Below are 225,330 nucleotides of genomic sequence, written 5' to 3'. Positions count from 1 at the left end.
TTTTGCAGTCAGCGCGTCACCTGCAAGCATGGCCGGCGGCAGCAGGATATCGGCGCCCGGCGTCCAGCCCTCGGGGGTCATTGCCGACCCGTCGTTCGTGCGTTGAAGTGCAGCAAGTGTGCGCAGCAACTCTTCGACCGAGCGGCCCACCGAGGGCGGGTAGACCGTCAGCGCGCGGACGATCCCCTCGGGATCGATGAAAAAGGTGGCGCGCACCGATGTAGCATTTTGCGACGCGGCATCGACCATGCCAAAGGCATGCGCGATCTCGAGCGAACTATCCTCGACGATCGGGAAGGCTATGGTGACGCCCAGGTCGTCATGGATCGCGCGGATCCACGCAAGATGCGAAAAGAGGCTATCGACCGAATGTCCGAGCAAAGCGCAGTCGAGCGCGGCGAACCGATCGGATGCGCGAGCGATCGCCACAAACTCGCTGGTGCAAACCGGGGTGAAATCGCCGGGGTGTGAAAAGAAGAGCAGCCATTCGCCGCGATAATCGCTGAGCCGCACCGGCCCTGCGGTGCTGCGCGCGATGAAATCAGGCGCGACATCGCCGATGCGGAGCGGGCGGGAAGGGCGAGGCGCGTCGGTATCGGGCATGCGGAATCCTTTGTCTGCATGCTGCATATATAATTCGCGATATCGTGTAAATGAGGCGCTGCGCTAGACGAGCATCGGCCCCGCGCTGCGATAGAGCATGAAAGCGGCGACGGCCAGAACGAGCAGCGCAAACAGCGTGTTGAGCCGACCGGAGCGCGCCGAAAGCCGCTGTGCCCCCTTCATCCCGACCCAGCTACCCAGCGCACCGCCGACGATGAACACGCCCGCAAGCTGCCAGTCGACAAGGCCCGACCAAGCATAGTTGGCCGCGGTAGTGAGACCGAACGCGGTGACCGCGACGAGCGAAGTGCCGACGGCGTTGATCATCGGCATGCCCGTCGCGGCGACGATGCCAGGGACGATCAGGAAGCCGCCGCCGATCCCGAAGAAACCACTGAAGGCGCCGCTACCCAGGCCGTAACCGAGCAGGCGCGGCGCATTTTCACGGCTGATCCGTACCCCAGGGTCGCCCGCTTGCCCGCGCCGACGCAGCATGACGACTGCGATCGCGATCATCAGCAGCGCGAAGAGGAAGAGCAGCTTGTCGCCGTCGAAACTCTTGCCGAGCGTCGACCCGGCCAAGGCGCCGACGACCCCGGCGGCGGCGAAAGTGGCGCCGCAAGGCCAGCGGACATTGCCCGCGCGGGCATGATTGGCGAGTCCCACCGACGCATTGGCTGCGACGGCGAGCGCCGCGGTGCCGATGGCGACATGGGGCTGTGGCACGCCGACGAGATAGACCATCAGCGGTACGGCAAGGATCGACCCGCCGCCGCCGACGAGCCCGAGCGTGAAGCCGACGAGCACGCCCGACAGCGCGCCGAGAATCATCTGTGCAAGATCAAGTGTGGCGGGATCGGGCATCGCGCCGGCGTTCAGAGAATGTCGAGCGGAAGCTTGAGGTACCGCGTGCCGTTGCTCTCGGGTTCGGGCAGGCGGCCGCCGCGCATGTTGACCTGCACCGACGGCAGGATCAGCTTTGGCATCGCCAGCGTCTTGTCGCGTGCCTCACGCATCGCGACGAATGCGTCTTCGCTCACGCCATGGTGGACATGCACGTTCGAGGTGCGTTCGGACGCAATCGTTGTTTCCCATGCGTAGGTGTCGCGCCCGGGCGCCTTATAGTCATGGCAGAGGAAGACGCGTGTTTCGCCCGGAAGCGCGAGCAGCCGGTGGATCGACCGATAGAGCGTGCGCGCGTCGCCGCCGGGAAAATCGGCGCGCGCAGTGCCATAATCGGGCATGAACAAGGTGTCGCCGGTGAACAGCGCGTCGCCGATGATCCACACCATGCACGCGGGCGTATGTCCCGGCGTGTGGAGCACGATCCCCTCGATTGCGCCGAGCCGGAAGGTTTCGCCATCGTCCATCAGCCGGTCGAACTGCGATCCGTCGCGGGCGAAGCGATCATCCTCGTTGAAAATCTCGCCGAACACCGTTTGCACCGTCTTGATATGCTCCCCGATGACGATCCGGCCGCCGAGCTTTTCCTGCAGATAGGGCGCCGCCGAGAGATGGTCGGCATGCGCGTGCGTTTCGATCTGCCATTCGACGCTCAGGCCTTCGGCACGGACATAGTCGATGATCGCATCGGCAGACTGGTGGCTCGTGCGGCCCGACGGCTGGTCGAAATCGAGCACGCTGTCGATGATCGCGGCCGCGCGCGTCGCGGGGTCGTGGACGACGTGCGTGGCCGTGAAGGTCGCTTCGTCAAAAAAGGTGCGGACGACGGGAATTTTTCCCGAGCGGCGCGCGGCTTCGATCTTGGCGGCGGCCTTGTGGCGGTGGAGATCGATCATCGGACAATCCTATAATATTATAAATATCTAATATAATGATGAAGCGACGGAAGTCGAGCCGCGGCCTATTCGATCCCGCACAGCAGCCGCAGCCGCCACGCGGCGACCTGCACCGCAGCCTGCGCTTCGGCCAGGCGCGCCGTGGCTGCGATCGCCTCGCGCTCGGCATCGAGTTCGGCGAGCGGCGGCCTAGCACCCGAGCGCACCTCGAGCCGCGAACCGCGTAGCGCCTCGCGCGCGGCCGTGTCGCCCTCGCGCGCGGCATCGAGCCCGCGTTCCGCGCTTTCGAGCCCGCTCCAGGCTTCGACTACTGCCTGTGTCACCTCGTCACGCGCCTGACGAAGCCGGGCTTCGCTCGCCGTCATATTGGCGCGTGCTTCGCGAACCCGTGCGCTCCCCGCGCCGCTGTCGAAAAAAGTCCAGTGGCCGCGCAGTCCCACGGTGATGCTATCGGCGCGATAGTCGGGGAAAAATTGGTCGCGGACGCGCGCTCCCTCGGCAAACACACCAATGGCCGGGCGATTGCTCGCCTTGGCGGCGCGTACACCGGCCCCGGCGCCATCGACGCCAGCATCGGCCCGCGCCAGCATGACGTTGGCTCCGATTGCCGCTTCGACAGCCTCGCCGAGCGATGCCGGCACCTCGGGGCGAGGCGGCAACGGTGCCAGCGTGCCCACCGGTTTGCCGGTCAGCCGTTCAAGCCTCGCTTCGGCCGCTGTGAGCCGCCCCTGCGCCTGGACGAGGCCCGCCTGCCCTTCGGCGCGGCGCGCTCTGGCTTGAGCGACCTCGCTGCTCGTCGCATCGCCGACGTCATAGCGCAGTCCCGCGTGGCGCACGATCTCGTCGAGCGCGGTGACAAGCCCGGAGTAGCTGGCGACCATCTCGCGCGCGGTCAGCGCCTCGGCGTAGCTCGACACGGTAGCGAGTGTCAGATTCTGCCGCGCCATATCGATGCCCAACTTTGCCGCGCGATGGCCTGCCGCCGCCTGATCGATCGCCGATGCAATTCGTCCGCCCGCATAGAGCGGATATTCGCCGACGAGTTGGATCGCGCTCGGCGTCACGTCATCAGCGGTCAGGCCGAAATAGCCCCCCGGATCCAGCCGCCCATAGCCGACGCTTCCCTCGAGACGCGCTGTCGGACCCGCCGCCGCGCGCGCTTGCGCGAGCCGCGCGTTGGCAGCGTCCGCTTCGGCGTCGGCGACGACCAGCGCGGGCGAATGCGCGCGCGCGTCGACAATCGCGCTCGTCAGGTCCTGCGCCGACGCGGCGCCCGGCAAACATAAGGCTGCCAGGCTGACGGCCATCCGGAAGGGGGCGGGTGTCACCGAAAGACGGTGCCCGAGCGCACGCCGAGGCGCTTGAACAGCATGGCCGCAGGGCAGAAGCCGGTGAAGCTTGCCTGGATCAGATTAAGCCCTGCAAAGGCGGCGAGGGCGATCCACCAGGGATGCACGAACCACGCGAGCGCAACGCTCAAGAGGACAATGAAGCCGGCGAAGCGCAGCACGGCACGATCGAGATTCATGGGACTTATCCTTTCGTCAGAAGCGGAGTTTCTTGATGCCAAGCGCATGCATCGCGAGCTTTTCGTAGAAGGGCTCGCTCTCGCCCTTGCGGACCTTGCGCAGGAAATATTTCTCGAAGCCGATCTTGGCGAAATGCACCCATTTGCCCGACGACGACCAGTTGACGTTGCGCGGCGGGATCTGCGGCTGCGCAACAAAGGCGACGCCGCCGTCGCCGAAATCGGCAAGGCAAACGGCGTTCCACGTCGCCTCGTGGATCGGCGGCTTGCCGTCGATCTCGAGTTTCAGATTCTGGGCGATGGCGGTGACCATCGATTCGATCATGAATCCCGTCTTGGGCACGCCCACGGGGACCGGCGTTGGGCCGACCGGCGGGATGGCGACACAGACGCCGAGCGAATAGACATTGGCGAAGGTCGGATTGCGCTGATGCTTGTCGGCGAGGATGAAGCCGCGCGGGTTGGTCAGGCCCTCGATCCCGAACACGGCATCGACGCCGCGAAAGGCGGGCAGCAGCATCGAATAGGCGAAGGGCAGGTCGTGCTTCGCCTTGAGGCTGCCGTCCTCGGCAATCTCCTCGACATGCGCCATGGCTGGCTCGAAGCTGGTGACCCGCGCATTCGTGATCCATTTGATGTGGCGGTTTCGGAATTCGCTTTCGAGCAGTCCCTTGGTATCGCCGACACCGTCGAGGCCGAGGTGGCCGATATAGGGTTCGGCGGTGATGAAGGTCATCGGCACCTTGTCGCGGAGCTTGCGCCGCTTGAGCTCGGTGTCGAGGATCATCGCGAATTCATAGGCAGGGCCATAACAGGAGGCGCCCTGCGCCGCGCCGACGACGATCGGGCCGGGGTTTTCGCAGAAGCGGTCGAAGGCATCCGCCGCAGCAGACGCATGATGCGTCGAGCAGATCGATACGGTGTTTGCATCGGGACCGAAGCCCTCGATCTCGTCGAAGGCGAGTTCGGGGCCGGTTGCGATGACGAGATAGTCGTAATCGACATAGGACCCATCGTTCAGCTCGAGCCGATTGTCCTTCGGATGAACCCGCTTTGCACCGAGCGCGGTGAAGCCGATGCCCTTGCGCTGCATCACCGGGGGCAGGTGAACGCGGATCGCTTCGGGTTCGCGCCAGCGCACCGCGACCCAGGGGTTGGAGGGGACGAACCAGTAATCTTCCTGGTCGCAGACCACCGTCACCTCAGCCTTGCCGTTGACGGCCTCGCGAATTTCATAGGCGGCGATCGTGCCGCCGAGCCCGGCACCCAGAACGACGATCCGCGGCAATGGCATGTCTCTCTCCTTGTACCGGGGCGCGTCGCCTCCGGCTTGTTCGAATGGTCGGATTTGCGGCCGGTCCGGCGAGTCGGGCGCAATGTCGAGAGCATAATATTAGATATTGCGCATATTACAACTAAGTAATATTAGCAGTATCGCAATTTAGCGGCGCCGGATAATGTGCCGGCCAACCGAGGAGTTCCATGATGCTGAGCCTGTTCCGCCGCCCGCGCTATAAGGAGATTCCCGCACAGGGACTCGCCGCCTTGCTCGACCAGAAGCGGGCAATTCTGGTCGATGTGCGCGAAGCGGATGAATTTTCAGCGGGCCATGTCGCGGGCGCGCTCTCGATGCCGTTATCGCGATTTCGCGCCAGCGCCTTGCCGGTGGACGGCGACAAACCGGTCATATTGATGTGCGCTGCGGGGCGACGCTCGGCGATGGCGCTCGAAAAGGCGGCGGCGGCGCGGCCCGATATCGACACGCACCTTGCGGGCGGACTGACGGCCTGGCGCGCCGCCGGCCTGCCGGTCGTTGCAGGGTGACCGCAGTGGTGCGCCCTTCCTTCGTCGCCGTCGCGCTGTTCGCGGTCGGGGTGTCGCTTTCCGCATGCAGCGGCAATGAATCGACGAACGCACCCGCTGAAAAGAGCGCGGCGATCTCGGGCGAGCAGTTGCGTCTGGCGCCCTCGACCGTCACCGATTGGAAGGATGTCGGTGCGCTTGTCACCAGCGTCGACATGGCAGACGCGCGCGCGCGCATTTCCGGCATCCTCGACAGCCTGAGCGTGCGCGAGGGCGATATGGTGCGAAAGGGCCAGGTCATCGGCCGCATCGTCGATAGCCGGCTCAGCTATGAAGGCGCCGCCTTTGGCGCGCAGGCGGCGGCGGCGCAGGCGCAGGCCGCGCAAGCCGAGGCCGAACTGGCGCGCGTCAGATATCTGCACGCCAATGGGGTCTATGCGCAGGCGCGGCTCGATCAGGCCGAAGCCGGCGCACGCGCTGCGCGCGCGCAGGTCAACGCCGCGAGGGCGCAGCAATCGGCGGTGGGTGCGGTTGCCGGACAGGGCGCGGTTGTCGCCCCTTCGGCGGGTCGCGTCCTCGTCGCGCCGGTTCCCGCCGGCTCGGCGGTCGCCCCGGGTACATCGATCGCAACGATTACCTCGGGGCCGATGGTGCTGCGCCTCGAACTCCCCGAAACCCTCGGCGACAAGATACGCGTCGGGAGCGCCGTGATCGCGACGGGGCTGGCGAACGACGCCGCACCCATCGCGCCGCGTGCGACAGTCAGCCGCGTTTATCCGTCGGTCACCGGCGGCCAGATGTCAGCGGATGTCCAGATTCCGGGCTTGCCCAGCCAAATGGTTGGCCGCCGCGTCACCGCGCGCGTCGCGGTCGGCGAACGGCAGGCGCTCATCGTGCCGCGCCGCTTCGTCGAAACCACCTATGGTACCGATTATGTGACGCTCCGGGTCGGCAAGGATGCGACGTCGCGGGTTCCGGTGCAGATCGCCCCCACCGACGACCCCGCGCGCGTCGAAATCCTCTCGGGCGCCGCCAAAGGCGATACGCTGATCGCGGTGCAGGCCGGAATGCGCAAATGAATCTCGGTATCTCCGGGCGGCTGACCCGCGCTACGATCCAGAGCCCGCTGACTCCCCTGATGCTGCTCGCGGCGATCCTCGTCGGGCTGCTTGCCATCATGACGATCCCGCGCGAGGAGGAGCCGCAGATCAGCGTCCCGATGGTCGATCTGATGGTTGCCGCCCCCGGCCTGTCGGCGAGCGATGCGATCGAAATCGTCGGCAAGCCGCTCGAGACGATCGTCAAAAGCGTCGACGGCGTCGAGCATGTCTATACGCAGGCCGAAGATGACGGGGTGATGGTCACCGCGCGTTTCCTCGTCGGATCGAACGCCGACGATGCCGCGACCCGAGTCAACGAGCGGCTGTCGGCTAACATGGACAAATTGCCGGCCGGGGTGCAGCCGCCGCAAGTGACGGTGCGCGGGATTAGCGACGTCCCGATTGTCGTGCTCACCGTCGCGCCGAAACCGGGCGCCAAAGGAGAATGGACCGAAGCCGCGCTGCACGCTCTTGCCGTGCGGCTGCGCACCGAAGTCGCGAAGGTAGATGACGTCGGGCTCACCTTCATCGCGGGCGGGCAGGAGGAGCAGCTTCGGATTGTTCCCGATCCGGCAAAGCTCACCGCGCATGGCGTCTCGCTCGCCGCACTGATGGACGCGGTGGCGCAGGCCAACCGCAGCTTTCCGCTCGGCTCGGTGCGCGAGCGCGGCGCGGCAACCGCGGTCGTGGCGGGCCAGACGGTGCGCAGCGCCGGGGAATTGGCCATGATCACGGTCCGCGCGGCAAACGGCAGCCCGGTCTATCTTCGCGACATTGCCGCCGTGACGCAGGGGCCGAGCGAAGAGCAGGCGCGCGCGTGGCGCTGGGCGAAGGGCGAAGGGGGACACTGGTCGATGGCGCCTGCTGTCAGCCTTGCGGTCGCCAAGCGTCCGGGCGCCAATGCCGTCAACGTCTCGCAAGCCGTCGTTGAACGCGTCGAGGCGTTGCGCGGCACGCTGATCCCCGCTGGGGTCGATGTTGCCATCACCCGCAACTATGGCGAAACGGCAAACGAAAAGGCGAACGAGCTGATCTTTCACCTCGGCCTCGCCACCGTGTCGATCGTCATCCTGATCGGCTTTGCGATCGGCTGGCGCGAAGCGGCGGTGACCGCGGTCGTCATCCCGACGACGATCCTGCTCACCATGTTCGCCTCGAACCTGATGGGGTTCACGATCAACCGTGTCAGCCTGTTCGCGCTGATCTTCTCGATCGGCATCCTCGTCGACGATGCGATCGTGATGATCGAGAATATCGCGCGCCACTGGGCAATGGCTGATGGACGCAGCCGGATCGACGCCACGGTCGATGCGGTTGCCGAGGTCGGCAACCCGACGATCATCGCGACGCTGACTGTGGTCGCGGCGTTGCTGCCCATGCTCTTCGTCTCGGGGCTGATGGGCCCCTATATGGCACCGATCCCGATCAATGCGTCGGCGGCGATGCTCTTTTCCTTCTTTGTCGCGGTGATCATCGCCCCGTGGTTGATGGTGCGCTTTGCCCGAGATGCGTTGGTGCATGGTCATGACGACCATGCGACGGGCGGCAAGCTGGGTGCGCTCTATGGCCGCGTTGCGGCCCGCGTGATCCGCGACCGCAAGAGTGCGCGCACCTTCCTGATCGCGGTCGGCGCCGCGACGCTCGTCGCCTGCTCGATGTTCTATTTCAAGGCGGTGACGGTGAAACTGCTGCCCTTCGACAACAAGTCGGAGGTGCAGCTGGTCCTCGACATGCCCGAAGGCACCTCGCTCGAAACCACCGGCCGGACGCTCGACGCGGCGGCGGCGGTCGTGCGGCAATTGCCCGAAGCGCGATCGATGGAGGCCTATGCTGGCACCTCGGCACCCTTCAACTTCAACGGCCTCGTTCGACATTATTTCCTGCGCAGCCGCCCCGAGATGGGCGACCTGATGGTCACGCTTGCGCCGAAGGACGAGCGCGACCGTTCGAGCCACGCGATCGCGCTCGACCTGCGCGAACGGCTCCATGCAGCCCTGCCGCTCCCCGCGGGCGGATCGATCAAGGTTGTCGAGACACCGCCGGGACCGCCGGTATTGGCGACGATGCTCGCCGAAATCTATGGCCCCGACGAAGCGACGCGGCGCAGGACCGCCGAGCAGGTCGAGAAATTGTTCCGCACGATCCCCTATGTCGTCGATGTCGACAACAGCTTCGGCACGCCGCGGCCGCGCCTGCGCCTCATCCCCGACCGCGCGCGAATGGATGCCTATGGCATTTCGGAACGCCAACTGTTCGACAGCATCGGCGCGCTGCTCGGCGGGCAGACGGTCGGGTACGCGCCGCGCGGAGACGGGCGCGAACCGCTGCCGATCCGGGTCGCGCTTGCCCAGTCGCAACGGACCTGGAGCGCCGACTTGGCCGCGACGCCGGTCGCGAGCATGGGCCCCGGCGGCCGACTGGTGCAGCTGGGCGAGGTCGTGAGCGCGCATGAAGAATCGGGATCGCCGACGCTGTTCCGCCGCAACGGCCGTGCCGCCGACATGGTCACCGCCGAACTCGCGGGCGATTATGAAGCGCCGATCTATGGCATTTTCGCGGTCGACGATGCGATCGAGGCGTTTGACTGGCGGGCGCACGGGATGACGAAACCCGTCATTCGCTTCAACGGCCAGCCCGACGACGAACAGGTGCCAACGCTGCTTTGGGACGGCGAGTGGGAAATCACCTGGGTGACGTTTCGCGACATGGGCGCCGCTTTCATGGTCGCGTTGCTCGCCATCTATGTGCTCGTCGTCGGACAGTTCCGTAGCTTCACTATTCCCCTCGTCATCCTCACCCCGATCCCGCTGACACTCGTCGGCATCGTGCTTGGCCATATGCTGTTCGGTGCGCCGTTCACCGCCACCTCGATGATCGGCTTCATTGCCCTTGCAGGGATCATCGTGCGCAACTCGATCCTGCTCGTCGACTTCATCAATCATGCGAAAAAGCCTGACAAGCCGCTGCGCGATACGCTTCTCGAGGCGGGTATGATCCGCTTCAAACCGATCGTGCTCACCGCGGCAGCGGCGATGATCGGCGCCGCGACGATCCTGAGCGACCCGATCTTCCAGGGGCTCGCCATCTCGCTGCTCTTCGGTCTTGCCTCCTCGACACTTCTCACGGTGCTGGTTATTCCCGCGATCTACATCGTCCTGCGCGACGATGGCCGCGAAGGAAGTCTCTCTCCATGACCAAGCCGACCGACCTCTCGATCCTCAAGCGCGACGCGCATGGAATGGCGGATTACCTCAAGCTACTCGCGAACCCCGAGCGTCTTTTGATGCTGTGTCAGATGAACGAGCGTGAAGTATCGGTGGGGGAGCTGACCGAGATCAGCGGATTGTCGCAGTCGGCGGTATCGCAGCACCTCGCTCGCTTGCGCGAACGGGGGATCGTTTCGCTACGCGCCGAAGCGCAGACGCGATACTATAGCCTCTCGGACCCCAAGATGCAGCGGATCATCGCCGCGCTTTGCGAGGCGTGCCACGGCGCCTAGCCACCCCTCTTTTCGACCAGCACGGCCAAGCTGGCGCGCAAGATGGCCGCGCGTCGTCCGCAAGGCCCCCCGCGCGGTTTGGGATCCGGCGTGACGATGATATGCTGATCCGCGCATCTGCGCTACATCAACGCCCTGTAATTCGCGATCCTCTAGGCGATCGTCCGGTTATTCGAACCGAACCCTTGCGGAAGGTGCTCATGACGGACGAAATCGAATTGAAGCTGGAGCTGAGCGAGAAAGCCGCCGCTGCCATTGAAGCTTCGGGACTGTTGACGGGTGAGTCCGGTCGAGCCCGGCAATCCTCGATCTATTACGATACGCCCGACCATAGGCTGGCAAGCGCGGGGATTTCGCTTCGCATCCGCAAATCGGGAAGCAAGCGGGTGCAGACGATCAAGGCGGCTGGCACGAGCACCGCCGGCCTGTTCACCCGATCGGAACGCGAGCGCCCGGTCCGGAACGATATCCCGGTTCTGGATGCGGTTTCGCCGCTGCCGGATGCTCTCGGCAGCTGTGTCGACTCCATCGCACCTATTTTCGAAGTCCGGATCGATCGGCGCAGCTGGATGATCGCGGAGGGCGATGCCACGATCGAAGCGGTCCTCGATCGGGGCGCAGTCGTTGTCGGCGATCGCCAGTCCCCGGTCTGCGAAATCGAGCTGGAACTGAAATCGGGACGGGCTGACGCACTGTTCGCATTGGCGCGCAAGCTCGGCGCCGCAGCTCCGGTTCGCCTTGGCGTCCTGACCAAGGCGGAACGCGGCTATCGGCTGACCGGCCCGGCGCCCACGATGTTCAAGGCAGAGCCCGTCCTGCTCGCGGACGGCGTGACATCGGCGCGGGCATTCGGGATCGTGGCGCAGAGCTGCATCCGGCAGTTCCGTCTCAACGAGGCGCTGCTTTTGGCCGACGGGGGCGCCGAAGCTCTTCATCAGGCGCGTGTAGCGCTCCGCCGGCTGCGATCGGCATTTTCGATCTTCCGACCGATCATCGGAGAACCGCGTGCGGCCCTTGTCGCGGACCTCCGCTGGTTGACCTCCGAACTGGGGGAGACGCGCAATCTTGACGTTCTGCTGGCACGAACCCGCCCCGGTCCGCTGCACGACCGCGTCGCTTTGGCACGCGACGCCGCGTATCGCCGCGTTGGCGAAGTGTTGGCGATGCCCCGAACCCGCGCATTGATGTTTGACCTGACCGAGGCGATCGCGCGCCATGGCTGTTCGGATTCGCCTGACGCGGCGGATGGCGATCTGCCGGCGCGTGCGTTCGCAGTGGCGGCGCTTGACCGTTTCCATCGCCGCGCAAAGAAGCGCGGAAGCCATCTCGCCGACATCGACGACGCCAGCCGGCATACGGCGCGCAAGGCGGCGAAAAAGCTGCGATATGCGGCCGAGTTCTTGGCAAATCTGTTCGTCCGAAAGCGGGACCGGCGGCGCTATGAAGCGTTCATTGCGTCGCTGGAAACATTGCAGGATCAACTTGGCGCTCTCAACGATCTCGTGACGGCAGCGCTTGTCTTCGAAAAACTCGGTGTCGAAGGCGATCCCGAGGCGTCGCGGTTGACGGCGGAACATCGGAAAAAGAAGCTCCGCAAGGCGGCAGAGGTGGCGCACGGACAATTCTTCGATCTGAAGCGCTTCTGGCATTAGGGCGGCGGGGATGCGTCCGCCGCCGGCCGCTTCAGAGCCGGCGCAAGAGGCCGACAATGCGGATCAAAAAGGCTGTCGACCAGCCGATCATGATGATACCGTTGATCCCCTCGATCGCCGATACGAGCCGCCATGGCTTCGCCATCACATCGTCGTTGTAGCCGATGGCGCCATAGGTGATCGTCGAGAAATATACCGCCTCGCGCAGGCCGTCGATCGCGCCGATGGCGAGGAACGTCAGCGCATAGACCCAGATTTCCACCCCGTGCAGGCCGATGAGCGCAAGGATTGCGAACAGCGTTGCGACGAGACCGCGCCAGGACGCAGGGTGCATATGACCGCCGGCTTCCTGATGCGCCTCGAGACGAAGGAGTCGCGCCAGCAGAATCAGGCCCGCGCCGTGAATGAGCACGGTTATGGTCACCATCATCGTCGCGAGCAGCAACTCCCGGATCATCGCCGCAGAACCTGCGGGATGAGGACGTCCGCCGGCTTCGCAGGAGCCCCGCTCATCGACAGATTTCCGGATCGGTCACGCCGCCGCAGATGCAAATATGCAAGGGCAGGCTCATGCGAACAGGGCGGGCGCAGCCTCCATGTCGAGCGGCTCGGGTATTGGGAGCTGGTCATGGTCCCCGTGGCCATAGGAGACATGCGTCGGCAGCCAGAGCATTTCGGCTGTATTCCACCAGAGCGTCGTGAGCACAGCGGGTAACCGCCAAGCCTGAAGCCATGCGGTCCACAAGAGACCTGCGGAGGACATCTTCGAATCGTCGGGAACCTCATAAGCCATAGCCGTTCCTTCCAGTTGACCCGACCAAATTGCAGCAGGCTCCTCCTTGGCGAAATACGTAGAAGCCCTTGAATCGGCAGTCGGATTACGAAGTAGGAAATAACGATGGGCGAACCACCAGCCACGAGCCCCGGAAGGCATGGGTGCAGCTAAAAGAGCTGAGTGCCGAAACCAACAAAGAATTGCTAAAAATCTGCGAGAATATCACGGCACCGACGCTGTCGGTCCGGGGGTTGCTGAGCGATATTGCCTATGACGGGGGGCGGGCGATCAAATGAAGCAACTGATCCCCGCCGAGTGGTGCATTAGCGCCGCCATCGCAGTGCTGGCCGCAGGTGGGCGAAGCGGAACTGGAGAGGCCCGCGAGCGGATCGGTTACGCTATCACCTGTCGTTGCACTCTATCCTGCGACCAGCGAAAATTGTTGTTGAAATCTGCAGCCGGTGCGCTCCTTCCTAGGGCGAGACGGACTCATGGTCCGAGACTTGGAAGGAGCCAGAATGGGCACAGAGTCGATCCAACCGTACGTACGTCATCCAAATTGCCACGTCGGGCGGCGCTGGCGATGATGCAAGATGAGAGGATCATAAGGCTGAAGACCGTTCTAGCGCGGACGGGTCTTTCCAGGTCTACCGTCTACCGCATGGTTGCGAACGGATCATTCCCACGCCAGCGACGTATCGGGATACAGGCGACGGGTTGGTATCAGTCCGAAGTAGAAAAATGGATTTCGGACCCTCTTGGCTACCATGCAAGCGACGCCGCCTAGGCGGCTTGCGCGATGAGATCCTCCGGAAGGATCGCACTCCACTGCCCGCCGGTCAGATAGGCACCCCATTGAGCCAAAAGTTTCCGCCGCATCTCGAGAAAGGTCGCCCGGTTGTAGGCTTTGATCACGGCGTCGGGGATGACATGGGACAGAGCAGATTCCGCCACTGGTTCTGGAATGAAGGGCTGCTTCTCGGCCGCCCAAGTCCGCAGACTCGTGCGAAAGCCGTGCGGCACATACGGTAGTTCTTCATCGCGCATGACCTTGGAGATTGTCATGTCGCTGATCATCCCCCCCTTGCGGTTAGCAAAGATGAGGTCATCGGGTCCTCTTCCGGGCCGCAGCAGCGTGATCTTCCCGAGAATGGCAAGCGCGGGCTCATTGAGCGTGACGACATGCGCCTGCTCGGATTTTCGCATCAGTTCCGCGGGCCGCCCCCATTCGGCGCGCTCAACGTCGACGTGTCGCCATCTGGCTTCGCGCACTTCTACGGAACGAGCACCCGTCGCTATAAGAAACAGGAGCGCGAGCCGGCCAATGGTTTCGCGCGCGCTAACAACTTGCATCCAATAGGCTGGCACGTCCTCATAGGGCATTGCGGGGAAGTTGCCGCCCTTTTTGGCTTTGCCGGTCAGGGCGCGGACCTGCTCGCGAGGCGCCGCATTCGCGCGCCAGCCCTTCGCCGAGGCGTAATCCAGCACCACACAGACGCGGCGGCGGACCTTCTTCGCCATCGCCGGCTTAGCCTGCCAAATGGGCTCAAGGGCCGTGGCGACGTCGTCGGCCGTGATCGCATCCACGCGTTTGTTCCCGAGCGATGCATAGGCATGGTTCTTGAGAGAGGAGAGGAACGCTTTCGCTTCCTTGTCACCCCACCCGTGCGATTGTGCTGAATGGACGGCCGTAACCGCCTCCTTAAATGTTGGGGCGAGCTTAGGATCGCGCTTGAGCTCCGCGGCCGGATCTTTGCCGGCCTTGGCCGCATTTCTCAGCCTGATGGAAAGCTCGCGCGCTTCGGCGAGCGTCAAGTGCGTTCGACCCTCGAGCGGTACATCGTCACCGACCTTCGATGGCATTGCAAAGGTGGTGGAGAGGACGCCGCCAAGGCCGATATCACGGCGCTTGCCTCGCACCTGCACGCGCAGGATCCAGGACCGACAGCCGGTCCTACCGACAAGCAAATAGAGACCCTTGCCGTCACAATGACGACCCTGTTTTGCGCTCTGAACAAACTTGGCGGTTAGGCCGGCCATACATTCTCTACCAATGACCCCGAATCTCCTCCCTCATTTCCTCCCTCATTTTGGGTCGGCTAGAAGGGGTTTCGATGGAATTGCATGGTATCAGAAAGCCTCTAAAATTCCACGGTTTTTCTAGGCATTTGGCACCAGTTTGGATGAGTTTGGACGGAAAGTTATATCCCTCGCGGGGCATCCAGAGCATTCCACTCCATCTTCAGTCGTCGAAACGTCCGCGTCACGCCGGGCGGCCCGATTGCGCGCCCGGCATCGGCTTTTCCTAACCCGCGGTGAGCGGGTCGCTGATTCCGTGTGCGCCGCGTTCGATGCGCCCGGCCAGACGGACTTCCATGCCCGGCAGCGCGACGGTGACGTCGTACCAGTCGTGATTGTCCGGGGTCGGCCAAGCTTCGACCGCCTTGCCGCGGCTCGCGATCGTCACGGTCTGGCCGGCCGACGGAGCATAGGCGTCGCGGAGGATTTTTGCCTGCTGCGCCTCGCCGCCGTCGTTGACGAAAGCGAACGCGAGGGCGCGTCGTCTGACATTATAGCGCGCGGTCATCGTCGGCGCGCGCGCAGCGTCGGCGAGCGTGCCGCGGAAGGCGCGGTGAAAGCCATTGGGGCCGAGAACCCAAAGGTCGAAGGTGCCGTCGGTGCCGACAACCCAATGATCATCGATTCGCTTTCCCGCTTCGACCGTATAGCGGCGCGGGATGCGGTCGAGGTCGTTTTTGTCATAGACGTGGAACACCGCGCCCGCCGCGCCTTCGTTGATGAAATCGAGCATGAGCGCTTTGCCGTCCGCGTCGATGCGGGCGTCGACATGGAGCACATAGGGCAGCGCGCGCGAGCGGCGGATGCCTTTCTCCTGGAACAATTCCTGCGGTGCGCGCGGCGGCAGCGCTTTCGGCCGCTGCAGATGCGTATCGAGGATTGCGGTCGAACCGCTGACATCGGGCAGGTCGGGAAAGGCTGCGTCGGCGCCCTTCGAGAAGTCGAAGCAGGAGGTCATGTTGCCGCACACCGAACGGTGCCAGGGGCTGATCGCGGGGATGGTTACGCCGAAGCGCTGTTCGAGGAACTGGCCGACCGAGCTGTGGTCGAAGACTTCGCTGCTGACCCAGCCGCCCTTGCTCCACGGCGAGACGACATACATCGGCACGCGCGGGCCGAGGCCAAAGGGGCGCGTCGTTCCCGAGATATTGTCGTCGCGCGACAGATATTTATCCTCATGATCGTCGAAATAATGGCCGGGCAGCGCGAGCGTCGCCTTCCCTGCTAGCGTGCCGTCGGCGTTGTAGGAGGGCGGGGCGGCGGGCGGGGAATGGTCGAACAGCCCATCATTCTCGTCGAAGGTCTGGAAGAAAACGGTGCCCGCCCAGGTGTCGGGATTGGCGGTCAGCGCGTCGAGCACGCGTGCGGTGAATTCGGCGCCCTCGATCGGGGTCGAGGCCGAGGGATGCTCGGACCATTGTTTGGGCGGCAACACCCACGACACGGCGGGCAGCGTCCCGTTTTTCGCATCCTCGGCCAGCTTTTCGAGCGAATGATGCGCCATCCCGCGCTCATAGATCGGCGAACCCGGCTTCGCGTCGCGAAAGCCCTTGAAGGCGAGGCCGCCGTGCATCGCGCCGGTCCAATTATCGTTGGGGTCCTGATAGATGCGCCAGTCGACCCCTGCGGCCTCGAGCACTTCGGGAATCGTCGCCCATTCGAGCGCGTTGCCGGCATAGGTATAGCCGGGTTCGGGCAGCGCGCCTTTGATCCAGCAGCGCAAATTATTGGGTTCGGACTTGTCGTCGCGGCAATTGGTCCCGGTGGCGGCGACTTGCGGGTCGAAATTGGACCCCGACCAGAAGACGATACGATTCGGATCGGTGCCGGTGGTGATCGAGCAATGATAGGCGTCGCAGATGGTGAACGCCTCGGCGAGCGCGAACTGGAAGGGGATATCCTCGCGCTTGTAATAGCCCATCGAATAGTCGGTTTTGAACTTGGGCCACAGGCCGAACTTGCCCTGATTCCACGCCGCCTGCGCGTCGGAGAAGCTGTGCGGCGTGCCGGGCACCTTCAGCCCGTTGGTGCGCGCTGTGTCGAGGTGAAAGGGCGGCAGGTCGCGTGCGCCGTTGCTCTGAAACCAGACAGTCTTGTCACCCGCGAGCGGGATCGGGTGGCGATCGCCGAAGCCGCGCACGCCCTTCATCGTCCCGAAATAATGGTCGAACGAGCGATTCTCCTGCATCAGGATGACGATGTGGCGGACGTCCTTGATCGTCCCCGTCGTACGCTTTGCGGGGATGGCGAGCGCGCGGCCGATGCTGGCGTGAAAGGCGGCCGCGGAGCCGGCGACACCGGCCACCTTGAGGAAATCACGTCTCGAATTGCTCATCCAAATTACTCCGGTTCAAGGAAAATGGGGACATTATCGCCACGCCTGCCGCGCGCGCGAAGCGACGAGGTCGAGCGTCAGGATGACGAGGAAGATGGCGATCAGAATCGTGCCGACATGGCCATATTCATAGAGATCGAAGCGGCCCTTGAGTTCCTGTCCGATGCCGCCCGCGCCGACGAGGCCGATCACCGACCCCATGCGGACGTTGCGGTCGAAGGTATAGAGCGTGCAGGCAATATGCTGTGGCAGTACCTGCGGCACGATCGCGCTGCCCCAGATGGTCAGGCGCCCGGCGCCCATCGCCGCGAGCGCCTGCTGCGGGCGCGGGTCGGCGTCCTCGATTTCGTCGGCGTAGAATTTGCCGAGAAAGCCGGCCGAATGCAGGCCGAGCGCGAGCACCCCGGCAATCGGCCCGAAGCCGAAGGCGATGACGAGGAACAGCGCGGCGATGAGTTCGGGGATGGCGCGAAGGAAGGCCGATGCGGCGCGCGAGCCTGTTCGCAACGCGCGATGCGGGGTGACGTTGCGCGCGCCGAGCAGCGCAAGCGGCAGCCCGATCAGCACCGCGATCACGCTGCCCCAAAGCGCGATCTCGAGCGTCTCGAGCATCTTGGCCGCGACGTGGAAGAGATAGCCGAACGGTTCCACGAGCCAGACGGTGCGCACGATCCGGTCTTCGCGGCGCAGCGTTTCGGGGTCGAGTTCGGAAATGCGCGTCCGGGCGGTTTCGATATGCGCAAAGGGTGGCAAGCGATCGGGGTCGAAACCCTCGATGCGGCTGACCTCGCGCCGCGACGCCAGCTGGATCGGAACGAGCTCTGCCAGCGTCGAGCCGAGCCCGTCGGCGACCTGCGACCGGTCGGCCAGCCCCGCCTGCGCCAGCACCGCCTCGCCGCTGAGCGTTAGCATCCGGCCGATCTCGACGCGTTGTCCGGTGTACCAGAGCAACAGCAGCGCGGCGGCGAGCAGCGCGACGGCGCGCGCGTCGAGCAAGACGGGGAAGCGCCAAGGGAGATCGGCGTTCATTGCGCCACCGCCCGGATGCGTGGCGCGATGCCGTTGCCGCAGAGCATCGCCGGCGTGCCGTCGAAGACGATGCGCCCGGCATCGAGGATGACGATACGATCGGCGAAGCGGCGCGCGAGTTCGGGCTGATGCAGGCTGCAGACGACGGTGGCGCCGAGGCTCTGCGCCTCGTCGCGGATCAGTCCCAGCGCCGCCGCGCCGGTTGCCGGGTCGAGGCTGGCGACGGGTTCGTCGGCGAGGATGACCGCGGGACGATGGAGCAGCGCGCGCGCGATCGCGACGCGCTGTTGCTGGCCGCCCGAGAGGCTGTCGACGCGGCGCGCGAGATGGCTTTCATCGAGCCCGAGGCCGGCGAGCAAATGCGCGCAGCGCGCGCGGTCGGCCGGTGGATACAGGCCGGCGAAAGATCGGGCGATGCCGATATCGGCGACCGCCATGACATTGCGTGCGACGCTGGCCCGTCCGCTGAGGGCGAAGTCCTGCGGGACCAGGCCGATGCGGCGCCGCAGCGCATGGTTCGCCGGTGCGCCGTCGAAGAGGGTGCGGCCGTCGCCGGGCGCGATAAGCCCGCCGATCGCGCGCAGCAGGGTCGATTTTCCCGCGCCCGATGCCCCCAGCACCGCGCAGAACTGTCCCGCGGGAATGTAGAGCGTCACATCGGCGAGCGCGTGGGCGCCGCCGACATGGCGGACCCACAGATCTGCGATGCCGATGTCGATCATCGCGGCTGCCTTTCGGCCGACTTGCGCAGAATCTCGTCCTTCATCGCCGGGGTGACTTGCGCCATCTTGCGCGCGGCGGGGTCGAAATGCCCGGCGGGAACATGGCCGACATAGCCATCGACCCGCGCCCCGCCATAGCCGCGGATCATCTCGGGAGTGACGCCGGGGGTGCGGTCGATCTTCTCGAAAGCGCGCCGCAGCCGGTCGCGCAGCGCGGGCGTGAGACGCCTATTCGCGATCAGCGGCGGATAGGGGATCGGCTCGCTGCGCGCGATCACGCGAAGCGTGCGCGCGCCGGGCACATTGGCGCGCACCGCCTTGTCATAGCTGTCGAAGGATAGCGCAGCGGCATCGACCTCGCCATTGACCAGCGCGGCGAGGCTGTTGGCATGGGTGCCCGTCATGCGCACCGCCGACAGGTCGCGCGCGGGATCGATCCCGGCGTCGAGGAACATCGCGACCGGGAAGACGAAGGCCGAGGTCGAATTGATATCGCCGAAAGCGACGCGCCGGCCGCGAAGATCGCCGATCGACCGGACGGGCGATTCGGCGCGGACGAACAATCCCGAATAATAGACCGAGCGGCCCCCTTTGACCGCGACGGCGAGCAGTTCGGCGCAGCCGCGTTTTTGCGCCTGAAGATAGGTGACCGATCCGACAAAGGCGATATCGGCGGCATTGTTGCACATCGCCTCAACGACCCCGCCGTAGGATTGCGCGACCTTCAGGTCGAAGCGCAGCCCGGTGTTGCGCGCGACGGCGTCGAAGATCGGCCGATAGTCGGCGAGGGTTCCGGTCTCGGTGCCGCCGTCGGCGGGGATCAGCAACACGCGTAGCGGTGGCGGCTGGGCCGGCCGCGGGGGCACAGCCAGCCAGGCCGCGCTGGCGACGCATAGCGCCGCCAGTACGCCCGCAATGATCCACCGCTGCATACACAATCTCCGTCGACCCGAGAAACGGTGGGCAATTACGACGGGGCTGTGACAGCGCCATGAACCGGCTTCCTCGGACCCGCGCCGGTCAGAATTTGGTCGCGAAGGAGATATAGACGGCGCGCGGCTTGCCCTCGAACTCATAGCCATAGAAATATTCGGGGCTGTTGAGCGCGATCTCGCCGCGGATGAAGGCCGAGCTGTAGCGCATGTTGCCATAGCCATAGCGTTCGGCATATTTCTGGTCGAAGATGTTGACGACGCGCAGCTGGATGTGGTGCTGGCGCTCGTCGCCGAGGCGGTAGCCGATCGACCCGTTCATCAGGAAATAATTGCCGAAATTGTGGCGCAGCGAACTGTTCACGCCGCCGGTCGCATATTCGGGTCCCTGATAGCGCGGAAAGAGCGTGACCGAGAAGCGGTCGTCGGGGCTGGTCCAGCGAAGATTGCCGCCGATCATATATTCGGGGGTCTCGTTGATCTGGAGCTTGCTGCCGTCGAGGCGCGCTTTCTGTTTGGTATAGTTGATATTGAACGAGAAGCCCTTGCCGACGCGCACGTCGAGTTCGGCGGTCAGCCCGCGAATCTCGGTGATCCGGTCGTTGTTGAAATAGGTGTTGGGGGTGAGGCCCGAGGTGGTCTGGATGCGGTTGGTGACGTCTGTTCGGAACGCCCCGACTTCGGCATTCACCTGGATGTTGCCGAAATCCTTCGAGAAACCGACGCCGCCATTATAGGTCTCGGTCTCCTCGGTCTTGAGGTCGGGATTGCCGATCAAGGTCGGGCTCTCGGCGAACAGTTCGTTGGTGCGCGGCAGGCTGTACGAGGTGCCGCCGTTGCCGCGAATATAGAAGGCGCCGATCGGCTGGCGGAAGCCGAATTTCCAGATCGTGCGCGACCCGAAGCTGTCGGCGAAGTCGGTGCGCAGCGCGAGCGAGAGCTTGGTATCGGGGCTGAACGGGATCACCGGGCGGAAATCGGCATAGACGCCGGTGATCGTGTTCGCCTTGTTCGAGATCGGGAAGACGGGGTCGGAGTCATTCTTGTACGACACGACCTGCACGCCTGCGACGACTTCGAGGATATTGGGGAGCGACAGCGTGTTGCGCACGTTGAGCCCCATTTCGCGGAAACCGCCGACCTTCGAATCCTTGCCGAAACCTTTGTTGGGGAAGGGGATCGACTTGCCTGTCGCATCGCCGAAGCGGATGATCTTGCCCGTCGTCGGATCGGGACAGCCCGCAGCCGTCTTGCAGATTTCGGCGAAAGTCTCGGTGTTGTTCAGCCGCGGATTGCTCCAATAGCCAGCAATCTCGGTGTAGAGATTGTCCGACCAGCGGCGGTCGAGCGAGAAGTCGACGATCGGATAGCGGACGCGGTTCGGCGAATAGGTTTCGGCGTCGGGGAAAGGGTCGTGGAATTCGATCTGGGTATATTGGCCGTTCACCCGGAACTCGCTCTTGTCGTCGACCTTCCACAGATATTTCACGCCGATATTGCTGCGGTTGAGCGGATAATCCTGGATGCCGCCGGCTTTCGCGACATTGTCGACATAGGATTCGGGGGCAAAGATGCGCGGGCCGTCGGTCTGGATCGTGCCGCCATAGACCATCAGGCTGTGGCGTCCTTCGGAATCGATCGGGAAGCTGGCGTTGCCCCAGATTTCGCGCGTGTTGAACGCGCCATATTGTGCGCCGAGTTCGAACTTGCTCGTGCCGTCGGGGCGCTTGGTGACGAGGCTGATCACGCCGATGCCGCCGTTGCTGCCGAAGAACAGGCTATTGCCGCCGCGGAACACTTCGGCGCGCTCGATCATGTGCGGGTCGATCGTCGTCGTACCCCAGATATCCTCGAGCGCCGGTCCGCGGTCGTAGAGCGGGACGCCATCGAGCACGACGAGCGTGTCGCGGTCGCTGCCGCCGTCGAGGCGGATCGTATATTCGCCTTCGTCGGGCGAATAGCCGATGTTGGCACCCTTGATCAGGAATTGCGCGATTTCGGCGAAGTTTGTCGCCCCCGTCGCGGCGATCTCCTCGGAGCTGATGATCTGGACGGCGTTGCCATATTCGACCGCCGCTGCGGCGAGCGGCGTCGCCTCGACCGTCGCGGTGCCGTTGACGATGATTTCGTCGCCGGCACCCGAGCCCGCGTCGGCGCTATCGGCGGCCGCCTCTTCGACGGCCGCATAGGCGACCGACGGAAGCGCGCTGGCGGACAGCAACAGGCCAAGACAAATGGCCGTACGAAAATTGGAAGCGTTCTGCACGATAATGCCCCTTTTGAAGGATCCCGGTCACATTGGCGGGGCAGGGATCGGCCGGTTGACGACTCGATGTTGCACCGCGGCAATTTGCGAGGCCTCCGCTACGGCGGGCGTGTGACAGTTGAGTGAAATATGCTCATTTATAAATTTATAATTAAATGAGGAAATCGCACTTTCGGATGAGCGCATTCTCGGCTACTGTGCCTATCCCGCCGGCACGGGCAGCGGAAACAGTCGGAGAATTGCGCGAAATGGACGATGTAAACGGCGGCGAGCAAGCCGCGGCCGATCGGGGACCGGTCGAAAATGCGCTCGAACGAATGAGAATTGCTCATGGCAATATGGCCAAGGGCGCTCAGCGCATCGCCGATCATATCCTTGCACAGCCCGAAGAGATCGTCCGGATGTCGATCACCGAACTCGCCGAGGCGGTCGGGGTCAGCGAAGGCAGCGTCGTCAATTTTTGCCGCGGTATCGGCCTGTCGGGATTCCAGCATCTGAAGCTGAGCCTCGCACGCGAGACGGTGCAGTCGGTGCAGTTCATCCACGAGGATGTCGCGCGCGACGACGATATGGACACGATCTGCCGCAAGGTCTTTCATTCGGGAATCCAGGCGCTGCGCGACTCGCTCTCGGTGCTCGACCCGCAGGCGCTGACGCGCGCAGTGGGTGCGATCCACACCGCGAAGCGCGTCGAAATCTATGGCATCGGTTCGTCGGCGCCGATCGCAGAGGACACGCATTACCGGATGCTGCGCATCGGGCTCGACGCGCGCGTCGTGACCGACAGCCATATCCAGGCGATCAGCGCGTCGCGCTGCGACCCCGACGTCGCGGTGCTGACGATTTCGCACAGCGGCGCAACGCACGAGACGGTTGCGGCGACGCGGCTGGCGAGGGAGGCGGGCGCGCGCACGATCGTCATCACCAATTTCGCGCGCTCGCCGATCCAGGCTTTTGCCGACGTCGTTCTGTTCACCATGGCGCGCGAGACGCGCTTTCGCACCGAAGCTATGACGAGCCGGATCGCTCAGCTTTGCGTCGTCGACGCGTTGATCGCGGCGCTTGCACTCGGCGATTACGACCGGTCGACCGAGACGCTGCGCCAGACCTTCGAGGTGCTTTCGATCAAGCGGTTCTGACCGGCAGGGTCGATACGAACCGGCATTTGCGCCAAACTAAAACGCCATTTCCCATGGCTTTATCATCGGCGAATAAGCCTCGGCTCGTCCGCCGAAAGATTTTCTTCGTCGCAGAAAGCGGCCGCGATCGTTGACGAAACAAAAATCAATCGATTAAGTAGACATTGTCATTCGGGACTGGTCGAGACGAATGACGGGCTCTCCTCCTTCGACCCGCGGCTTTTGACCGGGAAGCAGCTTGCTCCGCGTTACCAACAGCTAAAGCGCGTGATGCTCGGGCGACATCGCCAGGCATTGCGTTCCCCCAGAAGGGGTATTGCGATGCGTATGTGTAACACCATCAACTAGATCGTCGCCGCGTGTATTCGCGCGGGGTAGCGGACCGACCGCGCCCCGCTCCGTATTGCGGCCTTCCAGCATCTCCAGCCGCGCCTCCTCACGCGAGACGTTTGCGGTCTGACGTCCGGCACCCGAGCGCCGGCGCGGGGGGTATCCATGCCTTTGCTGACCCAATCCGACCTGTCGGATCTGGCTCGCTATCCTGCGTCCCTGCGCAGCGCCGCCCGGGCGCTGTGGGGGGCGGAGCTCGCGACTGCCCGATCCGGCGCGGCGCACCGCGCCACCATTCATCACATCAAAAAGGGGGCGGGAGCACCGCCCGGGGACCCGATATAATGAAGCGTTTCTGTCCCGATCATCGCCTGAAGCTTTTGCTCGGCGCGGCACTGTTACTGCCCGCCGTTCCTGCGACCGCTGCTGAAACCGAAACCGCCGCGGCTGACGGCGCCGGGGTCGAAGAAGAAGCGGCTGGTGCTGCCGTGGCGGCAGCCTCCGCGGCATCCTATGACGGCACCGAAATCATTGTGTCGGCGCGCCGCCGCGACGAAAGCGCGCAGGATGTGCCGATCGCACTGTCGGTCGTTGGTGCGTCGCAACTCGAGGCGACGGGCAACTACTCGCTGACCCAGATTCAGCAGATTGTGCCCAGCCTGCAGGTGTTCAGCTTCAACCCGCGCAACACCAATATCAACATCCGCGGCCTCGGCAGCAATGTCGCGCTCACGAACGACGGGCTGGAAAACGGCGTCGGATTCTATGTCGACAATGTCTATTACGGGCGCCCCGGCCAGTCGCAGTTCGACCTGGTCGACCTGCAGCAGATCGAAGTGCTGCGCGGGCCGCAGGGGACTTTGTTCGGCAAGAACACCACATCAGGGGCGATCAACATCACCTCGCGCAAGCCGAGCTTCGACCCTGAATTTTCGGGCGAGGCAAGCGTCGGTGACTATGGATATTACCAGCTGCGCGGATCGGCATCGGGCGCGCTGATCGACGACCTGCTCGCGGTGCGCGTCAGCGGTTCGGTGACCGAACGCCGCGGCTTCCTCTACAATGACACGCAGAACGAACGCGCGCAGGATTATTCGAACTGGAGCGTGCGCGGGCAGCTGCTGTTCACCCCGAGCGTCGATCTCGAAGTACGGATTATCGGCGATTTTTCGCGCCAGAAGCAGAACCATGTTCTCAATGTCTTTGCCGACTATTTCGGCACCTATGACAATGGCGCGGCGATCCCGAACAGCTTTGCCGAGCGTGCGGCGCGTTTCCCGGGGTACAGCTTCCCGACGATTGATCCCTTCGCCCGGCGCGGCGAGGCCGACAGCCATTATCAGTCGAACATGGATGGTTATGGCGTGTCGAGCCAAGTCGACTGGGACGTCGGCGCGGCCAAGCTGACTTCGATCACCGCCTATCGCTGGTGGGACTGGAATCCCGCCAACGACGGCGTCGACCTCGCTGCCGATTGTGACCAAGGCCCAGCAGGCGAACCGCCAGCGTCAGTTCAGCCAGGAACTCCGACTCGCATCGGATAGCGACGGGCCGATCGACTATGTCGTCGGCGCCTATTATTTCTGGCAAGTCATTCGCGGCAAGGGCGCCAGCGCTTATGGCCCGGCGGCCGGGCTGTGGAACCGCCCCGCGACGTCGCCGATCCCGCTCGCCGCGTGGGATGCCGCGCTCACCGGTTTCGAGGCAAATTCGACGTCGGACCCGCGCACCAAAAGCTATGCCTTATTCGGCCAGCTCGACTGGAAATTCACCGACCGGCTGACGCTGACCGGAGGGCTGCGCTACACGCACGAAAAGAAGAGCGGTTCGTTCACCCAGATCCATGTTTCGGGGATCGACCTGTCGACGCTGCCCGCCGGACTGGCGGCGCAGGCGGCAGGGATTCGCACGCAGTTCAATCCGGTCACCAACTACTCGACGGGCTTCAGCGACAACAGCCTGTCGGGACTCGCAACGCTGTCGTGGCAGTTCAGCGAAGATGCGCTCGCCTATGCGACCTATTCGCGTGGCAACAAGTCGGGCGGGCTCAACCTGACCAACCTGCCGGCCGGATTGCGACCGGAGGATGTCGCCGCGGTCGCGCCGGAAAAGGTCGACAGCTATGAACTCGGCATCAAGTCGCAGTGGCTCGATGACAAGGTGACTCTGAACGTTGCGGGCTATTGGACCGAAATCCGCGACTATCAGACCGCGATCACCGAGCAGGTGCAGAATTCGGTCAACGTTCGCCAATATATCGCCAATATTCCGGGCGTTCGCTCGCGCGGCGTCGAGGGTGATCTGGCCTTCGCGCCTTCACAGCGTGCGAGCTTTTATGCCTCGGTTGCCTATGCCGATACGACCTACAGCGACTATCCCAACGCGCCGCAGGCGCCCGAACGGCTCAATATCAGCGCGATTCAGGACCTGACCGGCGAGCAATTGCCCGGCGTTCCCAAGCTCACCTACACGCTCGGCGGCGATGTGTCGGCGCCGCTCGGCAATCTCGGCGGGCGCGACCTGTCGCTTTACGGCCATGCCGACTATTCGCATCGCTCGTCCTTCAATACCTCGTCCAGCGACAGCCGTTATGCCGATGTCCCGGCGTACGGCATCGCCAATGCGCGCGTCGGCATCCGCACCGACGACGGTCTGTTCGACCTGTCGATCTGGGCGCGCAACCTGTTCGACAAGGATTATTTCCAGACGCTGTCGGCGCAGAACACCGGCATCGTCACCGCGCTGATCGGCGAACCGCGCACGATCGGCGCGACCTTGCGGACGAAGCTGTGATGGCGGCGTCCACTCCCTCCGCGCGTGACCCACGCGCCCACCCCATTCGACGACCGCCCGCAGAGGCCCTTGCCGGATACCCCCGCCGTCCAACCCCCAAAGGAGACTGACATGACGGACCTTCACAACAGCTATGCCAATGCGCGCGACAAGACTATCGACCTCGACGTCACGCCGGTGACCGGCACGATCGGCGCCATCGTTCATGGCGTCGAGCTGTCGGGTGACCTGCCCGCGCCGGTGGTGCAGGCGATCGAGGCCGCGCTCGTACGGCACAAGGTGCTTTTCTTTCGCGATCAGCAGCATCTGACCGACCAAGAGCATGAGGATTTCGCCGCGCTGCTCGGCGATCCGGTCGCGCACCCGACGGTGCCGGTCGCGGAAGGCTCGCGCACCCTGCTCGAACTCGACAGCAAGGAAGGCTATGCGGCGTCGAGCTGGCACACCGATGTGACCTTTGTCGACGCCTATCCGAAGGCATCGATCCTGCGCGCGCTGACGATCCCCGAGGCGGGCGGCGACACGCAGTGGGCCAATGGCGAAACCGCTTATGAAGGCTTGCCCGAAGTGCTGCGCCAGCTCGTGAACAATCTGTGGGCGACGCACACCAATCTCTATGATTATGCGTCGATCCTGCAATCGGCGCCCGATGGCGAAAGCGCCGCGAAGCGGATCAAGGAGCATCGCAACGTCTTCGCCTCGACGGTGTACGAGACCGAGCATCCGGTGGTCCGCGTCCATCCGGTCAGCGGCCAGCGCAGCCTGCTGCTCGGTCATTTCGTCAAGCAGTTCGTCGGACTGAACGCAGCCGATTCGGCACGGCTGTTCCAGACGCTGCAGGATCATATCACCAAGCCCGAGAACGTCGTTCGCTGGCGCTGGCGCGAAGGCGACGTGGCGATCTGGGACAATCAGTCGACCCAGCACCGCGCGACTGCCGACTTCGGATTGCAGCGCCGGACGCTCCGCCGCGCGACGATTTCGGGCGAGGTGCCGGTCGCGATCGACGGACGCCGCAGCCGCACTGTCCGCAAGGAAAAGGCGGTTCAATACGAACCCGCCTGACGAAATCGGCCGGCGCTTGTGGTTCTCCCCTTCCTTCCTGTGACTGCGCCGGCCCTGTCTGCGGCGCGTCCCGGTTCCATTGGCCCGGGCGCGCCGACCTTTTGTTTTCGAAAGACCGTCCGATGACCCGTGGTTCGCGTTTCGCCCATCTGCTCTTTGCCGCGCTGATCGGTGCGGCGGCGACGATCGGGCCCGCGCAGGCGAAGGAACGGCGGCCGAACCTGCTCGTCATCGTCGCCGACGATCTCGGCTATTCGGACCTTGGCGCGTTCGGGGGTGAAATCCGCACGCCTAACCTCGACAAACTCGCGCTGAACGGCATCCGGCTCGCGGGTTTCCATACGGCCCCGACCTGTTCGCCGACGCGCTCGATGCTGCTCTCGGGCACCGACAATCATCGCGCCGGGCTCGGCACGATGGCCGAGCTGATCCGGCCGAACCAGCAAGGCAAGCCGGGCTATGAGGGCTATTTGCGCAGCGACGTCGCGACGCTCGCCGAACGGCTGGGGGCCAGTGGCTATCGCACGTTGCTGTCGGGCAAATGGCACCTTGGCCTGACCCCCGAGCAGGACCCGCATGCGCGCGGGTTCGAGCGCAGCTTTGCGTTGCTGCAGGGTGGGCACAATCATTATGGCACCGACGTCAAACCCGAAGCGATCCCTGGCACGCGCGGGATTGCGACTTATCGCGAGAATGGCAAAGCGGTCGGGCGGCTGCCCTCCGACTTTTATTCGAGCGACTATTTTGCAACCCGGCTGATCGACTTTCTCGGAGAGCGGCCGGCGAAGGGGAAAGAACGGCCCTTCTTCGCCTATCTGGCCTTTACCGCGCCGCACTGGCCGCTGCAGGCGCCGGCCGAGGACATTGCGCGCTATAAGGGGCGTTATGACGCGGGCTTCGACATATTGCGTGAGCGGCGGCTGGCGCGGCAGCGCGAGCTGGGCATCCTCGGCGCCGACGTGGCCGCACACACCCCGCGCAACCGCGACGGCAGCTGGGATTCGCTGACCGCCGATCAGCAAGCGCTCGCCGTGCGCAACATGGAAATCTATGCGGCGATGGTAGACCGGCTCGATCATAATGTCGGCCGCGTGATCGATTCGCTCCGCGCCTCGGGCCAACTCGACAACACCGTCGTCGTCTTTCTCGCCGACAATGGCGCCGAGGCGCTCGACGTTGAAACCACCGGCGCGCAGATGCTGGCCAGTTCGCTGAAGGATGCCGACAATAGTTTCGCCAACCGCGGCACGGCGTCGTCGTACCTGACCTATGGCGCGGGCTGGGCACAGGCGGCGACCGCGCCGTCGTGGCTGACCAAGGGCTATCAGAGCGAGGGCGGCACACGGGCGGTCGCATTTATCAGCGGCGCGGGCATAGCGGCGCGGCGGGGTGCCGAGACGCAATATCTGTCGGTCATCGATATCGCGCCGACCTTGCTCGACCTCGCAGGCGCCGATGCCAGCGCGACGCGTATCGGCACACGCCAGGTGCGGCCGATTACGGGGCGGTCGTGGGCGGCGTGGCTGAGGAATGCCAAAGCGCGCGTCTATGGCCCAGATGATGGCGTCGGCGCCGAACTGTTCGGCTCGCGCGCCTATCGCCGCGGCGACTGGAAGCTCACCGATATCGGCGACGGCATCTGGCGGCTGTTCGATATCGTGCGCGACCCCGGTGAAACGCGAGACTTGTCGCTTGCCCACCCCGATCGCAAAGCCGACCTTGCGGCAGCGTGGGATGCTTATGCGCAGGAAGTCGGCGTTCCTTCCCGATGCAGTGCCCTATCGGCCATAAGCAACCGTCTGGCGCGTTCCGTCTTGTCAATCGGATCAGTTGAGTTATTTCCATGTCCGGGACGTAATCCGAGTCGACCGATCAGAACGACCGAAAGGACTGCTCATTGGCCACGCAACTTCACACCCCCGACCTGTTCGAAACCGCGCGAACGCTGGGCGTGTCGATTTCGCCCTCGACCCCGACCATCGGTGCGGAAATCAGCGGGCTCGATCTCGATCGCCCGCTCTCTTCCGGGGAAGCGGACCTGCTGCGCGCCGCGTGGCTGCGCTTCAAGGTCATCTTCTTTCGCGATCAGGAATCAGCCACGAAAGCCATGTCCGGCTGGGCGCCCTGTTCGGCGATCTCGAAGGCCATCCGGTCATCCCGTCGGTCGAGGGCTATCCCAAAATTCTCAGGATCGAAGGTGTCGAGGGGGTGCAGCTCACAGCCGAGACCCTCGCGCCTTTCCAAGCGTATAATAAATGGCACACCGACGTGACCTTCCGCGAACGGCCGTCGATCGCATCGATCCTCCGCGCACGGCATTCGCCGCCGCTCGGCGGCGATACGATGTGGGCCGACACCGTCGCCGCCTATGCGGGCTTGCCGCAGCCGGTGAAGGACCGGATCGAAGGGCTTGAGGCCGAGCATGACATAGTGCGCAGCTTCGGCGGCCGGGTGACCGAAGAAAAAAGGGCGCAGCTCGGGCGGGATTTCCCGCCGGTGCGTCATCCCGTCGTGCGCTCGCATCCCGAAACGGGCGAGAAGATCCTCTACGTCAACTATACCTTCACAAGCCGCATTGTCGGGGTGAGCGAAGAGGAGAGCGACAGCCTGCTCCGCCTGCTGTTCGACCGGATCAAGGTACCCGAATATCAAGTTCGCTTTCGCTGGACCCCGAATGCGATTGGCATCTGGGACAATCGGTCGACCCAGCATTATGCCGTCGGCGATTACTGGCCCGAATATCGCGCGGTCGAACGTGTGACTGTTTCCGGGGACGTGGTAACCCCGTGAGGATGATCGAAGCGCAGCTGCGCTCGCCGCGTCCGCGTTTTCGGACCGCGACGCGCGTCGCGATCGTCGGCGCTGGCTTTTCGGGGACCTTGCTGGCGATCAACCTGCTCGAACAACCCGATGTCGAGGTGCTGCTGATCGAACGCGACCGGCACCGCATGGGCGCCGGAGTCGCGTACAGCAGCACCGAAACCTCGCATCTGCTCAACGTCCGCGCGGGCAATATGAGCGCCTTTGCCGACCGGCCCGATCATTTCTGCGAATGGTTGTCGGCGCGCGGGCTTGGCTGCGAGGCGGCGTTTGTCACGCGCGCGACCTATGGCCGATATCTGCGCGAAACGCTGCGGCAGGCGATGGAAAAATATGGCCGGCGGCTGAAGCTCGTCGACGACGAAGTGCTCGATATCGAGGAAAAGGGCGGGCGGGTCACACTCGGGTTCGTCAACGGCGGGTTGATCGAGGCCGACCGCGCGGTGCTCGCGATCGGCAACCTGCCGCCGCACGATCCCCCCGCGATCGAAGGCGCGCACCTGCCGTCGCATCGCTATGTCGGCGATCCCTGGGCGAGCGCGTTCGAGGACGGGCTCGACAAGCAGGCGCCACTGCTCGTCGTCGGCACCGGGCTGACCGCGGTCGACGTGATCCTGCGGCTCATTTCGCACGGGCATGAAGGACCGATTACCGCGCTGTCGCGCCGTGGCCTGCGTCCGCACAGCCATCTCGACGGCCTGCCGCGGCCGAAACCGGTACTCGCCAAACCCGCACCCGACCTGTCCGAACTCGTGTGCTGGGCGCGCGACGAGGCAAAGGACCGCGACTGGCGCCTCGTCGTCGATTCGATCCGCCCGATCACCCAGATGATGTGGGCGGCGGCCGACGCCGACAAGCGCAGCCGGTTCCTGCGGCATCTCCGCCCCTTCTGGGAAGTGCATCGCCACCGGCTCGCGCCCGAAGTGGCCGACCGCATCGAAGCGCTTGTTGCGTCGGGGCAGCTCCATTTTTGCGCGGGCAAGATCGCCAATGTCGTGGTCGAAGCTGACGCGCTCGCCGTTTCGTGGCTGCCGCGCGGAGAAGCGGAGCTGGTGACGACGCGGGCGGCGCGGATGATCAATTGCACCGGGCCGCAGGGCGATCTGCTGCGCTCGTCGGACCCGCTGGTGAAGCGCCTGCTCGGTGCGCGGCGTATCCGTCCCGACGCGCTGCGCCTTGGGCTCGACATCGATCGCGACGGCCATATCGTCGATGCGTCGGGCCGCTCGTCGGAGCATATCCTCGCGATCGGGCCGATGACGCGCGGCGACCTGTGGGAAGTCGTCGCTGTGCCCGATATCCGCAATCAGGTCAGCGCGCTGGCACGACGCCTCGTCAACGCACACTGGACGGGCGGCGAAGGGCTTTAGGCCTCGCCGCTCAAAAAATTCTCCCCTCCTTGCATCCACTGGCCACCCTGGCGGCGTCTAGTCCATGATCGGCCGCTGCGCCGGTCCGGGCGGCGGCGTCGCGCGGCGGTTGATATGTGCTCCCCGGTGCAGATCATCCCCGTCTTGCCGGAGGCCGCCGCCTGTGGTTTCACCATGCCCAGCGGCATGAAGGAGAAGAGAGTCGATGGACCAGATGATATTCGCCGCCGCCGCAACGGCTGCACCCGCTGCGGTTCCGCCCGCGACGGTGACGGTGCCGGTGACCGCGGGCCAGTCGATCAGCCCGGCCGACGTCGCTGCCTATATCGATCCGCGCGACATTGCGGCGTTTCTGCCCGCGCCGCCGCCGACCACCGAACTGGTCGCGGTCAGCGACAGCTTTTTCGGTTTGCTCGAACAGATCACGATGGTCGCGTTGCTCGTCGTCGGCTTTTTCCTGCTCGCGCGGCTGCTCCACGCGTGGATGCTGCATCGCTCGATACGCCGCGCGCTCGACGCCAAATCAGAGGCGGTCAGTCCGCTGATCGACAAGCTCAACAAGCCCTATGAGCATATCGGCTGGCAGGGCGACAAGGAAACGGCCAGCGGGGGCGACGACCGCAATGCGCTGGTGTTGCTGGCGATCGGGCTGGCGATGGCGGGGTTCGGCTTGATCCAGGGCCATGAGGAATTGATCCGCATTTCGGCGGGTGCGGCGCTCTTTCCCGCCTTCGTCGGTGTAGCGCTTCTCGTCCGCCGCCGCCTCGCGCGCGCCGCTGCTGCCGAGGAGCGCGCAGCTGCGTGATGAGGCATGCGCCGATGAAGATTGGGCCCTCAACCAGCGTGTCGCGGGAGGAGATCGTGCCGCTTTCCAGCTCCTCGTGCTGCGGCACGAGGCGCGGCTGCGCGCTTTTCTTGCCCGCGCCGCCGGATGCGACGCCGACGATCTGGCGCAGGAAGCCTTTGTCCGCGCGTGGCAGCGTGCGGGCGATTATCGGGGTCAGGGGAGCTATGCGGCGTGGATCATGGGGATCGGCTGGCGCCTGTTCCTCGACCAGCGACGGACCGCGCGGCGGCGCGAAGGACTTGCAGCAGGAGACGATGCCATATCGTCGTCCGACCCGCGCCCGGCCAGCGATGCCGCGATCGACGCCGATCGGTTGCTCGCCGCGCTGTCGCCGCAGGAGCGGGCGGCGCTTACCCTCTGCTTCGGCCATGGCTGGTCGCACGGCGAGGCGGCCGAGATCATGGGCGTACCGCTCGGGACGCTCAAATCTCTGGTCTTGCGCGGTCGCGCCAAGGCGCAGAAAATGATTGGCGAAGGAGCGGACGCATGACGGCTTCGAGCGAAAATGACGTCGATGGGATGCTCGCCGCGATGCTGGCACCGCCCGAACGGTCCGGTGATCGCGGCTTCGTGCTGCAGGTCGGAAGTGCGATCGATGCACAGGCCGCCTACGCCCGCGCGCGCCAACGCTTCTGGCGCAGCTTCGCGTTCGAAGTGCTGGCGGTCGGTGCATTGCTCGCGGCGCTGTGGCTCATGTCGTCGGCACCCTTGCTGGCGCCGCTGGCGGGAGCGGGTCATTGGGGCCTTGCGCCGCCCCTGCTGCTCGTCCTGCTGCTCTGGTTCGGGACACAGCGCTGGCGGCAGGCTTAGGCGGGAGGAACGTCCTCGCCGTCGATGCCCTGATATTTGAGCTGGAGATAGCGTTCGCGCGTGGCGAGCTTGTCGAGTTCGCCCGCAGCAAGGCTGCGCGCGGCGTTGCCGATCTCGCTTTCGAGCATTTTCAGGCCACCGACGAGGGTCTCGTCGGGGGTGCGGCCGGCATGCGCTTCGGTGCGCAGGCCCGCGGGGATACGCTGATAGCCTGCGACGAGTTCGGGCAAATCTTCGCCGACGAGCTTGCGGATGTTCGCCGCGGCGGGGCTCAGCGCGTCGAGTGTTTGAAGCTGCGGCGCGAGCAGGTCGAGCTGGACGCCGATGCCGTCGACCAGCTGGCGCGCCGGCGCGGGGAGCGCGGGGCGCTGCGCCTCAAGCCAGATTTCGGTTCGACCCGCGAGCTGCTTCAAATCCGCCTTGGGCAGGTCTGCCTGGCGGGGCTCGGGAAAGGGCGAGCGACCGAACAGCACCGCGACGCCGATCAGCAGGATGAACAATGCGAGCAAACCCGTAAAACCGAGCGGCTGGATCAGCGCGCCGAACACAGCGGCGCCGATCAGCACGACACCCGCCGCGATCAGAACGCGGCCGAGCTTTTTATAAAGGTGCTGGCGGCGCAGCGCGACGCTCTTGGTGCCGATCGGACGGCGGCGCTCGCGCGACCGCTCGATCGCCGATGCCGCCGAAATCCGGATCTTGTCGACTTCGCTCATGGTCATGATGTGCCTTAGCCTTCGAGCGATGCGAGCGGGCTGTCGGCGCCGCCGACGCTTGCCTGCGCCTGGCTCGCGCCCTCGGCGCGCGCGATATAGCCTTTCGACTTGGCGACCTCGCCCTCCAGCGTCGTGACCGTCGTCTTCATGCTGTCTAGCGCCTTCAGCTTGAAGGTGTCGATCGCATCCATCGTGTCATAGATATTCTGGAACGCGCGCTGGAGCGTCTCCATCGGGATTGTGCTCGATGCCGCCTGTTCGTGGATGCGCGCGGTGTTGTCCTTCAGCATTTTCGACGTGCCGTCGATGATGTTCGCGGTCGTCGTGTTGAGCGCGGTGATCTGTTCGAGCACCAGCTTCTGGTTCGTCATCGCCTGCGCAACGGTGATCGCGGTCTTGAGAGCGCCGACGGTGGTGGTGCTCGCGCGGTCGACGCCCTTCACCAGTTCGACGTTGTTTTTCTTCACCAGGTCGAGCGCAAGATAACCCTGCACCGTCACCGCCATTTGCGTCAGCAGGTCCTGCGTGCGCTGGCGCGCATAGAAAAGCGCATTCTCACGCAGCACCTTGGCTTTCGCAGGATCGACGCCGTCGAGTTCGGTCGCCTTCGCTTCCAGCTTGGCGTCGAGGGTGCCCGCGATGTGAACCATCTGCTCGAGCTTGCCCATCGCTTCCCACAGCTTGCGGCGCTCGACGTCGATGGCGGCATTGTCCATCAACAGCTCGTCCTTGCCGTTCGACAAGGCGGTCAGAATGCCGCCGATATGCGTCTGCGCGCTGCGATATTGCGCGAAATAATTGCCGACCTTGTTGCCGAGAATCTTGTCGAAAAAGCCGCGCTTGGTCAGCAGCTTTCCGTTCGCCGACGGGTCGAGCCGCTCGACGGTGTTGCGCAGCTCGATCAGGTTCATTCCGATATCGGTGTCGCGGTCCATAGCCTTGATCGGGCGATCGAGGAAGCGGTTCGACTGGTTCGCCGCCTCCAGCATTTCCTTGCGGCCCATGTTCGTGATCTGGTCAACCTTTTGCCCGAACGCGGGCGAATTGACGTCTTGGGCAACGAGGTCGTCGATGAACCCGTCGACGCGTTCCTCGAGCTTCGATTTCTGCTCGGTCGACAGTGGAACCAGACCGGCGGCCTTTTCGGGTGACACTGCGGGCACCGGATCGGGCGGGGTCAGCTTCAGCTCGTCGGTTGCAGTCGCCGTTGCGGTCAATTCGCTCATTCGTCTTCCTTCCAGCCCCAAGTTACGGTCCCGGGCCATTGCCTATATGGCATGCAGGCCTGTGTTATTCAAGCACTACACCCTGTTTCGCCCGAAGCGCCGGCGCGATCCAGGCGGACAGGATCAGTTGCGCCATGTGATAGACGAGGATCGGAACGAGCACCATGCCGGCGATGGCCGGAGGGAAAAGCGTCGCGGCGAGCGGCGCGCCGACCGCGATGCTCTTTTGCGCGCCCGAAAACAGCAAGGTGATGCGGTCGGGGCGGGCGAGCTTCAGCAGCCCGCCGAGCGCCCAGGCGCCGCCGAAGGACAGCGCGAGAAGCGCGGCTACCGCTGCGAAAACGAGCCCGATCTCGCGTCCGTCGAGCAGACCCCAGATTCCTGCGACCACGGCGGCCGAGAAGGCGACATAGACCGCGATAGCGATCGCGGTGCGGTCCATGAAGGTCGCGAGGCCGCGGTGCGCGAGCACCCACGGACGCAGCCAGCGCTGGACGAGCTGTCCGGCGACGAACGGCACGAGCAGGATCGACACGATACGCAGCACCGCCTCGCCGTGGATTTCGCCTTCGCTGCCTGCGAGCAGCGCAAAAAGTAGAGGCGAGAGGGCGACGCCGCTCAGGTTGAGCAGCGCGGCCGCGACGACGCTGGCGGCGACATTGCCGCCCGCGAGACTGCTCGCAGCGGTCGCCGACTGGACGGTCGAGGGCAGGATGCCGAGAAAAAGGAAGCCGAGCGATAGGGTGGCGGGGAGCAGCGGCGCGGTAGCGGCCTGCGCGGCAAGACCGAAGAGCGCCATGCCGCCAAAGCAGAAAGCGAGCGCGCTTCCCTGCAGTTTCCAGTGGCGGATGCCGTGAAGCACCTCTTCGCGGGGCAGGCGCACGCCGTTGAGGAAGAAGAGGAATATGATCGCCGCGGTCGAAATGCCCTGCGCGATCGGTACAGCCGCGCCGCGCACCGGAAGCAGGCTCGCGAGCAGGATTGTTGCGAACAGCACAGGGACGAAGCGGTCGGGAAAGATGCGGGACAGCATTGGCACGAGCGATGGCGGGACAGCGGCGGCTTGGCAAGTCGGCAAGACACGATAGAGACGCGCGATGGCCAATATCCTGATCCTCGCCGCGCTGCCCGAAGAGGCCGATGCCCTGTTCTCCGGTGTTGGCGAACGCGGTGGCGGGCTGTTTGCCGAACGGCGCCTCGATGCGCACGGCCACAGCCTCACGATAGCAAGGTGCGGCCTTGGCAAGGTCAATGCCGCGTTGTGCGCAGGGACATTGGGCCATGATGCCGGATTGCTGTGGATGACCGGCACATGCGGCTCGCTCGGTGCGGCCCCCGGCGCTTACTGGATCGCAGAAGCGTTGCAGCATGATTATGGCGCGGCGCAGCCCGGCCTTTTCCGGCGCTACCGTGCCGGCGAATGGCCTATCGGCGAAGCGGGTGAGGCGCATTTTTCGGCGATGTCCGATCCGGGGGTTGGCTTGCCGCATGCGCGGATCGCGAGCGGCGACAGTTTCGTCGCGTGCCCCGACGCCGCCGCCGATCTGGTAACGCTCGGCGCGACATTGGTCGACATGGAGGTCGGCGCGGTGGCACAGGTCGCGGCGCGACTCGGCAAGCCCTGGGCGGCGATCAAGGCGGTCACCGACGAGGCAAATGGCGCCAGCGCGGAGGATTTTCATGCCAATCTCGTCCGCGCCGCGCGCGTTGCCGCGCAGGAAGTCGAGCGGCTGATCGCGATGATCTGAACCGTTCCGTGTGCGCTGCGCCTGTGATAGGCTGACGGCCGTATCGGCCGAGGGAGAGACTCGTCATGCGACACCGTTTTTCACTATCCATCCTTGCGGCCTGCGCGGTCCTTGCCACGCCGCCTGCCTTTGCGGCGGGCAGCGGCGGTAGCAGCGCACCGCCGAGCCAGAGCGCCTACGATCCGACGGTCGACTACAAGAAGGGCGCCGACGCCTTTACCTCCGGCCAATATGGCGAAGCGGTCAAAGCGTTCAAAAAGGTCGTCGCAGCGGTCCCAAAGAACCCGCAGGCCAATTATCTGCTCGGCGCGAGCTATATGGCGCAGGGCGATTTTTCGCGCGCGGTGAAGCCGCTCGAAGCCGCGGTGCGCTATGACGAGAAGCTGATCGATGCGCGCCGCGACCTTGGCATCACGCAGGCAAAGCTGGGCAAAGCCGAGAAGGCGACCGAGCAGATGGCCGCGCTGAAGGCAATGCAGGAAGGGTGCGGTGGCACCTGCCCCGATTCGGCCAAACTCACCGATGCGATTGCCAAGCTGGAGGCCGCGACGACCGCCGGACCGCAGGCGCAAAGCGCGGTCGAACCGGACGTCCGGCTCGCTTCGGCCAAAACGCTCGACGCGACCTATGTTGAGGCCGTAGGCCTGATCAACGAGCATCGTTACGAGGCGGCGATCGCCATGCTCGATCAGGCCTTGTGGGCGGCGGGGCCGCACCCCGATGTGCTGACCTACCTCGGTTTCGCAAACCGCAAGCTGAAACGCTATGACGCGGCGGAGGCCTATTATCGCGACGCACTCGCCATTGCGCCGACGCATCGCGGCGCGCTCGAATATTATGGCGAGCTTAAACTCGAACGCGGCGACGTCGCGGGCGCAAAGGCGCATCTTGCGAAGCTCGAGGCGATCTGCGATTTCGGCTGCCATGAAGTCGATGAGCTCAAGCGCTGGATCGTTGAGGGGCGCTTATCCGCAAGCTGATCGCGCTTGCGGCGCTGTTTTTCGGCGTCGCGGCCACGCCGCCGCCGGTGTTCGAGCAATTGCGGTGGACCGCGCCGGGGTCCGAACTCGCGCTGCTGTCGGCGCAGCCCGCCACCTGTCTTGCCGATCCCGACGCGGCGCTGGTGCGGAGCGGCCAAGCCGTGTTCGGCGCCCCGGCGCTGCTCGGCGGGCAGGCGGCCAAGGCCGGGCTGAGCTGTTCGAGCTGCCATATCAACGGGCGCGACAACCCGCATTTTCTGTTGTCGGGCGTCTCGGCTGCGCCGGGCACGGCCGACGTCACCAACAGCTTCTTTAGCGCGGCGCGCGGCAATGGCCGCTTCGACCCGGTTGCAATCCCCGATCTCGCCGCGCCGGGAAAGGTCGCGCGCGGTCCCGAGGCGCGCGCGCTCGAACCCTTCATCCGCAATCTGATCGTCGAAGAGTTTGGCGGCGATGAACCGGGCGCGGCGACGCTCGCCGCGCTCGCCGCCTATGTGCGGGCGGTGCGGCCGTGTCCGGCCGTGCGCTTCGCTTCGCGGCGGCTGGAAGATCAGCTGCGCGCCATCGAGGATGGAATAGTTGGCGCGGCTTTCATGCGTAATCGGGGCGATCGGCGCGGCGTGAGACTGTCGATTGCATCAATGCGCCATCAACTCGGTCTGATTGCCGAACGCTATTCGGGGCCGGGATTTGGCCGCGAGCGCAACCAGCTGCTCGTCGCCTCGCGCGAATTACAGGTGATTGGCGACGGCGACCCGGCCCGGATCGACCCCGCGCTCGGGTCATGGAAAGGCGATTTCGACAAAGATCTGGCAAAGCGATTGCAGCGCGCCGAAGGTCGGTCGCTATATGATGCGGGGCGTATGGAAAAATTGCTGCGCTGATTCGCCCGATCGGCAATCATGTTGCGCCGCAGCACCCATTCTGTTAGGGGCGCGGCGTTTCGCGGCGCTTCGGGCGCTGCCCCCTTCCATTAAGGCTCTTCCGCATGTCTTTGCGCAATATTGCGATCATCGCCCACGTCGATCATGGCAAGACCACCCTTGTCGACCAGCTGTTCCGCCAGTCGGGTACCTTCCGCGAAAACCAGCGCGTTGAGGAACGCTCGATGGATTCGGGCGATCTGGAAAAGGAACGCGGGATCACCATCCTTGCGAAGTGCACCAGCGTCGAATGGGGCGAAGGCGCCGACCTGACGCGCATCAACATCGTCGATACCCCGGGCCACGCCGATTTCGGCGGTGAGGTCGAGCGTATTCTTTCGATGGTCGACGGCGTCATCCTGCTCGTCGATGCCGCCGAAGGCCCGATGCCGCAGACCAAGTTCGTCACCGGCAAGGCGCTCGCGCTGGGCCTGAAGCCGATCGTCGTCGTCAACAAGATCGACCGCAGCGACGCGCGCGCCGCCGAAGTGCTCGACGAAGTGTTCGAGCTGTTCCTGACGCTCGAAGCCAATGACGAACAGCTTGATTTCCCGATCCTTTATGCCTCGGGCCGCGGCGGCTATGCCTCGGAAGATCCCGAAGCGCGCGAAGGCACGCTTGAGCCTTTGTTCAAGACGATCGTCAGCCATGTCCCGACCCCCGGCCTGCCCGAAGAAGGTCCCTTCACCTTCCTCGCGACCCTGCTCGACCGCGATAATTTCATCGGTCGCATCCTGACCGGCCGCGTCCAGTCGGGGACGATCAAGGTCAACCAGCCGATCCACGCGATCGACATGGACGGCAAGGTCATCGAGACCGGCCGCGCGTCGAAGCTGCTCGCGTTCCGCGGGCTCGAGCGCGTTCCCGTCGAGGAAGCCAAGGCGGGCGACATCGTCGCCATCGCGGGCCTCGCGCTCGCGACCGTCGCGAACACCATCGCCGACACCAGCGTCAGCGAGCCGATCGCCGCGCAGCCGATCGATCCGCCGACGCTGTCGATGCGTTTTGCCGTGAATGATTCGCCGATGGCGGGCCGCGAAGGCAGCAAGGTCACGAGCCGCATGATCCGCGATCGCCTGACCCGCGAAGCCGAAACCAATGTTGCGATCCGCATCACCGAAAGCGCCGACAAGGACAGCTTCGAAGTTGCGGGCCGCGGCGAGCTTCAGCTGGGCGTGCTGATCGAAACGATGCGCCGCGAAGGCTTCGAGCTCGGGATCAGCCGCCCGCGCGTGCTGTTCGGCGAGGACGAAAATGGCAAGCGCACCGAGCCTTATGAAACCGTCGTCATCGACGTCGACGACGAACATAGCGGCACGGTTGTCGAAAAGATGCAGATCCGCAAGGCCGACCTCACCGACATGCGTCCGTCGGGTGGCGGCAAGACGCGCATCACCTTCAGCGGCCCGTCGCGCGGCCTGATCGGCTATCATGGCGAATTCCTGTCCGACACGCGCGGCACCGGGATCATGAACCGCCTGTTCGAGAAATATGGCCCGCACAAGGGCCAGATCGCGGGACGCCAGAACGGCGTGCTGATCTCGAACGGCAATGGCGAAGCCGTCGCTTATGCCCTGGGCCCGCTCGAAGAGCGCGGCATCCTCTTCGTCTCGCCCGGCGAGGCGCTGTATGAGGGCATGATCATCGGCGAAAATGCCAAGCCCGACGACCTCGAAGTCAACCCGATGAAGTCGAAGCAGCTGACGAACTTCCGTTCGACCGGCAAGGACGACGCGATCCGCCTGACCCCGCCGAAGCGTATGACGCTGGAGCAGGCGATCGCGTACATCGACGACGACGAAATGGTCGAAGTCACGCCGAAGAATATCCGCATCCGCAAGGCGATCCTCGACCCGAACGAGCGCAAGAAAGCCTCGCGCAAGAAAGAAGCGGCATAAGGATCAAGGCGGCGGCCAGCACTGGCCGCCGCCACCCTTTGCAAGCTAAAGGCGTGCGATGCTTCGCCTGACCGAACTCACGCTGCCGCTGCACCACGCAGACGAAGAACTGCCCGCCGCGATCTGCAAGCGGCTGCGCATCACGCCGCGCGAGCTGGTGCGCCACGTCGTCGCGCGCCGCGCGCACGATGCGCGCGACAAGAGCAACATCAAGCTGATCTATTCGGTCGACGTCAATGTGAAGGACGAGGGCGCGGTGCTCGCGCGCTTCCGCAAGGACCGCAACGTCCAGCAGACGCCAAACACCGCGTATAAATTCATCACGCAGGCGCCGAAGGGCGTCAAGCGGCCGGTCGTCGTCGGCGCGGGGCCGTGCGGGCTGTTCGTCGGGCTGATCCTCGCGCAGATGGGGTTCCGCCCGATCATCCTCGACCGCGGCAAGGTCGTGCGCGAGCGCACCAAGGACACATGGGACCTGTGGCGGCGCGGCGTGCTCCACCCCGAATCGAACGTCCAGTTCGGCGAGGGCGGCGCGGGCACCTTTTCCGACGGCAAGCTCTACAGCCGGATCAAGGACCCGCGGCACCTCGACCGTAAGGTGCTGACCGAGTTCGTGAAGGCCGGCGCGCCGCCCGAAATCCTGACCGAAGCGCATCCGCATATCGGCACCTTCCGGCTGGTGACGATGGTCGAAAGCCTGCGCGAGACGATCGAGGGGCTGGGCGGCGAATATCGCTGGCAGCACAAGGTCGACGGGCTCGACATCGCCACCGACGGCGCGGGCGAGCGCCGCGTCCAGGGCGTGCACCTGGCGGGTGGCGAGTATATCGAGGCCGACCGCGTCATCCTCGCCGTCGGCCACAGCGCGCGCGACACCTTCGCGATGCTGCACGCGGCGGGGGTGCATGTCGAGGCGAAGCCCTTTTCGATCGGTGTCCGCATCGAACATCCGCAATCATGGATCGACACCTCGCGTTTCGGCGCCGATGCGGGCAACCCGATCCTCGGCGCCGCGGAATATCATATCTCGCACCACTGCAGGAACGGGCGCACCGTCTACAGCTTTTGCATGTGCCCCGGCGGCACCGTCGTCGCCGCGACCTCCGAGGAAGGCCGCGTCGCGACCAACGGCATGAGCCAATATTCGCGCAACGAGCGCAACGCCAATTCGGGCTTCGTCGTCGCGATCGACCCCGCGCGCGACTATCCCGGCGATCCGCTCGCGGGCCTCGCCTTTCAGCGGCACTGGGAATCGCTCGCCTTTGTCGCGGGCGGCTCGAACTACAAAGCGCCCGCGCAGCGCGTCGGCGATTTCCTCGCGGGGCGCCCGTCGACCGCGCTGGGCAGCGTCGTCCCCTCCTATCGCCCCGGCGTGACCCCGACCGACCTTGCGGCGTGCCTGCCCGATTTCGCGGTCGAGGCGATGCGCGAGGCGATCCCGGTGTTCGGGCGGCAAATCGCGGGATATGACCATCCCGACGTGGTGATGACGGGGGTGGAGACGCGCACCTCCTCGCCCGTGCGCTTCACGCGCGGCGAGGATTTTCAGAGCCTGAACACCGCCGGGCTGTTCCCTGCGGGCGAGGGTGCGGGCTATGCCGGGGGCATCTTGTCGGCGGCGGTCGACGGCATCAAGGTCGCCGAGGCGGTCGCGCGGAGCCTGATGCCATGACGCTGATCCTGTTCAACAAGCCGTGGGGCGTGCTCAGCCAGTTCACCGATAAGGGTATGCCGGAGGCGCGCGCGACCTTGTCCGACTATATCGACGTCCCCGGCGTTTATCCGGCGGGGCGTCTCGATCGCGATAGCGAGGGCCTGCTGATCCTGACCGACGACGGCCCGCTGCAGGCACGCATTTCGTCGCCGAAGCACAAGACGCCCAAAACCTATCTGGCGCAGGTCGAGGGCGAGCCTGACGACGCGAGCCTCGACCGCCTGCGCGCCGGGGTCATGCTGAACGACGGCATGACGCGCCCCGCGACCGTGTGCCGCATCGACCCGCCCCAGCTTTGGGACCGCGACCCGCCGGTGCGATACCGCAAGAGCGTGCCCGACTCATGGATCGAACTGACGATCACCGAAGGCCGCAACCGCCAGGTCCGCCGCATGACCGCCGCGGTCGGCTATCCGACGCTGCGGCTGGTCAGGTGGCGGATCGGGGCGTGGGAGATTGGGGAGTTGGCAGTGGGGGCGTGGCGGGCGGTAGAATGAAATTTCAGCCTCGCTGTAATTGGACGTCACCGGTGTATCGACTTAGAGCGTGAAACGTGGAAAGCATGAGCACTTCTGCGAGCATCAGTTAATTGAACGTCGATCCGCGATCGGACATAACTAATAATGCCCTCGATCTCGATCCGCGGGCGCACGCTGTTAGCTCCAAGGTGCTAGTTGCGAATCCATATGGACGGATAGAATTGAATGTCTGATAGCGATCTTCCGAAGGGTAAATTGTTTAGCCGCGTGTACCTTGAGCGCGGTAAAGCCCAAACAGATAGTGCAAGATTCCGATCGCGCTTCGGTGCGAAAGTGGCCGAAATCACTTTCAATAGGTCGGCGGCAGCTAAAGAAATCAAGTTAGAGCTAGGAGCCACTGTTGAAAAATCTGGATCTACTCACATACATTACTGGTACGATAGCTTTATAAATAAGGCATCTATTAGAGATTTGCTAGATACGATCACTATAATTTATAATAAAATTTATGGATCTAATATTGAAACAGCGAAGGCGAGTTATTGTGCTTTTGTAGAGCGCGCGATGCGAGAGGAGAATTTAAGTTATCGCCTCGACGAACAGGCGGGCGTCCACTTTTACGTGGATGAGGAGTTCGAGCGGTCGCGGGCTGCTACATTAATTGGGCTATCGGGAAGTAGCTTGGAGGCCGCACGCAATGCGTTTGAGGACGCCCATCGCGCGATGCTTAGTCAGGATACGCTAGCTGCGGTTAGGAGATCGTTTGACGCTGTCGAAAATGTTTTCAAACAGCGGTTTGGCGTATCTCGGTTGGGCTCAAGCGAAGTCAAAAGTAAGCTGTCGCCGATTATTTCTGCTGCATATTCTGACCGTGGAGTTGACGCCGGCAATAGGCTGATCGCGGCGTTCGCAGAGTGGACGAACGCGGCACACCAGTTCCGTCATGCTCCGGGTAATGCCGACCCATCGCCGCCGCCTCTCGATATAGCTATTTTAATGATGTCCGAAGCGGCTGCATACCTACGGTGGCTCCTTGGCCTGCCTACCTAGATACAGTGCAAATATGTATGTCAGGGATAGGAGCACCGTTTTTGGGCTGCGGCGTCACGGGCTGAACGGCGCAGATGAAGCGCAAAGCTGCCGGTGATTTAAGAGAACAAACCATAAACAAACCCCTTTCCTACATTCCTCCGCCACGTCATACCCTGTCCGGTTTGGCTAACAGGAGGGTTTATCATGCAGAACCGGACACCGATCGCGGCGGAGGCTCGGCCGCCGCTTCCCGACTTTACGCCGGTGCCGCGCAAATATCGGCACGACGGGTGGACGCCCGAGCGGCAGAAGGCGTTTATCGGGGCGCTCGCCGATACCGGGTCGGTCACGCGCGCGGCGGCGATGGTCAATATGGCGCAGGCGAATTGCTATACGCTGCGGCGCGCGGAGGGGGCGGAGAGCTTTCGGCGGGCGTGGGCGGCGGCGCTCGATTTCGGGGTCGCGCGGCTGAAGGATATCGCGTTCGAACGCGCGATCGACGGCTATCTGGTGCCCGTCTTTGTCGCGGGCAAGCTGATGGGCTTTCGGCGCAAGCATAATGACGCGCTGCTGATGTTCTGCCTGCGCCATTATGGGCAGGATGCGGGCGGCAAGCGCACGACGATCAACTATTTCTCGACGCGCGCGGGCGCGGTTGCCGGGAGCGAGGGTGCGGGAACGCGGGGTGTCTCGACTTCGCTCGACACGAACGGAATTGAGAGTGGGGCGAGCGCGAGCGGAGCCGTGGCCGAAGCCTCAACGACGACCGTGCGGACGGTGATCCACGGGGCTGCGGCCGGGCGCGACCCGGCGGGGACGCAGGATGCGGCCGCCGGGCTGCTCGAAGGGTTCGAGGGGGCGGCGCTCGACGCGCAGGCCGAGGCCGAGATCGGCGCGGCGCTGCTCGCGCTCGCCGAGCGGCAGCGCGCGCTTGACGCCGCGGTCGCGGAGGGCGGGGTCGAGGCGATCGCACGGCAACTCGACGATCCGGGCGTCGGGCTGGTGCGGCTGGGCGAGCAGGGGATTCCCTATCACGGGCCGCTGCAGCTGCACGAGGGGCTGGCCGATGCCGAGCCGGTGCAACGGATCGCGGGCGAGGCCCACTGGGTCGAGGCGGGCGGCGATATTCCCGAGGGCTATCGCGAATGGATCGAGGCGGCCGAGGCGCGCGGCGAGGCGGTGCCGGCGGTGCCGCTGGAGGCGGCGGCTGCGGACGGGGTGGCCGCGGTGCGGAAGCGGCCTTCGCGGCGGAAGGCGGGCAAGGCGAAGGCGGCGGAGTGATCCTCCCTGCCGTGCAAGGAGGATCATGGGGCGGCGGGTGGCGCAAAATTCGCCACCCGCCGGGAGGGGTCACTTGGTCGTGTAGCCGCCGTTGACGAGGATCGTCTGGCCGGTCATCCACCAGCCTTCGGACACCAGCATGCGGATCCACGGCACGATATCCTCGATATCGGTGAGCCCGGTCCTGGTGAAGGCGGAGAGCGCGGCGGCCGATTTGTGATAGGCCTGCGCATCCTCGCCCTCGGCCGGATAGAAGAAGGGCGTGTCCATCGGGCCGGGGCCGATCGCGGTGACCGAAATGCCGCGTTCCCCGAACTCCTTCGACGCGGCGCGGGTATAATGTTCGACCGGTGCCTTCGTCCCCGCATAGGCGGCGTAAAAGGGCGTGAAGGCGCCGAGCAGCGACGTGACGAGCGTGCAGATCTTGCCATTGTCGTTGAGATGCTTGCCCGCCTCTTTCAGGAAGAAGAAGGCGGTCTTGGAATTGACCGCGGTCATCTCGTCATATTCGGCTTCGCTGATGTCGGTGAAGGGCTTTTTGAGCACCTTGCCCACCGTGTTGATCGCGATGTCGGGCCGGCCGACCGCCGCGATCGTGTCGGCGAACAGCTTCTCGACGGCGCCCGCCGAGGTGAGATCGGCCTGAAAGGCGACCGCTTCCGCGCCGGCGGCGCGGATCGCGGCGAGCGTCGCTTCAGTCTCGGCCGCCGAGGCGGCGCTGTTGTAGTGGACCGCGACCGCTTTGGCGCCCTGTGCGGCGAGGTCGCGCGCGATCAGGCCGCCGAGATTCTTGCCGCCGCCGGCGATGAGGACGGTTTTTCCCTTGATGCTGTGGTCGGTCATTCCAGTCTCCTTTGGGTGTGTTTCCCGGCAGATAGGAAGCTTTGACCTTGCCCGCTTTCCAATTCCGGCGCAGTTTTCGAATATTGTCATGGCGAGTCGTGGGGACTCGCAGGATGGGTGATTGACCGAAGCCGCTTACGTCTGGGACGGCATAAGACCGCGATCGCGGCGCGATGTCGTCGCGCGCCATCATGCCCATATCGGGACATTGGGCGTGCTCGCCGCCACCGAAAATCTTGAATCGCCCACCGACTGGGCGTTCGAGGAAGATCATCATGTCATCGTCATCCATCTTGGCGGCCGGCTCGACCGGATGGAATGCGAATTTTCCGTCGGGCCATCGGGGCTGGCGCTGCCGTCGCGCGGCGATGTGTGGGTGATTCCGGCGGCGTGCCGCTATGCCGCGCTGGCGCAGGGCGAACGTGCGGAGTTTGTCGAACTCAGCGTGCCGACAACGCTGCTCGCCGATGCGCCGTTGACGGCGTGCGTGCAGCATCGCGACGATTTTCTCTTCGGCGCTGCGGCGCGCTTGTCGGATCTGGTGCAGGGCGCGGCGAATGATCTGGCGCAGATGGAATCGCAGGCGGTCGGCGATGCGATCGAGCGGCATCTGTTCCTGCGATACGGCCAGCAGGACAGGGCGCGCGCTGTCGGCGTCGGATCGCATCCGGCTGGTCGATGCGATTCGCGGCCAGCTCGATGCGCAGCACAGCCTCGACGCGCTGGCCCTTCTCGTCGGGATGGACGTCCGCCGCTTTACCGGGGCTTTCCATAACGCGTTCGGTCTGTCGCCCTAGCAATATGTGATGCGCGCGCGGCTCGACGAGGCGGCGCGGCTGCTTCGGCACGGCGATCAACCCGTGACCGACGTCGCGCTCGCGACGGGCTTTGCCACGCCGAGCCATTTTGCGACGGCCTTTGCGCGCCGTTTCGGCGCCCCGCCGTCGCGCTATCGTGCCGCCGCGCGATAGCGCTCCCGACCCGCGTCGGGTGCCGAGACACCCGACGCGGGTCGGCAAGGATCAGAACTTCAGCCGCGCGCCGACATAGAATTGGCGGCCATTGTCATAGATCGCGCGCGGGCGGTCACGACTCGTGCCTGAGGGATCAGAAGTCGGGAAGCGATTGGCTCGCGAATCCCCAGCCTTTGAGGTCGGGGCCGGCAGCGCGATCGAGCAACTCGCCGGCGTCCTTGATCGTCCACGCGCCGGCCTTCTCGACGTCGGCAAGCGCGTCCCAGCCGATCGGGACCGCGACCGGCGCGTTTTCGCGCGCGCGCGCCGACCAGGGCATGACCGCGGTGCTCCCGCGCTGGTTGCGGAGATAGTCGATGAAGATCTTTCCCTTGCGCTTCGCCTTGCTCATCGTCGCGATGAAGCGGTCGGGCTCGGCGAGGCTCAGCGCCTCGGCAAAGCGTTTCGAGAAATCCTTGTGCGTTTCCCAGCTGTGCCCCGGATCGAGCGGGACGACGACATGCACGCCCTTGCCGCCCGACAGCATTGCGAAGCTGACGAGCCCGATGTCGGCGAGCTGTCGGCGGATATCGAGCGCGGCTTTCTTCACAGCGTCAAAGCCCAGCCCTTCGTCGGGGTCGAGGTCGAATATCATGCGGTCGGGCTGTTCGAGGCTATCCACATGGCTGCCCCAGCCGTGGAATTCGATCGTCCCCATCTGGACGCAGGCGAGCAGGCCGTCGGCATCCTCGACATAGAGATAATCCTCGTGCCCGCCGTCCTTCTCCTTGATCGGGACATGCAGCACATGGTCGCCGAACGATCCCGAATCATGTTTCTGGAAAAAGCATTTCTTGCCGCGCCCCTGCGGGCAGCGGACGAGGCTGATCGGGCGGCGTGCTGCGTGCGGCAGCATGACGGGGGCGATCGCGGCATAATAGTCGGCGAGGTCGCCCTTGGTCGCCTTGGCTTCGGGGAAGATCACGCGGTCGCGGCTGCTGATCGTCACGTCGCTTTCGGGCGCGGGGGCGGGTTGTTTCTTTTCGGGGGTCACATCCTTTGCCTCCTTGTCTGCGCGCAGCCCGAGAAAGCTCGCGTGGCGCACCGATCCGCTCGCGGTGAATTCGGCGAACGCGATTTCGGCGACGAGGTCGGGCTTGAGCCAGTGGACCTTGCGGGCGAACGCGGCGTCGACGTCGAGCGGCGCGGTCTTGCGTTCGAGTTTCGCAAATTTCTTCGCGAGATCGGCCATCGTGTCGGCATCGAAGCCAGTGCCGACATTGCCCTTGTAGACGAGCGTATCGCCCTCGCGCTGCGCGAGAAGGAGCGAGGCGAAGGGGCGTGCCCTAGTCGATGACGGATTCCAGCCGACGATCACGAACTCCTGCCGCCGCGTGCATTTGACCTTCACCCAGCTTTTCGAGCGGCGGCCCGAATAAGCGGCGTCCGCGCGTTTCGAGATGATGCCTTCCTGCCCCGCGCGGCACATCGCGGCGTAGAGTTTTTCGCCCGCGCCGATGACATGATCGGCGACCGCGATGGGGGTTTTTGCGTCGCGGAGCAGGGCTTCGAGGCGTTCCTTGCGTTCGAGATTGCCGAGACTTGCGAGCGATTTGCCGTCCTGTTCGAGCAGGTCGAACGCGAAGAAGAACAGCTCGGTCTTTTCGTCCTGCGCGCCGTGGCCGCGTTTGAGCACGGCTTGCAGCGAGGAGAAGTCGGGGTTGCCGTCCTTGCCATAGGCAACGATCTCGCCGTCGATCAGGCAGGGCGGCAGGCCCAGCGCGGCAATGTGGCGAACGAGGGGGGCGAATTTGTCGGTCCAGTCGAGGCCATTGCGCGTGTAGACGCGGACGTCCGATCCTGACGCAGCGACTTCGGCGCGGTAGCCGTCATATTTGATCTCGTGGAACCAGCCGTTGCCGACGGGCACCGCGTCGACGAGCGTCGCGAGCTGGAGCGGCCGGAATTGGGGCGGTTTGCCCTTGGTCGCGGGTTTGCCGACCTTTTTGTTGTGCGCTGCTGCGGCAAGCATCTTTTTTGTAAAAGCCGCGCCCTTCGCGCCCTTGAGCGATTGCTCGCCGCCTTCGTCGCCGGCGATTTCGGCCATCGTGCGGCCGGTGAGGATGCTGGTGAGCTGGCGGCCGACGAGGTCGTCGGTGCCGCCCGCGAAAGCATCGTCCACTTTCCGCAGCAGCCAGTTCTCGCGCTTTTCTCCGGGACGCGGCTTCATGCGGACGAGCAGCCATTCGCCCTTCATCCGCTCGCCGTCGAGGGTGAAGTGGAGATGGCCCTTGTCGATATCCTTGGCGCTCTTGCCCGCGATCGGCGCCCATGTGCCGCGGTCCCACAGCATCACCGTGCCGCCGCCATATTCGCCCTTGGGGATGCCGCCCTCGAAATCGGCGTAGCTCATCGGATGGTCTTCGGTGCGGACCGCGAGGCGTTTGTCGGCGGGGTCGGCGCTCGGGCCTTTGGTCACCGCCCAGCTCTTGAGGACGCCGTCGACTTCGAGCCGGAAATCATAGTGGAGGCGCGTCGCGTCGTGCTTCTGGACGATGAAGCGGTTTCCGGCTTGACGTTTCTGGCCCTTCTCGACCTTGCCCGCGGGCTCGGGGGTCAGCGCGAAATCGCGCTTGGCGTTATATTGCGCGAGCGGGTCGGCGCGGCGGGTCATGTCAGGCGCGCTTGCGGGCCGCGGGCTTTTTGGCGGGCGCTTTTTTCGCCGGTGTCGCCTTGGTGGCCGCCTTTTTGCCGTCAACCGAGGCCTTGAGCGCCGCCATCAGGTCGATGACGTTCGAACCGCGGCCGGTGCTGGCGGGCTCCTCGACATCCTCGAGGACGCGCTTGCCCTTGGCCTTCGCCTTCTTGGCGATCACGCGCTTCAGCGCGTCGATATAATGGTTGTGATAGTCGGAGGCATCGAAGTCGCCGCTCTTCTTGGCAATCAATGTTTCGGCGAGGTCGAGCAGGTCGCTGTCGGGCTTGTCATTGCCGACGTCGCGGAAATAATTCGCCGCCTTGTTCACCTCGTCGGCGTAGCGCAGCACTTCGAGCACGAGGCCGCGGCCGCACGGGCGCAGCGCGACGAGCTGTTCCTGCCCGCGCAAGGAGAGCTGGCCGAGTCCGACTTTCTTCGTGCGTTTGAGCGCTTCGCGAAGGACGATATAGGCCTCTTCGGCCAGCTCGTCGGCGGGGACGACATAATAGGGCTTGGTGTAATAGAGGACGTCGATCGCGTCGGTGTCGACGAACTGGACGAGTTCGAGCGTGCGCTTGCTCTCGAGCTTGACCGCCTCGATCTCTTCCTCGTCGAGCAGGACATAATTGCCCTTCGACAGCTCGAAGCCCTTGACGATCTCGTCATGATCGACCGCGCCGATGCCGGGGACGATTTTTTCATATTTGATCGGCTTGCCGCTCGGTTCGTGAATCTGGCGAAAGGTGACCGCGGCGCCCGATTTGGTCGCCGAATAGATTTCGACCGGAATCGAAACGAGCGCGAGCCGGATCTGCCCCTTCCAATATGCACGTGCGGCCATCGGTTTTCCCTTCGCTGTTCCGACTCCAAATGATCGGGGGCGCGAGCGGTTCCGTCCATCATCCCTGGTAGGAGGTGGTCCTATAATCCCTGTCGAGTCCGCGCTGCATCGACGAGCGCGGGGTGAGCACCCGTTCGGTCAGCGGCGTATCGCCCTGAAAGAAGATCGCGGCCGCGCAGCAAAAATGCAGTTATAAGCCGATTCACTTTCTTTTCATGACGCGCCACCTATGATGGCGATCGAGGGACCGCTCGCATCGCTGGAGCTCCTATGCCCATGAACCGAGAGATGCAGCGACTGCGCGCCGAACATGCGGCGCTGGTCACGCTGTCGCGGATCATATTGGACATGACCGCCGCCCCGCACCCGCCGCGCTCGACCGAACTGGCGGCCGCGCGCGGCCTGCTTCGCGATACGCTGGTGCGGCATCTGAAATGCGAAGATTGGGTGCTATATCCCCGGTTGAAGGCGAGCGGCGACCCCGACCTGATCCGGATCACGCGCGAATTCGAACTCGAAATGGGCGATCTCGCGGCGGATTTCGTCGCCTATGACGACAAATGGACGAGCGAGCGCGTTGCGGCCGACTGGCCGGGTTTTTGCCGCGAGACGGCGATCATCTTCGATGTGCTGGCGATGCGGGTCGAGCGCGAGGAAACCGAGCTTTATCCGCTGGCCGATAGTTTGCGCGGCGGCCGGCTGGTCATTGGCGCCACGGTCATGGCCGGATCGACACTTTCCAGCTGAGCGCGACGCGCAGGTCCTGGCCGAAGCCCGGAACCGGTTGTTTCCACGGCTCGGCGAGTTCGAGCCCGATGGTGGCGTTTTCGGCGTAGGACAGACGAACGCCGCCGCCCCAGCTGCCGAGCTGGAAATCGGTGCGCGCGATCGCGGTGCGGCCGAGCAGCGTCACATCGGCATAGTCGATGAAGCTGTATATCTCGCTCTTTGACAGCTTGCCGGCGCGCAGCGGACGCCACGCGATCTCGCCAAACGTGGCGAAGCCGCGATCGCCATTGACCAGCGCGTCGTCGAACGCCCGGCCAAAGGTCGCGCCGCCGACGCTGAAGCGCTGCGCGGCGGGCAGGCGGTCGCGCGTCCAGCGCCCTGTCGCGGCGGCGCGGACCACGGCCACTTTGCCGATCGCCTGGTTCGCCTCGACGCTGGCATCGGCGTAGGTGAAACCCACTTCGCCGACGCCGGGGTCGACGCGGGCACCGGCAAAATCGAGGCCCTTGGCGCCGCCGATCCGCGCGCCGACGACGGTGCGATCCTCGCTCAGCCGGAACGCGAGGCTGCCGCTTGCCGCCCATGTTTTTTCGGCGGCGATCGTCGAGCCGAACAGCGCGTTTTTCGAATCGAGATAGTCGATCCGCGCCGAGGCGATCAGATTACGCCGCGTGGCGCGGATCAGCGGATGGGTGACGCCGAAACCCGCACTCCACGCCTCGCCATCGATGGCAAGTCCTGCCGGGCGGGTGCGCAGCGCCGCGCCCGACAGCTCGGCGCGGGTGCCGCCGACGCCGAGCGGGGTCGAATGGCTCGCCGCCAGATACAGCAGCGATTTGAGATTGACCGCCGCCGCCCCGGTCAGCCGCGTTTCGTCGCCGCTGCGCAACAGGCTGCTGCCGCGGGCGTTCGCCTCGACGATGCCGTCGTTGACGAACTGGCTGGTGCGCGTGGTGAAGCCGAGGCCGATCGTAGGTTTCTTCGCATCGACCGCGAGGTCGAGCGCGACCGCGCCTTGTTCGCCGCCGAGCGCGAGCGACGGCGTGACGGTGACGCCCGGGATATCGCCGATATTGCCGAGCGCGCGTTCGAAGCGCGCGCGTGGTAGCGGGCGCTGCCCCGTGAGGCGCGACGCCATTTTGGCGATCAGCGGCGCGGGGCCGCTGTCGCGCTCGCCGCTCAACGTCACCGATCCGATATAGCCTTCGGCCGAGGCGACGGTGACGATGCCGCCCGACAGGTCCTGTTCGGGAATGACGAGCGTGAACAGCGCGACGCTCGAGCGGTTATAGGCGCGCGTCATCGCGGCGGCGAGTTTGGCAAGATTGTCGGCCGACGCCGGCCTGCCGACGAAACGCTGCGCGGCGCGGCCAACGTTTGCGGGTACCCCTGCGCCGACGAAGCGGATTTCGCGGATGGTGACGTCGGGCCGCGCACCGAGTTCGACCTTGCCGAGCGAAAGGTCGCGAACTTTCGGGTCCGGCAGCGGGTCGCGGTCGCTGCGATCGGGTGAAAGGGGAGGCCGGCCATCGAGCGGGGTCGCGGCGGGCTGGGCGGCATATGCCGCGGCGGGGAGGAGCAAGGCTCCGACCACCGCCGCGGCACAGGCGTAGCGCAGATACTGCATCTGCGGCGGTCTCAGTTGCTGCCGCTTTTTGGCTTGAGGCCACCGAGGACGCCTCCCACGGTGCCGGTCACTCCGGTTACGAGGCCGGTGACAGGATCGGCGGTTGTGCCACCTGTCGCGCCGCCACCAACTTGTCCAAGCGCGCCGGTTGCCGTGTTGACGATGTTGCCGACCAGCGCGACGGGCGTGCCGGTCGGGTTGCCGGGCGCGCCGCCGGTCAGTCCGCCGGTGACGCCGCCGAGCAGATTGCCGCCAGTACCGGGCTGGAGCGTGACGAGCTGGCCGCTCGATCCGACCCCGACGGTCAGCAGGCTGCCGTTCTGCTGGCCGGGCGAGAGGATGCTCGCGCCGATCAGCGGCGAGGCACCCGGACTGCCGAGGGCCGTCGCCTTACCGATCGTCGCGGTGATCAGCTGGCCGGGGGCGGCGGTGAGGCCGTCGACCAGATATTGCTGGCCGTTGCCGGTCTGGACCAGCGCAACGCCGGTACTTTTCACAACGCCGACGACGGTGCCGACGAGGTTGGCGTTGCCGGGCACCTTGCCGTCGACCGCGCTGGCGAGCAGCAATCCCTTGTCGGCGATGACGTTGACGAGTCCGCCCGTTTTCACGAGCACGCCGCCGATCACCGGATTGATGCTGGCGGGATCGCCGGTGTTGGCGAGGAGTCCGGTGCCCGCGACGCCGCCGGGCCCCACAAGGCCCCCGACCGCAAGCGCACCGGCGCTGCCCAGGCCAAGGCCATTGCCGCCTGCGGCGCCAGCCGGGCCGGCCGGACCGGTGGCACCGGTCGGGCCGGCAGGGCCTGTGGCGCCGGTTGGACCGACGGTACCGGTTGCGCCGCCACTGCCGACGCTGCCGACGCGGTAACTGCCGGAGGATTCACAACCGGCGAGCGCAAAGCACGCCGCCGGGATGAGAATGAGATGGGCTGGGCGGAATTCAAGGTAGGAAAAAGGCATGAGACATCCCCTTCGCACATGATCTGGTCCCTAGTTCTGAGATTCATGAGAAAGCCGCTGGTTCCCAAAGATGTTCAAATTAATTGTGATTAACTAAATAAATGAACTAGTGACTTATGAGAAAGCTTATGGTTTCCATTAAATATAGGCTGAAACGTTAACTAAAATTTTTCTGTTGCGGTTTCTTCCGGGTGGCCTGACCAGTGCGAGATATGTTTCGTTGTGAGACAATGTGCCGATAAACTGATTTATGTTGAAAGGTTCCATCCGCTGACGGCGGCCTTTGCCTCATATCTTTCTTCTTTCCGTCATCGCTGCGTCACGCCTTCGCCGCCGCGCCGCAATATCGCCCGCCTAATGCCCCGGCGACCCCGCGCCATTTCGTCGCCGGGAAAAGGGGACATCCAGATGATCTATCCGTTCAGGAACCGCCTGCGGGCGGGGGGCGCGCTCGCCGCGATCGCCGCGCTGACCGCGACGCCGGCCTTTGCCGACGACGCCGCCGCCGATGCCGCCGACGGCGGCGACGTCGCAGAGATCGTCGTGCTCGGGCAAGGACAGGCACGGCAGGTGCAGGAATTGGGCGCCGCCGACATCGCGCTCGAAGTCTCGGGGATCAGCCCGCTTAAAGCCATCGACAAGCTGCCCGGGGTCAATTTTCAGGCGGCCGATCCGTTCGGCGCCTATGAATGGTCGGCGCGCATCTCGATCCGCGGCTTTTCGCAGAACCAGCTCGGCTTCACGCTCGACGGCGTGCCGCTCGGCGACATGAATTATGGCAACCACAATGGCCTGCACATCAGCCGTGCGATCATCAGCGAAAATGTCGGCCGGGTCGAAGTCGCACAGGGCGCCGGCTCGCTGTCGGCGGCGTCGACGAGCAATCTGGGCGGCACGATCGAATTCTTCTCGCGCGAGCCGGCCGAAAAGCTCGGTATCGAGGCGTCGGCGACGTATGGCAGCGATGAGACCAAGCGTCTCTTCGCGCGCATCGACAGTGGCGAAATCACTCCCGGCGGCCCGCGCCTGTCGCTGAGCTATGCCTGGCAGGACGCCGACAAGTGGAAGGGCAATGGCGTCCAGCGCCAGGACCAGGTCAATGCGCGGATCGTGCAGCCCGTCGGCGACGGCCAGTTCTTTGGCTTCGTCAATTATTCGAACCGCCGCGAGAACGACTATCAGGACCTGAGCGCCGACATGATCGGCCGCCTCGGCTATCAGTGGGACAATTTTGCGAAGGACTGGGACACTGCGGTCCGGGTCGCAAAAGTCTATCAGAACCAGGTTGCGCGTGCGGCCTATAATGCCGGCGTCGCCAATGGCAGCCTGCCGCTCGGCACGCCCTATGTCGCGCCTTACGCTGGGATCGGCGAGGCTTTCCCGGCGCCGGTCGGGACCGTCGACGACGCTTATTATGACGCCGCCGGCCTTCGCAAGGACTGGCTTGCCGGCTTGGGCGTCGAGGCGCCGCTGACCGACTATTGGACGCTGAAGGCGATGGGCTATTACCATGGCAACAAGGGCCGCGGCCTGTGGTACACCCCCTATGTCACCACGCCGGGCGGCGCGCCGATGACGATCCGCACCACCGAATATGACATCGAACGTTATGGCATCGTCGCCTCCAGCCTGTTCGAGGTCGGCGACAACAAGTTCGAAATCGGCATGTGGTACGAAGATAACGACTTCAACCAGGCGCGGCGCTTCTATGGCCTTGGCGACACGACCGGCGCGCCGAGCCGCAGCAGCCTGACTTTCCCGAAAGATCCGCTGGCGACCCAGTGGGAGTTCGATTTCAACACCCAGACGCTGCAATATCATGTGCAGGACACGCTCGACCTCGGCCAGTTCCAGATCAACGCGGGGTGGAAGGGGCTGCGCGTCACCAATCTGGCAACGCCGATCGTCCGCGGCGGGCTGGCATCGGGCAAGACCGAGGCGAAGGACTGGTTCCTGCCGCAGGCCGGGGTGCTGTTCCGCCTCAGCGACGATCATGAGCTGTTCGCAAGCTATACCCAGAATATGCGCGCCTTCGAAAGCTCGGCGACGGGTGGGCCGTTCGCGACAACGCAGGCGGGCTTCGATGCGCTCGACCTGAAGCCCGAAACTTCGACGACCTATGAACTGGGCTTCCGCACCAAATCGTCGCGGTTTCAGGGCGTGATCGCGGGCTATTATGTCGACTTCAAGGACCGCATCATCGCCTTTGCCAACGGGTCAGGTATTCAGGGCAATCCGGCGATCCTGCAGAATGTCGGCGACGTCCGCTCGTGGGGCGTCGAGGCGGCGGGGACGTTCCGCGTCACCCCCGAACTCGCGCTCTTTGCCTCTTATGCGTACAATGATTCCGAATATCAGGACGATGTCGTGAACGCGGCGGGTGCGATCGTCGCGGCGACTGCGGGCAAGACGGTGGTCAATTCGCCCCGTCACCTCGGCAAGGGCGAAATCACCTGGGACAATGGCAGCTTCTTCGCGCGCGTCGGCGCAAACTACACGTCGAAACGCTATTATTCCTACGAGAATGATGCCGAAGTTGGCGGCTTCGTGATCGTCGATGCCAGCATCGGCTACCGGCTGAACGACCGCATCTCGATCCAGGCGAATGCGACGAACCTGTTCGACAAGGAATATGTGTCGACCATCGGGACCAATGGCTTCGCCAACCGCGGCGACAGCCAGACCTTGCTGACGGGCGCGCCGCAGCAGTTCTTCGTGACGTTGAAGGCCGGTTTCTAAAAGCCGCCTTCCCATTGACGATGATGGCGCGGTCCAGCTAGGGCCGCGCCATCATTTTTTGGGAAATATAGTCATGACCGATACGCCCCCCGACCATATGTCGACCAATCCGCGCTCACCGCATTTCGATATGGAAGTGCTGCAGCGCGGCATCGGAATCCGCTTCAAGGGCAAGGAGCGCACCGACGTCGAGGAATATTCGATCTCCGAAGGCTGGATCCGCGTCGCCGCGGGCAAGTCGAAGGACCGCTTTGGTCAGGCGATGACGATCAAGCTGACGGGCGAAGTCGAAGCCTGGTTCGAGGACACCGCCGCCAGCGAAGGCGACGACGCCTAACCAACCTTTGTCACAGCACATAAAAGAAGCCCCGGAGGCGACTCCGGGGCTTTCTTTGCGCGCGCGAGGGCGCCGAATGTCGTTGCGACTTACTGACCGAGCGAGGCGGCGACGAATTCGAGGCCGTTGCCGGGTTTCCAGTCGTTCTGGGCCCAGACGGGGGCCTTGAAGCTCGGCGCCTTGTTCGGCGCGCCCGGCTCGCCGTCGGCGTAGATGAAGCCCTGCACCGGGTTGGCGCGCAGGCCAAGGTCGCCGATCGGGGCGTACCAGACGCGAACCATGCTCCAGTCGCCGGCACCGCTGACATCGACGACGCGGACGTTGCGCTCGATCTGCCCGCGGCGGCCGTTGATCGGCGACCAATTGGCATGGTCGATGAGGATTTCGCGGTCGCTGACGATCTTCTTGACGACCGCAACATGGCCGAGCGGCATGCCGCCGGTACCGGCAAAGGCCATCACGGCGCCCTGACGGGGTTCGTCGCCGCGCTGATAGGTGCCGGCGGCCTGCGACCACCAGGTCTTCGCATTGCCGCGAATTTCGACGCCCGATTCGGCGCGGGCAAAGGGGACGCACTGCAGATAGTCGCGCGCTGCGGCGGGGGCGCTGGCGAGCAGGCCGGTGATCATCATCACAGACGCGATGGCGGCTGCCAGATAACGACGATAGTGCATGGAAAGCGACCCCCGATGGCTTGTCTTCAAGCGTTGGATCGTCTGTGCAATGGCTTGGGCGGCCCACCAACCGCATAGCGACGAGTTGCGCCGTCGGTGCGGTGGATGGGGGAACCTTTTGTTAAGGCGTTCAATTCGTCGTGCGAGGGTTTCGGCTTGTCGCCGTCAGGCGGCGCGCCTTTTGGTTTGTCGCCGTCAGGCAGCGACGGTCGTCACATCGTCGGGCGTACGGAACAATGTCAGCACGTCGGGTGCGGGCATCGGGCGGCCATAATAATAGCCCTGGATGTTGCTGCATCCCATCGCGCGGATCGTATCGACTTCGAGTTCGGTTTCGGCGCCCTCGGCGGTCGTCGACATGCCGAGGCTGTCGGCGAGCGCGACGACAGCGCGGATGATCGCGATCGATTCGATGCTGCCCTTTGCAGCGCCGACAACGAAGCTGCGGTCGACCTTGATCGTCGAGAATTGCGTCTTGCGCAGATAGCCGAGCGACGAATAGCCGGTGCCGAAATCGTCGAGCGACAGGCGGATGCCGAGCCCGATCAACTGATCGAGCAACTGCGCCGCGCCGCCGCCGTCGCGCAGGAAGACGCTTTCGGTGACTTCGATCTCGAGGCGCTGCGGCGAGAGCCCGCTCTGCGCAAGCGCCGAGACGACGACCGAGGCGAAGCTGGGGTCGGTGAGCTGATCGGCCGAGACGTTGATGGCGACCTTCAGGTTCGACGGCCATTTCATCGCCTCGTGGCACGCGGTGCGCAGCACCCATTCGCCGATTGGGGAGATCAGGCGGGCGTCTTCGGCCAGCGGAATGAAGCGGCCGGGGGAGACATTGCCGAGCTTCTGGTTCTTCCAGCGGATCAGCGCTTCGAATCCGTTCAATGTCCCGTCGGCCGCGGTCACCACCGGCTGGTAATAAAGTTCGAACTCGCCGCGTTCGAGCGCGCCGCGCAATTCCTGCTCCATCACGCGCCGTTCCTCGGCCTGCGCGTGCAGCGAGGCGACATAGCCCGCGACCACATTGCCGCCCTTGTCCTTGGACTTGTAAAGCGCAAGGTCGGCGTTGCGGGTCAATGTTTCGACCGTCGCGCCGTCCTGCGGCCCGATCGCGAAACCGATGCTGGCGCCAACGAACAATTGGTGATTGTCGACCACATAGGGGCGGCTGATCGTCGTGATGAGGCGCTGCGCGAGATCTTCGGCGAGGTCGGCCGAGGACACATTGTGCAGCACCACCGCAAATTCGTCGCCGCCGAGCCGGCCGCAGGTCATGCCGCGCTCCATCAGGCCTTTCAGCCGCGCGGCGACCTGCGCGAGCAATTTATCGCCGACGGGGTGGCCCAGTGTATCGTTGACCGCCTTGAACCGGTCGAGGTCGATCATCAGCAGCGCGCAGCGCGACTTAGCCTCGAGCGCGTTGTTGAGCGCGCGTGCGAGGTCTTCGTTGAGGCTGAGCCGATTGGGCAGGCCGGTCAGATTGTCGAAGCGCGCCATCTTGGCGATCTGTTCGGCGGTCGCGCGCTGCTCGGTGACGTCCGAACCGACGCCGCGAAAACCGAGGAATTTGCCCGTTTCGTCGAGGCGCGGCGAAGCCGAAAGCTCCCACCAGCGCGGCGCCCCGCCGATCGTCACCGGCACGATCAGGTTCGAAAAACTCTCGCGACGCTTCATCCGTTCGGCCATGTCGTGCAGGCTCTTGGGGAACAGGCCGGTCTCCCAGGCATCGCCCGACAAGGCTTGCAGCAGCGGGATACCCTCAAGCCGCTCGGCGCTGCCGCCCAAGGCATAGGCGAGGCGCGGCGAGACATGGACGAGGCGGCGGCTGTTGTCGGTCTGCCACAGCCAGTCGGCCGAGGTTTCCTCGAATTCGCGCAGTAGCAGGCTGACGGTCTCGGTCTTTTCGTGCAATATCTCTTCGGCGCGGCGGAAGCGGATATGGCTTTGCGCGAAGCGGACGCAAAAGGCGCAGAGCAGCAGCCCTGCGACGAGCGCAACGGCGGCCAATTGCGGCGCGCCGGCGCGCACAAGCGCGACCGACGCCGACAAGGTGACCGGCCCGATGAACAGCACGCAGGCCAGCGGGACGCTGTGCGCGACGATCGACAGCGTCACCATCATCAGCACCGCGATCGTCCACATCGACAGGACATGGTCGAGCGACGGCGTCAGCCCCTGCAACCAGAATGGCGACCCCCAGAGGACCGCGGAATAGAGCGCGTGGCGCGTGCACAGCCGATATTCGGCGACTCCCGAAAGTTTCGGGTCGCCAAGCGGGAGGTTGCGGAATTTGCTGTACGACCACAGGCCGAAGATCAGCGCGCCGCCGAGCCAGCCGGCCGCGACCGGCAAGGACACGCTGAGGACCATGGTAAAAGCCGCGACGAGCGCCATGCCCATGCCCATCAACAGGCGCAGCGACCCGCGACCGCGAAGCGGCGCGAGCTGGAGCTGGCGGAGGTTGCCGATGTCTTCGTTCCGCGGTCCCAGCCCCAACAGGGTCCGCGCAGCAATCTCTTCGGCAGCAATTGGGTCGGTCAGCAGGCTTTTCACCCGCCCTGTTTAACGCGGGGGGGTTACCCGAAGGTAACTATCCGCCCGCCGGAAAATGCTTTTTGTCCCTCGGCGGGACGGGAAATTAACGCAAGTTCAGGATCTTGGGTGCCGCGGGGTTTAGGCCGCCATCGCAAAAGGCTGGATTTCGCCGGCCAGATATTGCGCGCGCGCTTTCGACCGGCTGAGCTTGCCCGAACTCGTGCGCGGCAAGGTCCGCGGCGGAATGAGCTCGATGAGGCAATTCATGCCCGTAATCGCGCGGACGCGGTCGCGAATCGTCTCGCGCAGCGCAAGGCGCTCGGCCTCGTCGCTGGTGCGGCACTGGACGAGCACCGCAGGGGTCTCTTCCCCGCCGGGCGCGGTGATCGCGAACGCCGCGATGTCGCCCGATTTGAAGCCGGGGAGCTGCTCGACCGCCCACTCGATATCCTGCGGCCAGTGGTTCTTGCCGTTGATGATGATCATGTCCTTGGCGCGGCCGACGATATAAATGTAACCATCTGACAAATAGCCCATATCGCCGGTATCGAGCCAGCCGTCCTTCATGCAGGCGGCGGTCGATTCGGGGTCGCGATAATAGCCGGTCATCAGCGACGGGCCGGTGCACCACACTTTGCCGACGGTCTGGTCGGGCAGGGCGTTGCCGGCTTCGTCGCGGACTTCGATCACCATGTCGCGCGCGGCGCGGCCGCAGTTCACGATGGCACGGTAACGCGTCGGGCGGCCCGAATCATTCGCGGCTCCCGACAATTCGGTTTCCTCGACCAGTTCGACGACGATGCCTTCGCCCGGCGGCATGATGCTGACCGCCAGCGTCGCTTCGGCAAGGCCATAGCTCGGCAGGAAGGCGCTCGCCTTGAATCCCGCATCGGCAAAGGCATCGACGAAGCTTTGCATCACGTCGGGGCGGATCATGTCGGCGCCATTGCCCGCAACGCGCCAGCGCGACAGGTCGAAGCGGTCGGCGACATGCGTCTGGCTCGACACGCGGCGCGCGCAGATGTCGTAGCCGAAGGTCGGCGAGTAGCTGAGCGTCGTGCCCTGGTTGCGGCTGATGAGGTCGAGCCACGCGAGCGGACGGCGCGCGAAATCTTCGGTCTTGAGATAATCGACCGATACCTGGTTGGCGACCGGCGAGAGCAGGCAGCCGACGAGGCCCATGTCGTGATACCAGGGCAGCCATGAGATGCAGCGGTCGCTGTCCCGCACTTCCATGCCGTGGCTATGCGCGGCGAGATTGTTGAGCAGCGCGGCGTGGGTGACTGCAACGCCATGCGGAAAGCGCGTCGAACCGCTGCTGTATTGCAGATAGCAGGTTTCATCGCTTTTCTGTTCGGGAAGCGCGGTGACGGGCGCGGGATTTTTTTCGAACGCGCTCCAGTCGACCGGTTTTACGCCTTCCTTCTCGGCCGCTTCGACCGCCATCGCGGCGATCTCGGGCGGGAAGAAGAGCATCGTCGGGTCGCAACTGCTGAGCTGGACGACGAGCTGGCCGACATAGGAATCGCGCCCGCCGAAGCTTGTCGGCAGCGGGAGCGGCACCGGCCATGCGCCGGCGTAGATGGTGCCGAAGAACAGCGCAGCAAACTCGGGACCGGTTTCAGCGATCAATGCGATCCGGTCGCCGGGCTTTACCCCCGCGGCGATCAGCCGGCAGGCCGTCGTGAGCGCGTCGGTCTTGAGCTCGCTATACGGATAGGGCCGCACCAGCTTGCCGCGCGGATCGTGGAAATTGAGCCCGCGCGTGCCGTTCGCAGCATAGTCGAGCGCTTCGCCGACGGTGGCGAAGTCCGAAAAGCGGCGCGGCTGGGCGCAAAGGGTCGGCGTCGGCGTCAGCGCGTCGGCCTCGATGGCATTGGTATCGGTCATAGGGGGTGCGACATCCCGCGATCGGGGCCGCGCGGCAACAAGCATGTCATCTTTTTGAGCCATGGTTCCGGTACGCGCGCCCTGTGTTGTTAGAACAATCGCCCATTTCCGGGCTTGATAGCCCGATATGGCGGTGTTGATCGTTCTCAATCAGGCCCGACTGTGGCACAAACATGGCACATGCCCAAGCATCGCGCTCCTCCCGACCGATCGAAAAGGCCCCTTGGCGCAGCGCGGCTCGACGAGCTGGCGCTCGCCTATGTCGCGCGATTCGCGACGAGCCGCGCCAAGCTGACGCGCTACCTGTCGCGAAAAGTGCGCGAATCCGAATGGAGTGACGAGGTCGACGCCATGACGGCGTGCGAGGCGGTGGCCGACCGGATGGAGGCGTTGCGCTATCTCGACGACCGCCAATATGCCGTCATGCGCGCGGGCGCGATGACGCGGCGCGGGCTGGGCGTGCGGCGGGTCAAGGCGCAGCTTTATGTCGACGGCATCGCCTCCGCGGACAGCGGCGAGGCGATCGAGACCGCGGAGGGTGCCGCGGTCGCGGCGGCGGTCGGTTTTGCGCGACGGCGGCGGTTCGGACCTTTTGCGCCGCAGACGAGCGACGATCCGAAGCAGCGCGAGCGGCAAATTGCGGCCTTTTTGCGTGCAGGGCACAGCATGACGATCGCGCGCCGTATCCTTGCCGTCGCGCCGGGGGACGAAGCGGGGCTGGCGACGCTGGACGATGACGCGGCGCTCGATTAGGCCGTCCGAAATCACCTTGGGATAAGGATTTGCCGATGCGCGCCATATTTACCGCCCTTGCATTGTCGCTCGCCCTGCCGATGGCGGCGTGCAGCAGCGATGCAAGCGAGGAAGCGAGCGCTGCGACCATCCCCGTGACGATCACCGCGGCAGGCAAGGCACATGTCTTTAATGTCGAAGTCGCGCGCACCAAAGCCGAGCAGGATCGTGGGCTGATGTTCCGCACCAGCCTGCCCGAAAGCGGCGGAATGATCTTCCCCTTCGAGAAGCCGCGAATCGGCAGTTTCTGGATGAAGAATACGCTGATCCCGCTCGATATGGTCTTCATCCGCGCCGATGGCAGCATCGACCGCATCGCTGAGAACACCATCCCCGAATCGCTCGAGCCGGTGGTGAGCGGCGGCGAGGTGTCAGCGGTGCTCGAACTCGCGGGCGGCACCGCGGCGCGGCTTGGTATCGAAGAGACGGCGAAGGTGACGTGGAAAGATAGGAAATAGCGGTGTGCCGCGCGGTTTGCGGCTTGCAGACCGCGCACCCTTGGCTGTAAACGCCACGCCATGAGCATCTTGGGCAAGATTTTCACCTGGTGGGACGGCGCGACCGTCGGCACGCTGCTGAACAGCTGGAGCACCGGCACGAAGGTGGGCGAGGACAGCCTTGGCAATCGCTATTTCCGTGCGAAAAAGGGCAGCCGCCGCTGGGTTCTCTATAATGGATCGAACGACGCAAGCCGCGTGCCGCCCGAATGGCACGGCTGGCTGCATGGCACCTTCGACGAACTGCCGACCGATATGCTTCCCGCGCCGCGCGCGTGGGAGAAGGAGCCGACCGCGAACCTGACCGGCAGCACCGGCGCCTATCGCCCTGCCGGTGCGCTGGAGCGTGGCGGCCAGCGCGCCGCGGCGACCGGCGACTATGAGGCCTGGCGGCCCGAGTGACGCCCGGCATGTCGCGCCAGATTTCGACCGCGCTGATCGCGCTTCTGGCCGCGACCGCGCTGACCGCATGCGACCGGTCGCCGTCGAAGGGCAATGGCAGCGCGACGGTGCCGACGATCGCAAAATCCGAACGTGTGCCGCAGGAAGTCGGCGGCATCGAGGGCGCGACCCCGATGGCCGAGCGCGTCGCGGTCGTCGGCCTGCTCAACAAGCGCAACGGGCTGGTCCGCGATCTCGAGATGAAACCCGGCGAATCGGCTCGCGTCGGCCGCGCGATCGTACGGTTGCGCGCGTGCGAACAGACCGCGCCGTGGGAAGACCCGCCCGAAACCGGCGCGTTCGTTCAGCTGACCGTCCAGGATCAGCGCGACGACAAATGGCGCCGCGTCTTTTCGGGCTGGATTTTTCGCGAGCGGCCCGACCGCAACGTGATCGAACATCCGATTTATGACGTCTTCGTCAAAAGCTGTGCGATGACATATCCGGGCGGCGAACCCGTCGCGCGTTCGGCGCCGAAATCAGGGGGCGCCGCTGCCCCCAAGGCGTCGAGTGCGCCCCAGTCGCCGGCGACGAACGGCGGCGACGGTACGGCAACGCCGCCCATCGTGCCGGCTCCGGCGGCGGCCCCCAAAGTCGCGCCGCCTTCACCGCCCGCCAACACCGAATAAAGCCGCGTCAGATAGTCCGCCTGGCGGATTTCGATCGCGCCGAGGCTGGCGAGGTGCGGCGTGATGAACTGGCAGTCGAGCAATTTCCATCCGCCTGTGCGTAGCCGCGCGACAAGGTGCGCGAGCGCGACCTTCGATGCGTCGCGCGCGCGGCTGACCATCGATTCGCCGAAGAAGGCGCGGCCGAGCGTCACGCCATAGAGCCCACCCGCCAGTTCGCCATCCTGCCAGCATTCGATGCTGTGTGCATGGCCGATCTGGAACAGGCGGTCATAGCTCGCCTTGATCACCGGGTTGATCCATGTCGTCGGCCGGTCGTCGGCGGGCTGCGCGCAGAGCGCAACCATCTCGGCAAAGGCGGTGTCGGTGGTGACGCGGAAGCGGTCCGATACGATCGCCTTTTTCAGGCTGTGCGACAGGTGAAAACCGTCCAGCGGCAAAATTGCGCGCAGCCGCGGTTCGACCCAATGGACCGACGGGTCATCCGCCCCGTCGGCCATCGGGAAAATACCCTGCGCATAGGCGCTGAGCAGCAGCGCCGGGTCTATGGATTCAAAATGCTTCAGCTCGCGGGCTTTACGAATTTCAGCGTCATGCGATCCGATTCGCCGATCGCGACATATTTCGCGCGATCGGTCTCGCCTTCGGTCAGCACCGGCGGCAACGTCCAGACGCCCTTTGCATAATCCTTCGTGTCCTTGGGATTGGCGTTGATCTCGCTGCGCCCGGCGAGCTTGAAGCCCGCGGCTTCGGCAAAGGCGATGATCGAGCTTTCCTTCATATAGCCCGACTTCTCTTCCTTCGCCGCGTCGTCCTTTTCGTTCAAACGGTGTTCGACGACGCCGAGCGTGCCGCCGGGTTTCAGCATCGCGAAAATCTGCTTGAACGCGGCGGCGGTGTTGTCGGTGCCGTCGAAGCGCCAGTTGTGGACGTTGCGAAAGGTCAGCACGACATCGGCGCTGCCGTCGGGGACCTTGGGGTTGGTGCCCGCATTGGGGAATTCGGCGAGCTTCACCGCGCCATAGACGTCCGCATTTTCGGCCTGTTTCGCCTTGATCCGGTTGAGCCCGCGTTCCCACGGCGCCGCAGCATAGAGCGTGCCGCCGCCGGCCTTGGCGAGCGGGGCGAGGATTTCGCTGTACCAGCCGCCGCCGGGCCACAGCTCGACCACCGTATCGCCGGGTTTCACGCCGAAAAAGGCGAGCGTTTCGGCAGGGTGGCGATAGGTATCGCGCGCGAGGTTGGCGGGCGTGCGCGTGGGCGCCGCGACGGCCGCGGCGATCGGGTCACCCGCCTTCGGGGCGGCATGGCCGGCGTGGTTGTCATGCTGCATCGCTGCGGCGGGGGTCGCGATTGCGATGGCGGCACTTGCAACTATCAATAGGGGACGCATATGGGGCACCTCTCTCCAAGGGGAAAGCCCTGTTTGCGAAGGGATGCGCGGTAATGCAAGTGTCCATGCTGTCGGTCAGTATCGGAGCGGCCGTTCTGTTCGGTATCGCCGAAGCGGCCGACTGGCGCCGCCGCAACCGACGCGACGTCGATAATGTCGGTTTCATGCCATGGCGCGGGATCGCGCTGGGCTCGGCCGCCGTCGCGCTCTTTGCGACGGCGTTCTGGCTCAGCGGCAGGTAGGCTTAGAGGCAGGCTTCCAGATACGGCTGATCGAAGCCGTATTGGCGGGCCTTTTCGAGCGTATAGGGACGCAGGCCCATCGCGCGATATTCGCCGACGATCTTGCCGTCCTTGTCTTCGTCGAGATATTCGAACTTGAAGAGTTCCTGGGTGACGATGACGTCGCCTTCCATGCCGATCACCTCGGTGACGTTGGTGACGCGGCGCGAGCCGTCGCGCAGACGCTTGATCTGGATGACCATGTCGACCGAATCGGCGATCTGCTTGGAAATCGCTTCCTTCGGGATCTTCACGTCGCCCATCAGCACCATATTTTCCATACGGCCGAGGCACTCGCGCGGGCTGTTGCTGTGGAGCGTACACATCGACCCGTCGTGACCCGTGTTCATCGCGGCGAGAAGGTCGAAACATTCCGCGCCGCGAACTTCGCCCATGATGATACGGTCGGGACGCATACGCAGCGCGTTCTTGACGAGGTCGCCCATGTGGATCGCGCCATTGCCCTCGAGGTTCGCGGGGCGCGTTTCGAGTGGCAGCCAGTGCGGCTGCTGCAAACGCAGTTCGGCGGCATCCTCGATGGTCAGCACGCGTTCGCCGGGGTCGATCATCTTTGACAGCGCGTTGAGCATGGTGGTTTTACCCGAGCCCGTGCCGCCCGAGATGACGATGTTGAAGCGGCTGGCGCCCGCGATTTTCAGTGCGGTGCACATCTTCTGGCTCATCGCGCCCCATTGGCAGAGCATGTCGAGCGTGATCGGCTTGGCCGAGAATTTACGAATCGAGATCGCGGTGCCGCGCAGGCTCAGCGGCGGGACAATCACGTTCACACGCGAGCCGTCCTTGAGACGGGCGTCGGCGAGCGGGGTGGTCTGGTCGACGCGGCGGCCGACCATGTTGCAGATGCGCTGCGCGATCTGGAACAGATGCTGTTCGTCGCGGAACTGGATCGGGGCGATCATCAACTGCCCCTTTTTTTCGATATAGGTCTGGTACGGTCCGTTGACCATGATGTCGCTGATGTCGGGGTCCTGAAGCAATTCCTCGAGCGGGCCGAAGCCGAGCAGTTCGTCGACGAGCACCTTTTCGAGCGCGAACTGCTCGCGGCGATTTAGTGTGATGCGGAGTTCGGCGAGCACTTCGAGGATGATCGGGCGAAATTCCTCGGTCAGCTCGTCCTTGCTGAGCGTTGCCGCAGCTTCGGGGTCGACGCGTTCGAGCAGGCGCGGGAGCACCTGTTCCTTGATTTTGTGGACGCTCGCCTCGAACCCTTGCGCCTTTTCGGGCTCCATCGCCTCGGCCGACGAACGCAGGTTCAGCCGCTCCATCGCCTCTTCTTCGGGCGAAAGGTTCGACGGCATCTGCGGGATGTCGACAGGCGTCTCGATCGCGGGAAACTGCGTTCCGCCGGGCGCGCCCGATCCACCCTGCATCGGCTTCGCCACGCCAAAGGCGGGGCGGCCAGCGGTTCCGGGTCGGCGTCCGAATGCACTCATCGGTTTATCCTGCTTCCATATCTTCGGGAGCTTCGCTGCGCGTGCAGACGAACCCCCATCCGACACGGTGAATAAACCGGAAACTTTGACATTGTCCTAATGCGCCCGGCGATTGCGTGCGGGCATAAAAAAAGCCCGCATCCATCAGGGATGCGGGCTTTTGATCGCCGTGGACGGCGGAAGGAATCAGCTGGCGATATGTTCGGCCAGGACGGTCAGGCCCGCTTCGTTAACCTCGGCAAAGCCGCCTTCGACCTCGATCACCTCGGGCGCGGCGCCCGCGGTCGCATAGATGGTCAGCGGCGCGTTGCGGAGCGTCGCCATGAAGGGCGCATGGCCTTCGAGCACCGAAAAATCGCCCTCGCTGCCGGGGACGGTGACCATGTAAACCTCGATCGACCGCTCGAGGCGGGCGGGGGTGACGAGTTCGAACTTCAGAGCCATGATATGTCCTTTGACCCCTCCCGCAAGGAGAGGGGCACAGGTTTGTTACGCGTCTTCGGCGAGCTTTGCGGCCTTGGCGACCGCTTCGTCGATACCGCCGACCATGTAGAAGGCTGCTTCGGGAAGATGGTCATATTCGCCGTCGACCACCGCCTTGAACGACTTCACCGTGTCTTCGATCGCCACGAACTTGCCGGGGATGTTGGTGAAGACTTCGGCGACGTGGAAGGGCTGCGACAGGAAGCGCTGGATCTTGCGCGCGCGGGCGACGACCAGCTTATCTTCTTCCGACAGCTCGTCCATGCCGAGAATCGCGATGATGTCCTGAAGCGACTTATACTTCTGCAGCGTTTCCTGAACGCGGCGGGCGGTCTCATAATGCTCCTGGCCGACGATCGCGGCGGTCAGCACGCGGCTGGTCGAATCGAGCGGATCGACTGCCGGATAGATGCCGAGTTCCGAAATCGCGCGGTTCAGCGTCGTCGTCGCATCCAAGTGGGCGAACGAGGTTGCCGGGGCAGGGTCGGTCAAGTCATCCGCGGGAACGTAGATGGCCTGCACCGAGGTGATCGAACCCTTGTTGGTCGAGGTGATGCGTTCCTGCAGCGCGCCCATGTCGGTCGACAGCGTCGGCTGGTAACCCACGGCCGACGGAATACGGCCGAGCAGCGCCGACACTTCCGAACCCGCCTGGGTGAAGCGGAAGATGTTGTCGACGAAGAAAAGCACGTCCTGGCCTTCGACATCGCGGAAATATTCGGCGATCGTCAGACCCGAGAGTGCAACGCGGGCGCGGGCGCCCGGGGGTTCGTTCATCTGGCCGAACACGAGAGCAACCTTCGAACCCTCGGGGGTCGGGTTGCCGTCCTTGTCCTTGGCGATAACGCCGGCATCGAGGAATTCGTGATAGAGATCATTGCCTTCGCGGGTGCGTTCACCGACGCCCGCGAACACCGACGTACCACCATGGCCCTTGGCGATGTTGTTGATCAGTTCCTGGATGAGAACGGTCTTGCCGACGCCTGCGCCGCCGAACAGGCCGATCTTGCCGCCCTTTGCGTAGGGCGCGATCAGGTCGATGACCTTGATGCCGGTGACGAGGATGCTGCTTTCGGTCGACTGGTCGACAAACTCCGGAGCCTTGGCGTGGATCGGCGCGCGGCTGGCGGCGTTGACCGGGCCCTGTTCGTCGATCGGCTCGCCGATGACGTTGAGGATGCGGCCGAGCGTCTGCGGGCCGACGGGCACCGAGATCTGCGCGCCGGTGTCGGTCACGGGCTGGCCGCGGGTCAGGCCGTCGGTCGCGTCCATCGCGATCGTGCGGACGGTGTTTTCGCCGAGGTGCTGCGCGACTTCGAGGACAAGGCGGTTGCCGTTGTTGTCGGTTTCGAGCGCGTTCAGAATCGCGGGCAGGGTGCCGGTGAACTGGACGTCGACGACGGCGCCGATGACCTGTGCGATGCGGCCGGTGGCGATGCCGGTGCTGGCCGCCTTGGGAGCAGCAGCCTTCTTCGGCGCAGCAGCCTTGGGGGCAGCGGCCTTCTTGGCGGGTGCCTTCTTCTCGGCAGAGGGTGCGGTTGCCATTGGTTTCTTCCTTGCTTGGATAGCTTACAGCGCTTCCGCGCCAGCAATAATTTCGATAAGTTCGGTCGTGATCGCCGCCTGACGCGTGCGGTTGTAGATGATGGTCAGCTTGTTGATCAGGTCGCCCGCGTTGCGCGTCGCATTGTCCATCGCGGTCATCGACGCGCCCTGTTCGGACGCGGCATTCTCCAGGATACCCTTGAAGATCTGGATCGTGATGTTGCGCGGGAGCAGATCGGCGAGGATCGCTTCCTCGTCGGGTTCATATTCGACCGCAGCATCGCTCGATGCCGGGACGTCGACGGGCGCGGGAACGGGGATCAGCTGCTGGCCGGTCGCTTCCTGGAGGAGCGCCGAACGGAACTTCGAATAGAAGAGGTGCGCGACGTCGAATACGCCGGCTTCGTACATCTCCATGACCTTCGCCGAAACCTCGTGCGCCTGATCGAAGCCGATGTCGCGGATGCCGGTCGTCTCGTACAACTCGGTGATCTGGCCTGCGAACAGGCGTCCGATGACCGGGCGGCCCTTGCGGCCGATCAGGTAGAAGAGAACCTTCTTGCCCTGCGCCTGCAGTTCGATCGCCTTGTCGCGCGCCGCCTTGACGATGTTCGAGTTGAACGCGCCGGCTAGGCCGCGGTCGCTGTTGAGCACGACGAGCAGGTGCGTGTCGCTCTTGCCGGTGCCGGCAAGCAGTTTCGGCGCGCTGTCCGACCCGCCGACCTTCGACGCCAGGCTGGCGACGACGCCTTCGAGACGCGTCGCGTAAGGACGCGCGGCTTCGGCAGCCGCCTGCGCCTTGCGCAGCTTGGCGGCTGCGACCATTTTCTTGGCCTTGGTGATCTTCTGGGTCGATTTGACCGAGTTGATCCGCCCTTTGAGTTCTTTCAGGTTTGCCATGAAGGCCCCTATATTTCGTCGCCCCGGCCGAGGCCGGGGCGACGTAAACCTTTAAGCGAAAATCTTGGCGAACGCTTCGAGCGCGGCAACGAGGCCCTTCTTGGCGTCGTCGCCAAGATCCTTGGTGTCGCGGATCGTCTTGAGCACGCCGGCGTGGTCGCTACGCAGATAGGCGATCATCGCCGCTTCGTAGCGTGAGACGTCGGTGGTTGCGACATTGTCGAGATAGCCGTTGGTGCCGGCAAAGATCGACGCGGTCTGCTCTTCGAACGGCATCGGCTGGAACTGCGGCTGCTTCAGGAGCTGCGTCAGGCGCGCGCCGCGGTTGAGCAGCTTTTGCGTCGATGCGTCGAGGTCCGAACCGAACTGAGCGAAGGCTTCCATTTCGCGATACTGCGCGAGTTCGAGCTTGATCGAGCCCGACACCTTTTTCATCGCCTTGGTCTGCGCGGCCGAGCCGACGCGCGACACCGACAGGCCCACGTTGATCGCGGGGCGGATACCGGCGTTGAACAGGTTGGTTTCGAGGAAGATCTGGCCGTCGGTGATCGAAATCACGTTGGTCGGGATGTACGCCGAAACGTCGCCCGCCTGCGTTTCGATGATCGGCAGCGCGGTCAGCGAGCCCGAACCATTGTCGGCGTTCATCTTGGCCGAACGCTCGAGCAGGCGGCTGTGCAGATAGAAAACGTCGCCGGGATAGGCTTCGCGGCCCGGCGGGCGGCGGAGCAGCAGCGACATCTGACGATAAGCGACGGCCTGCTTCGACAGATCGTCATAGACGATCACGGCGTGCATGCCGTTGTCGCGGAAATATTCGCCCATCGTGCAACCGGTGTAGGGTGCGAGGAACTGCAGCGGAGCGGGCTCCGACGCGGTCGCGGCGACGACGATCGAATATTCCATCGCGCCATTTTCTTCGAGCTGGCGGACGATCTGCGCGACGGTCGAGCGCTTCTGGCCGATCGCGACATAGATGCAATAAAGCTTCTTCGATTCGTCGGTGCCGGCGTTGGCTTCCTTCTGGTTGATGAAGGTGTCGATCGCGACGGCGGTCTTGCCGGTCTGGCGATCGCCGATAATCAGTTCGCGCTGGCCGCGGCCGACGGGGACGAGGGCATCGAGCGCCTTCAGGCCGGTCTGGACGGGCTCGTGAACCGAGGTGCGCGGGATGATGCCCGGCGCCTTCACTTCGACGCGCATGCGCTTTTCGGCCTTGATCGGGCCTTTGCCGTCGATCGGATTGCCGAGGCCATCGACGACGCGGCCGAGCAGGCCCTTGCCGACGGGGACGTCGACGATCGTGCCGGTACGCTTGACGACGTCGCCTTCCTTGATCTCGGCGTCCGAGCCGAAGATCACGATGCCGACATTGTCGGCTTCGAGGTTGAGCGCCATGCCCTGCACGCCATTGGCGAATTCGACCATTTCACCGGCCTGGACGTTGTCGAGGCCGTGGACGCGGGCGATGCCGTCGCCGACCGACAGAACCTGACCGATTTCGCTGACCGTAGCGTCGGTGCCGAAATTGGCGATCTGGTCCTTGATGACCTTGCTGATTTCAGCGGCGCGGATTTCCATGGTTTAGCCTTTCATCGCCTGTGCGAAGCTATTGAGACGGGTACGGATGCTGCCGTCGATCAGCTGGCTGCCCAGCTGGACGACGAGGCCGCCGAGGATGGCGGGGTCGACGGTCGCGGCGACGCTGACGTCGCGCCCGACACGGGATTTGAGGTTCGCGGTCAGCTCTTTCAGCTGCGCCGCGGTGAGCGGGTGCGCGCTGGTGACCTTCGCGGTTACTTCGCCGCGGTGATCGGCGACGATCGCGTCGAACGCGTCGATCATCTTGGGCAGATCGGCGAGGCGGCGGTTGTCGGCGAGCACGCCGAGGAATTTGGCGGTCAGCGAATCGAGCTTCATCGCCTTGCCGACCGCTGCGATGGCGTTCGCGGCATCGGTGCGGCCGACGACCGGGCTGCTGATGAGTGCCGTCAGGTCGGCCGATTCGGCGAGACCGGCACGAAGCGTCGCGAGGCTCTTGGCCACCGCGTCGATCGCGTTCGATTCGCGGGCCAGATCGAACAAAGCGACCGCATAACGGCCCGCGAGGCCCGCCGTGATGTTGCCCTGAATGCCGCCGGAATTCTCCACGCGTGAAAGTCCTTTGTTGCTATCCCGTGGGGGATGGGTCGCGCGCTTTTGCGGGATATTCGACGAATGTCCCCCACGCGAAGTCGCGGCGCGCCTAGCAACGATTTTGCTGCAATGCAAGGCGGGCGGACGATTGCTTTTGCCCCTTCGTGCGATAGGGACGGGCGAACCAAAAAATATGACGGCGAAGGGTGAGGTGTGCGATGGGCGAGATGATCCGGATGACGATGGACGATGGCGCGGAGATCGCGGTCTATCACGCCCGGCCCGACGGCGAACGCCGCGGCGGGCTGGTGCTGATCCAGGAAATCTTCGGGGTCACCGACCATATCCGCGAGATGTGCGACGAATATGCCGCCGAGGGATATGAGGTGCTGTCGCCCGCGCTCTTCGACCGCGAGCATCCGGGGTTCGAAAGCGACTATTCGGGGCCGCAATTCCAGCGCGCGGTGCAACTGGCGCGCGAGCTGCATCCCTTCGAGCAGAGCCTGAAGGACGCGCAGGCGTGCATCGATGCGCTGAAACCAAAAGGTCCGGTCTTCATCACCGGCTATTGCTATGGCGGATCGGTCGCGTGGCGGATGGCGCAGATCAGCCCCGATCTTGCGGCTGCCTCGGCCTTTTACGGCAGCCTCGTGCCGACCATGTTCAAGGATGAAGCGCCCGCCTGCGCGGCGATCGCCCATTTCGGCCGCTTCGATGACGGCATCCCGATGCAGGGCGTCGAGGCGCTGATCGCGAAGGATCATCCGACCGCGCAGATCTTCGTCTATGAAGCGGGGCATGGGTTCAACAGCGACCGGCGCAAGGATTATCACGAGGCGAGCGCCGACCTCGCGCGCGAGCGCACGCTGATGCTGTTCAAGGCGTGCGGCGGGTGACGATCATTCGGGTCGCCCTGTTCGGCCTGCTGGTCATCGCTGCCTTGGTCGCCATCGCCGGCGCGGTGCTATATTTCAACCAGCAAAGTCTCTTCTATCCGGCGCCCCGCGATTATCCGCGCGGGCCGCTGCCGGGATACAGGCTCGTCCACACCGACACATCGGACGGACTGCGGTTGGCGGCGCTGTACCGTGCCGCGCAGCCGGGCAAACATACCATCCTTTTCTTTCACGGCAATGGCGACAGTCTCGCTGGCGCGGCCGAAGCGGTGCGCGGCGTCGCGGCCGATGGCAATGGCGTGCTGCTGGTCGAATATCGCGGCTATGGCGGCAATCCGGGTTCGCCGGACGAGGCGGGCCTCTATCGCGACGGCGAGGCGGCGATGCGCTGGCTGGCAAACGAAGGCGTCGCGGCATCGGATGTCATCGCGATCGGAAACTCGATCGGGTCGGGACCGGCGACCGAGATTGCGGCGCGCCATCCGGTCGCGGCGCTCATCCTTGTATCGGGCTTTTCGAGTCTGCCCGATGTCGCCCGCGCGCATGTCCGCTGGCTGCCGGTTCGCTGGCTGGTGCGCGACCAGTTTGCGAACGCGACAAAGATCGGCGCGATCAAGCGCGATGTGTTCATCCTCCATGGCGCCCGCGACAATCTGGTGCCGGTTGCCAATGCGCGGCGACTGTACGCCGCTCGCCCGCGTTCGACACTGACGATCGTTCCGGGGGCCGGGCACGAGCTCGTCTATGGCAACGCGGCGCAGGGGTTGATGGTCGATTGGGTGAACGCCCTGCCTGCCGGATGACTGGCGCGAACGCGGGCTACCGCCTCAAGGCGCGGCGGCAGATTTGACCGCCGCACCGCCCGCCGCGGGCTGGCAGCGATAGACGAGCCGTTCATTGGGGCTGGCGGGAAGCGCGCTGCGGATCGCGTCCTGCTGCGCCGCGAGGCCGGCGAGTTCGTCGGGGTTGGCGGTGCAGCTTTTGATCGTGATCGCCGCGCGCGTCTCGCGCGCCCTGGTCATCGTTTCGGCATCGAGCAGATAGCGGTCGACGCGATAGTCGCGCCCCGTCGAATCGATCGACGCGACGGTGACGGTCGCTTCCTCGTTGGGCACGAGGATGCGCTGCCAGCGGTCGTCGGCGCCCCTCGTATATTGGGTGCGGCCGTTGACGCAGCCGCCCTTGCCGATGGTGATCGGGACATCGGTGGTCGCCGACACGGTGATGCGGCTGCGGTCGGGGCGGATCGTGCAGAGGAGGCTGCCCTGCGCGAGTTTGGGTGTCTCGGCTGAGGCGACGGGCTTTGCGTTCTCGACGATTTCGGCGTGCGCGTCGGGGCGCGTCGCGAACAGGATCGCGGCGCCCAGCATCAACGCCGCGCCGCTGCCGCCCGCGATCTTGGCGTTGCGGATATTCTTCTGGTTGTAGAAGAGCAAGCCCGCCCCCGCGGCGAGCGCGCCGATCACGAAGAACACGCCCGCGAGCGCGATGCGATTCTCGCGCGAGGCGAGCGCTTCTTCTTCGGCGCGCGCCTGCTTGAGGTCGCGGTCGAGCCTGGCGGCGGCGTCTTTCGCGGCGTTGGCCTCGGCACTCGCGCGCGATTCGGCGTCCATCGCGGCGCGGTCGCGCGCGTCGGCCTCGGCCAGCGACAGGCAGGGCGTGCCGATACTGGCATAGGATTGGTCGGCGTCGGTGAGGAAGCGGGTGAGCTCGCGTCCGGCGATCGCAAAGGCAAAGGGCGAATCGCCATCGTCGGCGCGGGTGATCGCGGTGTTGATGCCGGTGATGCGACCACATCCATCGACCAGCGGGCCGCCCGAATTGCCGCGCGAAATCTTGGCGGTGTGGATCAGCATCGCGACCCCGTCGACCGCCTGCATATTCGACATATTGCCCTCGCTGCGCGTCGGCGTGCGCGGGGTGATATAATCATTGGCGCTGCGCGCGGTCGCGAGGTCGACGTTGCCGGGATAGCCCAGCGCGACGACATCGGCGCCCGATTCGAGCGGGCCGGTATAGATCGCGGCGGCGGGCAGGCGGCCCTCGGTAATCTCGATCAGCGCGAGATCGCGCGCGGTGTCGATCGCGATCAGCTTGCCCGCGAAGCTTTTCTGCCCTTCGGACGGGACGACGCCGAGCGCGACATTGTCGGGGTATTTGACCGCCGATTCGACGACATGCGCGTTGGTGACGATCCGCGTCGGCGAAATCGCGATGCCGCTGCCATGGCCGAAACCGACGACTTCGCCATCGACCATCGCGACGGTGACGACGCGCACGACGCTGCGCGACGCGGCGCTGATATCGTCGGCGGCGTGCGCCGGCTGGACGAGGGCGAACAGGGCGGTGAGGATGAGGAGGATGCGGGTCATGCCGCGCACCCTAGCCGGGCGCGGCGTGAAGGCAAGCGGGCCTAGATATAAGGCCCCCACATGACCATCCACGCCCCGGCACTTCCCGCGAGAATGACAAGGCCGCTCAAGACGAGCAGCGCCGCGACGCCCTTGCGCGCTGCGGGCGTGCCACGCGCGCCGGCCCGCAGATAGATTTCGGCGACCGCGAGCGGGAGCAGCGAATTGGCGAAGGCAAGGAAGAGGTCGAATGGCCCGTCCATCGCCTTGCCGATCCCGGCGCCGCCGGTCGCAAGCCCCCACGCCATATAGCCGACGCGCATGAACCACACCGCGCTGGCGACCGCAAACAGCCGGATCGCCCAGCGGCGATGATCGGCGAACCGGCGATGACGGGCGGCCTGCCACGCGAGCGCGGCGAAGCCGATAATCAGCAACGCATCGAGCGTGATCCCGATCGCGCCGCCGAGCGCGAGCCAGGTGCCGCGACCCCATGTCATCCACAGCCCGCCGAGTGCCAGCGTGAGCGCGCTGACGAGGTAGAGCCGCCCGTTCCAGCGATGCAGCGCGGGCCAGCGGCCCCGAATCGCCGGGACGAGCTGGACAAGTCCGCCGAAGGTGATGACCGCCGCCATCAGCACATGGACCGCGAAGAACAGATTGCCCGCGGTGTCGCCCGCGACAAAGCCGGTGATGATCGGCTTCTCGTTCCACGCGGCGAAATTCCCGGTCAGCGTCGGCGGATAATAATAGAGCAGGATGAAGGCGACGAAGAGCAATTGTCCCGCCGCGATCGCAAGGTAGCAGAAGGTCGCGCTGCGCCCGAGCCAGTCGGCGCGGCGCGCGGGCCCTGCGGGTGCAATCGATGCGTCGATGGTGGCCATAGGAACTCCCCAATTTCGGGCGGGAGAGTGCGCTGATCGCTTCGGTGAGTCAATGATATAATACAGTAACACAGTGAGAGCGAATGTTTGAGCGCAAGCATCGGGACGCGGCACGACTCGCGGCGTGGCATTGATCGTCCGACAGCCGAGAAAGGATGTTCCGATGACCTATTCGATCCGGGGGCTGAGCCCCGAAATCTTTGCGCCGCTCTTTGCGCTCGACGATGCGGGACTTGCCGCAATCCGCGCTCGCCGAGTCACGGCCACCTCCGATCGCGGCTTTCCGTGCCGCGTCAGTCTTGATGATGCGAAGGCCGGTGAGGAACTGATCTTGATTCACCACACCAGCCACGATGTCGAAACGCCATATCGCAGCGCCTATGCGATCTATGTGCGGCCGGACGTCGAAGCAGCCGCCTATCGCGACGAACTGCCGCCCGTGCTCGAAGGGCGCCCGCTCGCGTTGCGTGCGTTCGATGCCGTCGGTATGCTGCAGACCGCGCGGCTCGCCGGACCGGGCGAGGCCGATGGTGCGATCCGCGATCTGTTCGCCGACGCGGGCATATCCTATATCGATGCCCATAATGCCGCGCATGGCTGCTTTGCCGCGCGGATCGAAAGGGACGCAGCCAAAAGGAGCGGGGCATGAGCAGCGATCTGATGACCGACGACGAGCGCTGGGCCGCCGCGATCCGCCGCGACAAGGCCTATGACGGGCGTTTTATTACCGGTGTGCTGACGACGGGCATCTATTGCCGGCCGAGCTGCGCCGCGCGTCACCCCTTGCGCGAAAATGTGCGCTTCTTTGAAGACGGTGCGGCGGCGCGCGCCGCGGGCCTCCGCCCGTGCAAGCGCTGTCTGCCCGACGATGTCGCGCGCGACGAAGGGGCGGTGCTCGCCGCGATCCACGCGATCAAGGCGAGCGAGGAACCGCTCGCGCTCGCCGACCTGGCCGGCCGGACCGGCTATTCGCCGACGCATTTCCAGCGCGTATTCACGCGCCACACCGGGCTCTCGCCCGCCGCTTATGCCCGCGCGTTGCGCGAGGAACGCGCCCGGCAGGCGTTGAGCGAGGGCGGCCGGGTGACCGACGCGATCTATGACGCCGGCTTTTCGGGTCCATCGCGTTTCTACGACAATATGGAGGGACGCATGGGTATGACCGCTTCGGCATGGGTGAATGGCGGCAAGGGCGCGACGATCCATTGGGCAGTCGTTCCGACCAGCCTTGGCGACATGCTCGTCGCCGCGACCGACAAGGGCGTGTGCCGCCTGTCGTTTGCCGAGGGGAGCGAGGCGCTTGAAAACCGCTTTCCCGCGGCGAACCTGATCGAGGGCGGAGAGGAATTTTCGGCACTGCTGAAAGACGTCGTCGCAGCGGTCGAAGCGCCGACGCAGGGCTTCGATCATATTCCGATCGATGTGAAGGGCACCGCCTTTCAGGAAGCCGTGTGGCGCGAGCTGCGCAAGATTCCGGCGGGCGAGACGCGCAGCTATTCGGATATCGCCGCGGCGGTCGGCAAACCGAATGCGGTGCGTGCGGCGGGCAGCGCGAATGGCGCGAACAATGTCGCGGTGCTGATCCCGTGCCACCGCGTCGTGCGGAGCGACGGGACGCTCGGCGGCTACGCTTACGGCCTGCCGATCAAGGAAGAATTGCTCAAGAGGGAGAGTTTTTGATGTCCGACAAGATTGCCATATTCCGCGCGCTGCATGTTCCGGGCGACCCGCTCGTCTTGGTCAACATCTGGGACGCGGGAAGCGCGAAGGCGGTCGCCGGCGCGGGGGCCAGGGCGATCGCGACGGGCAGCTATGGCGTCGCGGGCGCCCAGGGCCGCGCCGATGGCGAGGATTTCCCGCTTGAGGATGTGTTCGAAAATCTGGGTCGCATCCTCTCGGTCACCGACCTGCCGGTCACGATCGATATGGAGGCGGGCTATGGTGCCGACCCGGCGGGGGTGGGCGTCTCGGTCGGCCGCGCGCGCGAAGCCGGCGCGGCGGGGATCAATATGGAGGACCGACTACCGGGCGCCTCGGACCTGTTGCCGATCGCCGAAGCGGTTGCACGCTATCGCGCCGCCACGGCCACCGGCATCTTCGTCAATGCGCGCTGCGACACCTTTCGGGGGCAGGATGCGGCGAAGGACGGCGCGGCGCTGGTCACTGCGACGCTCGAACGCGCGCGCGCCTATGCCGACGCCGGCGCGGGGGCGCTGTTCGTGCCCTTTCTGCTCGATCCCAAATGCATCGGCGCGATCTGCGACGCCTCGCCGCTGCCGGTCAATATCCTGCGCGGCAAGGGCGGGCCTACGCACAAGGAGCTTGCCGCGCTGGGCGTCGCGCGGATCAGCCATGGGCACCAGCCGTGGGCAGCGGCGATGGCGTGGCTTGCGGCACAGGCGAGTCAGGTGATGGGCGGCGCCGAACCCGATTATTGAAAAGAGCTAGTCGTTGCCGGCATCGTCGGCGACGGCGTTCTTGCCGTTACCTGCGCCGCGATCCCGCATCGCTTCCAGCCGCGCGAGCATCGCTTCGCCCCGCCCATTGTCGTGCGGATCGAACGCCACCGTCCTCGCCAGCCGTAGCGCCGGTTCGAACTCGCCCCGATTTGCGAGCGCGAAAGCATAGGCGACCCGCATCTCGATATTTTCAGGGGTCAGGACGAAAGCGCGTTCGAGCGCCTTGATCGCCATGTCGCTCGGCCGTTTGCCTTCAGCCAGAAAACTGTCGAAATAAGCGTAGAGCGGCACTGCATCATCGGGATCGGTGCGGTTGGCGAGCTGGATCGGCTTGCGCGCCTCGCGCCACGCTGCCGGGTCGTCCTCGCCGCTTTCGCGTAGCCGATACAGCTTGAGTCTTCCAAGCAGGACATTGGCGCGGACATGATCGGGCTTTGCCGCCAGCACCTTGTCCAGCGCGGTCTGCATCGCCGCAAGGTCGCGCTTGTCCCTGCCCATGTCCCATTCGGCGGCCGCGAGTTCGAACTGGGCGTTGGCATTGGCGGGTTGCGCGGCGGCGAGTTTTTGCAGCGCGTCGCGTGCTTTCGTCAGGCGCGCCGCGTCGCCGCGCGCATTCAGCCGTTCGAGCCGTGCCATGATCACGGCGTCTTCGTCCGCCGACAGCGGGGTGACCTTGATATTGGCCGAAATCGGGACCGGATCGCGCACGGTGCGATAGGAGAGCTTGCCCTCGATATAGCGGTTGAGGTCCTTGTCGAGCGCAGCCAGATCGCCGAACGCGTCGGTCGCCGCCTTCTTTGGGTCGGTCCCCGCGTTAATCGCATTGGTGTAGGCGTTGATCTGGTCCCCCCGCGCGGCACTATGCAGGAGCATGTGGGTCAGCACCCATGCGCGGCCGTAATAGACATCCATCTGACCGCTGTTGCGCATCGAGCCCGGCTGCTCGAACAATAGTCTTTCGGCCCGAATCTTGGGCATCGCGATCAGGCCATAGGCGCGGCGATAGACGGGCTGACCGATCATCGCCCGGCCCTGCTTGTCGAAATCCACGGTCGAATAATATTCGGCGAAGCCCTCGATAAGCCAGGCGGGAAACGCCGCGCGCAGGTGGCGCTTCATGAAGTGGTGGCTATATTCGTGAAACAGTACCTGCTGCGACGCCGATGTGCCGGTGACGTTGCTGCCGCGGTTCTGGCGAAAGGACATGGCGAAGCTGCCATCGCGGTCCTGCCGGTAAAAGCCCGCGATCGACGCGTTGCGCGATCCGGTTGCCAGTTCCGCGACGTCGGGCGCCGCGGGCACCAGATAGATCGGCAGCTTGCTCTCCTCGCCGGGGGTTTCGACCTTGAAGAGCAGGCGCAGCGTGGTGTCGAACCGCTGCAGATTCTGTGCGAATTCGAGCAGCGATTTCTCGTTGCTTTCGCTGTAGATGATGAAGCTGTCGGTATCGGCGCGCAGCCATTTGGCCTCGGCCGGTCCGGCAATTGCGACCATCGCGATCCCGGCCAGCAGGCCCAAGCCGATTCTCTTCATTCTGCGCCCCCGCATTGAAATCGGAAGGATGCTGCCAGCACGCCCTGCTACAGTAAAGCCCTGTTACGCCTATACAAAGCTATAAGGGTCGATATCGATCGCGAGACGCGCTTTCGATGGCCAGTCGATGCTGCTCACCCACTCGCGGATCGTGCCCTGCAGGTCGAAGCTGCGCGGGGCGTGGAGCAGCAGGCGAAAGCGGTGGCGGCCGCGCAGCATCGCCAGCGGCGCGGGCGCGGGGCCATAGACCGCGAGACCCTCTGCGACCGGCGCCTTCGCCCCCAGCCTTTGTGCCTGCCCGCGCGCGACCTCGATATCCTCCGACGAGATGACGAGCGCCGCGAAGCGGCCATAGGGCGGCGCGCCGGCGAATTTCCGCGCTGCGGCCTCGGCGGCATAAAATCCGTCGCGGTCGTTGGCGACGAGCGCCGCCATGACGGGCGCCTCGGGGACGCGCGTCTGGATTAGCACTTCGCCGGGCTTCACCCCGCGCCCGGCGCGCCCCGCGACCTGCGCGATCTGCTGGAAGGTGCGCTCGGAGGCGCGCAGGTCGCCGCCGTCGAGCCCGAGGTCGGCGTCGACGACGCCGACGAGGGTGAGGTTCGGGAAATGATAGCCCTTGGTGACCAGCTGGGTGCCGATGATGATATCGACCAGCCCGCCCTCGACATTGTCGACAAACTCGGCGGCCTTCGCGGGCGACCAGAGCGTGTCGGAGGTGACGATCGCGACGCGCGCTTCGGGAAAGCGCAGCGCGACCTCGTCGGCGACGCGCTCGACGCCGGGGCCGCAGGCGACGAGGCTGTCCTCGTCCTCGCACTCGGGACAGAGGCGCGGCGGCGGCATCACATGGCCGCAATGATGGCAGGCGAGGCGATGGACGAGGCGGTGCTCGACCATCCACGCGGTGCAGTTCGGGCACTGGATGCGGTGGCCGCAGGTGCGGCAGAGCGTCAGCGGCGCGAAGCCGCGGCGATTGAGGAAGAGCAGGCTCTGCTCGCCCTTTTGTAATCGGTCGGCGAGCGCATCGACGAGCGGCGGGGCGAGCCAGCGGCCGCGGTCGGGTGGATCCTGCCGCATGTCGATCGCCGCGAGGTCGGGCAAAGTCGCGCCGCCGAAGCGCGCGGGGAGCCGGATGTGGTGATAGCGTCCGGCCTCGACCATCGCGAGGCTTTCGAGCGCGGGGGTGGCGCTCGCGAGGATGACCGGCAGGCCTTCGAAATGGCCGCGCATCACCGCGACGTCGCGCGCGTGATAATGGACGCCATCCTCCTGCTTGAAACTCGTCTCATGCGCTTCGTCGACGACGATGACGCCGAGCCGGGCGTAGGGGAGGAAGAGCGCCGAACGCGCGCCGATGACGATGCGCGCATCGCCCGAGGCGATCGCGTGCCAGGCGCGGCGGCGTTCGGCCGAGCGCAGCCCCGAGTGCCACGCCACCGGCTCGCAGCCGAAGCGCGCGGTAAAACGCGTCAGCATCGGTTCGGTGAGTGCGATTTCGGGGAGTAGCACCAAAGCCTGCTTTCCCGCGTCGATCGCGGCGGCGATCGCCTCCATATAGACTTCGGTCTTGCCCGACCCGGTGACGCCGTCGAGCAACAGCGTGTCGAATTTTTCCGCATGCACCGCGTCCCTGAGCTGGGCCGATGCTGCGGTCTGTTCGTCGGAGAGGTCGGGCGGGGCAAAGCCGCTGTCGGGTTCGGGATAGGGCTGATAGGCCGACACGCTCACCGCTTCGAGCGCGCCGGTGTTCACGAGCCCGCGGATCACCGCATCGCTGACCTCGGCGAGCGCGGCGAGTTCGCGCACCATGCCCTGCCGCTCGCCGATCGCCTCGAGCGCGACGGTGCGCTGCGGCGTCATCCGGGCAGGGACTTCGCCGGTCGCGCGATATTCGACGATCGGGCGGCGCGCATCGGCAAAGGCGACCCCGGGGAGTACCATCCGCAGCACCGCGCCGGGCGGGGCGAGATAATAGTCGCTTGTCCATTCGACGAGGCGGCGCAGCGGCGCGGGGACTGGCGGGACGGGTACGACTTCGTAGAGGTTGCGCAGGCGGTTATCGCCGACCGCCTCGGGCGCGCCGAAGCTGGCATCCTCCCACACCACGCCGCCCAATCGTCGCGGGCCGAGCGGCGCGATCACGACGCTGCCGAGCGGCGCCTCGCTCTCGCGCGGGACGCGATAGTCGAGCGGGCCGAGGGCGGCGGTGAGAAGGAGGACGCGGGCGCGGGTCATGGGCTGCGCAGGATATAGGGCGGCGGGTAAAATAGGAAAGCGGCGCGAGGCCTTCTTATACTTCGTCATCCCGGACTTGATCCGGGGTCCAAGCTGCGGGCGCAGAAATGGATGCCGGATCAAGTCCGGGGTGACGAAGCTGTTTAGGTCGAAGCCAACGCCGCCTTCTTGGCCCGCCGCTTTACCGGCTTTGGCCGCTTGAACCAGAAGGTCCACACCGTGAGGCTGCCGAGCAGGGTCAGCGAAAGGCCCGAGATCGTCAGTATGATACGCCAGGTCCAGCCGCCGACCTTCGACGCGTGAATCGGGAAGGCCATGTTGAATGCCTGCGCGCCTGGTGCGAGCTTCAGCGCGTCGCGCGCGCCGAGGACTTCGCCCGTCGCCGCATCGAACGCCAGCGTCGTACGCCCGTTCGGCAGCCATTCTGCAGGCTGCTTCATCCGCAGGCTGATCGGGTCGCCATCTTTGCGCGGCAGGCTGAGGATGCGGAATTCGGCGTCGGGGAAGCGCTGACGTGCTTCGGTCAGCATTGCCGTGTAGTCGGGCTTTTCAGCGAGCGGGCCGCCCTTGTATTTCGGCGGATCGAGCGCCTTCGCGGTCTCCGCGACCGGGCCGAACGGCGCGACGACCCCCAAAGCGAAGGGGCGGAAGATCATCATCGTGCCGGTGACGATCGAGATCAGCAGCAGCGGCGCGACGACGATGCCGAGGTCGCGGTGCTGCCACATAATCGACGGGCGCGACAGGCGCTTGGGCCAGAGGCGCAGCTGGAAGGTCTTGCGCGTGCGCCACCACAGGATCGCGCCGCTGATCACGAAGAACAGCCCGCACAGCCCCGCGATGCCGATCACCCATTCGCCGCTGTCGCCCGCGAACAGATGGTGGTGGAAATCGAAGATCCACAGCTCGGGTCGCTCCCACTGGCTTGCCCAGCGCGTCACGATCTCGCCCGACTGGCTGGCATAGGCGCCCGCGCCTTCACCGAACCGCAACTGATGCAGCCCGAAACGCTCGTCGGCATAGATGATGCCCTGCGCGCCCGGCATCGCCATCAGCCGCTCGGTGGTCGCGGCGACCGTGGCGAGGTCGCTGCGCAGCGGATCGCTTGTCCCCGGAAGGCCGATCCACAGATGCTCATACAGCAGGATCGTGCCCGACAGGCCGAGCAGCGCGAGGACGAGGCCGATCAGGCCCCCTGTCCAGCGGTGCAGCGTGTCGAGCAGTGTCATCATTTTAGAAACGGTAATCCCAGCCAAGCGTGAAGGTGCGCCCGCGGCCCGCGAAATAGGAGAGCTGGTCATTGGGCAAGCGTGTATCGCTCGAATAGTCGATATATTGTTTGTTGAAGAGATTCTGGGCCGACAGGCTGATCCCGCCGATGCCGGTCTGGTAGCGGACATAGGCGTCTGTGAGCGTGTAGCCGCCGAAATCATTGTCGGCGAGCTTCAGCGGGTGCAGCGGATTGGCATCGTCGGCGGCGCGCGCCTTGCCGTCGAAGCGGCGCTTCAAATAGACCTGTGTCTGGATGCGCGCCGAAATCGGACCGCTGTTATAGCTGGCGGCGAGGTTCAGGCGGTCGGGCGAGATGTTGACGCCGTCGAGGTCGCTGTCGACCTTGCCGTCGGGCACCGCGTCGCTGTCGAAGCGGCCCTTCAAATGCGCGTAGCCTAAATTGAGTTTGAGCCCGTCGATCGGCGTCTGGACACCCAGATTGACCTCGAGCCCCTGAATTTCGACACGCAGCCGCTGGACGTCGAAGATGCGGTCGGGACGTGTGATGAGCAACTGGCCCTTGTCGCTCGACGACCAGAAATAGGCGGCGCTGGCATCGAGCGGCCCGCGTTTCACTTCGAAGCCGATCTCGCGGTTGTTCGACACGACCGGCGAGATATCGAGGAAATTGTCGATGTCGATGCCGGTGCGGTTCACCCCGCGGGTGATGCGGCCGATGTCGGGGACGGTGAAACCCTCGGCATAGCTGGCATAGGCGCGGATGCCCGCCCAGGGTTCGACGATCACGCCGCCGTTGATCAGGAGGTCCTTGAACTTGGGCTTGCCGCCGGCGACGTCGACGCCGCCATAGCTCGCGAGACCGCATGGCACCGGCTGCGTGGCGGGCGGGGCGGGGCAGGAAACGAAGGTGGTCGACGCGAGCGTGCGGAAATCGTCGATCTTGATCTTCACATTTTCCCAGCGGAGCCCGCCCGCGAGGCGGACGACGCCGTCGAACAGCTTCAAGTTCGCCTGACCGAAAGGCGCGAGGCTCTGGAAATCGCTCGGCGGCACCCAGACGCGGTCGGTTGCGATCAGCGCCTGTTCGGTCTTGTCGACCAGTGCGTCGAACCCGATCGTCAACGTCAGATCCTCGAAGCCGGGGACGGCGCGTTCATAGCTGAACTTGGCGCCCAATTTACGGCTACGATTCTGCGACTGGTCGAACAATGTGCCCACCGGTGCGATCGTCGGATCCTGGAAGGTCGCGATCGGCGCGATTTCGCCGCCGAAGGTGTCGCGGCTGCGGTTGAAGAAGATCTGGCTGACGAAATTGCCGCCGGCGAGGTCGGTGTCGGTCAGTGACAGCGCGATGCTTTCGGTGCGGTTCGCCGCGGGGACGCCCGGCGGGGTGCCGCGCACCGCGCTGGTTGGCAGACCCAGCGCCCGGTTGCCCGGAACCGCGACATAGTCGCCATCGCCCTTGAGTTCGAAGCGGCTCGCGATCAGGTCGAGCCGTGCGCTGGACGACAACTCGTAGCCCAGGCGCGCGAAGAAGTTTGTTGCCTTGCTGTCCTGCGTTTCGCCCTGCGTCAGGTTGAGCCCGAGCGGGCGGCCCTTGGCGTCCGAAAAGACGCCGCGAATTTCATAGGTCGCGCCAAGGGTCGCGTCGAACCGGCCTGCCTTATACTGGACGAGGCCGCCGGCCTTGCCGCCCATGCCGGCCTTTGAAAAATCATTGTCGGCGGTGGCCTGCAGCAGGAAACGGCCCGAAAAACCCTCATCCGTCGGCGCGCCGACGGTGACCTGGTTGACGATGCCGCCGGTGCCGCCGATGCCCTGCAAGGCGTTCGATCCGAAGATCAGTTCGACGCGGTCGACGAAGAAGCCGTCGATGGTGAAGCCGTCGCGGCTGCCGTCGCGCATCGGGGTCGATTGCGGGATGCCGTTGATTGCGTAGAGCGGCGAGCGTCCGCGTAGCGATTCGCCCGAACCCGACAGTTTTTGCCGTGTCGGCGAGAAGCTGGGGGTCAGCGTCGCGACCGCGTCGGTGACCGAGCCCGAAATCGCGAGCTGTTGGTCGAGCGCATCCTTGCCGATGATATCGATCGTCAGCGGCAGCGCGTTCGGCGGCAATATGGTGCGCGCCGCGGTGACGACGATGGTGTCTTCGCCATTCGTCGTTTCGGTGTCGGGGCCATTGTCCTGCGCGAAGGCGGGCGAGGACAGCGCCGTGCAGGCGAGCGCGGCGAGGACGATTTTGCGGTTCATGATGGCTCCTGTTTCGGACGGGTCGCTAGTGCGACACATTCTCAAAAGCAAGAGAAAAGGCGATTTCACTCTCGACCTAGGGACAGGGGGACAGGTGCGAAAAAGCGCGCTATCACCCCGAACATGCGGGAAAAGGAACTGCGCTTCGCCCTGATTTGCTACGGCGGCATCAGCCTCGCTGTTTATATGCACGGCATCACCAAGGAAGTCTGGCGGCTCGCCGCGGCGTCGCGCGCGTTTCACGACGGTGCGCCGTTGCAAGGATCTGGCGCGATCTATGGCGAGTTGCTGGCCGCGATCGCCGCGCGCGGCAATGTGCGCCTGCGCGTCCTCGCCGACATTGTTGCGGGCGCGAGCGCGGGGGGCATCAACGGCATTTTCCTCGCGCGCGCGCTGGCGACCGGGCAATCGCTCGACCCGCTCACCGAGCTTTGGCTCGACGATGCCGATGTCGACAAATTGATCGATCCCGACGCGCGGCCGCTGTCGGCGGCGACCAAATTCTGGGCGGTGCCGATCGCCGGCTGGATGATGAAAAAGCGCGGCAACGTCATCGACCGCACCGTGGGCGAAGGCGCGCAGGACGAGGTGCGCGTCAAACTGTCGCGCTTTGTCCGCGCGCGCTGGTTCGAACCGCCCTTCGGCGGCGAAACCTTCTCGAACCTGCTGCTCGATGCGTTCGACGCGATGGACGCCGGGCCGCGCGGGCCGGTGCTGGTGCCCGATGGCCAGCCCATCGACCTGTTCGTGTCGGTTACCGATTTTGCGGGGCACAGCGTGCCGCTCGCGCTTAACAGCCCGTCGCGCGTGACCGAGGACGAACACCGGCTGATGCTGCATTTTCGCGAGGACAGTGCTGTGGGCAAGCGGCTCGACGACGTGCCGGGGTTGACCGCGGCGGCGCGCGCGACGGCCAGTTTTCCCGGTGCGTTTCCGCCCTTCACTTTGCGCGAACTCGACCGGGTGCTCGAAAAGCGCCAGATTGCCTGGCCCGATCGCGACGCCTTCATCCACGCGCAGCTTCCTGCGGGTGGCGAAGGCGATCCCGCCGATCGCGTGCTGATCGATGGATCTGTGCTCGCGAATGCGCCGTTCCGTCCCGCGATTGCGGCGCTGAAACAGCGCCCCGCGCGCCGCGAGATCGACCGCCGCTTCGTCTATATCGATCCCAAGCCCGATTTTCGCTCGATCAGCTTCGGCAAGCCGGGCGAGCAGGCGGCAGGGGAGGAGGCGCGGCTGCCCGGCTTTCTGCCCACCATTCTCGGCGCACTGTCCGAAATCCCGCGTGAACAGCCGATCCGCGAGAATGTCGAGGCGATCGAGGGGATGTCGCGCCGTATCCGCCGGATGCAGCATATTGTCGATGCGATGAAGGTCGAGGTCGAGGAACAGGTCGCGGCACTGTTCGGCAGCACTTTCTTCCTCGACACGCCGACGGTCGCGCGGCTCGAAAAATGGCGCGCCAAGGCGCAGGATCAGGCCTCGGCGCGCGCGGGATTCGCTTATGCGCCCTATGGCCACCTCAAGCTGTCGGCGGTGATCGAGGAACTGGCGAGCCTGATCGACCGGCTATTGCCCCCCGAGGGCACCATCCACCAGGCCAACCGGCGCGTGGCGCTGTGGGAGGAGGCGCGGGCGCGCGGGCTCGACCGGATTTCGGGCAAAAGGGGCGCGGGGGCGAGCAATGACGCGATCGCCTTTTTCCGCACTCACGACCTCGGCTTTCGCATTCGCCGCCTGCGTTTCCTCGCGCGCGAACTCGACACCTCGGTCGAGGCGACGCGCGACGGCCGTGATCCGGTGTGCGAGGATATGCGCGAGGCGATCTTCACCGCGCTCGGCCTCTATCTCGACCGGCAGGGCGACAGCTGGCTCGCCGACCTCGACCTGCCGGCGGATGCCGGTCCCGGCGCGTGGATCGACGCGATCGCCGCGCGGCGCGACCTCAGGGTGGTCGATGGCGAGGCCGATGCGCTGATCGCGGCCGGGCTTGCCGCGATGCCGAAGGACGACCGGCGCACGCTCCTGCTCGCCTATCTTGGCTACCCCTTTTACGACATCGCGACCTTGCCGCTGCTCCAGGGTGAGGGGTTCGACGAGTTCGACCCGATCAAGATCGACCGCATTTCGCCGTCGGACGCGACCGCGATCCGCACCGGCGGGGCGGCGGCGATGCTCAAAGGCATCGAGTTCAACAGCTTCGGCGCCTTCTTCAGCCGCGCGTACCGCGAGAATGATTATCTGTGGGGACGGCTCCACGGCGCCGACCGGCTGATCGACATCGTCGCGAGCAGCGTCGGCGGCGAGGGCGCGGTTCCGACGGACGAACTGAAGGCGATCAAGCGCCGGGCGTTCCACGCGATCCTCGACGAGGAAGAGCGGCGGTTGCCAAAGGTAAAGGCGCTGATAGACGAGTTAAGGGGCGAGATCGGCTAACCACCTTTGTCATCCCCGCGAAAGCGGAGATCCAGAGCATGCGTCGGCTGACTCCACTCCAGGGTTCCGATGCCAGGAATCTTGGCGGCGTCGGGGCCAATCGCTACGTCAGGTCGTCCCACATTTCCTTGATGCGTCCGAAAAAGCCCTGGCTCGCGGGGCATTCGTCGCCCGTTTCGGTCTCGCGGAATTCGCAGAGCAGTTCCTTTTGCCGCGCGGTGAGCTTCGTCGGCGTTTCGACGTCGATCTGGACGACGAGGTCGCCGTGACCGCGGCCGTTGAGCACCGGCATGCCGGCGCCGCGCTGGCGCAGCTGCTTGCCCGACTGGATGCCCGCCGGGATGGCGATGTCGTGCATCCGGCCGTCGAGGCCCGGAATGCCGATCTCGCCGCCGAGCGCCGCGGTCGTGAAGCTGATCGGCGCCCGCGTGAACAAAGTCGTGCCTTCGCGTTCGAACACCTTGTGCCGCGCCATGTGCAGGAAGATGTAGAGGTCGCCCGGCGCCGCGCCGCGCGCGCCGCTCTCGCCTTCGCCCGACAGGCGGATGCGCGTGCCTTCGTCGACCCCGGCGGGGATGTTGACGGTCAGCGTCTTGCGCCGGTCGACGCGGCCTTCGCCATGGCATGAATTGCAGGGGTCGGCGATGACTTCGCCCGCGCCCTGACAGGTCGGGCAGGTGCGCTCGACCATGAAAAAGCCTTGCTGCGCGCGCACCTTGCCATGGCCGGCGCAGGTCGAGCAGCGATTGGTCCGGGTGCCGGGTTTGGCGCCCGAGCCGTCGCACGCATCGCAGCGCGCCGCGACATCGACCTGAATCTCGCGCGTCACGCCGGTGAAGGCATCCTCGAGCCGGATTTCCATGTCGTAACGCAGGTCGGCGCCGCGCGCGGGGCCGCGCTGCTGGCGCCCGCCGCCGAACGCCGAACCAAAGATCGATTCGAAAATATCGCCGATGTCGCCGAAATCGGCATTGCCGCCGCCGCCGCCTGCGCCGCGCACGCCTTCCTTGCCGAACCGGTCATAGGCGGCGCGCTTTTGCGGATCTTTCAGGCAGTCATAGGCTTCGCTGATCGCCTTGAAGCGGGCTTCGCTGTCATCGCACCCCGGATTCTTGTCGGGGTGATATTTCATCGCGAGCTTGCGGTAGCTCGCCTTCAGCGTCGCATCGTCGGCGCTCCGCTCGACTTCCAGCAGTTCGTAATAATCGATGTCGAGAGACATAGGTCAACAGGCCCCCTCCGGCCTGCCGGAACCGTGAGCCACGGATCCGGCAGGGGAGTTTCTTACTTCTTGTCGTCTTCGACTTCGGAGAATTCGGCGTCGACGACGTCTTCGTCGGTCTTTGCCGCACCGGCATCATCGTCGGCGCCGGGGGATGCGGCCGCCTGCTGCTCCTTCTCGTAGATCGCCTGACCCAGCTTCATCGCCACCTGCGCGAGCGCCTGGCTCTTTTCTGTCATCGCGGCGGGATCGCCGCCTTCGACCGCGGTCTTGGCTTCGGCGATCGCGGCTTCGATCTCGGACTTCAGCCCCGCATCGACCTTGTCGCCATGTTCGACGATCTGGCGTTCGGTCGAGTGGATCAGGCTTTCGGCGTTGTTCTTCGCCTCGGCCGCCTCACGGCGCGTCTTGTCTTCTTCGGCGAACTGCTCGGCGTCCTTGACCATCTGGTCGATGTCCGCGTCGCTGAGACCGCCCGAAGCCTGGATCTTGATCTGCTGTTCCTTGCCGGTGCCCTTGTCCTTGGCGTGGACCGACACGATGCCATTGGCGTCGATGTCGAAGGTCACTTCGATCTGCGGCACGCCGCGCGGTGCGGGCGGGATGCCGACGAGGTCGAACTGGCCGAGGATCTTGTTGTCCTGCGCCATTTCGCGCTCACCCTGGAACACGCGGATCGTCACCGCCGACTGATTGTCGTCAGCCGTGGAGTAGACCTGCGACTTCTTGGTCGGGATCGTCGTGTTGCGGTCGATCATCTTGGTCATGATGCCGCCCAGCGTCTCGATGCCGAGGCTCAACGGGGTGACGTCGAGCAGCAGCACGTCCTTGACGTCGCCCTGCAGCACGCCCGCCTGGATCGCGGCGCCGATCGCGACGACTTCGTCGGGGTTCACACCGGTGTGCGGTTCCTTGCCGAAGAAATCCTTCACGACTTCGCGCACGCGCGGCATGCGCGTCATGCCGCCGACGAGCACGACTTCGTCGATTTCGCTCGCCGAAATGCCGGCGTCCTTGATCGCCTTCTTACAGGGTTCGAGGGTGCGCTTGACCAGCTCTTCGACCAGCTTTTCGAGGTCCGAACGCGTGATCGTCTTGACCAGATGCTTCGGCCCGTTGGCGTCGGCGGTGATGAAGGGCAGGTTGACCTCGGTCGTCGCAGCCGACGACAGTTCAATCTTCGCCTTTTCGGCGGCTTCCTTCAGGCGCTGGAGCGCGAGCTTGTCGCCGCGCAGGTCGATGCCTTCGTCCTTCTTGAAGCCGTCGGCAAGATATTCGACGATCTTGCTGTCGAAATCTTCGCCGCCGAGGAAGGTGTCGCCGTTGGTCGACTTCACTTCAAACACGCCGTCGCCGACCTCGAGGATCGAGATGTCGAACGTGCCGCCGCCAAGGTCATAGACCGCGATCGTCTTGTTCTCGGTCTTGTCGAGGCCGTAAGCCAGCGCGGCCGCGGTCGGCTCGTTGATGATGCGCAGCACTTCGAGGCCCGCGATCTTGCCCGCGTCCTTGGTCGCCTGGCGCTGGGCGTCGTTGAAGTAAGCGGGAACGGTGATCACTGCCTGCGTCACGGTTTCGCCCAGATAGCTCTCGGCGGTTTCTTTCATCTTCTGAAGGATGAAGGCCGAAATCTGCGACGGCGAATAATCTTCGTTGCCGGCTTTGACCCACGCATCGCCATTGGTGCCCTTGACGATCGTGTAGGGGACCAGCTCGGTGTCCTTCTTGGTGATCGGATCATCGAAGCGGCGGCCGATCAGGCGCTTCACCGCGAAAACGGTGTTTTCGGGGTTGGTGACCGCCTGGCGCTTTGCCGGCTGGCCGATCAGGCGTTCGCCGTCCTTCGCAAAGGCGACGATCGACGGAGTCGTGCGCGTGCCTTCGACATTTTCGATAACCTTGGGTTTTCCGCCTTCCATCACCGCGACACAGCTGTTCGTGGTGCCGAGGTCGATCCCGATCACTTTGGCCATTGGTATTACGTCCTTGTTGCTTCTGTGGCGCCCTGAAAAGGCACGCCGTCCATGGGATTATGGGGGCGATATAGGTGCGCTAATCCTTGGCACAAGGGCTTTCAGGGCTTATCGGGGACGGGAATTTATGCGCTTTTACGGAGTCCTCCCAAAATGAAACCTTTTGCGATCCTTGCACTTGCCGCCACCGCGCTGACCCTGACGGCCTGCGGGGAGAATCTGGGCAAGGGACAGCCGCTCAATGTCGTCAGCGGCCATATCGTGATGGGCGCGACCCCCGACCGTCCGGCAGTGGGCTATTTCCGCGTCGAGGGCGGGCCGCAACCGGTCCAGCTCGTCGCGGTGACCGCCGACCTCGCGCAGCGCGTCGAGATGCACGAAAGCGTCAAGGAGAATGGCGTCGTAACGATGAAGCCGCTGATCCGCGCCGACGTTCCTGCCAAGGGCGAGCTGGTGTTCAAGCAGGGCGGCAAACATCTGATGATCTGGGGCATCAACGGCGCCGCGGTGCGCGCGGGCAAGCTGCCGATGGCGTTCGTCTTCACCAACAACAACAATGAACGCATCCTCTTCGACATGGTGGTCAAGCCCGCCGAGAGCGCTGCCGCGGCCGGCGAAATGGATCATGGTGCGATGGACCATGGCGCGATGGAGAAGGGCGCCGAAAAGGCGGCCCCGGACGCGGCCAAGAAGTAAAGGCGGGTGCCGCGTCCGTCGCGACCCCTGACACATGGCGAAATCGCGCTTGCCCGGACGGTGTTCGGGGGCGCGATCGCCTATGACCGCGTGCGCGTGAACCATCATAAATGGATCTTCTTCCAGCCGCGGCACATCGTCATGGCCCCGATGGGCAGCCTGCACTTCAATCCGCATGGCGAGCTTTATTGCGACGATTTCAGCGCCGCGTCGCAGCGATTGCAGGGCCTGTTCCTTCATGAAATGACGCATGTGTGGCAGGCGCAGACGCGCGGCCGCTGGTATCTGGTGCTGATGCGCCATCCGTTCGCGACCTATAGCTACAGCCTCAAACCCGGCTGGCTGCTCGAACGCTATGGGCTGGAACAACAGGCCGAAATCGTGCGGCATTATTGGCTGCTCACGCAGGGCATGGTCGTCGGCGGCGCGCCGGGCGTCGAGGCGTATCGCGCGATCCTGCCGTCATCCTGGGACATGTCATAAATGGACGATTTCGAATTCGTCTTCGCGCTTTACAGCCTGCTGCTCGGCCTCTCGATGGTCGAGCTGCTCGGCGGGCTTGGCCGCGCGATCGAGACGCGTTTCGCAGCAGAGGCCGAACGCGAGACGTTTGCGATCGGCTGGCTGACCCCGCTGCTTGCGGTCTTCGTGATGCTCGACCTGCTGTCGTTCTGGAGCGCGGCGTGGCTCGCGCGCGGCGACATCGCGGTGTCGAGCACCGCCCTGCTGGGCGTCGCGGCCTTCGCCAGCGTTTACTTCCTCGCCGCGCGGCTGGTCTTTCCGTCGCACCCCGAGGGTTTCGCAAACCTCGATGTCCATTATTTCCGCGTCAGGCGGATCGTGCTGGGACTGCTGCTCGTGCTGCTGGTGGCGCAGCTTGGCTATTATGCGTCGCAGCCCGAACTCGCCGCCGCTTTGGCGCGGCCACTGGCGTGGGTCATGACCGTCGTGCTCGTCGCGCTGATAGCCGCGGCGATGTGGGTCAAGGATCGCCGCTGGAGCATCGCGATCCTCGCCGCGCTCGTCGTGCGCTACGTCGTCATCTATCTGCTCTGATCCAAATTACCGGCTAGCCAGACAGGCGGCGTTCGTCCTATGTTCCGTTTATGGATGGAACCTCGCTTGTCGTCGCCCTTGTTGCACTCGCCATCGGCGGCTTGATCGGATGGCTTTTTGCCGGCCGGCAATCGGGGGCGCTCAAGGCCGAACGCGACGGGCTTTCGGAGCGGTTCAGGAGCGCGGTCACCGACCTTGCGTCCGAGGCCGAGGCGCGCAAGGCGGCGGATATCCAGCTCGCCTCGCTGCTGAGCGAACAGCGCGCGCGCGACGAAGCGCATGATGCGCAGATCGCGCAGCTGAAGGATGCGCAGGCCGCGCTGACCACGCAGTTCCGCGAAGTCGGACAGGTGATGCTCGACGGTGCGCAAAAGGCGTTCCTCGAACGCGCTGATGCGCGCTTTCGCCAAAGCGAAGAGACCGCAGGCCAGAATCTGAAGGCATTGCTCAATCCGGTCCACGAGCGATTGCAAAAATATGAGGAAGCCGTGGGCAAGGTCGAGGCCGAACGGCGCGATGCGTTCGGCCTGCTCCACGGCCAGATCACGGCGATGCGCGAGGGCACAGAACGTGTGTCGAGCGAGGCCGCCAAGCTCGTCAATGCCCTCCGCAACGCGCCCAAGGCGCGCGGGCGTTGGGGCGAGCAGCAGCTTCGCAACGTGCTCGAAAGCTGCGGGCTTTCCGAACATGCCGATTTCCAGACCGAAGTGAGCGTAAACGACGGCGACGGTGGCCGGCTTCGCCCCGATGTGGTTGTGCGCGTTCCGGGCGGGCAGAATCTCGTGATCGACGCCAAGGTGTCCTTGAACGCCTATCAGGATGCGTTCGGCGCGGTCGAGGAGCGCGAGAAGGCGGCGCATCTGGTCGCGCACGCCGCGGCGATGAAGGCGCATGTGAACACGCTGGGCGCCAAGGCCTATTGGAACCAGTTCGACGATACCCCCGATTTTGTCGTGATGTTCGTGCCGGGCGAACATTTCCTCGCCGCCGCGCTCGATCAGGACCCCGGGCTTTGGGACTATGCGTTCGAGCGCAAGGTGCTGCTCGCGACCCCGACCAACCTGATCGCGATCGCGCGTACGGTCGCGGCGGTGTGGCGGCAGGAAAAGCTCGCCAATCAGGCGCGCGAGATCGCGGCGCTCGGCAAGGAGCTGTATGCGCGCATGTCGGTGATGGGATCGCACATCGCGAAAGTCGGGCGTAATCTCGATCAGGCGACCGGCGCGTACAACGCCTTTGTCGGCAGTTTCGAATCGCAGGTGCTGACCCAGGCGAAGCGGTTTGAGACGCTCGATATCGAAACCGGCGACAAGGAAATTCCTGCGCTTCCGGTTGCCGAACAATCGGCGCGTCCGCTGGCCAAGCTGGCTGCTACACCCGCAGCGGTCAACGACGCGGGCGAATAGGCCCGTCTTCAATCCGTTCGCATCGGCGATGTCGAGATGCCGTGCGGTCGAGGGCCGCCGATGGGTATCTCGACTTCGCTCGACACGAACGGAAGAATGGGGCTGGTTTCAAATCACCCGCTTCAGCACTGCGGTCTGCCCTTCGCTCCCTGTGAGGATCAGCGTCCCGTCGTCGGCAAAAATCAGGCTCACCGGCGCAGACATCAGTTTGAAGAAGGCGTTTTCCTGCACCATCCCGGCGCCCGGACACGCCATTTCGGTTGCCATCAACGGCCCGGCGGTCAGCGCGCCGTCCGCCGCCGAATAGCCCCCCGAAAAGCGGTTGCAGCCCGCACTTCCGCTCAGCCGGTTGCCGTCGAATTGCAGCGTCGTCGGCCGGTCCGCTGCGACGGGAACGCCGCCGATCGACACAAAGGTCCAGTTCGATCCCGCGAGCGTGTCGGGCGGCAGGATCTTGCCGCCGCAGCCTTGCAGGGTCTTGCCCCCGGCGACGATGCGCACCGAGTCGGAATAGCGGCGATCGCTCATGCCGTCGCTGCACGGCGCTTGCTTGATCACCACCGACAGCCGGTCGGTGACATAGGTTCGGCCGTTCATAGACGGCTGCGCACCGGGGTTTGGCACCATGATCTTCGTCTCGCCATAGTCGCCGTCATAGTTGAGCCGCGATGGCGTAATTTCCAGCGTCCATCCGGGCTCGGTGCCGAGCGCCATATAGGCGGCAGGCTGTTCGCCGGGGCTTTGCGGCGGGGTTTCCGGGACTGGCGCGCAAGCGGCGAGGGCGAGAAGCGAAGCGACGGGAAGGGCGATCCTGATCATGCGATATCTCCTGAACGCAGCTTGCTGATCGACCGATGAACGGGGCGGCGGCGGTTATGGCTTCCGCCGCTGGTTCAGCACCTCATACGCCATCACCGCCGTCGCGACCGCGGCGTTCAGGCTGTCGGCCTTGCCCATCATCGGCATCTTCACGCGCACGTCGGCGGCATGGGCATATTCGGGCGGCATGCCCTGCGATTCATTGCCGGTCAGGATGAAGGTCGGCGCGGCGTAGCGCACCGCCTGATAATCTTGCGTATCGTCGCCGAGCCAGGTCGCGACGAGCTGGCCGGGGCCCTGGCGGAGCCACGGCAGGAATTCGTCCCAGCGCGTGACGACCAGCTTTTGCGTGAAAATCGCCCCCATGCTCGCGCGCACCGCCTCGACCGCATAGGGGTCGGTCGATTCGTCGAGCAGGATCAGGCCGCCCGCGCCGACCGCATCGCCGGTGCGCAGCATCGTGCCGAGATTGCCGGGATCGCGCAGCCGTTCGGCGACAAGCCAGATCGGCGCCGCATCGCGGTCGAGGTCCGCGAGCATCGTCTGCGGTTCGGCATAGATGCCGACGACGGTCTGTGGATTGTCCTTGCCCGACAGTTTGGAAAGGATCGCGCCGGTCGTATCGATGACCTCGCCGCTCGCGGCGAGCGTATCGGCCACCAGCGCCGCGGCGAGCGGATGCCCGTCACCTTCGGGGCCAAGGAACAGCCACTGTGGGAGGATGCCAGCCTCGCGCGCTTCGGTCGCGATGCGCAGCCCTTCGGCAAGGAACAGGCCTTCGGCGCGGCGGTGGCGCTTTTCGCGCAGCAGCCGCATCCGCTTGATCAGCGGGTTCGACAGACTCTCGATGATGGACCGGCGCATGCCGTCAATCCTCGCCGAAGCTGTCCTTGACCAGCCCGACCAGCTTCAGCAGCGCCGCATCGGCACCGTCGCCGCGGGTATGGATCGTGATCGAATCGCCCTTCGCGGCGCCGAGCATCATCAATCCCATGATCGACGTGCCGTTGACCCGCGATCCGCCCTTTTCGACCTCGACCGACACGCTTTCGGGCAGGCGGCTGACGAAGGTCACGAACTTCGCGCTGGCGCGGGCGTGCAGTCCGCGCTGGTTGGTGATTTCGACGGTCTCAGAATTTTCGCTCATGGACCCACCCCCAGCATTTCGGATGCGACCGAAATATATTTCTGGCCGGCTTCCTTGGCCGCGATCACCGCGGCACGCAATTCCATGGTCTTGCGCGCGCTTTCGAGGCGGATCAGCATCGGCAAATTGACGCCCGCGATCACTTCGGTCCGCCCCGATTCGAGCAGGCTGATCGCGAGGTTCGACGGGGTGCCGCCGAACAGATCGGTCAGCATGACGACGCCGCGGCCTTCGTCGACGTTGCGAATCGCGTCGGCGATTTCCTTGCGGCGCATTTCCATATTGTCGTTGGGACCGATGCAGACGGTCGCGATCGCGCGCTGCGGACCGACGACATGCTCCATCGCGCGCACCATTTCCTCGGCCAGACGACCATGGGTGACGAGCACCATTCCCAGAAGCGGCAGAGCCTTATCGTTCGGCATGCAGTCGTCGACCCTTATGTTTTGCCGCCGGATGCGGGAGACGCGGGCGGAGGCTTGCCCTCAAGCCCATCTTGCGGGGCAGAGTCAAGATTTCGGTGGGTCAGCGTCGGCTCATGGCCTGCCGCGCGTAGCGTTTGGGCAACACGCGCCGCGACATGCACCGAGCGATGGCGGCCGCCGGTGCAGCCGAACGCGATGGTGACATAACTTTTGCCCTCGGCACGGTAGCGCGGCAGCAGCGTGAGGATCAGTTTCTCGATCTGCGCGACGCTGTCTTCATAGGCGGGGTCGGCGATCACATAAGCGGCAACGTCGGCATCGAGTCCGGTGCCGGGCTTCAGCTTCGGGTCCCAATGCGGATTGCGCAGATAGCGCATGTCGAACACCAGATCGGCGTTGCGCGGCAGGCCGCGCGCGAAGCCGAAGCTCAATATGTTGAGCACGGGTTCGTCGGTTCCGGTGTCGCCGAACCGCTGGCGCACTTCCTGCTGCAAATCGTTGCTGCTGTAGTTGGTGGTGTCGATGACATGTTCGGCCCAGCGGCGCAGCGGCTCCATCATCTCGCGCTCGCGTGCGATTCCGTCGGCGGCGGGGCGGTCCTCGGCCATCGGATGGCGGCGGCGCGTTTCGGAAAAGCGGCGTTCGAGTTCGGCGCCGGCGCAGTCGAGAAACAGCGTCTGGATGTCGCGTCCGCCGGCTTCGCGCAATTCCTTGATCCGACGGACGAGCAGCGCGGGGCGGAACCCGCGGCTGCGGCTGTCGATACCGATCGCGAGCGGGCGGCCCGCCTCGCTGCGCTTGACCGGGGCATCGATCAGCGTTTCGAGCAGCGCGAGCGGAAGATTGTCGACGACCTCCCAGCCGAGGTCCTCGAGCACCTTGAGCACGGTCGATTTGCCCGCGCCCGACAGGCCGGTGACCAAAAGCAGGCGCGATTCGGCGGCCGAACTCATCGTCTGTCCGTCATGCGGCGGGCGCCAGCCGTTCGAGCGCCAGCAGGATCTTCATCGGCGCCGATGCCTCAAAGGCCGACAGCAACAGCGCGGGGAGCGGGTGCCCGGCCACCATCTCGACCTGATTGATCGCCGGCATGCGGTCGTAGCGATCGGTCAGCCGCACCGCGAGCGCGAGCGGTACCGGCGCCGTCCAGGGGCGTTCGATGATGCCGATTCCGCGCACCTCCAGCTTTCCCGCCAGATTTTCGGGCGGGCGGCACCATAGGCGCCCGCGCTCTAACCAGATGTCGCAGCGGTCGTCGGCGACCAGCTTGGCGCCGCGATCGATCAGCCGCAGCGCCAGGTCCGACTTGCCCTGTCCCGAATGGCCGAGGATCAGCACACCCCCCGTGCCCGCGGCGACGCAGCTGGCGTGGATGTTGACGATTTCCGTTTTGGTCCGGCTCGGAAGCATCGCGCAGGCTTACCGGCGACAAGTCGGTGCTGCAAGGCGATAGACGGAAAGCCTCAGCCCGCGACCTGCCCGCTATCGCGTGCCGGAAGCGTCATCAGCAAGCTGGCGCCGACCTTCCCGTCGTCGCGATCCTTGGCGTTGATCGTCCCGCTATGCCCCTCGATGATCGTCCGCGCGATCGCGAGGCCGAGTCCGCTGTGGCGGCCAAAGGCTTCGCCGGCGGGACGCTCGCTGTGAAAGCGGCGGAAAATCGCGTCGCGCTGCGCCGGCTCGATACCGGGGCCGTCGTCGTCGACCTTGACATGCACCTCGTCGCCAAGGCGGGTTGCCGAGATGCAGACAAGGCCGGCGGCGGGCGAGAAGCTGATCGCATTGTCGATGACATTGTCGATCGCGCGCTCAAGCCGGTGGCCATCGCCCATCACCACCGTCGTGCCCTTGCGCGGCCGTGCAAAGGCGATGCGCGGGTGCGGCGTGTCCGCATCGATACGCGCCGCGCGCGACGCGAGCATCGATTCGATCATCATCCCGACATCGATCGGCTCGAACAGCGTGCGTGACAATTGGGCATCGACGCGACTCGCCTCGCTGATGTCGTTCACCAGCCGGTCGAGGCGGCGAACATCCTCGTCGGCGATCGCGAGCAGTTGCGCGCGCTGCTCGTCGCTCTGGACGCGCCCCAGCCCCTCGATCGCCGAACGGACCGAGGCGATCGGGTTCTTGAGTTCGTGCGTCACGTCGGCGGCAAAATGCTCGCCGGCGTCGATGCGTTCGCGCAGCGCCTGCGTCATGTCGGACAGCGCGCGGGCGAGGGTGCCGATCTCGTCGCGGCGGCTCGGCAGGCGCGGCACGACGACTTCGCGTGCGCGGCCCAGCCGGACACGCACCGCGGCGCGTGCGAGCCTTCGGAGCGGCCGCACGATGGTACGGGCCAGAAACAGAGACAGCAGAGTCGAAGTGAGCAAAACCATCGCGACGACGATTGCGATGCGGAAACGCTCGGCGCGGACCGTGCGCGTAATGTCGCGCGCGTTCAGCGTCATCAGCACCGTCTGCGGCGCTTCGAGCTCGACGACGCGCGCAGTGCTGAGCAGCGGCGTGCGTTCGGGGGCATAGCGGAAGCGGGCCGCCGCGAGGCCGCTGGCCTGCGCCTCGACCACCTCGGGCCACGACTGCGCCCGGTCGACCCGCGGTTCGTGGAAGTCGGGATAGCTCGGCGCGCCGACGATCCAGTCGATCCCGCGGTCCATCGCGCGCGCGGCGTCGCGCTGCCACGCCTGCAGATCGGGGTCGCGCAGCGTGTAGGTTGCCGGGCCGGTTTCGAAGCTGTCGGAGATCCGGCGTCCGTCGGCAGCATAGAAGCGCAGCCGCGATTCGGTCGCCGCTGTGAACTCCTCGATCAGCCTCTGGCGCTCGTCGGGCCGCGCCGCTTCGAGCGCGCTGTCGAGCATCGCGAGCTGGTCCTTCATCACCTCGATGCGCGTATCGACAAGGCGGCTGCGATAGGTGTCGAGATAATAGAAGCCGCCCGCGAGCAGGGCGATTGCCAATATGTTCACCGCAAGGATGCGCGTCGTCAGCGACCAGCGCGCCGACCAGACGAGCGGCGATTCCTCCTGTTCGGCGATGCTTCCGTCGGGTGTCTGCCCGTCGTGTTTCCGGGCGTCAGCTGTCGTCGGCAAAGCGATACCCCGCGCCATAAAGGGTTGCGATCGCGTCGAATTCGGGATCGACCTCGCGGAACTTGCGGCGCAGCCGCTTGATGTGGCTGTCGATGGTGCGGTCGTCGATATAGACGTCGTCCTGATAGGCGGCGTCCATCAACTGGTTGCGGCTGCGCACGATGCCCGGGCGCGCGGCCAGCGTTTCGAGGATCAGGAATTCGGTGACCGTCAGCGTGACGTCCTTGCCGTCCCAGCTGACCTTGTGGCGCGCCGGGTCCATTTGCAGCCGGCCGCGCGTGATCGGATCGGCAACGGGTTCGTCCGCGCCGTCGGACGCATTCTTGTTGAGTTCGACGCGGCGCAGGATCGCGCGGATGCGCGCGATGACCAGGCGCTGCGAAAAGGGTTTCGCGATATAATCGTCGGCGCCCATCGCCAGCCCCAGCGCCTCGTCGATCTCGTCGTCCTTGCTGGTCAGGAAGATCACCGGCAGCTGGCTTTTTTCGCGAAGCCGGCGGAGCAGTTCGAGCCCGTCCATGCGCGGCATTTTGACGTCGAACACGGCCAGATCGGGCGGGTTGTCGATCAACGGTTTCAGCGCCGCTTCGCCGTCCGAATAGACGCGCGTCACGAACCCCTCGGCCTGCAGCGCGATGGAAAGGGATTGCAGGATGTTGCGGTCGTCGTCGACCAGCGCGATGGTTGCCGTCATGCTCTTTCCGTTGGGCGGGCTGTGGCAGAGTTAGCCGATCTCGCGCGCAGCGACAACCGCGGCAGATCGGCGCCTGCGCGCGATGGAATCTTTTGACCTCACCCCCCATCCTCGCTAACGCGGCGCATATTTACGGAATCGGCGTCACGTCGGCACCCATGCGAATGCGGGCCTGCCCTTTTGTTCGGCAGTTTATGCATACCTATGCAACGGGACGCGGCGTCACGAGTGAAAGGCAAGGCAATGACGAATATTGTGATCGGCAACGACAGCGTGGACACGCAGGCGAATGTTGCGGAAAACTGGGGCACGTCGGCGCTGATCGAAGATGCCATCCGCCACGGTGAAGGCCTGCTCGCCAAGGACGGCCCGCTCGTCGTCGAAACCGGCAAACACACCGGCCGCAGCGCGAAGGACAAGTTCATCGTCCAGGACGCCGAGACCGCCGACACGATCTGGTGGGGCAAGACCAATGTGGCGATGACCCCCGATCATTTCGCGGCGCTCAAGGCCGATTTCTTCGCGCATCTCGCCGAGCGTCCACGCCTGTTCCGCCAGCAGCTGTTTGGCGGCTCGCAGCCCGAACATCGCGTCGCGGTGCAGGTCGTCACCGAATTCGCCTGGCACAGCCAGTTCATCCGCACTTTGCTCGTCCGCCCGACCGCCGACGAGCTGGCGGCGTTCGCGACCGAATACACGATCATCGACCTGCCGAGCTTCCGCGCCGATCCCGCGAAGCATGGCACGCGCACCGAAACCGTCGTCGCGGTTAATTTCTCCGAGAAGCTCGTGCTGATCGGCGGCACCGCCTATGCCGGCGAGATGAAGAAGTCGGTGTTCGGCATCCTCAACTATCTGCTCCCGGTAAAGGGCGTGATGCCGATGCATTGCTCGGCGAACATGGGTCCGAACGGCGATACCGCGGTCTTCTTCGGCCTGTCGGGCACCGGCAAGACGACGCTGTCGGCCGACGCCTCGCGCACGCTCATCGGCGACGACGAGCATGGCTGGTCGGACACTGCGGTCTTCAATTTCGAGGGCGGCTGCTACGCGAAGATGATCCGCCTCTCGCCCGAGGCCGAACCCGAGATTTTCGCGACGACCAGGCGTTTCGGCACCGTGCTCGAAAATGTCGTGATCGATCCTGTCACGCGCGAGCTCGATTTCGACGACAACAGCCTCGCCGAGAACAGCCGCGGTTCGTACCCGATCGATTTCATTCCGAACACGTCGGAACAGAATATGGGTCCGGTGCCGCAGAATATCATCATGCTGACCGCCGACGCCTATGGCGTGCTGCCCCCGATCGCGAAGCTGACCCCCGATCAGGCGATGTATCACTTCCTGTCGGGCTATACCGCGCGCGTCGCGGGGACCGAGATCGGCGTGACCGAGCCTGAGGCGACCTTCTCGACCTGCTTCGGCGCGCCCTTCATGCCGCGGCATCCGTCGGTTTACGGCAATCTGCTGAAAGAACGCATCGCCAAGGGCGGCGTCCAGTGCTGGCTCGTCAACACCGGCTGGACCGGCGGCATGGCGACGATGGACGGGATCAAGCGCATGCCGATCAAGGCGACCCGCGCGCTGCTCAACGCCGCGCTCGACGGCAGCCTCAACGACGCCGAATTCCGTAAGGATCCGAATTTCGGCTTCATGGTTCCGGTCGCGGTGCCGGGGGTCGACAGCGCGCTGCTCGACCCGCGCGAAGCGTGGGCCGACAAGGCCGCCTATGACCGCACCGCGCAAACGCTCGTCGGCCAATTTATCGACAATTTCGCGCAATTTGCGGATCATGTCGACGAAGGCGTCCGTCAAGCCGCACCGCAGGCGGCCGTCGCAGCATAATTTGCCCGGATAACTTCCGGGTGGCAAATCACCCGGAAGGACCGGACAATGACCACCAAATTTTCCCCGCGCCTGTTCGAGCGCGATTCCGCCATCCGCGCGATGGGCGAAGGGTTGCTCGCCTGCACCCTCCCGCGCGCGGCGTGGACGCATGAAGCGCATCTGGGCGCTTGTCTCTGGCTGCTCAGCGAGCGGCCCGACATTAATGTCGATGCCGAGATCGGCACGATCATCTGCCGCTTCAACGAGAGCGTTGGCGGGGTCAACGACGACACGCAGGGCTATCATGACAGCATCACCCGCGCCTATGTTGCGGGGGTGCGGTTGTTCCTGGCGGAGACAGGCGAGACCGGGCTGGCGGCGCGCGTCAATGCCATGCTGCTGTCCGACGTCGGTCGCCGCGACTGGCCGCTGCGCTTCTACAGTCGCGAGCTGCTGTTCTCGGTGCCGGCGCGGCGCGGGTTTGTGGAACCGGATTTGGCGCCGTTGCCCGGCTAAAGCTTCATTCCGGGCGTCCAGCCGCTTTCCGCGAGGAGGGCGGCCGGGTCGCGCATTTCGATGATCGCCTTGAGCGCCGCCGCCTTGTCGGGCGCGCGGTTGTAATAGCTTTTGACGATCCGGTAGCCGACCCAATAGCCGAGATCGCCGGGCCAGTCCGGGGTGCCGAGCTGGTTGTAAACCCAGCGCGAATCATTCGCCTTGCCGTCCTTTTCCGCTAAAAAATCCCGTTCAACCGCTGCCTCGCGCCCCGCTGTCCAGCGGTGCAGATGGGTGTAAGCGACCGAGCCGCTGATCTGTTCGGCGACAAATTCGGCGGCGCCCTCGACGAGCGAGGCGTGGAGCACGGTGTCGCTCTCGCCTTCGACCTGCGCGAGCGGTTGCTGGGCATGGACATATTCGTGCGCGATGACATGGACGAAGCGATCCTCGTCATCGGCTTCGAAAAATTTCGCCGCGCACAGTGCTTCGAGCGAGACGTACAGCCCTTTGCCATTTGCCGCTGCGACGGGCGTGCCGCGGCTGAGCGCGATGGTGATCGGCGGAAAGATTGCAGTGGGATAGAGCGTCGCCAGCCGATCGGCCGTCGCGGTCAGCCGGCCCCGGACATTGCCGAGCGTTGCGGCGCAACCCCGCGCGTCGCGATAAAGGTCGGGCTTGTCACGCAGCGCCGCCGCCACGCGTTCGGGGGTGATGCGGCGCATTGCCATGAATTCGCGAAGGCCCGGCGAGGGATCGGCGAGGTAGCGCGCCGCCAGAACGTCGGGCTGCGCGGCGATCGCCGGGTCGTCGTACAAGGCATAGAAGCGATCGACGTCCGACGTCACGATCGTGACGCGCGCGGTTTCCGGCGGCAAGGCAGGGTTGGCGGCGGCATGGCCGGCGCCGCTCACGAGCAGCGCCGCACATGATGTCCACAAAGCCGTGCGCCGTCGCATCAGGCCTTTTTCTCCGCCACATAGGCCGCAACATTCTGCGCCAGCACGTCGAGCGGGACATTGCCGCCTTCGACGACGACATTGTCGAAGTCTCGCAAATCATATTTCGTGCCGAGCGCCGTCTGTGCCAGCCCGCGCTGGCGGACGATCTCGCTGTGCCCGACCTTGTAGCCGCACGCTTGACCCGCCCAGCTGCAATAACGGTCGACCTCGCTCGACACCTCGAGCGGGTTCGAGCCATTTTCCTTGACGAAAAAGTCCACGCCCTGCTCGCGCGTCCAGCGCTTGGCGTGGATGCCGGTGTCGACGACAAGGCGGCACGCGCGGAAGGCGAGCGACTGAAGATAGCCCAGACGCCCCACCTCAAAATCGTCATAAAGGCCGAGTTCGTCGGCAAGCTGCTCCGCATATAATGCCCACCCTTCCGAATAGGCGTTGAACGCCAGCATCGTACGGATCAGCGGCATCTGGTTCGCATATTCGCCCTGCCAGACATGCCCGGGGATCGCCTCGTGCATCGCGAGGTCGGGAAGCGAATATTTGCTGTGCAATTCGGTCGTGCGCAGGTTGATCCAGAACTTGCCGGGCACCGTCCCGTCGATCGATCCCGCGCCGCCATAGGCTGCGGGCGCGCCGGGTTCTTCGGCCAGAGGGAGTCGCTTCACCTCGACATTGCCCTTCACCAGCGTGCGGAAGGCGCGGGGCAATTGCGCGCGGATCTTGCCGAGCCAGGTCTGGATATAGGCGTGGATTTCGGCGCGGCCCGCGTCATTGTCGGGGAATTTGAAGCGCGGATCCTTGGCGAGCGCGTTCATCCGGTCGCCGACCGAACCCTGGGTATAGCCGAGCTTTTTGAGGATCGGGTCCATCCGCCCGTGAAGTTCGGCGAGTTCTTCGCGGCCCATTGCGTGAATCTCGTCGGGGGTCATGCGCGTGGTGGTCGAGGCGCGGAGGCCCCACGCATACCATTCGTCGCCGCCCGGCCGCGCCCACATGCCGGCGTCCATCGTCGCCTTCGCGCGCTGCGCATTCATTTCGGCAAGCTGGCGTTCGAGCGCGGGAACGACCGCGCCGCGCGTGATCGTCTCGGCGCGCGGGCCCCAATTGCCCGCGATCTTCGCCTCGCGCGTGCGCTTGGCGAGGCTTTCGACCAGCCCGCCGCCTTCGCGTGCGTCGGCGAGGCTCGCCTCCATCTGCTTCACCGCCTTGTCGATCAGGAAGGCGGGGGCGATCAGGCCCTGCGCGCCCGCGGCTTTGAGCCGCTCGGTCTCGCCGTCGAGCGCGCCCGGATAGGCGTTGAGACGCGACAGATAGGCCTCGGCATCGGCGGTATTCTTCACCGGATGGTCGCTGTCGAGGAATTTGGGAACGTCGAGATAGGCGCCGACATTCTGGATCACGACATAGGGCGTGTTGCGCCAGCCGCCGACCGCGACGTCGCCATAGGGCAGGGCAAAGCCGTCGAGCGCAACGCCATAGGCGCTTTCGACGACCGCCAGACTGGTGCGCGTCTTGTGGTCGAGCCCCGTCTTGTCGAAGGCGCGGACGCGGGCAAGATCGGCCCGCAGCGTATCGGCGACGGCCTTTTGCCCCGCCGCCGACCGGTCGCCAAGCTTGCCGCGTTCGGCGGCGCGCGCGCCGGTGTCGATGCCGAGCGATGTCGCGCCCTCGGGCGACAGCGCGATCAGATTGTCGGCGATCGAGTCGAGCAGTTTCTGCGCGTCACTCTTCGGCGGCGACTGCAACGCCGATGCGGGACCGGCGATAGCAAGCCCCGCGGTGCCCGCGCCGAGCGTGGCGAGTGTCTGGCGGCGGCTGACGGGGGTGAAAAGCGGATTGGACACGGGCGGCTCCCTCGGCGACTTGTTTCTTATGAAACCTGTCTAGGCACGCCCGCGCGGCGGTCAACGAAAAGGGGCCGGGAAAGCCTCTGCCCTCCCGACCCCTGTCGAAATTTATCGGCCGTTTATCAGTCGGTGAGGTCGGCGGGCACCTTGCCGCCGTTAGCGGCGAGTTCGCGCATCACCGCCTTGTGCAGCCAGATGTTCATTTCGGCGCTGCCGTCGAGTTCGCCGGTATAGCCGAGTTCCTGCGCCAGTTCCTTACGGTTGGCGAGGCTCGAATCGATGTCGAGCAGCTTCATCAGGTCGACGATCGACGTGCGCCAATTGAGGTCTTTCCCTTCGGCCTGCGCCGACAGGATCGCGTCGACGTCGACCGGGGTGGCGGCTGCGGTGGCCATGGCGCTTGTCGCAGCATCGAGCGCGGCGCCCATCGGATTGGGGGCAGCCGGCGCGGCGGGTTCTGCGGCCTGAGCCTTCTTGCCAAAGATGGCGTCCTTGATCTTACCGAAAATGCTCATTGTGTAGCTCCCACTTCAAAAAACGCGGCCCGTCCCGGAAAGGGCGAGTCGTATAGCCGCAGGCTAGGACTATGCATTTGAGAATGACAGTCAAATGAACGACTCGTCCTCGGCCCGTGCGCTGCTATACTAATTCGCATCGGCGCGGTTCGATCCGCGCCCGAGCGGGAGTATGCGAAATGAATCTGACCGACATATTGGCGCAGGCCGGCGGCATCGACTCGATGGCGAAAGAGCTGGGCATTCCGCCCGCGATGGCCAGGCAAGGCGCCGACGCGCTGCTTCCCGCGATCCTCGGCGGCTTCAAGAAACAGGCACAATCGAGCGGCGGCGGTGCCGAAGGACTTGGCGGACTCGGCGGACTTCTGGGCCAGCTGGGCGGCGGCGGCCTGCTCGACTCGGTCCTCGGATCGCAGCCCACCCCGGTCAGCCAGGGCAATGATGTGCTCGGCCAGATCTTCGGATCAAAGGATGTCAGCCGTACCGTTGCAGGGCAGGCGGCCGAACAGACCGGCCTCGATTCGGGCATTCTCAAGCAGATGTTGCCGATCCTCGCGATGATGGTTGCGGGCTATATGGCCAAGCAGAGCGGCCAGTCCGGCGAGAGCGGCGGTCTTGGCGGCATGCTCGGCAATGTTCTCGGCGGCGCCATGGGCGGCGGTGCTGCGCCTTCGGCAGGCGGCCTTGGTGGTCTGGGCGGCCTCGGCAAGATGCTCGACATGGATGGCGACGGCAATCCGCTCGACGACATCATGGGCATGGTCAACAAGATGCGTGGATAGGTGAAGCCCCCTCCCGCAAGGGGAGGGGAGCATTCACGCCGCGATCAGGCGCAATTCCTCACGGAAATCCTCGTCCACCCCGATGCGGCTTCGCATCGGGGTGACGGTGCCATCCGAGGTGGCGTCGCCTTCCTCGAACAGCGCCACGTCGGCCTGTCCGCCGCGCGCGAGGCTGTAGCGCTGGGCGATCTTGCCCGTCGGCTTGAAGCCCAGCTTCCGCAATACCGCGCCCGACGCCGGATTGTCGAGGAAATGGCCCGCCGACAGCTTCGGCAGGTTCATCGCGCGCGCGATATGGACGAGCTGGCGCCCCGCCTCGGTCGCGAAGCCGAGACCCCAATAGGGTCGCGCGATCCAGTAACCCATTTCGAGCCCATCTTCGGGACTCGGCGAAATGCCGCAGCCGCCGACAAGGCGCGGCGCGCCGCCGGTGCGGGCAAAGATGAGGAAACGCGGCTGGTCGGGGTTGACGGGCAGGCTCAGGAACTTCTGGGCTTCCTCTTCGCCATAGGGCCAGGGCGCGGTCGCCAGATTGCGGACCACCGCTTCCTCGCCGATCGCCCGGGCCAATGCCGGAGCGTCTTCCTGCCAGCCGGGCCGCAGCAACAGTCTTTCGGTACGCGCGAACATGTCTTCTAACTCCCAATGCCTGTCGCCTTGGCGCCAGATGGTGACGCTTTGACGACATTCGATATGGAGGGAGATGGATGGCCCCGTTTTCGCGCCGTTCGTCACAAGTGACGGATTTTGGACAAGAAAAAAGGGAGATCGGGGGTGACCCGTCTCCCTCTTTTCGAACTTTGTTTCCGCTGGTGCGGAAAGGACCGTTCCGGGTCATCCCTTGATGGGCGACCCGTGCAGATCGTCCTTTATTCGGCTGCTTCCGCCATGGCGTCGACCGACACAAATTTGCGGCCAAGCTTGCCATCGTGGAATCGGACATGGCCTTCGGCGGTTGCGAAGAGCGTGTGGTCCTTGCCCATGCCAACGTTGACACCCGGGTAAACCTTGGTGCCGCGCTGACGCACGATAATGTTGCCGCCGATCACTTCCTGACCGCCGAACTTCTTCACGCCAAGGCGGCGGCCGGCTGAGTCGCGACCGTTGCGCGATGAACCGCCTGCTTTTTTATGTGCCATGACTGATGCTCCTTAATTCGTTCGAGAGGCCGAGCCGCGTTGCCGCGCTCAGGCTTCCTTCTTGGGGGCTGCCTTCTTGGCAGCGGGCTTCTTTGCGGGCGCTTCGGCTGTTTCTGCCTTCGGAGCAGCAGCCTTCTTCGGTGCGGCTTCCTTGGCCGGTGCTGCAGCCTTGGCTTCGGCAGCCGGAGCGGCCTCTGCCTTCGGAGCGGCTTCCTTCTTCGGCGCGGCCTTCTTGGCATCGCCGACGGCCAGGATGCGCAGCAGCGTCAGCGACTGACGGTGACCGTTGCGGCGACGGTAGTTGTGCCGACGACGCTTCTTGAAGACGATGACCTTTTCGCCACGCGTCTGGGCGATGATCTCGGCCGAAACGACGAGGCCATCGGCGCTCTTCACTTCGCCGCCGTCACCGGCCAGCAGGATGTCGCCCAGCGACACGGTGTCGCCAGCTTCCCCGTCGATCTTCTCAACGGCGATTTTGTCTCCGGCGGCGACGCGATACTGCTTGCCGCCCGTGCGCACGATTGCGAACATGGTCTTCCATCCAATCAAAAAACTAAATCACCCGCGCTACCGACCACCCACCAAGGCGGGCGATTTTTCCGGCATGCGGGAAAGTCAGCGCCACTAGCGAGCCACGCCGTCGCTGTCAACCGCCAAATCCCGTGCTTTTTACGGTTTTGCGGCTGCTGGCGGGATCATGGCAAGCCGTTGCCCTGATTCGCCCTTGCTGCCCGGCGCCGTCGCCCATATCAGGAGCCATGATGAAGCGCGCCTGTTTTTTCCTGTCCGTTGCGGCGGCGACCTCGCTTTCGCTGTCGGCCTGCGCCGCGGCGCAGAATAATGGTGCGCCTTCGCTCGCCAAACGGGCGGTCGAGGGGCGATTCGACGTCGCCCCGCCGGCGGTGGTCGTCGCGCCGCCCGGCCCGCTGCCCGCCGACCTTGCCGGGCGCCTCGCGCGCTGGGAATCGGATGGCGCGACGGGCCAACAGGCGTTCGCCGCCGAACGCGGTGCCGCCGCTTCGCTTGTTTCGGCTGCCGCAGGGGCGCCGGTCTCCAGCGAACGCTGGGTCGTGGCGCAGCAGGCGATCTCGCGCCTGACCGCGGCGCGCGCGCCGCTCACCGGGGCACTCGCCGATATCGACCGCCTCTATATCGAACGCAGCGTCGACGAGGCGATCGACGGCATGCCCGACATCTATGCGCTGCGCGACCGGCTGGCCGACCTGGTGTCGACGCAGGATGCGGTGCTCGAGGCGCTGAACAGTCAGTTGCCGGGGCAATAGGGTTTTCAAATTCGTCACCCCGGACTTGATCCGGGGTCGCTTCGACGGCGTGGTCAGGGATACCCGATCAAGTCCGGCATGACGGGGAAGAATGGGAACGCTTTACTGATTCAGCCCATGCTTCTTCAGCGCGTGGCGGATCTGATCGTAACTCAGCCCCAGCGCTTCGGCCGCGACCTTCTGGTTGAAACGACAACGCGCCATCGTATCGGACAGGATCTGGCGCTCATAGGCATCGACCGCCGCGCGCATGTCGCTGACCGGGCCCGAGGGCGGGGCAGCGGTGGGCGCCGCATCGTTCGCGGGTGCCGGCGCGGAGGCGTCGGGCCTGGGTGGCGTCTTGCGCGACACCGGCTGCCAGGGGCTCGCGAACGGATCGAAGCTCAGCGCATCGACCGGCTTTTCGGGGTCCGCCCAGCGGTAGATCGCGCGTTCGATGACATTGCGCAGTTCGCGGACATTGCCCGGCCAGTCGTGCCCCTCCATCGCCGCGAGCGCGCGCGGCCCGAAGCCCGGCCATTCCTCCCAGCCAAGCACCGCGGCCATGCGCTGGCCAAAATAGGTCGCGAGGACCTCGATATCGCCTTCGCGCGCGCGCAGCGGGGGCAGGGTGATGACCTCGAACGACAGCCGGTCGAGCAAATCGGCCCGGAAACGGTTGTCTTCGACCAGCGCGGGCAGATGCTCGTTCGTCGCCGCGACGATGCGGACGTCGACGCGGATCGGACGCGACGAGCCGACGCGGGTGACCTCGCCATATTCGACCGCGCGCAGCAGGCGTTCCTGCGCTCCCATCGACATCGTCGCGAGTTCGTCGAGGAACAAGGTGCCGCCGTCGGCTTCCTCGAAACGCCCCGCGCGGGTGCGTGTCGCGCCGGTAAAGGCGCCCGCCTCGTGCCCGAACAATTCGGACTCGATCAACGTCTCGGGCATCGCAGCGCAGTTCAGGATCACATAGGGCCGGTCCCAGCGCGTCGACAGGCGGTGCAGTCGTTCGGCGATCAATTCCTTGCCCGTCCCGCGCTCGCCAATGACCAGCACCGGGCGGTCGAGCGATGCCGCAAGGCTCGCGCGTTCGACCGCGTCCTGAAACGCCGCTGATTGGCCGATAAATTGCGTCTCGCGCTCCATTCCCAATCATTGGCAAATTTTCCCGTTGATTGGCAAGGAAATTCGAAGGCTAGGGCTGTTTCAGTGTGAAGTTCGGCAGTTTTCCGCCCCTTGGTGCAATTGGCACGGCTTCTGCATTGTTTCAGACGAACCGGCGCAGATCGCACCGGTGCAGCGAAAACCACAGGAAGGTTGATCCATGAAAACGATGTTTGCCCAGGCCGCCACTTTCGCGCTCAGCGCGGTCGGAGCGCTGGCCATCCTCGTCGGTGTGATCGACCAGCCGCAGGCCGCCGCCAGCATCACCGGCACCCCCGCCGGCCCGCTGGTCGCCGCTGTCATGTCCCCGGCGGTCAGCGCTTTGGCCTGACCGGCACTGGTGCCGGGGCACTCTCCCCCCTTGCCCCGCCCCGGCACCAGCTTTTTATAAAAGACAAATGGTCTCAAGATTTTCGACAGGAGTTTCAAAATGGGTATTTTTTCACGAACCCGCGACATCATCGCCGCCAATGTCACCGACCTGCTCGACCGGGCCGAAGACCCCGAAAAGATGATCCGCCAGATCATCTTCGAGATGAACGAAACGCTCGTCGAAGTTCGCGCCTCCGCTGCCCGCACGATCGCGGACCAGAAGGAAATGCGCCGCCACATCGCCAAGCTCGAAAGCCTGCAGGACAGCTGGAAGGAAAAGGCCGAACTCGCGCTGTCGAAAGACCGCGAAGACCTCGCCACCGCTGCGCTGGTTGAAAAGCAGAAAGCCGGCGACATGGCCGAGCGTCTGAAAGCCGAAATCTCGGTGCTCGACGACGCGCTCAAGGGCTATGAAGACGATATCGCCAAGCTGCAGAAGAAGCTCAGCGAAGCGCGCGCCCGCCAGTCGAATGTCTCGACCCGCCTCGAAAGCGCCGAGAACAAGTATCGGCTGCGCGAAATGACCAATGGCGACCGCGTCGAAGATGCCTTCTCGCGTTTCGACATACTCGAGCGCCGCGTCGACGAAGCCGAAGGCCGCGCCGATGCGCTGAACCTCGGCTACAAGAAGTCGCTCGACGAAGAGATCGCCGAACTGCAGGCCGCCGACAAGGTTGCCGACGAGCTCGCCGCGCTGAAAGCCGCGCAGGCCAGCAAGTAAGGAGCCGGACCGATGGAAGAAATCATCATCGTCCCGATCGTCATCGGAACGCTCTTCCTCGGTCTGCCCTGGCTGATCCTCCACTACATCACCAAGTGGAAGCAGGCCAAGACGCTGACCGGAGAAGATGAACAACTGCTCGACGAGCTTTACGACACGGCGCGCCGGCTCGAAAACCGCCTGCACACCGTCGAACGCATCATCAGCGCCGACCATCCCGACTTCCGCCCCGCGGTACGTAGCGATGAAGACCTGGCGCAACTTGAAAACAATACGACCAGGAGGAACTGAGATGTCTGCCAGCCGCACAAAATTCTACCTCGACAAGCAGAACGCCAAATGGAGCGGTGTGTGCGCCGGGATCGCCGATTACAGCGGCGTCGACGTCCTCTGGGTCCGCGTCGGCGCGGTGCTCCTGACACTGATGGGCGGCTTCCCCTGGACGCTGATCGCCTATTGGATGGTCGCCTGGATGGGCACGCCCAAGCCGTTCGCGCTGTATGGATCGAACGAGGAGGCAAAGTTCTGGCAGGGGGTGCGCAGCAACCCCACCGCGTCGGCCCGCGACATCAAGTCGCGCTTTCGCGACATCGACCGCCGGCTTGCCGACATCGAACAATATTACACGAGCCACAACCGCCGCCTTGCCGACGAGATCGACGCGCTCCGCTAATCATAGCGCCGAGCGGGCGTCCCGGGCAGGGACCAGACGGCCTCGGGGCAAACAGGGAGAAGATACATGAATTTCGGTGGTACCGGTTTCGTCCTCGCCATTATCGCATTGTCGATCGGCGGCTGGATGTTCACCACCTGGATCCGCGCCAAGCACGGCTATCCGGTTGAAAATGAATGGGGTGGCACGGTTCATCGAACCGACCCCGACGCTGATCGAAAAATCGCCCTGCTGACCGACGACAACGCCAAGCTGGCGGGACAGGTCAGCCGACTGGAAGAACGGATTTCGGTGCTCGAACGCATCGCGACCGAGACCAACGGACAGGCCGCGCAGCTCGCCGACCAGATCGACCGCCTGCGCTGAGAGGATCAGAGACGATGAACGCCAACGAAATACTCAGCACCGTCTCCCCCGTTGTTGCCATTCTCGGCATCCTCGCGATCGGCGGCTGGATTTTCACGACCTGGCTTCGGGTCAAGAACGGCTACCCGCTCGAAAACAGCTGGGGCAAGGCGGTCTATCCCAAGACCAGCGACGAGGCGATGGAACGCGTCAAGCTGGTCAGTCAGGAAAATGCCCAGCTGCGCGCCGAACTCGGTTCGGTGAAAGATCGCCTCGCGGTGATCGAGCGCATCGTCACCGACGAGGGCCACCGGCTGAGCCACGAGATCGAGGCGCTGCGGCGCCCGTCGAACTGAGGAGATAGACGATGAGCGGTGGTTTCGTCCTCGGTTTCTTCTTCATCGTCGTGGGCATTCCCGTGATCTTCGGTATCGGCGCCGACATGTACAGGCGTCACCTGAAGTTCAAGGAAAAGCAGATGACTTTGCTGTCGAACGAAACCGCCGAAAAGGCAGCGCAATATGCGGCACACACCGAACGGCTGGAGGCGCGGGTCCGTGTGCTCGAACGCATCGCCACCGACCGCGGCATCGAAGTGTCCGACGAAATCGAAAAGCTGCGCAACGCGCCGCTGAATTAAACGACAAGAAAATACGGAAAGGATTCTTCCCCATGAACCCCTTTGAAATGGTCATCGGCATCGTCCTCATCGTGACGATCGGCAGCGTCATTCGCGCCAAGCACGGCATCCGCCGCGACAACAAGGGCAATGAATTTTTCGCCGGCAACGCCGCCGACAATGCCGAGACCAAGGCGCTGCAGACCGAAATCCGCGCACTCAAGGATCGCATCCAGGTGCTCGAACGCATCGCCACCGACAATAATCGCGCCGTCACTCTCGACCAGGAAATCGAGAAGCTGCGCGACAGCAGCAAAATCTGAACGCCGGCAAAGGAGCGACGCTCATGGCTTTCATCACCCCCGACTTCACCGCCGCCGCCATCGCGCTGACCGCGCTGAGCATCGTCAGTCTCGTCGCGCTGCGCGGCTGGCGTGACTGGATCCAGCTCAAGCGCGAGGAACTCGCCGCCGGACACGGACCGATGGCACAGGATCCCGGGGTCCCGCACGCGGGGTCGCGGATCGAGATCGCCGACCTCAAGGAACGGCTGCGCAAGCTCGAAGCGATCGCGGCAGGGGTCGACCTCTAATCCACCCCGACCGATCGCAGCACCGGCCCGCTCCCCTGTCAGTTGCCATCCGTCCGGCGGCTGACAGGGGAGCGGGCCGATGTCGTTTCGGGCCCTTCCAACTTGGGCCCATCTATGCGAGGGGCGCGGCCATGCGCAGCCTGACCGATATTTTCGAAGAATATGACTTTCTCGACGGCGACGATCGCTATCGCCTGCTGATCGAGCTCGGCCGCGCGCTCGATCCGATGCCCGATGCGCTCAAGACCGACGCGACGCTCGTGCGCGGCTGCTCGGCCAGTGTCTGGGTCTATCCGGTGCCGCAGGATGACGGCCGGCTCCATTTCCTCGCCGACAGCAATGCCGCGATCACCAAGGGGATCGTCGCGCTCGTCCTCGCCGCGGTGCAGGACCGCCCGGCGGCGGAGGTGGCGGCGATGGACGTTGCCGCCGCGCTCGCCCCCTTCGACCTCTCGCGCCAACTGTCGTCGAACCGCACACAGGGCGTCCCCAACATGATCGCACTGGTACAGGACACCGCACGCCGCATCGCCGCGGGCTAGCGCCGCATTGAATAGGGACAGTCCCTATTCAATTTGCGCCGCGTTCCTCGTTTCACTCAAAGAAAAAGGGCGCGGAAGTTGCCTCCCGCGCCCTTTTGTTAATGGTTTGTCCTGGGACTTAGAAAGCAACGACGACCGAACCGATGACGGCCCGCGGTGCACCGATCTGAACGAACGGCACCGAGCTATTTGCGAGCTGGCCGTCGAAACCACCGACATAGAGCTTGTCGAACAGGTTGCTGACGTTGAGCTGCAGATACACCTTGTCACCCAGGCCGGCCCAGTCGAGCTTCAGGCGCGCATCAAGGTCGACGATCGTATAACCCGGCGCCTTCGCGCCATAGACGATGGTGTTCGCCACGCCATTGACGGTCTGGAACAGCGGGGTGTTCTGGTCGTTCACATAACGCGGACCCGTGCGCTTGACCTGCGCACCCAGTTCGAGCGGTCCCAGATTGCCCTGGACGCGGCCGCCAAAGGTATAGGTCGGCGAACCCGATTCGCGCTTCCCGGCGGTCGGCGCGAAGATCGGATCGCCGATCGCCGCGCAGGTCGCCGAGACAGCGGCGCAGGCGCCGTTGACGACATCGTCCTTGATCTTTGATTTCAGGTACGAGCCAAAGGCATAGACCGAGAATTCGGGGATCGGCTGGACCGACACGCTGGCGTCGATGCCATATTTGTCGACGCGGCCGAGGTTGCGATAAACGTTCCGCTCGGTTTCCGGATCGAACGACGAGGCCAAGCGATCGTTGAAGATCGTGTACCACAGCCCGACCTGCGCCTGGATCTGGCTGGTGGTATAACGCACGCCGGCGTCGAAGTTGTCGGTCGTTTCGGGAACCGGGTTGGCCGCTTCCGAATCGGTCGGGAAGTAGAAGGCGTTGTAGAGGTTGTCCGTGCCCGGAACCTGCACACCCTTCGAATAGTTGGCGAAGATGCTGACATCGTCCGTCGCGTCGAAGGTTAGGCCGACGTTCGGCGTGAACTTGTTATATTTGCGGACGCGCTGCTGGGGACCTTGAACCGGTGCGATGATGTTGGTCGCCGGGGTCGTACCGCGATCGATGCCGATCACGACCGTCGGGTTGGCGGCCAGCCACGCCGCCAGACCGGCGGTGTTGGTACCGAAGCATTCAAGGAAGCCCGTTGCGCTCGACGTGACGCAATTGTTGGTGAGGTCACGCTTGAACATCTTGTACGAGCCACCGGCCTGGACGGTCAGGCGGCCGAATTCGCCGCGATACTCGCCGCCAATCAGGTTCAGGCTGGCGATCGACTTGCGGTCGCGCTTTTGCAGGATGTTGCCGTTGGCGTCAGTCAGCGGGTCATTGACTGGGAAAGGATCGGTCGGTGAACCGTCGAGCTTCAGGAAGTTGGTTTCACCAGTCTGACGATGACGCGCGCGATCATAGCTGTAGAAGACGCGGAAGGTATGATCGTCCAGCTCATAACGCAGGCCCGCAATCACGCCGTAACGGTCGGTCTGCGTCTGGCTGGGTGCAAGCACGCGGACCGAATCGAGGATGTCTCCGTCGCCATTAAGGTCACGACCATAGTAAGGCGAGCCGGCAAGATAGCCTGTCTGCAGCGAGACGCCTGCGGTCGGGTCGACATCGCGGAACCCTTCCTGGCCGACAGCGGTGCCGCCGCCATTGGCCTTTACATATTGCCAGCTCGGATCGACGGTCAGGACGAGGCCTTCGGCGAGCGTAAAGCGCGAGTTCAGGCGGATATTGCCGGTGTTCGACGGGTTCATGCGCTCGTCGAACGCCGAGCCGCAGCTGTTTGCCGCATCGACAACGCCCGGAGTGGCGGCTGTGTTGATCTGGCAGCGCGCGATTCCATAGTCGCGATCGTCTTTGCTCTGCGGGAAGATGCTCGGCACGAAGTTCGTCGCACGGTTATGCACATTGCGCAGGCCGGTCGAACCGAAGAAGTTGTTGCGGTTCTGGTTATAGTGGCCTGAAACCGCGATGAAGTCGCCATTGTCGCCGATCGGCTGATAGATTTTTCCGTTATACTGCTGCTTGTCGATCTTGCCGGTGCGCGAATTGATCGCGGCGCGCGCGTTTGTCGTGGACGTGGCGGCATAGGCGGGCTGATCTTCGTTGCCAAACACCGTGTCGTTCGTCGCGGTGCTGGCCGAGAAGAAGGCGCGCGTGCCCCAAGGCGTGAACACGCCGGTGTCGATCATGCCGAAGATGCGGAAGAAGTTGAAGTCGCCGGCCGCTCCGACCACCTTGACGCCGAACTCTTCGCCCGGTGTCCGGGTGCGATAGTTGACGGTCGAACCCGAAGCGGCGGCGGTCGGGCTGTCGACGTCGGTCGAACCGAGATTGACGTTAACCTGATCGATCAGCTCGGGGTCGAGCTGCTGGTTCGAATAAAGGGCATAGTTACCCGAATCGTTGAGCGGAATGCCGTCGAAGGTCTGATTGATACGTGTGTTGTCGAAACCGCGGATCGACATCTTGCCGCCGGCCGAACCGAACGGATCGTTGTTCTGGAAGCTGACGCCCGGAAGCTGGTTGATGATGTCGTTGATCGTTTGGCCGGGCGCCTGGCGTTCGATGAACGCCTGAGTCAGCACAGCTTTCGCCTTGGTGCTGTCGGGCGTGACCACGCCGGCGACGCCCTGGTTCGTGCGCGAACCGGTGACGATGATTTCGTCTTCGAAGTCCTGCGAGCCGGTCGACTGGGCGAAGGCGGGCGTGGAAAGCAGCGCGACCGGAATCAGCGCAACGCTGGCTGCAAGCGTGTGACGGAATTTCATTACAGGATGTCCCCTTGTGGTGTGCATTTGGCAGGCGCACAACGGGGCGCGCTTGTCCTGCGAGCGCCCCTGAAGCCCGCATGTGGCACGATTGTGACAGCAAATGTGACAGCGCAAGCCGAGAGCGGCGCGCAGCTTAGAAAAGAGCGGGAAAAACGCGAATTTGCGTCGTTCGCACGCTTTTATCCACAGGCGCCGATGCGTTTTTTTGGGAAACTGTTGCTGCAATGCAACATAGGAAGTCGCGCGCCGCCGGCGCGCGACTCAGAATCAGGCGGCGTCGCCGGCTGCTTCTTTGGCCTTGTCGGCATAGACCCGCACGGGATCCTTGCGGCCCTCGACGACATCCTTGTCGACGACGATCTCCACCACATCGGTCAAATCGGGCAGGTCGAACATCGTGTCGAGAAGGATCGCCTCGACGATCGAGCGGAGCCCGCGCGCGCCGGTCTTGCGTTCGATCGCCTTCTTGGCGACCGCGATCAGCGCGTCGTCGGTGAAGGTCAGCACGACCTCCTCCAGATCGAAAAGCTTGCGATACTGCTTCACCAGCGCGTTCTTGGGCTCGCCCAAAATCTTGACCAGCGCGTCGATGTCGAGATCCTCGAGCGTCGCGATGACCGGCAGGCGGCCGACGAATTCGGGGATCAGGCCGAATTTCAGCAGATCCTCGGGCTCGATATTCCTCAGCACTTCGCCCATGCGGCGTTCGTCGGGGCCGGCGACATGCGCGCCGAAACCGATCGACTTGCCCTGCAGGCGGTCGCCGATGATCTTTTCGAGCCCGCTGAACGCGCCGCCCGCGATGAACAGGATGTTCGTCGTATCGACCTGCAGGAATTCCTGCTGCGGATGCTTGCGGCCGCCCTGCGGCGGGACGCTCGCGGTCGTGCCTTCCATCAGCTTGAGCAAAGCCTGCTGCACGCCTTCGCCCGACACGTCGCGGGTGATCGACGGGTTTTCGGCCTTGCGGCTGATCTTGTCGATTTCGTCGATGTACACGATGCCGCGCTGCGCCTTTTCGACATTATAGTCGCTGGCCTGCAGCAGCTTCAGGATGATGTTTTCGACATCTTCGCCGACATAGCCCGCCTCGGTCAGCGTCGTCGCATCGGCCATGGTGAAGGGCACGTCGAGGAAGCGTGCGAGCGTCTGCGCAAGCAACGTCTTGCCACTGCCGGTCGGGCCGACGAGCAGAATGTTCGACTTCGCGAGTTCGACGTCGTCGCCGCGGCCGCTGTTGGCGAGGCGTTTGTAATGGTTATGCACCGCAACCGACAGCACACGCTTGGCCTTGTTCTGGCCGATGACATAGGCGTCGAGATGCTGGCAGATTTCCAGCGGCGTCGGGACGGCGCCGTCCTTGCGCGCGGCGATCCCGCCCTTGATCTCTTCGCGGATGATGTCGTTGCACAGTTCAACGCATTCGTCGCAAATGAACACGGTCGGCCCGGCAATCAGCTTGCGGACTTCGTGCTGCGACTTGCCGCAGAAGGAGCAGTAAAGGGTGCTCTTGCTGTCCGAGCCGCTCAATTTCGTCATAAAACTTCCTTTGGCAGGCGCCGAAATGGCGGTGCCGACTGTATCCTAGCCCGCGGTCACCCAATTACAATATGGCAATTGGGTGACATCGGTACAATGTCCCGCGTAGCGCCAGAGGGCGAAGCGGGCGTCAATAAACGCGGTTACTGGTCCGTTTCGGGACGTTCTATCAAGGTCCCGCCCCGGCCCGCTCCCCCACCCGGCCTCCCACAGAATATTCTGAAATGGGAGGCCGGGTGGGGGAGCGGGGCCGGTGCGGAGCCTCATCGAATCAGGGCGTATGGCCTTCGCTCAAGTCCTTCGGCGGGTCGCTTTCGGGCGTGCCGGGACGGCGATCGAATACCTGGTCGACCAAGCCGAATGCCTTGGCTTCCTCGGCCTCGAGGAAGGTGTCGCGGTCCATCGCCTTTTCAATGTCTTTCAATGACTTGCCTGTGTATTTGACGTACAGGTCGTTCATCCGCTTGCGGATGCGCAGGATTTCGCGTGCCTGGATTTCGATGTCCGACGCCATGCCGCGTGCACCGCCCGAGGGCTGGTGAACCATGACGCGGGCGTTCGACAGCGCGACGCGCATGCCGGGTTCGCCGGCGGCAAGCAGGAAGCTGCCCATCGACGCGGCCTGACCGACGCACACCGTGCCGACGCGCGGGCGGATATATTGCATCGTGTCGTGGATCGCCATGCCCGCCGTGACGACTCCGCCCGGCGAGTTGATGTACATATAGATGTCCTTCTTCGGATTCTCCGACTCGAGGAACAGCAACTGGGCGACGATCAGCGACGCCATCTGGTCTTCGACCTCGCCGGTGACGAAGACGATCCGTTCGCGCAGCAGGCGCGAGAAAATATCAAAGCTGCGTTCGCCGCGGCTCGTCTGTTCGACGACCATGGGAACAAGAGCGGCGAGCGGGTCGATCATTGGGAATTCGTCCTTATGTTTCTGGAGCGCCGCGCCGAGAACCGGCTGGCTGGCCCCTCCGCCATCCTACATCGTCGCCAAACGCGCCCGATTCAAGAGGGGGGTTGCAGGAGGTGGGTTTCCGGGGGGCAAAAAAGAAGGGGCGGGAAAGTCCCGCCCCCTTTTGGATCAGTCGCCCTCGCCGGGTTCGGGCGAGAAGAGCGTCTCGAACTTGTTCTCGACGCCTTTGAATTCGTCGGCGTCGGCGGGGCTGTCCTTCTTCACCGTAATGTTCGGCCATTCGGCGCTGAACTTGGTGTTTACTTCCAGCCATTTTTCAAGACCGCTCTCGGTGTCGGGCAGGATCGCCTCGGCCGGGCATTCGGGCTCGCACACGCCGCAGTCGATGCATTCATTGGGATTGATGACGAGCATATTCTCGCCCTCATAGAAACAGTCGACGGGGCACACCTCGACACAGTCCATATATTTGCACCGGACGCAGGCATCGGTGACGACATAGGTCATGGGTTTTCGGCTCCCTCAGATGACGGCAATCGGGCCGTCAGGCTCTCAATATGGGCTCGCCTCTATGCCGCGCAAAGGCAGCGCGTCAACGCTAAGCGACAGTTGCGAATCACTCTCATTGATTAGGACGATCGCGGCGTTCGGGGTGCAAAGCATTTCCATCGGGCCCAATAGGCGGCGGCGCGGCGGCGGGGAGGGCCGGATCGAGCCGCAGGTAACAGCCCTGCGCCTCGGTCACGGGGCCGCGGCGGAGCGGCAGGGAAAGCAGCCGCAACACCTCGATACGCTCGCCCACGGGCAAGACGAGCGTCGACCCGACATGAACCGCGCACGACGAACGCGTGATCCGCCGCCCATCGAGCCTTATATGCCCCGCTTCGACCATCGCCTGTGCGACGCTTCGCGAACGCGCGAGGCGAAGGAACCAGAGCAGCTTGTCCAGCCGGATGCTTCCCGCGGCGCCGGGACTCGCCATCAGTCTTTGCGGCTCTCGGCAAGCAGCGCGGCAAGGCCGGCAAAGGGGCTGTGGGGTGACGGGCCGCGGCGTGGTGGCCGGTCGGTACGATCGGGGCGCGGCGGGGGCGGGGTTTCGGCCTTCGGCTTGTGTGGCTTGCCGCGCTTGCCCTTTACCTGATGTGCGGGCGGGCGCCTCGTTTCGCCATTCACGGCAGCACGCGGCGGCGCGTCGGTGTTTTTGCGTTGCGGTTGCGGCTTGCGGCGCGGCCGTTTCTCCGGCTTGCGCAGCCCCGACCAGCGCCAGCGTTGCAAGGCCGGTTCGCCGACGCTGCGGAAACCGAAGCTGCCAAGCAGCGCGCGGCGGGTTTCCTCGTCGAGTCCGAGCGATGTCGCGAGCGCCGGGTCGATGACAAAGCCGGGGGGCGGGGCAGCGCCGACGCCTTCATCGTCGTCGCCCGCGCCGCCATGATCGTCATGATGGTCCGCGGCGCCGGCGATCGGCGCGACCGGCGGCGCCGACGCCTGCATCCGTGCGGCATGGGCCTGGCGCGCAAGCTTTTCGGCCATGTCGACGCGCAGCCAGCCGGAGGCGCAGCGGCGGAAACCTGCGATCGTCAGTCCGGCGTGATTGCCCGCCTTTTGCAGCACCGCGCCATGTGGGGGCAGCGCCGGAACCGGCGCGCCCTGCTGCGCCGCCGTCAACGCCGCGCGCCAACGTACCGCTTCGGGCTTCAGCAGCAGCGGGTGAAAGAGATCGAGTGAGCCGATGGTCAGGCCATGCTTGCGCAGCTGCGGGCGCTCCTCGGCCGTCAGCGCGCCCAGCTGATCCTCGACCGCCGCGCGGGCGATCGTCCCGCTATTGTCGGTGAGCGCGGCGAGCAAGGCGCGCACGCGAGGCGGCGTGAACAGATCGCCCGCAGCCTCGCCCATCGCTGCCAGCGGGGCGGCGTGGCGCGCCAGCTGTTCTGCGACGAAGCGCTGGAGCCGCTCGGAAATCGCCTGCACCTGATGGAGTTCGAGTCGCCGGAGCGAGGGATCGATCTGGATCGCTGGCTGGACGAGCGTCGGTCCGCGCGCGAGCGAGGCGATGGCATGGCCGTGCCAGGCGAGGCGCGGCGCCGATCCCGGCTCGGCGGCCAGCGAAAGCGCGCTGTCATCGCCCTCGGCAAGCGCGGTCGCGCGGCGCGCGAGTTCGGCGCGCAGATGCTTTTCGGCCGCGGCGAGCAGCATGCGGTGATCGCTCGCCTTGGCGACCGGATCGACCTTGAACTGGAATCCCTTGAGCGTGCCGATCGCCTCGCCATCGACCGCGACGGTGCCGTCGGGACCGACCGCGACGGGCAGCGCGGCATCCCGCTGCCCCGCGTCGCGCAGCAGCAACGCGAGCCGCCGGTCGACGAAGCGCTGCGCGAGCGCTGAATGCAGCGCATCGGACAGGCGCGACTCGAGAACTTGCGTCTGCTCGATCCACCCCGCCGCACCGGCGATCCAGTCGCCGCGCTGCGCGATGAAACAGAGCGTGCGGACCGCCGCGATCCGGCTCGCGAGTTGGTCGATATCGCCCTCGACATCGTTCAACCGCGCAAGGCGGCGTGCGAACCAGTCGGGATCGATCATCCCGTCGCCGCTGGTACGCCACTGCCACAGCTTGAATACCGTCCGGCTATGATGTTCGGCGCCGAGCTGTTCGAAATCGGGGAGGCCGCAGACGTCCCACAATCGCTGCACCGCGTCGAAATCGCCGCCGCGCGCGCGCACTTCCATATCGCCCGCCAGATGTTTGAGCACCGCAATATCGACCGCCTCGGGCGCCGCGCGCAGCATCGGCTGCGTCGGCGGCTGCGCCAGATCGGAAAGCAACTGGTCGAGTGAGCCGAAGCCGGGGGTCGGATTGCGCCAGAACAGGTTGGCGAGCGGGGGGAAATGATGTCCCTCGATCGCGTGGATTTCTTCGGGCGTGAAGCCGCCCTGCGGCAGGCCGACGGTGCCGAAACCGCCGTCCTGCTGGTGGCGTCCGGCGCGCCCGGCAATCTGCGCCATCTCCGAAACCGTCAGCCGGCGCAGGCGCCGTCCGTCGAATTTCTGCAAACTCGCAAAGGCGACATGCTGGACGTCGAGGTTCAGCCCCATGCCGATCGCGTCGGTGGCGACCAGATAGTCCACCTCGCCCGCCTCGAACATCGCGACCTGCGAATTGCGCGTCTTGGGGCTGAGCGCGCCCATCACCACCGCGGCGCCGCCCGAAAAGCGGCGCAGCATTTCGGCGATCGCGTAGACTTCCTCGGCCGAAAAGGCGACGATCGCCGAGCGTTTGGGCAGGCGCGACAGCTTCGACGACCCGGCATAGCTCAAGGTCGAAAAGCGCGGCCGGGTGATGATCTCGGCCTCGGGCACCAGTGTCTTGACCAGCCCGCGGATGCTCGCCGAGCCGAGGATCATCGTCTCCTCGCGCCCGCGCGCGCGCAGCATCCGGTCGGTGAAAACATGCCCGCGTTCGGGGTCGGCGCCAAGCTGCGCCTCGTCGATCCCGACAAAGGCGACATCACGCTCGACCGGCAGCGCTTCCATCGTGCCGAGCAGGTAGCGCGCATCGGGCGGCGTGATTCGCTCTTCGCCGGTGATCAGCGCGACTTGCGCCGGCCCTTTGATCGCGACGACGCGGTCGTACACCTCGCGCGCCAGCAAGCGCAGCGGAAAGCCGATCATGCCGCTCGAATGGGCGGTCAGGCGCTCGACCGCCAAATGGGTTTTGCCGGTGTTGGTGGGGCCAAGGACAGCCTTGACCGGCTGGGAAGAGGATGAGGTCATTTTCTTGGGTCTCAAGCTGGCATGCGCGCGGTCGGCGCGCAACAGGCGATCGTCGAACCGCAGGAGCGAGGCCGATTTTTCCGATAAGCTTGCATAATATCCCGACCTCGCCACGGCTTGCCGCAACGCACAACGGCAGACCGGCCATTAAATTGACTTTAACGACCTTTCTTTACAGACAATGCCTCGAAAACATCATTCGGCAGCCGGGTATATGGGAGGCTGGCCGAGCGGGGGTTGCAATTTGTTCCAGCGTCACGAACCCATCGCGGGCATGTCCGGCAATGCGGCTGCGCTCACGATGTCGCAAGCGATCCCGCTGCGGCGCGCCGATTCGGGTGCCGAACCGCAGCTCGGCTGGCGCGACCGGCTGGCGCAGCTCGATCTCGTTCCCGACCTTGGCGACAATATCGGTTCGACGACATGGTGGCGCGGCCTCGCGACATTAACCCTGCTTTGCGGGACGGCGATTGCAACCTTCCCCGGCATCCAGCCGCTCGAAATCGGCGGGACGCCCGCGCTCGATGCCGCCGACTTTAACGAAGCGCGCGCGCAGATGATCGTGCCGCTTGCCTTCGGCGGCGACACCGGGCGCCATATGGCGGCGACCGACGCCGTCCGTCCGCTCACCCAGACCCCCGAACGGCCGCAGATCGAACTGACCGCGACCTTGGGCAGCGGTGACAGTTTCGCCCGCGTGCTCGAACGCTCGGGCGTCGGCAGCAGTGAGGCGCAGGCGTTGGCGAGTCAGGTATCGGGCGCAGTTCCGCTCGCCGACATCGCGCCGGGTACGCGCATCGACCTCATCCTCGGCCGCCGCGCGGCACGCACGATGCCGCGCCCGGTCGAGGCGCTCGCGATGCGCGCGCGCTTTGACCTGCGCATCGAAATGGAGCGGCAGGGTGGCCAGCTCGTGATGCGCCGCATCCCCATCGCGGTCGACGCGACTCCGCTGCGTATCCGCGGCCGGGTGGGCGACAGCCTCTATCGCTCGGCACGCGCCGCCGGGGCGCCGCCGCAGGCGATCCAGTCCTATCTGCGCGTCGTCGGGAAACAGATTTCGGTCGGCAGCGATATTCGCGCTGGCGACGAATTCGACATCATCGTCGATTACCGCCGCGCCGAAACGGGCGAGAGCGAAACGGGCAAGCTGCTCTACGCTGGGCTGATCCGCGGCGGAAAATCCAAACTCTCGATGCTCGAATGGAATGTCGACGGTCGCGTGCAATGGTTCGAGGCGTCGGGCGTCGGCGAACAGCGCGGCGGCATGGCACGGCCGACGAACGGGCGCGTGACCTCGACCTTCGGTATGCGGCGCCACCCGATTCTCGGCTACAAGCGCATGCACAGCGGCATGGATTTCGGCGGCGGTTATGGCGCGCCGATCTATGCGGTGACCGACGGCGTCGTGACGATCGCCGGGCGCCATGGCGGCTTCGGCAATTATGTGAAGCTCAATCATGGTAACGGCCTGGGCACCGGATATGGGCATATGAGCCGCATCGCGGTGCGGCCGGGCCAGCGGGTCAATCGCGGGCAGGTGATCGGCTATATCGGCTCGACCGGCCTCTCGACCGGCCCGCACCTCCATTACGAGCTCTATCGCAACGGCCGCGCGGTCAACCCGTCGTCGGTGACCTTCGTCACCCGCGCGATGCTGGAGGGCAAGGCGCTCGCCGACTTCCGCGCCCGCATCCGGTCGCTGACCGCCATTGCACCCGGCGCCGCGCTGACCCCGATCGCGCCGAAGCAGGTCGATGGCCCGAAGCTCGGGTCGCTCGCGGATGTGGCGTCGAAACGCGCGGGCGAGGGGATCTGACCCCGCACTAAAAGCGGCAATATCCATTTGCCCCGTGGCCCAGCGCCGCTATGCACCCCGCATGACCCAAGCCGCTTTCCCCGACCTGCGCCTGCGCCGCACCCGTCGCACCGGCTGGAGCCGCGCGATGGTGCGCGAAACCCAGCTGTCGCCCGCCAACCTGATCTGGCCGCTGTTCGTCTGCGACGGATCGGGCGCCGAAGAACCGATCGCGAGCCTGCCCGGCGTCTCGCGCTGGTCGGTCGACCTGCTCGTCGAGCGCGCGAAGGATGCGGTCGCCGCGGGTATCCCGTGCCTCGCGCTCTTTCCCTATACGCAGGCCGAGCGGCGCAGCGCGGACGGCGCCGAGGCGCTCAATCCCGATAATCTCATGTGCCGCGCCACCGCCGCGATCAAGCAAGCGCTCGGCGACGATATCGGCGTCCTCACCGACGTCGCGCTCGATCCCTATACCAGCCACGGGCAGGACGGGCTGATCGACGATACGGGCTATGTCCTCAACGACGAAACCGTCGATGTGCTGGTGGGTCAGGCGCTCAATCAGGCGCGCGCCGGCGCCGACATCATCGCACCCAGCGACATGATGGACGGCCGCATTGGCGCGATCCGCGCCGCGCTCGAGGCTGAAGGCTTCGGCCATGTCCAGATCATGAGCTATGCCGCGAAATATGCGTCGGCCTTCTATGGTCCGTTCCGTGATGCGGTCGGCTCGCGCGGCCTGCTCAAGGGCGACAAGAAAACCTATCAGATGGACCCTGCCAACAGCGAGGAGGCATTGCGCGAAGTCGCGCAGGATCTCGCCGAGGGCGCCGACAGCGTCATGGTGAAGCCCGGGCTTCCCTATCTCGACATCGTCGCGGCGGTGAAGGCGAACTTTGCCGTGCCCGTCTACGCGTACCAGGTGTCGGGCGAATATGCGATGATCGAGGCGGCCGCGGCGGCCGGCGCAGGCGACCGCGATGCGCTCGTCCTCGAAACCCTGCTCGCCTTTCGCCGCGCGGGCGCGTCGGGGGTGCTCAGCTATCATGCGCTGCACGCGGCGCGGCTGCTTGGTGCGTGACAGCGTGACCGACGACACATCGCCGCGGCGCTGGCTGTTCGTGCTGACGATTCTCGTCGGCAGTTTCCTGCTCTTCCTCGTCCAGCCGATGGTCGCGCGGATGGTGCTGCCCAAATTGGGCGGCGCCCCCGCGGTGTGGAACAGCGCGATGCTCGTCTATCAGGCGCTGCTGCTCGGCGGCTATGCCTATGCGCACTGGCTCGGCCGGTTCACCGTGCGGCGTCAGGCGGCGATCCATCTTGCGCTGTTCCTCGTCGCCGCGCTGTGGCTCCCGATCGGTATTGCGCAGATCGGGGCGCCCGGACCGGGGCAGGAGGCTTTGTGGGTACCGTTGCTCCTGCTTGCGTCGATCGGCCCCGTCTTCTTCGTCGTCTCGGCGCAGGCGCCGTTGATGCAGCGCTGGTTCGCGGCCGACGCGCGCGCGGGCGATCCCTATTATCTCTATGCGGCGTCGAACCTCGGCAGCTTCGCGGGGCTGATCAGCTATCCCGCGCTCGTCGAACCTACGTTGCCGCTCGCGGCGCAAAGCTGGGGCTGGACCGCCGGCTATGCGCTGCTCGTGCTGCTCGTCGCCGGGGTGGCGGCCGCCCGCTGGCATGGCGGTGCCGACACCCATGCGGCGACTGACGCCCCTGCCGAACCGCGTCCGACGCTGCGTCGCCAGCTCCACTGGCTGCTGATCGCGGCGGTGCCGTCGGGGCTGATGCTGTCGACGACGACGCACCTCACCACCGACATCGTCGCGATGCCCCTGCTCTGGGTGCTCCCGCTCGGCCTGTATCTGCTCAGCTTCGTGATCGCCTTTTCGACGATGGAGCGGCCGACGCAGATTATCACCCTCATCGCGCCCGTCGTCCTGCTTGGCGTCGGCGGGCTCGGCCTGCTGAGTTCGGGCGGCGGGTCGATGATGGTCGCGCTCGCCAGCCTGGCGATGCTGTTCGTCGCGGCAACGGCGCTGCACGGCTATCTCTATCACCTTCGCCCCGCGCCCCAGCATCTCACGCTTTTCTATCTCGTCATGTCGGCGGGCGGTGTGCTCGGCGGGCTGTTCGCGGCGCTCTTTGCCCCGCTGATCTTCGACTGGGTGTATGAGCATCCGTTGCTCATCCTCGCTGCCGCGATGCTGCTGCCGCTGCCGGCGCTCTTGCCGTGGGACAAATGGCTGAAGCTCGCGCCGCGGACCGCACGCATCGTCGCGCTGGCGTTCGTCGCGCTGGCGGCTTTTGCCTGCTGGCGCATGGTCGGCGACTGGACCGGCCGGCTCGAAGGCGCGGTCGCGGGCTGGGGCATTGCGATCTTTGTCATCGGCATGCTCGTCATCGGCTGGCGCTGGGCATTTGTGTCAGTGCTCGCGCTGTTGATGATCGGGGTCGGCGGCTGGGACACCATCCAGGAAAGCTTTACCGGCGCGCGCGTGCGCAGCTATTTCGGCGTCTATACGGTCACCGACTATCCAGCCGATCATCAGCGCCGCCTCGCACACGGCACGACGCTCCATGGGCTTCAGCGCACCGACGCCGCGCACCGGCGCGATCCGACGACTTATTATGGTCCTCAATCAGGGGTCGGCCTGACGCTCGACAAGGCCGAATATCTCGCCGGTCCGAACGCATCGATCGGCATTGTCGGACTGGGGGCGGGTACGCTCGCCTGTTACCGCAAGCCCGGCCAGCGCTGGACGATCTTCGAGATCGATCCGGTGATGGTCGACATCGCGCGCGATCCGGCGAAATTCACCTTCCTCACCGATTGCGCGGGCGATACGCCGATCGTCATCGGCGACGCACGGCTGCAGATCGCGCAGCAACCTCCGGCGCGTTTCGACATCATCGTCATCGACGCCTTTTCGTCCGATGCGATCCCGCTCCACCTGCTGACCAAGGAAGCGATCGGCATTTACGCGCGGGCGCTGAAGCCCGACGGCATCCTGCTTGTCCACATCTCGAACCGCTTCTTCGGGCTCGAACCCGTGCTGGCTGCGGAGGCCAAAGCGCGTGGGTGGTCGAGCGCGATCCGTCTGGATCCCGGCCCGGTCGGTGACGAATATGGCGACCTGACCGGATCGAACTGGGTCGCGTTGACCGCAACGCCGCAGCGAATGGCGCAATTGACCGGCGGCATCCGGGCGCGCACCTATGCGTCGGACGATGGCGTATGGGTGCCGCTGGCAGCGCGGCCGAATTTCGACCGCTGGACCGACGATTACGCCTCGACGCTGCCGGTCCTGATCTGGAAAAATATCATCGGAGGCCGCGACGAATGACCCGCACCGACATCAGCATCATCAGCGTCAATGGCAAGACGCCGCAGATCGACCCCAGTGCGTTCATCGCGCCGGGGTGCCGGATCATCGGCGATGTGACGATCGGCCCCGACGTCAGTATCTGGTATAATTGCGTGCTGCGCGCCGACGTCAGCCACATCGTCGTCGGCGCGCGCTCGAACATCCAGGACGGCAGCATCGTCCATTGCGATGGCCCGATGCCGCACCGGCCCGACGGTTTTCCGACGATCATTGGCGAGGATGTGCTGATCGGTCATATGGCGATGGTGCACGGCTGCGTCCTCGCCGACCGCGCCTTTGTCGGGCTGAAGGCGACGGTGATGAACGGGTGCCGGATCGGCAGCGATGCGATGCTCGCGGCGGGCGCGCTGCTGACCGAGAACAAGGAAATCCCCGAGCGCGAACTATGGGCCGGCGCCCCGGCGCGGCGCGTGCGCGACATCGACGATGCGCAGGCAGCCGGCATGCAGATGGGCGTCGCGCATTATGTGATGAACGGCCGCATGCACAAGGCGGCGATCGAGGGCTGAGTCGCCACGAAAAAGGGCGCCCCGGTTTCCCGAAGCGCCCCTGTCGATTGGCGTTATTGTGCGGCTTAGCTGAAGTTCACCATCGCATAGAGCATCGGGATCGACAGCAAAGTGTTGGTCCGCGAAAAGATCATCGCGGTCTTGGCGGCCTTGGCCTTGGTCGCATCGTCGGCTTCGACGATACCCAGCGCCTTCTTCTGGTTCGGCCAGATCACGAACCACACGTTGAACGCCATGATCAGGCCCAGCCACATGCCGACGCCGATCAGCTTGTACGGATCCTGCAGCCCCAGCGCAGGCGCCAGATATTTGGCGTGGCCGGCGATCGCGAGGCCGAGCAGCACGGTGATCAGCGCGGCCCAGCGGAACCAGAACAGCGCGGCGGGCGCGATATGCTTGCCCACCGCGGGTTTCAGTTCGGCCGGGATTTTCGGCATGGTCGGAATCTGGACGAAGTTGAAATAATAGAGCAGGCCGATCCACAGCACACCGAAGAATGTGTGCAGCCAGCGCAGGATCGCGTTGCCCGCGGCGATCCCGTCTTCGAAATTCTGGCCGTTCAGGCCCAGCATCAATATGATCGCGAGCACGAGGCCCGCGCCGAGCACGGCGTGCAGGTTTCCGAAAAATTTATCCATGGCAGTTCCCCCTTTTATCGCGGCGCCGCGTGCGACCCGGTGCCGGTGACGCCGCTATGCCAGCGACGGGGGGCTGCATCAACTTTTGTCGGCAACAGCCTCTTCGGGGATCGCCAGGCCGTTCTTCAGCATCACAGGCACCTGCGTCAGCGTGAAGAGGAAGGAGAGGGCGGTGACGCCCCAGACCTTGATCGTCAGCCATGTGTCGAAGCTCATCTGCTTCGCCTGGATCAGCTCGTACATGACATGGTTGGCGATGCCGAGCGCGGCGAAGAACAGACCCCAGTTGCGCGAGAGGGCAAGCCAGCCGCGATCGGTCAGCCCTTCGAGCGCCGACTGCAGCAGATATTTGAGCATCGGCTTGCCGAACCACCAGCCGCCGAGCAGCACCGCCGCAAAGGCCGCGTAAATGATCGTCGGTTTCATCACGATGAAGCGCTCGTCGTGGAACCAGATCGTCAGCGCGCCGAAGCCGATGACGAGGATGCTCGACATCCATAGCATCGGCGAAATCTTGCCCAGCTTCCACTTCGACACCACCATTGCGGCGACGATGGCAACCATGAAGGCGATCGTGCCCTTGATCGCTGCGGTCGTCGCGGCGAATGCGCCTTCGCCGCCCGCCGAGAATTTATACGCGAGAAAGAAGACGAGCAGCGGGCCGAAATCGATCACGAAATTGAGCCAGCCATGCTTGGCCGGGGGCGGTGCCGGGACCGCTTCGGGGCCAGTGGGAAGCACGTCGCTCATCGGATATTTCCTGCAATAATGGCTGCGATCTCGTCCGCATCGAACGGGCGAAGGTCTTCGATGGTTTCACCGATACCGATCGCATGGATGGGAAGGCCATGGCGCTCGGCGGCGGAAACGAGCACCCCGCCGCGCGCGGTGCCGTCGAGCTTGGTCATCACGAGGCCCGTGACCCCCGCAACCTCGCGGAACACGTCAATCTGCGACAGAGCATTCTGTCCCGTCGTCGCGTCGAGCACGAGCACGACATCGTGCGGCGCGGCGGGATTGAGGCGGCCGAGCACGCGCTTGATCTTGGCCAGCTCGTCCATCAGCTCGCGCTTGTTCTGAAGCCGCCCGGCAGTGTCGACGATCAGCACGTCGATGCCGGTCGCCGTCGCCTGCTTCACCGCGTCGAACACGATGCCGGCGCTGTCGCCGCCCTCCGGGCCCGCCATGATCGGTACGCCGAGCCGTTCGGCCCAGACCTTTAATTGCCCGATCGCGGCGGCGCGGAAAGTGTCGCCCGCGACAAGCATCACGCCATAATCCTGTTCCTGGAACAGGTGCGCCAGCTTGGCGATGGTGGTCGTCTTGCCCGATCCGTTGACTCCGATCACCAAAATGACCTGCGGGCGCGGAAAGGCGTCGATGTCGAGCGGCTGCGCGACCGGGCGCAGCACCGTCGCGATTTCCTCGGCGACGATCTTGCGCAATTCCTCGACGCCGCCCGCCACCGCATCTCGCCGCGCGGCGAGCCGCTCGCGGATGCGCGCCGCCATCGCGGGGCCCAGATCGGCGGTGATCAGCGCTTCCTCGATGCGGTCGAGATCCTCCTCGTCGAGCCTTGCCTTGCCGGTCAGCCCGGCGAGATTCTCGCCGAGCCGCTCGGAGGTGCGGCGAAATCCGCCGAGCAGCCGTTCGCTCCAGCTTTGGCCGGTCATGCCGCGATATCCTTTGCTTCGATTTGGGTGGCGACCATCCGGTCGCCGTCGCGCGCCGTCAGGCGGACATCGACGATGGTGCCGGGCGCCGCGGGTGCGGTTAGTGCCACGGCGGCGAAATTCTCGGCATGGCCGCTGACGCCATCGCGTTCGACGAGCATCGATGCGGTGCGGCCGATCTGCGTGCCCAGCCAGTCCTGACGGCGTCGCGCATTGGCCTCGCGCAGGATCGCGGCGCGTTCGCGCGCGATCGTGCGGCCGACCTGCGGCATCCGCGCCGCGGGGGTCCCGGCGCGCGGGCTGTACGGAAAGATATGGCCGAAGACGATGTCGCAATCGTCGATCAGCGCCAGCGAGTTCGCGAACATCGCCTCATCCTCGGTAGGAAAGCCCGCGATCAGGTCGGCGCCGATCGCGATGTCCGCGCGCGCCGCTTTCAGCCGCTCGATCAATGCGACAGACTCGGCGCGGCGGTGCCGGCGCTTCATGCGCGTCAGCACCATGTCGTCCCCGGCCTGCAGCGACAGGTGGACGTGCGGCATCACGCGCGCTTCTTGGGTGAGCAACGCAAACAGCGCGTCGTCGATCCGGTTCGGGTCGAGCGACGACAAGCGAAGGCGTTCGACCGGCAGCGCCAGCAGCGCCTCGACCAGTGCGGCGAGCGTCGTTCCGCTGTCGTCGCCATAGCTCGCCAGGTCGACTCCGGTCAGGATGATCTCGCGCTGGCCGCGATCGAGCGCGATCCGCGCGGATGCGACGACCGCATCGACATGCGCCGACCGCGCCGTGCCGCGCGCCAGCACCGTCGCGCAAAAGGTGCAGCTGTGCGAACAACCGGTCTGGACGCCAAGAAAGGCGCGCGCATGATCGGCGCCCGAAAGCGCGGGGGCATAGGACGCGGTGGACGCGGTGCCGGGTCCGGCCGCTTTGCCGCCATAGCTTTCGGCGAGTGTCTTAGCGTCGTTACGGACCACCCGCGCGCCCATCGCCACAAAGGTATCGGGCACGAGTTCGGCGGCGCATCCCGTCACCACGACGTCGGCACCCGGCCGCTCGCGCAGCGCGCGTCGCACCGCCTGTCGTGCCTGACGCACCGCCTCGTCGGTCACCGCACAGCTGTTGAAGACGATCGTGTCGCGCGTGCCCGCCGCGCGCGCCGCGACCCGAACCCCTTCGCCCTCGGCGATGTTCAGCCGGCACCCGAAATTGACGACCTCGATCAGGTCGGCGAGGGACGCGCTCATCCGAACTGCGCCCAGTCGGTCTCGCCCTCATACACGCGCGTCGCGGCGCCGCTCATCACGATCGGCTCGCCCGGCGCCCAACGGATGACGAGGTCGCCGCCGGGCAGCGACACCGTCACCGGCGATTGGACAAGGCCCGCGCGGATTGCGGCAACCGCGGTTGCGCACGCGCCGGTGCCGCATGCCTGCGTCAGGCCGACGCCGCGTTCCCATACGCGCAGCTGCAACTGGTTCTCGCCATCAAGGCTCGCGACATTCACATTGACGCGCTCGGGAAACAGCGGGTCGGTTTCGATCCGCGGGCCGAGTTCGTCGAGCGCGACGGCGTCGGCTTCGGGTACGAAAAAGACGATATGCGGATTGCCGACATTAACCCCGGCGCCATGCTCCAGCTCGTCCCACGCGACGGGCATGTCGCGCGTGTCCATCGGCATTGCGAGCGGGATATGCTCCCAGTCGAAGGTCGGCTCGCCGAGAACGACTTCGGCGCCGCCGTCTGCCGGCGTGACGCGCAGCATGCCGCCCAGTGTCTCGATCACCGCGGGCTGGCCGATCAGCGTCGCGACACAGCGCGTCGCATTGCCGCATGCCTCGACCTCGCTGCCGTCGGCGTTGAAGATGCGCATCTTCACATCCGCGCTCGCCGAGGGTTCGAGCAGGATCAGCTGGTCGCATCCGATGCCATGGCGGCGGTCGGCGATTGCATGCGCGCGCGCCGGCGTCATTTCGACGCTGTGCTCGCGCGCGTCGATCACGACAAAATCGTTGCCGAGGCCGTGCATCTTGGTGAAGCGATCTGCCATAGCTCGCGCATGTAAGGGCGCGGGCGCATGAAGTCTAGCGATGCGGGGACCGGCGCCCCCGCGTCACGCCGACTTGCGCAGCGGTTCGGCGTCGCTGGAGTCGGAACCCGTGCCGGGGCTGGTTGGCGGCACCATCGGTTCGCGCAGCAGGCCGCGGTCGGCGAGCAGACGTTCGGTGTCGGCGGCCGATGAGGCGCGGCCGAAATACCAGCCTTGCCCCTTGGAGCAGCCGAGCCGCGTCAGTTCGATCGCGGTCGCCTCATCCTCGACACCCTCGGCGGTGATGGGCATCGACAGGCTTTCGCCCAGCCGCACGATCGCGACGACGATCGCCTGCGCGTCGGGGCTGCCGCGCATCGCGGCGACGAAGCTGCGGTCGATCTTGATCCGGTCGAACGGCAGCGCGCGCAGGTGCGACAGCGAGCTGTAGCCGGTGCCGAAATCGTCGAGGCTCAGCGACACGCCCTGATTTTTGAGGCTGGTGACAATCGAGCGCACCAGCGGCAGATTCTCGAAGAGCGAGCTTTCGGTGATCTCGACCTCGAGCTGCGCGGCGGGGAAACCGACCTCGACGAGCAACTTGGTGAGTTTCTGGCTGAACCACGGGTCTTTCAGCTGCTGCGGCGAGATATTGACCGCGAGCATGATCGAGGGATCCCAGCGCTTGGCGATTTCCATCGCCTCGCGGATGACCTGTAGCGACAATTCGCCGATCAGGCCGCTTTCCTCGGCGACCGGAATGAAGCGTTCGGGCGGAATCATCCCATATTCGGGCGATTCCCAGCGCATCAGCATTTCAAAGCCGATCAGGCGCCCGCTGGCGATATCGACCTGCGGTTCGAAATGGGGAACGAATTCGCCGCGCGGCATACCGTCGCGAATGCCAGTCTCGATCTGATTGCGGACCTGCACGGCCATTTCCATCCCGGCCTCGAACCAGCAAAAGCGGTTCCGGCCTTCGTCCTTGCAATGGTACATCGCGATGTCGGCCTGGCGGACCATCGTCTCCATCGTGACGCTGGCATCGCTGGCGAGCGATATGCCGAGCGATGCGCCGACCCGGATCTGCTGCGCGTCATGCGTGACATTATTGTCGAGCACCATGACAAGTTCGGCGGCCAGTGCGTCGATATCGGCGCGCGCCGCGGGCTCGAAAACCAGCATCGCGACGAATTCGTCGCCGCCGAGCCGCGCCTTGGTGGCATTGGGCGGCAGCACGGCCGAGATGCGCTCGGCAGCGACCTGCAGCACGCGGTCGCCGGCGACGTGGCCGTGGATATCGTTGACGGTCTTGAAATGGTCGAGGTCGAGCAGAAACAGCGCGACCTGACGCCTTTCGGCGATCGCGTTCGCGATCTGCCGCTGACCCGTCGCCAGAAGTGCGCGGCGATTGAGAAAGCCGGTGAGGGGGTCGGTGTCGGCAAGGTAGCGGGCGCGCTGTTCGGCCTCGGTGCGTTCGCGGATTTCGCGATTGAGATCCTTGTAGCGCCGCCAGCCGAACAGGATCAGCGCGACGTTGAGGACAAGCGCGGCGGCGAGCGCGCGATCGGGGCCGCCGCCGATGCCGATCAGCGCGCGAACGGCTGCCTGCATTACATTGCTGCCCGTGCCCACGAACAGCAGGATCGCCGCAACGACGATGCCTCCGGCCACAATGTCGCGTTTGGCGCCCTCGCTGCGGTCGAATTGCTTCGGCGTCGATGTCATATCAAATTTCCCCACCATCGCGCGCTTATGGGCGCGAAGCGGTGAAATTTGAGTTAAGTGGAGAACCCCCTTCGTGGCGGGATCCCAGCAAGGATCGGCCGGGCTTGCCTAAATCCGGCTTTTTGCGTAAAGGCCCGGCGTTCGCACGCATTTTGCGTTCGGGCATATCGACATCCGCGACGGAAACACTGTCCACGGATACCGCTGGTTGGCGAGGTTTCGCTCACCGGCGTGTTTTGCGTTGCGGGGGTCATAAGCCAAGGATTTTGGACTGTGTTCGATAGTCTGAGCAGCCGTCTGGGCGATGTTTTCGGGAAGCTCCGCGGTCGCGGCGCGCTGACCGAGGCCGACGTGCGCGCCGCGATGCGCGAAGTGCGAATCGCCTTGCTCGAGGCCGACGTCGCGCTGCCCGTCGTGCGCAGCTTCATCGATCAGGTCACCGAACTCGCGATCGGCGCCAATGTCCTTCGCTCGGTCACCCCGGGGCAGCAGGTCGTCAAGATCGTCAGCGACGCGCTGACCGAGATGCTCGGCTCCGAAACCGCCGAGCTCGACCTCAACGTCACCCCGCCCGCCGTGATCATGATGGTCGGCCTTCAAGGCTCGGGTAAGACGACCACGACCGCGAAGATCGCGAAGCGGCTCAAGGAAAAAGACCGCAAAAAGGTGCTGATGGCGTCGCTCGACGTCAATCGCCCCGCCGCGCAGGAACAGCTTGCCGTCCTCGGCACCCAGATCGATGTCGCGACGCTCCCGATCGTTGCGGGTCAGGGCCCGGTCGAGATCGCGCAGCGCGCAATGCAGGCGGCGAAGCTGCAGGGCTATGACGTCCTGATGCTCGACACCGCGGGCCGCCTCCACGTCGATCAGCAGCTGATGGACGAGATGCAGGCGGTGTCGCGTACCGCCAATCCCGCCGAAACCCTGCTCGTCGTCGACAGCCTGACCGGCCAGGACGCGGTGCAGGTCGCGCAGCGCTTCACCGATCAGGTGCCGCTCACCGGCGTCGTGCTGACCCGCATGGACGGCGACGCGCGCGGCGGTGCCGCGCTCTCGATGCGCGCGGTCACCGGCAAGCCGATCAAATTCGCGGGCACGGGCGAAAAGCTCGACGGGCTCGAACTCTTCCAGCCGTCGCGTATCGCGGGCCGCATCCTTGGCATGGGCGACGTCGTCAGCCTCGTCGAGCGTGCTGCCGAAACGATCCAGGCCGAAGAGGCCGAGGCGATGGCGGCGAAGATGGCCAAGGGCCTCTTCGACCTCAACGACCTTCGCGCTCAGCTCAACCAGATGCGCCGCATGGGCGGTCTCGGCGCGCTCGCGGGGATGATCCCCGGGATCAAGAAGGCGCAGGTCGCGGCGGCGCAGGGCGGCGCCGACGACAAGATGCTGATCCACTTCGACGCGATCATGGGGTCGATGACCCCCAAGGAACGCGCGAAGCCCGAAATCCTGACCGCGAAGCGCAAGATCCGCATCGCCAACGGATCGGGCACGACGGTGCAACAGGTCAACAAGGTGCTGAAGATGCATCAGGAAATGGCCAGCGCGATGAAGAAAATCCGCAAGATGGGCGGGCTCAAGGGCCTTGGCGCGCTGTTCGGCAAGGGCGGCGGCATTCCCGGTATGGGCGGCCCAGGTGGTTTTGGCGGCGGCGGTGGCGGCCTCCCCGGTCTCGGCGGCGGCGGATCGATCCCACCCGAACTTGCCAATTTGATGAATAAAAAGAAGTAATTACACCCGAATTTCAGTTTAGAAGTAAAAGGAAAATATCATGGCTACTGCTATTCGCCTCGCTCGCGGCGGTTCTAAAAAGCGCCCTTATTACAAGATCGTCGTCGCCGATTCGCGCAGCCCGCGCGACGGCCGCTTCATCGAGCGTATCGGCAGCTACAACCCGCTGCTCGCCAAGGACAATCCCGAGCGCATCAAGCTCGACGCCGACCGCGCGAAGCATTGGCTGAGCGTTGGCGCCCAGCCGAGCGACCGCGTCGCCCGCTTCCTCGACGCCGCCGGTGTCCAGGAACGCGCCGCGCGTAACAACCCGAACAAGGCTGTCCCGGGCGAAAAGGCCAAGGAACGCGCCGAAGAAAAGGCGCAGAAGCTGATCGACGCCGAAGAAGCCGCAGCAGCCGCTGCCGCCGCTCCGGCCCCCGAACCCGAAGCCGTCGAAGAGGCTGCCCCGGAAGTGGCTGCTGAAGAAGCTGCCCCCGAAGCGCCCGGTGCTGAAGAAGCTGCTGCTCCTGCCGCCGCAGAATCGGACGCGACCGGTTCGGTGAAGAGCGAAGCGACCGCCGAGGCCGTTGCCGAAGCCGTTGCCGACGAAACCCCGGCCGACGCGACCGCCGACGACGCGACCGCAATGGCCGAGCAGGCTGCCGAAGGCGGCCCGGCCGAAGCAGCCCCGGCTGCCGAGGAAGCGCCTGCTGCAGAAGCCGGCGAAGAAGAAGCCAAGGCCTGATCTTGGCTGACGCCCATCGCCCCGTCACTCTCGCTGCCATTGCTGGCGCGCATGGGGTGCGGGGCGAGGTGCGCCTCAAACTATTTGGCGAAGGCGCGGAGGCTCTCCGCGCCTTTTCCGTTTTCGACGCGGGGGAGCGCAAGCTGACCTTGAAGTCGGTGCGACCCGCCAATCAGGGCGCGGTCGCGACCTTTGCCGAGATCACCGACCGCAGCGGCGCCGAAGCCTTGCGCGGCACCCTCCTCACCGTCCCGCGTTCGGCGCTGCCGCCGCTGGGCGAGGGCGAATATTATCATCACGACCTGCTCGGTCTGCCCTGCGTATCGACCGACGGCAGCGCGGTCGGCGAAGTCGTCGCGATCGACAATTTCGGCGCGGGCGACATCCTCGAAATCGCGAAGCCCGACGGCAAGCGCTTCATGGTCCCGATGAACGACAAGGCCGTACCCGAATGGGGCGAGCAGGTGGTAATTTCCGCCGACTATGTCGAATGAGCCGGATCGCGGTTCTTTCCGATATCCATGGCAATCTCCCGGCGCTCGAAGCGTGCGTAGACGACGCGAAGCGGCGCGGCTGCGACAGCTTCATCAATCTGGGCGATATCTTGTCGGGGCCGTTATGGCCGGTCGAAACCGCCGCCTTCCTGCGCCCGCTCGACTGGCCGACGATTGCCGGCAACCATGAACGCCAATTGCTGACCCAGACGCGCGATCAAATGGGCGATTCGGATCGTTTCGCCGACGCTGCGATCGGCGAAAGTGAGCGCGCGTGGCTTCGGACGCTGCCGCCGGCGCTCGCGTGGCGGCGCGATATCTATCTGTGCCACGGGACGCTGGGCAGCGATCTCGACTATATGCTCCATGATGTGGGCGAAGCCGCGGTCAGCGATACGCCGCCGCATGCGGTCGCCGCGCGCGTGGCCGGCCGGGGCGAACGGCTGATCCTGTGCGGCCATACGCATGTGCCGCGTCGGGTAAAGCTGCCCGACGGACGGACAGTGGCCAATCCGGGCAGCGTAGGACTTCCCGCTTATGACTGGGACCGGCCGCACTATCATGTCATGGAAACCGGATCGCCAGCATCACGCTATGCGGTCGTCGACGGCGACACGCTCGACGTCGATCTGATCGCGGTCGCCTATGACCATGAAACGGCTGCCCGGAAAGCCGAGAGCGAAGGTCGCAGCGATTGGGCGATCGCGCTGCGCACCGGTCGCGCCCGATAGCGGTGTTGCGACGATCAGGTGCAAATGATAGCGATATGACATCCTGAAGGGGGACTTCATGCGCTTGAAAACCGGACTTTTCCTCGCTGCCCTGCTTGTGGCGCCACTTTCCGCGCAGGCGCAGGAGGTTGCCCCCAAAACGCTCGATCAACTGGCGCCCGAGATCGACGCGCTGTTCGCGAAATTTCAGGCCGAGCAACATGTCCCGGGCCTCGTCTATGGCATCGTCAAGGACGGCAAGCTTGCCTATGTGAAGGGCATCGGTGTCCAGAATATCACCGACAAGCGCCCCGTCACCGCCGACAGCCTGTTCCGCATCGCCTCGATGACCAAGGCGTTCACCGCGCTGTCGATCCTGAAACTGCGCGACGACGGCAAGCTGCGTCTCGACGATCTCGCCGAGCAATATGTTCCCGAGATGAAGGACTGGATCTATCCGACGAAAGACAGCCCGCGCATACGCATCCGCGATCTGCTCCAGCATGTCGGCGGGCTCGTGACCGACGATCCGTGGGGCGACCGGCAACAGGTGCTGCCGCAAGACGACTTCACGAAAATGATCGCGGCAGGCGTGCCGTTCAGCCGCGTTCCGCAAAGCCAGCATGAATATTCGAACTTCGGCTATGCGCTGCTCGGCCGGATCGTCGCCAATGCGTCGGGCATGAACTATACCGACTATGTCCAAAAGACGATCCTGAACCCGCTCGGCATGACGAGCAGCGGCTATGATGCGCCCAAAGCGCCGAAGGCGCGCTACGCGATCGGCTATCGCTGGGAAAATGATCGCTGGACCGCCGAGCCCGAGATGATCGACGGCGCATTCAACGCGATGGGCGGGTTGCAGGTCAGCGCGAACGACTATGCGAAATGGGTCGCCTTCCTCCTCTCGGCCTGGCCGGCGCGCGACGATGCCGACAATGGCCCGGTCAAGCGCGCGACCGTCCGCGAAATCGCGCAGGGGTCGAACTTCACCGCGGTGGTCAACCGCAATGGCGCGAGCGGCGCCGACGCGTGCAAATTGTCGAGCGCCTATGGCATGGGCTGGCGCGTCGCGCAGGACTGCGACCTCGGGCTGACACTCGCGCATGGCGGCGGCTATCCGGGCTATGGCAGCCATGTGATGCTGATGCCCGACCATGGCGTCGGCGTGTTCGCGCTCGCCAACCGCACTTACGCCGGGCCGTCGGGCGCGGCTTGGGACGCGGCGGTCGCGATCGACAAGGCGGGATTGCTCGAAACGCGGGCCGTGCCGGTGTCACCGCCAGTGGCGGAAGCCTATGCGGCGGCAAGGGCAGCTTATGCCGCGGGCGACCTTGCACCGCTCGATGGCAAGCTCGCCATGAACTTCCTGCTCGATCGCTCGGCCGAGAATTGGAAGGCCGAATTCGCCAAGCTGAAAGCCGAGGTGGGGGCATGCCCCACCGACGAACCGCTCGCTCCAACCGGCTCGATGTCGACGGCCTTCCGCCTCAATTGCGAAAAAGGCAAACTCGACGGGGTCTTGCTGCTCGCACCGACGTCGCCCGTGACGATTCAGGCGCTGCGTTTTCGTGTCGTGCCGCCCGAAGCGCGCTGATATCGACGGGGTGGGGCCTTTAGCAAGGGACGACCCCACCCCGTTTTCCCTGGACCTTGAGAGGGGGCAGGGGTTTCTTATCGCGCCCGGCGCTTGGTGCGCACGCCGCAGCGGGCCGCCACGCGGGTGAAGGCGCTGTCTTCGCCCGGCGCACTCGGCAAGGCGATCCATTCGCCGAGGCGCCGGAAGGGGGTCGCGAGCCATTTGAGGCCGCGGGTGATGTCGGCGCTGAACTGGTCATGACCTTCATTCCAGGCGCGCATGAAATGCTCGTCTTTCATCGTTCATCTCCTTTCGCTTGATGAGGAGAATATGCCTGGCAATGCGCCGCGCCGCCAACAAAAGGCGTAGACCATATCATAAGTCTGACTTATAAGGTCGCATGGCCCGACTGCCGCCCCTTGCCGCCGTGCGAACCTTTGAAGCGGCCGGTCGTTTGCAGAATTTCTCGCGCGCTGCGGAGGAGCTGGGACTGACGCAGGCGGCGGTGAGTTATCAAATCCGCCAATTGGAAGACCGGCTCGGCCGCGCGCTGTTCGTGCGCGAGAAAGGCCGCGTGCGCCTCTCCGAAACCGGGCAGCGGCTGCTCCCCGCGATCAGCAATGCCTTTGCCTCGATGGGCGATGCCTTCGCCGCGCTCGGCAGCGACGAAGCCGATGTGCTGACGATCAGCGCGATGACGACTTTTGGCGGCACCTGGCTCAGCGCGCGCATCGGCGGCTTCCAGCTTGCCTATCCCGACCTGGCCGTTCGCATGCTGCTGAACAATGATCTCGTCGATTTCGACGCCACCAACGTCGACGTCGCGATCCGCGTCGGTCGCGGATATTGGCCGGGCCTGCGTACCGACTTTCTCTATCGCAGCCACGTCACGCCGATTTGCGCGCCCGCCTTTCTCGAACTGAACCGCGTCGAAACGCCTGCCGATCTGCTGCGTGTCGATCGCCTTGCACCCAATGACCCCTGGTGGGCGGGCTGGTTCGCCGCTGCGGGTGTGGTCAGCGGCCCTTTGCCCCAACGTCGCGGCATCGAACTCGACAGCCAGCTGCAGGAGGCGAGCGCGGTGCAGGGCGGCTATGGCATCGCGATGATGACACCGCTGCTCTGGCGCGCCGAACTCGACGCCGGGCGGCTGGTTCAGCCCTTCGAGGCGCTTTTCCAGCCCGGGACGGCCCATTTCCTCGTCCACCGCGAGAATCGCGTCGGGGTGCGCAAGATCGAGCGGTTCCGCGAATGGCTGCACGCCGAGATGGAGAAGGATCGCCACCTGCTCCCCGAGGCGCTATGGCAGCCGCTGCCATGAGTTTCACCGCCGTTCCCCTGACCCTATACCCCGACATGTTCCCCGGTCCGCTGGGGCACAGCATGGCGGGGCGCGCGCTCGAAAGCGGGACGTGGAATTGCGCGCCGGTGCAGATCCGCGACTTCGCGACCGACAAGCACCGCACCGTCGACGATACGCCCGCGGGGGGCGGCGCGGGGATGGTGCTGAAGGCCGACGTCCTCGGCGCGGCGATCGACCATGCGGTCGCGACGCATCCCGGCCTGCCGATCCTTGCGATGACGCCGCGCGGGACCCCGATCACCCAGCGCCGCGTGCGCGATCTGGCGGGAGGGCCCGGCGCGGTCATCCTCTGCGGGCGTTTCGAGGGGTTCGACGAGCGGATCTTCGCGGCGCGGCCGATCGAAGAAGTGTCGATGGGCGACATCATCCTGTCGGGCGGCGAGATGGGCGCGCTGCTTTTGCTCGATGCCTGTATCCGGCTGCTTCCCGGCGTGATGGGTGCGTCGGCGAGCGGCGACGATGAATCGTTCGAGCAGGGGCTGCTCGAATATCCGCACTACACCCGGCCGGTCAGCTGGGAGGGGCACGACATTCCCGATGTGCTGCGATCGGGCGATCATAAAAAGATCGCCGCGTGGCGGAGCGAGCGCGCCGCAAGCGACACGCAGGCGCGCCGCCCCGACCTGTGGCAGGCCTATGTCGCCGAACGCGGCGGGCGATAGCGCAGCAACACCCATGGCACTTTCGTGCTGTCGAACATCAGCCGGCTTTTCTGTTGGGTAAAGGGCGGCATATGATCGCCCACGATCAATATGTCGGTGGGCGGAAAATCGGGGCGACTGGCCATCGCCGCCAGCGCCGCCGCCGTGTCGTCCCAGATCGAAAAGAGACGACAGACCTGCGGATAGTCGCTGTCGAGCACGGGCCCCAGCTGGCGGCAATCCTTGGTGCGCAATTCATGGTTGGCCACGACCGGCAGATGCGAATTGAGCGTCAGCCAGTAAATGAACTGCGGCTGTTTCGCTGCGGCCAGATCGCGCCCGATCAGCCGCGGGATATCGCGATCGCACGCGCCGGGGAAAACATTCGGGCAATGCCCCGCGCCCTGACTCTCGATCGCATCGCGGAAGCTCATCCGCTCGAACCCGATCAGCGGATACCAGATGTCGCGGTCGAAGAATTTGGGCGAAAAGCCGTGGAAGGCGTGCGTCCGGTATCCGCGCCGGGCCAGCGTCGCGGGCAGGCAGCCGGGGTCGGGCGCGACAATATCCGGATAATCGCCCCATCGCTGGCACAGTTCGCGAATTTCGCCCTTGGTCGTCGAATTATAGAAGGTCGTGCTGCCCTGGCTGATCTCGAATCTCTGCGCGAGTTCGCGGCGCGTCCATATGGCATCGAGCCGCGTTCGCAGCGTGGCTTCTGCCGGCAGTCCCATCGCCTCGACGACGACGATCATGACATGCCTTTTGCCGTTGGCGAGCTTCAAAAAATCGGTCTGCTGCGTTGCCGAGGTGAAGGGGGCGTCGGCGGGCGCCAGCCGGTTATACGATGTCGCCCCGTCGCGCGCCCGGATATAGTCGGCCTGTGCCAGCGTGAAGGTCAGCGCGGCGGCGGCAAGCATCCATTGCGGTCCGCGCAGATGGTTCGGCTGGCGAAGCTGGCGTGCGGCAAAGGCCAGCACGAGAATCAGCAGCCCTGCGCCGATCAGATATTCGGGCGACGCGGCGGGGCGGATATCGAGCACGAGCGCGATCACCGACAGGATCATGCTGATGTGCATATTGAACATGCTCGCGATGAACATGAGCGTCAGATAGAGAAGAAGGCCGGCGAAGGCGGCAAGACGGAACCAGTATCCGAACCAGCTCGCGACAAAACCTATCGCCGCGCACAGCCAGATTTCGGGTGCGCGCATCGGGCCGCCCATGATCGTGATCGGCAGGAAGGGCAGGTTGGGCAGCAGCATCCAGCACAGCGCCCAGTTCAGGAAAGCTGCCAGCCCGGCGCCCCCGTCGGGCGCGAAAGCGCGGCGCGCGAACGGCTTTATGGCGATCATTGGCTGCATCGGGTCCCTCCCGCATCATCCATGGCGTATTTTGGTTAACGCCCGTTTAAGCGGTGCGCGTCCGCGGCCCCCGCAACCCCTTGCATTTCGTCTCTTTCCGGCGTAGTGGCCGCGGCTTCAAGCGGAGCCGGGCGAATCGCATTTCTTGCGCATGCCCGTTCCTCCGCGCATCCCCGACCGGTCATCCGGGCGGGGCGCAGGGTTCCCGAAGTGCTGCGATCGGGGGATCATGCGACGATAAACGGTTACGCAGGCCGGACCTTTGGGAGCGTCATATCGATGCTCGGGCCCGACCTGCCTCTGGCGCGCGGCGACAAGAAAAGGACTAGAGGACATGAACCTCATCCAGACGATCGAAGCCGAAGAAATTGCCAAAGCGGCAAAGACCATTCCGACCTTCCGTCCCGGCGACACGCTGAAAGTCGGCGTGAAGGTGGTCGAAGGCGAACGCACCCGCGTTCAGAATTTCGAAGGCGTGTGCATCGCACGCTCGAACAAGGGCATGGGCTCCAACTTCACCGTGCGCAAAATGTCGTTCGGCGAAGGTGTCGAGCGCGTGTTCCCGCTCTATTCGCCCAACCTCGACAGCATTACCGTCATCCGCAAGGGTGCCGTGCGTCGTGCGAAGCTTTACTATCTTCGTGGCCGCACAGGTAAATCGGCGCGTATTGCGGAGCGCCGCGATTACCGGCCGGAAGCCAGCGAGGGCTAAGGGAGACTTTCCCAACCCCAAGCGAAAACAGCTTTCCAAAACGACCGGTTCCGCCAAGGCGCAGAACCGGTCGTTTTTATTTGGGCAAAGCGAATTTGATGCAGCATTTCCCGTCCTTCCAACCGACACGGCGCGCCTTCATCGGCGCGGTGCTGGCGCTTGGCGTGTCGGGCGAAGCGCTGGCGGCGACCAATGCGCAGCGCGTCGTCGCGGCAGCGCGGAAGCAGGTCGGCGTCACGCTGCATTATGATCCCGCCTACAGCATGCTCGCGTTCCCGAACGGCGACGTCGACCGCGCAAAGGGCGTGTGCACCGACGTCGTCATCCGCGCCTTCCGCGATGCGCTGGGACTGGACCTGCAGGCCCTTGTAAACGCCGACATGCGCGCCAATTTTACGGTCTATCCGAAAAACTGGGGCCTCGGCCGCCCCGACCGCAATATCGACCACCGCCGCGTCCCCAATCTCGCGACCTTCTGGCGGCGGCAGGGGGCGGGGCTGCCCGTCACCGACAATCCGGCCGACTGGCGGGCGGGCGATATCTTCACCGCGCTGGTCGGTGGGCGCCTGCCGCACACCGGCATCGTGTCCGACCGCAAGGACACGACCGGCACCCCGCTCGTCCTCCACAATATCGGGGGCGGCACGCGCGAGGAGGACGCGCTTTTCGACCACCGGCTGACCGGCCATTTCCGCTGGAAAGTCTGACCTTCGTTTTCAATCACGGTTCATACGCTGAGGAGTGAGTAAATGGGTTATCGTATCGTTGTCGCCGGAGCCACGGGCAATGTCGGGCGCGAAGTGCTCGCCATTCTCGCCGAGCGTGAGTTTCCGATCGAGGAACTCGCAGTTGTCGCCTCGTCGCGCAGCCAGGGACTCGACATCGAAATCGGTGACACCGGCCGCACGGCCAAATGCCAGAATATCGACAATTTCGACTGGGCCGGCTGGGACATGGCGATCTTTGCGATCGGCAGCGAAGCGACCGCGATCCACGCGCCCAAGGCTGCCGCCGCGGGATGCGTCGTGATCGACAACTCGTCGCTCTATCGCATGGACCCCGACGTGCCGCTGATCGTGCCCGAAGTGAACCCCGACGCGATCGACGGCTATACGAAGCGCAATATCATCGCGAACCCCAATTGCTCGACTGCGCAGATGGTCGTCGCGCTGAAGCCGCTCCACGATGCCGCAAAGATCACGCGCGTCGTCGTCTCGACCTATCAGTCGGTGTCGGGCGCGGGCAAGGCGGGCATGGACGAGTTGTGGAACCAGACGCGCCAGATCTTCGTCGGCGACGAAAAGGACGTTCAGAAGTTCACCAAGCAGATCGCGTTCAACGTCATCCCGCACATCGACAGCTTCCTCGACGACGGCTCGACCAAGGAAGAGTGGAAGATGGTCGTCGAAACGAAGAAGATCCTCGATCCGAAGATCAAGGTCACCGCGACCTGCGTGCGCGTGCCGGTGTTCGTCGGCCATTCGGAAGCGATCAATATCGAGATGGAAAATGAGCTGTCGGCCGAGGACGCCCAGCGCATCCTGCGCGAAGCCCCCGGCGTAGTCCTCCACGACAAGCGCGAAGACGGCGGTTATATCACCCCGGTCGAATGTGTCGGCGACTTCGCGACCTTCGTGTCGCGCGTGCGTGAAGACCCCACGGTCGAAAACGGCCTCAACCTCTGGTGCGTCAGCGACAATTTGCGCAAGGGCGCGGCGCTGAACGCAGTGCAGATCGCCGAACTGCTGGGGCGTAGGCACCTGAAGAAGGGCTAAAGGTAAATCCTCCCTGTCGCGCAGCGATGGGGAGGGGGACCGCTCGCGACGCGAGTGGTGGAGGGGCCGCGACGGTTGCGCCAAAGCCACTCCGTCAGCCTCTTCGAGGCTGCCACCTCCCCATGGCTTCGCCACAGGGAGGATCGCCTTGGCCTCCGCGGGGCATTCACGCTATGTCGTTGAAATGACCACCCCCTACATCTTCACCCGTGCCCTCTGCCGCGCGCCCGCCCGTTCGGCGGTCAAGGGCATCCGCGCCGACGGCGGCCCCGACCCCGATTTCTACGGCCTCGTCGCCGAGCATGAGGCCTATGTCGCGACGCTGCGCGAGCTTGGCTTGGCGGTCGAGGTCCTCGAACCGCTCGACGAGTTTCCCGACGCGCTGTTTACCGAAGATGTCGCGCTCACCTTTCCCAAGGGCGCGATCCTGCTCCGCCCCGGCGCGCCAAGCCGTGCGGGCGAGGTTGCGCATATCCGCGGGGCTCTTGCCGCGCACCACGCCCGCCTCCTCGAAATGACCGGCCCGGGATACGCCGATGGCGGCGACATTTTGCGCCTCGCCGACCGCGTGATCATCGGCCTCTCGGCGCGCACCGACCGCACCGGCGCCGAAGAACTCGCCGGCCTGCTCGGCAAGCTCGGCTACCGCGCCGAGATCGCCGAAACCCCGTCGGGCGTTCTCCATTTCAAAACCGGCTGCGGGCTGATCGACGAACGCACGATCCTCGCCGTCCCCGCGCTCGCCGACTGTCCCGAGTTCGCCGGGCTGGAGGTCGTAACGACTCCGCCGGGCGAGGAACCTGCGGCGAATATCCTGCGCATCCGCGATACCATCCTCGTCGGCGACGGCTGGCCCGCGACGCACGCCCTGCTCGCCGCGCGCGGCATCGAAGTCCGCCCGCTCCCGACCGACCAGATCGCGCATATCGACGCGGGGCTCAGCTGCATGTCGCTGCGCTGGTGACCGCCACTCCGCCCGCGCAGCGCCGCCTGTTCGGCCTGCTCCTCATGTTGCTGCTCTTTGCGCAGATCGACCAGCCGTATCCCGAGATCGCGCTGCTCCAGCATATCCCGACGATGCTTCTGATCGTTGCGTCGCCCTGGTTGCTGCGCCGCTGGCCGATGTCGACCGCGTCGGTCGCCTGCATCGTCCTCTTCATGGCGCTCCACACGCTCGGCGGGCGCTATGCGTACAGCAACGTCCCCTACGACGAATGGGCGCGCGCGCTGACCGGCACCGGCCTGTCGGACGCCTTCGGCTGGAGCCGTAATCATTATGACCGCTTCGTCCATTTCGCCTTCGGCGCGCTGTCGGTGATCCCGGTCGCCGAAATCGCGAGGCGCTGGGGCGGGCTTGGCGCCCGCGGCGCAGCCCTGACCGTGCTGGCCTGGGTGCTGGCAATATCGTGCCTCTACGAAATCTTTGAATGGCTACTTACCATCGTGGCGGCGGGGGAGACCGCCGACCGCTACAACGGGCAACAGGGCGACATCTGGGACGCGCAAAAGGATATGGCGCTCGCGACCCTCGGTGCGATATTGGTGATGGCGATGGGGCCGGTCATTCGGAACAGGAGATAGGCGATGCGCAAGTTTACGACCCTCGCAATCATTGCATTGCTCGCTGCGTGCAAACCCGCCGCGGACAAGGCGCCTGCCGACGCCGAACCGGCCGCCCCAGCGGTCCCCGCAGCCAAGGCCGATGGCCCCGCCGCGGCGACCACCGCGGTCAGCCTCGACGGCGAGGGGCTTCGCTTCGTCGACAAGACCAGCGGCAAGACCAGCCTGCTCGCTTTTGGCGTCCCGCGTGCGCAGGCCGAAACCGCGCTCGCCAACGTCGCGGGCAAGGAAGACGACCGCAGCACCAATGAGGAATGCGGTGCGGGGACGATGGAATTCACGCGCTACGATGCGATGACGCTGAACTTCCAGGGCGGCAAGTTCGTGGGCTGGTTCCTCGGCAATGAACCCGGCGCCGCGACCTACTCGACGATGAGCGGGATCGCCGTGGGCACGACGCGCGCCAAGGCGTCCGAATCGGTCTCGATCGTCGATCTGGAAGACAGCACGCTGGGCGAGGAATTCAGCATCGGCACCGGCGAAAAGGTCATCGGCGGCATGTTCGCCGCGCCGGGAGATGCGGCGAAGATCGACGCGCTGTTCGCTGGCACCAACTGCTTCTTCCGATAACTCAGTTATAGAAACGGCCGGCAATCGATCGATTGCCGGCCGTTTCGGGCTTTCGCCAAATTCCCGGCAGGATTCGAACCTGCCTCCTCCACCTTCCGAAAGGGGTGCACCATCCAGCTGTGCTACGGGACCACAATATTGTCTATCTGGGCGCAGGTCGCTCCAATTCAAGGGCGGTTGCCAGGTAAATTCCCTAATGCCCCATATCGGCTGCCGACGCCTTCGGCCCGCCGGGCTTCGGCGGGCGTAGCACCAGCACCAGCGGCACCGATGCCAGTGTGACCCACATCATCAGCCAGAAATCGTCGATATAGGCGACCATTGCCGCCTGCCGGTTGATCTCGGCATTGACCATCGCCATCGCCGCGTCGCCCGCGATGCCGAAGCGGTCGGCGGTCGACGGGTCGAGCAGGCCGACCGAGCTGTTGGTGACATGCGCCGCCAGATCCTCATGGCTCGTCTGGATATTCGCGCCGAGCAGGGTCGTGACGACCGAGATACCGACCGATGCGCCGATGCTGCGGAACAGGTTTAGCAGGCTCGACCCGTCGGTGCGATACTGCGGCTCGATCGTCGCGAACGCCATGGTGTTGAGCGGAATGAAGATCAGCCCCATGCCGAGCCCCTGTACCAGCCCGCTGATGATCACCGGCTGCATCCCCATGGCGAGCGACCAGTGGCTCATCTGCCACAGCGAATAGGCGGCGATCAGCAGACCGGTGCCGACCATCCAGCGCGCGTCGATCTTGCCGAGCAACTGCCCCGCGACCCACATGCTCGCGAGGATGCCGATCCCGCGCAGCGCGAGAACGACGCCGGTGTCGATCACCGGCCAGCCGAACAGATTCTGCAGCATCGGCGGCAGCAGCGCCATCGACGCGAACATCACGACGCCGATCACGATCATGAAACCCATCGCGGTGACGAGATTGCGATCGGCGAGCATCGCGCGGCTGAACAAGGGCGCGCGCGAAGTGAGCATATGGATGACGAACATCCACAGGCACGAGACGGCAACGCCCAGCTCGATCCAGATTTCGATGCTGTCGAACCAGTCCTGATGCGCGCCCCGGTCGAGCATCAGCTGGAGCGCGGCGAGCCCCAGCGCGAGCATCGAGAAACCGAACAGGTCGAACCGCCGCGTGACGCTGCGGGTTTTGGGGAGCAGCGCCCACATCATCGCGAGCGTGATCAGCCCGACGGGCAGGTTGACGTAGAAGACCCAGCGCCAGTTGACGCTTTCGGTCAGCCAGCCGCCCAATATCGGCCCCAGGATCGGCCCGATCATGATCCCCATGCCCCAGATCGACATCGCGCGCGCGTGGCGTTCTGGCGGATTGATGTCGAGCATCACCGATTGCGACAGCGGCCCGATAAACGCCGCGCTGATCCCCTGCAGGAAGCGGAAGGCGACCATCTGCTCGAGCGACTGCGCCGCGCCGCATGCCATCGAAGCGATGATAAAGCCGACGATCGCGGCCATGAACAATTCGCGCCGCCCGATGCGGTCGGCGAGCCAGCCGGTAATCGGCATCGCGACCGCCGAGGCGAGGATATAGCTCGTCAGCACCCACGTCACCGTCTCGCTCGTCGCGCCGAGCGCCGATTGCATATGCGGAATCGCGACATTGGCGATCGTCGTGTCGAGGATCTGCATGATCGACGCGCCCATCACCGCGACGGTCAGCAGGCCGCGATGGCGCACCCGCTCGTGCAGCGGAATGCTGTCGTCGTCAGGAAGCGCCGCGGCGGATGGGCGGCGGGGAAGGGCGTTGCTCGCCACGGAACCTTACTTTGTAAACACCCGGACATCGGCCGAAAGCCCCGCGATCATGTCGCGCGCGGGCTTTTCGTCGAAGGCGATGCGCACTGGTACGCGCTGCGTTACCTTGACCCAATTGCCGGTGGCATTTTGCGCCGGCAGCACCGAAAACTCGCTGCCGGTGCCCGCGCCGATCGTCAGCACATGGCCGCGTACCTTCAACCCCGGATAGGCGTCGAAGCTGATTTCGGCGCGCTGACCGACGCGCATGTCGGCGAGGTCGGTCTCCTTGAAATTGGCCTCGACCCAGGGACGGCCGGTATCGACCAGCGTTACCGCGGGTAGCCCCGCGACCATCATCTGCCCGACCTGCAGCCGGTCCGACTGCGCGATGCGCCCGGCGCTCGGCGCACGAACCGTGGTGCGGCCGAGGTTTACCTCGGCCTGCGAGCGCTGGACGCGCGCCGCCTCGACCTGCGGATTGATCCCGCTCGACGGGCCGCCGGCAAGCTTGCTGCGCGCTTCGGCCGCGGCGGCTTCGGTCTGGCGGACGCGTTCGCGCGCCTGCGCAACCGCATGGCGTGCCGCGTCATAGGCTGCCCTGGTGGTGAAACCTTTCTCCATCAGCGCCGCCTGACGCTGGAAGGTGACCTCGGCAAATTTGACGTCTTCGCGCGCCGCGGCGATGTCGACGCTCGAGGTGTTCGCGCTCGCCGACAGGTTGCCGACCTCCACCTCGGCCGCGTCGATCGCGGCGGTCGCCTGCGCCACCGTCAGCGCATAGGGTTCGCCGTCGATGCGGAACAGAAGCTGGCCCTTCGTCACCTGCTGGCCGTCGCGCACGGCGACCTCGGTGATCCGCCCGCCGACCTCGGCCGCGACCGACACCTTGTCCATCTGGACATAGGCATTGTCGGTCGACACCGAGCCGCCGCTCGTCAGCCACCAGCCGGCACCGCCCGCGATCAGCGCAAGCGGGAGGCCGAACATCAGCAGACGCGTGCCCCAGCTCGCCTTGGGGCCGGCCTCTGCCGCCGTCGATGCGGCGGGCAGCGGATCGGCTTTTGGTGCGGCCTTGGGCGGCGTGGCGTCTTCGGCTTTCGGGCGCGAGGGGGAGAGCTGGTCCATCAGGCGGTCTCTTTTTCTTTTTGGCATATACGGCGGGACAGATTGGCGCGGACGCGTTCGACCAGGTCGATCAGCTGGTCGCGTTCGGCGGCGCTCAACCCCTCGGTGGCTTCGGCGGTCAGCGCGTCGGCCGTCTCGCGCATCCCGCCGAGCAATTCGCCCGCGCGCGGGGTCAGATAAAGCTGCCAGGCGCGCCGGTCGGCGGGATCGGCGCGGCGTTCGACCAGCTCGGCCTCGACCAGCCGGTCGACCATCCGCGACAGGGTGATCGGCTCGACCTCGATCAGTTCGGCGAGCGGCCCCTGACGGATTCCCTCGTGCCGTTTCAGGTAGGTGATCAGCCGCCATTGCAATGCGGTGATGCCGCTGCCCTTCGTGCGCGCGTTAAACGAACGCCGGAACAGCCGCGCGGTGTCGTTCAACAGAAATCCGATTGTTTCGCTCATAGACTAAGACATAATAGCAATTGCTACTATACTCAACACCATCGACGATGTGCGCAGCGATAGAAAAGTTGCGTATCGGACCAATCACTTGCTCGCGCCCTTGCCGCGCGTCCACCCTTCCGGCAGGATGACGTCATGACACTGACCGCCGACCTCTTCTGGTCTTTTCGTTCGCCGTACAGCTATCTTGCTATCGGCCGTTACCGTGCGCTGGCCGCCAGCCATGACGTGACCATCAGTCTGCGTCCCGTCTACCCGCTCGCGATCCGCCAGCCCGACTTCTTTGAACGCAACCACCCCAATTGGTTGAGCTACACGGTGCGCGACATGATCCGCGTCGCCCAGTTTCACGGGATTCCCTTTGGCCCACCGCGTCCCGATCCGATCGTGCAGGATCTGAAGACGCGCGCGATTGCCGCCGAGCAGCCTTATATCTATCGCCTGACGCGGCTTGGACAAGCAGCCGCGCGGCGCGGCAAGGGCCTCGCATTTGCGCATGAAGCGGCGCAGCTCATCTGGGGCGGGGCGCAGGACTGGCATCTTGGCGATCATCTGGCGAGGGCGGCGCAGCGCGCCGGACTGGATTTGGCGGAACTTGATGCCGAGGCGGAGAGCGATGCCGACGCGCTCGACAATGAGGTCGCCGCCAACCAGGTAGCGCTCGAGATCGCCGGCCATTGGGGGGTGCCGACATTGGTGTTCGATGGCGAGCCCTTCTTTGGGCAGGACCGCATCGAAATGGCGAAATGGCGGATGGAGCAAAAGGGGCTGCGACCGCGCTGATCGGCGCTTGCCGAACCGGATAACAAGGGCGCATAGCGCGGGGCATGATGATCGAAGCGCAATATTTCGAGGCACGCGACGGCGTGCAACTGGCGTGGCGCGAAACGGGCGAAGGTCGCCCGCTGTTCCTGCTTCATGGCCTGTTTTCCAGCGGCGAAGTCAACTGGATCAAATTCGGTACCGCTGCACAGGTCGCTGCGGCCGGATATCGCGTGATTATGCCCGATCTGCGCATCCATGGGTCGAGCGACGCGCCGCATGACGAAGAATTCTACCCGCAAGACATATTGGTGCGCGACCTTGAAGATCTGATCGCGCATCTTGCCCTCAAAGATTTTGATCTCGGCGGCTTTTCGCTTGGCGCACGGACCAGCGTTCGCGCGGTGGTGGCGGGCATGAAGCCGCGCCGTTTGATCCTCGGCGGCATGGGACTGGCCGGACTTGCCGGCTGGCAGAAACGCGGACAATTCTTCAAACGCGTCATCGCCGAATATGAAACGGCAAAGCGCGGCGACGACACATGGATGTCGATCCAGTTCATGAAGACGATGAAGGTCGACCGCATCGCGGCGGGCCATCTGCTGGGCAGCTTCACCGACACGCCGCCCAACGCGCTCGCCGGGTTGACGATGCCCGTGCTCGTCGTGTGCGGGGCCGACGATCAGGACAATGGGTCGGCGCCCGAACTTGTCGCGGCGCTTGCCGATGCGCGGCTCGCCACGATTCCGGGGACCCACATGTCGAGCGTGACCCGGCCCGAACTCGGTGAAGCGATCGTGGCGTTCCTGACGGCTTGACCGGACTCGCGGCAAGCGCCTAGCTGTTGCCATTGCGCCAAAGAGCGCTGTGAAAACAAGCAGAGGACGCACCCCATGAAAGCCATGATTTCCAGCCTGTCGCTGGCCCTGTCGCTCGCGGTCACCGGTCCCGCCTTTGCCGCGGAACAGAAGCCTGCCGCATCGACGGCGAAGGCTGCGAAGCCCACCGCGGCCGACGCCGACGCATTCATCGCTGCCGCCGAAAAGGACTTGTTCGACTATACGGTCGAGGCGAGCCAGGTGAACTGGGTCAACAGCACCTATCTGACCGAGGATACCGATGCGATGGCATCGCGGATCAACGCTGTCGGCACCGAAAAATCGGTCAAATATGCGCTCGAAGCGGCGAAGTATAAGGATGTTCCCGGCCTCAGCGCCGACACCAGGCGCAAGCTCGATATCCTCCGCACCGGCCTCGTTCTGCCCGCGCCGACAAAGCCCGGCGCCGCGACCGAGCTGAACCAGATCGCAACCGACCTCCAGTCGCAATATGGCAAGGGCCGCGGCAAGCTGAACGGCAAGGACATCTCGGGATCGGACATCGAGGCCGAGATGGGCAATCTTCAGAACACGCCCGCGCAGCTCGCCGAAATGTGGACAAGCTGGCACGACAATGTCGGCGCGCCGATGAAGGACGATTATGCCCGCATGGTGGGCATCGCCAACGAAGGTTCGAAGGAACTGGGCTTTGCCGATACCGGCGCGATGTGGCGTTCGGGTTACGACATGTCGCCCGAGGATTTCGCCAAGACGACCGAGCGCCTGTGGCAGGAAGTGAAGCCGCTCTATATGGCGCTCCACACCTACACGCGCTGGAAGCTCAACGAGAAATATGGCGATGCGGTGCAGCCCAGGACCGGCCCGATCCGCGCCGACCTGCTCGGCAATATGTGGGCGCAGGAGTGGGGCAATATCTACCCGCTCGTCGCGCCGAAGGGATCGGGTGACCTCGGCTATGACGTCGGCGATCTGCTGACGGCGCAGGGCAAGACGCCGATCGACATGGTCAAGGCGGGCGAGAATTTTTACTCGTCGCTGGGCATGGCGCCGCTGCCCGAGACGTTCTGGAAGCGAAGCCAGTTCCTGAAGCCCGCCGACCGCGAAGTCATCTGTCACGCCTCGGCGTGGGATATCGACAACAAGGACGATATCCGCATCAAGATGTGCATCAAGGTGAACGCGGACGATTTCACCACGATCCACCACGAGCTGGGGCATAATTATTACCAGCGCGCCTATAACAAGCAGCCGTTCTTGTACCTCAACGGCGCCAACGACGGCTTCCACGAGGCGATCGGCGATTTCGTCGCGCTGTCGATCACCCCGCAATATCTGGTCGACATTGGCCTGCTCGACAAGGCGAAGGTGCCGAGCGCCGACAAGGACACCGGGCTGCTCTTGCGGCAGGCGATGGACAAGGTCGCCTTCCTGCCCTTCGGCCTGCTCGTCGACCGCTGGCGCTGGGGCGTCTTCGACGGCACGATCAAGCCCGCCGATTACAACACGGCGTGGACGCAGCTGCGCACCCAATATCAGGGCATCGTCCCGCCGGCTGCGCGGCCGGCGAACGCGTTCGACGCGGGCGCGAAATTCCACATCCCCGGCAACACGCCGTACACGCGCTATTTTCTTGCTCGCATCCTGCAGTTCCAATTCTATGAAGCGGCCTGCAAGCAGGCGGGCTGGAAAGGGCCGCTTCATCGCTGTTCTTTCTATGGCAACAAGGCGGTCGGCGCGAAGCTGAACGCGATGCTAGAAATGGGCGCGTCGAAGCCTTGGCCCGACGCGCTGGAAGTCTTCACCGGCAACCGCGAGATATCGGGCAAGGCGATGGCGGACTATTTCGCGCCGCTGAAGACCTGGCTCGACGAACAGAATAAGGGCAAGCCGCAGGGGTGGTGAGCCGCGCGGCTTTGTTGTTGTTGCTGGCGTGCGGCGCGGCGGCGGTTTCGACCGCCGCGCCACCGCCGCCGCCGCTCTATCCGGACGATTTGCCCCGGACGCTTGACGGCTATGACCTTGGGGTCGTCTATTCGCGATACAGTTTCTGGATCGAAGGACAGAAGGGTGCGGTGATCGATGCGATCATGGCCGAACCGACAGATGTCGCCGGCTATCGGCCGCAGTTCGTAGCTCCTGTCAGCTTTACGATCTATTCCGATTACGGGCATTTCCAGTCGGGCGATATCCGCAGCTATTGCCGCACGACGGACGAAGCGCAGGTCGACCGCAGCGACTGTCGGTTCGTTTTCAGGGCCGTGACAATTCCAGCAGCGGCAATCGATCGCGCCGGACCTGTCGGCCTCTTCATGCGCACGAGTTTCGATCCGGCTGCGGTGGTCGCCAGTATGAAGGCCAATGGCATCGCCCCGGATGCCGATCTGTGGCGGGCCGATGGCCGCCAGATTTTCGGGACGCTGCCTTCGCCCGTCAAACTGTTGCGCGACAATGCAAAGGTCGAAACGATCGATTCGCGCCAATGTCCTGCCCTGAATCGCGCGCTTGAGGCGATCGAGGGGCAGACGCTGCCGCAGCGGATCGATATTCCGTTGATTGGCGAAGATGGCCCGGTGCCGCCGCCTCATCCACATGCCGCCCGGCGCGAGGACAAGCTGACGTTCGTCGCCGACGGCGGTTCCATGACCGTGACCAGCTGGCGTGTGCTCGAACCGTTGCTCGGCCCGGTCTATGCGGCCGCAGATGCCTGTTTGCGGGGCCGTCTCGCCACCGGCGAATAAGTCATCCGGCTTCGATTCCCTGTTTGAAACGTGCCAGCCGCGCGGTCGCTGCGGCGGCGTGGGGGCCGATCCAGCGGTCGTGGATATCCTGGATCGGCATTGCGTTGAGATGGTTCCAGCGCTCGCGCCCGCGGCGTTCGGCGATCAGCAGGTCGGCATCCTCCAGCACCTTCAGATGTTGCATCACCGTGCAGCGGTCGAGGTCGGGGAAGTGCGCACATAAGGTGCCGGTCGTCAGCGGCTGGTCTTTTAGATCGTCGAGGATTTGCCGGCGGATCGGCGATGCGAGCGCCTTGAACACCGCGTCATATTGATCGTGAATTGACATGTTATATTTTTATAACATAAAAGGATGCGACTCAAGCGGAGAATGACGATGGAGCTGAAATTCAGGGTCGCGGCGCGGATCGCGAAGCCGGTGCATGATGTGTTCGAGGCGGTGGCCGATCCGAAGCAGCTATCGGAGTATTTCACGACCGGGGGCGCCGAAGGACGGCTGAAGACCGGCGCGACGGTGACATGGGACTTTCTCGACTTTCCGGGCGCCTTTCCGGTCTGGGTGATCGAGGTCGTGCAGGACGAAAGGATCGTGCTGGAATGGCAGGCGAACGAAGGCGAGGCGCCGAATGTCGAGGGGGGCGAGATGAAGGACAGCGATTATCGCACCCGCGTCACGATGAGCTTCAAGAGCCTCGACGACGGGCGGACGCTCGTCGAGATCGCCGAAGAAGGCTGGCGCGAGAATCAGGGGGCGCTGAGCGCGTCCTACGGCAATTGCCAGGGCTGGTCGCAGATGCTGTGCGCGCTCAAGGCGTGGATCGAGCACGGGATCAACCTGCGCGAGGGTATGTATCGCTGAACCGCGGCGGAGCCGTGCCGGTGAGGTACCGGTACACTTTTCCAATAGCATCGGTGCATCGGAGCGGCGAGCAATCGAGTCCCCCTTGCAACGAAAGGCAATTGTGTGAAGCACGTTCTCCTGGCCGTCGCTGGCCTGTTTCTGGGCGCCGGGACGGCGCAAGCCGCCACCTGCGAGGATAGTTTTACCAAAAAGGGCAACCAGGTCACCGGCCTGCGCTTCGTGGCGACGACGACGGTGCCGAACATGAGCATGGCGAGCGCCGTCGGGCAGATCAACGGCATCGTCGCGGCAAAAGGCTATGCGATCCTGGCCGCCGAGCCGGAGAGCGGGGCGATGCTGATCGAACCGCCCGCGACGGGCAAGTCGCGGCCCTTTCCGATCGAGATTGCCGCCGATGCCGCGGGGACGGTGCGCATGGAGGCCAAGCTGCGCGCAGGGATGGGCATAACCGATGCGGCGGCCAAGGCCGAAATGTGCGGGATCCTGACGCAGTTGAAGGGCGGCAAAGCAGGCGAAGCGCTCGCGGCGAAGGGACTGCGCGCGACCAGCGCGCCCGGCGTCCCGGTCCGCATGAGCGTATTGCGTTTCTCGCAGGACATCACCGGCGAGGCCGACAAGAATAATGCCGCAGTGCAGAAGCGTTATGCGGGACGACAATTCACCCTCTATGGGCCGATCGCCTATGTCGGGCCGGTCGGCGACACCTATCGCGTCGAATGGAAGCTGCTCTCCAATGTGCTGACCGACATCGTTCCCGGCCGATCCTCGGCGGGCTTTACGGTCAATTGCGTGCTGGCCAAGGGGCACGGTGTTTATGCGTTGCAGCTGAAACCCGACAAGCATGCCGAGTTGACCGGGACGTTCGACCGGCTGGACTATGGCATGTCGCTGGTGTGGCTGAAGGATTGCCGCCCGGTGAAATAGGGGCGGATGTGGCGACCATATCGTCCGTCAGAATCCGGTGTTGACGGCTTCGCGATATGGCGCGGAGTTTCAAATCGTCGCGGGCGATTTTCGCCGGGGACCCGGATCAAGCCCGGGATGACGAAAAGAGGAAGCGGTGGTTCACGACCAGGAAGAGACCTTTCCTCTCCCCTCCCGCAAGCGGGAGGGATCGGGGGTGGGCAGCAACGGCGCGAATGCCCACCCCGCTGCGGCTAACAAGCTGCCAAGCCTCGCTGCCCCTCCCGCCTGCGGGAGGGGAAATCTGCTCTTCGCTCAACGTCTACTTCCCACCCCTAAGCCGACATTTATGCATTGCGCGCCATCAGTCCGCCGTCGACCGGGATCACCGCGCCGGTGATATAGCTGGCGGCAGGGAGCACGAGGCTGAGCGTCATATGCGCGACCTCTTCGGGTTCGCCATAGCGGCGCAGCGCGGTGCGGCGTTTGGCGAACACCGCTTTGTCCTCGTCGGGCACCTTGTCGGTCATTCCGGTGCGGATCGGGCCGGGGCAGATGCAATTGACCGTGATGCCGTCGCGTCCAAGATCGACCGCGAGGCCGCGCGTGAGTCCGACCACGCCCGATTTCGCCGCGACATAGGGCGTATCGCCGGGCGTCGCGCCGAGCCCTTCGGTCGAGGCGATGTTGACGATGCGCGCGGCGTCGCTCTGGCGCAGCCACGGTAGCGCGGCACGGACCATGCGCTGATGCGCGGTCAGCATGACGGCGATCGCACGGTGCCAGATCGCTTCATATTCATCCTCGGCGTCGAGCGGGGCGAAGCTCGAGACGCCGGCGTTGTTGATCAGGATGTCGATGCCGCCGAAGGTTCCGGCGATTTCGGCGACGGTGCGCTTGATCGCCTCGCCGTCGGCGACATCGAGCGCGAAAGCTCGGGCACTCGCACCGGCCTCAGCCGCCACGGCTTCGCACGCCGCGCGGTCGAGGTCGGTCACGGCGACCTTCGCGCCTTCGGATGCCAGCAGCAGTGCGGTCGCGCGGCCCATGCCGCTCGCGGCGCCAGTGACGATGGCGACGCGCCCCGCGACCGACCGCGACAGCGTCAACGGAACGGAGGTTCGTTAAACGCGCGGAGTTTGCGGCTGTGGAGCTTGGCGCCCTCGTCGCGCATCGTCTCGCAGGCGCGGATGCCGATCTGAAGATGCGCTGCGATCGCTTCTTCGTAGAAGCGGTTTGCCTGACCCGGCAGCTTGAGTTCGCCGTGGAGCGGCTTGTCGCTGACGCAAAGCAGCGTCCCGTAAGGCACGCGGAAACGATAACCCTGCGCGGCGATCGTCGCGCTCTCCATATCGATGCCGATCGCGCGCGATTGCGAGAAGCGCAGCGCGCTGTCGGTATAGCGGAGTTCCCAGTTGCGGTCGTCGGTGGTGACGACGGTGCCGGTACGCATGCGTTTCTTGAGGTCGGCGCCGGTCGCGCCCGACACCGCTTCGGCGGCGGTCGCGAGCGCGACCTGCACTTCGGCGATCGGCGGGATCGGGATGGCGACGGGCAGCACCGCGTCGAGGATATGATCGTCGCGGAGATAGGCGTGCGCGAGCACATAGTCGCCGATGCGCTGGCTGGGGCGGAGGCCGCCGCAATGGCCGATCATCAGCCACGCCTCGGGACGGAGCACCGCGAGATGGTCGCAGATCGTCTTGGCGTTCGACGGACCGACGCCGATGTTGACGAGGGTGATGCCACCGCCATCGGGGGCGATGAGGTGATAGGCGGGCATCTGGTGCCGCCGCCACGCACTGTCGGCGACGAGCGCGCTGGCGTTGACGCCCGGCTGGTCGACATAGAGCCCAGCGGCGCCCGCGAGCGCAGTGTAGCGGCCCTGGCCGACTTGCGCGCCTGCCCATGCGACGAATTCGTCAACGTAGCGGTGATAGTTGGTGAACAGGATATAGCGCTGAAAATGCTCGGGCGCGGTGCCGGTATAATGGCGCAGGCGCGCGAGGCTGAAATCGGTGCGGAGGGCATCGAACAGCGCGAGCGGCTGGGCCGCAGTCGGGTCGGCGCCGAACAGGCCGTCGGCGAGCTCGTCCCCGATGTCGGCCAGTTCGGTCGTCGGGAAATGGCGCGCGAGCTCGAGCGGCGTGACCCCGCCCATGTCCGACCCGTCGCTGGCATCGAGCACATAGGGGAAAGGAATCTGCTGCCCGGTGCGCGTCACCGACAGTTCGATATCATAGTGGCGGGCGAGCAGGGTGAGCTGGTCGCGCAGATAGTCGGCGAACAGATCGGGGCGCGTCACCGTGGTGACGAACTCGCCCGCGCGTTCAAAGCGGCCGAAGGCGAGATTATGCCCCTTCTGCCCCTCGCGCTGTTCGCCGGTGGTGACGAGGCGGATCGCCGGATAATCGAACAGGCCGGTCGCCGCGGCGTCGGCCGGCGGCAGCGTACGGTCGTGGACATAGGCGGCGATGGCGGATTTGAGATTGGTGACCGACGTGCGGAACTTGTCTTGCAGTTCGGCGATGATGTCGTCGACGAGCGCGGTCGGGTCGGTGGTGTCTTGCGATGAGTTAGCTGTCATCGCGTCGCTGTTGCATGAAAATGTGACAAAAGGGAAGGGGGCAGCCCGATGGCCGCCCCCTTCCGGACTTCCTTACAGCTGTTCGAGCATATGGTCGGCGCTCGACACCTTGAATTCGCCCGGCGCTTCGACGTTGAGCTGTTCGACGACGCCGTCGTTGACGATCATCGAGAAACGCTGGCCGCGCTTGCCCATGCCGAACGCCTTGCCGTCCATCGTCAGGCCAACCGCTTCGGCGAAGTCGCCATTGCCGTCGGCGAGCATCGTGACGCTTTCGCCGGCGCTGGCGCTCTTGCCCCACGCGCCCATGACGAAGGCGTCGTTGACCGCGGTGCAGACGATTTCATCGACGCCCTTGGCTTTCAGTTCGCCGGCCTTGTCGACATAGCCGGGCAGGTGCTTCGCCGAGCAGGTCGGGGTGAAGGCGCCGGGAACCGAGAAGAGGGCGACGCGGCGGCCCTTGAAATAATCGGCGGTATTGACCTGCTCGGGACCGTTTTCGGTGACCTTTACGAAGGTGGCGTCGGGGAGCTTGTCTCCGGTCTGGATCGTCATTCTGGCATCCTTTGTTTTGAGGGGATTTCTGGTCGGCGAGACATTGGGTTGCCGGGGCGCCGAGTCAAGCGCGCACGATCGGCACATCGAAATACTGGACCGGACCGCCGCGGCGCGGCATGATGGCGCGATGGACACAGACCCCACCTGGTTCACCGGCCAGCTGCTGCTTGCGCTGCCCGGGATCGGCGATCCCCGCTTCGAACATTCGGTGATCGCGATGATCAGCCATGACGAAGAAGGCGCGATGGGCATCGGCATTGGCGAACCGATCGACGGCATGACCGTCGGCGCGGTACTCGACCAGCTCGAGATCGAGCATGATGTGCCGCTCGACCAGCCGGTGTTCCTTGGCGGTCCGGTCGAGCCGTCGCGCGGCTTCGTTCTCCACAGCCTCGACTGGGGCGGGCAGGAGGCGGTGCAGGTCGGCGATCGGTGGATGGTGTCGAGTTCGCACGACATATTGCGCGCCATCGGCGAGGGGCGCGGCCCATCGCGCTGGCTGGTGGCGCTTGGCTATGCGGGATGGTCGCCGGGGCAGCTCGAAGGCGAACTGGTGCGCCACGGCTGGCATGTCACGCCGGGCAGCGACGGCCTGTTATTCGAAACGCCGCCTGCCGAACGGTGGCAGGCGGCGTTTGCCGAAGCGGGAGTGGACGCCCGCTTGCTGACGACCGAAGGCGGCGAGGCCTAGTTTTCTGTTTTCTGTTTCAGCTTTGCTTCAATTCTTAACGCGCGAGCGCCAGCAGCGGCCGGCCGGTGCCCAGATTGGCGAGCGCGGTGCGCGCGGCCCAGCGCGAATCGACATAGCGACCGTCGGCGAGTTCGAGATCGTAGCGGATCGGGCTGCCGATGGCACTGTCATAGGCGGCGGCGGCTTCGGCGGTGCGACCCAGACGAGCGTAAGCGGTGCCAAGATTGATCAGTCGCGACGGATCGCGCGCGTCGAGCCCGGTTTCGCCGGTCAGCTTTTCGACCGCGGCGCGGTTTTCACCGGCCTTCAGCTCGGCATAAGCAACCGGCAGGATATCCGAATCGGCCTGTGGCGCGGTCACGACGACGATCGATTGCGCGGCGGCCGGGCTTGCGAAGGCCAGTGCGACCAGCGGCAGCAATATTTTTTTCATCTCGACTATCTCCCCGAAAACTTTAGCCGATTTTCTCGCGTGCGGCGAAGAAAGTCAATGTTTTCGGGCCTTTGTAACACTGGTGTCACAAAGGCGAATTATGCTGATCGCAAGGCGCATTATAAGCCATGATTTTCAGAATCTTGGCGATCGGGACTCGGTGTCACAAATCCGTGGCGCCGATTGTCACAATCGCGGCCTCTGAAAATTATTTTTGCCGCCCGGTGCATTTGCGCCGGCGATTCGCGTGTCCGGCATCCCGGCGGGCGGTGTCGATATTGCGATATAAAGAAAAGTTTATATTTGATCGCTAGCCCGCTTTCAGCTAGGGCGCGCAACATAATTACCAAGATTTTCGTGGCCGCTCGCCTGCGGCCGAACTCGCCTACAGGAGACCAAGCCGTGGCCACTCTCGCCGCCGACACCCGTGACTATGTGATCGCCGACATCGGTCTTGCCGACTTCGGTCGCAAGGAAATCAACATCGCCGAAACCGAAATGCCGGGTCTGATGGCGCTGCGCAGCGAATTCGGCGCCTCGCAGCCGCTGAAGGGCGCGAAGATCGTCGGGTCGCTGCACATGACGATCCAGACCGCGGTGCTGATCGAGACGCTGACCGCGCTTGGCGCCGAGGTTCGCTGGGCGACGTGCAATATTTTTTCGACGCAGGACCATGCCGCCGCCGCGATCGCCGCGACGGGCGTGCCGGTGTTCGCGATCAAGGGCGAAAGCCTCGCCGATTATTGGGACTATGTCGGCCGCATCTTCGACTGGGGCGTGGAAGATGGCACGACCTGCAATTTGATCCTCGACGATGGCGGCGACGCGACGATGTTCGCTTTGTGGGGCGCGAAGCTCGAAGCCGGGCAGGACATGCCGGCGCCCGAGAATGAAGAAGAGATCGAGATGCAGCGTGCGCTGAAGGCGTTTGTCGCTGCGAACCCCGGTTATCTGACCAAGACGGTCAAGGCGATCAAGGGCGTGTCGGAAGAAACGACGACCGGCGTCCACCGCCTGTACCACATCGCCAAGAAGGGCGAGCTGCCCTTCCCCGCGATCAACGTCAACGACAGCGTCACCAAGTCGAAGTTCGACAATCTTTATGGCTGTAAAGAGTCGCTCGTCGACGCGATCCGCCGCGGCACCGACGTGATGCTCGCGGGCAAGGTCGCGACCGTCGCCGGCTTCGGCGACGTCGGCAAGGGTTCGGCGCAGTCGCTCCGCAACGGCGGCGCGCGCGTCCTCGTCACCGAAATCGACCCGATCTGCGCGCTGCAGGCGGCGATGGAAGGTTTCGAGGTCGTGACGATGGACGAAGCCGTCAAGCGTTCGGACATCTTCGTCACCGCGACCGGCAACGCCGACGTGATCACCGCCGAACATATGGCGGGCATGAAGAATATGGCGATCGTCTGCAACATCGGCCACTTCGACAGCGAGATCCAGATCGCGGCGCTCGCCAACTACAAGTGGACCGAAGTCAAGCCGCAGGTCGATCTGGTCGAATTCCCCGACGGCAAGCAGATCATCATCCTGTCGAAGGGCCGCCTGGTGAACCTCGGCAATGCGACGGGCCACCCGAGCTTCGTGATGTCGGCAAGCTTCACCAACCAGACGCTCGCGCAGATCGAGCTTTGGACGCGCAGCGAGCAGTATAAGAACGACGTTTACGTGCTGCCCAAGCATCTCGACGAAAAGGTCGCGGCGCTGCACCTCGACAAGCTGGGTGTGAAACTGAGCCAGCTCACCAAGAAGCAGGCCGATTATATCGGCGTGCCGGTCGATGGCCCGTTCAAGCCCGACCATTATCGCTATTGATCGGATCGGGGATCGCCCCTTCCGAATGATAAAAAACTGTGGACGGCGCGCCCATCGGACGATGCGGCGCGCCGACCCGTAATGACATGCGATTGAAACATGACTCCATCGCCTTTAGGGCAAGCGATCATGCGCGCGGGAAATCCGGACAAACGAGGACATAAGACGGGATGAGCGGATCGCTTTCCCCGGCGCTGCTGTTTGCCATCGGCCTGTTCGCCGCGCTGTGGCTGCTTGCCGGATTGTGGGCGGTCGGGCGCGGGATTGCGATGCAGCGACGCTCGGCGTTCGTTGCGGGACAGGCCGAACGGCTGGCGAGCCTCGTCGAAGCCTCTCCGCAGCTTCCGGTCATCGTTCGCGCCGACTGGCGGATCGAGGCGAGCGAGCGGCTCGGCCGCTGGCTGGGGCTCGACGGCGGGCCGCGCAGTTTCGACGAATTGCGCGGGCTGGGCAGCGGGCTCGACGCGCAGGGCCATGATGCGCTGCGGCAGGCGATCATCGGCGCGCAGCGCGGCGCCAAGCCTTTCACGCTGAGCCTGAAGCCCGAGGCGAGCAACCGCACGATCATCGTCCATGGCGCCGCCGCGCCGCAAGCGGTCGGCGGGGCGGGTAGCGTGCTCCTGTGGCTGAGCGACGCGACCGACGGGCAGCAGGCGCTGGCGCATGCGCGCAGCGAGCGCGACGAGGCGATGGCGGCGTTCGAGGCTTTGTCGGGATTGATCGAGGCGGCCCCGTTCCCGATGTGGTTCCGCGATACTGAGCTCAATCTTGCGCTCGTCAACGGTGCCTATGTCCGCGCGGTCGAGGCGAAGGGCGCGGTCGCAGTGATCGATGGCGGGATCGAATTATGCGAAACCGTCGCGGGGGTGAGCGCCGCCGAAGCCGCCGACGAGGCGCGCATCGCGGGGGCGGCGCAGGTGCGCACGATCCCGGTGACGATCGAGGGCGAGCGACGCATCATGCGCGTCGTCGATGTGCCGCTGGTGCCAGAAGGCGGCCGGGTGATCGGCATCGCCGGCTATGCGATCGATATCCAGGAACTGGAGAGCGAGCGCGGGGCGCACCGCCGGTTCGTCGAGACCCAGCGCGAGTTGCTGGATCGGTTGTCGGCGGCGGTGGCGCAGTTCGGCCCCGATCAGGGATTGAGCTTTGCCAATTTGCCGTTCCGCCGCCTGTTTGCGATCGAATCCGACGATGTCGCCGAAGCGCGGCCGTTCGCCCGGCTGCTCGACGCCTGGCGCGAGGGCGGGCGGACCCCCGAAGTGCGCAACTATCCCGAATGGCGCCAGGCGCATGTCGACTGGTTCGCGCAGCCGGGGGCGAGCGAAGAGGACTGGCTGCTGCGCGACGGTATCCATCTGCACGTCGTCGCCCAGCCGACGCCCGACGGCGGCTTGCTGCTGATCGCCGAAGACAAGACCGAGCAGGTCCAGCTCGCCGGTGCGCGCGACACATTGCTGCGCGTGCGTACCGCGACCTTCGACAATCTGTTCGAGGCGATCGCGGTGTTCGCCCCCGACGGGCGGCTGCATCTGTGGAACCAACGATTCCGCCGGCTGTGGGGCATCGACGAGGCGACGCTGGCGGCGCACCCGCGCGTCGACGCGCTGATGGGCGGGCTGGCCGACCGGCTGGTGAAACCGAACCAGATCAGCATCGTCCAGGAAGTCATCCGCGCCGCGACATTGGAACGGCAACAGCGCGGCGGCGAAATCGGTTTTGCCGACGGCCGCTATTTCGATTTCGCGTCGATTCCGCTGCCCGACGGCAACGCGCTGCTCATCATGCTCGACATCAGCGCGAGCCGGAAGATGGAAGGCGCGCTGCGCGAGCGCAACGAGGCGCTGGAAGCGGCCGACAAGGTGAAGACCGCCTTCCTGTCGCGGATGAGCTATGAATTGCGCACGCCGCTGACCTCGATCGGCGGGTTCGGCGAAATGCTGCAGGCGGGGTATGTCGGCAAGCTGAGCGAGCAGCAGCAAGGCTATGTCGACGCGATCATGGATTCGGTCGGGGTGCTGGGCCGCCAGATCGACAATGTGCTCGACCTCGCGCAGGGCGAAGCGGGGACGCTGGCGATCGAGCGCGCGCCGGTCGATGTCCGCATGTTGCTCGAAGGCGCGCTGGCGGACGCCAAAATTCTTGCGAAAGCCGAGAAGATCGAGCTTGTCGGCAATCTGTCGGCCAATCTCGGCAGCATCGAGGGCGATGCACCGCGTCTGTCGCGGCTCGTCGCGGGGCTGCTCGACAATGCGGTCCGCTATACCGTGCCGACGCGCAAGACCGGCGGGCGCGTGTTGCTTCATGCCGATGGCGACGCACGCGGGGTCGACATCATCGTATCGGACAATGGCCCCGGCATGCCCGAGGCGGTCGCAGCGGTGACCAAGGGCGAGCAGGCGGGGACATCGTCGGGCGGCATCGGCCTCGCGCTGGCGCGCCAGCTTGTCGCGGCACACGGCGGGACGATGGAGGTCGTGAGCGAGCAGGGGCAGGGCACGCTCGTGCGGATCAGTCTGCCGCGCGGCGCATGACCATTTTTTCCACGCGCTATGATCTGGACGAGGCCGAGCGGATTGGCGCGGTGATCGGCGCGGCGCTGATGCCCGGCGACATCGTCGCGCTGTCGGGCGGCCTGGGCGCCGGCAAAACGACGCTGGCGCGCGCGATGCTGAAGGCGCGGGGGCTCGCGGGCGAGGCGCCGAGCCCGACCTTTGCGATCGTGCAGCCTTATGCGCCGCCCGAGGTCGATTTGCCCATCGCGCATGTCGATCTGTATCGCATCGAGGATATAGACGAACTGATCGAGCTGGGGCTCGACGATTATCTCTATGACGGAGCGCTGTTGATCGAATGGCCCGAGCGGCTGGGTAGCGAAGGCTGGCCGGGCGCGCTGCTTCTCGGGATTTCGGGTGAGGGCGATGCGCGCGTCTTGACAGCGACGGTGCCGCCCGCTTGGGGGGCAAGATGGCCGCTCCGATGATTCCGCCCTCCCATGCCCCGGCGTTCCTTGCCGCGCATGGCTGGGGCGATGCCCAGATTTTGCCGCTTGCCGGCGATGCGTCGTTCCGGCGCTATTTCCGTGTCGTCGATGGCGACCGGCAGGCGGTGCTGATGGACGCGCCGCCGCCGCACGAGGACCCGCGGCCGTTTATCGCGGTTGCCGAATATCTGTGCGAACAGGGGCTGACCGCGCCGGCGATCCTCGCGCGCGATCTGGAAAAGGGCCTGCTGCTGATCGACGATTTCGGCGACGTGCGGCTCCGCGAAACGGTCGACCAAGCGCCGCATACCGAAGCTGAATATTATGCGGGGGTCACCGACCTGCTGGTCCACCTGCACGCGCGGCCACCGATGGAGGGGCTGCGGGTGCATGGGCTGGAGCACTGGCTGAGCGAGGTGGAGCTGTTCACCGACTGGTATTGTCCGGCTTTCGACCTGAAGGCCGACCGCGACGCATTTCGCGCCGCTTGGGCCAAGGTTCTGACGCCGGTCGAAACCGACGGCCTGCCGCGCGTCACCGTGCTGCGCGACTATCATGCCGAAAATATCATGCTGGTGCGCGGCAAGGACGGCATCGCCCATTATGGCCTGCTCGATTTCCAGGACGCGCTGGTCGGGCATCCCGCTTATGACCTTGCCTCGGTGCTGGAGGATGCGCGGCGCGATGTCAGTCCCGCGGTCGAGACGGCGATGCTGGCGCGCTATAGCCAAGCCACCGGCCGCGATATCGAACATGCCTATTGGGCGCTCGCGGCGCAGCGCAACACGCGGATCCTCGGCGTCTTCGTTCGCCTGTGGAAGCGCGACAACAAGCCGCATTACAAGAGTTTCCAGCCGCGCATGTGGGGGCTGCTCGAACGCGACCTCGCGCATCCGGCGCTGGCGCCGGTAAAGGCGTGGTTCGACGAAAATATCCCCGCCGACAAGCGCGCGGCGGCGTGGGAGCAGATGGGGGCATGACCGCGAAAATCGAAAGCGCGATGGTGATGGCGGCGGGGCTGGGCAAGCGCATGCGTCCGCTGACCGCGACGCGCCCGAAGCCGCTGGTGCGCGTCGCGGGCAAGGCGTTGATCGACCATAGTCTCGACCGGATCGAGGCGGCGGGGATCGACCATGTCGTGGTCAATGTCCATTATCTGGCCGACGCGCTCGAGGCGCATCTGGCGGCGCAAAAGCGGACGTTCAGCATCGCGATTTCGGACGAACGCGACCAGTTGCTCGAAACCGGCGGCGGCATGGTCAAGGCGCGGCCGCAGCTGCGCGGCGATCCGATCCTGATCGTGAACAGCGACAATATCTGGACCGACGGGCCGCAGGACAGCATCCGCCACCTGGCGCGCCATTGGGACGGCCAGAAGATGGACGCGCTGTTGCTGGTGATCCGGCAGGCGAGCGCGACGGGGCACGGCGGACGCGGCGATTTCCACATGGACGGCGACGGCAAATTGAGCCGCCGCAAGGCCGGCCGCATCGCGCCCTTTGTCTACACCGGCATCCAGCTCATCTCGCCGCATCTGCTCGATGGCGCGCCCGAGGGGCCTTTTTCGACCAATATATTGTGGGACCGCGCGATCGCCGCCGGCCGGCTCTATGGCCTGTCGCATATGGGACAGTGGTTCGACGTCGGCACTCCGGCGAGCATCGCGCCGACCGAAGCCGCGCTGACGGATGGCTGAGACAGGGCCCACCGTCTTTTCCATCCCGGTCCAGCGGGCCTTTGCCGATGCGCTCGCGGCCGGATTGATCGATCGATATGGCGACGGCGCGCTGGGGCTTGCCGAAGGGCTGATCCTGCTGCCGAGCAATCGCGCGCGAAGCGCGGTGCAGGCGGCGTTCGTGCGCGCGAGCGGCACCGGGTTGCTGATGCCGCGGCTCGCGGTGATCGGCGACGCCGACCTCGATGAATCGGTCGCGCTTGCGCTCGACGCGATCGACGAGGCCGAACCGATCCCCCCCGCGATCGATGCATTGAAGCGACGGCTGATGCTGGCGGGGCTGATCGAGCGGCATCACCCGGCGGGCGAGGACCCGATCACCGGCGCCGCGGCGTTCCAGCTTGCCGAGGGGCTGGGTCGCGTGATCGACCAGCTACTATATGAAGAGGTCGCGCCCGCGCGGCTGGCCGATATCGAAAGCGCGCTCGGCGATCTGGCCGGGCATTGGCAGGCCTCGTGGCGGCGTTTGTCGCTGCTCGTCGACCAGTGGCCCAAGCTGCTCGCTGCGACGGGCCATATCGACCGTGCCGACCGCCGCAACCGCCTGCTCGGCCGGGTGAGCGCGGGGTGGCGTGCGGCGCCGCCGGGACGCTTTGTCGTGGCCGCCGGTGTCACCACCGCAGCACCAGCCATCGCGCGGTTGCTGCGCACCGTTGCCGATCTGCCGCAGGGCATGGTCGTGCTGCCGGGGCTCGACCTCGGCATGGCGGGCGAGGAGTGGGATGCGCTCGGGCCGGTGAAGCTCGATCCCGACAAACCGGGCGCCCAAAAAATCGAGGGGCGTCCGCTGGAGACGCATCCGCAATATCATCTGCAGCTGCTGCTTGGCCGCATGGGCGTGTCGCGCGATGAGGTGCAGTCGTGGAACGCCACCTCCGCGTTCGACGGCCCCGATGCGCGGGCGCCGTTCACCTCGCTGCTGTTTGCGCCCGCCGCCTATACCGCGCGCTGGCAACAGGCGGGGGATTTGGGCCCCGGTATCACGGGCGTCACCGCCGCGGTGTTCGCCGACGACGGACAGGAGGCGCAGGGGATCGCGCTGATGATGCGCCACGCGCTTGAAACCCCGGCGCGCACTGCGGCGCTGGTGACGCCCGATCGCGCGCTCGCGACGCGCGTCGCGGCAGCGCTCGCGCGTTGGGATATTTCGGTCGACGACAGCGCGGGGCAACCGCTGGGGCAGACGCCGCCGGGGGCGCTGCTGCTCGCGCTCGCTGAATTTGCGGCGGCGTTCGACCCGGTGCGGTTGATTGCGCTGCTCGGTCATCCGCTGGTGCACGCGGGCGAGGCGCGGCTCGGCTGGCTCGATCAGGTGCGGCGTCTCGATCTCGTGCTGCGCGGGCCGGGGCTGGTGCCGGGTTGGGACGGGGTGACCGCGCGAATCGCCGAACGCGCCGTCGATTCGAAGGCGCGCGGCCATGGCGCGGCGACGCTGATCGGCGATTGGTGGGACGATGTTGCGGCTGGGCTGGGCGCGGCGCTCGCACCCTTTGCCGCAGGCGCTCCCGCGCCGCCGTCGGTCCTGCTCGGCGCCTTGCAAACGACGCTCGGCTGGCTGACCGGCGAGGGTGCGTGGACCGGCCATGCCGGACGCGCGCTCTCCGAAATCTTCGATCGCTGGGCACTCGCGAAGGGCGACGGCCCGGCGCTTGTCGCGCCCGCCGATTTCCCCGCGATGCTCACGGACCTGTTGTCGGGGGAGAGCGTGCGGCCGCCTTATGGCGGGCATCCGCGGCTGTTCATCTGGGGCTTGCTCGAAGCGCGGTTGCAGCGCGCCGATGTGATGATCCTCGGCGGGCTCGACGAAGGCCGCTGGCCGCAGCAGCAGAGCCCCGACCCGTGGCTCGCGCCGGGCATCCGGCGGATGCTCGGGCTCGCGGCGCCCGAGCGCCAGCAGGGCGCGGCGGCGCATGATTTTGCGGGAGCCTTTGCGGCGCGCGAGGTAGTCGTGACGCGCGCGATGCGGAGCGGTAGCGATCCCGCGGTCGCGTCGCGATTCTGGCTGAGGCTCGCGGCGCTTGCGGGCGAATTGCCCGAGGCGCGCGTGGGTAGCGAGAGCGTAACGGCGCTGGCGGCGGCGCTCGATGTGCCGCCGGGACCGATCGAGCCCGCGCGTATGCCGCAGCCGCAGCCGCCCGCCGACGCGCGGCCGGGTCAGATCAGCGTGACGGGCGTAGACCTGCTCGCGAAGGATCCTTACGGTTTTTACGCGGGGCGCATCCTGCGGCTTTCGGTGCTCGACCCGCTGCGGGCCGGTCCCGATCCGCGCTGGCTCGGCACGCGGGTCCATGCGTTTCTGGAGGATTGGCAGCGTGCCGGGGCGACGGCCGAGGCACTTGAGGTCGAACTGGACCGCTTGCTCGATGACCCGGCGCTCGATGCGCTGGCGCGCGCTTTCTGGTTCCCGCGGATCGAGCCCGCGTTGCGATGGGCGGCCGACCGCGTGTGGGCAGCGCGTGCCGAAGGGCGCGAGCCGATCGCGACCGAGGTGACGGGGGTGCACGAACTCGACGGCATCCGGTTGACCGGCAAGGCCGACCGCATCGATCGGCTGTCCGATGGCAGCCTTGCGATCGTGGATTACAAGACCGGCGCAGCGCCAAGCGGCAGCGCGGCAGCCGACGGGTTGGACAATCAGCTGGGCCTGCTCGGGCTGCTAGCCGAAATGGGGAAGGTCGATGGCGTCGCAGCCGGGCCGATCAACGCGCTCGAATATTGGAGTCTCAAGGCCGACCGCGCGAAGGGCATCGACGGCAGCATTGCGCCGACCCATGGGAGCCGGCGCAAGCTCAAAACCGCCGAGGAGGCGGTTGCGCGTGCCTATGACGCCTTTGCGGAGCTGACCGCCGCATTTTTGCTGGGCGATGGCATATTCACGCCGGGCGACAATGCCAAACGCTTCACCGATTATGACCAGTTGATGCGCCGCGACGAATGGTTCGGGCGTGATCGCGATTTGGGCGGAGATGCGCCATGACGCGCCTCCACGATCTCGATCCCGGCCAGCAGGCGGCGGCGGAACCGGGTGAACATGTCTGGCTCGGCGCATCGGCGGGCACGGGCAAGACGCAGGTTTTGTCGGCGCGCGTGTTGCGGTTGATGCTCGCGGGGGTCGCGCCCGACGCGATCCTGTGCATCACCTTTACCAAGGCGGGTGCTGCCGAAATGGCGCACCGTATCCATGAGCGGCTCGCTTTGTGGGTGCGGATGGACGACGCGGATTTGCGAGTGGACCTCAACGCGCTGGGCGCCGACTGGCAGCAGCCGGGCATCCTTGACCGCGCGCGATCGCTGTTCGCGACCGTGATCGACAGTGCACCGGGGGCAATCCGGGTGCAGACGATCCACAGTTTCTGTCAGACCCTGCTCGCGAGCTTTCCACTCGAGGCGAAGATCATGCCGGGGTTCCGCGCACTCGAAGAGGGCGAAGCGGCCGATCTGCAACGGCAGGTGATGGCGAAGCTGCTTGGGCAGTCTGGCGCCGAGGGTGATGTGCTACGCGGCCACGCGGCGACGCTGTCGCGGCGGATGGGGCAGGATGCCGCGATGGCGTTCCTGGTGCGCTGCGCTCACGCCTTTGCTGCGCCGTTCCAGACGCGGATATTGCCGCCGCGCGGGCATGATCTGCGCGCGGCGCTGGGGCTGCCCGATGGCGATGCGCAGGCATGGCTCGTGACGCGCCTTGGCGCGGGCGCGATTGCCGATGCCGATATTTCCGCGATTGCCACAGTCGGGCGCGGCTGGGGCAGCGCGACGGGAGTCGCGCGCGCCGAAACGATGGCGGCATGGCTCGCCGCCGACGCGGCAGCTCGCGCCGCGATGCTGGGCGATGTGCTTGGCGCGATCGTCAAGAAGGACGGCGATATCGCCGCGCATTATCTCACCCCCGGCAAGCAGATGGGCGATTGCCTTGGCTCGGCCGAATGCGTCGCGGCCGCGATCGGCGAACTGATGGCGACGATGCGTGCGATGCAGGTCGCAGACGAACTGGCGGGGGCGTGGGATTTGGGCAGCCGCTTTGCCGAGGCCTATGCGCTGGCAAAGCGCGAGGGCGGGCTCGCCGATTTCGACGACCTGATCGCGATTGCGGGGTCGTTGCTGCGGCTTGGGCAGTTCGGCGAATGGGTGCGCTTCAAGCTCGACCAGCGCACCGATCACATATTGGTCGATGAGGCGCAGGACACCAATACGCGCCAATGGGCGATCGTTGCCGCGCTCGCCGAGGAATTTTTCGCCGTGGTGCCCGAGGACCGAGAGCGCGTCCGCACGATGTTCACCGTCGGCGATCGCAAGCAGGCGATCTTTGGTTTTCAGGGCACCGAGCCCGCGGCGTTCGAGGCGGCGCGCATTCGTTTCGGTGAATGGGCGGCGGACGGCGGTCAGCCGTTTGCGCAGGTCGATCTGGTCACCAACTATCGCTCAAGCCCCGCGGTGCTCGACGTCGTCGATGCGTGGGTTGCCGATGGCGGAACCGAATTGATGGGGCTGGCGAGCGACGAGCCCCCGCACCTGCCCTTCCGTGGCGCGCATCCGGGGCGTGTCGAATTGTGGCAGCCCTTGCCCGTCGGCAAGGCGCTTGCCGTCGATGGCGAAGGCGAGGAAGCGGGCGACGAGGAGGCCGAGGGAGGCGATCCGCTCGCGCCCGCCAGCGACCCCGCCAGCCTGCGCCTGTCGCGCGCGATCGCCGACGAGGTCCATGACTGGACGCTGCACGGCAAGGATGGGCGGAGCGTCGCGCCGGGCGATATCTTGATCCTCGTCCGCCGCCGCCGCGACCTGGCGGCGCGGATCGTGGCGCGTTTGCAATCGCTGGGCGTGGCGGTCGCCGGTGTCGACCGCTTTGCGTTGACCCAGCCGCTGGGGGTGCAGGACCTGCTGTCGGCGATGCGTTTCGCGATCCAGCCGCTCGACGATCTCAACCTTGCCGCGCTGCTCGTGTCGCCGCTGATCGGCTGGTCGCAGGATGACCTTTTCGGCTTTGCGCATGGCCGCGGCAAGCGCGCCTTGTGGGAACAATTGCGCGCGCGCGAGGCCGAGGTGCCGGCCGAGACGATGACGGCGTTGCGCGGGCTGCTCAGCATGGCCGATTTCTCCACGCCCTATCGCTTCCTCGACCGGATCTTGTCGGGGCCGATGCAGGGGCGGCGGCGGCTCTATGCACGGCTGGGGCGCGAGGCGCGCGATCCGATCGACGAATTGCTGAATCAGGCGTTGGCGTTCGAGCGGTTGCACACGCCCTCGCTTCTCGCCTTCCTGAGCGAGGTCGAGGCAAGCAGCGCGGACATCAAGCGGCAGACCGAGGCGCGCAGCAATGTCGTGCGCGTGATGACGGTGCACGGATCGAAAGGATTGCAGGCGCCGATCGTCATTCTTGCCGACGCGACCGACGACCCGGTCCAGCGCCAGCGCGGGTTCGACCTGCCGCTGGAAGGTTGGGACAGGCTGCCCGTCTTCGGACTTCCGAAAGAGGAACGGCATGGGCGGATCGCCGAGGCGCATGACCAAAAGGCGCGGGCAGAGATCGAGGAGCATTGGCGGCTGCTCTATGTCGCGATGACGCGCGCGGAAGAGTTGCTGATCGTCACCGGTATTACCAAGAAAGAGGATCGCTCGCTGCCCGAACTATGCTGGCACGCCGCGGTCGACCGGGTGATGGACGATATGGGGCGTGGCTGGGAAGATGCCGGGCCACGCTGGGGGCAGAAGCGCGTCCATGCGGTCAATGCGAAGGCGTGGGCCCGGCACCGCGACAAGCCGGTCGCCGCCGCGCCCGCGATTGCGATCCCCGGTTGGGCGCTGAAGCCCGCGCCCGAGGAAGCGCGTCCGCCGCGTCCGCTGGCGCCCTCGGCGCTGGGCGAGGACGATGTCGCGTCGCCGCCGCAGCGGTCGGGCCGCGCTGCGGCCGTGACACGCGGGCTGCTGCTTCACGCCCTGTTCGAGCGTTTGCCGCCGGTGGCGCCCGAAAAACGCGGTGCTGCGGCGTGGAACTGGCTTGCGGTACAGGCCGCAAGCTTCGACGAAGCCGATCGTGCGGCGATGATTGCGGAAGTGCTCGCGGTACTCGAAGACCCGGCCCATGCCGCGATCTTCGGTCCCGGATCGCTCGCCGAAGTGCCGCTTTCGGCCGTCGTCGACGGGGTGGTCGTCGCGGGGATCGTCGATCGGCTGCTCGTGACGGATGATGCGGTGACCGTCATCGACTATAAGACCGGGCGGCACGTACCGGAGGCCGCGACCGACGTTGCCCCCGCCTATCTGCGCCAGATGGCGGCTTACCGCGACGCGCTGGGAGTGATATTTCCCCGCCGACGGGTCGAGGCGGCGCTGCTGTATACGGCCGGGCCGCGGTTCATCGCGCTGGGCGATGCCACGCTCGACGCCCACAAGCCGGGCTTGGCGGGAACGAAGGCGAATTTGGGGAGCTGAGGTCTTGAGCCGGAGGCCCGGACCCCTTAGCTTAAGGGCCAAGAGAATTTCAGGAGTATAACCTATGGGTACCAAGGCAATCAGCGACGACAGCTTCCAGGCCGACGTCCTCGACAGCGACACCCCCGTGCTGGTCGATTTCTGGGCCGAATGGTGCGGCCCGTGCAAGATGATCGGCCCGTCGCTCGAGGAAATCGCCAACGAACTCGGCGAAAAGGTCGTGATCGCGAAGCTGAACATCGACGATCATCCGAATGCGCCGGCCAAATATGGCGTGCGCGGCATTCCGACGATGATCCTGTTCAAGAATGGCGAAGTCGCCGACACCAAGGTTGGCGCTGCTCCGAAGAGCGCGCTCAAGGGCTGGCTCGAAGGCGCGCTGTAAGCGATGTGCCCCCGGCGAAAGCCGGGGGCCATTTACCGTGCCGGCATGGCCCCGGCTTTCGCCGGGGTACGGCAATCAGCTCCGGTAATCGGCGTTGATGCTGATGTATCCGTGGGTGAGGTCGCAGGTCCAGACGGTTGCGCGGCCTTCGCCCAATCCCAGGTCGGCGCCGACACGGATTTCGAGACCCTTCAGGTGCGCCGCGACCGGCGCCTCGTCATAACCATCTACCGGTAGCCCGTCCTTTGCGACCCAATGGTCGCCGAAGCGGATCGCGAGCCTGTCGCGGTCGGCGGGTTCGCCGGCCTTGCCGACGGCCATGACGACGCGGCCCCAGTTTGCATCCTCGCCCGCGATCGCGGTCTTCACCAGCGGCGAATTGGCGATGGCGAGCGCGACGCGCTTCGCGCTGTCGTCGCTGACAGCGCCGGTTACCTGTATTTCGATGAATTTCGATGCGCCTTCACCGTCGCGCACGACCTGTTGCGCAAGGTCGAGTGCGACCTGACGGATCGCGGCGTAGAGCGCGTCGGCGCCCGGATCGTCGCGGGTGGCCAGCGGCGCGTTACCCGCCTGGCCGGTGGCGAAGAGGAGCACGGTGTCGCTGGTCGAGGTATCGCTGTCGACGGTGATGCTGTTGAACGTCCCGCCGGTCGCTTCGCTGAGCATGTCCTGCAGCAATGCGGGGGCGACCGCGGCGTCGGTGAAGATATAGCCGAGCATCGTTGCCATGTCGGGCGCGATCATGCCCGATCCCTTGACGATGCCAGCGATATGAACGGTCCGGCCGCCGACGATCGCGCTCGCGGTGGAACCCTTGGCGAAGGTGTCGGTGGTGCAGATCGTCTCGGCGGCGGCCTCCCACGAGCAGGGCTGCGCGGTCAGCGCGGTCTTGACCCCGGCACGCGCCTTGTCCTTGGGCAGCGGCACGCCGATCACGCCGGTCGAGCTGACGAAAACTTCGCTTTGGTCGCAGCCGAGGTGATCAGCAACCTGCGCCATGATCTGCTCGACCGCCTCGCGGCCGCGATAGCCGGTGAAGGCGTTGCTGTTGCCGGCGTTGACGATGAGAGCGCGGCCGACGCCGCCCTTCACCTGCTCGCGGCCGAGTTCGACTTCGGACGAGCAGCAGACATTACGTGTGAACACGCCCGCGACCGTGGTGCCGGGCGCCAGCTCGACATAGGTGAGGTCGCAGCGGTCCCAGCTCTTGTAATGCGCGCGCGCGACGCGGCGCGTCACCCCGGCAATTTCGGGGAGAGCGGGGAAGGCGGCGGGGGCGAGCGGGGAGCGCGTGGTCATGCGGATGCGCATAATCGCACTTCACCCAAAGCAAAACCCCTCCAGTAAACGGGAGGGGTCTTTGATCCTCCCTGTCGCGAAGCGATGGGGAGGTGGCAGCGCGGAGCGCTGACGGAGGGGCTTTGGCGCTGCCGTCGTCGCCCCTCCACCACCGCTTCGCGGCGGTCCCCCTCCCCATGGCTTCGCCACAGGGAGGATTTGGATATCAGCCCGGAATGCCGCTGATCGACTTCACTTCCATGAAATCCTTCAGCCCGAACACGCCGCCTTCGCGGCCGTTGCCCGATGCCTTGTAGCCGCCGAACGCCGCGCCCGGACCGGGGCCCCATGCGTTGACCGCGACCATGCCGGCGCGCAGCTTGGGTGCGACGGCGGCCGCCTTGGCCGGATCGCCCGAGATCACCGCCGACAGGCCATATTCGGTGTCGTTGGCGATATCGACGGCTTCGTCGAGGTCGCTATAGGCCATGATCGTCGCGACGGGGCCGAAGATTTCCTCATTGGCGATGCGCATGTCGCGCGTGACGCCCGAGAAGACCGTCGGCTTGATATAATAGCCGCGGTTGACGTTGCTCGGCAGGCCGGTGCCGCCGGTCTCCAGCGTCGCGCCTTCGTCGATCGCCGACTGGATCAGGCCCTGGATCTTGTCGAACTGCGCCTTGTTGACGACGGGGCCGATATGGCCGCCTTCGCTCATCGGGTCGCCGACCGAGGTGCCGTCGAACATCGCCTTGATGACGCCAACGGCCTCGGCTTCGCGGTCCTTCTGGACGAGGATGCGCGTCGGCGCGATGCAGCTTTGGCCGGTGTTGACGAGCACGCCCTGTACCGTCGGCGGCAGCACTGCGGCGAAATCGGCGTCGGGCAGGACGATGTTCGGCGACTTCCCGCCGAGTTCCTGATGGACACGCTTGACCGTGTCGGCCGCCGCCTTGGCGACGAGGATGCCGGCGCGGGTCGAGCCGGTGAAGCTGACCATTTCGATGCCGGGGTGCGCGCTGATCGCGTTGCCGACCGTCGGGCCGTCACCCTGGACGAGGTTGAATACGCCCGGGGGTACGCCCGCGGCGTCGAGGATTTCGGCGAAGATCGTTGCGTTGCCGGGGCATTCTTCCGACGGCTTGAGCACCATCGTGTTGCCGCCGGCGAGCGCGGGCGCGACCTTGAGCGCGATCTGGTTGAGCGGCCAGTTCCAAGGCGTGATCATGCCCACGACGCCGATGGGTTCATACGCGATGACACCCGCGGCATATTTTTCGGTGAAGGCGAAATCCTTGAGCGCGGCGATGGTGCCGAGGAAGCCGCCGATGCCGGCGCCCACCTGTGCGGTGCCGGCGAAGCTGACCGGGGCACCCATTTCGCTCGCCATCGACTTGGCGAGGTCGGGCGCGCGCTTCTTATATTCTTCGACGATGCGGCCCAGCAGTTCGAGGCGTTCCTCGCGCGTCGTCTGCGACCAGCTCTTCAGCGCTTCGCGCGCCGCGGCGACGGCATCGTCGACGTCGGCAGCGGTGCCGAGGACGATCGTCGATGCGGCTTCTTCGGTTGCCGGGTTGATGACGTCGTGGGACTTGCCGCCCTTGCTGTCGACCCATTGGCCGCCGATATAGTTCTGCTTGAGGTGCGTTGCGGTGTCGCTCATCTTCTGTCTCCCAATCGGCGGTGGTTTCCGTCTCGGATTGCTACCTAATCACTGTGGCGGATGAATCAAGCTGAGCCAACTGGCAAAGGTGACGGCTTAGCGCTTTTCAGCAGAAAGCCGCGACATCAATATGGCAGCGCGCGTCGCCTGCCGTGCGATGCTGGGGATATCGACGGCCTCGCCCGGGGCGTGGTCGCCCGTACTGTGCGGTCCCAGTCCCGCGAGTCCGTCGACGTCGGCGGCGACGAAGCTGATGTCGCCCGCGCCGCGCTTCAGCGGGTCGAGCGGCGCCATTTCGGCAAGGCCCAGGTCACGGTTTACGCCGTTGAGTTTCGTGAGCAGCGCGCGATTGCCGTCGGTCGGCGCCATCGATGGATAACCGCCGGGATCGAAGGCGAGCTTCGCGTCGGTGCCGGGGGCGTGCTCGGCGACGATGGCCGTCATCTTGGCCTTCACCCGTGTAATCTGGTCGGGCGACAGGGCGCGAAGATCGCCGCGAGCGATCGCGATGGGCGCGATGATGTTCGTCTTGCCGTTCACGGTCGCGCGGATCCCGCCGGCATCGAGGTCGGCCTGCTGCCCGCCCGCGATCAGCCCGACGTTGAAGGTCAGGTTGGGCTCGGGCAGTTCGGTGCGGAAGCGGTGGATGATGCGCGTCAGCTCATAGATCGCGCCGTCGCCCGCTGCGGCGCTGAAGATGCCCGAGCTGTGCGCGCTCTTGCCCGTCGCGGTGACGGTCCAGCTGTCCGACGAGCGGCGCGCGACCGATCCCATGTCGGCGCCATTGTCGCGGACGAGGCCTTCGAAATCGAGCGCGACATCGCTGCGCTTGCCCGCGGCGATCAGATCGGCGCGCGCCTTTTCGATCGGCGTGCCGGCGTCTTCCTCGTCGCCGGTCATGTGGATTTCGATATTGGCGTCCTTGAGCGTCCCTGCCGCCTGCATTGCGCGCAGCGCCGCGACGATCACGACCATGCCGCCCTTGTCGTCGCCCGCGCCGGGGCCTTCGCCCATATCACCCTTGCGAGTAAATTTCTGAAAGGGCGAGTCGGGCTCGAAGACGGTGTCGAGATGCGCTATGAGGAGCAGGCGCTTGGCATCGGGCTTGCCAGCATGGGTCGCGATCAGATGGCCCGCGCGGCCGGTATCGGTCATCGGCTTCCACGCGACGTTAAAACCGAGGGGCTCAAGTTCGGCGCGCATCATCTGCCCGACCTTTTCGACGCCTTCGAGATTGAGCGAGCCGCTGTTCTGGTTGACGAGTTTTTCGAGCAGCGCGAGGCTGCGGGCCTGCTCGGCCGCGACCGTCTTCGCCATGGCGCTTTCGGCCTTGCTGAGCTTCGCCTGCGCGACGGGCGCGAGCGCAAGCTGAAAGGCGACAAGGGCGGCGAAAGGCAATGATTTCATGGGGAGGCTCCTCTGGACCGCCTCCTTCTGCCTCGCGTCCCCGGGGGCTGCAAGCGGTTAGCCCGGGCGCACCATGAAAATGTCGCCGCCGATGCCGACGAGGAAGAGGTTACCCGCACTATCCTCACCGAACGACGCGATCGAGCTCAGCGTCCCGGCGTCGGGTGCGAAATCCTCGTTCCGCCGGGCAAAGCGCGACGAGGCGAGCGTCTGACCGGGGACGAGGCTGGAAAAGGGGACCGACCAGATATTGCCCGACACGAAATCGGCGAAGACATATTGGCCGGTGAGCGACGCCACCGGGCCGCGATAGACATAGCCGCCGGTGATCGAATTGCCCTGGCGCGGGCCGCTGCCATGGCCATATTCGGCGACCGGATCGGTGAGGCCGCCCGGCGCCGTGCCGGTATAGGGCTGCGTCCCTTCCTTGAAGCGCCAGCCGAAGTTGAGACCCGGTTGGGTCGTCGTGACAAGGTCGATCTCTTCGACCGCGCCTTGTCCGACGTCGCCGATGATCAACGTCGAGCCCGAGAAGGAGGTGCGGAACGGATTGCGGAGGCCAATAGCGTAGACGTAAGGATCGCCGCCTCCGGTGAGATAGGGATTGCCGGGTGCGGGCGGCAAGAAACCCGCATCGTTGGGAACCGAGGCACCGGCATAGGGGTCTTCGACGACCCGGATCCGCAATATCTTGCCAAGCCGTGAATTGGGGTTCTGGGCATTATTGCCGGGATCGCCCGAGCCGCCGCCGTCGCCGACGCCGACATAGAGAAGGCCATCGGGGCCGAAGACCATCGAGCCGCCATTATGATTGTTCGCGCCGGGATGCGGTATCGTGAGCCGCGCCAGCACGCGCGGCGACCCGGAGAGGGTCCCATATTCGCGAATCTCGATATCGCCTGCGGCATTGGTACAATAGATCATGAAGCGATCGGAATTCGCCGGATTGGGTAGCAATGCCATTCCGAGCAATCCGCGCTCGCCGTCGGTCGACAGATCACCAATCGTGAAGAGCAGCGTCTTCACGCCGGTCGACGGGGTCAGGCGATAGACCCGGCCGGCCTTTTCCAACACATAGACGTCGCTGCTGCCCGGAATTCCGAGAACATAGGTTGGCTGAATGAAGCCGGTGCCGACGCGCGCCACCGATATGCCCTCGCGGCTGTTGGTGACGGTGATGTTCACCATCTGCGTCGCGCTGGCGCTCGCGTCGCTGACGCGCAGCTGGACGGAGTAGACATTGTCGCCATTGGCGTCGCCGGGCAGGTCATAATCGGGCGCGGCGTTGAAACGCAGCGCGCCCGCCGCCGTGATCGAGAAACGCGCCGCGTCGGCGCCGCCATCGACGGCAAAGGTCAGCGCGTCGCCATTGGGATCGGTCGCGGTCGCCTGATAAGCGGCGGTCGTGTTTTCGGCGACGCTGGCGGTCTGGAGCGAGGTGAAGGTGGGCGGTGCGTTGGCTGTCGGCGGGGTGCCGCCGCCGCCGCCACTGCCGCCCCCTCCGCAAGAGGTCAGGAGCAAGGGGGTCAGGGCAACAAGGACGCGCATCCGCATGGGCAATCAGCCTTTCGCGATCAAGCCACCCCGCAAGCAACCTGCCATTCACTGGGCGGTACCGCAACCCCGCCAGTTTACCACAGATAATGCGGGACGAAGGCGACCAAAAGAAAAGACGTCCGGTTCCCCCGAACCGGACGCCCCCCTCTTAGCGCCTGCCAGTGATCAGGCGCTGTAGTACATGTCGAACTCGACCGGGCTCGGGGTCTGTTCGAAACGATAGACCTCGTCCCACTTCAGTTCGACATAGGCTTCGATCTGGTCCTTCGAGAAGACGTCGCCCTTGAGCAGGAAGTCGTGGTCGGCGAGCAGGCTGTCGAGCGCTTCGCGCAAGCTGGCGCAGACGGTCGGGACTTCCTTCAGTTCCTCGGGCGGCAGGTCGTACAGATTCTTGTCCATCGCCTCGCCCGGATGAATCTTGTTCTGGATGCCGTCGAGGCCCGCCATCAGCAGCGCCGAATAGCAGAGATAGGGGTTGGCCATCGCGTCGGGAAAGCGGAATTCGACGCGCTTCGACTTGGCGCCTGCACCATAAGGGATGCGGCACGAGGCCGAACGGTTGCGGCTCGAATAAGCGAGCAGAACCGGGGCTTCGAAGCCCGGGACGAGGCGCTTGTAGCTGTTCGTCGTCGGGTTGGTGAAGGCGTTGAGCGCCTTGGCATGCTTGACCACGCCGCCGATGAAATAGAGGCACATGTCCGACAGGCCGGCGTAACCGTTGCCGGCGAAGAGCGGCTTGCCCTTTTCCCAGATCGAGATGTGTGTGTGCATGCCGCTGCCGTTGTCGTCCTTGATCGGCTTCGGCATGAAGGTTGCGGTCTTGCCGTAAGCATGCGCGACCTGATGCACGACATATTTGTAGATCTGCATGCGGTCGGCGGTTTCGGTGAGCGTGCCGAAGGTCAGGCCAAGCTCGTGCTGCGCGGCGGCGACTTCGTGGTGATGCTTGTCGCAGGGCAGGCCCATTTCGAGCATCGTCGAGACCATCTCGGCGCGGATGTCGACGGCGCTGTCGACCGGCGCGACGGGGAAATAGCCGCCCTTGGCGCGCGGACGGTGTGCCAGGTTACCGCCTTCATAGCTGCGGCCGGTGTTGGTCGGGAGTTCGATGTCGTCGATTTCGAAGCCCGACTTGTTGTAGCCGGTTTCGAAGCGGACATCGTCGAACATGAAGAATTCGGCTTCGGGGCCGACATAGACGGTGTCGCCGACGCCGGTCGAGGCGACATAGGCCTCGGCGCGCTTTGCGGTCGTGCGCGGGTCGCGGGCATAGCCTTCGCCGGTCGCGGGCTCGACGATGTCGCAGACCATGATCAGCATCGGGGTGGCTGAGAAAGGATCGTCATAAACCGCATCGAGATCGGGCTTCAGGATCATGTCGGACTCGTTGATCGCCTTCCAGCCTTCGATCGACGAGCCGTCGAACATCAGGCCGTCTTCCAGCTCATCCTCGCCGAGGATCGACGCGACCATGGTCAGATGGTGCCATTTGCCCTTGGGGTCGGTGAAACGCAGGTCGACCCACTCGATGTCGTTTTCCTTGATCCGCGCGATGATGTCCTTGGGCTTCGTAGCCATGGTCTATACTTCCTTCTTGCGAAATGGTCCGGCGTGCCGGGGGTTGTCGGGTTTTCGAAAAATGCGAAAGATTAAAGCGCGTCCTCGTTGCGTTCGCCGGTGCGAATGCGGAGCGCCGTCTCCACCGGAATGACGAAGATCTTGCCGTCGCCGATGCGGCCGGTTTGCGCGGCGGCAGCAATCGCCTCCACGACGCGTTCGGCCATCGAATCCTCGACGATGACCTCCAGCTTCACCTTCGGCAGAAAGTCGACGACATATTCGGCGCCGCGATAGAGTTCGGTATGCCCCTTTTGGCGGCCGAAACCCTTGGCCTCGGTGACGGTGATGCCGCTGACACCGACTTCGTGCAGCGCTTCCTTCACTTCGTCGAGTTTGAACGGCTTGATGATCGCCTCAATCTTCTTCACGCTTTTCGTCCCCCTTTGGGCTGGCCGCCGCTCCTTGCGCGTCGAGCCGGATCAGGCCTGCCTGGTCCGGTCCGCCGTCGAGTCGGTGCGATGTCCCGCCATCTTGCACCAATCAAAAGCCGTGCCAATTGGCGAATCGCGGGGATTTGGTAAGAAATTTGAAACGAAGTTGCGACTGTGCCTAGCGGGTGAGCAATGAGGCGGCCGGGGTGCCTAAAAAAGTGGCATCCTGGCTCCTCCCTGTCGCGTGGCGATGGGGAGGTAGCAGCCCGGAGGGCTGACGGAGGAGCTATGGCGCGGCCCCTCCACCACCCGCTGCGCGGGCGGCTCCCCTCCCCATGGCCTGCGGCCACAGGGAGGATTTGCTTCAGCGTCCCATCGGGGCCGACGAGTCCGCCAGATTGGCCTTGGTCCAGTTCGACCGCTCGATGACATAGGCACGAATCGCCTCGGCGTCGGCGGGCGTCAGCACATTGGCGAAGCTCACCATGCCGCGGTCCTTGAGCGCGCCGCCGATAACGACGCCCTTCCACGCTTCGGAATTGGCGAGGGTGCCCGAAACGCGCAGGTCGGGGGTGAAGCCGTTGCCGATCGCGCTGTCGCCGTGACAGACGATGCAGTAGCGCCCGAAATGCGCCTTGCCCGCCGCGACCTGAGCGGGCGGGGCGGTCATCGGCGGCGGATTCCACGCGAGCGTCGTCGTCGCGGGCGGGGCAGGCAGTTTCGCGGTGCCGCCGATTTTGAGCACCACCAGCCGCGGGATGTTCGGGATTTTGCGCGTCGCGCCGCCCGCAACCCCGGCGACGAGCGGGAAGGCGCCGCCCTTGCTGGTCATGAACGCCACATATTGGACGCCGCCGACGCGGAAGGTCGAAGGCGCGCTGACGATCCCCGACTGCATGTCGAGGTCGAGCAATTGTTTGCCGGTATCGGCGGTATAGGCGCGGAAGCGGCCGAGGCTCGTCCCCTGGAACACCAGGTTGCCCGCGGTCGTCATCGTGCCGCCGTTCCACGCGGCGGGATGGTCGACCGCCCACGCAACCTTTCCGGTGCGCGGGTCGAAGGCAACAAGCCGCCCGGTGGTGGCGGCGACCGCGGCGCGGAACGCCGCCTTGTCGTCGGGCAGCATCGTGCCGGTCAGCGTGGTACCGATGTTGAAGCCGACGACCTTGCGCCGGTCGAGTTCGGTCATGTCGGCGAGATAGCCCTGCGGGATCTGCTGCGCGGGGATATAGACGAGCCCGGTCTTCGGGTTGTAGCTCATCGGGTGCCAATTATGTGCACCGAGCGCGCCCGGGATCGCGATGAAGGGCTTGCCGGTCTTGTAGAAGCGCGCCTCGGGATTCTCGATCGGGCGGCCGGTGGCGAGGTCGTAGCCCGTTGCCCAGTTGATCCCGTCGACGAAAGGCTTGGCGTCGATCAGCTTGCCATTCGCACGGTCGATGGTGAAGAAAAAGCCGTTCTTCGGCGCATGGTACAGCACCTTGGTCGGCTTGCCGTTCACCGCCTGCTCGGCGAGGATGATCGGCTGGGTCGCGGTATAATCCCACGTCTCGGCCGGGGTCTCCTGATAATGCCATTTATATTTGCCGGTCGTGGCATCGAGCGCGACGACCGACGAGAGGAACCAGTTGTCACCCTCGCCATTCGAGCGCGTGCCATGGTTCCACGGATTGCCGTTGCCGACGCCGAGATAGATCTGGTCGAGATCCTTGTCATAGACGATCGCGTCCCACACGGTGCCGCCGCCGCCCGAGGTCTGCCACTCGCCCTTGTCGGACCATGTGGCGTTGGCCTTTGATGCAAAGATGTCGTCCGATGCGGCGCCGTCCTTCGCCTTGGTCGGGTTGGGTGCCGTATAGAAGCGCCAGCGTTCCTTGCCGGTGTCGGCGTCATAGGCGGTGACATAACCGCGCACTCCGAATTCGGCGCCGCCATTGCCGATCAGCACCATATCCTTCACGACGCGCGGCGCGCCGGTGATCGTATAGGGTTTCGAGGTGTCGAAGGTCTGTGTCGACCAGATTTCCTTGCCCGTCTTTTTATCGAGCGCGATCAGCCGGCCGTCGAGCGCGCCGACGAAGAGTTTGTCGCCCCATACTGCGACACCGCGATTGACGACGTCGCAGCATGCGCTGACGGCGCGTTCGCCGGGAACCTTGGGGTCGAATTTCCACAAGGACTTGCCGGTCGCGGCGTCCCAGGCGCTGACCTTCGACCAGGCGTGGGTCACATACATCACGCCGTCGACGACGACGGGGGTCGCTTCCTGCCCGCGCGCATCGTCGAGGTCTGCGGTCCAGGCGAGGCCAAGCTGGCCCACATTCTTGTCGTTGATATCGGTCAGCGGGCTGAAGCGTTGTTCGTCGTAACTGTAGCCGATGCCGCCCCAGTCGTCGCCATTGCCGCCGGTCTTGAGCAGGGTCTCGCTGGCCTGTTCGGCGGCGTCGAGCGATCCGCCGCCCGTGATACTGTCATTTTTCGATGCGTTGCATGACGCCAATGCCAGTGCCGCGCAGCCCAGCAGCGCCGCCTTCAAGACCCATTTCGCCATCCCATGCTCTCCCGTTCGACGCCTATGCTTGACGTTAACGTCAAGACTGCGCGCGAAGGGGGGCAGGTGCAAGGGGGAATATGGGGGGTGGGTAGAGGGGGGCATCAGCGCGCGGCATGCTATTTGTTCCTCGGCCTTCGCCGGGCAACAGCTTAGCGGTTTACTGCCAGGGCGGTGCGTTCAGGCCCTTGGGACTCGCGGTGAAGATTTCGCAGCCGGTTTCGGTGATGCCGATGCTGTGCTCGAACTGCGCCGACAGGCTGCGGTCACGAGTTACCGCGGTCCAGCCGTCGCTCAGCATCTTCACCGCATATTTTCCGGTGTTGATCATCGGCTCAATCGTGAAGAACATGCCGGGCTTGAGTTCGGGACCGGTGCCCGGCCGGCCCGCGTGGACGACTTCGGGCGCGTCGTGGAACATCTGCCCCAGCCCATGCCCGCAAAAGTCGCGAACGACCGAATAGCGGTGGCGTTCGGCATGTTGCTGAATCGCGTGCGCGACGTCGCCCATGCGATTGCCGGGCTTCGCCTGCTCGATGCCGAGCATCAGGCATTCGTAAGTGACTTCGACGAGGCGTTTCGCCTTGATCGGCACATCGCCGACCAGATACATGCGGCTTGTGTCGCCGTGCCAGCCGTCGATGATGCTGGTGACGTCGATGTTGACGATATCGCCCTCACGCACCGGCTTGTCGTCGGGAATGCCATGGCAGACGACGTGGTTGATGCTGGTGCAGCAGCTGTGCGTGAAGCCGCGATAGCCGAGCGTTGCGGGGATGCCGCCGCCATCGAGCATCATCGTTCGGACGAGGTCGTCGATCGCGGCGGTGGTCACGCCCGGCTGAACGAACGGAACGAGCGCGTCGAGGATTTCGGCCGACAATCGCCCCGCCTTGCGCATGCCGGCAAAGCCCGCTTCGTCGTGCAGCTTGATCGTGCCGTCGCGCACGGGGGTGGGGCTCGCCGCATCGCCGGCGGTTACGGAGACATAGTCGTACATGCGATTCATATAGTCGCTAGAGCCTCGAAAAGCGAGGGGGCCGACTTCAGTCGCGCGTCGGCGCTCAATCCGTCACGAGAATAAAGTCCGTCGCGCCGGGCGCTTTCTCGAACGCGCTACCGACGGGAGCGTCGAGAAAGGCGATAATCGACGGGTCGTAATTGGCGATGCTGTTGACGTCAAAAATCTGATGATTGGAGGCGTCGGCCATATAGGCATCGTCCTCGGTCCCGGACAAAAAAGCCCACCCGCTGTCCTGCGGATTACGGGGCTGCTCGCGATACATGAAGCGGACGGGAAGCCCTTCGACTGTGATCCGGTCCGATACGATGCAACCGCCCCTGCCGGTGGCGAGGGGGCGGATATCGTCTGGCGCCAGTTTGTAGCGTTTTTCGCCCGCTATCGATTTCGTCCCACCGAACGCAAACAGGGCGGCCACTCCGAGAGCAAGACTCGTCATGGCCGCCCGTCGCTGCATTTTTCTACTCGGCCGACTTCTTCGCCTTGGGCGCTTTCGCCTTGCTCGCCTTGGGCGGGGCCGAGACGATTTCGAAGGCGAGCGGATTGCCGACCTTGGCGTCGTCGCCGGTTTTCATCTTCACCTTGACCTCGCCGCCATGGACGAGCTTGCCGAACAGCAGTTCCTCGGCGAGCGGTTGCTTGATCTTTTCCTGGATCAAACGGCCCATCGGACGCGCGCCATAGAGCTTGTCATAGCCCTTGCCGGTCAGCCATTCGCGCGCCGCTTCGTCGAGCTGGATGTGGACGTTACGGTCGGCGAGCTGCAGTTCGAGTTCGAGGATGAACTTGTCGACGACGCGCGCGACCACTTCGGGCGGCAGGTAACCGAACGGAACGATCGCATCGAGGCGGTTGCGGAATTCGGGGGTGAAGAGATTCTTCACCGCTTCCTCCTGCACATCCTCACGCGTGAACTGGCCAAAGCCGATGCTCTCGCGCGCCATGTCGCTCGCGCCCGCATTGGTCGTCATGATCAGGATGACGTTGCGGAAATCGACCGTCTTGCCGTGATGATCGGTCAGGCGGCCATGGTCCATCACTTGCAACAGGATATTGAACAGATCGGGATGCGCCTTTTCGATTTCGTCGAGTAGCAGCACGCAATGCGGATTCTGGTCGATCGCATCGGTGAGCAGGCCGCCCTGATCATAGCCAACATAGCCCGGAGGCGCGCCGATCAGGCGGCTGACCGAATGGCGCTCCATATATTCCGACATGTCGAACCGCTGGAGCGGGATGCCCATGATCGACGCGAGCTGCTTCGCGACCTCGGTCTTGCCGACGCCGGTCGGGCCGCTGAACAGATAGTTACCGATCGGTTTTTCGGGATCACGCAGGCCCGCACGGCTGAGCTTGATCGCCGACGACAGCACTTCGATCGCGGTGTTCTGACCGAAGACGACGCGCTTGAGGTCGGTCTCGAGGCTGGCGAGGGTCGCCTTGTCGTCGCTCGACACCGATTTGGGCGGGATGCGCGCCATCGTCGCGATCACGGCCTCGATCTCCTTCGCGGTGATCGTCTTCTTGCGCTTCGACGGGGCGACAAGCATCTGCATCGCGCCGACCTCGTCGATCACGTCGATCGCCTTGTCGGGCAATTTGCGGTCGTTGATGTAGCGCGCCGAGAGATCAACTGCCGCGTTGATCGCATCCTGCGTGTAACGCACCTGGTGATGCGCCTCGAACGCGCTGCGCAGGCCCGCGAGGATTTTCTTCGTATCCTCGAGCGTCGGTTCGACCACGTCGATCTTCTGGAACCGGCGGAGAAGCGCGCGGTCCTTTTCGAAATGGTTGCGGAACTCCTTGTACGTCGTCGAGCCGATGCAGCGGATCACGCCGCCCGACAAGGCGGGCTTGAGGAGGTTCGACGCATCCATCGCGCCGCCCGATGTGGCACCCGCACCGATGACGGTGTGGATTTCGTCGATGAACAGGATCGCGTGCGGCAGCCCTTCGAGCTCGGTCACGACCTGTTTCAGCCGCTCCTCGAAATCGCCGCGATAGCGCGTGCCGGCGAGCAGCGCACCCATGTCGAGCGAATAGATGACCGCGGGCAGCAGCACTTCGGGCACATCGCCCTCGATGATCTTGCGCGCGAGCCCTTCGGCGATCGCGGTCTTGCCGACGCCGGGGTCGCCGACATAGAGCGGGTTGTTCTTTGACCGGCGGCACAGGATCTGGATCGTGCGGTCGACCTCGGCATGGCGGCCGATCAGCGGGTCGACCTTACCAACCTTGGCCTTTTCGTTGAGGTTGACGGTGAACTGGTCGAGCGCGGTTTCTTTCTTGTTCTTGCCGCCGCTGCTGTCCTTGTCCTTCGCCTCTTCCTTTTCCTCGGGCTCGGCTTGCGGCGAGGGTTTGCCGCCCTTGCCGACGCCATGGCTGAGGTAGGAGACCGCGTCGAGGCGCGTCAGATCCTGCTGCTGGAGGAAATAGACGGCGTAGCTTTCGCGTTCGGAGAACAGCGCGACGAGGACGTTGGCGCCCGTCACCTCATCCTTGCCCGACGACTGGACGTGCAGGATCGCGCGCTGGACGACGCGCTGGAAGCCGCTGGTGGGCGACGGATCGCTGTGCCCCTCGACCTTCAAGCTGTCGAGTTCGGTATCGAGATAGTGAACGACCGCCGATTGCAGATCGTCGATTGCGACGCCGCAGGCGCGCATCACCTCGGCGGCATGGTCGTCGTCGATCAGCGCGTAGAGCAGATGCTCGAGCGTCGCATATTCGTGGTGACGCTCCGATGCGGCTTTCAGCGCATTGTGCAGGGTCTTTTCGAGGCTCTCCGAAAAGGACGGCATGGACTTTTCTCCTTGCGAGGCCCGCCGGGGGAGAAAGGCGGCCCCTAGGACCATAACGTGGCGATGCCGCCGCCAGCCTGCAAGGGAAAAGCGGAAGGCTTTGTGAAATTACGATGACGGGGGTTGCAGGATGGTTAACGGGGCGTTGAGGATGGGCACCTGCTTTCGGATTGTTACCTGGCTACTTTTTGTGTCGGATTAGAAGTGCCGCCGGCAAGGCCACGACAGGGACCAATATGAAGGCCCAGACAATCACAAAGAGGGCGACCGAAACCGCGTCTCCTTCGGGTTGAGAGAAAACATGTTCCAAGCCTCCCGCAAAACCCACGGCGAGTGTAAAAATAATAGCGGACAAAATAGCCCATGCCGCCAAGGTGTAGAGAAGGTCTCTACGGGTCATTTCTCAATTTCCCCCTTAACCTTCGCCCGCTTTGTCCACCATATCCATAAAATCGCGCGCCACATTGCGCTCGCCCTCATCCTTGAACGCGACGTCGAGGTCGGGGGCGACGCCGAGCATGTACATTAGCGCCCATAAAGCGAAGCGGCGGCCGGGGTTGGTTTCGAGGCCGAAGTCGACGCGCATGCGTTCGGTGCCCGCGGCGTGCGCCTCGGGGTGGATCGCCGACAGGTCGGCGGTGCCGAAATAGCGGCGGAGCTGGTCGTCGAAATCCATGCCGCCCTTTTGGCCCGTTCGCGGCGGTTGGCAAGTCTGGCCAGCGTCGGCTCCGTTACTTTCCCTGCCCCTTGATGGGGGAGGCAGCGAAACTTGCCAGCTTGCTGGCTAGTTGCAGCGGTGGGGGTGTGCTCTCGGCCTGAGGTGATTGTGTACGGACGCACCGTCACCCCCATCCAACTTCGCCTAATCGCTGCGCGATAAGGCTGCGTATCCTTCCCCCATCGAGGGGGAAGGGCGCTAAGCAAAATCGGCTCACCCGAAACCCCGCCCGGTTGTTTTTGCCCAAGCGCGCCGATAGGGCGGCGTTCGTGAAAACCAGCATCGACATCGGGACCGACAGCACGGGGCAGAGCGTGCGCGTCGATGTGCAGGAACTGTTGGCGACGCGTCTGCTCGTCCAGGGCAATTCGGGGTCGGGCAAGTCGCACCTGCTGCGCCGCATCCTTGAGGAAAGCGCCGAGCTGGTGCAGCAGATCGTGATCGATCCCGAGGGTGATTTCGTGACGCTCGCCGATGCGTACAGTCATGTCGTGATCAATGGTGGCGACTATAATGAGCGCGAGATCGCGGCGATGGGCGCGCGCATCCGCGAGCATCGCGCGTCGATCGTGCTCAGTCTGGAGTCGCTCGATATCGAGGCGCAGATGACCTGCGCCGCAGCGTTCCTGAACGCGCTGTTCGATGCACCACGCGAGCACTGGTTTCCGGCGCTGGTGGTGGTCGACGAGGCGCAGATGTTCGCGCCGAGCGTCGCCGGGGATGTGTCCGACACCGTCCGCCGCGCAAGCCTCAGCGCGATGACCAATTTGATGTGCCGTGGGCGCAAGCGCGGCCTCGCCGGCGCTATCGCGACGCAGCGGCTCGCCAAACTCGCGAAAAATGTCGCCGCCGAGGCGAGCAATTTCCTGATGGGGCGCACCTTCCTCGATATCGACATGGCGCGCGCCGCCGACCTGCTCGGCATGGAGCGGCGGCAGGCGGAAGCGATCCGCGATCTCGAGCGCGGGCATTTCCTCGGGCTTGGGCCGGCGATTTCGCGGCGGCCGCTGTCGGTCCGCATCGGCGCGACGCACACGGCGACGCGGATGGGGACGCACAGCCTGATGCCGCTGCCTGTCGCGGGCGGCGAGGATATGCGCTCGATGTTGTTCACCGAGATGGAAGCGCCGGCCCAGCCGCGCGTTTTTGCGCCCGAGGCCGAGCCTGTTGCGGCGAGCGAGCTATTGGAGCGGATCGCGGCGAGCGAGGGGCTCCACGAAGATCGCGACGCCCCGCCGGTATTCGACATCGTCGAGGCCGCCGCAGAAGCGGGGCACAGCGACGCGGTGGTGATCGCGATGCTCGAAGAGATGCTGTCCGACCCCGACAGCGCCTTCCAGCCCGAAGCCTATCTCTATCAGGATTTTTCGGTGCGCTGCCGGATGCAGAAGCTGAAGAAGGTGCCGCTCGACCTCGCCGCCTTCCGTCGCCGCTTCGCGCTGGCCAAAGGCGGGGTGTTCGATCCGTCCGAGCCGCGCTGGCGCGAAGCCCTGTCGGTCGCCGACCGGCTGCCGCACGACATGTTCGCGCCCTTCCTGCAGATCGCGCGCGCCGCGATGGACGGCGAGCCCTGTCCCGACGACGACGTCCTCGGCCGCGCTTATGGCAGCCGCTCGCCGGGACGCATCCGCCGCCTCGTCGAATATATGGAAAAGCAGGGTGTTATCGTCGTTCGATCCGATTTCGGCGGCCGCCGTTCGATCGGTATTCCCGAGCTCGGGCTCAGCACCGAAGCCGAATAGGGCGCTCCTGCCTCATCCCGTCGTGATTTCGCCGCGACCCGGCATGTTAATCGCGAATTAGCCACCTAAAATCTTGGGACCGTGCGCGGATCGGCGCACCCCTTGCCGCAGGTTCGCGCCGAGGCGCAGGTCGTGGAGAATGGCGAGCGGCTGGGGCCGGTCGGCGCGCGGATCGTCACCGAGGTCTTCCTCGGGCTGCTGCAGGGCGACAAGGGGTCGTATCTGTCGCAGGATCCCGAATGGCAGCCGTTCCTGCCGACGGTCGATGCATCGAAAAAGGGCGATGATTTCCGGATGATCGACCTGCTTCCTTTCGCCGAAGTCGCATAATGCGAAGAACCGCTGGCGCTTGCGACCGGGCGCCGGCGGTTTTCCTCACCCCATTGTTGAACCCTAACCCTTTTTGAACAGCGCGTCGGCGATCGCCTTGTGGCTGGTCGCGGCAGCGCGGTGCGCTTTCACCCGCTCGATTTCGGCCTCGAGCGTTTCGATGCGTTCGCCAAGTTCATCGACCGACAGCGGGTCGAGCGACTGCTTGATCAGCGCCGCCAGTACATCGTCGCGGCGGCGGGGAAGGTCGTCATCGTCCATGGCGCATCCTCCTGGCGCTTAACGTTAATATGGGCGCGTGAGTGTTGACCGGTGTCGCTGCACTGTCAATAAGGCGGAGCAGGGGGTAGGGATGACCGGACCAGTGGGGGAATTTCTGAAGTGACCAGCTTGCCAGCGAGCATGACCGCCATCGCCATCAGTGCGCCGGGCGGGCCCGAAGTGTTGCAACCAACGACGCGGCCGGTGCCGCAGCCCGGACCGGGCGAGGTTTTGATCCGCGTCGCAGCCGCCGGGGTGAACCGCCCCGACGTACTGCAACGCATGGGATTTTATCCGCCGCCGCCGGGGGCATCGGACCTGCCGGGGCTCGAGATCGCCGGGACGGTCGCTGCGGTCGGGCCGGGGGGCGATCCCGAACTTTTGGGACAGGCGGTGTGCGCGCTCGTCGCGGGGGGCGGCTACGCCGAATATTGTACCGCGCCGGTCGGAAGCTGCCTGCCGGTGCCCAAGGGCTTTTCGATGGAAGAAGCGGCGGCGCTGCCCGAAACCGTCTTTACCGTGTGGCACAATCTGTTCGAGCGCGGCTATGTAAGCGAGGGCGAGACGGTCCTCGTCCACGGTGGGACCAGCGGCATCGGCACGACCGCGATCGGGCTGTGCAAGCTGTTCGACATCAAGATCGTCGTGACGTGCGGCAGCGCCGATAAATGCGATGCCGCCCGCGCGCTCGGTGCCGATCTGGCGATCGATTATTCATCCGAGGATTATGTCGAGGCGGTGAAGACCTTCACCGGCGGCACCGGCGTCAATGTCGTGCTCGACATGGTTGGCGGCGATTATCTGCCGCGCAACCTCGCGTGCCTTGCCGAGGATGGGCGCCATGTGACCATCGCGTTCCAGCGCGGCGCGAAGGTCGAGTTCGATATTGCCGATGTGATGCGCCGCCGCCTGACGCTGACCGGATCGACGCTCCGCGCGCGTAGCGCCGATTTCAAGGCGTTGCTGGCCGACGAAATCCACCGCACGCTCTGGCCGCGCTTGTCGGAGGGCGGGTGGAAGCCCGCGATGGACTTGAGCTTTCCGCTCGCCGAGGCGAGCGCGGCGCATGCGCGGATGCAGGCCGGCGAGCATGTCGGGAAGATCGTGCTGACGTTGGGATGAGGCGGGGAACGTTCGCGACGGCGAGCGGTTGATGGGGTCCGGCAAAATGCCGCGGCCAGGAGAACCCCATGCGTGTCCCCTTTGTTTCCGCTTCCGTGATCGCGTTTGCGCTCGCCTCCTGTTCGCCACCGGCCAACAATGAGACGGCGAAAGCATCTGCGGGCAGCAGCAGCGATACGGTAACCAACGCCGGACCGCCTGCTATCAAGCCTGCCGATGAGCCGACACGCGGGGGCGACGGCACGCCGATAGAACTTGCGGCGCTGGGCGACAGCGACCTTAACGGTGCCAGCCTGAAGGGCGAACTGGGATGCAATTTTGCCACGATCGCGGCAGCGCCGCCGATCTTGATCGCCAAGGGCAATGTCGCGTCGCAAGAGCCGGCGCGCGGGATCGTCAAAATCAGCGACAGGATTGCGTCGATTGCCGCCCCCGGCGGTTATGATGCAATGGCCGACGGCGCGAATTTTTTCACCGAAGGGTTGCAGCTTCGCATAGCGCTGACGGGTGCGGCCGAGGGCGGCGGCGAATCGCCCCCGCGACCCGCGACGCTGACGCTGAACCGGGCCGACGGCGCACGGCGCGTTATCGCCGGACTTTGGCAATGCGGTCCCTAAATGCTGCTCTGGCCCCTCGAAATCGCCGTTGGCTTTTTCCACTCTCTGATATATGTATCATATACGAATTATATATGGAGATCCCGATGGGCATCGTGAACATAGAGGATGATCTGCACGACCAGCTCCGCCGGGCGAGCAAGATATCGTGCCGTTCGATCAACGCGCAGGCCGCCTATTGGATCAAGATCGGCATGTTGTGCGAGACCAACCCGACGCTCGGCTTTAGCGAGATCATCGAGCGCGAGTTTCGATCCGCGGGCGTCTCGGCTCCCCCAATGGCGATCGTGACGCATGACGAAGCAGCCTGAAGAGATCGCATTGCTGGCCGAATCGGGCCAGCTGCTGGCGTCGGTGTTCGGCCTGCTCGATCGAACGCCGCTGGCCGGCCTGTCGACGCTTCAGATCGACACGATGGTCGAGCGGTTCATCGTCGACGATCTGCAGGCGCGGCCCGCGAGCAAGGGGCAATATGGCTATGGCTTTGTGCTCAACGCGTCGGTGAACGACGTGGTGTGTCATGGCGTCCCGTCGCGATCGGACGTGCTGAAGGACGGCGACATCGTCAATCTCGACATCACGCTGGAAAAGAACGGCTATATTGCCGATTCGAGTAAAACCTATCTTGTGGGCGACGTGGCTCCCGCCGCCAGGCGACTGGTCCAGACGACCTATGACGTGATGTGGCTGGGCATCGGTGCGGTTCGCCCCGGCGCGCGGCTCGGCGACATTGGCTGGGCGATCGAGCGCCACGCCAAACGGAACGGCTATTCGGTGGTGCGCGAATATTGCGGTCATGGCATCGGCCGCGAGATGCACGAGGAACCCCAGATCCTGCACTTTGGCCGACCGGGCACCGGGCTGGTGATGCGCGAAGGCATGGTGTTCACGATCGAGCCGATGCTCAATCGCGGGCGGCGGAGCGTCCGGACGGAGGCGGACGGATGGACCGTGGTGACGCGCGACGGGTCGCTCTCCGCGCAATTCGAGCATACTGTTGCGGTGACCGCTTCGGGGGTGTCGGTGTTGACGCTGCGCCCCGACGAACGCGCGATGATCGGCAAGATGAAGATCGCGGCCTGAGCCAAGCTCCGGTTCGCCGCTATCGGTTGAAAACCGCGCTCTTGCCCCGCCCGTTAAACAGGTCTACATCAACCGCCGAACGGCCGCCTCGCAAGGGGCGGCCCTTATTATTTCCGCTTGGAGACTTTTCGTCATGGCCACCGCCGATGCCACCCCGCTGATGCCGCACGCGACCGCCGCCTGGCTGGTCGATAACACGGGCCTCACCTTCATCCAGATCGCCGAATATTGCGGCATCCACATCCTCGAAGTGCAGGCGATCGCCGACGAGACCGCCGCGACCAAATATACTGGCCGCGACCCCGTCCGCGCGCACGAACTGTCGATGGAAGAAATCGAAAAGGGTCAGGACGACCCGAACTACAAGCTCAAGATGAGCAAGCAGGCGCAGGACACGATTCGCCGTACCCGCGGCCCGCGCTATACCCCGGTCAGCAAGCGTCAGGACAAGCCCGACGGCATCGCGTGGATTCTGAAGAACCACCCCGAGGTTTCGGACGGCGCGATCGGCAAGCTGATCGGCACGACCCGCAACACCATCGGCGCGATCCGCGACCGCAGCCACTGGAACAGCGCGAATATCGTCGCCAAGGATCCGGTGACGCTCGGCCTTTGCTCGCAGCGCGAACTTGATGCGCTGGTCGCCAAGGCGGCGAAGAAGGCCGGCATCAAGGCCCCCGAGGACAGCCGTTTCGAAGGCGACCGCGAAGCGCTGCTCGAAGAACTGCGAGCCGAACGCACCGCCGCGAACGAAGCGCGCGCTGCCGAAGAGGCGGCCGAAGCCGCGAGCGACGCAGCGGCTTCCTGACGCATGTCGGGGGTTGATGACGACAATATCCCGGCGGCCAGCGGCTCGCCGGATGCCTCGCTGACCCAGGACGACAGTTTTACCGCGACGAGCCACGCGGGCCTGACCTATCCGTGGGGCGATGCCGCGCCGGGGGCGGGCGAGACGATCCGCATCGCGCCGGGCATCACCTGGGCGCGCATCCCGATGCCGGGGTCGCTCGGCCACATCAACAGCTGGCTGCTCGATGACGCCGACGACAGCGGCGATGGCGTCGCGGTGGTCGATACCGGCATCTGCCTGACGCTCTGCTCCGACGCATGGAAGGCGCTCTATGCCGGGGCGCTGAAGGATGCGCGAATCACGCGCGTCATCGGCACGCACCTGCACCCCGATCATATCGGCCTTGCCGGCTGGATCGCCAAAAAGCGCGGCGTGAAGCTGTGGATGACGCGCGGAGAGATGCTCACCGCGCGCGCGATCATCGCCGATTCCTCCGACACCGCCCCCGACGAGGTGTTGAAGCAATCGCGCGCCGCGGGCTGGGATGATGCGGCGCTCGAAGCCGCGAAATCGCGCGGCTGGAACATGTTCCAGCGGATGATCTTTCCGCTGCCGCGCAGCTATGTGCGGATCGAGGATGGCGACCGGCTCGACATGGGCGCGCACCAGTGGCGCGTCGTCACCGGATCGGGACACAGCCCGGAGCATGCGTGCCTGTGGAACGAGAAAGAGGGCGTGCTGGTGTCGGGCGATCAGGTGTTGCCGCGGATCAGCTCGAACGTGTCGGTCAATATCACCGAACCCGACGCCGATCCGCTGGGCGAATGGCTGGCGTCGATCGACAAGCTGCTGGCGACGGTTCCCGCCGACGTCACCGTTTGCCCGGCGCATGGCGAACCGTTCAAGGGGCTGCACGTCCGTCTGATGGCGCTGCGCGACGAACATCGCATGCGGCTCTACAATCTGGCGGAAGCGGCCGCGAAGGCGCCGATGCGCGCGGTCGACAGCTTTCCTTTGCTCTTCAACCGTCCGATCGGCGAGCATAATCAGGGCCTTGCGACGGGCGAAGCGCTCGCGCATCTGAAACGGCTCGAGGTCGAAGGCCGCGTGCAACGCGAGGATCGGGACGGCGTGTGGTGGTATCACGGGGTCGCGTGATGCGCGGGTTGATGACGATGCTGCTGGCCGGCGCCGTGGCGGCGGCATCGCCCGCCGCCAGTGCCGTCGAGCCGTCGGCTGCCGATCAGGCCAATGACGAAATCGTCGTCACCGCGCGCCGTTCGGGCGCGCCGATGTGGACGATCCAGACGCGCGCCGGCGTCGTCATTCTCGTCGGTGAAATCGCCGGGGTTCCCAAAGCGACACCGTGGCGTCCCGAGCGGCTGGAGGGCGCGACCGGCCGGGCGCAGCGCGTCATCCTCGGCACCAAGGCGAAGGTGTCGCCGGGCGACATATTGCGGCTGATCTTCAAGGGCGGCGCGCTGACCAAATTGCCGAAGGGTCGCGTCGCGGCCGACTATCTGGATGCGAAGCAGATGGTGCGGCTCCATGCCCTCGAAACGCGCTTCGACCAGGATTATGCGCGCGCGAATTTCCTGATGACGGCGTTCGACCTGCTTTCGAAACGCCTGTCGTTCAACAAGGATACCGCCGACGACGCGTCCGACGTCGTGCGCAAGGCGGCGCGTCAGTCGAAGATTCCGACACAGCCCGTTGGCGAAGTCCGCGGCGAGGACATGCTCGACAATCTGTTCGCCGCGGCACCCGAGACGCATATCCCGTGCCTCGAAGCCGCGATGGCGGCGACCGAAGCCGGCGGCGATGTGGTGACCGACCGCGGCCGCGCCTGGACCGAATTCGACGTGCCCGCGGTGATGGCGAACCCGCTCGAGGAAGCGCTTGGCCGCTGCTGGCCGTGGACGACCGACGGCTTTGGTACCGAGCTGCGCCAGACCTGGGTCGGCGCGATCCGCGAGGCGAGCGGGCAGCCCGGCGTCACGCTGGCGGTCGTTCCCCTGCGCATCCTCGCCGAGAAGGACGGCGTGCTCGACCAGCTCAAATCGCAAGGCCTGCCGATCAGCGGCCCGGCCTGGTAGCCACGGCCTATCGCGGTCTTTGCATGATCCAGCTGAACGCCATCGCGTTGAAGATCGTATAGAGGCCATAGAGCATCATCGCGGTGAACCAGTTCCGCGTCGCGATCGCCATCGCGCCGACAAGCAGCAGATATTCGAAGACGTAAGTGATGTTCGGTCCGACCTTGTCGGCAAGCGGTTTGACCATCTGCTGGATCAGCGGATCGTCGCTTTCCATGAAGGCGCGGTGCATCGCGAAATTACCGACGCCGGCGCAGAAAATGGCGATGATCGCGATCCACATAGGTTTGCAGATGGGGCAGTCGGGGTGGAAATGCCAGCAACTTTCGGGCTATAGGGAGTGCTCGGACGCGCACCGGCCCCGCGCGACCGATCGAACGAACCCGGCTCCTGCCCCCAGAGAAGGAACGTCTTCGGTGACAGCTCTCCCCCGTATGGCCGCGCTTTGCCTGCCGCTTGTTCTGGCCGTTCCGTCGGCAAACGCGTCGCAGGAACCCGCGAATCCGCCGCAGCCGAACCCCGCGCTCGCCGATCCGGTGCTGGCGAATCCCTTTCCCATGGAGGTCGTGCCTCTCCACCCCCTGTTGCCCGATGATGTGCGCGCGATGATCGACACCGCGATCACGAGCGGAGAGGACGCTGACGTCGAAGCGGTGGTCAAAGTCGCCAAGCTCGCCAATCCCTTCAGCGTTGCGGAAATCGATGCGCTGCTGGCGCAATATCGCAACGCGCACGCTCCTGTGCCGCCGCCCGACCCGGTGGGCAATATGCTCGCCGCCGCGATCGCGAGCGGCAAGGATGGCGATGTCGAGGCGGTGGCCAAGCTGGCGAAGGCGACCAATCCCGACCTGGCGGCGGAGATCGACGCGCGGGTCATCGCCTATCGCGCCGAACGAAAGCGGCTCAAGGACGAGGCGGCGGCGGCTGAGCGCGCAAAACTGGCCGCGTCGAAATTCTGGCAGAACTGGAAGGGCGAAGGGCAGATCGGCGCGTCGCAAAGCAGCGGCAATACCAAATCGGCGGGCCTGAGCGCTGGCATCGCGCTCGCGCGCAAGGGGATCGACTGGAGCCACAGACTGCGAGCGCAGGCCGATTATCAGCGCACGAACGGTCGGACGTCGGTCGAACGTTATGTGCTCGAGCTGGAGCCGCAATATCGCATCGACGACCGCACCTTCGCGTTTGGCCTCGGCCGGTGGGAACAGGACCGCATCCTGGGATATGACACGCGCTGGAACATGTCGGGCGGGCTCGGTTACAAGGTCCTCGACGGCAAGAAGATGACGCTGAGCCTGAAGGGCGGGCCGGCATTTCGCCAGACCGATTTCGTGAGCGGCGAGGAAGATACCGAAATGACCGCACTCGCGGGCCTCGATTTCGGCTGGCAATTGTCGCCGACGCTGCGGCTGACGCAGGTCGCCTCGACGATCATCGGCGAGGCGAATAGCTCGACCAGCTCGCTGACCGCGCTCAACGCCAAGCTGACCGGCGCGCTGTCGGCGCGCGTCGCCTATTCGGCGCAGATCGACACGAGCCCGCCGCCAGGGATCGAAAAGGTCGATACCCAGACGCGCTTTACCTTGGTGTATGGTTTCTAGCGTTTTTTGACCTCCCCGTCGCTTCGCGACAGGGAGGATGGGCCTTTCACCTATTTGATCGCCGCCAGCGTGTAGAGGAATTCGGCGAAGCCCATCGTCGAATCGACGAGCCCCGCGACCTTCGGATTGGTCGAATCGATCAGGAAATATTCGTCGGGGGCGTGCGCGCCCGACCCGTGGCCGATACCGAAATGGGCCGCGGGGATCGACACCGGCGGGGCGGTGAAGGTCGAGCCCGGCCAGCTGCCGGCCATGCGGGGATTGAGGCTGGTCGTCACACCGAGCTTTTTATAGGTCGCGAGTTCGGAGCGGACGAGGCGGCTGTCCTCGGCGACCTCGGTCGGGTCGTATCCGCCCGAGACATTCACTTCGACATCGGTGAAGCCATGTTTGTCGAGATGCGCGCGGAGCTTCTTCTCGGCCTCCGCGCGGGTCTGGTTCGGGACGAGCCGCAGGTCGAGCTTGGCGACCGCCTTGCCGGGCAGGATCGTCTTGCCACCGGGGCCGGTGTAACCCGCCACCAGACCTTCGATATTGACCGTCGGCTCCTGCGCCAAGCGGATCAGCGCGTCGTCGTACGACAGATTGTCGATCCAGTGGGTGACGCCGAGCGCGGCCTTCTGCTGCGCTTCGTCGCCCGCCTTCGCGGCTTCGCGGATCAACGTCTTTTCGCGTTCGCTCAGCGGCCGGACATTTTCGAACCAGCCCTCGATCGCGGGTTTGTTGCCGCCCTCGGTAACGAGCGTCTGGAGTGCCTGCACCAGCCGCCAAGCGGGCGAATCGACCATCGCCTTCAGGCTCGAATGCACGTCGCCCTTCGGTCCGCGGCCCCATTTCTCGCCGCTTGCGATCAGTTCGAGTTCGATAATTCCCTTCGATCCCAGATTGACCGTGACGTTGCCGGTCTTGCCCTGCGATGCGAAGGGGATGAAGATACCCTCGCATTTCTTCAGCGCGGCGAGGATGTTGGGTTTTGTTGCTATCTGGCGGAAATGTGGCGAACCGATCTCTTCCTCGCCCTCGCAGACGAGAACGATGTTCACCGGCAGCTTGCGCCCGGCGGCGCGGATCGCGTGGAGCGCGGCGAGGAAGGCCGCTTCGGGCCCCTTCTGGTTCACCGCGCCGCGGCCCATGATCGCCTGCCCGAAACCGGGGCGCTCGACCATCTTGCCTTCGAGCGGCGGCGACGACCATTCGGCAGGGTCGAACTGTTTGACGTCATACATGAAATAGATGCCGAGCGTGCGCGGGGCGCCGACGTCGATCGTCCCGAACACCCCGGGATGGCCATCGGTCGGCACGATTTCGACATTGGTGAAGCCGGCATCTTTCGCGAGCTCGGCCATATAGGCGGCGCCCTCGGGCATGCTGCGGTCTTCGGCGGCGATCGAGGGCAGGGCGATCCAGTCGCGGATCCGCTTGATCGATGCGGCTTTGCCCGCTTCGGCGGCCTTGCGGATGTCGGTCATCGCTCCCGACTGTGCCCAAAGCGGAAGGGGCTGCATGAATGCCGCGCCGGCGCCCAGCATGGCGGTGCCGCGCAGCATGTCGCGGCGGTTCAGTCGGTTAAGCTCACGAAAATCCATCATGCGTCCCCTGCCTGCTTCGTATGCGAAGCAATGTGCCGGATCGGCGGCGAAACGCAAGGCCGTGTCGGGGACTTACCGTTACGTGACGGGGCGGGCGTCGATTTCGCGGGCGAGGAAGGCGAGAATCTGCGCCTTGTCCTCGGCAGCCTCGGGTTGCGCGCGGAACGCGGCGAGACCAGCGATGATCATCAGCAACGGAATACCGGCGAAGAAAGTCGCGAACAGCCCTGCGCCGGGAATGTAGAGAAAGGCGAGAACGCCGCCGATCACGAACAACGAGAGAAAGCCAACCCAGATATAAGGGAAATAGCGCGCTCCCGGCGGCGCGCCGAAGCTGCCCGAGATCCGTGTGCCGCCGTTGTACGGTTCCATCACTGCGTCGAGCACCGGCTCCATATTGGTGCGCGCATCGCGCTGACGGTAGCGCAGATTCATCTCGCGCTCGCTGCCCTTGCCGAACACGCGCGCCTTCGCGTCCGGCATGGGGTCGTCCATGATCGTCTTGAGCTTGCGCGCGATGACCTCGGGCGAGAGGGGCGAGTAGAGGACGATGGGTTCGCTGTCCGACATCGCCGCGCCTCCGCTTATGCCTTTTCGAGCAATCCCTCGTCCTTGATCCGCTTCTGCCATAGCATTGGCGCATTGACGTGGACGTTCTGGCCTTCGCTGTCGACCGCCACGGTGACGGGGAAGTCCTGCACCTCGAATTCGTAGATCGCTTCCATGCCGAGGTCGGCAAAGCCGACGACCTTGCTTCCCTTGATCGCGCGCGCGACGAGATAGGCTGCGCCGCCGACCGCCATCAGATAGGCGCTCTTGTGCTTGGCGATCGCCTGCGTCGCAGCGGGACCGCGTTCGGCCTTGCCGACGCAGGCGAGCAGGCCCTGATCGAGCATCATGTCCATGAACTTGTCCATGCGCGTCGCGGTCGTCGGGCCGGCGGGGCCGACGATTTCCTCAGCCACGGGGTCGACGGGACCGACATAATAGATGACGCGGTCGCGGAAGCTGACCGGCAGTTCCTCGCCCTTCGCGAGCATCTCGGCGATGCGTTTGTGCGCGGCGTCGCGGCCGGTGAGCATCTTGCCGTTGAGGAGCAGGCGGTCGCCCTGTTTCCAGCTCGCGACGACTTCCGGCGTCAGATTGTCGAGGTCGACGCGGATCGCCGCCTGGTCGGGCTTCCAGTCGATCTGGGGGTAGTCGGCGAGCTTCGGCGGCTCGAGAAACGCCGGGCCGCTGCCGTCCAGCGTGACGTGGGCGTGGCGCGTCGCGGCGCAGTTCGGGATCATCGCGACGGGTTTCGACGCGGCATGCGTCGGCCAGTCGGCGATCTTGACGTCGAGCACGGTCGCGAGGCCGCCGAGCCCCTGCGCGCCGATGCCGAGCGCGTTGACCTTTTCATAGAGCTCGACGCGCAATTCTTCGGTCGGATTGCTCGGGCCGCGCGCGAGCAGTTCGGTCATGTCGATCGGGTCCATCAGCGACTGTTTCGCGAGCAGCATCGCCTTTTCGGCGGTGCCGCCGATACCGATGCCGAGCATGCCGGGCGGGCACCAGCCGGCGCCCATCTGCGGGACCATTTCGAGCACCCAGTCGACGATCGAATCCGACGGGTTCATCATCTTGAACTTCGACTTATTCTCGCTGCCGCCGCCCTTTGCGGCGACGTCGATCACGACCTTCGCGCCGGGGACCATCTCGACGTTGAGGACCGAAGGGGTGTTGTCCTTCGTATTCACGCGGCTGAACGCGGGGTCAGCGAGGATCGAGGCGCGCAGCTTGTTTTCAGGGTGGAGATAGGCCTTGCGCACGCCCTCATCGACGACCTGTTGCAGGCTGCGGGGGCTGTCGAGGCGGCAGTCCATACCCCATTTGATGAAGACCGTGACGATGCCGGTGTCCTGGCAGATCGGGCGGTGCCCCTCGGCGCACATGCGGCTGTTCGACAATATCTGCGCCATCGCGTCCTTCGCGGCGGGCGACACTTCGCGTTCGTACGCGGCGCCCAAGGCGCGGATATAGTCCATCGGATGGAAATAGCTGATGTACTGGAGCGCGTCGGCGATCGTTTCGATCAGATCGTCTTCGCGGATGATCACTATGTTCATGTGCAGCCTTTCGCCCTTTTTGGGGATTCGCGGTTTCCCTAGACCCGTGCGGCCGGGGTGGACAAGGGGTCAGGTGCGGCGGCGACCGAAGACGCGCCGCGCCGGCGCAGCGGTTTGCACATCGCGCGGTACCGGCACCGCCTCGCCGAAATCGACGAGCGGGCGCCTCCGCGCCAGCATCAGCCAGCAGCCCGCAGCCGAGAGCGCGAGCAGCAGGATCCAGCCGCCCGCCGCCGAGGGAAGGAGCGCCCAGGCCAAGGCGGTCGGGGTGATGATCGCCATTACGGTCGGGATCGCGGCAAGGATCGCGAGCGTGCCGAACAGCGCCCACCATCGGCCCATCTGCGTCGCCGCGGCGCCGATCGCGACGTTGGTTGCGGCCAGCAACAGGAATTTGACCGCGACCGGCGTGGGCAGGCTCGCCATCGCGGGCGAATAATCGCCTGCGGTGAAGGCCGCCTGGATGTCGAAGAGCAGCCAGTTTTCATAGGCGTCGAACAGCGCCGCAGCGATCGGCAAAGCCGCCGCGGCAAGGATCGCGCGAAGCCGAAGTTCGCGCCACAGCGCGATGCAGCCGCTGACGAGGAAACCCGCGTAGAGCAGCATGTAAAGATAATCCAACTCGTTGCCCGCGCGCATCGCGGCGAGGCGCTTGACCTGCTGGGGATCGGTATAGAAGCCGAAGATCGCTTCGAGGTCGGCTTGTCCGCCGGCAAATTCGAACGCGAGAACCGGGGTGCCATAGCCCGGCGCGATATCATGGCCCGTTTTCGGGTAAACCTGACCAAGAGAGAGCCCGAAGAGAAGGGTGGCGATGCCGAACCCCAGCGTCCAGACCCATGCGCGTGTCGGCGCGGACGGGCGCGTCCGCTGCAGCTCTATCCAATGCTGGAGCCCCCCGAACACGCCCTAGCTGTCCGGTGGAGCGCGGCGGCTCACCTTATTGGCACTCGGCGCATTTGCCGCGCACTTCGATCACCGGGCGCTCGGCGGCAAAGCCCGTTGCCTCGGCCGCGGCCCGGACGCCGCCCGAAATCTTGTCATTATCGACATGCACAGCGCTGCCGCACGTATCGCAGATCAGAAATATGCAGTCGTGGAGGCAGCCCGGATGGCTGTTGGCGACAAAGGCGTTGGCGCTTTCGACGCGGCGCACGAGGTTGTTTGCGACGAACAGGTCGAGGATGCGATAGACGCTGTTCGGCGCGACCCGCTTGCCGCGTTTCTGCGACACAATATCCGCGATTTCATAGGCGCTCGCGGGCTTGCCGATTTCGGCGACGGCGTCGAAAATCTGAGAACGCATGTCGGTCCATGCTTCGCCCGCGCCTTCGAGCGCGCTCTGCGCCGCCTTGGCGAGCGAGGCGCCGCTGGCCTCGACGTGCGGATGATCATGCTTGCCCATTGGCGTTTCCTCAGGCGTGGGAAATCCCGCGCTAACTATCGCTCCAATGTAGGCTGTTTATGGGGTGCCCGCAAGTTGCGGACATATCCGATGCGGTGGGATCAGCGCCGCGCGCGGCGGTTGAGGTCGTGGCCGAGCGCGACGACCGCGACGCCGATCATCGTTGCCAGCACTTCGGTGCCGTCATGCGGCCGCGAGAGCGCGCCCGCCATCATGCCGAGACCGAAGCTGCCGACCGCGAACGGCATCATATAGCCATGGCTGAGTACACCCGAGACGAGCGTGATAAGCGCAAAGCCGATCGCGACGATCAGGCCGATTTCGTGGAAAAGGTGATTTTCAAGAAATACCCCGCCGACCGAGGCGATCGAGGCAAAGAAGACGGTCGTTGCAAGGCAATGCACGAGGCAGAGCCCCGACAGGCCCATCGCCAGCTGGTCGCCGCTGAGCGCGGTCAGCGGCCGCGAATCGCGCGCAGCCCGAACCACCGCGACCCAACGCCTCAAGAAAGGGGCAGGGCGCGTCAGGACAGGGGCAGGGCTGGCGACATGGGTCACCCGATTCTCCGTTGGTGCAATATCAGCGCGGGATATGGCATAACATGACAAACGTTACAATGTCTCATCGTGGAGATTGCAAGATTCTCCTCCCCCACCAAGGGGGAAGGTGCTTACGCGCCCTCTTCGGCGCGCAACGCCTTGCGGTCGAGCTTGCCGATCATCGTCTTGGGCAGGTTCAGCCGTACTTCGACCGTCTTCACTCGCTCATGCTTGCCGAGCTGCGGGTTGAGCCATGCGGTGAGCGCTTCGCCGCTGATGTCGAATCCTTCTTCAAGCGTGACGAAGGCTTTCGGGGCTTCGCCGCGATAGGCATCGGGCACCCCGAGCACGATCGCTTCCTTGACCGCGGGATGTTCGTGGAGGTGGGCCTCGATCACGCTGGGGTAGACCTTGAAGCCGCCGACCGCGATCATGTCCTTCAGCCGGTCGACGATGCGGATATAGCCGTCGGCCTCGACCACGGCGACGTCGCCGGTGCGCAGCCAACCGTCGTCGGTGAAACTGTCTTTATCGGCGTCGGGGCGGTTCCAATAACCCTGCATGATCTGCGGCCCCTTGACCGCGAGTTCGCCGGGTTCGCCGTCCGGTGCATCCTGAGACGGATCTTCCTTGTCGAGCAGCCGGATGTGCGTCGCGGGCAGCGGCTGACCGATCGTGCCGGGCTTGACCGGGCCTTCGTAAGGATTGGTCGAGACGACGCCCGAGCTTTCGGTGAGGCCATAGCCCTCGACGAGCGAGGCGCCCGTCGCGGTGACAAATTTCTCGCGCAGTTCGGCGGACATCGGCGCACCGCCCGAAATGCAGATGCGCAGGCTGGAAAAGTCGGTCTTCGCCAGATCGGGATGGTCTAGCAGCGCCTGGTACATCGTCGGGACGCCGGGCAGCGCGGTCGTCTTTGTCCGCGTGATCGCCTGCAGCGCCTGCTTTGCGTCGAAGCGTGGCAGCATCGTGATCGAGCCGCCGTTGAGCACCGTGCGGTTGAGCACGCAGGTGTTGGCAAAGACGTGGAAGAAGGGAAGCACGCCGAGGATGCGATCGGCGGCATCATGGTCGGGGTCGATCGCATTCACCTGCCGCGCGTTGGCGGTCAGATTCTGGTGCGTCAGCTTTGCGCCCTTGGGCGTCCCGGTCGTGCCGCCGGTATATTGGATCAGCGCGATATCCTTTTGCGCGTCGATCGCGACGGGTTCGGGCCGGCCATCATTGTCGACGAGGGTCGAGAACCGGATGACGCGGCGGTCGTCGGGCAGTGCCGCGACCTCGCTGCGCTTGAACAGGCGGTAGAGCATGGATTTCGCCGCGGGCAGCCCGCCCGCGACCGATCCGACCACGAGTTGCTTGAGGCTCGATCCGTCTAGTACCTTCAGCGCGGTGGGGAGCAGCGCCGCGGCGCTGACGGTGAACAAGGTCTCGGTCCCCGAATCCTCGACCTGCGCCTCGAGTTCGGCGACGGTATAGAGCGGCGAGAAATTGACGACGGTCGCCCCGGCCGCCAGCGCGCCATAATAGGCCGCGACATAATGCGGGACGTTGGGCAGGAACAGGCCAACGCGGCTGCCATTGCCCAGCCCGCGCTGCTGCAACCCGCGCGCGACGCGGGCGGCGCCGCGCGCGACTTCGGCATAGCTGAACTGGCGGCCCAGGAAATCGAGCATCGGGGCATCGCCGCGCTGCGCCACGCTGGCGGCGAGCATGTCGGGCAACGACAGCGGCGGAAATTCCTGATCCCAAGGCGTGGGGTGGTGGTAGTCGGTCGACCAGGAAAAGCGGCTATCCATGTGGGCGGACGTCCTTTGAAACGGAGGGGGCTTCCTGACACTAGGGTCAGTAAGCGTCGTTCGCAACCGGCCTCGCTTGCCGCGCGGCGCGCGCGCGGCTAGGCACGCTTATCGTTCTCGCCAGGGGTTTTATCATGTTGCAGCTGTCATCGCGGATCGTCGGGCCGCTCGTCCTTCTTGCTTGCGCCATGGCCTCGCCCGCCGTCGCGAAGGACAAGGCGCCGCTGGCGCGCCCGGCGCAGATTCAGGAACTCTACGCCTGCCGCGACATCGCCGATTCCGCCGCGCGCCTCGCCTGTTTCGATCGCGAGGTCGGCGAGCTGTCGAGCGCGGATCAGGCGCGCGAGATCACCTTTACCGACCGCGATACCGCCAAGAAGGCGCGGCGCGGTCTGTTTGGTTTTTCTTTTCCCAAGCTCGGCGGAATTTTCGGTGGCGACGAAGATGAGGTCAAGGAGATTGAAACGACCATCCGCTCGGCCAGCATCGATCGCTCGGGCAAATATACGCTGGTGATGGAAGATGACGCGGTGTGGGTCCAGATCGACACGACCAAGCTGCCACGCCAGCCGAAGCCGGGGCAGAAGATCAAGATCAAGGTCGCGACGATGGGCAGCTATTTCGCGACCATCGAAGGCGGGCGTTCGTTCCGCATGAAGCGCGACCGCTGACCGCGGCCGGCGCGCGATCGAAACCTGTGAGATAGCGATGGCGGACGGCGACGCGATCCCCGTTCCGGGTCCGGACTGCCCGCCCTTCGTGCTGCTCGACGACGCGCGCGCCGAGGGTGCGGCGGGAGCGCGGCTGTTCCTCCGTCCGGTAGAAGTTCTGACCGCTCGGTCGGCGGCAGAGGTTCCGGCTTTATTATCGGCGCTGGAAGCGGCGCAGGACTGCGGGCTGCATGCGGCGGGTTATCTGACTTACGAGGCAGGCAAGGCGCTTGCACCCGCGTGGCGCGGTGCGGTCGATGCCGACACCGGCGACGCACCGCTCGGTTGGTTCGGGCTGTTTCGCCAAGTCCGGCGGATCGATGCCGACCGGGTAGCGGACCTGCTTCCCGACCCGGCCTCGGCGTGGATCGGCAAGGTCGCACCGCGCGTCGCGCGCGCCGACTATCTGGCCGCAGTCGAAGCCGTGCTTGGCTTCATCCGCGCTGGCGACATCTATCAGGCGAACTTTACGTTCCGCGCGGATGTACCCGTGCTTGGCAATCCGCTGGCGGTTCATGCGCGGCTGCGGCGGACGGCGCGCGCGGGCTATGGCGGGGTGATCTGGACCGGCGAGCAAGCGATCGTCTCGCACTCGCCCGAACTGTTTTTCGCGCTGCGCGACGGCGAGGTGATGGCGCGGCCGATGAAGGGGACCGCGGCGCGGCTGGCCGATCCGGATGCCGACGCGGTCGCGGCGCGCGAACTCGCCGAAGATCCGAAGCAGCGGGCCGAAAATCTGATGATCGTCGACCTGATTCGCAACGACCTGTCGCGCGTCGCGGTGCCGGGATCGGTCGCGGTGCCCGACCTGTTCCGGGTCGAAAGCTTTCCGACGATCCACCAGCTCGTCTCCGACGTCAGCGCGCGGCTGCCGGACGGCGTCGGCGCGATCGATGTGCTGCGTGCCGCCTTTCCGTGCGGTTCGATCACCGGAGCGCCCAAGGTGCGCGCGATGGAAATCATCGATGACCTCGAGGATGGCGAACGAGGGCTTTACACCGGGTCGATCGGCTTCATCGAGGCGGGGGGCGACGCGGCGTTCAATGTCGCGATCCGGACTTTGGTGTTACCGCAAAGCGGCTTGCAGGACGGTCCGGCTTGCGCCACGCTGGGACTGGGCTCCGGAATCGTCGCCGACAGCGAACCGGCTGAAGAATGGCGCGAATGTCTGGCCAAGGGGGAATTTGTGGGCGCAGCGGGGGAAAGCTTCGACCTCATCGAAACGATGTTCTTCGACCCGGTCGAGGGCGTGCAGCGGCTGGAGGGGCATCTGGCGCGGATGAAGGCGAGCGCCGAGGCGCTCGGTTTTTCGTTCGACCGCCACGGCGCGCGCAACAGTCTGCAATCGGCGACCTTCCGTCTGCGCAGTGCGGCGCGGGTGCGGATGCGCCTCGCACCGTCGGGCGCGCTCGCGGTCGAGGTGTCGCCGTTGCCGCGGATCGCCGAATTGCCGGTGCCGGTCGCGGTGCGGCCCGCGCCGATGGCGGCGAACGATTTCCGCCTGGCGCACAAGACCAGCCTGCGCGCGGTCTATGACAGCGCACGTCACGAAAGCGGCGCCGCCGAGGTCGTCTTCGTCGACGAGCCGGGCTTCGTCACCGAAGGCAGCTGGAGCAATATCTTCGTCGAGCGCGACGGCCAGCTGCTCACCCCGCCGCTGGCGCTGGGGCTGCTTCCCGGCGTGCTGCGCGCCGAACTGATCGACAAGGGGCGCGCGGTCGAATCGCACCTTCGGCTCGCCGATCTCGATGGTGGCTTCTTCATCGGCAATTCGCTGCGTGGATTGATCCCGGCGCGGCTCGCGTACGCTGCGGAAAGCGTGATAGGCTGACCTGCCGACCGCATAGGTAAATTATCAAGCAGCGCGCTTGCGAATATCGGTCAGAGGCTTTAGGCGCGGCCCCGCGCAATTTCCTGTCCTTTTTGCAGCCCTAACCGCGCAAGCCACGGAAGATATCGTCATGTCGCTGAAGCCCCATGTTTCCGCCGCCCTCAACCGCATCCAGCCTTCGGCGACGCTTGCGATGACCGCGCGTGTGGCAGCGCTGAAAGCCGCGGGCGTCGACGTGATCGGGCTGAGCGCAGGCGAACCCGATTTCGATACCCCCGACTTCGTCAAGGAAGCGGCGATCGAGGCGATCCGCAATGGTCAGACCAAATATACGCTCGTCGACGGCACCGTCGCGCTGAAGGAAGCGATCCGCGGCAAATTCCGCCGCGACAACGGCCTCGAATTCGGACTCGACCAGATCACGGTCAACGTCGGCGGCAAGCACACCTTGTTCAACGCCCTGGTCGCCACGGTCGACCCGGGCGACGAGGTCATCATCCCCGCGCCCTATTGGGTCAGCTATCCCGACATCGTGGCGTTTGCAGGCGGCACCCCGGTGATCATCGAGGGCACCGCGGCGCAGAACTACAAGATCACCCCGGCGCAGCTCGATGCCGCGATCACCGCAAAGACGCGCTGGGTGATGTTCAACTCGCCCTCCAACCCGTCGGGCGCCGCCTATTCGGGCGAAGAGCTCGACGCGCTGGGCGAGGTCATCCGCCGCCACCCGCATGTGATGGTGATGGCCGACGATATGTACGAGCATGTCTGGTACGCCGACTTTGCCTTTACGACGCTGGCGCAGCGTTGCCCCGACCTGGCCGACCGCATCCTGACGGTGAATGGTTGTTCGAAGGCCTATGCCATGACCGGCTGGCGCATCGGTTATGCTGGCGGCCCGGCGTGGATCATCAAGGCGATGGGCAAGCTGCAGTCGCAGTCGACGTCGAACCCCTGTTCGATCGCGCAGGCCGCCGCCGCCGCCGCGCTCGGCGGGCCGCAGCAGTTCCTCGACGACCGCAACGCCGCATTCCGCAAGCGCCGCGACATGGTCGTCGCGATGCTCAACGACGCGCCGGGGCTCAATTGCCCGACGCCCGACGGCGCTTTCTATGTCTATCCCGACGCCAGCGGTTGCATCGGCAAAAAAACTCCGGACGGCCTGCTGATAGACAGCGATGAAAAGCTGATCGATTATTTCCTCGATTCGGCAAAGGTCGCAGCGGTGCCCGGCGCCGCCTTTGGCCTGTCGCCGGCGTTCCGCGTATCCTATGCGACGTCGGAATCGGTGCTGAAGGAAGCCTGCGTGCGAATTCAACAGGCGTGCGCCGCGCTGTCCTGACGGACGTTTTTCGTCCGCATAGGAATTCTGTACCGATCGGTCTTGTAATTCGGATAGCGATGCCTATTTGAACATGAACGGCGGTTAACCGCCCGGTTCACCGGATAGTAAGTCATTTCCGTTAGGGTGACTGCCATCACTGCACGGCTGGTCGGGGCGCTCCATATCGTCGGTGTAACCAAAGCGGCCCGAGCCGCGAACAGACAGATATGAAAAGAGGCCCACATGCTCTCCATGCTCCGCTCCGACTGGTTTTTGACCATGCTCGCAGGCTTTGCGATTGGCGCGACCTACATCGTGCTCAACCAGCCGGCACTGCCGCTGCCCGCGTGACGCCGTTGCGGCGAACCCTTTCCCTTCGCGCGATCACCGCGCTGGTGGCTGGTGCGATCGTCGCACAATGTACGCCGGCGCAGGCCGAAAGCGTCGTCAAGCTGCCTGCCGCGGCGGTTGACCCGGCAGTCAAGGCGAAACGCGCGACCGCGGTGCTCGCGGGCGGCTGTTTCTGGGGCGTTGAGGGCGTTTTTTCGAACGTCAAAGGCGTAATTTCGGTCGAATCGGGCTATCATGGCGGCAGCGCCGCGACCGCGAAATATGAGCGGACGCACGACGGCAAGTCGGGGCACGCCGAGGCAGTTCGGATCGTCTATGACCCGACGCAGGTCAGCTATGGCAGCTTGCTCCGCATTCTCTTTTCGGTGGTGGCCGATCCGACGCTGAAGAATCGTCAGGGCCCCGACAGTGGCCCGCAATATCGGGCTGCAATCGTCCCCCTCGACGCAACCCAGCGTCAGGTCGCGACCGCCTATCTGTCGCAAATCGGTGGGGGAAAATATTTCGCCAAGCCGATTGTGGTCCCGGTCGAGGCGTATAAGCGCTTCTATCCCGCCGAGGCGAATCATCAGGATTTCATGCGGCGTAATCCGTCGAATGGCTATATCCTGCGCTGGGACGCGCCCAAACTTGCCGCGCTGAAGCGGCTCTATCCTGCTATGGTTCGGGCGACGCCCGCACCCTGAAATTACGTGGTTCCGCCACTGGTCGTGGCAGAAGAATCATTCACCGCAAATCGCTGGCCCTCCCCGCGCGCCTGCGTGACGACTGGAAAGACCGATGGGTGTCGGGAAAATAAAAAAGTCGCAAATGCGGGGTTTCAATGAAGTTTAAGTCATCCGGCAGGCCGCTCCTCGCAGTGACGATGAGCGCCGCGGTGCTTGCGGGTTGCGTCAGCGCCGCGATCCCGCGCCCGCAGCAACAAGCGGCGGTGCGTCCTCCCGCCGGATCGGTCAGCGTGCCGATCGGCCAGCCCGTGCGATCGACCATGCCGCGCCCCGCGGGGCCGATTGACCCCGGTTTTCGCAGCGCGCCTGCCGGGCTTACCGACCGCATCTATGCGCTCTGGCGCGCCTTTCCCGGCAAGACCGGAATTGCGGTACAGCGCATCGACGGCGAATGGGCGATCGCGCAGCGCGGTCCCGAGCTGTTCCCGCAGCAAAGCGTATCGAAGCTCTGGGTCACGCTCGCGGTGCTCGACGCCGTCGACCAGGGCCGCTTGACACTGGACCAGCGCGTCCGCATCGGCCCCGAGGATCTGACTTTGTTCCACCAGCCGCTCGCCGCGCGCGTTCGCGCCGAAGGATCGGTGACGATGAGCGTCCGTGACCTGATCGAGACCGCGATCACACACAGCGACAACACCGCGAACGACAGCCTGCTCCGCACCGTCGGCGGCCCCAGTGCGGTGCGCGCCTTCATCGCGAAAAAAGATCTGGGCGCGATCCGTTTCGGTCCGGGCGAGCGATTGTTGCAGGCTGGGACTGCGGGGATGAGCTGGCAGCAAAGCTATTCGGTCGGTCGCAATTTCGAGACGGCGCGCGCGGCGCTGCCCGCCGCGACGCGTCAGGCTGCGATGGATAATTATCTCGCCAATCCGGTCGACGGTGCGAGCCCCGCCGCGATCGCCAGCGCGCTGACGCGGCTCGCGCGCGGAACCTTGCTGTCGCCGGCCTCGACCGACTATCTGCAGGGCGTGCTGAGCCGGACGCGGAGCGGGCCGAAGCGGCTGAAGGCCGGGCTGCCGCCGGGGTGGCAATTCATGCACAAGACCGGCACCGGACAGAATCTGGGCGGCATGACCGCGGGCTATAACGACATCGGTATCGCCACGGCCCCCGACGGCACCCGCTATGCCATCGTCGTGATGATGGGCAGCACGACCGCCGGTATTCCGGCGCGCATGGCGTTGATGCAGGCGGTATCGAGCGCCGTCGCCGAATTCCACGGAAGGTAACCCCGATGAAGCTTGCTGTCCTGCCGCTGCTGGCGCTGTCGCTTGCGCTCGCCGGCTGTGCGACCCCCGAAACGCGGCTGCGCACCGGCCTCAACAACGCCGGCCTGTCGAAGGCGATGTCGGCGTGCATGGCCGAACGCATGGTCGACCGGCTGTCGCTGCTCCAGCTTCGCCGTTTGTCGGCGCTGGGAAGCCTCAAGGACAAGCGCGTTACTGACCTGTCGCTCGACCAGTTTTTTCGCAAGGTCCGCGCGCTCAAGGATCCCGAAATCCTGACGGTGTCGACCAGCTCGGCGGCGCTCTGCGCGTTGCGCTGAGCCCTATTTGCCCGGGAAGCGCACGACCAGGTTCGGCGGCGGAAAGCTGTTGCGAACCGTTTCGGATCGATCGGCGGGCGGCCATGTCTCGCGGCGGGAAAAGCTGTCGATTGTCGCATATTGCCCCAGCCGCGTGAGCGAGGTGAAGGTGTAGGGCTGTCCTTCGGCGCCGAGGATCGACGGCCGGTCGGCGAGGTGGAAATGCAGGTGCGGCGCGCTGGCCTGTCCGGTGAAACCGAGGAAGCCGACGACTTGTCCGGCCTTGACGCGGTCGCCCACCTTGACGGGGGCGCCCTGTTTCAGATGTTCGTAGATGGCATAACGCCCGTCACCGATATCGAGCGCGACGAAATTGCCGCTGGCATCGGCGATCGAGGGGTTCGTCCGGCCTGACACGGTGGCAGGATCCGGCACATCGTCACGGAGTGCGACGATCGTGCCGTCGGCGACCGCGAGCACCTCGGCACCGAAGCCATAATAGTTCGCGGGAATATTGTCGTCGCCCGACGACAGCTTGCCGCTCGTGTCGACCTTCATCCAGTCGATCGCGAAGCGGCCGGGTAGCGTCGCCGCCCCTTCGGTTGCATAGAAGACGCGGCGGTGGCCGCGTTCCATGCGCGGTTCGTACACCGCCACCCACGGGCCGCCGCGCAGCGGTGGTGACAGGCGGGGCAGGGCGGCGCCATCGATCTTCGCGAGCCCCCCCGTGACGGTGAAGGTCGCGCCTGCGCCGTTGGGGGCGACTTCGCTCAACCTCAGGTCATGCGTGATCAGACCACTGGAGAGACCGGCAGGAGCCGGCGCGTTGATATAAAGAACCGCCCGGCGCCCCGGGGCGATCGCGCCCGCATTGTTCGCGTCCTTCGGACCGACGATCGCGATCGCGGCGGCCAGTTCGTCGGCCGCATAGGTCTTCACCGGAACGCTGCGCCCATCCGCCTTGACGACCAGGTCGTCGATCCTCAGCGGCCGGCTGGAAAAATTCGTCAGGTGAATTTCGTAGATGAGCTGGTCGCTTTCGCCGACGCGAACGACTTTCGGCGCTCCGGCGACATCGATATCGAGCGCCTGCTGCGCGCGCGTCTCGTTCGAACCGGCGAACGCCAGCAACGCCAAAATCACGAACTTTATCTGCACCTTGGGCTCCCCTGTTCGACCACGCGTCCCGGTGGGCCTATCAGGGAAAGTTTCAGGCGTCACTATCAGGGGCGGGCGGCGTCGTTCCGGTCGGCCGCATGGGACCGCTAGGGGTAGAATTGCCGCCGAACTTGTGCTTAGGCGGCGCCGATCCTCTCCCCTTCCAGAGTCGAAAGGCCCGGCAGACCTCATGAACATCCACGAATATCAGGCGAAAGAACTGCTCGCGAAATATGGCGTCGCCGTCCCCAAGGGCATTGCCGCGATGAGCGTCGAAGAAGCCGTCGCCGCCGCGAAGCAGCTCCCCGGGCCGCTCTATGTCGTGAAGTCGCAGATCCACGCGGGTGGCCGCGGCAAGGGCAAGTTCAAGGAACTCGGCCCCGACGCGAAGGGCGGCGTCCGCCTCGCCAAGACCATCGAGGAAGTTGAAGCACACGCAAAGGATATGCTCGGCAACACGCTGGTGACGATCCAGACCGGTGAAGCCGGCAAGCAGGTCAACCGCCTCTACATCACCGACGGCGCGGACATTAAGCAGGAATTCTACCTCGCGTTGCTCGTCGATCGTGGCTCGAGCCGCATCGCGGTCGTCGCCTCGACTGAAGGCGGCATGGACATCGAAACCGTCGCGCACGACACGCCGGAAAAGATCCACACGATCACCATCGACCCCGCCACGGGCCTGCAGCCGCATCATGGCCGCAGCGTCGCCGCAGCGCTCGGGCTGTCGGGTGATCTCGCCAAGCAGGCTGCCAAGGTTCTTGCCGGCCTCTATGCCGCGTTCCTCGGCACCGATGCCGAACAGATCGAAATCAACCCGCTCGCCGTTTGCGAAGGCAAGGATGGCGACGAACTGCTCGTGCTCGATGCCAAGGTCGCGTTCGACGGCAATGCGATGTTCCGCCACAAGGACCTCGCCGAGCTGCGCGACCTGACCGAAGAAGATCCGGCCGAGGTCGAAGCATCGGAATATGACCTCGCCTACATCAAGCTCGACGGCAACATCGGCTGCATGGTCAACGGTGCGGGCCTTGCGATGTCGACGATGGACATCATCAAGCTCAACGGCGAATTCCCGGCCAACTTCCTCGACGTTGGCGGTGGCGCCAGCAAGGAAAAGGTCACCGCGGCGTTCAAGATCATCCTCAAGGACCCCGCCGTGAAGGGCATTCTCGTCAACATCTTTGGCGGCATCATGAAGTGCGACATCATCGCCGACGGCATCGTCGCCGCGGCGAAGGAAGTGAATCTGTCGGTGCCGCTCGTCGTTCGCCTCGAAGGCACGAACGTCCAGGAAGGCAAGGATATCCTCGCCAATTCGGGCCTGCCGATCGTGGCCGCCAATGACCTTGGCGATGCGGCGAAGAAGATCGTTGCGGAAGTCCGCGCGGCGTAAAAACCGAAACCCGCCCCAAAAGGGGCGGGTGCGGGACTGCTAGTTGACGTTTACGTAAACGCCAATTATGGCGCAGTGCACAATTTTTCGAGAGGAGCTGTCGAAGCTATGAAAATCCTCGTTCCCGTGAAGCGGGTGCTCGATTACAACGTGAAGCCGCGGGTGAAGTCCGATGGCACGGGCGTTGACCTGGCGAATGTCAAAATGTCGATGAACCCGTTCGACGAGATCGGTGTCGAAGAAGCGATCCGCCTGAAGGAAAAGGGCGTTGCGACCGAGATCATCGCGGTGTCGGTTGGCCCGGCGAAGGCGCAGGAAACGCTGCGCACTGCGCTCGCGATGGGCGCCGATCGCGCCATCCTCGTGCAGACCGACGATGCGGTCGAGCCACTCGCCCTCGCGAAGATCTTCAAGGCAATCGCCGACGCCGAACAGCCGGGTCTTGTGATCCTCGGCAAGCAGGCGATCGACGATGACAACAACCAGACCGGCCAGATGCTCGCCGCGCTCACCGGCTGGGCGCAGGGCACCTTCGCCAGCGCGGTCAATGTCGATGGCGACAGCGTCAGCGTGACGCGCGAAGTCGACGGCGGCCTTGAAACGGTGAAGCTCAAGCTTCCCGCGATCGTCACCACCGATCTTCGTCTGAACGAACCGCGCTATGCCTCGCTGCCGAACATCATGAAGGCGAAGTCGAAGCCGCTCGATACCAAGACCCCTGCCGATTACGGCGTCGACACCGCGCCGCGTGTGAAGGTCGTGAAGGTATCGGAGCCGCCGGTTCGCTCGGCGGGCGTCAAGGTCGCCGATGTCGATGAACTGGTTGCCAAGTTGAAAGCCATGGGAGTGCACTCATGAAAACGCTCGTCTGGGTCGAACATGACGGCAAGGCCGTCAAGGACGCCACGCTCGCGGTGGTCACCGCCGCGTCGAAGCTTGGCGAAGTCCATCTGCTCGTCGCCGGTTCGGGCGTCGACGCGGTTGCCAAGGAAGCTGCGCAGATCGCGGGCGTCGGCAAGGTGCATGTCGCCGATAACGCCGCTTTCGGTCACAATCTGCCCGAAAACATTGCGCCGCTCATCGCCGACCTGATGGGTTCGCATGACGCGTTCCTCGCGCCTGCGACGACGACCGGCAAGAATGTCGCGCCGCGCGTTGCCGCGTTGCTCGACGTGATGCAGATCAGCGAAATCCTGTCGGTCGAGGGTCCGAAGACCTTCACCCGCCCCATCTATGCGGGCAACGCGATTGCGACCGTCGAATCGTCGGACGCGAAGCTGGTCCTCACCGTTCGCGGTACCGCGTTCGACAAGGCCGCGACCTCGGGTGGTTCGGGTACGATCGAAGCCGTGGGTGCAGGCAGTGATGCCGGCATCTCGAGCTTCGTCGGCGCCGAAATCGCCAAGTCGGAGCGTCCCGAGCTCACCTCTGCGAAGATCATCGTGTCGGGTGGCCGCGCGCTGGGTTCGAGCGAGAAATATGAAGAAGTCATCGTCCCGCTCGCCGACAAGCTCGGCGCTGCGCTCGGTGCTTCGCGCGCTGCGGTCGATGCGGGTTATGTCCCCAACGATTATCAGGTCGGCCAGACCGGCAAGATCGTCGCGCCGCAGGTGTACTTCGCCATCGGCATCTCGGGCGCGATCCAGCATCTCGCCGGGATGAAGGACAGCAAGACGATCGTCGCGATCAACAAGGACGAAGACGCCCCGATCTTCCAGGTCGCCGACTTCGGCCTCGTCGCCGATCTGTTCACCGCGGTGCCGGACCTGACGGCCAAGATCTGATCCGCCGTGACCGGCGATCATCCCGGAGTGCCCGGTATGGGCGATGCGCCGTTTAACGCGGGCGGCCGACGGGCGACGCGGTTGGCAGCGGAACAGGATGACGAACACGACGAAGCGGCCGCGGGCGATGCTCACGGCCGCTCGTTGATTTTGGCGAGCGTCGCGCGCGATGCGCGGCTCGACCAGAAATTCCTGCTGCTGATCGTCCTGTCCGCCGCGATCGCGACATTGGGACTGTTGCAGAATTCCACTGCGGTGGTGATTGGGGCGATGCTGGTCTCGCCTTTGCTTGGCCCGATCATGGGGGTCGGTTTCGGGCTCGCGACGCTCGAAAGCAATCTGATCAAACGCTCGCTGGTGACGATGGCGGCGGGTATGGCGGTCGCGATCCTTGTCGCGATGCTGATCATCTGGCTGTCGCCGATCCAAGATGTTACCTCCGAATTACGCGCACGCACTCAGCCGACGCTGCTCGACCTGGCGGTTGCAGTCGTCGGTGGCATTGCCGGTGTTTACGCGATCATGCGCAAGCTGTCGGGGGTCATGGTCGGGGTCGCCATCGCCACGGCGTTGGTGCCGCCCCTCTCGACAGTGGGGTTCGGCCTCGCCACCGGGCGTTTCGATTTCGCCCTTGGCGCCGCGCTGCTGTTCCTGACCAACACGCTGGCAATCGCCTTTGCCGCTACCATCGTCGCGCGGCTTAACCGCTTCGGCCCGTCGCTGACACCGCAGCATACGGTGCTGCAAGTCGTCGGCATCGTCGTCACGCTGGGCATATTGTCGATCCCGCTCGCGCTGTCGCTGAACAATATCGCGCGCGAACTGCTCGCGCGAACGACTGTGCAGTCGCAGCTGGACCAATTGCTGAGCAAGGATGACCGGATCGACAGCCTGAATGTGCGGATCGAAAACGACGCGGTCGCGGTGGATGGCGTCGTGCTGGTCGATCAATATGCCGCGCGATTGAATGCAACACTGGCAACAAAGGTCCGCGACCGGCTCGATCGCGACGTGCGGGTAAGCATCGTCCAGCTGCGGCAGCAGACCAACGCCGCCGCCGAATATGAGGAGCAGCTGAACCGCCGTCTCGCGACGCTCGAGCAGCGCGAGGGGGATAGTCGGGCCATCCTTGCTGGCCTGACGGTCGGCGAACTGGTGCGCCGCGACCGCGTGCTGATCGACGCGCAGGCCCGGCGCGTCGTCGTCCAGCGCGACCGCGAGGCCGAGGGCGAACAGGTCGCCTCGGCGGTCGATCGTATCATGGCATCGGTGCAGGCCGATTATCCGAACTGGCTGATCCAGAACGGCGCCCTGACCGCGGCCGAGGCGGCGAGTGAGCCCGCTCCTGTCGAGTAACGGCCGGCTCCGCAGACCTATTCAAGCCGCATGAGAGTTGACGCGCTGTCCCGGACTCGATGAAATGGTGCGAACCGGCAATCATCGATCGGGACAGGAGAGAATATCTTGCGCGCAGCGGCACTCGCTTTGGTTATCATCGCGGCGGGGGTCACGTTCCCGCTATCCGCGCGCCCTGCACAAGCGCAAGCCGCGCCGTCCGAAAAGCTGACGATCGACAAGGCACGGATCGACGCTGCGCTAGGGGCGATGGTCGCCGATGGCCGCGCGGCGGGCACCTCGGCGCTGATCTGGAAGGACGGGCGCGAAGTCTATTTCGGTACTGCGGGCATGGCCGACCGCGAGGCGAAGCGCCCGATGCGCCGCGACACGATCGCGCAAATCTATTCGATGACCAAGCCGGTGACCGGGGTCGCGCTGATGCAGCTTTGGGAACAGGGCAAGTTTCGTCTCGACGATTCGCTTGCCAGATATCTGCCCGAATATGCCGATATGCGCGTCTATGCGGGCAAGGATGCGGCGGGCCAGACGCGCTATGTACTCGCTGAACGTCCGATCACTATCCGCGATATCCTGCGCCACACCGCGGGCTTTGCTTATGGCGCCGGGCCGACCCCTGCGCATGATGCCTATGTCGCCGCCGAGCCGCTCGCACTTACGATCCCGCTTGCCGAATCGAGCCGCCGCCTTGCGGGCGTACCCTTGCTGTTCCAGCCGGGCACGCAGTGGGAATATAGCATCGCGGTGGACGTGCAGGCGGCGCTGGTCGAGAAGTTCTCGGGCCAGCCGTTCGCCGATTATGTTCGCGCCCATATCTTTGAACCGTTGAAAATGACCGATACGGCATGGCGGCACCCCGATGCGAAGCTGCCGCGCTTTGCGGCGATGAATGTGAAGAAGGACGGCAAGCTCGTCCAGCAGGCCGCAGCCGACGCGCAGAAGCTGAACTTCCACGGCAATGCGCTGACGCCGGGCGGTTTCGGGCTCGCCTCGACGCTCGACGATTACCAGCATTTTGCACGCATGTTGCTGAACAAGGGTGAACTGGACGGTGCGCGCATCCTCAAGCCATCGACGGTGCGTTTGATGGCGACCGACCAGCTCGACCCCGCGATCACCGAACGCGCATGGCTGCCTGGCAAGGGCGCGGTCGGTTTCGGTTTCGACTTCGCGGTGCGCAAGGCGCCACCCCAAACGCGCGAAGAAAACCGCGGCGCGGTGGGCGAGTTTTTCTGGGACGGGGCCGCATCGACCCTCTTCTGGGTCGATCCCGCGAACAAGCTCACTGCGGTCTTCTTTGTCCAGACGATGCCCTATGACGGCACGCTCCACCGCGATTTCCGCGCGGCGGTCTATGGCATGGACTATGTGGGGCCAGCGGGCGATTAGGCTGTCATCTTTTTGTCATCGCCATGTCCTTGAGCGGGTCGAGGAGTTTTCAGATGTCCCAGCCCGACAAACGCGCCCTGCTCGCCGAAGGCCTCGCGGCCGGCGATAACGACGCCGCGCTTCACGCGCGTCTCGCGGCCGCGGGCGTGTCAGCGGCGGCGGCGAAATATGAGGTCGATCGGCTCGCCAGGGATCCGATGGCGGCGATGCTGCGGCGGCAGGCGGCGCGGATGGCGAAGCAGGGCTGGCTGCTCGCCAATCAGGAGCGGCTGGCGCGCGAGGCCGACGGCGGCTTTGCGCTCGACACACTCGATGCGCCAGATCCGGGTCATTTCTATCGCTATCATTATGAGGCGAACCGGCCCGCGAAGCTGACGGCCATCATCGATCACTGGCCCGCACTCACGCGCTGGTCGCTCGATCATTTCGGGGTGATCGCCGGTGATGCCGTCGTCGAGGCACAGGTCGAGCGCGAGCGCAGCCATGATTACGAGCTCGCCAAGGACGATCATCGCCGCCTGGTCCGTTTCGCCGAGCTGCTCGACTGGCTGCGCAAGGAAGAGGCGAGTAACGATATCTACCTCACCGCCTATAATAGCGGCACGAACGCCGCAGCGCTCGCCCCGCTGTGGGACGATATGGCGCCGATCGCCCTGCTCGACGGAACGCGGACACGCGACGGCTTTTTCTGGCTCGGGCCCAAAGGCACGCTCACTCCCTGGCACCACGACCTCACTAACAATCTGCTCGTGCAGGTGATCGGCCGCAAGCGCGTGCGGATGGCGCCGCCTTGGGCGTTCGCGCGGATGCGCAACAGTCGCCACTGCTTTTCCGATTGGGGCAACGACGCCTTGCCTGCCGGGCCGGGTGATTCGGTGAAGCCGCCGGTGCTTGAAACAATCATCGGACCTGGTGAAGCGGTCTTCCTGCCGGTTGGATGGTGGCACCAGGTTGAAGCGCTCGACCTCTCCGCCAGCATGAGTTTTACCAGCTTTTGCAGACCCAATGTGCATGTCGAAGACTATCAGTCCTGGGGCGCGCTTTAGCCGCCGTTGCGATGGCCTGCGGCGCTGACGGCCGCCCGAATGACCCGATGCACCTCCACGATCGGAAAAAGGGGCCAGATGAACACCGACTCCTCTCTTTTGAGGGGCTTGCGTAGCGGCGTAACTGCGGGCAAGTTTCGCGACATGCGGAGACGGGAGCGCAATTTGTCGATGTTCGGTGCGGCCATGGCGGCTGCCTCGTTCGTGGCGGTCGGAGCGAGGGCGGAGCCCGATGCCCCCGAATGGCTCCAGCCAACCAGCAAATGGGAGGTCGAATATGCTGACGAGAAGTGCCGCCTGCTGCGCCGGTTCGGGCAGGGCGACACCGCCATCGTCCTCGAAATCGAACGCAGCCTGACGCTCGACGCCTACACCTATGGTATCTACGGCAAGAGCATGCCGGCCTACTCCGACTTCAGATGGTACAGGATCGAATTCGCTCCTCAAAAATTCGTCCGCAATGTTCCCGCATGGCCGTTTGAAGTGCCCGGGCGAACCGAAAAGACGATCAAGTTCGATGACGAGGATGGAGCCATTTCGCGGGCCATGCAGGGCGACCAGCGTGTCCGGATCAGCGGCCGCCAGCTCGATCTGCGCTTGCAGCTCGGCGACATCCAGCCCGCGATCAAGGCTCTGGAAAAATGCCATGACGATCTTCTGGCAAGTTGGGGTATCGACCCGGACGATGCGCGTGCGATCAAGCAGAAGCCGAAGCCCCGCGAATCGCATTGGATCTATGATGAGGACTATCCGAGCGCCGAGCGGAAACAGAGGAACGAGGGCATTGTCACCTACCTGCTGACCGTTTCAGAAAAGGGAAAAACGACAGGCTGCCGGACACTTCACAGTTCGGGGTTTCCCAATCTCGACAAGGCAACTTGCGATCTCATGCTGCGGCGCAGTTCCTTTTATCCGGCGCGCGATGCCGCTGGCAATGCGGCGGCGAGCTATTATGCCAATCATTTCACCTGGCAGGTTCCGAAATAGTCTTTGGCCGGACGCGAACCGGGAGAAATTCGATACGCTATCTTATATTTTCCTTCGCCGCTGCAGGACTTGCGCTGCCCGGTATCGGCGCCGCCAAAGAGCCGCTGCGGCTTAAACCCGGTTCAAGATGGAACGTCCACTATGCGGACGATAGTTGTCGAATGGGCCGCAGCTTCGGCGAAGGCGATCAAAAGGTCGTCTTGCTGGTGGACCGCTATCAGCCGGGCGACGCACTGCGGCTGAGCTTCGTTGGAAGGCCTGCGGACACCAGGTTGAACGAAGGGATAGTCCGGATCAGGTTCGGACCGAATGAAATCGAGCAGGAGGCCGAATTCTATCCCGCGACGCTGGCGGACAAGACGCCGTCGCTGATCATCCGGGGCAATGTCCGCATCGCGCCCTATTCGCCCGAAGTCCGTGCTGCCGGCGAAGCGGCGCTCAAGGCCAAGCGCTATGACTTCGAATGGCCGCAGCTCACGCCCGAGCAGGAAGCCGCCGTCACCTTCATCGAGGTGAAGCGGTCGATCCGCCATCCTTTCATTCTCGAAACCGGGTCGCTGGGCGCGCCGCTCGCCGCGCTCGAAAAATGCACCGACGAATTGCTCGATCATTGGGGTATCGACGTGGCGAAACACGCCGCGCTGTCGCGGAAGCTGAAGCCTCGGAGCAATCCGGGCGAGTGGATGAAATCGCGCGATTATCCGTTGCCGATGCTGCTGTCGGGCAAACGCGCGATCGTGCATTTCCGGTTGAACGTCGATGCCGCGGGCAAGCCGACGGCCTGCCATATCCAGCAATCGACCCGGCCTAAGGCGTTCGACGACGCGGTTTGCAAGGCGATCATGCGCAACGCCGATTTTGACCCAGCGCTGGATGCGGACGGAAACGCCATCGCTTCCTATTGGCTGAATTCGGTGGTGTTCCATATCTGAGCGCGGTTCGCTCAGGCCGCTTTGCCGCCCATTGCTCTATTCTTTTCTTTTTCTTGAGCCGCAGTGCGGCTGACGCGATTGCCGGGTTGCGCTCGCTCTGGATCGCCCGCACGATCATGACATGACCGATTTGTCAGCCTTGCTTTCGCTGTTCATGGCCCGCGTTTCTGGTGGTGGCGCGTTGTCGGGTCTTGTGCGCTTGTCTGGCGGCGCGAACATGGAGAGCTGGGCGTTTGATTGGGCTGGCGGGGCCTATGTGCTGCGGCGTGCGCCGTCGGCGGCGTATAT

At 65.0% G+C, this 225,330-nt stretch carries 211 protein-coding genes and 3 pseudogenes (1 of these 214 only partly in view); 115 read left to right on the top strand and 99 right to left on the bottom strand.

The features are described from left to right. The 6 genes from AC3A43_RS18280 to AC3A43_RS18255 all read right to left on the bottom strand — a co-directional run. Positions 1–603 carry the 5' portion of a peroxiredoxin gene (locus AC3A43_RS18280; RefSeq protein ID WP_487793994.1) on the bottom strand. The gene continues 63 nt to the left of window position 1, outside the view, so 603 of the gene's 666 nt are visible here — the first part of the coding sequence; the start codon lies at positions 601–603; its stop codon lies beyond the left edge, outside the window. Positions 604–666: 63 nt separating this feature from the next. Beyond that, positions 667–1,467, bottom strand: a complete 801-nt coding sequence (locus AC3A43_RS18275) for a sulfite exporter TauE/SafE family protein (protein ID WP_487793993.1) — start codon at positions 1,465–1,467, stop codon at positions 667–669. An 11-nt stretch (positions 1,468–1,478) separates the two neighbouring features. Beyond that, positions 1,479–2,402: an MBL fold metallo-hydrolase gene (locus AC3A43_RS18270; protein WP_487793992.1), complete on the bottom strand. Its 924-nt coding sequence runs from the start codon at positions 2,400–2,402 to the stop codon at positions 1,479–1,481. Between the two features lie 65 nt (positions 2,403–2,467). Further along, complete coding sequence (locus AC3A43_RS18265; RefSeq protein ID WP_487793991.1) at positions 2,468–3,730, bottom strand: TolC family protein; 1,263 nt, start codon at positions 3,728–3,730, stop codon at positions 2,468–2,470. Next, positions 3,727–3,930 carry a YgaP family membrane protein gene (locus AC3A43_RS18260; RefSeq protein WP_487793990.1) on the bottom strand — a complete coding sequence of 68 codons (204 nt, stop codon included), beginning with the start codon at positions 3,928–3,930 and terminating at the stop codon, positions 3,727–3,729. The genes AC3A43_RS18265 and AC3A43_RS18260 overlap by 4 nt, the downstream gene beginning before the upstream one ends. Positions 3,931–3,946: 16 nt before the next feature. Next, positions 3,947–5,224 carry an NAD(P)/FAD-dependent oxidoreductase gene (locus tag AC3A43_RS18255; RefSeq protein ID WP_487793989.1) on the bottom strand — a complete coding sequence of 426 codons (1,278 nt, stop codon included), beginning with the start codon at positions 5,222–5,224 and terminating at the stop codon, positions 3,947–3,949. 188 nt (positions 5,225–5,412) lie between these two features. Here AC3A43_RS18255 and AC3A43_RS18250 point away from each other — a divergent pair, with 188 nt between their 5' ends. The 5 genes from AC3A43_RS18250 to AC3A43_RS18230 all read left to right on the top strand — a co-directional run bounded on the left by AC3A43_RS18250 (position 5,413) and on the right by AC3A43_RS18230 (position 11,984). Further along, positions 5,413–5,754: a rhodanese-like domain-containing protein gene (locus AC3A43_RS18250; protein WP_487793988.1), complete on the top strand. Its 342-nt coding sequence runs from the start codon at positions 5,413–5,415 to the stop codon at positions 5,752–5,754. Positions 5,755–5,759: 5 nt separating this feature from the next. Continuing rightward, entirely contained in the window at positions 5,760–6,812 is a 1,053-nt protein-coding gene (locus AC3A43_RS18245) for an efflux RND transporter periplasmic adaptor subunit (RefSeq protein WP_487793987.1), read from the top strand. Continuing rightward, complete coding sequence (locus AC3A43_RS18240; RefSeq protein WP_487793986.1) at positions 6,809–10,027, top strand: efflux RND transporter permease subunit; 3,219 nt, start codon at positions 6,809–6,811, stop codon at positions 10,025–10,027. The genes AC3A43_RS18245 and AC3A43_RS18240 overlap by 4 nt, the downstream gene beginning before the upstream one ends. Next, positions 10,024–10,332 (top strand): ArsR/SmtB family transcription factor, encoded by a 309-nt coding sequence (locus tag AC3A43_RS18235; RefSeq protein WP_487793985.1) that lies wholly within the window; start codon positions 10,024–10,026, stop codon positions 10,330–10,332. The genes AC3A43_RS18240 and AC3A43_RS18235 overlap by 4 nt, the downstream gene beginning before the upstream one ends. Before the next feature lie 200 nt (positions 10,333–10,532). Further along, on the top strand, positions 10,533–11,984 hold the full coding sequence (locus tag AC3A43_RS18230) for a CYTH and CHAD domain-containing protein (protein WP_487793984.1): 1,452 nt from the start codon (positions 10,533–10,535) through the stop codon (positions 11,982–11,984). A 31-nt stretch (positions 11,985–12,015) separates the two neighbouring features. On the opposite strand, the gene AC3A43_RS18225 is transcribed toward AC3A43_RS18230, so the two are convergent. After that, positions 12,016–12,441, bottom strand: coding sequence for an ion channel (locus AC3A43_RS18225; protein WP_487793983.1), 426 nt, complete (start codon positions 12,439–12,441; stop codon positions 12,016–12,018). Positions 12,442–12,552: 111 nt separating this feature from the next. Continuing rightward, entirely contained in the window at positions 12,553–12,777 is a 225-nt protein-coding gene (locus AC3A43_RS18220; RefSeq protein ID WP_487793982.1) for a hypothetical protein, read from the bottom strand. A 68-nt stretch (positions 12,778–12,845) separates the two neighbouring features. Between AC3A43_RS18220 and AC3A43_RS18215 the strand changes: the two genes are divergently transcribed. Continuing rightward, positions 12,846–13,055 carry a hypothetical protein gene (locus AC3A43_RS18215; protein ID WP_487793981.1) on the top strand — a complete coding sequence of 70 codons (210 nt, stop codon included), beginning with the start codon at positions 12,846–12,848 and terminating at the stop codon, positions 13,053–13,055. Then, a complete protein-coding gene (locus AC3A43_RS18210) occupies positions 13,052–13,546 on the top strand; it encodes a helix-turn-helix transcriptional regulator (RefSeq protein WP_487793980.1) in 495 nt (164 codons plus the stop codon). The genes AC3A43_RS18215 and AC3A43_RS18210 overlap by 4 nt, the downstream gene beginning before the upstream one ends. Here AC3A43_RS18210 and AC3A43_RS18205 read toward each other — a convergent pair. The 6 genes from AC3A43_RS18205 to AC3A43_RS18180 all read right to left on the bottom strand — a co-directional run bounded on the left by AC3A43_RS18205 (position 13,543) and on the right by AC3A43_RS18180 (position 22,122). Next, positions 13,543–14,799: a tyrosine-type recombinase/integrase gene (locus AC3A43_RS18205; protein ID WP_487793979.1), complete on the bottom strand. Its 1,257-nt coding sequence runs from the start codon at positions 14,797–14,799 to the stop codon at positions 13,543–13,545. The two genes, AC3A43_RS18210 and AC3A43_RS18205, sit on opposite strands and share 4 nt — an antisense overlap. Before the next feature lie 265 nt (positions 14,800–15,064). Then, a complete protein-coding gene (locus tag AC3A43_RS18200) occupies positions 15,065–17,173 on the bottom strand; it encodes a phosphocholine-specific phospholipase C (protein ID WP_487793978.1) in 2,109 nt (702 codons plus the stop codon). 33 nt (positions 17,174–17,206) lie between these two features. Further along, positions 17,207–18,202 carry a phosphonate ABC transporter, permease protein PhnE gene (gene phnE / locus AC3A43_RS18195; RefSeq protein ID WP_487793977.1) on the bottom strand — a complete coding sequence of 332 codons (996 nt, stop codon included), beginning with the start codon at positions 18,200–18,202 and terminating at the stop codon, positions 17,207–17,209. Continuing rightward, positions 18,199–18,924, bottom strand: a complete 726-nt coding sequence (locus tag AC3A43_RS18190) for a phosphonate ABC transporter ATP-binding protein (RefSeq protein ID WP_487793976.1) — start codon at positions 18,922–18,924, stop codon at positions 18,199–18,201. Before AC3A43_RS18190 ends, phnE begins: the two co-directional genes overlap by 4 nt. Beyond that, positions 18,921–19,856 carry a phosphate/phosphite/phosphonate ABC transporter substrate-binding protein gene (locus tag AC3A43_RS18185; RefSeq protein WP_487793975.1) on the bottom strand — a complete coding sequence of 312 codons (936 nt, stop codon included), beginning with the start codon at positions 19,854–19,856 and terminating at the stop codon, positions 18,921–18,923. Before AC3A43_RS18185 ends, AC3A43_RS18190 begins: the two co-directional genes overlap by 4 nt. An 88-nt stretch (positions 19,857–19,944) precedes the next feature. Then, entirely contained in the window at positions 19,945–22,122 is a 2,178-nt protein-coding gene (locus AC3A43_RS18180; protein WP_487793974.1) for a TonB-dependent receptor plug domain-containing protein, read from the bottom strand. Between the two features lie 248 nt (positions 22,123–22,370). Here AC3A43_RS18180 and AC3A43_RS18175 point away from each other — a divergent pair, with 248 nt between their 5' ends. From AC3A43_RS18175 to AC3A43_RS18130, 10 genes and pseudogenes are all read left to right on the top strand, one after another. After that, positions 22,371–23,261 (top strand): MurR/RpiR family transcriptional regulator, encoded by an 891-nt coding sequence (locus AC3A43_RS18175; RefSeq protein ID WP_487793973.1) that lies wholly within the window; start codon positions 22,371–22,373, stop codon positions 23,259–23,261. Between the two features lie 674 nt (positions 23,262–23,935). Further along, positions 23,936–25,135, top strand: coding sequence for a TonB-dependent receptor (locus tag AC3A43_RS18170; RefSeq protein WP_487793972.1), 1,200 nt, complete (start codon positions 23,936–23,938; stop codon positions 25,133–25,135). Then, positions 25,068–26,384: a TonB-dependent receptor gene (locus tag AC3A43_RS18165; RefSeq protein WP_487793971.1), complete on the top strand. Its 1,317-nt coding sequence runs from the start codon at positions 25,068–25,070 to the stop codon at positions 26,382–26,384. Before AC3A43_RS18170 ends, AC3A43_RS18165 begins: the two co-directional genes overlap by 68 nt. Before the next feature lie 111 nt (positions 26,385–26,495). After that, positions 26,496–27,449 (top strand): TauD/TfdA dioxygenase family protein, encoded by a 954-nt coding sequence (locus AC3A43_RS18160; RefSeq protein ID WP_487793970.1) that lies wholly within the window; start codon positions 26,496–26,498, stop codon positions 27,447–27,449. A gap of 122 nt (positions 27,450–27,571) precedes the next feature. Beyond that, positions 27,572–29,701 carry an arylsulfatase gene (locus tag AC3A43_RS18155; protein WP_487793969.1) on the top strand — a complete coding sequence of 710 codons (2,130 nt, stop codon included), beginning with the start codon at positions 27,572–27,574 and terminating at the stop codon, positions 29,699–29,701. Next, positions 29,598–30,239, top strand: a pseudogene (locus AC3A43_RS18150) (TauD/TfdA dioxygenase family protein); the annotation flags it as partial. The gene AC3A43_RS18155 and the pseudogene AC3A43_RS18150, both read left to right, overlap by 104 nt. Before the next feature lie 2 nt (positions 30,240–30,241). Beyond that, positions 30,242–31,639 (top strand): FAD/NAD(P)-binding protein, encoded by a 1,398-nt coding sequence (locus tag AC3A43_RS18145; protein ID WP_487794294.1) that lies wholly within the window; start codon positions 30,242–30,244, stop codon positions 31,637–31,639. A 205-nt stretch (positions 31,640–31,844) separates the two neighbouring features. Then, entirely contained in the window at positions 31,845–32,444 is a 600-nt protein-coding gene (locus tag AC3A43_RS18140) for a hypothetical protein (RefSeq protein WP_487793968.1), read from the top strand. Beyond that, positions 32,416–32,976, top strand: coding sequence for an RNA polymerase sigma factor (locus AC3A43_RS18135; RefSeq protein ID WP_487794293.1), 561 nt, complete (start codon positions 32,416–32,418; stop codon positions 32,974–32,976). The genes AC3A43_RS18140 and AC3A43_RS18135 overlap by 29 nt, the downstream gene beginning before the upstream one ends. Next, on the top strand, positions 32,973–33,296 hold the full coding sequence (locus AC3A43_RS18130; RefSeq protein ID WP_487793967.1) for a hypothetical protein: 324 nt from the start codon (positions 32,973–32,975) through the stop codon (positions 33,294–33,296). Before AC3A43_RS18135 ends, AC3A43_RS18130 begins: the two co-directional genes overlap by 4 nt. On the opposite strand, the gene AC3A43_RS18125 is transcribed toward AC3A43_RS18130, so the two are convergent. The 3 genes from AC3A43_RS18125 to AC3A43_RS18115 all read right to left on the bottom strand — a co-directional run bounded on the left by AC3A43_RS18125 (position 33,293) and on the right by AC3A43_RS18115 (position 36,271). After that, a complete protein-coding gene (locus AC3A43_RS18125; RefSeq protein ID WP_487793966.1) occupies positions 33,293–34,018 on the bottom strand; it encodes a hypothetical protein in 726 nt (241 codons plus the stop codon). The genes AC3A43_RS18130 and AC3A43_RS18125 overlap by 4 nt on opposite strands. 8 nt (positions 34,019–34,026) lie before the next feature. Then, the gene (locus AC3A43_RS18120; RefSeq protein WP_487793965.1) at positions 34,027–35,238 is read right to left on the bottom strand and encodes a toxic anion resistance protein; all 1,212 of its coding nucleotides are present in this window, start codon (positions 35,236–35,238) and stop codon (positions 34,027–34,029) included. Positions 35,239–35,302: 64 nt separating this feature from the next. Further along, entirely contained in the window at positions 35,303–36,271 is a 969-nt protein-coding gene (locus AC3A43_RS18115; RefSeq protein WP_487793964.1) for a bile acid:sodium symporter family protein, read from the bottom strand. 64 nt (positions 36,272–36,335) lie between these two features. On the opposite strand from AC3A43_RS18115, the gene AC3A43_RS18110 reads away from it, so the two are divergent. The 8 genes from AC3A43_RS18110 (at position 36,336) to AC3A43_RS18075 (ending at position 45,293) form a co-directional block, all read left to right on the top strand. Continuing rightward, positions 36,336–36,986: a 5'-methylthioadenosine/S-adenosylhomocysteine nucleosidase family protein gene (locus tag AC3A43_RS18110; protein ID WP_487793963.1), complete on the top strand. Its 651-nt coding sequence runs from the start codon at positions 36,336–36,338 to the stop codon at positions 36,984–36,986. A gap of 65 nt (positions 36,987–37,051) precedes the next feature. Beyond that, positions 37,052–37,966 (top strand): tetratricopeptide repeat protein, encoded by a 915-nt coding sequence (locus AC3A43_RS18105; RefSeq protein ID WP_487793962.1) that lies wholly within the window; start codon positions 37,052–37,054, stop codon positions 37,964–37,966. A gap of 47 nt (positions 37,967–38,013) precedes the next feature. Then, complete coding sequence (locus AC3A43_RS18100) at positions 38,014–38,850, top strand: hypothetical protein (RefSeq protein WP_487793961.1); 837 nt, start codon at positions 38,014–38,016, stop codon at positions 38,848–38,850. Positions 38,851–38,954: 104 nt separating this feature from the next. Next, entirely contained in the window at positions 38,955–40,787 is a 1,833-nt protein-coding gene (typA, locus tag AC3A43_RS18095) for a translational GTPase TypA (protein WP_487793960.1), read from the top strand. Between the two features lie 58 nt (positions 40,788–40,845). Then, positions 40,846–42,459, top strand: a complete 1,614-nt coding sequence (locus tag AC3A43_RS18090) for an NAD(P)/FAD-dependent oxidoreductase (protein WP_487793959.1) — start codon at positions 40,846–40,848, stop codon at positions 42,457–42,459. Next, positions 42,456–42,998 (top strand): pseudouridine synthase, encoded by a 543-nt coding sequence (locus AC3A43_RS18085; RefSeq protein ID WP_487793958.1) that lies wholly within the window; start codon positions 42,456–42,458, stop codon positions 42,996–42,998. The genes AC3A43_RS18090 and AC3A43_RS18085 overlap by 4 nt, the downstream gene beginning before the upstream one ends. A gap of 207 nt (positions 42,999–43,205) precedes the next feature. Next, the gene (locus AC3A43_RS18080) at positions 43,206–44,030 is read left to right on the top strand and encodes a hypothetical protein (protein ID WP_487793957.1); all 825 of its coding nucleotides are present in this window, start codon (positions 43,206–43,208) and stop codon (positions 44,028–44,030) included. 186 nt (positions 44,031–44,216) lie between these two features. Then, positions 44,217–45,293, top strand: coding sequence for a hypothetical protein (locus AC3A43_RS18075; RefSeq protein WP_487793956.1), 1,077 nt, complete (start codon positions 44,217–44,219; stop codon positions 45,291–45,293). A gap of 69 nt (positions 45,294–45,362) precedes the next feature. Here the strand turns inward: AC3A43_RS18075 and AC3A43_RS18070 are convergent, their stop codons facing one another. Beyond that, entirely contained in the window at positions 45,363–46,136 is a 774-nt protein-coding gene (locus AC3A43_RS18070; RefSeq protein ID WP_487793955.1) for an SDR family oxidoreductase, read from the bottom strand. Between the two features lie 121 nt (positions 46,137–46,257). On the opposite strand from AC3A43_RS18070, the gene AC3A43_RS18065 reads away from it, so the two are divergent. Further along, positions 46,258–46,911 (top strand): hypothetical protein, encoded by a 654-nt coding sequence (locus AC3A43_RS18065; protein ID WP_487793954.1) that lies wholly within the window; start codon positions 46,258–46,260, stop codon positions 46,909–46,911. A 31-nt stretch (positions 46,912–46,942) separates the two neighbouring features. Next, on the top strand, positions 46,943–47,107 hold the full coding sequence (locus AC3A43_RS18060; protein WP_487793953.1) for a helix-turn-helix transcriptional regulator: 165 nt from the start codon (positions 46,943–46,945) through the stop codon (positions 47,105–47,107). A gap of 136 nt (positions 47,108–47,243) precedes the next feature. On the opposite strand, the gene ligD is transcribed toward AC3A43_RS18060, so the two are convergent. Beyond that, positions 47,244–49,763 carry a DNA ligase D gene (gene ligD, locus AC3A43_RS18055; RefSeq protein WP_487793952.1) on the bottom strand — a complete coding sequence of 840 codons (2,520 nt, stop codon included), beginning with the start codon at positions 49,761–49,763 and terminating at the stop codon, positions 47,244–47,246. A gap of 1 nt (position 49,764) precedes the next feature. Next, the gene (ku, locus tag AC3A43_RS18050; RefSeq protein WP_487793951.1) at positions 49,765–50,628 is read right to left on the bottom strand and encodes a non-homologous end joining protein Ku; all 864 of its coding nucleotides are present in this window, start codon (positions 50,626–50,628) and stop codon (positions 49,765–49,767) included. A gap of 270 nt (positions 50,629–50,898) precedes the next feature. Between ku and AC3A43_RS18045 the strand changes: the two genes are divergently transcribed. Further along, complete coding sequence (locus AC3A43_RS18045) at positions 50,899–51,375, top strand: hemerythrin domain-containing protein (protein WP_487793950.1); 477 nt, start codon at positions 50,899–50,901, stop codon at positions 51,373–51,375. Here the strand turns inward: AC3A43_RS18045 and AC3A43_RS18040 are convergent. Continuing rightward, positions 51,347–52,984 carry a ShlB/FhaC/HecB family hemolysin secretion/activation protein gene (locus AC3A43_RS18040; protein ID WP_487793949.1) on the bottom strand — a complete coding sequence of 546 codons (1,638 nt, stop codon included), beginning with the start codon at positions 52,982–52,984 and terminating at the stop codon, positions 51,347–51,349. The two genes, AC3A43_RS18045 and AC3A43_RS18040, sit on opposite strands and share 29 nt — an antisense overlap. 11 nt (positions 52,985–52,995) lie before the next feature. Further along, positions 52,996–53,946 (bottom strand): hypothetical protein, encoded by a 951-nt coding sequence (locus AC3A43_RS18035; RefSeq protein ID WP_487793948.1) that lies wholly within the window; start codon positions 53,944–53,946, stop codon positions 52,996–52,998. 408 nt (positions 53,947–54,354) lie between these two features. Here AC3A43_RS18035 and AC3A43_RS18030 point away from each other — a divergent pair, with 408 nt between their 5' ends. Together AC3A43_RS18030 and AC3A43_RS18025 are read left to right on the top strand one after the other, a co-directional pair. Next, on the top strand, positions 54,355–56,685 hold the full coding sequence (locus tag AC3A43_RS18030; protein ID WP_487793947.1) for a TonB-dependent receptor: 2,331 nt from the start codon (positions 54,355–54,357) through the stop codon (positions 56,683–56,685). A 73-nt stretch (positions 56,686–56,758) separates the two neighbouring features. After that, positions 56,759–57,022, top strand: a complete 264-nt coding sequence (locus AC3A43_RS18025; protein WP_487793946.1) for a DUF3297 family protein — start codon at positions 56,759–56,761, stop codon at positions 57,020–57,022. Between the two features lie 89 nt (positions 57,023–57,111). Here the strand turns inward: AC3A43_RS18025 and AC3A43_RS18020 are convergent, their stop codons facing one another. The 3 genes from AC3A43_RS18020 to AC3A43_RS18010 form a co-directional block, all read right to left on the bottom strand. Next, on the bottom strand, positions 57,112–57,696 hold the full coding sequence (locus tag AC3A43_RS18020; RefSeq protein WP_487793945.1) for a CHAP domain-containing protein: 585 nt from the start codon (positions 57,694–57,696) through the stop codon (positions 57,112–57,114). Between the two features lie 195 nt (positions 57,697–57,891). Further along, positions 57,892–60,246 carry a putative bifunctional diguanylate cyclase/phosphodiesterase gene (locus AC3A43_RS18015; protein WP_487793944.1) on the bottom strand — a complete coding sequence of 785 codons (2,355 nt, stop codon included), beginning with the start codon at positions 60,244–60,246 and terminating at the stop codon, positions 57,892–57,894. A 120-nt stretch (positions 60,247–60,366) separates the two neighbouring features. Beyond that, on the bottom strand, positions 60,367–62,118 hold the full coding sequence (locus AC3A43_RS18010; RefSeq protein WP_487793943.1) for a fatty acyl-AMP ligase: 1,752 nt from the start codon (positions 62,116–62,118) through the stop codon (positions 60,367–60,369). Between the two features lie 180 nt (positions 62,119–62,298). Between AC3A43_RS18010 and AC3A43_RS18005 the strand changes: the two genes are divergently transcribed. From AC3A43_RS18005 to AC3A43_RS17990, 4 genes and pseudogenes are all read left to right on the top strand, one after another. Beyond that, positions 62,299–62,871, top strand: a complete 573-nt coding sequence (locus AC3A43_RS18005) for a regulatory protein RecX (protein ID WP_487793942.1) — start codon at positions 62,299–62,301, stop codon at positions 62,869–62,871. A gap of 35 nt (positions 62,872–62,906) precedes the next feature. Next, complete coding sequence (locus tag AC3A43_RS18000) at positions 62,907–63,368, top strand: DUF192 domain-containing protein (RefSeq protein WP_487793941.1); 462 nt, start codon at positions 62,907–62,909, stop codon at positions 63,366–63,368. 60 nt (positions 63,369–63,428) lie between these two features. Next, positions 63,429–63,809, top strand: coding sequence for an NADH:ubiquinone oxidoreductase subunit NDUFA12 (locus tag AC3A43_RS17995; protein ID WP_487793940.1), 381 nt, complete (start codon positions 63,429–63,431; stop codon positions 63,807–63,809). Positions 63,810–63,817: 8 nt separating this feature from the next. Beyond that, positions 63,818–64,219 (top strand): annotated as a pseudogene (locus tag AC3A43_RS17990) (DUF2155 domain-containing protein); the annotation flags it as partial. A 35-nt stretch (positions 64,220–64,254) separates the two neighbouring features. Here AC3A43_RS17990 and aat read toward each other — a convergent pair. Further along, on the bottom strand, positions 64,255–65,043 hold the full coding sequence (aat, locus tag AC3A43_RS17985; protein ID WP_487794292.1) for a leucyl/phenylalanyl-tRNA--protein transferase: 789 nt from the start codon (positions 65,041–65,043) through the stop codon (positions 64,255–64,257). Next, a complete protein-coding gene (locus tag AC3A43_RS17980) occupies positions 65,040–65,870 on the bottom strand; it encodes a class I SAM-dependent methyltransferase (RefSeq protein ID WP_487793939.1) in 831 nt (276 codons plus the stop codon). Before AC3A43_RS17980 ends, aat begins: the two co-directional genes overlap by 4 nt. Positions 65,871–65,923: 53 nt before the next feature. Between AC3A43_RS17980 and AC3A43_RS17975 the strand changes: the two genes are divergently transcribed. Further along, a complete protein-coding gene (locus AC3A43_RS17975; RefSeq protein WP_487793938.1) occupies positions 65,924–66,112 on the top strand; it encodes a hypothetical protein in 189 nt (62 codons plus the stop codon). A gap of 2 nt (positions 66,113–66,114) precedes the next feature. Here the strand turns inward: AC3A43_RS17975 and AC3A43_RS17970 are convergent, their stop codons facing one another. From AC3A43_RS17970 to AC3A43_RS17945, 6 genes are all read right to left on the bottom strand, one after another. Next, entirely contained in the window at positions 66,115–67,605 is a 1,491-nt protein-coding gene (locus AC3A43_RS17970; protein WP_487793937.1) for a TadA family conjugal transfer-associated ATPase, read from the bottom strand. Positions 67,606–67,791: 186 nt separating this feature from the next. Continuing rightward, on the bottom strand, positions 67,792–68,049 hold the full coding sequence (locus tag AC3A43_RS17965; protein WP_487793936.1) for an ATP synthase F1 subunit epsilon: 258 nt from the start codon (positions 68,047–68,049) through the stop codon (positions 67,792–67,794). 45 nt (positions 68,050–68,094) lie between these two features. After that, positions 68,095–69,633, bottom strand: coding sequence for a F0F1 ATP synthase subunit beta (gene atpD, locus AC3A43_RS17960; protein ID WP_487793935.1), 1,539 nt, complete (start codon positions 69,631–69,633; stop codon positions 68,095–68,097). A gap of 24 nt (positions 69,634–69,657) precedes the next feature. After that, the gene (locus AC3A43_RS17955; RefSeq protein WP_487793934.1) at positions 69,658–70,533 is read right to left on the bottom strand and encodes a F0F1 ATP synthase subunit gamma; all 876 of its coding nucleotides are present in this window, start codon (positions 70,531–70,533) and stop codon (positions 69,658–69,660) included. 51 nt (positions 70,534–70,584) lie between these two features. Beyond that, the gene (gene atpA, locus AC3A43_RS17950) at positions 70,585–72,114 is read right to left on the bottom strand and encodes a F0F1 ATP synthase subunit alpha (protein ID WP_487793933.1); all 1,530 of its coding nucleotides are present in this window, start codon (positions 72,112–72,114) and stop codon (positions 70,585–70,587) included. Between the two features lie 3 nt (positions 72,115–72,117). Beyond that, entirely contained in the window at positions 72,118–72,684 is a 567-nt protein-coding gene (locus AC3A43_RS17945; RefSeq protein ID WP_487793932.1) for a F0F1 ATP synthase subunit delta, read from the bottom strand. 203 nt (positions 72,685–72,887) lie between these two features. Between AC3A43_RS17945 and AC3A43_RS17940 the strand changes: the two genes are divergently transcribed. Both AC3A43_RS17940 and AC3A43_RS17935 read left to right on the top strand, forming a co-directional pair. Next, positions 72,888–73,565, top strand: coding sequence for a dienelactone hydrolase family protein (locus AC3A43_RS17940; protein ID WP_487793931.1), 678 nt, complete (start codon positions 72,888–72,890; stop codon positions 73,563–73,565). Continuing rightward, positions 73,562–74,368: an alpha/beta hydrolase gene (locus AC3A43_RS17935; RefSeq protein WP_487793930.1), complete on the top strand. Its 807-nt coding sequence runs from the start codon at positions 73,562–73,564 to the stop codon at positions 74,366–74,368. Before AC3A43_RS17940 ends, AC3A43_RS17935 begins: the two co-directional genes overlap by 4 nt. 24 nt (positions 74,369–74,392) lie before the next feature. Here AC3A43_RS17935 and AC3A43_RS17930 read toward each other — a convergent pair whose 3' ends face one another. Together AC3A43_RS17930 and AC3A43_RS17925 are read right to left on the bottom strand one after the other, a co-directional pair. Next, positions 74,393–75,937 carry a S1C family serine protease gene (locus AC3A43_RS17930; RefSeq protein ID WP_487793929.1) on the bottom strand — a complete coding sequence of 515 codons (1,545 nt, stop codon included), beginning with the start codon at positions 75,935–75,937 and terminating at the stop codon, positions 74,393–74,395. Between the two features lie 41 nt (positions 75,938–75,978). Beyond that, positions 75,979–76,800, bottom strand: a complete 822-nt coding sequence (locus AC3A43_RS17925; protein ID WP_487793928.1) for a DUF2306 domain-containing protein — start codon at positions 76,798–76,800, stop codon at positions 75,979–75,981. A gap of 163 nt (positions 76,801–76,963) precedes the next feature. Here AC3A43_RS17925 and AC3A43_RS17920 point away from each other — a divergent pair, with 163 nt between their 5' ends. Genes AC3A43_RS17920 through AC3A43_RS17910 form a run of 3 tightly spaced genes read left to right on the top strand, consistent with a single transcriptional unit; the run spans position 76,964 to position 79,238 of the window. Then, on the top strand, positions 76,964–77,449 hold the full coding sequence (locus AC3A43_RS17920) for a DUF1203 domain-containing protein (protein WP_487793927.1): 486 nt from the start codon (positions 76,964–76,966) through the stop codon (positions 77,447–77,449). Continuing rightward, the gene (gene ada, locus AC3A43_RS17915) at positions 77,446–78,480 is read left to right on the top strand and encodes a bifunctional DNA-binding transcriptional regulator/O6-methylguanine-DNA methyltransferase Ada (RefSeq protein ID WP_487793926.1); all 1,035 of its coding nucleotides are present in this window, start codon (positions 77,446–77,448) and stop codon (positions 78,478–78,480) included. Before AC3A43_RS17920 ends, ada begins: the two co-directional genes overlap by 4 nt. Beyond that, on the top strand, positions 78,480–79,238 hold the full coding sequence (locus AC3A43_RS17910; RefSeq protein ID WP_487793925.1) for an isocitrate lyase/PEP mutase family protein: 759 nt from the start codon (positions 78,480–78,482) through the stop codon (positions 79,236–79,238). The genes ada and AC3A43_RS17910 overlap by 1 nt, the downstream gene beginning before the upstream one ends. 6 nt (positions 79,239–79,244) lie before the next feature. Here AC3A43_RS17910 and AC3A43_RS17905 read toward each other — a convergent pair whose 3' ends face one another. The 4 genes from AC3A43_RS17905 to AC3A43_RS17890 all read right to left on the bottom strand — a co-directional run bounded on the left by AC3A43_RS17905 (position 79,245) and on the right by AC3A43_RS17890 (position 86,513). Further along, a complete protein-coding gene (locus AC3A43_RS17905; protein WP_487793924.1) occupies positions 79,245–80,792 on the bottom strand; it encodes a tetratricopeptide repeat protein in 1,548 nt (515 codons plus the stop codon). Between the two features lie 69 nt (positions 80,793–80,861). After that, on the bottom strand, positions 80,862–83,030 hold the full coding sequence (locus tag AC3A43_RS17900; RefSeq protein ID WP_487793923.1) for a primosomal protein N': 2,169 nt from the start codon (positions 83,028–83,030) through the stop codon (positions 80,862–80,864). 143 nt (positions 83,031–83,173) lie between these two features. Then, entirely contained in the window at positions 83,174–84,259 is a 1,086-nt protein-coding gene (locus AC3A43_RS17895) for a PepSY-associated TM helix domain-containing protein (protein ID WP_487794291.1), read from the bottom strand. 4 nt (positions 84,260–84,263) lie between these two features. Then, positions 84,264–86,513, bottom strand: a complete 2,250-nt coding sequence (locus tag AC3A43_RS17890) for a TonB-dependent receptor (protein WP_487793922.1) — start codon at positions 86,511–86,513, stop codon at positions 84,264–84,266. A 123-nt stretch (positions 86,514–86,636) separates the two neighbouring features. Here AC3A43_RS17890 and AC3A43_RS17885 point away from each other — a divergent pair, with 123 nt between their 5' ends. Further along, a complete protein-coding gene (locus AC3A43_RS17885; RefSeq protein WP_487793921.1) occupies positions 86,637–88,949 on the top strand; it encodes a patatin-like protein in 2,313 nt (770 codons plus the stop codon). A gap of 103 nt (positions 88,950–89,052) precedes the next feature. Here the strand turns inward: AC3A43_RS17885 and dnaJ are convergent, their stop codons facing one another. Beyond that, positions 89,053–90,171, bottom strand: a complete 1,119-nt coding sequence (gene dnaJ / locus AC3A43_RS17880; protein WP_487793920.1) for a molecular chaperone DnaJ — start codon at positions 90,169–90,171, stop codon at positions 89,053–89,055. A 62-nt stretch (positions 90,172–90,233) separates the two neighbouring features. Next, positions 90,234–92,144: a molecular chaperone DnaK gene (gene dnaK, locus AC3A43_RS17875; RefSeq protein WP_487793919.1), complete on the bottom strand. Its 1,911-nt coding sequence runs from the start codon at positions 92,142–92,144 to the stop codon at positions 90,234–90,236. Between the two features lie 153 nt (positions 92,145–92,297). On the opposite strand from dnaK, the gene AC3A43_RS17870 reads away from it, so the two are divergent. The 4 genes from AC3A43_RS17870 to AC3A43_RS17855 are packed head-to-tail and all read left to right on the top strand — an operon-like array spanning position 92,298 to position 95,302. After that, positions 92,298–92,840 carry a copper chaperone PCu(A)C gene (locus tag AC3A43_RS17870; RefSeq protein WP_487793918.1) on the top strand — a complete coding sequence of 181 codons (543 nt, stop codon included), beginning with the start codon at positions 92,298–92,300 and terminating at the stop codon, positions 92,838–92,840. Between the two features lie 6 nt (positions 92,841–92,846). Then, the gene (locus AC3A43_RS17865) at positions 92,847–93,323 is read left to right on the top strand and encodes a vgr related protein (RefSeq protein ID WP_487793917.1); all 477 of its coding nucleotides are present in this window, start codon (positions 92,847–92,849) and stop codon (positions 93,321–93,323) included. Beyond that, positions 93,324–93,896 carry a hypothetical protein gene (locus AC3A43_RS17860; RefSeq protein ID WP_487793916.1) on the top strand — a complete coding sequence of 191 codons (573 nt, stop codon included), beginning with the start codon at positions 93,324–93,326 and terminating at the stop codon, positions 93,894–93,896. It begins immediately after the preceding gene. 50 nt (positions 93,897–93,946) lie between these two features. Further along, the gene (locus tag AC3A43_RS17855; RefSeq protein WP_487793915.1) at positions 93,947–95,302 is read left to right on the top strand and encodes a DNA recombination protein RmuC; all 1,356 of its coding nucleotides are present in this window, start codon (positions 93,947–93,949) and stop codon (positions 95,300–95,302) included. A gap of 108 nt (positions 95,303–95,410) precedes the next feature. Here AC3A43_RS17855 and AC3A43_RS17850 read toward each other — a convergent pair whose 3' ends face one another. From AC3A43_RS17850 to AC3A43_RS17815, 8 genes are read right to left on the bottom strand one after another with little or no spacing between them, the layout of a single operon-like run. Beyond that, a complete protein-coding gene (locus AC3A43_RS17850; protein WP_487793914.1) occupies positions 95,411–96,121 on the bottom strand; it encodes an META domain-containing protein in 711 nt (236 codons plus the stop codon). Positions 96,122–96,175: 54 nt separating this feature from the next. Beyond that, positions 96,176–96,985 carry a TrmH family RNA methyltransferase gene (locus tag AC3A43_RS17845; protein WP_487793913.1) on the bottom strand — a complete coding sequence of 270 codons (810 nt, stop codon included), beginning with the start codon at positions 96,983–96,985 and terminating at the stop codon, positions 96,176–96,178. 4 nt (positions 96,986–96,989) lie between these two features. Further along, on the bottom strand, positions 96,990–97,268 hold the full coding sequence (locus AC3A43_RS17840) for an HPr family phosphocarrier protein (RefSeq protein ID WP_487793912.1): 279 nt from the start codon (positions 97,266–97,268) through the stop codon (positions 96,990–96,992). Then, the gene (locus AC3A43_RS17835) at positions 97,265–97,693 is read right to left on the bottom strand and encodes a PTS sugar transporter subunit IIA (RefSeq protein WP_039577123.1); all 429 of its coding nucleotides are present in this window, start codon (positions 97,691–97,693) and stop codon (positions 97,265–97,267) included. The genes AC3A43_RS17840 and AC3A43_RS17835 overlap by 4 nt, the downstream gene beginning before the upstream one ends. Positions 97,694–97,707: 14 nt before the next feature. Beyond that, the gene (gene rapZ / locus AC3A43_RS17830; protein WP_487793911.1) at positions 97,708–98,646 is read right to left on the bottom strand and encodes an RNase adapter RapZ; all 939 of its coding nucleotides are present in this window, start codon (positions 98,644–98,646) and stop codon (positions 97,708–97,710) included. Positions 98,647–98,656: 10 nt separating this feature from the next. After that, entirely contained in the window at positions 98,657–99,103 is a 447-nt protein-coding gene (locus AC3A43_RS17825) for an HPr kinase/phosphorylase (protein WP_487793910.1), read from the bottom strand. A 53-nt stretch (positions 99,104–99,156) separates the two neighbouring features. Beyond that, positions 99,157–100,803 carry a sensor histidine kinase gene (locus AC3A43_RS17820; protein WP_487793909.1) on the bottom strand — a complete coding sequence of 549 codons (1,647 nt, stop codon included), beginning with the start codon at positions 100,801–100,803 and terminating at the stop codon, positions 99,157–99,159. Next, positions 100,769–101,479: a response regulator gene (locus AC3A43_RS17815; RefSeq protein ID WP_487793908.1), complete on the bottom strand. Its 711-nt coding sequence runs from the start codon at positions 101,477–101,479 to the stop codon at positions 100,769–100,771. The genes AC3A43_RS17820 and AC3A43_RS17815 overlap by 35 nt, the downstream gene beginning before the upstream one ends. 243 nt (positions 101,480–101,722) lie before the next feature. On the opposite strand from AC3A43_RS17815, the gene AC3A43_RS17810 reads away from it, so the two are divergent. Both AC3A43_RS17810 and AC3A43_RS17805 read left to right on the top strand, forming a co-directional pair. Then, entirely contained in the window at positions 101,723–103,324 is a 1,602-nt protein-coding gene (locus AC3A43_RS17810) for a phosphoenolpyruvate carboxykinase (protein WP_487793907.1), read from the top strand. Positions 103,325–103,372: 48 nt separating this feature from the next. Further along, on the top strand, positions 103,373–103,822 hold the full coding sequence (locus AC3A43_RS17805) for a hypothetical protein (RefSeq protein ID WP_487793906.1): 450 nt from the start codon (positions 103,373–103,375) through the stop codon (positions 103,820–103,822). On the opposite strand, the gene AC3A43_RS17800 is transcribed toward AC3A43_RS17805, so the two are convergent. From AC3A43_RS17800 to AC3A43_RS17790, 3 genes are all read right to left on the bottom strand, one after another. Beyond that, the gene (locus AC3A43_RS17800) at positions 103,819–104,760 is read right to left on the bottom strand and encodes a DUF2268 domain-containing putative Zn-dependent protease (protein WP_487793905.1); all 942 of its coding nucleotides are present in this window, start codon (positions 104,758–104,760) and stop codon (positions 103,819–103,821) included. The genes AC3A43_RS17805 and AC3A43_RS17800 overlap by 4 nt on opposite strands. Then, on the bottom strand, positions 104,760–106,604 hold the full coding sequence (locus AC3A43_RS17795) for a DUF885 domain-containing protein (RefSeq protein ID WP_487793904.1): 1,845 nt from the start codon (positions 106,602–106,604) through the stop codon (positions 104,760–104,762). Before AC3A43_RS17795 ends, AC3A43_RS17800 begins: the two co-directional genes overlap by 1 nt. A 125-nt stretch (positions 106,605–106,729) precedes the next feature. Then, on the bottom strand, positions 106,730–107,122 hold the full coding sequence (locus tag AC3A43_RS17790) for a DUF3597 domain-containing protein (RefSeq protein ID WP_487793903.1): 393 nt from the start codon (positions 107,120–107,122) through the stop codon (positions 106,730–106,732). A gap of 179 nt (positions 107,123–107,301) precedes the next feature. Between AC3A43_RS17790 and AC3A43_RS17785 the strand changes: the two genes are divergently transcribed. Next, positions 107,302–107,904 (top strand): DUF937 domain-containing protein, encoded by a 603-nt coding sequence (locus tag AC3A43_RS17785; protein WP_487793902.1) that lies wholly within the window; start codon positions 107,302–107,304, stop codon positions 107,902–107,904. Between the two features lie 33 nt (positions 107,905–107,937). Here the strand turns inward: AC3A43_RS17785 and AC3A43_RS17780 are convergent, their stop codons facing one another. From AC3A43_RS17780 to rplU, 3 genes are all read right to left on the bottom strand, one after another. After that, the gene (locus AC3A43_RS17780) at positions 107,938–108,534 is read right to left on the bottom strand and encodes a GNAT family N-acetyltransferase (protein WP_487793901.1); all 597 of its coding nucleotides are present in this window, start codon (positions 108,532–108,534) and stop codon (positions 107,938–107,940) included. A 239-nt stretch (positions 108,535–108,773) separates the two neighbouring features. After that, on the bottom strand, positions 108,774–109,043 hold the full coding sequence (gene rpmA / locus AC3A43_RS17775) for a 50S ribosomal protein L27 (protein WP_431559761.1): 270 nt from the start codon (positions 109,041–109,043) through the stop codon (positions 108,774–108,776). A gap of 48 nt (positions 109,044–109,091) precedes the next feature. After that, positions 109,092–109,577: a 50S ribosomal protein L21 gene (gene rplU, locus AC3A43_RS17770; protein ID WP_487793900.1), complete on the bottom strand. Its 486-nt coding sequence runs from the start codon at positions 109,575–109,577 to the stop codon at positions 109,092–109,094. A 230-nt stretch (positions 109,578–109,807) separates the two neighbouring features. Between rplU and AC3A43_RS17765 the strand changes: the two genes are divergently transcribed. Further along, positions 109,808–110,329 (top strand): hypothetical protein, encoded by a 522-nt coding sequence (locus AC3A43_RS17765; RefSeq protein WP_487793899.1) that lies wholly within the window; start codon positions 109,808–109,810, stop codon positions 110,327–110,329. A gap of 102 nt (positions 110,330–110,431) precedes the next feature. Here AC3A43_RS17765 and pspF read toward each other — a convergent pair whose 3' ends face one another. Continuing rightward, positions 110,432–111,460, bottom strand: coding sequence for a phage shock protein operon transcriptional activator (gene pspF / locus AC3A43_RS17760; protein ID WP_487793898.1), 1,029 nt, complete (start codon positions 111,458–111,460; stop codon positions 110,432–110,434). A 178-nt stretch (positions 111,461–111,638) separates the two neighbouring features. Between pspF and AC3A43_RS17755 the strand changes: the two genes are divergently transcribed. The 10 genes from AC3A43_RS17755 (at position 111,639) to AC3A43_RS17710 (ending at position 115,342) form a co-directional block, all read left to right on the top strand. Further along, positions 111,639–111,809: a hypothetical protein gene (locus AC3A43_RS17755; RefSeq protein ID WP_487793897.1), complete on the top strand. Its 171-nt coding sequence runs from the start codon at positions 111,639–111,641 to the stop codon at positions 111,807–111,809. 99 nt (positions 111,810–111,908) lie between these two features. Further along, positions 111,909–112,571: a phage shock protein PspA gene (gene pspA, locus AC3A43_RS17750; RefSeq protein WP_487793896.1), complete on the top strand. Its 663-nt coding sequence runs from the start codon at positions 111,909–111,911 to the stop codon at positions 112,569–112,571. 12 nt (positions 112,572–112,583) lie between these two features. Further along, positions 112,584–112,862 carry an envelope stress response membrane protein PspB gene (gene pspB / locus AC3A43_RS17745; RefSeq protein ID WP_487793895.1) on the top strand — a complete coding sequence of 93 codons (279 nt, stop codon included), beginning with the start codon at positions 112,584–112,586 and terminating at the stop codon, positions 112,860–112,862. 1 nt (position 112,863) lies between these two features. Then, positions 112,864–113,244, top strand: coding sequence for an envelope stress response membrane protein PspC (gene pspC / locus AC3A43_RS17740; protein ID WP_487793894.1), 381 nt, complete (start codon positions 112,864–112,866; stop codon positions 113,242–113,244). Positions 113,245–113,310: 66 nt separating this feature from the next. Further along, complete coding sequence (locus AC3A43_RS17735; protein WP_088442934.1) at positions 113,311–113,610, top strand: hypothetical protein; 300 nt, start codon at positions 113,311–113,313, stop codon at positions 113,608–113,610. Between the two features lie 14 nt (positions 113,611–113,624). Further along, on the top strand, positions 113,625–113,945 hold the full coding sequence (locus AC3A43_RS17730) for a hypothetical protein (protein WP_487793893.1): 321 nt from the start codon (positions 113,625–113,627) through the stop codon (positions 113,943–113,945). An 11-nt stretch (positions 113,946–113,956) separates the two neighbouring features. Next, a complete protein-coding gene (locus tag AC3A43_RS17725; protein ID WP_487793892.1) occupies positions 113,957–114,229 on the top strand; it encodes a hypothetical protein in 273 nt (90 codons plus the stop codon). A 32-nt stretch (positions 114,230–114,261) separates the two neighbouring features. Continuing rightward, positions 114,262–114,531 (top strand): hypothetical protein, encoded by a 270-nt coding sequence (locus tag AC3A43_RS17720; RefSeq protein WP_487793891.1) that lies wholly within the window; start codon positions 114,262–114,264, stop codon positions 114,529–114,531. Between the two features lie 23 nt (positions 114,532–114,554). Further along, positions 114,555–114,800 (top strand): hypothetical protein, encoded by a 246-nt coding sequence (locus AC3A43_RS17715; RefSeq protein ID WP_487793890.1) that lies wholly within the window; start codon positions 114,555–114,557, stop codon positions 114,798–114,800. Positions 114,801–114,931: 131 nt separating this feature from the next. Further along, on the top strand, positions 114,932–115,342 hold the full coding sequence (locus tag AC3A43_RS17710; RefSeq protein WP_487793889.1) for a SufE family protein: 411 nt from the start codon (positions 114,932–114,934) through the stop codon (positions 115,340–115,342). Positions 115,343–115,460: 118 nt separating this feature from the next. Here AC3A43_RS17710 and AC3A43_RS17705 read toward each other — a convergent pair whose 3' ends face one another. The 6 genes from AC3A43_RS17705 to AC3A43_RS17680 form a co-directional block, all read right to left on the bottom strand. After that, positions 115,461–118,118, bottom strand: a complete 2,658-nt coding sequence (locus tag AC3A43_RS17705) for a TonB-dependent receptor (RefSeq protein WP_487793888.1) — start codon at positions 118,116–118,118, stop codon at positions 115,461–115,463. Between the two features lie 270 nt (positions 118,119–118,388). Further along, entirely contained in the window at positions 118,389–119,660 is a 1,272-nt protein-coding gene (gene clpX, locus AC3A43_RS17700; RefSeq protein WP_487793887.1) for an ATP-dependent Clp protease ATP-binding subunit ClpX, read from the bottom strand. A gap of 271 nt (positions 119,661–119,931) precedes the next feature. After that, positions 119,932–120,582: an ATP-dependent Clp endopeptidase proteolytic subunit ClpP gene (gene clpP, locus AC3A43_RS17695; protein ID WP_487793886.1), complete on the bottom strand. Its 651-nt coding sequence runs from the start codon at positions 120,580–120,582 to the stop codon at positions 119,932–119,934. 168 nt (positions 120,583–120,750) lie between these two features. Next, complete coding sequence (gene fdxA / locus AC3A43_RS17690; RefSeq protein WP_088474054.1) at positions 120,751–121,089, bottom strand: ferredoxin FdxA; 339 nt, start codon at positions 121,087–121,089, stop codon at positions 120,751–120,753. Positions 121,090–121,204: 115 nt separating this feature from the next. Next, positions 121,205–121,564, bottom strand: coding sequence for a S4 domain-containing protein (locus AC3A43_RS17685; protein ID WP_487793885.1), 360 nt, complete (start codon positions 121,562–121,564; stop codon positions 121,205–121,207). After that, a complete protein-coding gene (locus AC3A43_RS17680; RefSeq protein ID WP_487793884.1) occupies positions 121,564–124,353 on the bottom strand; it encodes a helicase-related protein in 2,790 nt (929 codons plus the stop codon). The genes AC3A43_RS17685 and AC3A43_RS17680 overlap by 1 nt, the downstream gene beginning before the upstream one ends. 244 nt (positions 124,354–124,597) lie before the next feature. On the opposite strand from AC3A43_RS17680, the gene AC3A43_RS17675 reads away from it, so the two are divergent. The 4 genes from AC3A43_RS17675 to AC3A43_RS17660 all read left to right on the top strand — a co-directional run bounded on the left by AC3A43_RS17675 (position 124,598) and on the right by AC3A43_RS17660 (position 130,046). Then, positions 124,598–126,172 (top strand): peptidoglycan DD-metalloendopeptidase family protein, encoded by a 1,575-nt coding sequence (locus tag AC3A43_RS17675; protein WP_487793883.1) that lies wholly within the window; start codon positions 124,598–124,600, stop codon positions 126,170–126,172. A 61-nt stretch (positions 126,173–126,233) separates the two neighbouring features. Next, positions 126,234–127,232 carry a porphobilinogen synthase gene (gene hemB, locus AC3A43_RS17670; protein ID WP_487793882.1) on the top strand — a complete coding sequence of 333 codons (999 nt, stop codon included), beginning with the start codon at positions 126,234–126,236 and terminating at the stop codon, positions 127,230–127,232. A 4-nt stretch (positions 127,233–127,236) separates the two neighbouring features. After that, positions 127,237–129,495, top strand: coding sequence for a spermidine synthase (locus AC3A43_RS17665; protein WP_487793881.1), 2,259 nt, complete (start codon positions 127,237–127,239; stop codon positions 129,493–129,495). After that, a complete protein-coding gene (locus tag AC3A43_RS17660) occupies positions 129,492–130,046 on the top strand; it encodes a gamma carbonic anhydrase family protein (RefSeq protein ID WP_487793880.1) in 555 nt (184 codons plus the stop codon). The genes AC3A43_RS17665 and AC3A43_RS17660 overlap by 4 nt, the downstream gene beginning before the upstream one ends. A 65-nt stretch (positions 130,047–130,111) precedes the next feature. Here AC3A43_RS17660 and AC3A43_RS17655 read toward each other — a convergent pair whose 3' ends face one another. The 6 genes from AC3A43_RS17655 to AC3A43_RS17630 all read right to left on the bottom strand — a co-directional run bounded on the left by AC3A43_RS17655 (position 130,112) and on the right by AC3A43_RS17630 (position 136,111). Continuing rightward, positions 130,112–130,684 carry a urate hydroxylase PuuD gene (locus AC3A43_RS17655; RefSeq protein ID WP_487793879.1) on the bottom strand — a complete coding sequence of 191 codons (573 nt, stop codon included), beginning with the start codon at positions 130,682–130,684 and terminating at the stop codon, positions 130,112–130,114. A gap of 78 nt (positions 130,685–130,762) precedes the next feature. Next, positions 130,763–131,434: an inner membrane-spanning protein YciB gene (locus tag AC3A43_RS17650; RefSeq protein WP_487793878.1), complete on the bottom strand. Its 672-nt coding sequence runs from the start codon at positions 131,432–131,434 to the stop codon at positions 130,763–130,765. After that, positions 131,431–132,357 (bottom strand): signal recognition particle-docking protein FtsY, encoded by a 927-nt coding sequence (gene ftsY / locus AC3A43_RS17645; protein ID WP_487793877.1) that lies wholly within the window; start codon positions 132,355–132,357, stop codon positions 131,431–131,433. The genes AC3A43_RS17650 and ftsY overlap by 4 nt, the downstream gene beginning before the upstream one ends. Then, the gene (locus AC3A43_RS17640) at positions 132,354–133,601 is read right to left on the bottom strand and encodes a MiaB/RimO family radical SAM methylthiotransferase (protein WP_487793876.1); all 1,248 of its coding nucleotides are present in this window, start codon (positions 133,599–133,601) and stop codon (positions 132,354–132,356) included. The genes ftsY and AC3A43_RS17640 overlap by 4 nt, the downstream gene beginning before the upstream one ends. Continuing rightward, positions 133,598–134,404 carry a diaminopimelate epimerase gene (gene dapF / locus AC3A43_RS17635; protein WP_487793875.1) on the bottom strand — a complete coding sequence of 269 codons (807 nt, stop codon included), beginning with the start codon at positions 134,402–134,404 and terminating at the stop codon, positions 133,598–133,600. The genes AC3A43_RS17640 and dapF overlap by 4 nt, the downstream gene beginning before the upstream one ends. 63 nt (positions 134,405–134,467) lie before the next feature. Then, positions 134,468–136,111, bottom strand: a complete 1,644-nt coding sequence (locus tag AC3A43_RS17630) for a putative bifunctional diguanylate cyclase/phosphodiesterase (RefSeq protein WP_487793874.1) — start codon at positions 136,109–136,111, stop codon at positions 134,468–134,470. Between the two features lie 273 nt (positions 136,112–136,384). Here AC3A43_RS17630 and ffh point away from each other — a divergent pair, with 273 nt between their 5' ends. The 5 genes and pseudogenes from ffh (at position 136,385) to AC3A43_RS17605 (ending at position 141,373) form a co-directional block, all read left to right on the top strand. Then, positions 136,385–137,845, top strand: coding sequence for a signal recognition particle protein (gene ffh / locus AC3A43_RS17625; RefSeq protein ID WP_487793873.1), 1,461 nt, complete (start codon positions 136,385–136,387; stop codon positions 137,843–137,845). Between the two features lie 40 nt (positions 137,846–137,885). Beyond that, positions 137,886–138,326, top strand: a pseudogene (gene rpsP / locus AC3A43_RS17620) (30S ribosomal protein S16); the annotation flags it as partial. Positions 138,327–138,574: 248 nt separating this feature from the next. Beyond that, on the top strand, positions 138,575–139,066 hold the full coding sequence (gene rimM, locus AC3A43_RS17615) for a ribosome maturation factor RimM (protein ID WP_487793872.1): 492 nt from the start codon (positions 138,575–138,577) through the stop codon (positions 139,064–139,066). Beyond that, positions 139,063–139,797, top strand: a complete 735-nt coding sequence (locus AC3A43_RS17610; RefSeq protein WP_487793871.1) for a metallophosphoesterase family protein — start codon at positions 139,063–139,065, stop codon at positions 139,795–139,797. The genes rimM and AC3A43_RS17610 overlap by 4 nt, the downstream gene beginning before the upstream one ends. Positions 139,798–139,855: 58 nt before the next feature. Continuing rightward, positions 139,856–141,373 (top strand): serine hydrolase domain-containing protein, encoded by a 1,518-nt coding sequence (locus AC3A43_RS17605; protein ID WP_487793870.1) that lies wholly within the window; start codon positions 139,856–139,858, stop codon positions 141,371–141,373. Positions 141,374–141,450: 77 nt separating this feature from the next. Here AC3A43_RS17605 and AC3A43_RS17600 read toward each other — a convergent pair whose 3' ends face one another. Continuing rightward, positions 141,451–141,654 (bottom strand): hypothetical protein, encoded by a 204-nt coding sequence (locus AC3A43_RS17600; protein WP_487793869.1) that lies wholly within the window; start codon positions 141,652–141,654, stop codon positions 141,451–141,453. A gap of 101 nt (positions 141,655–141,755) precedes the next feature. Here AC3A43_RS17600 and AC3A43_RS17595 point away from each other — a divergent pair, with 101 nt between their 5' ends. Continuing rightward, positions 141,756–142,676 carry a LysR substrate-binding domain-containing protein gene (locus tag AC3A43_RS17595; protein WP_487793868.1) on the top strand — a complete coding sequence of 307 codons (921 nt, stop codon included), beginning with the start codon at positions 141,756–141,758 and terminating at the stop codon, positions 142,674–142,676. Beyond that, positions 142,673–143,380, top strand: a complete 708-nt coding sequence (gene trmD, locus AC3A43_RS17590; RefSeq protein WP_487793867.1) for a tRNA (guanosine(37)-N1)-methyltransferase TrmD — start codon at positions 142,673–142,675, stop codon at positions 143,378–143,380. The genes AC3A43_RS17595 and trmD overlap by 4 nt, the downstream gene beginning before the upstream one ends. On the opposite strand, the gene AC3A43_RS17585 is transcribed toward trmD, so the two are convergent. Next, positions 143,353–144,723 (bottom strand): sulfatase-like hydrolase/transferase, encoded by a 1,371-nt coding sequence (locus AC3A43_RS17585; RefSeq protein ID WP_487793866.1) that lies wholly within the window; start codon positions 144,721–144,723, stop codon positions 143,353–143,355. The genes trmD and AC3A43_RS17585 overlap by 28 nt on opposite strands. 334 nt (positions 144,724–145,057) lie before the next feature. On the opposite strand from AC3A43_RS17585, the gene rplS reads away from it, so the two are divergent. The 6 genes from rplS to AC3A43_RS17555 all read left to right on the top strand — a co-directional run bounded on the left by rplS (position 145,058) and on the right by AC3A43_RS17555 (position 149,400). Then, positions 145,058–145,435 carry a 50S ribosomal protein L19 gene (gene rplS, locus AC3A43_RS17580; protein WP_088442879.1) on the top strand — a complete coding sequence of 126 codons (378 nt, stop codon included), beginning with the start codon at positions 145,058–145,060 and terminating at the stop codon, positions 145,433–145,435. A gap of 98 nt (positions 145,436–145,533) precedes the next feature. Then, positions 145,534–146,142 (top strand): DUF1287 domain-containing protein, encoded by a 609-nt coding sequence (locus AC3A43_RS17575; protein ID WP_487793865.1) that lies wholly within the window; start codon positions 145,534–145,536, stop codon positions 146,140–146,142. A 42-nt stretch (positions 146,143–146,184) separates the two neighbouring features. After that, positions 146,185–147,210: an aspartate-semialdehyde dehydrogenase gene (locus tag AC3A43_RS17570; RefSeq protein ID WP_487793864.1), complete on the top strand. Its 1,026-nt coding sequence runs from the start codon at positions 146,185–146,187 to the stop codon at positions 147,208–147,210. A 184-nt stretch (positions 147,211–147,394) separates the two neighbouring features. Next, positions 147,395–148,174 carry a dimethylarginine dimethylaminohydrolase family protein gene (locus AC3A43_RS17565; RefSeq protein ID WP_487793863.1) on the top strand — a complete coding sequence of 260 codons (780 nt, stop codon included), beginning with the start codon at positions 147,395–147,397 and terminating at the stop codon, positions 148,172–148,174. Beyond that, complete coding sequence (locus AC3A43_RS17560) at positions 148,171–148,791, top strand: DUF2238 domain-containing protein (protein ID WP_487793862.1); 621 nt, start codon at positions 148,171–148,173, stop codon at positions 148,789–148,791. Before AC3A43_RS17565 ends, AC3A43_RS17560 begins: the two co-directional genes overlap by 4 nt. A gap of 3 nt (positions 148,792–148,794) precedes the next feature. Further along, positions 148,795–149,400: a hypothetical protein gene (locus tag AC3A43_RS17555; RefSeq protein WP_487793861.1), complete on the top strand. Its 606-nt coding sequence runs from the start codon at positions 148,795–148,797 to the stop codon at positions 149,398–149,400. Between the two features lie 193 nt (positions 149,401–149,593). Here the strand turns inward: AC3A43_RS17555 and AC3A43_RS17550 are convergent, their stop codons facing one another. From AC3A43_RS17550 to AC3A43_RS17540, 3 genes are read right to left on the bottom strand one after another with little or no spacing between them, the layout of a single operon-like run. Next, a complete protein-coding gene (locus AC3A43_RS17550; protein WP_487793860.1) occupies positions 149,594–151,183 on the bottom strand; it encodes an MDR family MFS transporter in 1,590 nt (529 codons plus the stop codon). Between the two features lie 6 nt (positions 151,184–151,189). Beyond that, complete coding sequence (locus AC3A43_RS17545; protein WP_487793859.1) at positions 151,190–152,290, bottom strand: HlyD family secretion protein; 1,101 nt, start codon at positions 152,288–152,290, stop codon at positions 151,190–151,192. Then, positions 152,290–152,736, bottom strand: coding sequence for a MarR family winged helix-turn-helix transcriptional regulator (locus AC3A43_RS17540; protein WP_487793858.1), 447 nt, complete (start codon positions 152,734–152,736; stop codon positions 152,290–152,292). Before AC3A43_RS17540 ends, AC3A43_RS17545 begins: the two co-directional genes overlap by 1 nt. A gap of 135 nt (positions 152,737–152,871) precedes the next feature. Between AC3A43_RS17540 and AC3A43_RS17535 the strand changes: the two genes are divergently transcribed. From AC3A43_RS17535 to AC3A43_RS17520, 4 genes are all read left to right on the top strand, one after another. After that, a complete protein-coding gene (locus AC3A43_RS17535) occupies positions 152,872–153,519 on the top strand; it encodes a DsbA family protein (protein WP_487793857.1) in 648 nt (215 codons plus the stop codon). Between the two features lie 44 nt (positions 153,520–153,563). Then, on the top strand, positions 153,564–154,316 hold the full coding sequence (locus AC3A43_RS17530; RefSeq protein WP_487793856.1) for an alpha/beta fold hydrolase: 753 nt from the start codon (positions 153,564–153,566) through the stop codon (positions 154,314–154,316). A 75-nt stretch (positions 154,317–154,391) separates the two neighbouring features. After that, positions 154,392–156,239, top strand: coding sequence for a M2 family metallopeptidase (locus AC3A43_RS17525; RefSeq protein WP_487793855.1), 1,848 nt, complete (start codon positions 154,392–154,394; stop codon positions 156,237–156,239). After that, entirely contained in the window at positions 156,236–157,075 is an 840-nt protein-coding gene (locus tag AC3A43_RS17520; protein WP_487793854.1) for a hypothetical protein, read from the top strand. Before AC3A43_RS17525 ends, AC3A43_RS17520 begins: the two co-directional genes overlap by 4 nt. 1 nt (position 157,076) lies before the next feature. Here AC3A43_RS17520 and AC3A43_RS17515 read toward each other — a convergent pair whose 3' ends face one another. Then, positions 157,077–157,403, bottom strand: coding sequence for an ArsR/SmtB family transcription factor (locus AC3A43_RS17515; protein ID WP_487793853.1), 327 nt, complete (start codon positions 157,401–157,403; stop codon positions 157,077–157,079). Between the two features lie 48 nt (positions 157,404–157,451). On the opposite strand from AC3A43_RS17515, the gene AC3A43_RS17510 reads away from it, so the two are divergent. Together AC3A43_RS17510 and AC3A43_RS17505 are read left to right on the top strand one after the other, a co-directional pair. Beyond that, complete coding sequence (locus tag AC3A43_RS17510; protein ID WP_487793852.1) at positions 157,452–157,934, top strand: SRPBCC family protein; 483 nt, start codon at positions 157,452–157,454, stop codon at positions 157,932–157,934. Between the two features lie 105 nt (positions 157,935–158,039). Then, on the top strand, positions 158,040–158,861 hold the full coding sequence (locus tag AC3A43_RS17505; protein ID WP_487793851.1) for a hypothetical protein: 822 nt from the start codon (positions 158,040–158,042) through the stop codon (positions 158,859–158,861). A 326-nt stretch (positions 158,862–159,187) separates the two neighbouring features. Here AC3A43_RS17505 and AC3A43_RS17500 read toward each other — a convergent pair whose 3' ends face one another. From AC3A43_RS17500 to AC3A43_RS17490, 3 genes are all read right to left on the bottom strand, one after another. Continuing rightward, positions 159,188–159,949 (bottom strand): SDR family NAD(P)-dependent oxidoreductase, encoded by a 762-nt coding sequence (locus AC3A43_RS17500; RefSeq protein ID WP_487793850.1) that lies wholly within the window; start codon positions 159,947–159,949, stop codon positions 159,188–159,190. Then, entirely contained in the window at positions 159,946–161,427 is a 1,482-nt protein-coding gene (locus AC3A43_RS17495) for an AMP nucleosidase (RefSeq protein WP_487793849.1), read from the bottom strand. Before AC3A43_RS17495 ends, AC3A43_RS17500 begins: the two co-directional genes overlap by 4 nt. Before the next feature lie 72 nt (positions 161,428–161,499). Further along, positions 161,500–161,982, bottom strand: coding sequence for a redoxin family protein (locus AC3A43_RS17490; protein WP_487793848.1), 483 nt, complete (start codon positions 161,980–161,982; stop codon positions 161,500–161,502). 130 nt (positions 161,983–162,112) lie between these two features. Between AC3A43_RS17490 and AC3A43_RS17485 the strand changes: the two genes are divergently transcribed. Continuing rightward, positions 162,113–162,676, top strand: a complete 564-nt coding sequence (locus tag AC3A43_RS17485; RefSeq protein WP_487793847.1) for a YqgE/AlgH family protein — start codon at positions 162,113–162,115, stop codon at positions 162,674–162,676. Between the two features lie 34 nt (positions 162,677–162,710). Here AC3A43_RS17485 and AC3A43_RS17480 read toward each other — a convergent pair whose 3' ends face one another. Next, positions 162,711–163,109: a hypothetical protein gene (locus AC3A43_RS17480; protein ID WP_487793846.1), complete on the bottom strand. Its 399-nt coding sequence runs from the start codon at positions 163,107–163,109 to the stop codon at positions 162,711–162,713. Positions 163,110–163,511: 402 nt separating this feature from the next. Here AC3A43_RS17480 and ahcY point away from each other — a divergent pair, with 402 nt between their 5' ends. The 8 genes from ahcY to trxA all read left to right on the top strand — a co-directional run bounded on the left by ahcY (position 163,512) and on the right by trxA (position 176,456). Further along, positions 163,512–164,927, top strand: coding sequence for an adenosylhomocysteinase (gene ahcY, locus AC3A43_RS17475; RefSeq protein WP_487793845.1), 1,416 nt, complete (start codon positions 163,512–163,514; stop codon positions 164,925–164,927). Between the two features lie 170 nt (positions 164,928–165,097). Next, on the top strand, positions 165,098–167,461 hold the full coding sequence (locus AC3A43_RS17470) for a PAS domain-containing sensor histidine kinase (RefSeq protein ID WP_487793844.1): 2,364 nt from the start codon (positions 165,098–165,100) through the stop codon (positions 167,459–167,461). Then, on the top strand, positions 167,458–167,910 hold the full coding sequence (gene tsaE / locus AC3A43_RS17465) for a tRNA (adenosine(37)-N6)-threonylcarbamoyltransferase complex ATPase subunit type 1 TsaE (RefSeq protein WP_487793843.1): 453 nt from the start codon (positions 167,458–167,460) through the stop codon (positions 167,908–167,910). The genes AC3A43_RS17470 and tsaE overlap by 4 nt, the downstream gene beginning before the upstream one ends. Next, entirely contained in the window at positions 167,907–168,890 is a 984-nt protein-coding gene (locus AC3A43_RS17460) for an aminoglycoside phosphotransferase family protein (protein WP_487793842.1), read from the top strand. Before tsaE ends, AC3A43_RS17460 begins: the two co-directional genes overlap by 4 nt. Then, positions 168,887–169,606 (top strand): nucleotidyltransferase family protein, encoded by a 720-nt coding sequence (locus AC3A43_RS17455; protein ID WP_487793841.1) that lies wholly within the window; start codon positions 168,887–168,889, stop codon positions 169,604–169,606. Before AC3A43_RS17460 ends, AC3A43_RS17455 begins: the two co-directional genes overlap by 4 nt. After that, positions 169,599–172,622 (top strand): double-strand break repair protein AddB, encoded by a 3,024-nt coding sequence (addB, locus tag AC3A43_RS17450; RefSeq protein ID WP_487793840.1) that lies wholly within the window; start codon positions 169,599–169,601, stop codon positions 172,620–172,622. Before AC3A43_RS17455 ends, addB begins: the two co-directional genes overlap by 8 nt. Continuing rightward, on the top strand, positions 172,619–176,071 hold the full coding sequence (gene addA / locus AC3A43_RS17445) for a double-strand break repair helicase AddA (RefSeq protein ID WP_487793839.1): 3,453 nt from the start codon (positions 172,619–172,621) through the stop codon (positions 176,069–176,071). Before addB ends, addA begins: the two co-directional genes overlap by 4 nt. A 64-nt stretch (positions 176,072–176,135) precedes the next feature. Then, positions 176,136–176,456 (top strand): thioredoxin TrxA, encoded by a 321-nt coding sequence (trxA, locus tag AC3A43_RS17440; protein ID WP_293701859.1) that lies wholly within the window; start codon positions 176,136–176,138, stop codon positions 176,454–176,456. Between the two features lie 75 nt (positions 176,457–176,531). Here the strand turns inward: trxA and argJ are convergent, their stop codons facing one another. From argJ to AC3A43_RS17385, 11 genes are all read right to left on the bottom strand, one after another. Then, complete coding sequence (argJ, locus tag AC3A43_RS17435; protein ID WP_487793838.1) at positions 176,532–177,758, bottom strand: bifunctional glutamate N-acetyltransferase/amino-acid acetyltransferase ArgJ; 1,227 nt, start codon at positions 177,756–177,758, stop codon at positions 176,532–176,534. Positions 177,759–177,963: 205 nt separating this feature from the next. Then, positions 177,964–179,400, bottom strand: coding sequence for an aldehyde dehydrogenase family protein (locus AC3A43_RS17430; protein ID WP_487793837.1), 1,437 nt, complete (start codon positions 179,398–179,400; stop codon positions 177,964–177,966). Between the two features lie 96 nt (positions 179,401–179,496). Continuing rightward, a complete protein-coding gene (locus AC3A43_RS17425; protein WP_487793836.1) occupies positions 179,497–180,807 on the bottom strand; it encodes a M20/M25/M40 family metallo-hydrolase in 1,311 nt (436 codons plus the stop codon). A gap of 57 nt (positions 180,808–180,864) precedes the next feature. Continuing rightward, entirely contained in the window at positions 180,865–182,361 is a 1,497-nt protein-coding gene (locus tag AC3A43_RS17420; protein WP_487793835.1) for a PQQ-dependent sugar dehydrogenase, read from the bottom strand. Positions 182,362–182,529: 168 nt separating this feature from the next. Further along, a complete protein-coding gene (gene glnA / locus AC3A43_RS17415; RefSeq protein WP_487793834.1) occupies positions 182,530–183,942 on the bottom strand; it encodes a type I glutamate--ammonia ligase in 1,413 nt (470 codons plus the stop codon). A 71-nt stretch (positions 183,943–184,013) separates the two neighbouring features. Continuing rightward, the gene (locus tag AC3A43_RS17410) at positions 184,014–184,352 is read right to left on the bottom strand and encodes a P-II family nitrogen regulator (RefSeq protein ID WP_037518110.1); all 339 of its coding nucleotides are present in this window, start codon (positions 184,350–184,352) and stop codon (positions 184,014–184,016) included. 367 nt (positions 184,353–184,719) lie between these two features. Further along, positions 184,720–186,906, bottom strand: coding sequence for a PQQ-dependent dehydrogenase, methanol/ethanol family (locus AC3A43_RS17405; protein ID WP_487793833.1), 2,187 nt, complete (start codon positions 186,904–186,906; stop codon positions 184,720–184,722). A 160-nt stretch (positions 186,907–187,066) separates the two neighbouring features. Then, a complete protein-coding gene (map, locus tag AC3A43_RS17400; protein WP_487794290.1) occupies positions 187,067–187,906 on the bottom strand; it encodes a type I methionyl aminopeptidase in 840 nt (279 codons plus the stop codon). A 64-nt stretch (positions 187,907–187,970) separates the two neighbouring features. Beyond that, positions 187,971–188,384 (bottom strand): DUF2185 domain-containing protein, encoded by a 414-nt coding sequence (locus tag AC3A43_RS17395; RefSeq protein WP_487793832.1) that lies wholly within the window; start codon positions 188,382–188,384, stop codon positions 187,971–187,973. A gap of 4 nt (positions 188,385–188,388) precedes the next feature. Beyond that, complete coding sequence (gene clpA, locus AC3A43_RS17390) at positions 188,389–190,728, bottom strand: ATP-dependent Clp protease ATP-binding subunit ClpA (protein WP_487793831.1); 2,340 nt, start codon at positions 190,726–190,728, stop codon at positions 188,389–188,391. A gap of 415 nt (positions 190,729–191,143) precedes the next feature. After that, entirely contained in the window at positions 191,144–191,404 is a 261-nt protein-coding gene (locus tag AC3A43_RS17385) for a hypothetical protein (RefSeq protein WP_487793830.1), read from the bottom strand. Between the two features lie 311 nt (positions 191,405–191,715). Here AC3A43_RS17385 and AC3A43_RS17380 point away from each other — a divergent pair, with 311 nt between their 5' ends. Both AC3A43_RS17380 and AC3A43_RS17375 read left to right on the top strand, forming a co-directional pair. Further along, on the top strand, positions 191,716–193,188 hold the full coding sequence (locus AC3A43_RS17380; protein ID WP_487793829.1) for a helicase HerA domain-containing protein: 1,473 nt from the start codon (positions 191,716–191,718) through the stop codon (positions 193,186–193,188). A 102-nt stretch (positions 193,189–193,290) separates the two neighbouring features. Further along, a complete protein-coding gene (locus AC3A43_RS17375) occupies positions 193,291–193,518 on the top strand; it encodes a hypothetical protein (protein ID WP_487793828.1) in 228 nt (75 codons plus the stop codon). A 63-nt stretch (positions 193,519–193,581) separates the two neighbouring features. Here AC3A43_RS17375 and AC3A43_RS17370 read toward each other — a convergent pair whose 3' ends face one another. Next, the gene (locus AC3A43_RS17370; RefSeq protein WP_487793827.1) at positions 193,582–193,779 is read right to left on the bottom strand and encodes a DUF1192 domain-containing protein; all 198 of its coding nucleotides are present in this window, start codon (positions 193,777–193,779) and stop codon (positions 193,582–193,584) included. A 141-nt stretch (positions 193,780–193,920) separates the two neighbouring features. Here AC3A43_RS17370 and AC3A43_RS17365 point away from each other — a divergent pair, with 141 nt between their 5' ends. The 7 genes from AC3A43_RS17365 to AC3A43_RS17335 all read left to right on the top strand — a co-directional run bounded on the left by AC3A43_RS17365 (position 193,921) and on the right by AC3A43_RS17335 (position 199,487). Next, positions 193,921–194,901 (top strand): NAD(P)H-quinone oxidoreductase, encoded by a 981-nt coding sequence (locus AC3A43_RS17365; protein ID WP_487793826.1) that lies wholly within the window; start codon positions 193,921–193,923, stop codon positions 194,899–194,901. Positions 194,902–194,969: 68 nt separating this feature from the next. After that, positions 194,970–195,518, top strand: a complete 549-nt coding sequence (locus AC3A43_RS17360; RefSeq protein WP_487793825.1) for a hypothetical protein — start codon at positions 194,970–194,972, stop codon at positions 195,516–195,518. Positions 195,519–195,604: 86 nt separating this feature from the next. Then, entirely contained in the window at positions 195,605–195,829 is a 225-nt protein-coding gene (locus AC3A43_RS17355; protein ID WP_487793824.1) for a ParD-like family protein, read from the top strand. Then, positions 195,813–196,601: a type I methionyl aminopeptidase gene (map, locus tag AC3A43_RS17350; RefSeq protein ID WP_487793823.1), complete on the top strand. Its 789-nt coding sequence runs from the start codon at positions 195,813–195,815 to the stop codon at positions 196,599–196,601. Before AC3A43_RS17355 ends, map (AC3A43_RS17350) begins: the two co-directional genes overlap by 17 nt. 160 nt (positions 196,602–196,761) lie before the next feature. Continuing rightward, complete coding sequence (locus tag AC3A43_RS17345; protein WP_487794289.1) at positions 196,762–197,409, top strand: cell cycle transcriptional regulator TrcR; 648 nt, start codon at positions 196,762–196,764, stop codon at positions 197,407–197,409. Positions 197,410–197,412: 3 nt separating this feature from the next. Next, complete coding sequence (locus AC3A43_RS17340; RefSeq protein WP_487793822.1) at positions 197,413–198,549, top strand: MBL fold metallo-hydrolase; 1,137 nt, start codon at positions 197,413–197,415, stop codon at positions 198,547–198,549. Then, positions 198,549–199,487, top strand: coding sequence for a TraB/GumN family protein (locus tag AC3A43_RS17335; protein ID WP_487793821.1), 939 nt, complete (start codon positions 198,549–198,551; stop codon positions 199,485–199,487). Before AC3A43_RS17340 ends, AC3A43_RS17335 begins: the two co-directional genes overlap by 1 nt. 7 nt (positions 199,488–199,494) lie before the next feature. On the opposite strand, the gene AC3A43_RS17330 is transcribed toward AC3A43_RS17335, so the two are convergent. Next, positions 199,495–199,770, bottom strand: coding sequence for a hypothetical protein (locus AC3A43_RS17330; RefSeq protein ID WP_487793820.1), 276 nt, complete (start codon positions 199,768–199,770; stop codon positions 199,495–199,497). Positions 199,771–199,903: 133 nt separating this feature from the next. Between AC3A43_RS17330 and AC3A43_RS17325 the strand changes: the two genes are divergently transcribed. Then, entirely contained in the window at positions 199,904–201,085 is a 1,182-nt protein-coding gene (locus tag AC3A43_RS17325; RefSeq protein WP_487793819.1) for a DUF481 domain-containing protein, read from the top strand. Positions 201,086–201,135: 50 nt separating this feature from the next. On the opposite strand, the gene AC3A43_RS17320 is transcribed toward AC3A43_RS17325, so the two are convergent. The 7 genes from AC3A43_RS17320 to AC3A43_RS17290 all read right to left on the bottom strand — a co-directional run bounded on the left by AC3A43_RS17320 (position 201,136) and on the right by AC3A43_RS17290 (position 208,525). Further along, entirely contained in the window at positions 201,136–202,674 is a 1,539-nt protein-coding gene (locus AC3A43_RS17320) for a M20/M25/M40 family metallo-hydrolase (RefSeq protein WP_487793818.1), read from the bottom strand. Positions 202,675–202,752: 78 nt separating this feature from the next. Beyond that, entirely contained in the window at positions 202,753–203,244 is a 492-nt protein-coding gene (locus AC3A43_RS17315) for a hypothetical protein (protein ID WP_487793817.1), read from the bottom strand. 14 nt (positions 203,245–203,258) lie between these two features. Continuing rightward, positions 203,259–204,782 carry a fumarate hydratase gene (locus AC3A43_RS17310; RefSeq protein ID WP_487793816.1) on the bottom strand — a complete coding sequence of 508 codons (1,524 nt, stop codon included), beginning with the start codon at positions 204,780–204,782 and terminating at the stop codon, positions 203,259–203,261. 69 nt (positions 204,783–204,851) lie between these two features. Beyond that, on the bottom strand, positions 204,852–205,688 hold the full coding sequence (locus AC3A43_RS17305; protein ID WP_487793815.1) for a hypothetical protein: 837 nt from the start codon (positions 205,686–205,688) through the stop codon (positions 204,852–204,854). A 34-nt stretch (positions 205,689–205,722) separates the two neighbouring features. Beyond that, the gene (locus tag AC3A43_RS17300; protein ID WP_487793814.1) at positions 205,723–206,187 is read right to left on the bottom strand and encodes a Fur family transcriptional regulator; all 465 of its coding nucleotides are present in this window, start codon (positions 206,185–206,187) and stop codon (positions 205,723–205,725) included. Positions 206,188–206,288: 101 nt separating this feature from the next. Then, positions 206,289–206,744 carry a MerC domain-containing protein gene (locus AC3A43_RS17295; RefSeq protein ID WP_487793813.1) on the bottom strand — a complete coding sequence of 152 codons (456 nt, stop codon included), beginning with the start codon at positions 206,742–206,744 and terminating at the stop codon, positions 206,289–206,291. A gap of 113 nt (positions 206,745–206,857) precedes the next feature. Then, entirely contained in the window at positions 206,858–208,525 is a 1,668-nt protein-coding gene (locus AC3A43_RS17290; protein WP_487793812.1) for an AMP-binding protein, read from the bottom strand. Between the two features lie 134 nt (positions 208,526–208,659). On the opposite strand from AC3A43_RS17290, the gene AC3A43_RS17285 reads away from it, so the two are divergent. The 6 genes from AC3A43_RS17285 (at position 208,660) to AC3A43_RS17260 (ending at position 215,015) form a co-directional block, all read left to right on the top strand. Beyond that, positions 208,660–209,196: a hypothetical protein gene (locus tag AC3A43_RS17285; protein WP_487793811.1), complete on the top strand. Its 537-nt coding sequence runs from the start codon at positions 208,660–208,662 to the stop codon at positions 209,194–209,196. Positions 209,197–209,233: 37 nt separating this feature from the next. Further along, a complete protein-coding gene (gene pabB, locus AC3A43_RS17280; RefSeq protein WP_487793810.1) occupies positions 209,234–211,066 on the top strand; it encodes an aminodeoxychorismate synthase component I in 1,833 nt (610 codons plus the stop codon). Positions 211,067–211,196: 130 nt separating this feature from the next. Beyond that, a complete protein-coding gene (locus AC3A43_RS17275) occupies positions 211,197–212,408 on the top strand; it encodes a pyridoxal phosphate-dependent aminotransferase (protein WP_487793809.1) in 1,212 nt (403 codons plus the stop codon). 329 nt (positions 212,409–212,737) lie between these two features. Beyond that, a complete protein-coding gene (gene msrA / locus AC3A43_RS17270) occupies positions 212,738–213,427 on the top strand; it encodes a peptide-methionine (S)-S-oxide reductase MsrA (RefSeq protein ID WP_487793808.1) in 690 nt (229 codons plus the stop codon). A gap of 137 nt (positions 213,428–213,564) precedes the next feature. Then, positions 213,565–214,698: a serine hydrolase gene (locus AC3A43_RS17265; RefSeq protein ID WP_487793807.1), complete on the top strand. Its 1,134-nt coding sequence runs from the start codon at positions 213,565–213,567 to the stop codon at positions 214,696–214,698. 5 nt (positions 214,699–214,703) lie between these two features. Continuing rightward, positions 214,704–215,015: a hypothetical protein gene (locus AC3A43_RS17260; protein WP_487793806.1), complete on the top strand. Its 312-nt coding sequence runs from the start codon at positions 214,704–214,706 to the stop codon at positions 215,013–215,015. 3 nt (positions 215,016–215,018) lie between these two features. On the opposite strand, the gene AC3A43_RS17255 is transcribed toward AC3A43_RS17260, so the two are convergent. Beyond that, complete coding sequence (locus tag AC3A43_RS17255; RefSeq protein WP_487793805.1) at positions 215,019–216,152, bottom strand: M23 family metallopeptidase; 1,134 nt, start codon at positions 216,150–216,152, stop codon at positions 215,019–215,021. 190 nt (positions 216,153–216,342) lie between these two features. On the opposite strand from AC3A43_RS17255, the gene sucC reads away from it, so the two are divergent. The 8 genes from sucC (at position 216,343) to AC3A43_RS17215 (ending at position 225,042) form a co-directional block, all read left to right on the top strand. Continuing rightward, positions 216,343–217,548, top strand: a complete 1,206-nt coding sequence (gene sucC / locus AC3A43_RS17250; RefSeq protein ID WP_487793804.1) for an ADP-forming succinate--CoA ligase subunit beta — start codon at positions 216,343–216,345, stop codon at positions 217,546–217,548. A 108-nt stretch (positions 217,549–217,656) separates the two neighbouring features. Further along, a complete protein-coding gene (locus AC3A43_RS17245) occupies positions 217,657–218,406 on the top strand; it encodes an electron transfer flavoprotein subunit beta/FixA family protein (protein ID WP_487793803.1) in 750 nt (249 codons plus the stop codon). Next, positions 218,403–219,332: an electron transfer flavoprotein subunit alpha/FixB family protein gene (locus tag AC3A43_RS17240; RefSeq protein WP_487793802.1), complete on the top strand. Its 930-nt coding sequence runs from the start codon at positions 218,403–218,405 to the stop codon at positions 219,330–219,332. Before AC3A43_RS17245 ends, AC3A43_RS17240 begins: the two co-directional genes overlap by 4 nt. Positions 219,333–219,338: 6 nt before the next feature. Beyond that, positions 219,339–220,688, top strand: a complete 1,350-nt coding sequence (locus AC3A43_RS17235) for a DUF389 domain-containing protein (RefSeq protein ID WP_487793801.1) — start codon at positions 219,339–219,341, stop codon at positions 220,686–220,688. Between the two features lie 108 nt (positions 220,689–220,796). Further along, entirely contained in the window at positions 220,797–222,077 is a 1,281-nt protein-coding gene (locus AC3A43_RS17230) for a serine hydrolase domain-containing protein (protein WP_487793800.1), read from the top strand. 53 nt (positions 222,078–222,130) lie between these two features. Next, entirely contained in the window at positions 222,131–223,123 is a 993-nt protein-coding gene (locus AC3A43_RS17225) for a cupin-like domain-containing protein (RefSeq protein ID WP_487793799.1), read from the top strand. A gap of 78 nt (positions 223,124–223,201) precedes the next feature. Next, positions 223,202–224,110: an energy transducer TonB gene (locus AC3A43_RS17220; RefSeq protein WP_487793798.1), complete on the top strand. Its 909-nt coding sequence runs from the start codon at positions 223,202–223,204 to the stop codon at positions 224,108–224,110. 161 nt (positions 224,111–224,271) lie between these two features. Continuing rightward, a complete protein-coding gene (locus AC3A43_RS17215; protein ID WP_487793797.1) occupies positions 224,272–225,042 on the top strand; it encodes an energy transducer TonB family protein in 771 nt (256 codons plus the stop codon). Positions 225,043–225,330: the final 288 nt, after the last annotated feature.

It is taken from the genome of Sphingopyxis sp. Soil_C_28 (genome assembly GCF_057657055.1).
The sequence above is the reverse complement of the archived record's forward strand: the minus strand, read 5'-3'. Positions and strand labels throughout refer to the sequence as shown.

Bases quoted from the DNA above. Each gene is read 5' to 3' on its own strand.
- AC3A43_RS18275 (WP_487793993.1), bottom strand. From the start codon at position 1,467: ATGCCCGATCCCGCCACACTTGATCTTGCACAGATGATTCTCGGCGCG.
- AC3A43_RS18270 (WP_487793992.1), bottom strand. From the start codon at position 2,402: ATGATCGATCTCCACCGCCACAAGGCCGCCGCCAAGATCGAAGCCGCG.
- AC3A43_RS18260 (WP_487793990.1), bottom strand. From the start codon at position 3,930: ATGAATCTCGATCGTGCCGTGCTGCGCTTCGCCGGCTTCATTGTCCTC.
- AC3A43_RS18255 (WP_487793989.1), bottom strand. From the start codon at position 5,224: ATGCCATTGCCGCGGATCGTCGTTCTGGGTGCCGGGCTCGGCGGCACG.
- AC3A43_RS18250 (WP_487793988.1), top strand. From the start codon at position 5,413: ATGATGCTGAGCCTGTTCCGCCGCCCGCGCTATAAGGAGATTCCCGCA.
- AC3A43_RS18240 (WP_487793986.1), top strand. From the start codon at position 6,809: ATGAATCTCGGTATCTCCGGGCGGCTGACCCGCGCTACGATCCAGAGC.
- AC3A43_RS18235 (WP_487793985.1), top strand. From the start codon at position 10,024: ATGACCAAGCCGACCGACCTCTCGATCCTCAAGCGCGACGCGCATGGA.
- AC3A43_RS18230 (WP_487793984.1), top strand. From the start codon at position 10,533: ATGACGGACGAAATCGAATTGAAGCTGGAGCTGAGCGAGAAAGCCGCC.
- AC3A43_RS18225 (WP_487793983.1), bottom strand. From the start codon at position 12,441: ATGATCCGGGAGTTGCTGCTCGCGACGATGATGGTGACCATAACCGTG.
- AC3A43_RS18220 (WP_487793982.1), bottom strand. From the start codon at position 12,777: ATGGCTTATGAGGTTCCCGACGATTCGAAGATGTCCTCCGCAGGTCTC.
- AC3A43_RS18210 (WP_487793980.1), top strand. From the start codon at position 13,052: ATGAAGCAACTGATCCCCGCCGAGTGGTGCATTAGCGCCGCCATCGCA.
- AC3A43_RS18205 (WP_487793979.1), bottom strand. From the start codon at position 14,799: ATGGCCGGCCTAACCGCCAAGTTTGTTCAGAGCGCAAAACAGGGTCGT.
- AC3A43_RS18200 (WP_487793978.1), bottom strand. From the start codon at position 17,173: ATGAGCAATTCGAGACGTGATTTCCTCAAGGTGGCCGGTGTCGCCGGC.
- phnE (WP_487793977.1), bottom strand. From the start codon at position 18,202: ATGAACGCCGATCTCCCTTGGCGCTTCCCCGTCTTGCTCGACGCGCGC.
- AC3A43_RS18190 (WP_487793976.1), bottom strand. From the start codon at position 18,924: ATGATCGACATCGGCATCGCAGATCTGTGGGTCCGCCATGTCGGCGGC.
- AC3A43_RS18185 (WP_487793975.1), bottom strand. From the start codon at position 19,856: ATGCAGCGGTGGATCATTGCGGGCGTACTGGCGGCGCTATGCGTCGCC.
- AC3A43_RS18175 (WP_487793973.1), top strand. From the start codon at position 22,371: ATGGACGATGTAAACGGCGGCGAGCAAGCCGCGGCCGATCGGGGACCG.
- AC3A43_RS18170 (WP_487793972.1), top strand. From the start codon at position 23,936: ATGAAGCGTTTCTGTCCCGATCATCGCCTGAAGCTTTTGCTCGGCGCG.
- AC3A43_RS18160 (WP_487793970.1), top strand. From the start codon at position 26,496: ATGACGGACCTTCACAACAGCTATGCCAATGCGCGCGACAAGACTATC.
- AC3A43_RS18155 (WP_487793969.1), top strand. From the start codon at position 27,572: ATGACCCGTGGTTCGCGTTTCGCCCATCTGCTCTTTGCCGCGCTGATC.
- AC3A43_RS18145 (WP_487794294.1), top strand. From the start codon at position 30,242: ATGATCGAAGCGCAGCTGCGCTCGCCGCGTCCGCGTTTTCGGACCGCG.
- AC3A43_RS18140 (WP_487793968.1), top strand. From the start codon at position 31,845: ATGGACCAGATGATATTCGCCGCCGCCGCAACGGCTGCACCCGCTGCG.
- AC3A43_RS18130 (WP_487793967.1), top strand. From the start codon at position 32,973: ATGACGGCTTCGAGCGAAAATGACGTCGATGGGATGCTCGCCGCGATG.
- AC3A43_RS18125 (WP_487793966.1), bottom strand. From the start codon at position 34,018: ATGACCATGAGCGAAGTCGACAAGATCCGGATTTCGGCGGCATCGGCG.
- AC3A43_RS18120 (WP_487793965.1), bottom strand. From the start codon at position 35,238: ATGAGCGAATTGACCGCAACGGCGACTGCAACCGACGAGCTGAAGCTG.
- AC3A43_RS18115 (WP_487793964.1), bottom strand. From the start codon at position 36,271: ATGCTGTCCCGCATCTTTCCCGACCGCTTCGTCCCTGTGCTGTTCGCA.
- AC3A43_RS18110 (WP_487793963.1), top strand. From the start codon at position 36,336: ATGGCCAATATCCTGATCCTCGCCGCGCTGCCCGAAGAGGCCGATGCC.
- AC3A43_RS18105 (WP_487793962.1), top strand. From the start codon at position 37,052: ATGCGACACCGTTTTTCACTATCCATCCTTGCGGCCTGCGCGGTCCTT.
- typA (WP_487793960.1), top strand. From the start codon at position 38,955: ATGTCTTTGCGCAATATTGCGATCATCGCCCACGTCGATCATGGCAAG.
- AC3A43_RS18090 (WP_487793959.1), top strand. From the start codon at position 40,846: ATGCTTCGCCTGACCGAACTCACGCTGCCGCTGCACCACGCAGACGAA.
- AC3A43_RS18085 (WP_487793958.1), top strand. From the start codon at position 42,456: ATGACGCTGATCCTGTTCAACAAGCCGTGGGGCGTGCTCAGCCAGTTC.
- AC3A43_RS18080 (WP_487793957.1), top strand. From the start codon at position 43,206: ATGTCTGATAGCGATCTTCCGAAGGGTAAATTGTTTAGCCGCGTGTAC.
- AC3A43_RS18075 (WP_487793956.1), top strand. From the start codon at position 44,217: ATGCAGAACCGGACACCGATCGCGGCGGAGGCTCGGCCGCCGCTTCCC.
- AC3A43_RS18070 (WP_487793955.1), bottom strand. From the start codon at position 46,136: ATGACCGACCACAGCATCAAGGGAAAAACCGTCCTCATCGCCGGCGGC.
- AC3A43_RS18060 (WP_487793953.1), top strand. From the start codon at position 46,943: ATGCGCGCGCGGCTCGACGAGGCGGCGCGGCTGCTTCGGCACGGCGAT.
- ligD (WP_487793952.1), bottom strand. From the start codon at position 49,763: ATGACCCGCCGCGCCGACCCGCTCGCGCAATATAACGCCAAGCGCGAT.
- ku (WP_487793951.1), bottom strand. From the start codon at position 50,628: ATGGCCGCACGTGCATATTGGAAGGGGCAGATCCGGCTCGCGCTCGTT.
- AC3A43_RS18045 (WP_487793950.1), top strand. From the start codon at position 50,899: ATGCCCATGAACCGAGAGATGCAGCGACTGCGCGCCGAACATGCGGCG.
- AC3A43_RS18040 (WP_487793949.1), bottom strand. From the start codon at position 52,984: ATGCAGTATCTGCGCTACGCCTGTGCCGCGGCGGTGGTCGGAGCCTTG.
- AC3A43_RS18035 (WP_487793948.1), bottom strand. From the start codon at position 53,946: ATGCCTTTTTCCTACCTTGAATTCCGCCCAGCCCATCTCATTCTCATC.
- AC3A43_RS18030 (WP_487793947.1), top strand. From the start codon at position 54,355: ATGATCTATCCGTTCAGGAACCGCCTGCGGGCGGGGGGCGCGCTCGCC.
- AC3A43_RS18025 (WP_487793946.1), top strand. From the start codon at position 56,759: ATGACCGATACGCCCCCCGACCATATGTCGACCAATCCGCGCTCACCG.
- AC3A43_RS18020 (WP_487793945.1), bottom strand. From the start codon at position 57,696: ATGCACTATCGTCGTTATCTGGCAGCCGCCATCGCGTCTGTGATGATG.
- AC3A43_RS18010 (WP_487793943.1), bottom strand. From the start codon at position 62,118: ATGACCGATACCAATGCCATCGAGGCCGACGCGCTGACGCCGACGCCG.
- AC3A43_RS18005 (WP_487793942.1), top strand. From the start codon at position 62,299: ATGCCCAAGCATCGCGCTCCTCCCGACCGATCGAAAAGGCCCCTTGGC.
- AC3A43_RS18000 (WP_487793941.1), top strand. From the start codon at position 62,907: ATGCGCGCCATATTTACCGCCCTTGCATTGTCGCTCGCCCTGCCGATG.
- AC3A43_RS17995 (WP_487793940.1), top strand. From the start codon at position 63,429: ATGAGCATCTTGGGCAAGATTTTCACCTGGTGGGACGGCGCGACCGTC.
- AC3A43_RS17980 (WP_487793939.1), bottom strand. From the start codon at position 65,870: ATGCGTCCCCTATTGATAGTTGCAAGTGCCGCCATCGCAATCGCGACC.
- AC3A43_RS17975 (WP_487793938.1), top strand. From the start codon at position 65,924: ATGCAAGTGTCCATGCTGTCGGTCAGTATCGGAGCGGCCGTTCTGTTC.
- AC3A43_RS17970 (WP_487793937.1), bottom strand. From the start codon at position 67,605: ATGAGTGCATTCGGACGCCGACCCGGAACCGCTGGCCGCCCCGCCTTT.
- AC3A43_RS17965 (WP_487793936.1), bottom strand. From the start codon at position 68,049: ATGGCTCTGAAGTTCGAACTCGTCACCCCCGCCCGCCTCGAGCGGTCG.
- atpD (WP_487793935.1), bottom strand. From the start codon at position 69,633: ATGGCAACCGCACCCTCTGCCGAGAAGAAGGCACCCGCCAAGAAGGCC.
- AC3A43_RS17955 (WP_487793934.1), bottom strand. From the start codon at position 70,533: ATGGCAAACCTGAAAGAACTCAAAGGGCGGATCAACTCGGTCAAATCG.
- atpA (WP_487793933.1), bottom strand. From the start codon at position 72,114: ATGGAAATCCGCGCCGCTGAAATCAGCAAGGTCATCAAGGACCAGATC.
- AC3A43_RS17940 (WP_487793931.1), top strand. From the start codon at position 72,888: ATGGGCGAGATGATCCGGATGACGATGGACGATGGCGCGGAGATCGCG.
- AC3A43_RS17930 (WP_487793929.1), bottom strand. From the start codon at position 75,937: ATGACCCGCATCCTCCTCATCCTCACCGCCCTGTTCGCCCTCGTCCAG.
- AC3A43_RS17925 (WP_487793928.1), bottom strand. From the start codon at position 76,800: ATGGCCACCATCGACGCATCGATTGCACCCGCAGGGCCCGCGCGCCGC.
- AC3A43_RS17920 (WP_487793927.1), top strand. From the start codon at position 76,964: ATGACCTATTCGATCCGGGGGCTGAGCCCCGAAATCTTTGCGCCGCTC.
- ada (WP_487793926.1), top strand. From the start codon at position 77,446: ATGAGCAGCGATCTGATGACCGACGACGAGCGCTGGGCCGCCGCGATC.
- AC3A43_RS17910 (WP_487793925.1), top strand. From the start codon at position 78,480: ATGTCCGACAAGATTGCCATATTCCGCGCGCTGCATGTTCCGGGCGAC.
- AC3A43_RS17905 (WP_487793924.1), bottom strand. From the start codon at position 80,792: ATGAAGAGAATCGGCTTGGGCCTGCTGGCCGGGATCGCGATGGTCGCA.
- AC3A43_RS17900 (WP_487793923.1), bottom strand. From the start codon at position 83,030: ATGACCCGCGCCCGCGTCCTCCTTCTCACCGCCGCCCTCGGCCCGCTC.
- AC3A43_RS17895 (WP_487794291.1), bottom strand. From the start codon at position 84,259: ATGACACTGCTCGACACGCTGCACCGCTGGACAGGGGGCCTGATCGGC.
- AC3A43_RS17890 (WP_487793922.1), bottom strand. From the start codon at position 86,513: ATGAACCGCAAAATCGTCCTCGCCGCGCTCGCCTGCACGGCGCTGTCC.
- AC3A43_RS17885 (WP_487793921.1), top strand. From the start codon at position 86,637: ATGCGGGAAAAGGAACTGCGCTTCGCCCTGATTTGCTACGGCGGCATC.
- dnaJ (WP_487793920.1), bottom strand. From the start codon at position 90,171: ATGTCTCTCGACATCGATTATTACGAACTGCTGGAAGTCGAGCGGAGC.
- dnaK (WP_487793919.1), bottom strand. From the start codon at position 92,144: ATGGCCAAAGTGATCGGGATCGACCTCGGCACCACGAACAGCTGTGTC.
- AC3A43_RS17870 (WP_487793918.1), top strand. From the start codon at position 92,298: ATGAAACCTTTTGCGATCCTTGCACTTGCCGCCACCGCGCTGACCCTG.
- AC3A43_RS17860 (WP_487793916.1), top strand. From the start codon at position 93,324: ATGGACGATTTCGAATTCGTCTTCGCGCTTTACAGCCTGCTGCTCGGC.
- AC3A43_RS17855 (WP_487793915.1), top strand. From the start codon at position 93,947: ATGGATGGAACCTCGCTTGTCGTCGCCCTTGTTGCACTCGCCATCGGC.
- AC3A43_RS17850 (WP_487793914.1), bottom strand. From the start codon at position 96,121: ATGATCAGGATCGCCCTTCCCGTCGCTTCGCTTCTCGCCCTCGCCGCT.
- AC3A43_RS17845 (WP_487793913.1), bottom strand. From the start codon at position 96,985: ATGCGCCGGTCCATCATCGAGAGTCTGTCGAACCCGCTGATCAAGCGG.
- AC3A43_RS17840 (WP_487793912.1), bottom strand. From the start codon at position 97,268: ATGAGCGAAAATTCTGAGACCGTCGAAATCACCAACCAGCGCGGACTG.
- AC3A43_RS17835 (WP_039577123.1), bottom strand. From the start codon at position 97,693: ATGCCGAACGATAAGGCTCTGCCGCTTCTGGGAATGGTGCTCGTCACC.
- rapZ (WP_487793911.1), bottom strand. From the start codon at position 98,646: ATGAGTTCGGCCGCCGAATCGCGCCTGCTTTTGGTCACCGGCCTGTCG.
- AC3A43_RS17825 (WP_487793910.1), bottom strand. From the start codon at position 99,103: ATGCTTCCGAGCCGGACCAAAACGGAAATCGTCAACATCCACGCCAGC.
- AC3A43_RS17820 (WP_487793909.1), bottom strand. From the start codon at position 100,803: ATGGCGCGGGGTATCGCTTTGCCGACGACAGCTGACGCCCGGAAACAC.
- AC3A43_RS17815 (WP_487793908.1), bottom strand. From the start codon at position 101,479: ATGACGGCAACCATCGCGCTGGTCGACGACGACCGCAACATCCTGCAA.
- AC3A43_RS17810 (WP_487793907.1), top strand. From the start codon at position 101,723: ATGACGAATATTGTGATCGGCAACGACAGCGTGGACACGCAGGCGAAT.
- AC3A43_RS17805 (WP_487793906.1), top strand. From the start codon at position 103,373: ATGACCACCAAATTTTCCCCGCGCCTGTTCGAGCGCGATTCCGCCATC.
- AC3A43_RS17800 (WP_487793905.1), bottom strand. From the start codon at position 104,760: ATGCGACGGCGCACGGCTTTGTGGACATCATGTGCGGCGCTGCTCGTG.
- AC3A43_RS17790 (WP_487793903.1), bottom strand. From the start codon at position 107,122: ATGAGCATTTTCGGTAAGATCAAGGACGCCATCTTTGGCAAGAAGGCT.
- AC3A43_RS17785 (WP_487793902.1), top strand. From the start codon at position 107,302: ATGAATCTGACCGACATATTGGCGCAGGCCGGCGGCATCGACTCGATG.
- AC3A43_RS17780 (WP_487793901.1), bottom strand. From the start codon at position 108,534: ATGTTCGCGCGTACCGAAAGACTGTTGCTGCGGCCCGGCTGGCAGGAA.
- rpmA (WP_431559761.1), bottom strand. From the start codon at position 109,043: ATGGCACATAAAAAAGCAGGCGGTTCATCGCGCAACGGTCGCGACTCA.
- rplU (WP_487793900.1), bottom strand. From the start codon at position 109,577: ATGTTCGCAATCGTGCGCACGGGCGGCAAGCAGTATCGCGTCGCCGCC.
- AC3A43_RS17765 (WP_487793899.1), top strand. From the start codon at position 109,808: ATGAAGCGCGCCTGTTTTTTCCTGTCCGTTGCGGCGGCGACCTCGCTT.
- pspF (WP_487793898.1), bottom strand. From the start codon at position 111,460: ATGGAGCGCGAGACGCAATTTATCGGCCAATCAGCGGCGTTTCAGGAC.
- AC3A43_RS17755 (WP_487793897.1), top strand. From the start codon at position 111,639: ATGAAAACGATGTTTGCCCAGGCCGCCACTTTCGCGCTCAGCGCGGTC.
- pspA (WP_487793896.1), top strand. From the start codon at position 111,909: ATGGGTATTTTTTCACGAACCCGCGACATCATCGCCGCCAATGTCACC.
- pspB (WP_487793895.1), top strand. From the start codon at position 112,584: ATGGAAGAAATCATCATCGTCCCGATCGTCATCGGAACGCTCTTCCTC.
- pspC (WP_487793894.1), top strand. From the start codon at position 112,864: ATGTCTGCCAGCCGCACAAAATTCTACCTCGACAAGCAGAACGCCAAA.
- AC3A43_RS17735 (WP_088442934.1), top strand. From the start codon at position 113,311: ATGAATTTCGGTGGTACCGGTTTCGTCCTCGCCATTATCGCATTGTCG.
- AC3A43_RS17730 (WP_487793893.1), top strand. From the start codon at position 113,625: ATGAACGCCAACGAAATACTCAGCACCGTCTCCCCCGTTGTTGCCATT.
- AC3A43_RS17725 (WP_487793892.1), top strand. From the start codon at position 113,957: ATGAGCGGTGGTTTCGTCCTCGGTTTCTTCTTCATCGTCGTGGGCATT.
- AC3A43_RS17720 (WP_487793891.1), top strand. From the start codon at position 114,262: ATGAACCCCTTTGAAATGGTCATCGGCATCGTCCTCATCGTGACGATC.
- AC3A43_RS17715 (WP_487793890.1), top strand. From the start codon at position 114,555: ATGGCTTTCATCACCCCCGACTTCACCGCCGCCGCCATCGCGCTGACC.
- AC3A43_RS17710 (WP_487793889.1), top strand. From the start codon at position 114,932: ATGCGCAGCCTGACCGATATTTTCGAAGAATATGACTTTCTCGACGGC.
- AC3A43_RS17705 (WP_487793888.1), bottom strand. From the start codon at position 118,118: ATGAAATTCCGTCACACGCTTGCAGCCAGCGTTGCGCTGATTCCGGTC.
- clpX (WP_487793887.1), bottom strand. From the start codon at position 119,660: ATGACGAAATTGAGCGGCTCGGACAGCAAGAGCACCCTTTACTGCTCC.
- clpP (WP_487793886.1), bottom strand. From the start codon at position 120,582: ATGATCGACCCGCTCGCCGCTCTTGTTCCCATGGTCGTCGAACAGACG.
- fdxA (WP_088474054.1), bottom strand. From the start codon at position 121,089: ATGACCTATGTCGTCACCGATGCCTGCGTCCGGTGCAAATATATGGAC.
- AC3A43_RS17685 (WP_487793885.1), bottom strand. From the start codon at position 121,564: ATGGCGAGTCCCGGCGCCGCGGGAAGCATCCGGCTGGACAAGCTGCTC.
- AC3A43_RS17680 (WP_487793884.1), bottom strand. From the start codon at position 124,353: ATGACCTCATCCTCTTCCCAGCCGGTCAAGGCTGTCCTTGGCCCCACC.
- hemB (WP_487793882.1), top strand. From the start codon at position 126,234: ATGACCCAAGCCGCTTTCCCCGACCTGCGCCTGCGCCGCACCCGTCGC.
- AC3A43_RS17660 (WP_487793880.1), top strand. From the start codon at position 129,492: ATGACCCGCACCGACATCAGCATCATCAGCGTCAATGGCAAGACGCCG.
- AC3A43_RS17655 (WP_487793879.1), bottom strand. From the start codon at position 130,684: ATGGATAAATTTTTCGGAAACCTGCACGCCGTGCTCGGCGCGGGCCTC.
- AC3A43_RS17650 (WP_487793878.1), bottom strand. From the start codon at position 131,434: ATGAGCGACGTGCTTCCCACTGGCCCCGAAGCGGTCCCGGCACCGCCC.
- ftsY (WP_487793877.1), bottom strand. From the start codon at position 132,357: ATGACCGGCCAAAGCTGGAGCGAACGGCTGCTCGGCGGATTTCGCCGC.
- AC3A43_RS17640 (WP_487793876.1), bottom strand. From the start codon at position 133,601: ATGAGCGCGTCCCTCGCCGACCTGATCGAGGTCGTCAATTTCGGGTGC.
- dapF (WP_487793875.1), bottom strand. From the start codon at position 134,404: ATGGCAGATCGCTTCACCAAGATGCACGGCCTCGGCAACGATTTTGTC.
- AC3A43_RS17630 (WP_487793874.1), bottom strand. From the start codon at position 136,111: ATGACATCGACGCCGAAGCAATTCGACCGCAGCGAGGGCGCCAAACGC.
- AC3A43_RS17610 (WP_487793871.1), top strand. From the start codon at position 139,063: ATGAGCCGGATCGCGGTTCTTTCCGATATCCATGGCAATCTCCCGGCG.
- AC3A43_RS17605 (WP_487793870.1), top strand. From the start codon at position 139,856: ATGCGCTTGAAAACCGGACTTTTCCTCGCTGCCCTGCTTGTGGCGCCA.
- AC3A43_RS17600 (WP_487793869.1), bottom strand. From the start codon at position 141,654: ATGAAAGACGAGCATTTCATGCGCGCCTGGAATGAAGGTCATGACCAG.
- AC3A43_RS17595 (WP_487793868.1), top strand. From the start codon at position 141,756: ATGGCCCGACTGCCGCCCCTTGCCGCCGTGCGAACCTTTGAAGCGGCC.
- trmD (WP_487793867.1), top strand. From the start codon at position 142,673: ATGAGTTTCACCGCCGTTCCCCTGACCCTATACCCCGACATGTTCCCC.
- AC3A43_RS17585 (WP_487793866.1), bottom strand. From the start codon at position 144,723: ATGCAGCCAATGATCGCCATAAAGCCGTTCGCGCGCCGCGCTTTCGCG.
- rplS (WP_088442879.1), top strand. From the start codon at position 145,058: ATGAACCTCATCCAGACGATCGAAGCCGAAGAAATTGCCAAAGCGGCA.
- AC3A43_RS17575 (WP_487793865.1), top strand. From the start codon at position 145,534: ATGCAGCATTTCCCGTCCTTCCAACCGACACGGCGCGCCTTCATCGGC.
- AC3A43_RS17570 (WP_487793864.1), top strand. From the start codon at position 146,185: ATGGGTTATCGTATCGTTGTCGCCGGAGCCACGGGCAATGTCGGGCGC.
- AC3A43_RS17565 (WP_487793863.1), top strand. From the start codon at position 147,395: ATGACCACCCCCTACATCTTCACCCGTGCCCTCTGCCGCGCGCCCGCC.
- AC3A43_RS17555 (WP_487793861.1), top strand. From the start codon at position 148,795: ATGCGCAAGTTTACGACCCTCGCAATCATTGCATTGCTCGCTGCGTGC.
- AC3A43_RS17545 (WP_487793859.1), bottom strand. From the start codon at position 152,290: ATGGACCAGCTCTCCCCCTCGCGCCCGAAAGCCGAAGACGCCACGCCG.
- AC3A43_RS17540 (WP_487793858.1), bottom strand. From the start codon at position 152,736: ATGAGCGAAACAATCGGATTTCTGTTGAACGACACCGCGCGGCTGTTC.
- AC3A43_RS17535 (WP_487793857.1), top strand. From the start codon at position 152,872: ATGACACTGACCGCCGACCTCTTCTGGTCTTTTCGTTCGCCGTACAGC.
- AC3A43_RS17530 (WP_487793856.1), top strand. From the start codon at position 153,564: ATGATGATCGAAGCGCAATATTTCGAGGCACGCGACGGCGTGCAACTG.
- AC3A43_RS17525 (WP_487793855.1), top strand. From the start codon at position 154,392: ATGAAAGCCATGATTTCCAGCCTGTCGCTGGCCCTGTCGCTCGCGGTC.
- AC3A43_RS17515 (WP_487793853.1), bottom strand. From the start codon at position 157,403: ATGTCAATTCACGATCAATATGACGCGGTGTTCAAGGCGCTCGCATCG.
- AC3A43_RS17510 (WP_487793852.1), top strand. From the start codon at position 157,452: ATGGAGCTGAAATTCAGGGTCGCGGCGCGGATCGCGAAGCCGGTGCAT.
- AC3A43_RS17495 (WP_487793849.1), bottom strand. From the start codon at position 161,427: ATGACAGCTAACTCATCGCAAGACACCACCGACCCGACCGCGCTCGTC.
- AC3A43_RS17490 (WP_487793848.1), bottom strand. From the start codon at position 161,982: ATGACGATCCAGACCGGAGACAAGCTCCCCGACGCCACCTTCGTAAAG.
- AC3A43_RS17485 (WP_487793847.1), top strand. From the start codon at position 162,113: ATGGACACAGACCCCACCTGGTTCACCGGCCAGCTGCTGCTTGCGCTG.
- AC3A43_RS17480 (WP_487793846.1), bottom strand. From the start codon at position 163,109: ATGAAAAAAATATTGCTGCCGCTGGTCGCACTGGCCTTCGCAAGCCCG.
- AC3A43_RS17470 (WP_487793844.1), top strand. From the start codon at position 165,098: ATGAGCGGATCGCTTTCCCCGGCGCTGCTGTTTGCCATCGGCCTGTTC.
- tsaE (WP_487793843.1), top strand. From the start codon at position 167,458: ATGACCATTTTTTCCACGCGCTATGATCTGGACGAGGCCGAGCGGATT.
- AC3A43_RS17460 (WP_487793842.1), top strand. From the start codon at position 167,907: ATGATTCCGCCCTCCCATGCCCCGGCGTTCCTTGCCGCGCATGGCTGG.
- AC3A43_RS17455 (WP_487793841.1), top strand. From the start codon at position 168,887: ATGACCGCGAAAATCGAAAGCGCGATGGTGATGGCGGCGGGGCTGGGC.
- addB (WP_487793840.1), top strand. From the start codon at position 169,599: ATGGCTGAGACAGGGCCCACCGTCTTTTCCATCCCGGTCCAGCGGGCC.
- addA (WP_487793839.1), top strand. From the start codon at position 172,619: ATGACGCGCCTCCACGATCTCGATCCCGGCCAGCAGGCGGCGGCGGAA.
- trxA (WP_293701859.1), top strand. From the start codon at position 176,136: ATGGGTACCAAGGCAATCAGCGACGACAGCTTCCAGGCCGACGTCCTC.
- argJ (WP_487793838.1), bottom strand. From the start codon at position 177,758: ATGACCACGCGCTCCCCGCTCGCCCCCGCCGCCTTCCCCGCTCTCCCC.
- AC3A43_RS17430 (WP_487793837.1), bottom strand. From the start codon at position 179,400: ATGAGCGACACCGCAACGCACCTCAAGCAGAACTATATCGGCGGCCAA.
- AC3A43_RS17425 (WP_487793836.1), bottom strand. From the start codon at position 180,807: ATGAAATCATTGCCTTTCGCCGCCCTTGTCGCCTTTCAGCTTGCGCTC.
- AC3A43_RS17420 (WP_487793835.1), bottom strand. From the start codon at position 182,361: ATGCGGATGCGCGTCCTTGTTGCCCTGACCCCCTTGCTCCTGACCTCT.
- glnA (WP_487793834.1), bottom strand. From the start codon at position 183,942: ATGGCTACGAAGCCCAAGGACATCATCGCGCGGATCAAGGAAAACGAC.
- AC3A43_RS17405 (WP_487793833.1), bottom strand. From the start codon at position 186,906: ATGGCGAAATGGGTCTTGAAGGCGGCGCTGCTGGGCTGCGCGGCACTG.
- map (WP_487794290.1), bottom strand. From the start codon at position 187,906: ATGTACGACTATGTCTCCGTAACCGCCGGCGATGCGGCGAGCCCCACC.
- AC3A43_RS17395 (WP_487793832.1), bottom strand. From the start codon at position 188,384: ATGCAGCGACGGGCGGCCATGACGAGTCTTGCTCTCGGAGTGGCCGCC.
- clpA (WP_487793831.1), bottom strand. From the start codon at position 190,728: ATGCCGTCCTTTTCGGAGAGCCTCGAAAAGACCCTGCACAATGCGCTG.
- AC3A43_RS17385 (WP_487793830.1), bottom strand. From the start codon at position 191,404: ATGGATTTCGACGACCAGCTCCGCCGCTATTTCGGCACCGCCGACCTG.
- AC3A43_RS17370 (WP_487793827.1), bottom strand. From the start codon at position 193,779: ATGGACGATGACGACCTTCCCCGCCGCCGCGACGATGTACTGGCGGCG.
- AC3A43_RS17365 (WP_487793826.1), top strand. From the start codon at position 193,921: ATGACCGCCATCGCCATCAGTGCGCCGGGCGGGCCCGAAGTGTTGCAA.
- AC3A43_RS17360 (WP_487793825.1), top strand. From the start codon at position 194,970: ATGCGTGTCCCCTTTGTTTCCGCTTCCGTGATCGCGTTTGCGCTCGCC.
- AC3A43_RS17355 (WP_487793824.1), top strand. From the start codon at position 195,605: ATGGGCATCGTGAACATAGAGGATGATCTGCACGACCAGCTCCGCCGG.
- map (WP_487793823.1), top strand. From the start codon at position 195,813: ATGACGAAGCAGCCTGAAGAGATCGCATTGCTGGCCGAATCGGGCCAG.
- AC3A43_RS17345 (WP_487794289.1), top strand. From the start codon at position 196,762: ATGCCGCACGCGACCGCCGCCTGGCTGGTCGATAACACGGGCCTCACC.
- AC3A43_RS17340 (WP_487793822.1), top strand. From the start codon at position 197,413: ATGTCGGGGGTTGATGACGACAATATCCCGGCGGCCAGCGGCTCGCCG.
- AC3A43_RS17335 (WP_487793821.1), top strand. From the start codon at position 198,549: ATGCGCGGGTTGATGACGATGCTGCTGGCCGGCGCCGTGGCGGCGGCA.
- AC3A43_RS17330 (WP_487793820.1), bottom strand. From the start codon at position 199,770: ATGTGGATCGCGATCATCGCCATTTTCTGCGCCGGCGTCGGTAATTTC.
- AC3A43_RS17320 (WP_487793818.1), bottom strand. From the start codon at position 202,674: ATGATGGATTTTCGTGAGCTTAACCGACTGAACCGCCGCGACATGCTG.
- AC3A43_RS17315 (WP_487793817.1), bottom strand. From the start codon at position 203,244: ATGTCGGACAGCGAACCCATCGTCCTCTACTCGCCCCTCTCGCCCGAG.
- AC3A43_RS17310 (WP_487793816.1), bottom strand. From the start codon at position 204,782: ATGAACATAGTGATCATCCGCGAAGACGATCTGATCGAAACGATCGCC.
- AC3A43_RS17300 (WP_487793814.1), bottom strand. From the start codon at position 206,187: ATGGGCAAGCATGATCATCCGCACGTCGAGGCCAGCGGCGCCTCGCTC.
- AC3A43_RS17290 (WP_487793812.1), bottom strand. From the start codon at position 208,525: ATGGATAGCCGCTTTTCCTGGTCGACCGACTACCACCACCCCACGCCT.
- AC3A43_RS17285 (WP_487793811.1), top strand. From the start codon at position 208,660: ATGTTGCAGCTGTCATCGCGGATCGTCGGGCCGCTCGTCCTTCTTGCT.
- pabB (WP_487793810.1), top strand. From the start codon at position 209,234: ATGGCGGACGGCGACGCGATCCCCGTTCCGGGTCCGGACTGCCCGCCC.
- AC3A43_RS17275 (WP_487793809.1), top strand. From the start codon at position 211,197: ATGTCGCTGAAGCCCCATGTTTCCGCCGCCCTCAACCGCATCCAGCCT.
- AC3A43_RS17265 (WP_487793807.1), top strand. From the start codon at position 213,565: ATGAAGTTTAAGTCATCCGGCAGGCCGCTCCTCGCAGTGACGATGAGC.
- AC3A43_RS17260 (WP_487793806.1), top strand. From the start codon at position 214,704: ATGAAGCTTGCTGTCCTGCCGCTGCTGGCGCTGTCGCTTGCGCTCGCC.
- sucC (WP_487793804.1), top strand. From the start codon at position 216,343: ATGAACATCCACGAATATCAGGCGAAAGAACTGCTCGCGAAATATGGC.
- AC3A43_RS17245 (WP_487793803.1), top strand. From the start codon at position 217,657: ATGAAAATCCTCGTTCCCGTGAAGCGGGTGCTCGATTACAACGTGAAG.
- AC3A43_RS17240 (WP_487793802.1), top strand. From the start codon at position 218,403: ATGAAAACGCTCGTCTGGGTCGAACATGACGGCAAGGCCGTCAAGGAC.
- AC3A43_RS17225 (WP_487793799.1), top strand. From the start codon at position 222,131: ATGTCCCAGCCCGACAAACGCGCCCTGCTCGCCGAAGGCCTCGCGGCC.
- AC3A43_RS17220 (WP_487793798.1), top strand. From the start codon at position 223,202: ATGAACACCGACTCCTCTCTTTTGAGGGGCTTGCGTAGCGGCGTAACT.
- AC3A43_RS17215 (WP_487793797.1), top strand. From the start codon at position 224,272: ATGGGCCGCAGCTTCGGCGAAGGCGATCAAAAGGTCGTCTTGCTGGTG.